Annotated in this window: 213 protein-coding genes (1 of these 213 cut by a window edge); 116 read left to right on the top strand and 97 right to left on the bottom strand. The window is 65.5% G+C overall.

The features are described 5' to 3' along the window. Positions 1-1016, top strand: the 3' portion of a protein-coding gene (locus A0W70_RS01065; protein ID WP_070988236.1) for an efflux RND transporter periplasmic adaptor subunit. It extends 370 nt beyond the left edge of the window; 1016 of the gene's 1386 nt are visible here — the last part of the coding sequence; its start codon lies beyond the left edge, outside the window; it ends in the stop codon at positions 1014-1016. Further along, positions 1013-4123: an efflux RND transporter permease subunit gene (locus A0W70_RS01060; RefSeq protein WP_070987506.1), complete on the top strand. Its 3111-nt coding sequence runs from the start codon at positions 1013-1015 to the stop codon at positions 4121-4123. The genes A0W70_RS01065 and A0W70_RS01060 overlap by 4 nt, the downstream gene beginning before the upstream one ends. Positions 4124-4132: 9 nt before the next feature. On the opposite strand, the gene A0W70_RS01055 is transcribed toward A0W70_RS01060, so the two are convergent. Continuing rightward, positions 4133-5737: an alkaline phosphatase family protein gene (locus A0W70_RS01055; RefSeq protein WP_070987503.1), complete on the bottom strand. Its 1605-nt coding sequence runs from the start codon at positions 5735-5737 to the stop codon at positions 4133-4135. A gap of 61 nt (positions 5738-5798) precedes the next feature. On the opposite strand from A0W70_RS01055, the gene A0W70_RS01050 reads away from it, so the two are divergent. The 5 genes from A0W70_RS01050 (at position 5799) to fdxA (ending at position 8427) form a co-directional block, all read left to right on the top strand. Next, entirely contained in the window at positions 5799-6692 is an 894-nt protein-coding gene (locus tag A0W70_RS01050; RefSeq protein WP_175443028.1) for an FkbM family methyltransferase, read from the top strand. A 151-nt stretch (positions 6693-6843) separates the two neighbouring features. After that, positions 6844-7278: a YbaN family protein gene (locus A0W70_RS01045; RefSeq protein ID WP_139150650.1), complete on the top strand. Its 435-nt coding sequence runs from the start codon at positions 6844-6846 to the stop codon at positions 7276-7278. 101 nt (positions 7279-7379) lie between these two features. After that, the gene (locus A0W70_RS01040; RefSeq protein ID WP_070987501.1) at positions 7380-7586 is read left to right on the top strand and encodes a rubredoxin; all 207 of its coding nucleotides are present in this window, start codon (positions 7380-7382) and stop codon (positions 7584-7586) included. A gap of 6 nt (positions 7587-7592) precedes the next feature. After that, on the top strand, positions 7593-7907 hold the full coding sequence (locus A0W70_RS01035; protein WP_070987499.1) for a hypothetical protein: 315 nt from the start codon (positions 7593-7595) through the stop codon (positions 7905-7907). 178 nt (positions 7908-8085) lie between these two features. Continuing rightward, positions 8086-8427: a ferredoxin FdxA gene (fdxA, locus tag A0W70_RS01030; RefSeq protein WP_070987497.1), complete on the top strand. Its 342-nt coding sequence runs from the start codon at positions 8086-8088 to the stop codon at positions 8425-8427. Here fdxA and A0W70_RS01025 read toward each other — a convergent pair. Beyond that, positions 8416-8856: an RrF2 family transcriptional regulator gene (locus A0W70_RS01025; RefSeq protein WP_070987496.1), complete on the bottom strand. Its 441-nt coding sequence runs from the start codon at positions 8854-8856 to the stop codon at positions 8416-8418. The two genes, fdxA and A0W70_RS01025, sit on opposite strands and share 12 nt — an antisense overlap. Before the next feature lie 171 nt (positions 8857-9027). Here A0W70_RS01025 and A0W70_RS01020 point away from each other — a divergent pair, with 171 nt between their 5' ends. Together A0W70_RS01020 and A0W70_RS01015 are read left to right on the top strand one after the other, a co-directional pair. Then, positions 9028-9453 carry an OsmC family protein gene (locus A0W70_RS01020; RefSeq protein ID WP_070987494.1) on the top strand — a complete coding sequence of 142 codons (426 nt, stop codon included), beginning with the start codon at positions 9028-9030 and terminating at the stop codon, positions 9451-9453. Between the two features lie 78 nt (positions 9454-9531). Next, complete coding sequence (locus A0W70_RS01015; RefSeq protein WP_070987492.1) at positions 9532-9819, top strand: DUF2249 domain-containing protein; 288 nt, start codon at positions 9532-9534, stop codon at positions 9817-9819. Between the two features lie 44 nt (positions 9820-9863). On the opposite strand, the gene A0W70_RS01010 is transcribed toward A0W70_RS01015, so the two are convergent. The 5 genes from A0W70_RS01010 to hemN are packed head-to-tail and all read right to left on the bottom strand — an operon-like array spanning position 9864 to position 13934. Then, positions 9864-10241, bottom strand: a complete 378-nt coding sequence (locus A0W70_RS01010; protein WP_070987490.1) for a hypothetical protein — start codon at positions 10239-10241, stop codon at positions 9864-9866. Positions 10242-10292: 51 nt separating this feature from the next. Further along, positions 10293-10766: a hypothetical protein gene (locus A0W70_RS01005; protein ID WP_070987488.1), complete on the bottom strand. Its 474-nt coding sequence runs from the start codon at positions 10764-10766 to the stop codon at positions 10293-10295. 47 nt (positions 10767-10813) lie between these two features. Continuing rightward, positions 10814-12004, bottom strand: a complete 1191-nt coding sequence (locus A0W70_RS01000) for a cytochrome P450 (RefSeq protein WP_217495353.1) — start codon at positions 12002-12004, stop codon at positions 10814-10816. A gap of 10 nt (positions 12005-12014) precedes the next feature. Further along, on the bottom strand, positions 12015-12515 hold the full coding sequence (locus A0W70_RS00995; RefSeq protein ID WP_070987486.1) for an SRPBCC family protein: 501 nt from the start codon (positions 12513-12515) through the stop codon (positions 12015-12017). A gap of 39 nt (positions 12516-12554) precedes the next feature. Then, entirely contained in the window at positions 12555-13934 is a 1380-nt protein-coding gene (gene hemN / locus A0W70_RS00990; RefSeq protein ID WP_070987484.1) for an oxygen-independent coproporphyrinogen III oxidase, read from the bottom strand. 198 nt (positions 13935-14132) lie between these two features. On the opposite strand from hemN, the gene A0W70_RS00985 reads away from it, so the two are divergent. The 6 genes from A0W70_RS00985 (at position 14133) to A0W70_RS00960 (ending at position 24082) form a co-directional block, all read left to right on the top strand. Beyond that, positions 14133-15377 carry a molybdopterin molybdotransferase MoeA gene (locus A0W70_RS00985; RefSeq protein ID WP_070987482.1) on the top strand — a complete coding sequence of 415 codons (1245 nt, stop codon included), beginning with the start codon at positions 14133-14135 and terminating at the stop codon, positions 15375-15377. 210 nt (positions 15378-15587) lie between these two features. Beyond that, complete coding sequence (locus tag A0W70_RS00980; protein WP_070987481.1) at positions 15588-15920, top strand: carboxymuconolactone decarboxylase family protein; 333 nt, start codon at positions 15588-15590, stop codon at positions 15918-15920. 323 nt (positions 15921-16243) lie between these two features. Further along, positions 16244-17389 carry an NnrS family protein gene (locus tag A0W70_RS00975; RefSeq protein WP_070987478.1) on the top strand — a complete coding sequence of 382 codons (1146 nt, stop codon included), beginning with the start codon at positions 16244-16246 and terminating at the stop codon, positions 17387-17389. A gap of 460 nt (positions 17390-17849) precedes the next feature. Next, positions 17850-19769 carry an ABC-F family ATP-binding cassette domain-containing protein gene (locus A0W70_RS00970; RefSeq protein WP_070987476.1) on the top strand — a complete coding sequence of 640 codons (1920 nt, stop codon included), beginning with the start codon at positions 17850-17852 and terminating at the stop codon, positions 19767-19769. Positions 19770-20204: 435 nt separating this feature from the next. Further along, positions 20205-21314: a transaldolase gene (gene tal / locus A0W70_RS00965; RefSeq protein WP_070987474.1), complete on the top strand. Its 1110-nt coding sequence runs from the start codon at positions 20205-20207 to the stop codon at positions 21312-21314. A gap of 422 nt (positions 21315-21736) precedes the next feature. Then, positions 21737-24082 (top strand): helicase-related protein, encoded by a 2346-nt coding sequence (locus tag A0W70_RS00960; RefSeq protein ID WP_175443027.1) that lies wholly within the window; start codon positions 21737-21739, stop codon positions 24080-24082. 264 nt (positions 24083-24346) lie between these two features. Here the strand turns inward: A0W70_RS00960 and A0W70_RS16375 are convergent, their stop codons facing one another. The 10 genes from A0W70_RS16375 to A0W70_RS00915 all read right to left on the bottom strand — a co-directional run bounded on the left by A0W70_RS16375 (position 24347) and on the right by A0W70_RS00915 (position 36325). Next, positions 24347-24853, bottom strand: coding sequence for an REP-associated tyrosine transposase (locus A0W70_RS16375; RefSeq protein WP_075109807.1), 507 nt, complete (start codon positions 24851-24853; stop codon positions 24347-24349). 537 nt (positions 24854-25390) lie between these two features. Further along, the gene (locus A0W70_RS00955) at positions 25391-26281 is read right to left on the bottom strand and encodes an ROK family protein (RefSeq protein WP_070987472.1); all 891 of its coding nucleotides are present in this window, start codon (positions 26279-26281) and stop codon (positions 25391-25393) included. 361 nt (positions 26282-26642) lie between these two features. After that, on the bottom strand, positions 26643-28547 hold the full coding sequence (locus A0W70_RS00950) for a propionyl-CoA synthetase (RefSeq protein ID WP_070987470.1): 1905 nt from the start codon (positions 28545-28547) through the stop codon (positions 26643-26645). A 646-nt stretch (positions 28548-29193) separates the two neighbouring features. Then, on the bottom strand, positions 29194-30894 hold the full coding sequence (locus A0W70_RS00945; RefSeq protein ID WP_070987468.1) for a methylmalonyl-CoA mutase family protein: 1701 nt from the start codon (positions 30892-30894) through the stop codon (positions 29194-29196). Next, positions 30866-31861: a methylmalonyl Co-A mutase-associated GTPase MeaB gene (gene meaB / locus A0W70_RS00940; protein ID WP_070987466.1), complete on the bottom strand. Its 996-nt coding sequence runs from the start codon at positions 31859-31861 to the stop codon at positions 30866-30868. Before meaB ends, A0W70_RS00945 begins: the two co-directional genes overlap by 29 nt. Continuing rightward, positions 31858-33282 carry a phenylacetate--CoA ligase family protein gene (locus tag A0W70_RS00935; RefSeq protein ID WP_245675780.1) on the bottom strand — a complete coding sequence of 475 codons (1425 nt, stop codon included), beginning with the start codon at positions 33280-33282 and terminating at the stop codon, positions 31858-31860. The genes meaB and A0W70_RS00935 overlap by 4 nt, the downstream gene beginning before the upstream one ends. Positions 33283-33319: 37 nt before the next feature. Beyond that, a complete protein-coding gene (locus A0W70_RS00930; RefSeq protein ID WP_070987462.1) occupies positions 33320-33523 on the bottom strand; it encodes a hypothetical protein in 204 nt (67 codons plus the stop codon). A gap of 78 nt (positions 33524-33601) precedes the next feature. Next, entirely contained in the window at positions 33602-34042 is a 441-nt protein-coding gene (locus tag A0W70_RS00925; protein ID WP_070987460.1) for a cobalamin B12-binding domain-containing protein, read from the bottom strand. 6 nt (positions 34043-34048) lie between these two features. After that, complete coding sequence (locus tag A0W70_RS00920; protein WP_070987458.1) at positions 34049-34738, bottom strand: GntR family transcriptional regulator; 690 nt, start codon at positions 34736-34738, stop codon at positions 34049-34051. A 615-nt stretch (positions 34739-35353) separates the two neighbouring features. Beyond that, positions 35354-36325, bottom strand: a complete 972-nt coding sequence (locus tag A0W70_RS00915; protein WP_070987456.1) for an MBL fold metallo-hydrolase — start codon at positions 36323-36325, stop codon at positions 35354-35356. Between the two features lie 143 nt (positions 36326-36468). Between A0W70_RS00915 and A0W70_RS00910 the strand changes: the two genes are divergently transcribed. The 9 genes from A0W70_RS00910 to A0W70_RS00865 all read left to right on the top strand — a co-directional run bounded on the left by A0W70_RS00910 (position 36469) and on the right by A0W70_RS00865 (position 47736). Continuing rightward, entirely contained in the window at positions 36469-37152 is a 684-nt protein-coding gene (locus A0W70_RS00910) for a GntR family transcriptional regulator (RefSeq protein ID WP_070987454.1), read from the top strand. Continuing rightward, positions 37149-38075 carry a methylisocitrate lyase gene (prpB, locus tag A0W70_RS00905; protein ID WP_070987453.1) on the top strand — a complete coding sequence of 309 codons (927 nt, stop codon included), beginning with the start codon at positions 37149-37151 and terminating at the stop codon, positions 38073-38075. Before A0W70_RS00910 ends, prpB begins: the two co-directional genes overlap by 4 nt. Beyond that, positions 38072-39196 (top strand): bifunctional 2-methylcitrate synthase/citrate synthase, encoded by a 1125-nt coding sequence (prpC, locus tag A0W70_RS00900; protein ID WP_070987451.1) that lies wholly within the window; start codon positions 38072-38074, stop codon positions 39194-39196. The genes prpB and prpC overlap by 4 nt, the downstream gene beginning before the upstream one ends. A 369-nt stretch (positions 39197-39565) precedes the next feature. Continuing rightward, positions 39566-41053: a bifunctional 2-methylcitrate dehydratase/aconitate hydratase gene (locus A0W70_RS00895; protein ID WP_425402589.1), complete on the top strand. Its 1488-nt coding sequence runs from the start codon at positions 39566-39568 to the stop codon at positions 41051-41053. An 819-nt stretch (positions 41054-41872) separates the two neighbouring features. Then, positions 41873-44746, top strand: a complete 2874-nt coding sequence (locus tag A0W70_RS00890) for an adenosylcobalamin-dependent ribonucleoside-diphosphate reductase (RefSeq protein WP_245675779.1) — start codon at positions 41873-41875, stop codon at positions 44744-44746. A gap of 161 nt (positions 44747-44907) precedes the next feature. Next, entirely contained in the window at positions 44908-45849 is a 942-nt protein-coding gene (locus tag A0W70_RS16665) for a hypothetical protein (protein WP_139150649.1), read from the top strand. Positions 45850-46124: 275 nt separating this feature from the next. Further along, complete coding sequence (locus A0W70_RS00875) at positions 46125-47006, top strand: hypothetical protein (protein WP_070987441.1); 882 nt, start codon at positions 46125-46127, stop codon at positions 47004-47006. Between the two features lie 166 nt (positions 47007-47172). After that, on the top strand, positions 47173-47427 hold the full coding sequence (locus tag A0W70_RS00870; protein WP_139150648.1) for a hypothetical protein: 255 nt from the start codon (positions 47173-47175) through the stop codon (positions 47425-47427). A 123-nt stretch (positions 47428-47550) separates the two neighbouring features. Further along, positions 47551-47736 (top strand): hypothetical protein, encoded by a 186-nt coding sequence (locus A0W70_RS00865; RefSeq protein ID WP_070987436.1) that lies wholly within the window; start codon positions 47551-47553, stop codon positions 47734-47736. Between the two features lie 210 nt (positions 47737-47946). Here A0W70_RS00865 and minE read toward each other — a convergent pair whose 3' ends face one another. The 5 genes from minE to A0W70_RS00840 all read right to left on the bottom strand — a co-directional run bounded on the left by minE (position 47947) and on the right by A0W70_RS00840 (position 51630). Next, complete coding sequence (gene minE, locus A0W70_RS00860; protein ID WP_070987434.1) at positions 47947-48228, bottom strand: cell division topological specificity factor MinE; 282 nt, start codon at positions 48226-48228, stop codon at positions 47947-47949. A 4-nt stretch (positions 48229-48232) separates the two neighbouring features. Continuing rightward, on the bottom strand, positions 48233-49039 hold the full coding sequence (minD, locus tag A0W70_RS00855; protein WP_070987432.1) for a septum site-determining protein MinD: 807 nt from the start codon (positions 49037-49039) through the stop codon (positions 48233-48235). Positions 49040-49076: 37 nt separating this feature from the next. Continuing rightward, positions 49077-49787, bottom strand: a complete 711-nt coding sequence (minC, locus tag A0W70_RS00850; RefSeq protein WP_070987430.1) for a septum site-determining protein MinC — start codon at positions 49785-49787, stop codon at positions 49077-49079. A gap of 628 nt (positions 49788-50415) precedes the next feature. Continuing rightward, a complete protein-coding gene (locus A0W70_RS00845) occupies positions 50416-51243 on the bottom strand; it encodes a MipA/OmpV family protein (RefSeq protein ID WP_070987428.1) in 828 nt (275 codons plus the stop codon). A 156-nt stretch (positions 51244-51399) separates the two neighbouring features. Further along, positions 51400-51630 carry a hypothetical protein gene (locus A0W70_RS00840; protein WP_070987426.1) on the bottom strand — a complete coding sequence of 77 codons (231 nt, stop codon included), beginning with the start codon at positions 51628-51630 and terminating at the stop codon, positions 51400-51402. On the opposite strand from A0W70_RS00840, the gene A0W70_RS00835 reads away from it, so the two are divergent. Then, positions 51629-53155, top strand: a complete 1527-nt coding sequence (locus tag A0W70_RS00835; protein ID WP_070987424.1) for a GMC oxidoreductase — start codon at positions 51629-51631, stop codon at positions 53153-53155. The two genes, A0W70_RS00840 and A0W70_RS00835, sit on opposite strands and share 2 nt — an antisense overlap. Here the strand turns inward: A0W70_RS00835 and A0W70_RS00830 are convergent. Both A0W70_RS00830 and A0W70_RS00825 read right to left on the bottom strand, forming a co-directional pair. Continuing rightward, positions 53106-54785 (bottom strand): alkaline phosphatase family protein, encoded by a 1680-nt coding sequence (locus tag A0W70_RS00830; protein WP_070987421.1) that lies wholly within the window; start codon positions 54783-54785, stop codon positions 53106-53108. The genes A0W70_RS00835 and A0W70_RS00830 overlap by 50 nt on opposite strands. 4 nt (positions 54786-54789) lie before the next feature. Then, on the bottom strand, positions 54790-55680 hold the full coding sequence (locus tag A0W70_RS00825; RefSeq protein WP_070987419.1) for a glycosyltransferase: 891 nt from the start codon (positions 55678-55680) through the stop codon (positions 54790-54792). Positions 55681-55851: 171 nt separating this feature from the next. On the opposite strand from A0W70_RS00825, the gene A0W70_RS00820 reads away from it, so the two are divergent. After that, positions 55852-56760 (top strand): NAD-dependent epimerase/dehydratase family protein, encoded by a 909-nt coding sequence (locus A0W70_RS00820; protein ID WP_070987417.1) that lies wholly within the window; start codon positions 55852-55854, stop codon positions 56758-56760. Positions 56761-57166: 406 nt separating this feature from the next. On the opposite strand, the gene A0W70_RS00815 is transcribed toward A0W70_RS00820, so the two are convergent. Continuing rightward, entirely contained in the window at positions 57167-57601 is a 435-nt protein-coding gene (locus A0W70_RS00815) for a GFA family protein (RefSeq protein WP_070988231.1), read from the bottom strand. A gap of 82 nt (positions 57602-57683) precedes the next feature. Between A0W70_RS00815 and A0W70_RS00810 the strand changes: the two genes are divergently transcribed. From A0W70_RS00810 to A0W70_RS16900, 4 genes are all read left to right on the top strand, one after another. After that, entirely contained in the window at positions 57684-58751 is a 1068-nt protein-coding gene (locus tag A0W70_RS00810; protein ID WP_217495352.1) for a GlxA family transcriptional regulator, read from the top strand. Positions 58752-58950: 199 nt separating this feature from the next. Further along, on the top strand, positions 58951-60720 hold the full coding sequence (locus A0W70_RS00805; protein WP_075109819.1) for a hypothetical protein: 1770 nt from the start codon (positions 58951-58953) through the stop codon (positions 60718-60720). A gap of 289 nt (positions 60721-61009) precedes the next feature. Then, positions 61010-62071, top strand: coding sequence for an alpha/beta fold hydrolase (locus tag A0W70_RS17100; RefSeq protein ID WP_075109806.1), 1062 nt, complete (start codon positions 61010-61012; stop codon positions 62069-62071). 172 nt (positions 62072-62243) lie between these two features. Continuing rightward, positions 62244-62552, top strand: coding sequence for a hypothetical protein (locus A0W70_RS16900; RefSeq protein ID WP_175443026.1), 309 nt, complete (start codon positions 62244-62246; stop codon positions 62550-62552). A gap of 150 nt (positions 62553-62702) precedes the next feature. Here A0W70_RS16900 and A0W70_RS00795 read toward each other — a convergent pair whose 3' ends face one another. Further along, entirely contained in the window at positions 62703-63497 is a 795-nt protein-coding gene (locus A0W70_RS00795; RefSeq protein ID WP_070987413.1) for a helix-turn-helix transcriptional regulator, read from the bottom strand. 83 nt (positions 63498-63580) lie between these two features. On the opposite strand from A0W70_RS00795, the gene A0W70_RS00790 reads away from it, so the two are divergent. Beyond that, the gene (locus A0W70_RS00790) at positions 63581-63988 is read left to right on the top strand and encodes a hypothetical protein (RefSeq protein WP_070987411.1); all 408 of its coding nucleotides are present in this window, start codon (positions 63581-63583) and stop codon (positions 63986-63988) included. Between the two features lie 151 nt (positions 63989-64139). Continuing rightward, complete coding sequence (locus A0W70_RS00785; RefSeq protein ID WP_070987409.1) at positions 64140-64532, top strand: hypothetical protein; 393 nt, start codon at positions 64140-64142, stop codon at positions 64530-64532. 190 nt (positions 64533-64722) lie between these two features. Here the strand turns inward: A0W70_RS00785 and A0W70_RS00780 are convergent, their stop codons facing one another. The 3 genes from A0W70_RS00780 to A0W70_RS00770 all read right to left on the bottom strand — a co-directional run bounded on the left by A0W70_RS00780 (position 64723) and on the right by A0W70_RS00770 (position 67905). Continuing rightward, complete coding sequence (locus tag A0W70_RS00780; protein ID WP_070988228.1) at positions 64723-65634, bottom strand: bestrophin family protein; 912 nt, start codon at positions 65632-65634, stop codon at positions 64723-64725. A gap of 212 nt (positions 65635-65846) precedes the next feature. Continuing rightward, complete coding sequence (locus A0W70_RS00775) at positions 65847-67175, bottom strand: NAD(P)/FAD-dependent oxidoreductase (protein WP_070987407.1); 1329 nt, start codon at positions 67173-67175, stop codon at positions 65847-65849. Positions 67176-67428: 253 nt separating this feature from the next. After that, positions 67429-67905, bottom strand: coding sequence for a hypothetical protein (locus tag A0W70_RS00770; protein WP_139150646.1), 477 nt, complete (start codon positions 67903-67905; stop codon positions 67429-67431). 324 nt (positions 67906-68229) lie between these two features. Between A0W70_RS00770 and A0W70_RS00765 the strand changes: the two genes are divergently transcribed. Then, entirely contained in the window at positions 68230-68964 is a 735-nt protein-coding gene (locus tag A0W70_RS00765) for a hypothetical protein (RefSeq protein WP_070988227.1), read from the top strand. A gap of 39 nt (positions 68965-69003) precedes the next feature. On the opposite strand, the gene A0W70_RS00760 is transcribed toward A0W70_RS00765, so the two are convergent. Continuing rightward, positions 69004-70056 carry a GlxA family transcriptional regulator gene (locus tag A0W70_RS00760; RefSeq protein ID WP_070987403.1) on the bottom strand — a complete coding sequence of 351 codons (1053 nt, stop codon included), beginning with the start codon at positions 70054-70056 and terminating at the stop codon, positions 69004-69006. 131 nt (positions 70057-70187) lie between these two features. Here A0W70_RS00760 and A0W70_RS00755 point away from each other — a divergent pair, with 131 nt between their 5' ends. Then, complete coding sequence (locus A0W70_RS00755) at positions 70188-71276, top strand: class I SAM-dependent methyltransferase (protein WP_070987401.1); 1089 nt, start codon at positions 70188-70190, stop codon at positions 71274-71276. A gap of 334 nt (positions 71277-71610) precedes the next feature. On the opposite strand, the gene A0W70_RS00750 is transcribed toward A0W70_RS00755, so the two are convergent. The 3 genes from A0W70_RS00750 to A0W70_RS00740 form a co-directional block, all read right to left on the bottom strand. Next, on the bottom strand, positions 71611-72339 hold the full coding sequence (locus tag A0W70_RS00750; protein ID WP_070988226.1) for a class I SAM-dependent methyltransferase: 729 nt from the start codon (positions 72337-72339) through the stop codon (positions 71611-71613). A gap of 34 nt (positions 72340-72373) precedes the next feature. After that, positions 72374-72616 carry a hypothetical protein gene (locus tag A0W70_RS00745; protein WP_070987398.1) on the bottom strand — a complete coding sequence of 81 codons (243 nt, stop codon included), beginning with the start codon at positions 72614-72616 and terminating at the stop codon, positions 72374-72376. Between the two features lie 178 nt (positions 72617-72794). Then, positions 72795-73904 carry a class I SAM-dependent methyltransferase gene (locus A0W70_RS00740; RefSeq protein WP_245675778.1) on the bottom strand — a complete coding sequence of 370 codons (1110 nt, stop codon included), beginning with the start codon at positions 73902-73904 and terminating at the stop codon, positions 72795-72797. 154 nt (positions 73905-74058) lie between these two features. Here A0W70_RS00740 and A0W70_RS00735 point away from each other — a divergent pair, with 154 nt between their 5' ends. Further along, positions 74059-75066, top strand: a complete 1008-nt coding sequence (locus A0W70_RS00735) for an AraC family transcriptional regulator (protein ID WP_070987394.1) — start codon at positions 74059-74061, stop codon at positions 75064-75066. A gap of 432 nt (positions 75067-75498) precedes the next feature. Here the strand turns inward: A0W70_RS00735 and A0W70_RS00730 are convergent, their stop codons facing one another. Together A0W70_RS00730 and A0W70_RS17285 are read right to left on the bottom strand one after the other, a co-directional pair. Beyond that, complete coding sequence (locus tag A0W70_RS00730; protein WP_139150645.1) at positions 75499-75888, bottom strand: DUF192 domain-containing protein; 390 nt, start codon at positions 75886-75888, stop codon at positions 75499-75501. A 366-nt stretch (positions 75889-76254) separates the two neighbouring features. Further along, the gene (locus tag A0W70_RS17285; protein WP_070987391.1) at positions 76255-76575 is read right to left on the bottom strand and encodes a BON domain-containing protein; all 321 of its coding nucleotides are present in this window, start codon (positions 76573-76575) and stop codon (positions 76255-76257) included. A 1176-nt stretch (positions 76576-77751) separates the two neighbouring features. Here A0W70_RS17285 and mddA point away from each other — a divergent pair. Beyond that, a complete protein-coding gene (mddA, locus tag A0W70_RS00720) occupies positions 77752-78489 on the top strand; it encodes a methanethiol S-methyltransferase (protein ID WP_070987389.1) in 738 nt (245 codons plus the stop codon). Between the two features lie 16 nt (positions 78490-78505). Here mddA and A0W70_RS00715 read toward each other — a convergent pair whose 3' ends face one another. Both A0W70_RS00715 and A0W70_RS00710 read right to left on the bottom strand, forming a co-directional pair. Further along, positions 78506-79540, bottom strand: coding sequence for a DUF2235 domain-containing protein (locus A0W70_RS00715; RefSeq protein ID WP_070987387.1), 1035 nt, complete (start codon positions 79538-79540; stop codon positions 78506-78508). A 285-nt stretch (positions 79541-79825) separates the two neighbouring features. After that, positions 79826-81517: a BCCT family transporter gene (locus tag A0W70_RS00710; RefSeq protein ID WP_070987385.1), complete on the bottom strand. Its 1692-nt coding sequence runs from the start codon at positions 81515-81517 to the stop codon at positions 79826-79828. Between the two features lie 177 nt (positions 81518-81694). On the opposite strand from A0W70_RS00710, the gene A0W70_RS16660 reads away from it, so the two are divergent. After that, a complete protein-coding gene (locus tag A0W70_RS16660) occupies positions 81695-82636 on the top strand; it encodes a LysR family transcriptional regulator (protein ID WP_070987383.1) in 942 nt (313 codons plus the stop codon). A 119-nt stretch (positions 82637-82755) separates the two neighbouring features. Here A0W70_RS16660 and A0W70_RS00700 read toward each other — a convergent pair whose 3' ends face one another. Beyond that, the gene (locus A0W70_RS00700; RefSeq protein WP_139150643.1) at positions 82756-83004 is read right to left on the bottom strand and encodes a hypothetical protein; all 249 of its coding nucleotides are present in this window, start codon (positions 83002-83004) and stop codon (positions 82756-82758) included. A 217-nt stretch (positions 83005-83221) separates the two neighbouring features. Between A0W70_RS00700 and A0W70_RS00695 the strand changes: the two genes are divergently transcribed. Next, positions 83222-83890 (top strand): cupin domain-containing protein, encoded by a 669-nt coding sequence (locus A0W70_RS00695; RefSeq protein ID WP_070987379.1) that lies wholly within the window; start codon positions 83222-83224, stop codon positions 83888-83890. Further along, positions 83842-84945, top strand: a complete 1104-nt coding sequence (locus tag A0W70_RS00690) for a flavin monoamine oxidase family protein (protein WP_217495350.1) — start codon at positions 83842-83844, stop codon at positions 84943-84945. The genes A0W70_RS00695 and A0W70_RS00690 overlap by 49 nt, the downstream gene beginning before the upstream one ends. A 52-nt stretch (positions 84946-84997) precedes the next feature. Here A0W70_RS00690 and A0W70_RS00685 read toward each other — a convergent pair whose 3' ends face one another. Next, positions 84998-85957: a GGDEF domain-containing protein gene (locus A0W70_RS00685; protein WP_070987375.1), complete on the bottom strand. Its 960-nt coding sequence runs from the start codon at positions 85955-85957 to the stop codon at positions 84998-85000. A 268-nt stretch (positions 85958-86225) separates the two neighbouring features. Here A0W70_RS00685 and A0W70_RS00680 point away from each other — a divergent pair, with 268 nt between their 5' ends. After that, on the top strand, positions 86226-87032 hold the full coding sequence (locus A0W70_RS00680; RefSeq protein WP_217495349.1) for a Mut7-C ubiquitin/RNAse domain-containing protein: 807 nt from the start codon (positions 86226-86228) through the stop codon (positions 87030-87032). Between the two features lie 20 nt (positions 87033-87052). Here the strand turns inward: A0W70_RS00680 and A0W70_RS00675 are convergent, their stop codons facing one another. Together A0W70_RS00675 and A0W70_RS00670 are read right to left on the bottom strand one after the other, a co-directional pair. Beyond that, the gene (locus A0W70_RS00675) at positions 87053-87688 is read right to left on the bottom strand and encodes a dioxygenase family protein (RefSeq protein WP_070987373.1); all 636 of its coding nucleotides are present in this window, start codon (positions 87686-87688) and stop codon (positions 87053-87055) included. Between the two features lie 357 nt (positions 87689-88045). Then, entirely contained in the window at positions 88046-89122 is a 1077-nt protein-coding gene (locus A0W70_RS00670) for a CNNM domain-containing protein (protein ID WP_070987371.1), read from the bottom strand. Between the two features lie 416 nt (positions 89123-89538). Between A0W70_RS00670 and A0W70_RS00665 the strand changes: the two genes are divergently transcribed. After that, positions 89539-90006 (top strand): methylenetetrahydrofolate reductase C-terminal domain-containing protein, encoded by a 468-nt coding sequence (locus A0W70_RS00665; RefSeq protein WP_075109805.1) that lies wholly within the window; start codon positions 89539-89541, stop codon positions 90004-90006. Next, positions 90003-91019: a methylenetetrahydrofolate reductase gene (locus A0W70_RS00660; protein WP_070987367.1), complete on the top strand. Its 1017-nt coding sequence runs from the start codon at positions 90003-90005 to the stop codon at positions 91017-91019. Before A0W70_RS00665 ends, A0W70_RS00660 begins: the two co-directional genes overlap by 4 nt. Positions 91020-91071: 52 nt before the next feature. Here A0W70_RS00660 and A0W70_RS00655 read toward each other — a convergent pair whose 3' ends face one another. Beyond that, positions 91072-91728 (bottom strand): DUF4126 domain-containing protein, encoded by a 657-nt coding sequence (locus A0W70_RS00655; RefSeq protein WP_070987365.1) that lies wholly within the window; start codon positions 91726-91728, stop codon positions 91072-91074. 334 nt (positions 91729-92062) lie between these two features. On the opposite strand from A0W70_RS00655, the gene A0W70_RS00645 reads away from it, so the two are divergent. The 8 genes from A0W70_RS00645 (at position 92063) to A0W70_RS00610 (ending at position 98646) form a co-directional block, all read left to right on the top strand. Continuing rightward, a complete protein-coding gene (locus A0W70_RS00645; RefSeq protein WP_070987361.1) occupies positions 92063-92722 on the top strand; it encodes a trimeric intracellular cation channel family protein in 660 nt (219 codons plus the stop codon). Positions 92723-92925: 203 nt separating this feature from the next. After that, positions 92926-93438 (top strand): CoA-binding protein, encoded by a 513-nt coding sequence (locus A0W70_RS00640; protein ID WP_070987359.1) that lies wholly within the window; start codon positions 92926-92928, stop codon positions 93436-93438. Between the two features lie 73 nt (positions 93439-93511). Then, positions 93512-94873, top strand: a complete 1362-nt coding sequence (locus A0W70_RS00635) for a selenium-binding family protein (protein ID WP_070987357.1) — start codon at positions 93512-93514, stop codon at positions 94871-94873. Continuing rightward, entirely contained in the window at positions 94870-95238 is a 369-nt protein-coding gene (locus A0W70_RS00630; RefSeq protein ID WP_217495348.1) for a 2Fe-2S iron-sulfur cluster-binding protein, read from the top strand. The genes A0W70_RS00635 and A0W70_RS00630 overlap by 4 nt, the downstream gene beginning before the upstream one ends. After that, on the top strand, positions 95235-95693 hold the full coding sequence (locus A0W70_RS00625) for a CoA-binding protein (RefSeq protein ID WP_070987354.1): 459 nt from the start codon (positions 95235-95237) through the stop codon (positions 95691-95693). The genes A0W70_RS00630 and A0W70_RS00625 overlap by 4 nt, the downstream gene beginning before the upstream one ends. A 2-nt stretch (positions 95694-95695) precedes the next feature. After that, a complete protein-coding gene (locus tag A0W70_RS00620; protein WP_070987353.1) occupies positions 95696-96094 on the top strand; it encodes a rhodanese-like domain-containing protein in 399 nt (132 codons plus the stop codon). An 84-nt stretch (positions 96095-96178) separates the two neighbouring features. After that, on the top strand, positions 96179-96997 hold the full coding sequence (locus A0W70_RS00615; RefSeq protein WP_070987351.1) for an enoyl-CoA hydratase: 819 nt from the start codon (positions 96179-96181) through the stop codon (positions 96995-96997). Positions 96998-97020: 23 nt separating this feature from the next. Further along, entirely contained in the window at positions 97021-98646 is a 1626-nt protein-coding gene (locus tag A0W70_RS00610) for an acyl-CoA synthetase (RefSeq protein ID WP_070988223.1), read from the top strand. Positions 98647-98740: 94 nt separating this feature from the next. Here the strand turns inward: A0W70_RS00610 and A0W70_RS00605 are convergent, their stop codons facing one another. Continuing rightward, entirely contained in the window at positions 98741-99457 is a 717-nt protein-coding gene (locus A0W70_RS00605) for a hotdog family protein (RefSeq protein WP_083330666.1), read from the bottom strand. A gap of 183 nt (positions 99458-99640) precedes the next feature. Between A0W70_RS00605 and A0W70_RS00600 the strand changes: the two genes are divergently transcribed. Together A0W70_RS00600 and A0W70_RS00595 are read left to right on the top strand one after the other, a co-directional pair. Then, positions 99641-100207 carry a TetR/AcrR family transcriptional regulator gene (locus A0W70_RS00600; RefSeq protein ID WP_070987349.1) on the top strand — a complete coding sequence of 189 codons (567 nt, stop codon included), beginning with the start codon at positions 99641-99643 and terminating at the stop codon, positions 100205-100207. After that, positions 100204-101535: an MFS transporter gene (locus tag A0W70_RS00595; protein WP_245675777.1), complete on the top strand. Its 1332-nt coding sequence runs from the start codon at positions 100204-100206 to the stop codon at positions 101533-101535. The genes A0W70_RS00600 and A0W70_RS00595 overlap by 4 nt, the downstream gene beginning before the upstream one ends. Before the next feature lie 69 nt (positions 101536-101604). On the opposite strand, the gene A0W70_RS00590 is transcribed toward A0W70_RS00595, so the two are convergent. Further along, positions 101605-102510, bottom strand: coding sequence for a LysR family transcriptional regulator (locus A0W70_RS00590; protein ID WP_070987346.1), 906 nt, complete (start codon positions 102508-102510; stop codon positions 101605-101607). Between the two features lie 128 nt (positions 102511-102638). On the opposite strand from A0W70_RS00590, the gene A0W70_RS00585 reads away from it, so the two are divergent. The 3 genes from A0W70_RS00585 (at position 102639) to A0W70_RS00575 (ending at position 104771) form a co-directional block, all read left to right on the top strand. Further along, positions 102639-103505: a pirin family protein gene (locus A0W70_RS00585; protein ID WP_070987344.1), complete on the top strand. Its 867-nt coding sequence runs from the start codon at positions 102639-102641 to the stop codon at positions 103503-103505. Between the two features lie 64 nt (positions 103506-103569). Next, positions 103570-104196, top strand: coding sequence for an isochorismate family cysteine hydrolase YcaC (gene ycaC / locus A0W70_RS00580; protein ID WP_070987342.1), 627 nt, complete (start codon positions 103570-103572; stop codon positions 104194-104196). 257 nt (positions 104197-104453) lie between these two features. Continuing rightward, complete coding sequence (locus A0W70_RS00575; protein WP_070987340.1) at positions 104454-104771, top strand: hypothetical protein; 318 nt, start codon at positions 104454-104456, stop codon at positions 104769-104771. A 25-nt stretch (positions 104772-104796) separates the two neighbouring features. Here the strand turns inward: A0W70_RS00575 and A0W70_RS00570 are convergent, their stop codons facing one another. The 3 genes from A0W70_RS00570 to A0W70_RS00560 all read right to left on the bottom strand — a co-directional run bounded on the left by A0W70_RS00570 (position 104797) and on the right by A0W70_RS00560 (position 108214). Then, positions 104797-105270 (bottom strand): DUF427 domain-containing protein, encoded by a 474-nt coding sequence (locus tag A0W70_RS00570; RefSeq protein ID WP_070987337.1) that lies wholly within the window; start codon positions 105268-105270, stop codon positions 104797-104799. 134 nt (positions 105271-105404) lie between these two features. After that, positions 105405-107441: an NADH:flavin oxidoreductase gene (locus A0W70_RS00565; RefSeq protein ID WP_070987335.1), complete on the bottom strand. Its 2037-nt coding sequence runs from the start codon at positions 107439-107441 to the stop codon at positions 105405-105407. A 107-nt stretch (positions 107442-107548) separates the two neighbouring features. Further along, on the bottom strand, positions 107549-108214 hold the full coding sequence (locus A0W70_RS00560) for a TetR/AcrR family transcriptional regulator (RefSeq protein WP_070987333.1): 666 nt from the start codon (positions 108212-108214) through the stop codon (positions 107549-107551). Between the two features lie 209 nt (positions 108215-108423). Between A0W70_RS00560 and A0W70_RS00555 the strand changes: the two genes are divergently transcribed. Both A0W70_RS00555 and A0W70_RS00550 read left to right on the top strand, forming a co-directional pair. Further along, on the top strand, positions 108424-109386 hold the full coding sequence (locus tag A0W70_RS00555; RefSeq protein WP_070988220.1) for an ATP-binding cassette domain-containing protein: 963 nt from the start codon (positions 108424-108426) through the stop codon (positions 109384-109386). Beyond that, positions 109379-110188 carry an ABC transporter permease gene (locus tag A0W70_RS00550; RefSeq protein WP_070987331.1) on the top strand — a complete coding sequence of 270 codons (810 nt, stop codon included), beginning with the start codon at positions 109379-109381 and terminating at the stop codon, positions 110186-110188. The genes A0W70_RS00555 and A0W70_RS00550 overlap by 8 nt, the downstream gene beginning before the upstream one ends. A gap of 84 nt (positions 110189-110272) precedes the next feature. Here A0W70_RS00550 and A0W70_RS00545 read toward each other — a convergent pair whose 3' ends face one another. Further along, positions 110273-110566, bottom strand: coding sequence for a hypothetical protein (locus A0W70_RS00545; RefSeq protein ID WP_070987329.1), 294 nt, complete (start codon positions 110564-110566; stop codon positions 110273-110275). A 129-nt stretch (positions 110567-110695) separates the two neighbouring features. Between A0W70_RS00545 and gcvA the strand changes: the two genes are divergently transcribed. Further along, complete coding sequence (gcvA, locus tag A0W70_RS00540) at positions 110696-111613, top strand: transcriptional regulator GcvA (RefSeq protein ID WP_070987327.1); 918 nt, start codon at positions 110696-110698, stop codon at positions 111611-111613. 30 nt (positions 111614-111643) lie between these two features. Here gcvA and A0W70_RS00535 read toward each other — a convergent pair whose 3' ends face one another. Further along, entirely contained in the window at positions 111644-112648 is a 1005-nt protein-coding gene (locus A0W70_RS00535; protein ID WP_070987326.1) for a carbon-nitrogen hydrolase family protein, read from the bottom strand. A 281-nt stretch (positions 112649-112929) separates the two neighbouring features. Here A0W70_RS00535 and A0W70_RS00530 point away from each other — a divergent pair, with 281 nt between their 5' ends. Both A0W70_RS00530 and yghU read left to right on the top strand, forming a co-directional pair. Further along, on the top strand, positions 112930-113709 hold the full coding sequence (locus tag A0W70_RS00530; protein WP_175443023.1) for a TIGR04219 family outer membrane beta-barrel protein: 780 nt from the start codon (positions 112930-112932) through the stop codon (positions 113707-113709). 174 nt (positions 113710-113883) lie between these two features. After that, positions 113884-114759: a glutathione-dependent disulfide-bond oxidoreductase gene (yghU, locus tag A0W70_RS00525; RefSeq protein ID WP_070987322.1), complete on the top strand. Its 876-nt coding sequence runs from the start codon at positions 113884-113886 to the stop codon at positions 114757-114759. Positions 114760-114822: 63 nt separating this feature from the next. Here the strand turns inward: yghU and ppk2 are convergent, their stop codons facing one another. Beyond that, positions 114823-115656 (bottom strand): polyphosphate kinase 2, encoded by an 834-nt coding sequence (ppk2, locus tag A0W70_RS00520; protein WP_070987320.1) that lies wholly within the window; start codon positions 115654-115656, stop codon positions 114823-114825. Between the two features lie 58 nt (positions 115657-115714). Next, complete coding sequence (locus A0W70_RS00515; RefSeq protein ID WP_070987318.1) at positions 115715-116215, bottom strand: methyltransferase family protein; 501 nt, start codon at positions 116213-116215, stop codon at positions 115715-115717. Positions 116216-116541: 326 nt separating this feature from the next. Between A0W70_RS00515 and A0W70_RS00510 the strand changes: the two genes are divergently transcribed. Next, on the top strand, positions 116542-116964 hold the full coding sequence (locus tag A0W70_RS00510) for a hypothetical protein (RefSeq protein ID WP_070987316.1): 423 nt from the start codon (positions 116542-116544) through the stop codon (positions 116962-116964). 110 nt (positions 116965-117074) lie between these two features. On the opposite strand, the gene A0W70_RS00505 is transcribed toward A0W70_RS00510, so the two are convergent. The 8 genes from A0W70_RS00505 to A0W70_RS00470 form a co-directional block, all read right to left on the bottom strand. Beyond that, the gene (locus A0W70_RS00505; RefSeq protein WP_070988219.1) at positions 117075-117629 is read right to left on the bottom strand and encodes a DUF421 domain-containing protein; all 555 of its coding nucleotides are present in this window, start codon (positions 117627-117629) and stop codon (positions 117075-117077) included. A gap of 182 nt (positions 117630-117811) precedes the next feature. Continuing rightward, complete coding sequence (locus A0W70_RS00500; RefSeq protein WP_083330663.1) at positions 117812-119170, bottom strand: flavin monoamine oxidase family protein; 1359 nt, start codon at positions 119168-119170, stop codon at positions 117812-117814. A gap of 142 nt (positions 119171-119312) precedes the next feature. Further along, positions 119313-120344, bottom strand: coding sequence for a trans-3-hydroxy-L-proline dehydratase (locus A0W70_RS00495; RefSeq protein WP_070987312.1), 1032 nt, complete (start codon positions 120342-120344; stop codon positions 119313-119315). Between the two features lie 131 nt (positions 120345-120475). Further along, on the bottom strand, positions 120476-121462 hold the full coding sequence (locus A0W70_RS00490) for a D-cysteine desulfhydrase family protein (protein WP_070987310.1): 987 nt from the start codon (positions 121460-121462) through the stop codon (positions 120476-120478). A gap of 56 nt (positions 121463-121518) precedes the next feature. Continuing rightward, a complete protein-coding gene (locus tag A0W70_RS00485) occupies positions 121519-122166 on the bottom strand; it encodes an SDR family oxidoreductase (protein WP_070987308.1) in 648 nt (215 codons plus the stop codon). 156 nt (positions 122167-122322) lie between these two features. After that, entirely contained in the window at positions 122323-122679 is a 357-nt protein-coding gene (locus tag A0W70_RS00480) for a VOC family protein (RefSeq protein WP_070987306.1), read from the bottom strand. Positions 122680-122770: 91 nt separating this feature from the next. Beyond that, a complete protein-coding gene (locus A0W70_RS00475) occupies positions 122771-123415 on the bottom strand; it encodes a class I SAM-dependent DNA methyltransferase (protein WP_175443022.1) in 645 nt (214 codons plus the stop codon). A gap of 161 nt (positions 123416-123576) precedes the next feature. Then, entirely contained in the window at positions 123577-124248 is a 672-nt protein-coding gene (locus A0W70_RS00470; protein ID WP_070987304.1) for an NADPH-dependent F420 reductase, read from the bottom strand. Between the two features lie 453 nt (positions 124249-124701). On the opposite strand from A0W70_RS00470, the gene A0W70_RS00465 reads away from it, so the two are divergent. The 5 genes from A0W70_RS00465 to A0W70_RS00445 all read left to right on the top strand — a co-directional run bounded on the left by A0W70_RS00465 (position 124702) and on the right by A0W70_RS00445 (position 133015). Continuing rightward, complete coding sequence (locus A0W70_RS00465) at positions 124702-125589, top strand: crotonase/enoyl-CoA hydratase family protein (RefSeq protein WP_070987303.1); 888 nt, start codon at positions 124702-124704, stop codon at positions 125587-125589. Between the two features lie 183 nt (positions 125590-125772). Continuing rightward, entirely contained in the window at positions 125773-128097 is a 2325-nt protein-coding gene (locus tag A0W70_RS00460; protein WP_070987301.1) for a GGDEF/EAL domain-containing response regulator, read from the top strand. 109 nt (positions 128098-128206) lie between these two features. After that, entirely contained in the window at positions 128207-130732 is a 2526-nt protein-coding gene (locus A0W70_RS00455) for an ATP-binding protein (protein WP_070987299.1), read from the top strand. Between the two features lie 367 nt (positions 130733-131099). Beyond that, positions 131100-131651 (top strand): TRAP transporter small permease subunit, encoded by a 552-nt coding sequence (locus tag A0W70_RS00450; RefSeq protein WP_070988217.1) that lies wholly within the window; start codon positions 131100-131102, stop codon positions 131649-131651. Further along, positions 131651-133015, top strand: coding sequence for a TRAP transporter large permease (locus A0W70_RS00445; RefSeq protein ID WP_070987297.1), 1365 nt, complete (start codon positions 131651-131653; stop codon positions 133013-133015). The genes A0W70_RS00450 and A0W70_RS00445 overlap by 1 nt, the downstream gene beginning before the upstream one ends. Before the next feature lie 200 nt (positions 133016-133215). Here the strand turns inward: A0W70_RS00445 and A0W70_RS00440 are convergent, their stop codons facing one another. Then, complete coding sequence (locus A0W70_RS00440) at positions 133216-134298, bottom strand: TRAP transporter substrate-binding protein (protein WP_070987295.1); 1083 nt, start codon at positions 134296-134298, stop codon at positions 133216-133218. 174 nt (positions 134299-134472) lie between these two features. On the opposite strand from A0W70_RS00440, the gene A0W70_RS00435 reads away from it, so the two are divergent. Further along, the gene (locus A0W70_RS00435; protein WP_070987293.1) at positions 134473-135234 is read left to right on the top strand and encodes an SIR2 family NAD-dependent protein deacylase; all 762 of its coding nucleotides are present in this window, start codon (positions 134473-134475) and stop codon (positions 135232-135234) included. A 104-nt stretch (positions 135235-135338) separates the two neighbouring features. On the opposite strand, the gene A0W70_RS00430 is transcribed toward A0W70_RS00435, so the two are convergent. The 4 genes from A0W70_RS00430 to A0W70_RS00415 all read right to left on the bottom strand — a co-directional run bounded on the left by A0W70_RS00430 (position 135339) and on the right by A0W70_RS00415 (position 138769). Further along, entirely contained in the window at positions 135339-135785 is a 447-nt protein-coding gene (locus A0W70_RS00430) for a YHS domain-containing (seleno)protein (protein ID WP_070987291.1), read from the bottom strand. Continuing rightward, entirely contained in the window at positions 135782-136264 is a 483-nt protein-coding gene (locus tag A0W70_RS00425) for a MerC domain-containing protein (protein ID WP_083330660.1), read from the bottom strand. The genes A0W70_RS00430 and A0W70_RS00425 overlap by 4 nt, the downstream gene beginning before the upstream one ends. A 115-nt stretch (positions 136265-136379) precedes the next feature. Beyond that, the gene (trhA, locus tag A0W70_RS00420; protein ID WP_245675776.1) at positions 136380-137012 is read right to left on the bottom strand and encodes a PAQR family membrane homeostasis protein TrhA; all 633 of its coding nucleotides are present in this window, start codon (positions 137010-137012) and stop codon (positions 136380-136382) included. Between the two features lie 113 nt (positions 137013-137125). Beyond that, a complete protein-coding gene (locus tag A0W70_RS00415) occupies positions 137126-138769 on the bottom strand; it encodes a BamA/TamA family outer membrane protein (protein WP_070987285.1) in 1644 nt (547 codons plus the stop codon). 246 nt (positions 138770-139015) lie between these two features. Between A0W70_RS00415 and A0W70_RS00410 the strand changes: the two genes are divergently transcribed. The 12 genes from A0W70_RS00410 (at position 139016) to A0W70_RS00355 (ending at position 153067) form a co-directional block, all read left to right on the top strand. Beyond that, positions 139016-139501, top strand: coding sequence for a DUF2141 domain-containing protein (locus tag A0W70_RS00410; protein ID WP_070987284.1), 486 nt, complete (start codon positions 139016-139018; stop codon positions 139499-139501). Between the two features lie 133 nt (positions 139502-139634). Then, the gene (locus A0W70_RS00405; RefSeq protein WP_070987282.1) at positions 139635-140522 is read left to right on the top strand and encodes a class I SAM-dependent methyltransferase; all 888 of its coding nucleotides are present in this window, start codon (positions 139635-139637) and stop codon (positions 140520-140522) included. Between the two features lie 204 nt (positions 140523-140726). Continuing rightward, entirely contained in the window at positions 140727-141383 is a 657-nt protein-coding gene (locus tag A0W70_RS00400; RefSeq protein ID WP_075109804.1) for a sigma-70 family RNA polymerase sigma factor, read from the top strand. Continuing rightward, the gene (gene rsrA / locus A0W70_RS00395; RefSeq protein ID WP_070987280.1) at positions 141380-141616 is read left to right on the top strand and encodes a mycothiol system anti-sigma-R factor; all 237 of its coding nucleotides are present in this window, start codon (positions 141380-141382) and stop codon (positions 141614-141616) included. The genes A0W70_RS00400 and rsrA overlap by 4 nt, the downstream gene beginning before the upstream one ends. A 26-nt stretch (positions 141617-141642) precedes the next feature. Then, positions 141643-142869: a MerC family mercury resistance protein gene (locus tag A0W70_RS00390; protein ID WP_070987279.1), complete on the top strand. Its 1227-nt coding sequence runs from the start codon at positions 141643-141645 to the stop codon at positions 142867-142869. Positions 142870-143122: 253 nt separating this feature from the next. Further along, positions 143123-143968 carry a bactofilin family protein gene (locus tag A0W70_RS16545; RefSeq protein WP_070987277.1) on the top strand — a complete coding sequence of 282 codons (846 nt, stop codon included), beginning with the start codon at positions 143123-143125 and terminating at the stop codon, positions 143966-143968. Positions 143969-144185: 217 nt separating this feature from the next. Further along, positions 144186-146090, top strand: a complete 1905-nt coding sequence (locus A0W70_RS00380; RefSeq protein WP_070987275.1) for a DUF294 nucleotidyltransferase-like domain-containing protein — start codon at positions 144186-144188, stop codon at positions 146088-146090. Between the two features lie 3 nt (positions 146091-146093). Next, entirely contained in the window at positions 146094-146816 is a 723-nt protein-coding gene (locus A0W70_RS00375) for a 3'-5' exonuclease (protein WP_070987273.1), read from the top strand. A gap of 181 nt (positions 146817-146997) precedes the next feature. Next, positions 146998-147432, top strand: a complete 435-nt coding sequence (locus A0W70_RS00370; RefSeq protein ID WP_070988215.1) for a universal stress protein — start codon at positions 146998-147000, stop codon at positions 147430-147432. 55 nt (positions 147433-147487) lie between these two features. Continuing rightward, the gene (locus A0W70_RS00365) at positions 147488-149155 is read left to right on the top strand and encodes a BCCT family transporter (protein WP_070987271.1); all 1668 of its coding nucleotides are present in this window, start codon (positions 147488-147490) and stop codon (positions 149153-149155) included. Positions 149156-149528: 373 nt separating this feature from the next. Beyond that, positions 149529-151145, top strand: coding sequence for a GMC family oxidoreductase (locus A0W70_RS00360; protein WP_070987270.1), 1617 nt, complete (start codon positions 149529-149531; stop codon positions 151143-151145). A 248-nt stretch (positions 151146-151393) separates the two neighbouring features. Next, positions 151394-153067: a putative bifunctional diguanylate cyclase/phosphodiesterase gene (locus A0W70_RS00355; RefSeq protein WP_083330659.1), complete on the top strand. Its 1674-nt coding sequence runs from the start codon at positions 151394-151396 to the stop codon at positions 153065-153067. A 6-nt stretch (positions 153068-153073) separates the two neighbouring features. Here A0W70_RS00355 and A0W70_RS00350 read toward each other — a convergent pair whose 3' ends face one another. Beyond that, positions 153074-153544: a hypothetical protein gene (locus tag A0W70_RS00350; RefSeq protein ID WP_070987266.1), complete on the bottom strand. Its 471-nt coding sequence runs from the start codon at positions 153542-153544 to the stop codon at positions 153074-153076. Between the two features lie 303 nt (positions 153545-153847). Here A0W70_RS00350 and A0W70_RS00345 point away from each other — a divergent pair, with 303 nt between their 5' ends. The 7 genes from A0W70_RS00345 (at position 153848) to A0W70_RS00315 (ending at position 163445) form a co-directional block, all read left to right on the top strand. Beyond that, positions 153848-154519 (top strand): response regulator, encoded by a 672-nt coding sequence (locus A0W70_RS00345; RefSeq protein ID WP_070987264.1) that lies wholly within the window; start codon positions 153848-153850, stop codon positions 154517-154519. A gap of 196 nt (positions 154520-154715) precedes the next feature. After that, complete coding sequence (locus tag A0W70_RS00340; protein ID WP_070987262.1) at positions 154716-155393, top strand: response regulator transcription factor; 678 nt, start codon at positions 154716-154718, stop codon at positions 155391-155393. Between the two features lie 95 nt (positions 155394-155488). Next, complete coding sequence (locus A0W70_RS00335; protein WP_070987260.1) at positions 155489-156019, top strand: response regulator; 531 nt, start codon at positions 155489-155491, stop codon at positions 156017-156019. A 394-nt stretch (positions 156020-156413) separates the two neighbouring features. Next, positions 156414-157943 (top strand): sensor histidine kinase, encoded by a 1530-nt coding sequence (locus A0W70_RS00330; RefSeq protein WP_070987258.1) that lies wholly within the window; start codon positions 156414-156416, stop codon positions 157941-157943. Beyond that, positions 157940-158383, top strand: coding sequence for a response regulator (locus A0W70_RS00325; protein WP_070987257.1), 444 nt, complete (start codon positions 157940-157942; stop codon positions 158381-158383). The genes A0W70_RS00330 and A0W70_RS00325 overlap by 4 nt, the downstream gene beginning before the upstream one ends. Further along, complete coding sequence (locus A0W70_RS00320; RefSeq protein WP_070987255.1) at positions 158383-161670, top strand: EAL domain-containing protein; 3288 nt, start codon at positions 158383-158385, stop codon at positions 161668-161670. The genes A0W70_RS00325 and A0W70_RS00320 overlap by 1 nt, the downstream gene beginning before the upstream one ends. A 17-nt stretch (positions 161671-161687) precedes the next feature. After that, positions 161688-163445 (top strand): sensor domain-containing diguanylate cyclase, encoded by a 1758-nt coding sequence (locus A0W70_RS00315; RefSeq protein WP_175443021.1) that lies wholly within the window; start codon positions 161688-161690, stop codon positions 163443-163445. A 51-nt stretch (positions 163446-163496) separates the two neighbouring features. Here A0W70_RS00315 and A0W70_RS00310 read toward each other — a convergent pair whose 3' ends face one another. Continuing rightward, positions 163497-164096, bottom strand: a complete 600-nt coding sequence (locus tag A0W70_RS00310) for a GNAT family N-acetyltransferase (RefSeq protein ID WP_175443020.1) — start codon at positions 164094-164096, stop codon at positions 163497-163499. A gap of 275 nt (positions 164097-164371) precedes the next feature. Here A0W70_RS00310 and A0W70_RS00305 point away from each other — a divergent pair, with 275 nt between their 5' ends. Genes A0W70_RS00305 through A0W70_RS00295 form a run of 3 tightly spaced genes read left to right on the top strand, consistent with a single transcriptional unit; the run spans position 164372 to position 166784 of the window. After that, positions 164372-165328 (top strand): sulfurtransferase, encoded by a 957-nt coding sequence (locus A0W70_RS00305; RefSeq protein ID WP_083330656.1) that lies wholly within the window; start codon positions 164372-164374, stop codon positions 165326-165328. 36 nt (positions 165329-165364) lie between these two features. Further along, positions 165365-166564 (top strand): YeeE/YedE family protein, encoded by a 1200-nt coding sequence (locus tag A0W70_RS00300; protein WP_070987249.1) that lies wholly within the window; start codon positions 165365-165367, stop codon positions 166562-166564. A gap of 1 nt (position 166565) precedes the next feature. After that, positions 166566-166784 (top strand): hypothetical protein, encoded by a 219-nt coding sequence (locus A0W70_RS00295; protein ID WP_217495345.1) that lies wholly within the window; start codon positions 166566-166568, stop codon positions 166782-166784. Positions 166785-166792: 8 nt separating this feature from the next. On the opposite strand, the gene A0W70_RS00290 is transcribed toward A0W70_RS00295, so the two are convergent. Further along, a complete protein-coding gene (locus A0W70_RS00290; RefSeq protein ID WP_139150640.1) occupies positions 166793-167641 on the bottom strand; it encodes a hypothetical protein in 849 nt (282 codons plus the stop codon). Positions 167642-167825: 184 nt separating this feature from the next. Here A0W70_RS00290 and A0W70_RS00285 point away from each other — a divergent pair, with 184 nt between their 5' ends. Further along, on the top strand, positions 167826-168356 hold the full coding sequence (locus tag A0W70_RS00285) for a sigma-70 family RNA polymerase sigma factor (RefSeq protein ID WP_070987245.1): 531 nt from the start codon (positions 167826-167828) through the stop codon (positions 168354-168356). Positions 168357-168358: 2 nt separating this feature from the next. After that, positions 168359-169237, top strand: coding sequence for an anti-sigma factor (locus A0W70_RS00280; RefSeq protein WP_070987243.1), 879 nt, complete (start codon positions 168359-168361; stop codon positions 169235-169237). A 22-nt stretch (positions 169238-169259) separates the two neighbouring features. On the opposite strand, the gene A0W70_RS00275 is transcribed toward A0W70_RS00280, so the two are convergent. From A0W70_RS00275 to A0W70_RS00265, 3 genes are all read right to left on the bottom strand, one after another. Next, positions 169260-169817, bottom strand: coding sequence for a DUF2062 domain-containing protein (locus A0W70_RS00275; protein WP_070987241.1), 558 nt, complete (start codon positions 169815-169817; stop codon positions 169260-169262). A 156-nt stretch (positions 169818-169973) separates the two neighbouring features. Continuing rightward, the gene (locus tag A0W70_RS00270) at positions 169974-170315 is read right to left on the bottom strand and encodes a DUF4168 domain-containing protein (protein ID WP_070987240.1); all 342 of its coding nucleotides are present in this window, start codon (positions 170313-170315) and stop codon (positions 169974-169976) included. 191 nt (positions 170316-170506) lie between these two features. Then, entirely contained in the window at positions 170507-170842 is a 336-nt protein-coding gene (locus A0W70_RS00265) for a hypothetical protein (protein ID WP_245675775.1), read from the bottom strand. Between the two features lie 251 nt (positions 170843-171093). Between A0W70_RS00265 and cysK the strand changes: the two genes are divergently transcribed. Continuing rightward, positions 171094-172173, top strand: coding sequence for a cysteine synthase A (cysK, locus tag A0W70_RS00260; protein WP_070987238.1), 1080 nt, complete (start codon positions 171094-171096; stop codon positions 172171-172173). Between the two features lie 37 nt (positions 172174-172210). On the opposite strand, the gene A0W70_RS00255 is transcribed toward cysK, so the two are convergent. The 3 genes from A0W70_RS00255 to A0W70_RS00245 all read right to left on the bottom strand — a co-directional run bounded on the left by A0W70_RS00255 (position 172211) and on the right by A0W70_RS00245 (position 177423). Then, positions 172211-173272 (bottom strand): efflux RND transporter periplasmic adaptor subunit, encoded by a 1062-nt coding sequence (locus A0W70_RS00255; protein ID WP_070987235.1) that lies wholly within the window; start codon positions 173270-173272, stop codon positions 172211-172213. After that, positions 173269-176613, bottom strand: a complete 3345-nt coding sequence (locus A0W70_RS00250; RefSeq protein WP_083330654.1) for an efflux RND transporter permease subunit — start codon at positions 176611-176613, stop codon at positions 173269-173271. Before A0W70_RS00250 ends, A0W70_RS00255 begins: the two co-directional genes overlap by 4 nt. 255 nt (positions 176614-176868) lie before the next feature. Continuing rightward, positions 176869-177423, bottom strand: coding sequence for a lipocalin family protein (locus A0W70_RS00245; protein ID WP_070987231.1), 555 nt, complete (start codon positions 177421-177423; stop codon positions 176869-176871). A gap of 194 nt (positions 177424-177617) precedes the next feature. Between A0W70_RS00245 and A0W70_RS00240 the strand changes: the two genes are divergently transcribed. From A0W70_RS00240 to A0W70_RS00230, 3 genes are all read left to right on the top strand, one after another. Then, positions 177618-179069 (top strand): FAD-binding oxidoreductase, encoded by a 1452-nt coding sequence (locus A0W70_RS00240; protein ID WP_070988211.1) that lies wholly within the window; start codon positions 177618-177620, stop codon positions 179067-179069. Positions 179070-179200: 131 nt separating this feature from the next. Beyond that, the gene (locus tag A0W70_RS00235) at positions 179201-179848 is read left to right on the top strand and encodes a DUF6151 family protein (RefSeq protein ID WP_070988210.1); all 648 of its coding nucleotides are present in this window, start codon (positions 179201-179203) and stop codon (positions 179846-179848) included. 70 nt (positions 179849-179918) lie between these two features. Then, positions 179919-180650, top strand: a complete 732-nt coding sequence (locus A0W70_RS00230; RefSeq protein ID WP_070987229.1) for a TVP38/TMEM64 family protein — start codon at positions 179919-179921, stop codon at positions 180648-180650. Between the two features lie 40 nt (positions 180651-180690). Here the strand turns inward: A0W70_RS00230 and A0W70_RS00225 are convergent, their stop codons facing one another. After that, positions 180691-180945 carry a Smr/MutS family protein gene (locus A0W70_RS00225; protein WP_070987227.1) on the bottom strand — a complete coding sequence of 85 codons (255 nt, stop codon included), beginning with the start codon at positions 180943-180945 and terminating at the stop codon, positions 180691-180693. A gap of 172 nt (positions 180946-181117) precedes the next feature. On the opposite strand from A0W70_RS00225, the gene A0W70_RS00220 reads away from it, so the two are divergent. Beyond that, positions 181118-181855, top strand: a complete 738-nt coding sequence (locus tag A0W70_RS00220) for a maleate cis-trans isomerase family protein (RefSeq protein WP_070987225.1) — start codon at positions 181118-181120, stop codon at positions 181853-181855. A gap of 457 nt (positions 181856-182312) precedes the next feature. On the opposite strand, the gene A0W70_RS00215 is transcribed toward A0W70_RS00220, so the two are convergent. From A0W70_RS00215 to A0W70_RS00175, 9 genes are all read right to left on the bottom strand, one after another. Further along, positions 182313-183455 carry an IS110 family RNA-guided transposase gene (locus A0W70_RS00215; RefSeq protein ID WP_070987223.1) on the bottom strand — a complete coding sequence of 381 codons (1143 nt, stop codon included), beginning with the start codon at positions 183453-183455 and terminating at the stop codon, positions 182313-182315. A gap of 207 nt (positions 183456-183662) precedes the next feature. After that, positions 183663-184397, bottom strand: a complete 735-nt coding sequence (arsH, locus tag A0W70_RS00210; protein ID WP_281182031.1) for an arsenical resistance protein ArsH — start codon at positions 184395-184397, stop codon at positions 183663-183665. Beyond that, positions 184378-184800 (bottom strand): arsenate reductase (glutaredoxin), encoded by a 423-nt coding sequence (gene arsC / locus A0W70_RS00205; RefSeq protein WP_070987219.1) that lies wholly within the window; start codon positions 184798-184800, stop codon positions 184378-184380. The genes arsH and arsC overlap by 20 nt, the downstream gene beginning before the upstream one ends. Positions 184801-185249: 449 nt before the next feature. Next, a complete protein-coding gene (locus A0W70_RS00200; protein WP_070987217.1) occupies positions 185250-186545 on the bottom strand; it encodes an NAD(P)/FAD-dependent oxidoreductase in 1296 nt (431 codons plus the stop codon). An 11-nt stretch (positions 186546-186556) separates the two neighbouring features. Then, the gene (locus A0W70_RS00195) at positions 186557-187768 is read right to left on the bottom strand and encodes a pyridoxal phosphate-dependent aminotransferase (protein ID WP_070987216.1); all 1212 of its coding nucleotides are present in this window, start codon (positions 187766-187768) and stop codon (positions 186557-186559) included. Between the two features lie 278 nt (positions 187769-188046). Beyond that, positions 188047-189561, bottom strand: a complete 1515-nt coding sequence (gene amaB, locus A0W70_RS00190) for an L-piperidine-6-carboxylate dehydrogenase (protein ID WP_070987214.1) — start codon at positions 189559-189561, stop codon at positions 188047-188049. A 235-nt stretch (positions 189562-189796) separates the two neighbouring features. Beyond that, entirely contained in the window at positions 189797-191230 is a 1434-nt protein-coding gene (locus tag A0W70_RS00185) for an FAD-binding oxidoreductase (protein ID WP_070987212.1), read from the bottom strand. Then, positions 191230-192648 carry a 2-oxoadipate dioxygenase/decarboxylase HglS gene (gene hglS / locus A0W70_RS00180; protein ID WP_070987210.1) on the bottom strand — a complete coding sequence of 473 codons (1419 nt, stop codon included), beginning with the start codon at positions 192646-192648 and terminating at the stop codon, positions 191230-191232. The genes A0W70_RS00185 and hglS overlap by 1 nt, the downstream gene beginning before the upstream one ends. A 497-nt stretch (positions 192649-193145) precedes the next feature. After that, positions 193146-194057: a LysR substrate-binding domain-containing protein gene (locus A0W70_RS00175; RefSeq protein WP_070987208.1), complete on the bottom strand. Its 912-nt coding sequence runs from the start codon at positions 194055-194057 to the stop codon at positions 193146-193148. 340 nt (positions 194058-194397) lie between these two features. Between A0W70_RS00175 and A0W70_RS00170 the strand changes: the two genes are divergently transcribed. Continuing rightward, entirely contained in the window at positions 194398-195840 is a 1443-nt protein-coding gene (locus A0W70_RS00170; RefSeq protein ID WP_070987206.1) for a 1-acyl-sn-glycerol-3-phosphate acyltransferase, read from the top strand. Positions 195841-195959: 119 nt separating this feature from the next. Here A0W70_RS00170 and A0W70_RS00165 read toward each other — a convergent pair whose 3' ends face one another. The 4 genes from A0W70_RS00165 to A0W70_RS00150 all read right to left on the bottom strand — a co-directional run bounded on the left by A0W70_RS00165 (position 195960) and on the right by A0W70_RS00150 (position 199388). Further along, positions 195960-196469, bottom strand: a complete 510-nt coding sequence (locus A0W70_RS00165; RefSeq protein WP_070987204.1) for a BLUF domain-containing protein — start codon at positions 196467-196469, stop codon at positions 195960-195962. Positions 196470-196656: 187 nt separating this feature from the next. Beyond that, on the bottom strand, positions 196657-197349 hold the full coding sequence (locus A0W70_RS00160; RefSeq protein ID WP_070987202.1) for an SDR family oxidoreductase: 693 nt from the start codon (positions 197347-197349) through the stop codon (positions 196657-196659). A 381-nt stretch (positions 197350-197730) separates the two neighbouring features. Further along, a complete protein-coding gene (locus tag A0W70_RS00155; protein WP_070987200.1) occupies positions 197731-198684 on the bottom strand; it encodes a glutathione S-transferase family protein in 954 nt (317 codons plus the stop codon). Positions 198685-198917: 233 nt separating this feature from the next. Continuing rightward, positions 198918-199388 carry a DoxX family protein gene (locus A0W70_RS00150; protein WP_070987198.1) on the bottom strand — a complete coding sequence of 157 codons (471 nt, stop codon included), beginning with the start codon at positions 199386-199388 and terminating at the stop codon, positions 198918-198920. A 98-nt stretch (positions 199389-199486) separates the two neighbouring features. Between A0W70_RS00150 and A0W70_RS00145 the strand changes: the two genes are divergently transcribed. The 4 genes from A0W70_RS00145 to A0W70_RS00130 all read left to right on the top strand — a co-directional run bounded on the left by A0W70_RS00145 (position 199487) and on the right by A0W70_RS00130 (position 204525). Then, positions 199487-200467, top strand: a complete 981-nt coding sequence (locus A0W70_RS00145; protein WP_083330651.1) for a LysR family transcriptional regulator — start codon at positions 199487-199489, stop codon at positions 200465-200467. Between the two features lie 268 nt (positions 200468-200735). Further along, a complete protein-coding gene (locus A0W70_RS00140; protein WP_070987197.1) occupies positions 200736-202223 on the top strand; it encodes a DUF5666 domain-containing protein in 1488 nt (495 codons plus the stop codon). A gap of 62 nt (positions 202224-202285) precedes the next feature. After that, a complete protein-coding gene (locus A0W70_RS00135) occupies positions 202286-203131 on the top strand; it encodes a DUF6502 family protein (RefSeq protein WP_070987194.1) in 846 nt (281 codons plus the stop codon). Then, positions 203128-204525 (top strand): DUF5666 domain-containing protein, encoded by a 1398-nt coding sequence (locus A0W70_RS00130; protein WP_070987192.1) that lies wholly within the window; start codon positions 203128-203130, stop codon positions 204523-204525. Before A0W70_RS00135 ends, A0W70_RS00130 begins: the two co-directional genes overlap by 4 nt. A gap of 122 nt (positions 204526-204647) precedes the next feature. Here A0W70_RS00130 and A0W70_RS00125 read toward each other — a convergent pair whose 3' ends face one another. Then, positions 204648-205061: a DUF4168 domain-containing protein gene (locus A0W70_RS00125; protein WP_083330650.1), complete on the bottom strand. Its 414-nt coding sequence runs from the start codon at positions 205059-205061 to the stop codon at positions 204648-204650. Between the two features lie 250 nt (positions 205062-205311). Here A0W70_RS00125 and A0W70_RS00120 point away from each other — a divergent pair, with 250 nt between their 5' ends. After that, positions 205312-206331 (top strand): ABC transporter ATP-binding protein, encoded by a 1020-nt coding sequence (locus tag A0W70_RS00120; RefSeq protein WP_083330649.1) that lies wholly within the window; start codon positions 205312-205314, stop codon positions 206329-206331. Further along, positions 206328-207089: an ABC transporter permease gene (locus tag A0W70_RS00115; protein ID WP_070987188.1), complete on the top strand. Its 762-nt coding sequence runs from the start codon at positions 206328-206330 to the stop codon at positions 207087-207089. The genes A0W70_RS00120 and A0W70_RS00115 overlap by 4 nt, the downstream gene beginning before the upstream one ends. Positions 207090-207106: 17 nt before the next feature. Here the strand turns inward: A0W70_RS00115 and A0W70_RS00110 are convergent, their stop codons facing one another. The 6 genes from A0W70_RS00110 to A0W70_RS00085 form a co-directional block, all read right to left on the bottom strand. Continuing rightward, positions 207107-207784: an amino acid ABC transporter permease gene (locus A0W70_RS00110; RefSeq protein WP_070987186.1), complete on the bottom strand. Its 678-nt coding sequence runs from the start codon at positions 207782-207784 to the stop codon at positions 207107-207109. Between the two features lie 6 nt (positions 207785-207790). Beyond that, the gene (locus A0W70_RS00105; RefSeq protein ID WP_070987185.1) at positions 207791-208534 is read right to left on the bottom strand and encodes an amino acid ABC transporter ATP-binding protein; all 744 of its coding nucleotides are present in this window, start codon (positions 208532-208534) and stop codon (positions 207791-207793) included. A 6-nt stretch (positions 208535-208540) separates the two neighbouring features. Next, positions 208541-209242 (bottom strand): amino acid ABC transporter permease, encoded by a 702-nt coding sequence (locus A0W70_RS00100; RefSeq protein WP_070987183.1) that lies wholly within the window; start codon positions 209240-209242, stop codon positions 208541-208543. Positions 209243-209289: 47 nt separating this feature from the next. After that, a complete protein-coding gene (locus A0W70_RS00095; RefSeq protein ID WP_070987181.1) occupies positions 209290-210237 on the bottom strand; it encodes a transporter substrate-binding domain-containing protein in 948 nt (315 codons plus the stop codon). 168 nt (positions 210238-210405) lie between these two features. Next, positions 210406-210909, bottom strand: a complete 504-nt coding sequence (locus A0W70_RS00090) for a GNAT family N-acetyltransferase (protein WP_070987179.1) — start codon at positions 210907-210909, stop codon at positions 210406-210408. After that, positions 210906-211421, bottom strand: coding sequence for an Lrp/AsnC family transcriptional regulator (locus A0W70_RS00085; protein WP_070987177.1), 516 nt, complete (start codon positions 211419-211421; stop codon positions 210906-210908). The genes A0W70_RS00090 and A0W70_RS00085 overlap by 4 nt, the downstream gene beginning before the upstream one ends. A gap of 216 nt (positions 211422-211637) precedes the next feature. Here A0W70_RS00085 and rocF point away from each other — a divergent pair, with 216 nt between their 5' ends. The 7 genes from rocF (at position 211638) to A0W70_RS00050 (ending at position 219017) form a co-directional block, all read left to right on the top strand. After that, entirely contained in the window at positions 211638-212606 is a 969-nt protein-coding gene (gene rocF, locus A0W70_RS00080) for an arginase (RefSeq protein WP_070987175.1), read from the top strand. Positions 212607-212608: 2 nt separating this feature from the next. Then, positions 212609-213838, top strand: coding sequence for an ornithine--oxo-acid transaminase (gene rocD, locus A0W70_RS00075; protein ID WP_245675774.1), 1230 nt, complete (start codon positions 212609-212611; stop codon positions 213836-213838). Between the two features lie 65 nt (positions 213839-213903). Next, a complete protein-coding gene (locus A0W70_RS00070) occupies positions 213904-214581 on the top strand; it encodes a haloacid dehalogenase type II (RefSeq protein WP_070987173.1) in 678 nt (225 codons plus the stop codon). Between the two features lie 223 nt (positions 214582-214804). Continuing rightward, positions 214805-215782 (top strand): metal ABC transporter solute-binding protein, Zn/Mn family, encoded by a 978-nt coding sequence (locus A0W70_RS00065; RefSeq protein WP_070987171.1) that lies wholly within the window; start codon positions 214805-214807, stop codon positions 215780-215782. 57 nt (positions 215783-215839) lie between these two features. Beyond that, on the top strand, positions 215840-216703 hold the full coding sequence (locus tag A0W70_RS00060) for a metal ABC transporter ATP-binding protein (RefSeq protein ID WP_083330648.1): 864 nt from the start codon (positions 215840-215842) through the stop codon (positions 216701-216703). Then, on the top strand, positions 216703-217899 hold the full coding sequence (locus A0W70_RS00055) for a metal ABC transporter permease (protein WP_083330647.1): 1197 nt from the start codon (positions 216703-216705) through the stop codon (positions 217897-217899). Before A0W70_RS00060 ends, A0W70_RS00055 begins: the two co-directional genes overlap by 1 nt. Further along, positions 217899-219017: a metal ABC transporter permease gene (locus A0W70_RS00050; RefSeq protein WP_083330646.1), complete on the top strand. Its 1119-nt coding sequence runs from the start codon at positions 217899-217901 to the stop codon at positions 219015-219017. The genes A0W70_RS00055 and A0W70_RS00050 overlap by 1 nt, the downstream gene beginning before the upstream one ends. Positions 219018-219051: 34 nt before the next feature. On the opposite strand, the gene A0W70_RS00045 is transcribed toward A0W70_RS00050, so the two are convergent. Continuing rightward, positions 219052-220077 carry an ATP-binding protein gene (locus A0W70_RS00045; RefSeq protein WP_070987166.1) on the bottom strand — a complete coding sequence of 342 codons (1026 nt, stop codon included), beginning with the start codon at positions 220075-220077 and terminating at the stop codon, positions 219052-219054. Between the two features lie 332 nt (positions 220078-220409). Between A0W70_RS00045 and A0W70_RS00040 the strand changes: the two genes are divergently transcribed. Beyond that, complete coding sequence (locus A0W70_RS00040) at positions 220410-220949, top strand: carboxymuconolactone decarboxylase family protein (protein WP_070987164.1); 540 nt, start codon at positions 220410-220412, stop codon at positions 220947-220949. A gap of 20 nt (positions 220950-220969) precedes the next feature. Here the strand turns inward: A0W70_RS00040 and A0W70_RS00035 are convergent, their stop codons facing one another. Next, a complete protein-coding gene (locus A0W70_RS00035) occupies positions 220970-221980 on the bottom strand; it encodes a sensor domain-containing diguanylate cyclase (RefSeq protein WP_083330645.1) in 1011 nt (336 codons plus the stop codon). A 189-nt stretch (positions 221981-222169) separates the two neighbouring features. Beyond that, positions 222170-222898: a glutathione S-transferase gene (locus A0W70_RS00030; protein ID WP_070987161.1), complete on the bottom strand. Its 729-nt coding sequence runs from the start codon at positions 222896-222898 to the stop codon at positions 222170-222172. 142 nt (positions 222899-223040) lie between these two features. On the opposite strand from A0W70_RS00030, the gene A0W70_RS00025 reads away from it, so the two are divergent. The 5 genes from A0W70_RS00025 to A0W70_RS00005 form a co-directional block, all read left to right on the top strand. Beyond that, positions 223041-223445: a hypothetical protein gene (locus tag A0W70_RS00025; protein WP_070987160.1), complete on the top strand. Its 405-nt coding sequence runs from the start codon at positions 223041-223043 to the stop codon at positions 223443-223445. A gap of 110 nt (positions 223446-223555) precedes the next feature. Then, on the top strand, positions 223556-223966 hold the full coding sequence (locus tag A0W70_RS00020) for a RidA family protein (RefSeq protein ID WP_070987159.1): 411 nt from the start codon (positions 223556-223558) through the stop codon (positions 223964-223966). A gap of 57 nt (positions 223967-224023) precedes the next feature. Continuing rightward, the gene (locus A0W70_RS00015) at positions 224024-224419 is read left to right on the top strand and encodes a hypothetical protein (RefSeq protein WP_070987158.1); all 396 of its coding nucleotides are present in this window, start codon (positions 224024-224026) and stop codon (positions 224417-224419) included. A gap of 310 nt (positions 224420-224729) precedes the next feature. Beyond that, entirely contained in the window at positions 224730-226052 is a 1323-nt protein-coding gene (locus A0W70_RS00010; RefSeq protein ID WP_070987156.1) for a DEAD/DEAH box helicase, read from the top strand. Between the two features lie 464 nt (positions 226053-226516). Beyond that, a partial coding sequence (locus A0W70_RS00005; RefSeq protein ID WP_139150639.1) for an acyl-CoA thioesterase occupies positions 226517-226948 on the top strand: 432 nt, incomplete at its 3' end.

Raw genomic sequence — 226948 nt, 5'->3', positions numbered from 1 at the left:
TCCGTCGCGCCCAGCTGGAAGAACTCGATACCCGGCGCGACAACGTCGAGCAGTCGCTCGCGATCGAGCGACGGCGACTGGAAGTGGCCGCGCGCGAACTGGAACGCCAGCAGCGTCTGCTGGATCAGGAATCGGTCTCGCAGGCCGACGTGGACCGCCAGCAGCGCGAATACCTGCAGCAGCGTCAGGCGGTGCAGGATCTGGAGAACACGCTGGCCCAGATCCCCGCCGAAAGGCGACGGATCGAAGCCGAACGCCAAAGCGCGGGCGCACGTCTGGAACAGGCGCGACGGGACCTGCCGCGGACTACGATCGATGCGCCGTTCGATCTGCGCGTGAGCGAAGCGGAGACCGAAACCGGGCAATACGTCCGCACCGGCGAGACCCTCCTGCGGGCCGACGGCGTCGGCGCTACCGAGGTCGAGGCCGAGGTCCCGTTGAGTCGTTTCCGCGCGATCCTGACATCCGACCTGCACCGCGATCGTCGCGACCCCGCCGGGCTCGACCGATTACTGAATCGGATGGGACTGTCGGCGGAGGTGCGCCTGCGGACGACCGGCGGAGACGAGGCGATGGCGCGCTGGCAGGCGCGGGTCGATCGCATCAGCGACGCGATCGATCCGCGTACGCGCACGGTCGGCGTCGTCGTGGTCGTCGAGCGCCCGTACGCCGATGCCCGGCCACCGGAAAAACCCCCGTTGGTCAAGGGCATGTACGTGGAAGTCGGGCTCTGCGCGCCACCGCGGGAGCCTGCGGTCGTCCTACCACGCACGGCACTGCACGGTGAGCGGGTCTATGTCGTCGACGCCGACGACCGTCTAGCAATCCGCGAGCCCACGCTGCGCTTCCGCGGCAGCGATTTCGTGGTCATCGCCGGCGGGATCGAGCCCGGGGAACGCGTGGTACTGAGTGACCCGGTTCCCGCGATTGCCGGAATGAAACTCGCGCCAGAGGATGCCCCGGACGCACGCGCCAGGCTGATCGACAGCGCACGCGGGGTGCGGGACTGCCCATGATCCGCTATTTCGCGGGCCATCCGACGGCCGCCAACCTGCTGCTCGTCCTGATCGTGACCGCCGGCATACTGGCGACACCGGGGCTGAAGCGCGAAACCTTCCCGCGCTTCGCGCCCACCGAGATCCGTATCGAGGTGCCCTACCCGGGCGCGGCTGCCGCCGACGTCGAAGAGGCTGTCTGCGCGCGCATCGAGGATGCGGTCGAAGGCGTTACCGACCTCGCCGAGATCCGCTGCGAAGCACTGGATGATCGCGCAACCGCTACCGCGGAAATGCGCGAGGGCGGCGATCCCGGGCGTTTCCTTGATGAGGTCCGTACCGAGATCGAGGCGATCGAAGAATTCCCCGATCGCGCCGAAGCCCCGGTCGTGCGCGAACTGCATCGCACCGATTTCGTCGCCTCGATCGCGCTTACCGGCGACATGACGCCGGCCGATCTCAAGGCCTGGGCCGAGGAAGTGAAGGACCGGCTCCTGCGCGTCCCCGGGGTCGCGACCATTGATATCGGCGGGTTCTCGGACCATGAGTTCCGCATCGAGATCCCGAAATCCGTGCTGCGCCAGCACGACCTTTCGATCGACCAGGTCGCCCGCATCGTCGGTCGCCAGAGCACCGATCTGCCGGGCGGCACCATCGAGACGCCGACGCGCGACATCCGGCTGCGGTTCAGCGACGAGCGCCGCTCACCGGCCGAGCTGGAAGAAATGGTCATTATCGGTGACCAAGAGGGTGGCGAGATCCGCCTCGGCGAGATCGCCACCATTACCGACCGCTTTGAAAAGGCCGAGCAGAAAACGACGTTCAACGGCCGGCGTGCGGCCGTGCTCGACGTACACAAGTCCATCGCCGACGACAGCCTGCGAGTCGTCGACGCACTGCGGGCATTTATCGAGACCGAGCGCGAACGCGCACCGCCGGGTGTGGAGATCAGGCTCACCCGCGATCTGTCGTCGATCGCCCGCGACCGGCTCGAGATGCTGGTCAGCAATGGTCTGCAGGGCCTGTTGCTGGTGTTCCTGGCGATGTGGCTGTTCTTCGGCGTGCGTTTCTCGTTCTGGGTCGCACTGGGGCTGCCGGTCTCGTTCCTGGGTTCGATATTCTTTCTGGCAGCGACCGGCTACTCGCTGAACATGATCACCATGGTCGGCCTGTTGATGGCGATCGGGCTGATCATGGACGACGCCATCGTCATCTCGGAGAACATCGCGGCGCGCCGGCGCGATGGCGCGCGGGCACTGGAAGCCGTCGTCGAGGGGACACGGATCGTCGCACCTGGCGTGATCGCATCCTTCATCACCACGGCCTGCATTTTCGTGCCCCTGTCGTTCCTCTCGGGCGACATCGGCACGGTCCTCGAGGTGATGCCGGTCGTACTGCTGATCACCCTGGCCGTCAGCCTGGTCGAGGCCTTCCTGATCCTGCCTCACCACCTGCTCCATTCGGTGGAAAAGGCCTCCGCCCGGCCCGGGCGCTGGCGTGCCCGCTTCGAAGCCGCTTTTGAAAACGTGCGAGAACGGCTGATTGGTCGGCTGGCGGACCGCGCCGTCGCGTGGCGCTATCCATTCGCGGGGGTGATGCTGTTCGTGCTCGTCGGCACCGGTGGCCTCCTCGCCGGCGGCCATGTCGGCTTCCAGGCGTTCCCGGATATCGACGGCGACGTCGTCGAAGCGCGATTGCTCATGCCACAGGGGACGCCGCTGGCCCGCACCGGCGAAGCCGTCGATCGCATCGTCGCCGCGCTCGAGCGCGTGAACGATGAACACACACCCCGACAGCCGGGCGAGCGCGCGCTGGTCCGTGACGTGCAGGTGCGCTTTGGCCAGAACGCCAGTGCCCACGAAACCGGTGCACATGTGGCGACCGTCGTGGTCGATCTGCTGGATGCCGAGATGCGGACCACGGAACTGGACGAACTGTACGCCGACTGGCGCGAACGCATCGGTACGATCCCGGGGGCGATCGCCCTCATCCTGCGGGAACCCGGTCTCGGGCCCCAGGGCCTGCCGTTCGAGTTCCGCCTCCAGGGCGAAGATCCGGAGCGTCTCAAATCGGCTTCACTCGAGCTGCAGGAGGCGTTGCGTTCCTTTCACGGCACCCGCGACGTGATGGACGACCTGCGACCGGGCACACCCGAGCGCCGGATTCGGCTCGCCGAAGGGGCGCGCGGCCTAGGCCTCGACACGGCGGAAGTCGCGGGACAGGTGCGGGCCGCGTTCCTCGGCGAAACGGCGACCGAGGTCCAGGTCGGCACGGAGAGCTACGAGATCACGGTACGCCAGGCCGACGCCGATCGCGACAGCCTGGGGGATCTCGACGCGTTCACGATTACGCTGCCCGATGGTGGACAGGTACCGCTGGGCGCGGTGGCCTCGATCGAAACCGGGCGCGGCTGGGCCCGGATCCAGCGCATCGACGGCCGGCGAACGGCCACCGTGACGGGTGACCTCGACACGCGCGAGGGCAACGCCATGCGGATCATCGAACGACTCCAGCAGACCACCCTGCCCGAGCTGCGTTCACGATATCCGCGCGTCGATATCGAACCGCGCGGGCAGTCGAACGAAGCCGCCACGACCGGTGGCTCGGTACGCTCGGCCTTCACGTTCGGCCTGATCGGGATATTCGTCGTGCTGGCGTTCCAGTTCCGCAGCTATCGTGAGCCATTCATCGTCATGACGGTGATCCCGTTCGCGCTCGTCGGGGCCGTGCTGGGGCATTTCCTGCTGGGTTACCCGTTGTCGATGCCGAGCCTGCTCGGCGCGGCCTCGCTGGCCGGCATCGTCGTCAACGACTCGATCCTCCTCGTGCACTTCATCAAGCGACGGGTGGCGGAGGGACAGCCCATGGCCGATGCCGCGCGCCTGGCGAGTCGCGATCGCTTCCGGGCCGTCGTGCTCACTTCACTGACCACGATCCTGGGGCTATTGCCGTTGCTCGCCGAGGGAAGCCTTCAGGCCCAGGTGCTCAAGCCGTTGGTCATCAGCGTGGTCTTCGGCCTGCTCGCGGCGACATTGATGGTTCTGTTCCTCGTGCCGGCGCTCTACGGCATCCTGGCGGATGTGGGGCCCGGGACGAACGAACAGGCACCGGCGGGAGCCGCGGGGTAGGCACCTGCCTCACCCGTCCTGGCGCGTGGCCGCTGGAGACGCACCGCCGCGATCACGCCCGAAGGCGTCGCGCAGCCATGAACGCAATACCGCCATGCGCGGGACCGGCCCCGTCATCGGCGGGCGCATACCCCGCGTGAAACCCCGTTCGACGAAGGCCTGCACGAGCGCGGGATCACCGCTGATCACATGCACCGGCACCCGATCCGAGGCGCCGGTCCCGGTGATCAGCGGCGCGGGCTGATGGTCGCCGAGGAGGACGAGCAGGGTCTCGTCGTCCACACGCCGCGCTCCGTACTCGCCCGCGACCTGCACCGCATACGCCATTGAACCCGCAAAATCCCGGCGCAGGTGGGCCGGATCGCGCCACAGCGTCGAAAGACCATTACCGGCGTCGGCCCAGCGTTTGAACACGCTGCCGTCACCGATGCGTTCCCACTCGAGCACCGGCAGGACCGGGACCCAGGGGGCATGACTGCTGATCAGCGCGGTCTCGATGAATACGGGCCGATCCGCGGCCCGGCGGGCGCGATCCACGACCTGCCAGGTGAACTGGTCGGGCATGGTCACCCAGTTCAGCCGCGGTCCGGCGTAGTCGATATTGGTGGCGTTCAGCACGCGGTCATAACCGAGGACATCCCCCGCGGCCCAGGGACGCGTGATAGCCGGCATCACGGCGATACTCGCGTGGCCGGTGGCCTCCAGATCGTCGATCAGGGTAGAACGGCCGCTCGCCAGCAACCGGTCGTAACGGGATTGGTTATCGAGCCACTGCCCGCTCAGGAAGGTCGCGTGACTGAGCCACGACTGCCCGCCACGGGTCGGCGCCCGAACCCACCCGGAGGCGGCATGTAACCCGCCGGACTCGATCGCCCCCGCGGCCCGGTCGAGGACGGGGTGCACGATCTTCGCGTACTGCGGATCGGTCAGCGCGTTCTCGCCGTAGGACTCGATGAACCCCACGATGACATCGATACCGGCAAGGCCCGGAAGCGCCCGCGGCGCAGCACCCTCGCGGGACTGCGCGAGATGGTCGGCGAACCCGACGACATCGCCATGGGTGCGCCACGCACGCTGCGCCTGTTCCGTCGCCAGATGCCACGCCGGCGTGTCGATGCGGGGCGCGACCTGCGGCTGCGCCAGCGTACCGATGGCCGTCGCGAACAGCATGATACCCGTAGCAGCCCGCGTACCGCGGTTACGGGCGGTACCCGGCAGGCGCGCCAGTGCGAAGGCGGCCGCCACCGCAAGGAGGAGCACGGTCGCCACCACCCCGAGCCCCGCGAGCGCGGATACCGAGACGCCGGACTGACCCACGCCCAGATCGAACAGCGGACGCAGCAGGCGCCAGTCGAGCCAGGGATCCAGCGGTCGCGCAAGGCTCAGGCGCGTAAGGCGATCACCCAGTGCGAGCAGCAGCATGAAGGCGACGGCGACGCCGGCAGCGGCAGCCGACATAACCGCCCATCGACGCCGCGGCGTCAGGGCCAGCACACCGACGACGGTTACGGCATCCAGCGCCACCCAGGCCGCGCCGTCACCCCCGCGATGGAGCCATGCGATGCCCGCGAACACCCCGTTCAGGGCGAGACAGGTGACGAGTATTCTGCGCAAAGGGGTGGTCGTCCTCACAGCAGGCCGGGCGGATGCGCGGGTGATCGCGGGTTACCTTCGCATGAAAACGAGCGCCGGTGTCGCACACCGCCCGGGTCCAGACGCCGCCGGCCACCGAAGTTATCGGACACCCGCGATCAAGCGTATCCTCAAGCGCACTGCACCAGTGGAGCGGCTGCGCATGAACCGGACACCGCGCGGGGCGGCGGCCACACCGGCCACCCGGTTACGCGGAGCGGCGGGACTGGCACGTTCGCTCGCCATTTACCATGGGATGCCCTGGCGCGCCCGAACGCTGCGCCGTCTCTACCGCGGGATTATCGGTCCAGGCGATCTGGCCTTCGACATCGGCGCCCATGTCGGCAACCGCACGCGTGCACTGCGGGCGGTCGGCGGTCGGGTGGTCGCGGTCGAGCCCCAGGCGCTGTTCCACCGCTGGCTCGAGATCACGCTGCCACGGGATGTCGTCCTTCATCGGGCGGCGGTCGGGGCGTCCACTGGCGAACTCGAACTCGCGGTCTCGCGCCGCCATCCGACGGTCTCGAGCGGATCCGCCGACTGGCTGGGCGACGTCGCCGACGACCCGACCTTCGCCGGCGTTGCCTGGGACGCGACGGAGACGGTGGAGCAGACAACGCTGGACGCGCTGATCGCCCTCCACGGCCGACCGCGTTTCTGCAAGATCGATGTCGAGGGCATGGAGCCCGAGGTCCTCGCCGGACTGAGCCAGCCGATCCCCTGGATCGCGGTCGAATACGTACCCGCGGCGCTCGACCGCGCGCGCACCTGCCTCGACCGCCTCGCCGCGCTGGGTGATTGCCGCGTCAACGCGGTGCGCGGGGAGACCGGCCGCTTCGCCTGGGACGAATGGCTCCCCCCGCACACGGCTGCCGGGCGGCTCGCGGCGACGGCCGCGGACGGCCGCCCCGGGGACCTCTACGCGCGCTTCGTCTGAAGTGCGCGCTCAATCCGGGGACCGGTAGCCACACGGCGATCGTCCCGTGACAGTCCAGGCGCGGTCCGCGTTGCCGTCGGTTGGCTGTTGCGTGAATAGCCAACGACGACCCGGTTCCGCACGCCGACGCACTGCACCATACTTGTGATCCATGGCAGCGAAGCGTTACAAGACGCAGCGTCACAAGGCGGGCGATCCCCCCGGGTCAGCCCCCGCGCCGATCCGGCGTGCCTGGCAGGGTCTCGCCGTTGCCTGCGTCGGCCTGGGCGGGATCGGTGCGGTCCTGCCGCTGGTGCCGACCACACCGTTTCTGCTGCTCGCGGCCTGGGCGGCATCACGCAGTTCACCCGAACTGCATGAATGGCTCTATCAACACCCGCGCTACGGCCCGTTGCTGCGCGACTGGCGCGACCATCGCGCGCTGCGCCCGCGTGTAAAATGCCTCGCCCTGCTGCTGATCGTGGCGAGCTGGCTGATCATGATGATGACGGTCGACTCCAATCCGGTCCGGCTCCTGGCCAGCCTCGTCATGTTGACCGTAGCGGTGTTCCTGGCCACCCGTCCGGCCCATCCCGGCGCTTCATGATTACGCCGATACCGGACACTCCACTCCATTCCCCGATCCGTTCACCTCGATAACAGCCTATCCGGAATTGCCCTATAACATGTATTTGATATACTTTTTATATGGCTGAACCGATACCAAACCGGGACGAACGGCCGGACCGCATGTTCATGTGCACCATCTGCGGCTGGCTGTATAGAGAGGAACGCGGCATCCCGAAGGCGGACATCGCGCCCGCTACGCGCTGGGAAGATGTCTCACGGGATTTCGTCTGTCCCGAGTGCGGAGCCGGCAAGGATTGGTTCCAGCAACTGCGGATCGGGGATTAAGCGCTGGTGGACGAGATGGGATCGATCGAAGAAGGGCCGGAACTGGTGCTGACCATGAACGCGGTCGAGCGACTGCGTTCACTGCTGGAGGAATCCGGCGATACCCACTGCAAGCTGCGGATCGAGGCCGATGGGCCGGCGGACAACCCCGAATACACCTTCTCATTCGAAGAGCACGGCGACAGTAAAGACATCGAACTCGACTACGCACGCATCGCGGTCCTGGTCGATCCGGAGTCGCATCGCCGTCTGCGTGGGCGCGAAATCGATCACCGCAAAAACGACGACGGCGAGCACTTTGTCGTCCGCAAGGCCGGATAAACACCTGCCCCGGGTATGAGTGACGCATTCCGGGTCAAACGACGAACCCTTCCGTTCGGATCACGGCGCGTTCGGATGAGCCCGACAGTACGCTGGCTGCAGTGAACATGTCTTTACTGATGCATTTTTATCCGCGGATCCGCGAAGCGGTACACGCCACCACTCCGGTATAAAGACCATGACCTACGTTGTTACCGAGAACTGCATCAAGTGCAAATACACCGACTGCGTCGAGGTCTGTCCCGTGGACTGCTTCCACGAGGGCCCGAACTTCCTCGTCATCGCCCCCGAGGAGTGCATCGACTGCACCCTGTGCGAGCCCGAGTGCCCGGTCGACGCGATCTTCGCCGAAGACGAAGTGCCGGAAGAGTTCCAGCATTTTCTGGGGCTTAACGCGGAACTCGCGCCGCAGTGGCCCGTCATTACCGAGCAGAAGGATCCGCCCCCGGATGCCGATGAATGGAAGGACGTACCGAACAAACTCGAACTGCTCGATCGGGGTGACGATTCAGCCGGCTGACCGGTGCTCGATTCGATGAATCTCGCGGGTGGTCCTGGGGTTGGCCAACAGATCCGCCAACGTGTAGGCGTCGAGACGGTCCATGAACGCATCGCGCGCATCCCTGAGCGCCCCCTTCAGGGCGCAATTCCCGCGCAGCACACACGGCTGTCGGTCGCAGTCGACGATCGCCATCGAACGCTCGAAGGCGTTGACGACGGCCCCAAGGCCGATTCGTTCCGGGGTCTGCGCCAGCCACAGGCCGCCCCCCCGCCCGCGCGAAGTCTCGATATAACCGAGCGCGGCGAGCTGGTGCACCACCTTGCGCAGGTGCTCCAGCGAGATGTCATAAGCGGTTGCGATTTCCCGCATCGTCACGCGCCGCTGATCGTGCACCCCGGCGTACATCAGCACGCGTAATGCGTAATCCGTGAGGTGGGTTAATTCCATAATTTCATTGCCCGGATCTCTGCTTGACCATGGGAATACAGGGCTATAAAGTACATTTATAATACATTTTTCGACCGCACGATCAAATGAAGCCCGCGGTCGACGACAGTTCCCCTGCGATAACCATGCAAAGCCGAACGATGGCAACACGCCCGGAGAGTGGAGGTAACCATGAAACGTAACGCATCAGCGATATGGGAAGGCGGCATCAAAGACGGCCACGGCACGGTCTCGACCGAGAGCGGTGTGCTGTCGGAGGCACAGTATTCCTTCAGCACACGCTTCGAAAACGGCACCGGTACCAATCCGGAAGAACTCCTCGGTAGCGCGCACGCAGGGTGCTATTCGATGGCGCTGTCCCTGATTCTCGGTGAATCCGGGATCACGCCCGAACGAGTGCAGACGAAGGCGGCCGTGACCATCGAACCCAGCGATGACGGCTTCACCATCACCGGCGTCCATCTCGATACCCGGATCAAGACAACCGGGGCCGACCGCGAGGCCGTTGAAGAAGCGGCGAACAAGGCCAAAGCGGGCTGCCCCGTGTCGAAGCTTTTCAACGCGGAAATCACCCTCGACACGAGCATTGAAACCTGAACCCCGAGCGGGGCGTGCCCGTCCACATGGCGGGGCGCCCCGTGTCCCCCGGATCCGAACTCCCGCGGGTTGCCCGGTATGACGGATGGGCCAAATCGGACGACGCCTGCCGGCGACTCCAGCCACTCCCACCAGTCGGCGATCGATCTACGCCGCTTCGAACCGCATGAACGCGTCCCGTTGCTCGAGATGAGTCTCTCGGTACTGTCGCCCGGAGAGTCGCTGCAGGCGACGTTCGAGGAGTGGCCGATCGTACTCGTACGATATCTCGAACGGACCTGGGGTGAACGATTCGAGTGGTGGTTCGGCGGGGCCGGTGAAGAGTGGTGCTATCTCGAAATACGGCGACTGCCGCAGTCGCAATGATTGCCCCTCCTCCGCCCGGCGATACATGAATCGCTTGCGGCTACCTACTCGTATTCGAGGCGCTGACAATCGGAAGCACACCCCGAGTCCGGCGGTGGCGCGTCGGGGTGCGGCGGACGATGCAGCACCGCGACGGTCGGGCTCACGCTCAGACCATCGCCGTCCACGGTAGCGCTGCCGTCGACGATGAGCGAATACCCGCCGACTTCCGCCGGGGGATAGATCAGCGCCACGATCGGCTGCTCAAGCGCATTCGCGCGGCTTCGCCAGCCAAAACCACCGACATGCAGTCTTGTATCGATCAACTCGGTGCGTACAGCGACGGCATGCGGTCGGCCGTTTTCACCGGTCGTCATCAGATACGCATAGGAATAGTCCTCGAGTGTCGTGGCCAAACGATCCAGATCCACTTTCGTACCCATAGGGAGACCTCTCCGTAATCTCAGAAATTTTGACGAAATCACACTCGGCGCTCAGACACCCGATGCGGACAGTACCAGTCTGACCAGCGCACTGATCGACAGGAAAGCGATCAGTACCTGGTACGCGTGCACGGCGAAACCACCCGCGGTTCCGTAGACCGCAAGCAGAAAGACCCCGAGCGCCCCGACGAACAACACGGTGCCGAGCACGACCATCACGAAACCGCCCCCGATCGTCCCCGCGATCACCCCGGCGCTGCCGAGGTTGAACAACAGGCTTTCGAACCGGACTCGCGCAATGCCCACCGACGACGAGGCCAGCAGCGCCTGGCCGATCGCGAGCGCGAGTTGCGCGACGCCCACGACCAGCACCAGGTACGCGGCCAGCCACACGGTCGCGGACGTCGGCGCAGGGGCAACGCCAGCCGCAATCAATCCACCTGCAATCACCCCGACCACGCCAGGCACCAGCAGCGGCCACGCTCGACGCAGATCAGTGGCGCTCGGGGCACAGTCGCGTGGCACTACCTTCCCCCATCAGGCGGACCGCGCCCCGAACGAGGATTCGAGGGTCATTCGCGGTGCACGCGTAGCGGCAGCCGTTCGAAACCCGCACCCGGGGAGATCGCGCGGCGCGCCTGCTCGCCTTCCGCCGGTTCAATCCAGGTCGTCGCGCGCAGAAGTTCTTCCATGGCCACACGCAGTTCCATTCGGGCAAGCGACGCCCCCGGACAGACGTGAATGCCTGCCCCGTAGAGCAGGTTGTCCGCGGGATCACGATCCCAGCGGAATTCGTCGGGATCCGCGAAGACCTCGGGATCGCGGTTGGCGGCGATCCAGACGATCGACAGATGCTGTTCCGCCGCGATCCGGTGACCGCCCAGCGTGACCGGACAGGTTGTCCGGCGTCGGTTCGCCACCAACGGACCATCAAGGCGCAGGATCTCGTCGATCGCGTACGGCAAACACTCGGGTTCCGCCCGCAACTGCCGCTGAAGATCCGGATGGTTCGCCAGATACCCCGCCAGGATCCCGACCGCCGCGGCGATCGTGCCGACCTCACCGACGGTCCAGTTGCGCAGGATGCTGACGATTTCCTCGATCCGCAGCGGCCGACCTTCGACCCGCTCGTGCAAGAGGCCTGCCGTGACATCGGCAACCGGGCTTACGCGCTGCTCGCGCCGTTCCGCCAGCAGGGACTCGACCTGCGCCTCGAACTCACGTGCCAGTTCGGCGAGCCGATCCCGGTCGCCTTCACGGGTCGCGGCCTGATTGCGCGCCGTCCACGCGCGCAGCGTGCCCTCCAGTGATCGGGGCCAGCCGAGAAACGCGCATTGCACGGCCGCCGCGAAAGCGCCGGCGTACGCATCCATGAATTCCACCGTCGAATCGTCTTTCAGGGCGTCGCTCAGGTTGCCCGCAAGGCGACGGCACTGTGGTTCGAATCGCGACACGCGCTCGGCCGCGAAATACGGCTCGATCGCGCGCCGGAACCCGGTATGCTCCGGCGGGTCCATACCGTTCGGTACCGAGAGATGACGCGAGACGGCGTTACTGAACGTCTCATGGTCTTCCACTATCCGTCGGACATCCCGATACCGGTAGACGGACCAGCCGAGCGATCCACGGGGTACGACCGGACACCGCTCGCGCAGTTCATCGAATTTCACGCGCTCATCACGACGCACGCTTACGGCATCCGGCTGGTTCTCTGCCATTGCCGGCTCCATCTTGGTCTCCCGATCGTCCGTGCTGGCGACCATGCCCCCTCCTTCAGCGCTGCAGCTGTTCCCCGTAAAAACGGCGCGCCTCGAGGAAGTGATCCACCGGGAAATGGATCGGGACCCCCTCGAGGGCCGCGAGCAGCATCTCCAGATGCGCATCCCACCCCGCTGCGGCCTTGGCGATGTCTTCATCGGGTGGCAGACGCAGCGTCAGCGCGAGGCGTGTCTCGGTTCCCAGTGATTCGAGCTGCCAGCGCAGCGGGCGCTCGGGTTCGCCGCCACTGCTCCATGAATACGCCAGCAGGCCCGGCGGATCGAATTCGACGATACGGCTGTCGATGATCGCGCCACTCTCCGGAAAATCGATATGGATCCGGCCGCCCTTGCGCGCATCGATCTCGGCGGGTGCCAGCCAGTTCACCAGGGCTGCCGGATCGGTCAACATCCGCCATACTTCGCGCCGGTCATGGTCGATGATCCGTTCGAGACGGGCCTCCAGGCGATCGCCCAGATCCATGACCGTTCCCGCTTCCGCGTCGCTTACGTTCATTGCCGTTCCTCCCTCGATCGGGTGTTGCAGAAAATGACTTCAGATCGCCCGTGACCAGCGGGTGTTCCGGTCGTGCTCCAGGTAGCGGTCGAACACCATGGCCACGTTGCGCACGAGCAGGCGGCCCGCGGGTGTGACCCGCAGGCGCCTGCCTTCCCATTCGACGAGCCCGTCGGCGATCAACGGTTCCAGCGCGGCGCACTCGGGCGCGAACTTTTGCGCAAAGTCGATCCCGTGGCGCTGTTCGAATACCGGTAGATTGAGTTCGAAATCGCACATCAGACGGGTGATCAGATCCCGACGCAGCCGATCATCCGGCGACAGCTGCAATCCACGATTGACCGGGATTTCGTCGCCGTCCAGCGCGGCCGACCAGAGCGTGCGATCGCGGAAGTGCTGCGTGTAGCAGTCACCGAACATGCTGATCGCGCTCGTGCCATGGGCGACGATGTCGCAGTCGCCATGCGTGCTGTAGCCCTGGAAATTGCGCGTCAGCGTGCCGGCACTCTGGGCCACCGCCAGTTCGTCGTCCGCGCGCGCGAAATGATCCATGCCGATATAGACATAGCCGGCGGCCGTAAGGCGCTCGATCCCGCGCCGCAGGATCGCGAGGCGCTCCGCCGCTGATGGCAGATCCTCCGCGCGGATCCGCCGTTGCGGCGGAAAATGGTGCGGCAGGTGCGCGTAGTTGTAGATCGCGATCCGGTCCGGCCCGAGTTCGATGACCCGCTCGATCGTGCGGGTGAAGGTATCGAGTGTCTGCAGCGGGAGGCCGTAGATCAGATCGATATTCAGGGAACGGAAACCGGCCTCGCGGCAGGTCTCCAGGGTTGCCCGCGTGACCGACTCCGGCTGGATCCGGTTGACCGCTCTCTGCACATCCTCGTTGAGGTCCTGCACGCCAAGGCTGGCGCGGTTGAACCCGAGCCGCCGCAGGAGATGGATCGTATCCGTTCCAACGGCACGCGGATCGAGCTCGATCGAGTAATCGCCGGCATCGTCGTCGCGCATCGGCCAGGCGGCGCGGATCCGTTCCACCAGCCATTCGATCTGACCGTCATCCAGGAACGTCGGCGTACCGCCGCCCCAGTGCAGTTGATCCACCGACGGGCGTCCCGGAAACAGTGCCGACTGCAGTTCGATCTCGCGGCCCAGCCGCTCAAGGTACGGTGTGGCGTGCGCCCGGTTCTTCGTCACGATCTTGTTGCAGGCGCAGTAGAAGCACAGCGTCGCGCAGAACGGGATATGAAAATACAGCGACAGCGGCCGCTCCGGATCCGTCTCCGCCGCACGGGCGCGATAGTCCTCCGGGCCGAAATCGTCACGGAACCACGGTGCCGTCGGATAGGACGTGTAACGCGGGCCCGCGACGTCGTAGCGCTGGACCAGTTCGATATCGAATTCCACGGTGGATGTCATGTCCGGATTCCGGCAGCCGGTAAGCAACGGCTGCGGAGTATCGCGCCGGAAAGCCACCCGGACATTGACGAGGGTCAAGGCGTGAAGCACGACGCACGCCGTTTTACGTGGTATTGATCGACATCAAATCCGGCGAAGGCATGCAGCGGTAGGCTTGCCGCATAACGATCAGGGGGGTCCCCGGAAGAGGTACACGCAATGACAACGGCCGATCCGACCACCACCCGCCCCTCCGCAGCGACCGGCAAGCGGCTGCTGGGTGTCGAAGAAGCACGGGCAACCATTCTTTCCGCGATCGCGGCGCCCAGCCCTGCGGCCGCCGAGCCGATCGCTCTCGACCAGGCGGCGGGCCGGGTTCTCGCCCGCGACGTGATTGCAGGGCTGTCGATGCCGCGCTGGCCCAACAGCGCGATGGATGGCTACGCGCTGCGGCTGCCGGATATCGACGACGACGGCCTGCCGATCAGTCAGCGCGTCGCGGCCGGCACGGCACCGGGGCCACTCGCGGCCGGCACCGCGGCACGGATCTTCACCGGGGCACCGGTGCCCGAAGGGGCCGATACCGTCGTCATGCAGGAGCACTGCCGTATCGACCAGGATCGCCTGTTCGTGGAGAAAATACCGGAGGCCGGCGCAAACATCCGCCCGGCAGCGGAAGACTTCTCGCGCGAAGACCCGGTCCTCGCGGCGGGCACGCACCTGCGGCCACAGCACATCGCGCTGGCGGCCTCCGCGGGCGCGGCCACGGTTCATGTGTACCCGCGTGTGCGGATCGCGTTGATGATCACCGGCGATGAACTGGTACCGCCAGGGAAAACACTCGGTGCCGGCCAGATCCACGAGTCCAACGGCCATATGCTGGCGGCGCTCGGCGCCCAGCTCGGCGCCGACATCGAGGCGATCCACACCGTCCCGGACGACGCGGACGCCACACGCGAGACGCTGGCCCGCGCCGCGGAGAACGCGGACCTCATCGTCACCAGCGGGGGCGCCTCCGTGGGCGACTGCGACCATGTGCGCTCCGCGGCGGAGGCGATCGGCGAACTCGCCTTCTTCGGCATCGCCGTCAAACCGGGCAAGCCACTGGCGTTCGGCCGGGTCGCAGGCACGCCGCTACTGGTGCTGCCCGGCAATCCGGTCTCGCTGTTCGTGACATTCCTGCTTTTCGGGGCGCCGTTGCTACGGCGTCTGCAGGGGCGCAGCGCGACCATGCCCGAAGCCCTTTGGGTGCCCGCGGGATTCGAGCAGACCCGCACGCGCGGGCGGGCCGACTATATCCGTGTGCGCCTGGAAGACGGCCGCGCGGTGCCTTGTGGCGGCCAGGGTTCGGGGATCCTGACACCGACGGCGGCGGCCGACGGCCTGGCGTGCATTCCACCCGATTCCACGGTCGCCCCCGGCGAACCGCTGGCGTACTGGCCGATGGCGACATTGCTCGACTGAACGGACGGATCCATTTCGGCAGCGGAAGCAAGCGCGGAGAACGCAAACGGATCGACGCGCCGGCAGCGTTGCGCGGCCGCGTTGGCAGTGGGGCGAGATGCGTCCCATCCTGCGCGCGATGGGCGACGCCGCGCTGACCGGCCGAATCCGGCGACTGCGGCGAGTGCGGCGACGCAGCGCAGAACACTCGAAACCGACGGAGCATCCGCCATGACGCAATCCGACCTCCCCTCCACCGCCGGTGACATCGCCGAAAAACACCCCGACGTATGGTCCGCCTACAGCGCGCTCGGCAAGGCGACGGCCGCGGCCGGCCCCCTCACCGACCGTGAACGGCGGCTGGTGAAGCTGGCGCTGGCGATCGGCGCGGATTCGGAAGGCGGCGTCCATTCGCACGTGCGCCGCGCCCGCGAAGAGGGCATCGAGCCGGCCGCGCTGGAACAGATAGCGCTGCTGGCGATCCCGACGCTCGGCTTCCCGCGCGCGGCCGCCGCATTCACCTGGATCGGGGATCTGAACGGGGCGGCGGATAGCCAGAAGTAGACGTTTTCGTCGAATCGCCGGTGAACGTTGGGTATCGCTGGCGCTCAACCCAACCTGCGGTGCTGGCTTCCGCTGATCGCGGTCCGGCCTACGTGGTGGGCACCGGATCCAGATGCTTCCAGGGCGTAGGCCGGCTTTTGCCGAAGGCAACAGCCGGCGACTAAGCCGGTGCTACGGCAGTGCGTCCCCTCCGGCGTGACGACCACTGCCCGCTGACAACAACACGGGCCTCGCACGGCGCATCGCTTGACCGCGATCAATGTCGCGCCCATCCCGGATCGCCATCATGCCCCCATTCCCATGCACCCGGGCGCGCGATTCCGATGCCGACACCCCGCTGGCCACTCCCGTTCACGGCAGGCTTCCGCCTGTTTTTCCCGCTCGCCGCGATCGCGACGCTCGCGATCATGCTGCGCACGGTGCTGATCCTGCACGGCGGCGACGCGCCGGCCGGCAACCCGTTCACCTGGCACGGACACGAAATGCTGTTCGGTTACGTAGCGGCCGCCGTTGCCGGGTTCGTCCTGACCGCCGTTCCCAACTGGACCGGCACCCAGCCCGCGAACGGCCTGCCGCTGGCGGTGCTGTTCCTGCTGTGGATCACGGCGCGAATCGGTCTGTGGTCGGGTGATCCCGCAGCCTGGGCCATCGCCGCCGATATCGCCTTCCTGCCGGCGGCCGCGCTGGTCGCCAGCCGGCCGCTCTGGTCGGGCGGCAAGGCGCGGCAATGGCTGCCGATCGGTGTGATCATCACCCTCGGCCTGGCGAACGCGGTCTGGCATCTCGGCCCGGTCATCAACGCCCCGGCCCTGCCATCGCGGGCACTTACGTTCACGACCCTCCTGATCGCAACACTGATCGCCGTGATCGGTGGTCGTATCATCCCGGCGTTCACGCGGAACCACCTCCGCAAGCGCGACGCGTCCGTGGAACCGCGCGCGACGGATCTACGTGACGGTCTCGCCATCGGTGCCAGCGTGGCCACGGCCCTGGCCGAGCTCGGCGCACCGGGGCTCGTCGCCTGGCTCGCGCTGGCGGCCGGCGTACTGCACGGTATCCGGCTCTACGGCTGGCGCGGCCTGAGCACCTGGCGCGACCCGCTGCTGTTCATCCTGCATATCGGCTACGGCTGGCTGGCCGTGGGCTACCTCATGCTCGGATTCGGGATGCTCTCCGCGGGCTGGTCCGATACCTGGGCGCTGCATGGGATCCTGACCGGCGCGATCGGCACGATGACCCTGGCCGTGATGACCCGCGCCACCTTCGGTCATACGGGGCGCCCGCTGCAGGCCGGTGTGGTGATGACCATCGCCTTCGTCGCCATCCAGGGCGCCATCGTCATCCGCCTGCTTGGCCCTGTCGTCGGCCCACACGCATGGCACGTCGCCGGCGTGCTCTGGTCGACCGCGTTCCTACTGTTCCTGCTGCGCTGCGGGCCGATGTGGCTGCGTCCACGGATCAGGGCATGAAGGACCCGTATACGCGGTAAAAGGCGGATCTCGCAGAGGCGCGGAGGACGCTGAGGAAAAACCAAAAGCGATCTCTCGCCAAGACGCCAAGGGCGCAAAGAAGGGCATTAAAAAAGCAATGACGTTGTAGGAGCGAGCTTGCTCGCGATTGTGCCCGGATGGCGCATCGGCTTTCATCTGGGCGTGCCTGAAAGTCAGCGGTCGGCCACGCATACCTGGTGCCGCGAAGCCGCTCTGCACGCAGGATCGCGAGCAAGCTCGCTCCTACAGCGTCGTCGCCGTTTTTAGTGCCCTTCGTGGCGTGCTTGGCGCCTTGGCGAGAGGCGCTTTTTGACGTTACCCCCGCGCCTCTGCGAGAACCATCCGTACTTCGCTCTGACCGAGGCAAACCCCCAAATTCCGTCAAAGGGGCGATTTCCGGTATCCTGCACGGCTTCCCGCAACACCCCGGAACCCGATCGTGATCACCCTCGACGACGTCTCGCTCCAGATTGGCGGCGACCCCCTGCTCGAAGGCGCTTCGTGCGCGCTGCACGAGGGCTGGAAGATCGGGATCATCGGGCCGAATGGCTGTGGCAAGTCGAGCCTGTTCAAGCTCCTTCGGGGTGAGCTCACACCCGAACGCGGCCGCGTCGAGCTACCCGGCGGGATGCGCATCGCGCATATGGAACAGGAGACGCCGGGCCGCACGGCGACAGCGCGCGAGCATGTGGTGGGTGGCCATGCGGAACTCGTTCGCCTGGAAAACGAACTGGAAAAGGCCGAGACCGCCGGCGACGGGGAACGCCTCGCCCACCTCCACGGGCAGATCGACGCCGAAGACGGCTATACCGCCCGGACGCGCGCCGAGCAGCTGCTGGCCGGGCTCGGTTTCTCCGCCGAGGCCTGCGGGCGGCCGGTGGCCGAGTTCTCCGGCGGCTGGCGCATGCGCATCGACCTCGCGCGCACGCTCATGGCGCCCTCCGACCTGCTGCTGCTCGACGAGCCGACCAACCACCTCGATCTCGAGGCGGTCATGTGGCTCGAGCAGTGGCTCAAGCGCTACAGCGGCACCTTGATGATCATCTCGCACGACCGCGATTTCCTCGACTCAGTCGTCGATCACACCGTGCATTTCGATAACAAGCGGCTGGTCCTGTACCGCGGCAACTACAGCCAGTTCGAGCGCCAGCGGGCCGAGCGCCTCGCGCAGCAACAGGCCGCGTACGAGAAGCAGCAGCAGCGCGTGCGCGAGATCGAGCAGTTCGTCGCGCGCTTCCGGGCCCAGGCCAACAAGGCACGCCAGGCCCAGAGCCGCCTCAAGGAACTCGAGCGCATGGAGGACCTCGCGCCGGCGCACATCGATTCGCCGTTCCGCTTCCAGTTCCCCGAGGCGGCAAAGACCTCGCATCCGCTCATCACCTGCCGCTCCCTGGCGGCGGGCTACCACCGGGATGCCCCCGTACTGCGCGACGTCGGCCTCAGCCTGCTGCCGGGGCAGCGCGTCGGCCTGCTGGGTGTCAACGGCGCCGGCAAGTCGACCCTGATCCGCACGCTGGTGGGCGAGCTGCCGCCGCTCGCGGGCGAGCGCACGCCAGGCGAGAACCTCGCGGTGGGCTACTTCGCCCAGCACCAGGTGGACGCCCTGACCATCGACTGGAGCCCGCTGGAACACCTCCAGAAGGAGAGTCCCGAGGTCCGCAAGCAGCAGTTGCGCACCTTCCTCGGCGGTTTCGGCTTCCCGGGGGACGATGCCCTGCGCGCGGTCCGCAACTTCTCGGGCGGCGAGAAAGCCCGGCTCGCGCTCGCCATTGTCGCGTGGCGCCGGCCCAATCTGCTGCTGCTCGACGAGCCGACCAACCATCTCGATCTGGACATGCGCCACGCGCTGGACATGGCGCTGCAGGAATTCTCCGGCGCCGTCGTCATCGTGACCCACGACCGCCACCTGCTGCGCGACACGGTCGACGAGTTCTGGTTGATCGACAACGGCCGGCTGCGTCCGTTCGACGGCACGCTCGACGATTACGCCGCCTGGCGCGCGGGCAGCCTCAAGGCCGAGAAATCGGGTTCCGGCGGCAAGACCGAAGCGCCGAAACCGGCGAAAAAAGAGGCCGGACGCGACGGCCGCAAGGCGGCGGCCGAGGCCCGCAACCGGATCAAGCCGCTGCGCGACAGCGTGCGCCGGCTGGAACGCGACCTCGAGAAACGCCAGCAGGAACTCGCGAAGATCGACGCCGCGCTCGCCGACCCGGAGCTGTACAACGATCCGGCCCGGGCCGAGGAGCGCGACCGCCTGCTGCAGGACCAGGGCGCTACCCAGCAGGCCATCGCCCGGATCGAGAGCGACTGGCTGGAGGCCGCGGAACAGCTGGAACGGGCAGAGACCGGCACGGCCTGAGCGTGGCTACCCATAGCGGCACGGCTTACGCCGAGCGGTAATCCCTCGCGCCCCGCCGGAGACGCGCCACACCGCGCACTGCGCCACGTAGGCCGGCTTTTCCGCAGCGAAGCGGAGGAAATGCCGGCGGACAGCGCATCCAACGTGCCGCGCAAGGCCGGCCTGCGTGGCTTTCAGCGAAAAGCGCCTGAACGCTCCCCACACCGTAGGCGCGTCTTCGGCCGGGCCACCGCACCGGCCGAATGCGCGCAGCACGCCAGAAGCGCCTGATCCCGGCCACAACGTAAACCGCGCGCGTTCGCCTTCGGCGAAAACGCGCCTACGCCCCCGGCGGGAGCAATGGAGGTCGGCCTCACCAGGCCGACAAGAGTTTTCCCGCCGCTGTCTGCTAGGATTCGGGGACTATCCCCCGAAAAGAGACGGAGAAACCGTTCAATGGCCTCGATCCAACATCTGCTCGACTGCGGGCAATCGCTGTGGCTCGACTACGTGGACCGCAACCTGCTGACTGGTGGCGGCCTTGAACGCCTGGTCGAGTCGGGGCTGCGCGGCGTGACCAGCAACCCGACGATCTTCCACCAGGCGATCACGGGCTCCAGCGCCTACGACGAGGCGATCCTCGACCTCATCCAGGCCGATCCGGAGGTCGACGCGGAAGTGCTGTACGAGTGGCTGGCCATCCAGGATATCCAGATGGCCTGCGACCAGCTGAGCCCGGTGTACCAGTCCACCGAGGGCAAGGACGGTTTCGTCAGCATCGAGGTCTCGCCCCACCTGGCGCACGACACGAAGAGCACGGTCGAACAGGCCCGCCACCTGTGGCGTTCGGTCCACCGCGACAACGTCATGATCAAGGTACCGGCGACCGAGGCCGGGCTCGAGGCGATCGAGAACCTCACGGCCGAAGGCCTGAACATCAACGTGACGCTGCTGTTCGCGGTCGAGCGCTACGAGCAGGTCTTCGCGGCCTTCACCCGTGGCCTCGGTCAGCGCGATAACCCGCGCGGTATCAACTCGGTGGCCTCTTTCTTCGTCTCGCGTGTCGACGGCGTCGTCGACCCGAAACTCGCGGAGATCGGCGCCAGTGCCACGGCGCACATGCATCACGCCGCGATCTCCAACGCCAAAATGGCGTATCAGTCTTTCGAACGGATGCGCCGCACGCCCGATTTCCGTGCCCAGGAGCAGCGGGGCGCCAATGTCCAGCGTCCACTCTGGGCCAGCACGAGCACCAAGGACCCGAACCTGTCCGACACGCTCTATGTCGACTCGCTGATCGGCCCCGACACGGTGAACACGGTACCGCCGAAGACGCTGGATGCCGTCCTGGCGAACGGTTCCGCCGCCGTGACTATCGATAACGACCTCGAAGGCGCGCGCACCACGCTCGACGCTCTGCAGAAGCACGGCATCGACATGGGCCAGGTGGCGGCGGATCTGGAAGCGGACGGCGTGCAGAAGTTCATCGATTCGCACGACGCGCTGGTCGCCGCACTGCAGGAGAAGCTGCGCGACGTAACGGCACGTTACGCCGCGGAGATCTGAAGCGGCGCTCTGGCTCGGGATGATTCTGTGGTTCTCCGTGAGCTCATCGAGTGTGACGTCATCGGGGGACCAATCATCGCGAGCAAGCTCGCTCCTACAGGAAATCTGCCACAGGTGGTGGAAAGTCACCTGTAGGAGCGAGCTTGCTCGCGATCGTGCACGGGTGCGGATCACGGTTGATGGATTTCCCCGGTTCATCTCCCGTTCCGGGATTGCGATTCCGTTCACGAGGCATGCCGGCTGTTGCCTTCGGCAAAAGCCGGCCTACGCCCCCGTAACCGAACCGGCCGGTGCAATCTCCTGGTCTACATTGACTCTGGCGCGCTCCGCGCCTCGGCCTGACATCGTTCCGCCTTTCGTTTTATGAACCCGCTTGTTCATCTTCGGACCCGGACCACCCGTCGGTGGTGCAAGGACCCGCAATGACCGAACCGGCGACCCCGTTGCCGATCGAATCGCTGCGTGCGGATTTCCGGGAGGCCCTCGCCGCCGGCCACACCGTGGTGTCGGCGGCAACGGGCTCCGGCAAGTCCACGCGCCTGCCGCTATGGGCCGCGGAGCAAGGGCCGGTCCTCGTCATCGAGCCACGCCGCATCGCGGCGACCAGTCTCGCGCGTTATGTGGCATCGCTGAACGGGGGCGAGACCGGCCCCGAGGTCGGTTACGCCATCCGGTTCGACAGCGCCTATGGGGCGGATACCCGCGTCCTGTTCGTTACGCCAGGTATCGCCCTGCGCTGGTTCGCCGACGATGGCCTGGCCGGCTTTTCGACCGTAATCCTCGACGAATTCCACGAACGGCGTGCGGACACCGATCTGCTGCTGGCCCTGCTGCGCGATGCCGAGCGCCACCGGCTCGTGCTCACCTCGGCCACCTTCGACGGCGACCGCCTCGCCGAACAGCTGGGCGCCCGCCGCCTGGACGCGGAAGGGCGAAGCCATCCGGTGGAGACGCGCCACCTCGGCCGCGAACCGCGCGACATGCCGACCGCCAAAGGTCTGGATCGCCGGATCGCCGAGGCGGTCCACCAGACGCTCGGCGAAACCGCGGGCGATCTGCTGGTCTTCCTGCCGGGCCGTGGCGAGATCCGGGCCGCCGCGAACCGGCTCGGCAACATCGACGCCGACGTCATCTGCCTGCATGCCGGTGCACCCGATTCCGACCAGCGCCGCGCCCTCGCCCCCGGCGATGGCCGCCGTGTGATCCTCGCGACCAACGTCGCCGAGACCTCGCTCACGGTGCCCGGCGTCACGGCGGTGATCGACAGCGGCCTGGAACGCCGGACGCGTCGTCGCAACGGCCGTACCGTACTGGCACTCGAGGCGATCGCACGCTCGGCCGCGGACCAGCGCGCCGGCCGCGCCGGGCGCACCGCGCCCGGTCTCTGCCTGCGGCTCTGGGGCGCCCAGGCGCCGCTGGCGACCGCGAGCCCGCCCGAGATCGAGCGCGAGGACCTGACCGATACCGTGCTGGCCGCCGCCTGTTGCGGCCAACCCGCGCGGATGCTGTCGTTTCCCGACGATCTGCCGGAGCAGTCACTGGCCCGAGCCGAGAACCTGTTGAGCGAGATCGGCGCCATCGATGGCGCCGGCCAGGCCACCGCGCGCGGCCATGCCCTGTTCGCCCTGCCGCTGGACCCGCTGCTGGCCCATCTCGTCACCGCCATGCCGGCTCCGGCCACCGGCGGATTCATGGCCGATCTGGTGGCGGCGTTATCGACCCGTCAGCGCATCGCAACGGCGCCTTCGGATCCCGCCGAACGCGAGGTCCTGTTGCGGGCGCTGGGCCGGCGCTGCGATGCGACGTTCCTCGTCGCACTCCTGCGCGGACAGGAACTGCCCGGCGTGCGCGTCAATCGCGGCGCCCGTGACGAGGCGCGGCGGCTCAGCGACCGTGTGCGGGCGCTCGCCGATCTCCCGGCGCGACCGGATGCGATCGATATCGACCCGGCCAGCGCCCTGCGCGCGGCGATGGCCGCGGTGCCGGAGCTGGCGCACGTGCGACGCGGCAAGCGGCGTCATGTCCTCGCCAACGGCGAGCGTGAACTGCAGCCGGCGGACGACAGCCTGCTGGGGGACGAGGACGAGGCGGCGCTCGTTTTCGACGACCACGCCGTGCCCGGTCGCGGCACACGCGAGACGCTCACGATCGGAACCTGCCTGGCACCCATCACCCTGGAGGACCTCGTGAGCGCCGGACTCGCGACCTCGGCCATAGAGGAACCGAAACCCGGCGCGGGGACGGTGCACACCGAACGGCGCTGGTATTTCGCCGGACGGGCCATCGCCAGCGAGGAAATCGAACCGGAAGGCAACGAGGCCAGGGCGGCGATCGCCCGGCTGGTCCTTGAAAGGCGTCTGCTCAAACCGGCTGGTGAGCGCCTACTCGACGACCTCGCCGCATGGGATCTGTACGTGCGTCTAGGGCACGCCGAGGGGGAAACACCCGATGCCGAATCCTGGCTGATCGAACGCCTGCACGACCTGGGCGTCGACCAGGCCGCCGACATCGAGCTGGTCGAACCCGACGACCTGCGTTTCGACGGCATCCCCGAATGGGAGCGCGAACGCTTCGATCGGCAGTACCCGCGCTACGTGTCCCTTTCGGACCTCGAACTGCGCATCCATTACGACGTCCGCCGCCGCACCGTCACCGCCGAACACATCGGCGGCCGCCGCAAGAGCGACCCCAAGAGCTGGGAACTACCGGCCTGGCCCGGCTGGAAGGTGGAATTCCGGCGGGCCAGCCGGGTGGTGGATGTGCGGTAGGCTTGAAGACGCGTTCGGGGGCTCTTCGGCAATGCGCGCGTTCGCCTTCGGCGAAAACGCGCCTACGTCCGGATCATCGCCCCCGTAGGGGCGTCTTCGGCCGGGCCACCGCACCGGCCGAATGCGCGCAGCGCGCCCGAAGCATCCGATCATGCCCCGCACCCAAACCGCGTGCGTTAGCCGTCGGCGAAAACGCGCCTACGTCCGTGGCATCACATCCCCGCAGGCGCGTCTTCGGTCCGCGCATCCGATGTGTGTGACTTATCACTCTGGCACAACCAGCTCGACGGAGGGCCCTCCCCAATCAGACGAATAAATCCCGGCTTCAACATATCGATTGAATGAACTCGCCGGCCATTCAGATGGCATGGCACACAACCCGTGTTTTACCGGGTTGTGATGGATGTAATCGAGATGATTGCGAAAGTCATCGTAATCCCGAACCAGATGCTCCCAGTAATGCCGTTGCCACGCGGCAGTTCGTTTGCATCTTCCCATTGCGCGGAGTTGGCGCGTACAGCGTTGCTTGATCGACTTCCATCGTCCGGGAAAATCGGAGTCATCTTCGGGGAGCGTCCAGATGCAATGGATGTGATCGGGCAATACGACAATCGCGTCAGTTTGAAACGGGCGCAATTCGCGAACGTCCCGAAGCGCATCACCAAGTACGCGCCGGCCCGCCTCATCCGCGAGCCAAGGGATGCGGTGCGCGGTCACGAGCGTGAAGAAATAGGTCCCTCCGGGGGCGTAGTGTCGACGGTAGTTCGCCATGGGGTCCCTCCCCTTATGTGGTCGTGTCCATGAAGTCGTTATATCAGCGGCGAGCCCAACGCATCCCTTCGTGCCTCGTACCGAAATCGCGCGCGTTCGTCTTCGACGAAAACGCGCCTACGGCCGGATCATCGCGTCACCGTAGGCGCGTCTTCGGCCGGGCCACCGCACCGGCCGAATGCGCGCAGCGTGCCCGTAGCATATGATCATGCCCCGTACCCAAACCGCGCGCGTTCGCCTTCGGCGAAAACGCGCCGACGTCCGGATCATCGCGTCACCGTAGGCGCGTCTTCGGTCGGGCCACCGCACCGGCCGAATGCGCGCAGCGTGCCCGTAGCATATGATCGTGCCGCGTACCCAAACCGCGCGCGTTCGCCTTCGGCGAAAACGCGCCGACGTCCGGATCATCGCGTCACCGTAGGCGCGTCTTCGGTCGGGCCACTGCACCGGCCGAATGCGCGCAGCATGCCCGTAGCATATGATCGTGCCGCGTACCCAAACCGCGCGCGTTCGCCTTCGGCGAAAACGCGCCTAGGCTCACCACAACCACGCCGCTCCACGCACCCCACTGTCACCACCATGGACGTTTTGCCGCAGAACCGTGTCGCAGCGATCCGAGTAGACGTAGCGCTGCCAGAGGACCGGTACGCTTTCGTAGAGACGCGCGACGGCGGACACACCCCCTCCGAGGACAACGATGTCCGGATCGAGCATGTTGATGACGGTCGCGAGGCCACGGGCGAGGCGGTCTTCGTAGCGATCCATGATCGCCTGCGCCTCGGTATCGCCGGCCTCGGCGCGGGCGGCGATCTCCTCGCCGGTGAGTTCTTCGCCGCAGACGTTGGCGTAGTCCTGCTGCAGACCGGTACCGGACACCCAGCGCTCGATACAGCCGCGGCGGCCGCAGTAGCATTCGGGCCCGGGATATTCATCCGGCGTCTGCCACGGCAACGGGTTGTGGCCCCATTCGCCGCCGATCGCGTTCGGCCCGACGTGCACCTGGCCATTGAAGACGACTCCGCCGCCACAGCCGGTCCCGAGAATCACGCCGAACACCACGTTATAGCCGGCACCGGCACCGTCAACGGCCTCGGACAACGCGAAGCAGTTGGCATCGTTGGCGATACGAACCGGGCGACCCAGACGAGCTTCCAGATCGACCTTGCCGGGGCGGCCGTTGAGGAACACCGCGCTGGCATTCTTGAACAGGCCGGTCGCCGGTGAGATCGCACCGGGCGTGCCGATCCCGACCGAACCGGTTTGGCCGGTTTCCTGTTCCAGGTCCGCCACCAGCAAGGCGATCGCGTCGAGGGTGCCGTCGTAATCGCCTTTGGGCGTGGGTATGCGTTTTCGGGCGAGGATTTCACCCGCATCGCCCAAGGCCAGGCCCGAGATTTTGGTACCACCCAGATCGATTCCGATACGCATGGGATACCTCCTGCGTTAAGCATACCGGTGATGTGTGTGGGTCGCCCAGTCGTCGGCGTGATGCATGCATCCGGGCGAAAATCGGTTCTCGCCAAGACGCCAGGCCCGCCAAGGGACGCAAAGGAAGCAGGAGCGAGCTTGCTCGCGAACCGGTCTCCCGAAACCCCGGTCGCCGATCGATTGAAACAATGTAGGCCGGCCTACGTCGGGTTATTGAAGTGCGTCCACGGTTCGATTGCGGTGCACGAATTGCGCGCGCGTTCGCCTTCGGCGAAAACGCGCCTACGGGATCTCTCCGCGCCCTTTACGGCCTTGGCGTCTCTGCGCGAACCGCTTTTAGCCTGCTGAAAATGGCACGCGATCAATTGCCGCCCGTACGCGGGAACCCGAGATTGGACAACGCCTCGCCGATCTCATCGAGGATCTTCGGATCGTCGATGGTCGCGGGGGCCTTCCACTCTTCGCCGTTGGCGATCTTGCGCATGGTGCCGCGCAGGACCTTGCCGGAACGGGTCTTGGGCAGGCGTTTGACCAGCGTACACAGCCGGAAAGCGGCGACCGGACCGACCTCGTTGCGCACGTGAGCGGTGAGTTCGGCAACGAGCGTTTCGCCGTCGGGGCCCTTCCCGGCAGCGGGCACGACCAAGGCGAGCGGGAGTTGTCCTTTGGTCTCGTCATTGACGCCGAACACGGCCGCCTCGGCTACGGCGTGGTGATCGCAGAGGACCTCTTCCATGCGGCCGGTGGAGAGCCGATGTCCCGCGACGTTGATGACATCGTCGATCCGGCTCATGACGTGGATATAACCGTCAGCGTCGATCACGCCGGAGTCCCCGGTGAGGTAATACCCCGGATAACGGGACAGGTAGTGCTCACGATGCCCTTCGCGGTTGTTCCAGAGCGTAAGCAGGGTACCCGGCGGCATCGGCAGGCGGATGGCGATATTGCCGAGCTCGCCGCGCGGCTTTTCCTCACCGCGTTCATCGAGCACCCGAACGTCGTACCCGGGCATGGGCTTGCCCGCCGAACCGGCCTCGACCGGGAGGCACTCGATGCCGAGCGGATTGGCTGCGATGGCCCACCCGGTCTCCGTCTGCCACCAGTGATCGACCACGGGGACGCCGAGGTTCCGTTCGGCCCAGTGGATCGTGGCCGGATCGGAACGTTCACCGGCGAGGAAGAAGGACTCGAGCGAACTGATATCGTACTGCTCAACGTACCTGCCGTCCGGATCCGCCGAACGGATGGCGCGGATCGCCGTGGGCGCGGTGAACAGCGCCTTGGCGCCATGGTCCTGCACCACGCGCCAGAAGGCGCCCGCGTCGGGCGTACCGACCGGTTTACCTTCGAACATCACCGTCGTGTTCCGGTTCAGCAGAGGGCCGTAGACGATATAGGAGTGCCCGACGACCCAGCCGATATCGGACGCCGTCCAGTACACGTCGCCCGGCGCCATGCCGTAGATATTGCGCATCGACCACTGCAGCGCGACGGCGTGACCGCCGTTGTCACGAACGATGCCCTTCGGGTGGCCGGTCGTGCCGGAGGTGTAGAGGATATATAGCGGATCGGTGGCCTCGACCGGCACGCACTCCGCCGGCGTGGCCGTCTCCAGCGCCTCGGCCCAGTCGACGTCGCGGCCGCTGACCAGCTCCACCGGCTGCTGCTCGCGCTGCCAGATCAGGCACCCCGGGACTTCGTGGCGCGCCAGCGACAGGGCTTTGTCGAGCAGGCCGTGGTAATCGACTACACCACCGGGTTCGACCCCGCAGGAGGCACTCAGCACCAGCTTCGGTTCCGCGTCATCGATACGCGAGGCGAGTTCGGACGCGGCAAAACCACCGAAGACGACCGAGTGGATGGCGCCGATCCGCGCGCAGGCGAGCATGCCGAATACGGCCTGCGGGATCATCGGCATGTAGATGACGACGCGGTCACCGGTGTCCACGCCCTGCGCGCGCAGCAATCCGGCGAGGCGCGCGACCTCATCCTGCAGGCCGGCGTAATCCCAGCGGCTGCAGGTGCCGGTGACCGCGCTGTCGTGGATCAGCGCCGTCTGCGCGCCATGGCCGTTTTCGACGTGACGGTCGATGGCGTTGTAGCAGGTGTTGAGGCGTCCGCCGGTGAACCAGCGGTAGAACGGGGCGTCGGAGTCGTCGAGGACGCGATCCCAGCGCCGGTCCCAGTGCAGATCTTCGGCGACCTCGGCCCAGAAGCCTTCGGGATCGCGCAGCGAGCGTTCGTGGATCGGGTCGTAGGCCGTCATGCCGTTTCCCTCCCGGCCGCCCGATGCCCGCTTCCGCCTGGCCCCGCAGCGACCTCACGTTGGATCGCCCACATATAACCGCCACGGAAAGTGCGCGCAAGGATTGGCGGACAATCCGATTGCTTTTGTGCAATTTATTGGGTTATTCAGGCCTGGTCCGATTCTTGTGTCGGACAATACGGAAAGGATGAAAATTCGGTCTCTCGCCAAGACGCCAAGCGCGCCAAGAAAGGCACGTTAAGAATGTTTTCCTGGCGCGCTTGGCGTCTCGGCGAGAACCGGTTTCCCGAGGAAGGGCGCGCTGGAGCCTCAGAACGTAGGCGCGTTTTCGCCGAAGGCGAACGCGCGCATCCGCTGCGCAGCGATCGAATCGTCACAGGGACACAGGGACGTAAGCCGGCCTTGACCGGCGCGGGGACAACGGTATCCATTGCCTGGCGTCAATCGCGCCGGGCAACGCCGGCATTCGGCTTCGCCGAGGGCCGGCCTACGTTCTATTGGTCCTATCGAGCGGACGCTTGCGACTTCCAGAGGCCGGTTCGCGAGCAAGCTCGCTCCTACAAAAGTCCTTCGTTTTCTCTGCGCTCCCTGGCGAACTTGGCGTCTTGGCGAGAACCGGTTTTTTTGGCGGACGGGGGCCGACCGGTCAGATCACCGGCGTCTCGCGGTACGTGCCCCACAGCTCACGCAGGTTTTCGACGATGTCGCCCATCGAGGCGCCGGCCTTGACCAGTTTGATGGTGACCGGCATCAGGTTCTGTGACTCGTCTTCGGCGACGTTGCGCAGTTCTTCCAGCAGCTGCTGGACCTCGCTCTCATCGCGTTCATCGCGCACGCGCTGCAGGTGCGCGATCTGGTTGCGCTCGGTCTCGGGGTCGTGCGGATGGACCTCGACCTCGGGGTCGCCGTCTTCCTCTACGTAGCAGTTGACCCCGATGACCGGGCGGTCGCCGCTGGCCTTGCGGATGGCGTAGTCGTAGGCCGAGTCCGCGATGCCGCGCTGGAAGTAGCCGTCGTCGATGCACTGGATGGTGCCGCCCATCTCCTCGACCTCATCCAGAATGCGCCACACCTCTTCCTCGATGCGCGTGGTGAGGTTCTCGACGTACCAGGAGCCGCCGATGCCGTCGACGACATCCGAGGCGCCCGTCTCGTGGGCGATGACCTGCTGTGTGCGCAGCGCGATCTTCATCGCCTCTTCGGTCGGGATCGAATACGCCTCGTCGAGGCCGTTGGTGTGCAGCGACTGCGCACCGCCCAGCACGGCCGACATCGCCTGGAAGGCGGTGCGTACGATGTTCACCTTCGGCTGCGGCTTGGTCAGTGTCGCCGCCGCGGTCTGCGCGTGGAAGCGCAGGCGGCAGGACTCCGGCTTCTTCGCGCCGAAGCGCTCGCCCATGATCTTCGCGTACACGCGCCGCGCGGCGCGGAACTTGGCGATCTCCTCGAAAAAGTCCGCCTGGCTGACGAAGAAGAACGACAGCCTGGGAGCGAAGTCGTCGACATCGACACCGGCATCGACGGCCTCCTGCACGTACTGGATCGTGCTCGCCATGGTGTAGGCGACCTCCTGGGTCGCCACGGCACCGGCCTCGGAGATGTGATAACCGGAGATGTTGAGCGGGTTGTAGCGCGGCAGGTGCTGAGCGCCGTAGGTGATGCAGTCGCGCACGATGCGCAGCGACGGGCGCACCGGATAGATCCATTCCTTCTGCGCCATGTACTCCTTGAGGATGTCGTTCTGGATCGTGCCCGAGAGCTTGGTCTGATCGAAGCCGTTTTTCTCGGCCACGGCGATGTACATCGCGAACAGGATCCAGGCGGAAGGATTGATCGTCATCGACACGGAAATCTTTTCGAGATCGATCTGATCGAACAGCGCCTCCATGTCGGCGAGCGTATCGATCGCCACACCCTCGCGGCCGACCTCACCTTCGCTCATCGGGTGGTCCGAGTCATAGCCCATCAGCGTCGGCATATCGAAGTCGACCGACAGGCCGGTCTGGCCCTGCGCCATCAGGTAATGGAAACGCCGATTGGTATCGGCCGCCATGCCGAAGCCGGCGATCTGGCGCATCGTCCAGTGGCGCCCGCGGTGCATGGTCGGGTACGGCCCACGCGTGAACGGGTAACGGCCCGGCAGGCCGATGTCGTCCCAAGGCGTCTCCGAGGTATCGACCGGCGTGTAGGTGCGTTTGACGTCGAGGCCGGCGCCGGTGCGGAACGTTTCGCGGCGCTCGGGCGCGCGCTCCAGGAAACGGGCGACTTCGTTGCCTTCCCAGTCGCTGTACTCCGCGTCGATGCGGTCGAGTTCGTCTTTACTGAACAGGGTCTGCTGTCGATTCATGGCGGATCCTCGTATGAACGGCGGCCAGCAGCTCCACGGCGCCGGCATGCGGGTCGGTTTCGCGTCGGCTGACGCGGCCCAGGACATCGGCGAGATCGGCTTCGCGCTGACGGCGGAAGTCCTCGCGCACGATGCCCTCGGCGATCTTGAGCATTCGGTTGGCGGCGATCTCGCTGCGCTTGGTCTCCAGTTCACCGGAGTCGATCAGATGCGTTCGGTGGCGGTCGATGGCGTCACGCAGCTCGTCGAAGCCGGTCTTCTGTTCGGCACTGGTGGCAACCACGGGCGTGTACCACTGATCCGGGCCGCTGGGCATGCTCATGGTGAGCATGGTCTTGAGTTCGGTGACGGTGCGGTTCGCGTCCGCGCGATCGGCCTTGGAGACGACGTGGATATCCGCGATCTCCAGCACGCCCGCCTTGATCGCCTGGATGTCGTCGCCGAGCCCCGGCGCCGAAACGACCACGGTGGTGTGTGCGGCCTGAACGATGTCGACCTCGTCCTGCCCGACGCCGACCGTCTCGATCAGGATCGTGTCGAAACCCGCGGCATCCAGAATATCCACGGCGTCGAGACTCGCCTTCGCCAGCCCGCCCAGCGAACCCCGCGTCGCCATGCTGCGGATGAACACGCCCGGATCTTCCACGAGGTCCGACATGCGGATGCGGTCACCGAGAATCGCGCCACCGGAGAACGGGCTGGAAGGGTCGATCGCGACGATGCCGACGCGGCGGCCATCCGCGCGCAGCGTACGCGCAAGCTGCGATACCAATGTCGATTTGCCACAGCCGGGCACCCCGGTGATGCCGACGACATGCGCATGGCCGGTATGGCGATAGAGTTCGGCGAGGGCCGGACGGCACTCGTCCTCACCGCCCTCCACACGGGTAATCAGCCTTGCGGCCGCGCGCAGGCTGCCCTCGCGCACACGCCGCGCGAGTTCGTCTGATGGGACGCGCTCCGTCACTCCGCCTCCTGGCGCAGACTGCTGTAGAGATCGCGATCCTCGATCACGCGCTTCGCCTTGAAGTCGGTGCGCGGGAAGGTATCCGCAGCGACCATCTCGATGCCGACGCGGAAACCGAGCATGCGTTCGAGATCGTGCTTCGCCTTGTCGCGGAATTCTTTCACGGCATCGGCACCGCGCGCCTCGAGTTCCTTGGACGGCTCCAGGCGGATCAGCAGCTCGTCCATGCTGCCCTCGCGGGTGATTACGATGCGGTGCTCGCCGCCGTAGCCTTCCATCTCGTTGAGCGTCGCGTGGATCTCGCTCGGATACACGTTCTCGCCGCGGATCTGGAACATATCGTCGATGCGGCCGTAGATCCCCCGCGGCAGGCGCGGATAGGTGCGCCCGCAGGGGTTCTCTTCCATGACCCAGTGGGTCAGATCACCCGACTGCAGGCGGATCATCGGCTGCGAGGTGCGTTCGAGATTGGTGTACACCGGCGTGCCCTGCTCGCCCCATGGTACGCGGCGGTTGGTGTGTGGATCGCAGACCTCGCCGTAGACCATGTCCTGCCACAGCATCATGCCCCCGGTCTCGGCGCTGCCGGCGCCGTTCATCCAGGGCGTGATCTCGGCCATCGTGCCGGAGTCCACGACGCGGGCACCGAACAGTTCGGCGATGCGATCGCGGATCCCGGGGATCGACGCCCCCGGCTCGCCCGAGAAGAACATCACCTTCAGGCCGAACTCGCGCGGATCGACGCCCTCTTCCTCGGCGACCTCCGCCAGGCGCAGTGCATACGAGGGCGTCGCGTAAAAAGCAGCCGGCTGCATCATCTTCAGCCAGGTCACCGCCCGTTGCGTCATGCCGGGCGCACCGGCACCGAACGGGAAGCACTTGCAGCCGAGACGCTCGGCGCCGGCGAGCGTGCCCCAGGAGCCCATGTAGAGGCTGAACACCGAGGCGATGAACACCATATCGCCCGGGCGGATGCCCATGCCCCACATCACGCGGGCCTGGTTGTTGGCGATCGTCTTCCAGTCGCGGCGACCGATGCCGAACACGGTCGGCCGGCCGGTCGTGCCCGAGGTGCCATGGATGTGATGGATCTCGTCCTCGGGGATGCACAGGTAATCACCGAAAGGCGGCGCGCCCGCCTGCGAATCGCGCAGGTCCTGCTTGGTGATGACCGGGACGCGATCCTCGAAGTCTTCGAGCGATTTGATGTGATCGGGATGGACGCCGGCCTCTTCCCACTTGCGCCGGTAGAACGCCGAGTACTGCCAGGCGTAGTTCATGACCTCCTGGACGCGCCCGAGGATCTTCGCGTCGCGCGCGGCCGGATCCATGGTCTCGCGCTCGGAGAACCAGTAGCGGCTGGACGGATCGGGGAAATACCCTTCGTCGTAATCCGGTGGAAACTGCCACTCTTCCATCATTCACACTCCACGTCGGGCATGGCCCACGGGTGTTGTTTTACGCAGTCGAAATTCGTTTTCTCGCCAAGGCGCCAAGCGCGCCAAGGAAGGAATAAAAATAACCAAAGCCCTTGTAGGAGCGAGCTTGCTCGCGATAGTCCTTGTAGAGCGTTCCGAGCGTGGCGTTGACGGTCGGCAGCCTCTGAGCTTTCGACCAAACCTCGCTGAAGACGACGCGCCGTGCGGGCACAATCGCGAGCAAGCTCGCTCCTACAGGTTCTCTGCAGTCCCTTGGCGCGCTTGGCGTCTTGGCGAGAGACAATTCCAGGGCCTCACCGGGTTACCGCGGCCCGCGCTCGGCGACGAGCTGGCGGAACGCGTTGACGATCTCGTCGGGCGGCGTGTCCTGCAGCATGATCTTCTGCACGCCCATTTCCGTGAGCTTCTTGACATCCTCGTCGGGGATCACGCCGCCGCCGGCGACGATGATGTCCTCGGCCTCGTTTTCCTTGAGCGCCTTCATTACGCGCGGGAACACCGTCATGTGCGCGCCCGACAGAATCGATACGCCGAGCACGTCGACGTCCTCCTGTACAGCGGCGGCGACGACCTCCTCGGGCGTGCGGTGCAGGCCCGAATAGACGACATCCATGCCGGCGTCGCGCAGGGCGCGCGCGACGACTTTCACGCCACGGTCGTGCCCGTCCAGCCCCACCTTCGCCAGCAGGACCCGGATGTTCTCGCCGGCGCCCTGCGCTGATTTCGCTGCGTTATCCGCCATCGGTGATTACCCCTGTGCAGTCCCGACCCGCGCCTCCGAATCGGCGCGGGCCATCTCGTTCTCGAACCAGTCCGACGCACGCTCGGCGTGCGCCCGTGCCGCGCGCTCGGCCGCAGCGGCGTCACCCGCGCAGACCGCGTCCAGGATCGCGGCGTGGTCATGCCACACCTGCTCCTGATGGCGGTCGTCGCTGAGGATCGTCTGCATCACGCGCCGGGTGTGATTCCAGTGCGAGGCCATCGTCTCGAGGATCATGGCGTTGCCAGCGGCCTCGTAGATGAGCTGATGGAAGGCCATGTCGGCGGCGATGAGCTCCGGAATGTCGTCATCCCGGGAGGCGCGGCGGCCGCGCTCGAGGATGGCGTCGCCGCGCGAGCGCAGATCCGGGCCGGCTCGGCGCGCGGCCAGCCCGGCGCTGACCTGATCGATCCCGGCGCGGAACTCGTAGAGCTCGCGCACGAAGCGCTCTTCCAGCGGCGCCACCTGGACTCCGCGTCGCCCGGCCGGCTGCACGAAGCCTTCCGCCTCCAGCCGCTTGAGTGCCTGCCCGACCGGCAGTCGCGAGACATCGAGCTGCCGAGCCAGCCCGTCCTGCGTCAGCCGTTCACCCGGCGCCAGCGAGCCGTTGCAGATGCCCTCGACGATCCGTTCATGGACCAGGTCCGGCAGCGCTTTCTGGTGTCCGATCGCGTCCATTGTCTCCGTCGCTCTCCCTGCCGCGGATCCGTAATGGACCCGCTCTGCATTCTGTATACAGTATCCTTTTTACCGGAGCCTGGGCGTGCATGCAAACCGGGGAAGTCCAGGGGGCGGGCGCATGCGTTTTCGGTTGCGGATGGAATCGGGTGCCTGGGGCGCGCTGCGCGCATTCGGATGGCGCTCGGCCGCGCCATCCGAAGACGCGCCTACGCCCCCGGCCGTTGCGGGATGCCACCACGTAGGCCGGCCTTGCCCGGCTCGATGGACACGGCTTCGGCTAGCGGGGCGTCCGGTGCCGGGCAATGCCGGCATCCCCTCCGTTTCACTCCGGCAAGGCCTGCCTACGGGGATCGGGCACGGAGGAAAGCGAGTAGGCGCGTTTTCGCCGAAGGCGAACGCGCGCATCGGCTGCACCGCACAGCCGAGGTGGCGCAACTGCACAGGGGGCATGCCGGCTGTTGCCTGTCGGCAAAACCCGGCCTACGGCCGGGGACAGGTCACCGGCGCCGTGCAGTACGTAGGCCGGCTTGCGACCGGAGGGAGCCAGCCGGCGGTCGAGGTGGCGGCACTGTACAGAGGGGAGCCGGCAGTCGCCCGTCGACAAAAGCCGGCCTACTTTCCCTTTTCGGCGGCGCGTTCCTCGCGGCGGCGGCGCCAATGCCAGAGACCCTGGGCATTCACTTCGATGTCGATGCGATACCGATCCCGCATCGTCGCGGCCTCGTCGCCGCGCCCGCGACGTTCGAGATCCGCCGAGCAGGCGGCGTAGAGGCGTTCGAGGAGGTCTTCGACCGAGGACGCCTGCAGGGCGATATCGAGCCACTCATCCATGATGCGGTGGAGTTCGCCGGCCACCGTCGCCGCGTTCTCGATCGTCGCGAAGTGGGCCGGCTGCACGCGCGCCGGTTCGAGGCCGACGATGCGGTCCAGGGTCTCATGCATCGCATCCGGCGCCAGTTGCGGCGGCGCCGTGGGCAGGATCACGAACGGCCCGTCCGGCCCGACCAGTTCCGGATAGGAGACGCCGAACGCATCGCCCGCGAGCACGGTCGCCGTGCGCGCGTCCCACAGCGCCTGCTGGTGCCAGGCGTGGCCGGGCGCGTAGATCAGCTCAAGCTCGCGGGTGCCGAGCGTCAGCGTGTCGCCATCGCCGGTCTCGACCACGCGCTCGGCCGCCACGGGTTCGACGCCGGCGTAGTACCGGTCGACGAACTCGTCGCCGAAAACGGAGCGCGAGCCCTTCTCCAGCTTCGCGGGGTCGATTACATGGGGCGCCGCGGACGGGTGCGCCGCCACGCGCGCACTCGGCAGGCGCTGCATCAGTGGGCCCACGCCGGCCATGTGATCGAGGTGGGCGTGACTGACCACCACCCAGTCGACCGCATCGGCCGCGATGCCGAGGGATTCGACCGCCGCCACGAGCGCGTCGACGTTACCGGGGACGCCGGTATCGAAAATCGCCGCGCGGCCGGAATCGACGACGATCGTGCAGCTGGTATGCCGCGGCCGGACATAGTGGGTGTCGAACCGATAGATCCCCTCGGCGATCGTATCGAGGCGTTCATCTGCGTTGGGCGGCGTCATTCCCGGCTCCGGTGGCGACCAAGCCACCATTGATAACCGCCCAGGGCGCTCGGCGCAAGATTGCCGGACAATCCGGCCTTCCGCTTGACACATGGACCCATTTGTAAGAGCTTCCGCGATCTACTGTCCGACAATCGAGCCCCATGGATCTGAGCACCCCCACGACCGCGACCACCCTTCTCGCCACCCTGCGCGAATCCATCATCGACGGCGGGCTGCCAGCGGGCGCCCATCTGCCCGAGCTCGAACTCGCCCGCCGCCACGGCGTCGCCCGCAGCACCGTGCGCGAGGCGATCGCCGGGCTGGTCACTCGCGGCCTGGCGGTGCGGCGGCACAATGCCGGCGCCCGGGTCTGCATCCCGTCGCGCGAGGAACTGCGCGCCCTGTACGAACTGCGCGAGTGCCTCGAGGGCATGGTCTGCCGCCTCGCGGCGCAGACGATGAGCGATCGGGCCATCGAGGGCATCCGGGCGTTGCTGTCGGACCACGAGAACAACGCGGATCTGCGCGAAGGCACGGCCTACATCCAGGGCGAGCACGACCTCGATTTCCACTCGCGCCTGGCCGCCGGCAGCGGCAACGCCATGCTGGAACACCAGCTGGATGGCCAGCTCTACGACAAGCTGCGGCTGTACCGGCGCCAGTTCGGCATGGTCGGCCCGCGAGCGCGTCCGGCCTGGAATGAACACCAGCAGATCGTCGAGGCCATCGCCGACCGTGACCCCGAGATGGCCGAGATGCTGATGCGCCGCCACATCCGTGCATCGTTGAAGAACATCGAGCAACGCATGGCCGCGACCGAATCGCTGGCCGAGGAGACCTCATGAGTACATCACCGGGTGGGCGCTTCCGCAGCGAGCTCGCGGCCCACGAACCGTTGCCGATCGTCGGCACGATCAACGCCTATTGCGCCGTCATGGCCGAACGCCTGGGCCACCGCGCGATCTACCTCTCCGGCGGCGGCGTCGCCAACGCCTCCTTTGGCCTGCCGGATCTCGGGCTGACCGACCGCAACGATGTGCTGGAAGACGTCCGCCGCATCACCGACGCCTCGTCGCTGCCGCTGCTGGTCGACATCGACACCGGCTGGGGCGACGCCCTCGGCATCGCCCGCACCATCCGCGGCATGATCCGCGCCGAGGCCGCCGCCGTGCACATCGAGGACCAGGTGGCGCAGAAGCGCTGCGGCCACCGCCCCAACAAGGCCTGCGTGAACACCGGCGAGATGGTCGACCGCATCAAGGCGGCGGTCGATGCCCGCAGCGATCCCGAGTTCTTCATCATGGCCCGCACCGACGCGTTCGCCCGCGAAGGCCGCAACGCGGCCATCGACCGCGCCTGCGCCTACGCCGAGGCCGGCGCCGACGGCATCTTCGCCGAGGCGGTCGCCGAGGAAGACGACTACCGCGCGTTCCGCAAGGCGCTCGGCGACGTCCCGCTGCTCGCCAACATGACCGAGTTCGGCCGCACGCCACTGCACGAGCGCAGCGACCTGGCGGACTGGGGCGTCGACATGGTGCTCTACCCGCTGTCCGCGTTCCGCGCGATGAACCGCGCCGCCGAAGCGGTGTACTGGAGCCTGCTGGAAAACGACAGCCAGAACGAGGTCGTCGACCTGATGCAGACGCGCGAGGAACTGTACGACTACCTCGACTACCACGCCTACGAACACAAACTCGACGAGCTGTTCGCCCGCGGCCAGGGTCGCGACAACAAGGGCGGCGGCGCTACAGGAGGCAAGGACCAATGAGCAAGCAAGCCAACGCGAGCGCCGGCCTGCGCGGCCAGGTCGCAGGACAGACCGCGCTGTCCACGGTCGGCATCGAGGGCTCGGGCCTCACCTATCGCGGCTACGACATCAAGGATCTGGCCGAGCACTGCCACTTCGAAGAGGTCGCGCACCTGCTGCTGAAGGGCCATCTGCCGAACCGCCAGGAACTCGACGGCTACAAGAAGCGCCTGCGCGCACGCCGCGAACTCCCGGCACCGTTGGCCGAGGCGCTCGAACGCATCCCGGTGAGCGCGCACCCGATGGACGTGATGCGCACCGGCGTATCGATGCTGGGCACCCTCGAGACCGAACAGGACTTCAGCGAGCAGGACGAGGTCGCCGACCGCATCCTGGCGCTGCTGCCGGCGATCGTCTGCTACTGGTACCGCTACAGCCACGACGGCGTGCGCATCGACACCGACGTCGATGCCGATTCGATCGGCGGGCACTTCCTGCGCATGCTCCATGGCGAGCAGCCGGACCCGGTGCACGAGCAGGCGATGCACGTCTCGCTGATCCTCTACGCCGAGCACGAGTTCAACGCCTCGACCTTCACCGCCCGCGTCTGCGCCTCGACCCTGTCGGACATGCACAGCTGCATCACCGGCGCCATCGGCTCCCTGCGCGGCCCGCTGCACGGCGGCGCCAACGAGCACGCCATGGAGATGATCGAGCAGTGGAAGTCGCCGGACGAGGCCGAGAAAGAGATCCTCGGCAAGCTCGAACGCAAAGAGAAGATCATGGGCTTCGGCCACGCGGTCTACCGCGAGTCCGACCCGCGCAACGCCATTATCAAGGGCTGGTCGAAGCGCCTCGCGGAGACGGTCGGCGACGAAACGCTATACCCGGTTTCGGAGCGCTGCGAAGAAGTCATGTGGCGCGAGAAGAAACTCTTCTGCAACGCCGACTTCTTCCACGCCTCGGCGTACCGCTTCATGGGCATCCCGACGAAGCTGTTCACGCCCATCTTCGTCATGAGCCGCCACACCGGCTGGGCCGCCCACGTCTTCGAACAACGCGCCGACAACCGCATCATCCGCCCCTCGGCCGAATACACCGGCGAGGAACTGCGCCCTGTGCCGGCGATCGATGAGCGTTAATCTTTTTTAGAACCACGAATGAACACGAATGGACACGAATGCTGCCGCTTGGCTTGTCGATCGTTCGGGAGCTTTGCTGTAACGCTTCTGAGGGCTCTTGCGTGATCACCCGAAAACGGCATAACCGAAAAATGGACAAAAGATAAACAAAAAATAGCAATGCGATGAATTCAACACGGTGACCGGATCCAGTCATCAACTATTTTTTGTCCATTTTTAGTTCATCTTTTGGTTATGCAGTTTCCGTATCACACACGACGGCGTAACAGCGAAGCTCCCCGAATCCATATAAGCCCTGCGGCAGCATTCGTGTCCATTCGTGTTCATTCGTGGTTCCCGATTTTTGCTTCCACCCCCTGACCCCGGAAAATCCCAATGAGCACAACCGAAACGAATATCCGCCCCGATTACGACGACGAGATCCAGGCGATCGCGGATTATGTCCGCAATACCCGCATCGACTCGGACCTCGCCTTCGACACGGCCCGGCACTGCCTGCTCGACACCCTCGGCTGCGGCCTGCTCGCGCTGGGGTATCCGGAGTGCACGCGGCATCTGGGGCCGCGGTTTTCGGGGATGGAGATCAAGCACGGCGCGCGCGTGCCTGGCACCGAGTTCGAGCTGGATCCGGAGAAAGCGGCCTGGGACATCGGCTGCATCATCCGCTGGCTGGATTACAACGACACCTGGCTGGCCGCGGAGTGGGGGCACCCCTCGGACAACCTCGGCGGCATCCTCGCGGTGGCGGACTTCCTCTCCCGCCGCAGTGTCGCCAAAGGCGTCGCGCCGCCGACCATGCGCACGGTGCTCGAGGCCATGATCAAGGCGCACGAGATCCAGGGCGTGCTGGCGCTGGAGAACAGCTTCAACCGCGTGGGTCTGGATCACGTCGTGCTGGTGAAGGTCGCGACCACGGCCGTCGTCGCGCACATGCAGGGTGCGACGCGGGAGCAGCTGCTGTCCGCGATCTCGCACGCCTGGGTGGACGGCCAGGCCCTGCGCACCTACCGCCACGCGCCCAACGCCGGCCCGCGCAAGTCCTGGGCGGCGGGCGACGCCACCGCGCGCGGCGTGCGCCTGGCCGATATCGCCCTCAGAGGCGAGCCCGGCATCCCCGGGGCGCTGTCGGCGCCGCAGTGGGGTTTCTATGATGTCCTGTTCAGCAAGACCAACCGCGATCAGGCGATCAAACCGGAAGGCGAGCGCCGCTTCCGCCGGCCGCGCGAATACGGCAGCTACGTCATGGAGAACATCCTGTTCAAGCTGTCGTTCCCGGCCGAGTTCCACGCCCAGACCGCGTGTGAGGCGGCGGTCACGCTGCATCCGCAGATCCGCGACCGCATCGACGACATCGATCGCATCGCCATCACCACGCACGAATCGGCGATCCGCATCATCTCCAAGACCGGCAACCTCGCGAACCCGGCCGACCGCGACCACTGCCTGCAGTACATGACCGCCGTCGCCCTGCTGCTGGGCGACCTGCGCGCCGAGCACTACGCGGACGACTTCCACGCCGACCATCCGGAGATCGATCGCCTGCGTGAGCGCATGGAGATCAGCGAGGACGAGCGCTACACGCGCGACTACCTGGATCCGGACAAGCGCTCCATCGCCAACGCGGTGCAGCTGTTCTTCAAAGACGGCTCGTCCACCGACCGCATCGAGGTGGAATACCCCATCGGCCACCCGCGCCGCCGCGACGAGGGCATCCCCGCCCTGCTCGCCAAATTCCGCCGCAACGCCGGCACCCGCTTCGACGCGCACCACTACGAGGCGCTGGAGGAAATCTGCACCGACCCGGCCCAGCTCGACGACATGCCGGTCAACGACTTCATGAGCCAGTGGAAGCCGTAGACCGACAACCCGCGTAGGCCGGCTTTTGCCGCAAGGCAACAGCCGGCAGCGCCTGCACAACACCTCAGCCTCGACCGCCGGCTGGCTCCCTTCGGTCGCAAGCCGGCCTACGTCAAATGAGATGCCCCAGACCCGGCGTCCCCCGTAGGCGCGTCTTCGACCGGGCCACCCCACCGGTCGAATGCGCGCGGCCGGCCCGAAGCGCCGTATTCGGTCGGTGAAACCGAATACGCGCGCTCCCGGACAACTACCGCCCCAAAATGTAGGAGCGAGCTTGCTCGCGATCGTGCCCGCACAACCGTTCGGAGGGCACCCAGCCCGGAAACACCCCGAAGGCCGCGCCAGTCTCTCGGGGAATCCGCGCCCCCGATCCACCCGCCGACCATCGCGAGCAAGCTCGCTCCTGCAATTCCGTGCTCGCGCCGACCGGATTCCGGAAAACTCCCCGATACCCCTTGACCACAATCGGCTGTGCCGCCCGCTCCACCGCCTTCCTGACACGCGAATCAACACACCCCACCCAACCCCGCGCCATGCCGCGATTTTCGCCCTCAACGCCCCCGACTTACCCCCGGTTCATACCCATGTTATCCACAGGCTTTACACATCATCTAGTGGTCGGTTAATAACTATACAACAATTTGTTGTGGTTTCTGTTGACCGCCCCCGGGGAGGCTCCTACACTTTCATCACTGGGCGCGAGGACCTCGCTGCCCGGCCCGCCAGCGGCGCACGGCCGCTTTCCGCGCGGGTTGCAGGAGGGAGCCGGCGCACCGCCACGCCGACGTACGAGAGACCACGAACCGGATGACTGCCGCAATGGATTTCCAGCCGATTTCAGACGACGCATTCCAGGAAAAATACGCCAAAGACGGAGAAGACCGCGTCGCGCAGCGCGCACGCGTGGCCCGGGCACTGGCCTCGGTCGAGAAGAAGAACAAGAAGGATTGGGAGAAGAAGTTCGCCGGCGCGCTGAAGGACGGCTTCGTCCCGGGCGGCCGCATCCAGTCCGGTGCCGGTACCGGTCTGCAGGTCACCCTGATCAACTGCTTCGTCCAGCCGGTCGAGGACAGCATGAACGGCATCGCCGAGGCCCTGCGCCAAGCCATGCTGACGCTCAAGGCCGGCGGCGGCGTCGGTTACGACTTCAGCCCGATCCGCCCGAAGGGCGCGCTGGTGAAGGCCGTCAACGCCGAGGCCTCCGGCCCGATCTCGTTCATGCGCGTGTTCGACCGCGCCTGCGAGACCATCGAGTCCGCCGGTTACCGCCGCGGCGCCCAGATGGGCGTGCTGCGCGTCGATCACCCGGACATCCGCGAGTTCATCGAAGCCAAGTACGAGCGCGGGCAGCTCTCGAACTTCAACGTCTCGGTGGGCGTCACCGACGAGTTCATGCAGGCGGTCGAGGATGACGGCTACTTCGAGCTCACCCACGAGTCCGAGCCTTCCCCGCGGCGCAAAGAAGCCACCGACGTCTACTACGACGAGGACAAGGGCAAGTGGGTCTACGAGCGCGTGCGGGCCCGGGAGATCTGGGACTTCGTCATGGAGGCGACGTATGACCACGCCGATCCGGGCGTGCTGTTCCTCGATCGCATCAACAACGAGAACAACCTCTGGTATGCCGAGCACATCCAGGCCTGCAACCCCTGCGGCGAGCAGATGCTGCCGGCCTTCGGCTGCTGCTGTCTCGGCTCGATCAACCTGACCGAGTTCGTCGAGCAGCCGTTCGCCGAGAACGCGTACTTCGACAAGGAGCGCTTCGGCGACGTCGTCCGCACCTCCATCCGGATGCTGGACAACGTCCTCGACGCCACCGCCTGGCCCCTGCCCGAGCAGGACAAGGAAGCGGAAGCCAAGCGCCGCGTGGGCCTCGGCTACCTCGGCCTCGGCGACGCGCTGATCATGCTCGGTATCCGCTACGACAGCGAGGAAGGCCGCGCCATGGCCGCCGAGATGTCGCGCGTGATGCGTGACGAGTCGTACCGCGCGTCGGTCGAGCTGGCGCAGGAGAAGGGCGCGTTCCCGCTGTTCGACGCCGAGAAGTACCTGCAGGGCCAGTTCGTCGCGCGCCTGCCGGACGACATCAAGGAGAGCATCCGCGCCCATGGCATCCGCAACAGCCACCTGATGTCGATCGCGCCCACGGGCACGATCACGCTGGCGTTCGCGGACAACGCCTCCAACGGCATCGAGCCGCCGTTCTCCTGGACGTACACGCGCAACAAGCGTATGCCCGACGACACCACGCAGAAGTTCGACGTCGAGGACCATGCCTTCCGCGTGTGGCGCCAGCAGGGCAACGATCCGGGCCCGATGGTCGAGGGCCGCTACGCCAACCTGCCCTCCCAGTTCGTCTCCGCGCTGGAGATGAACGTCGAGGACCACATGCAGATGATCGCCGCGGTCCAGCCCTACATCGACTCGGCCATCTCCAAGACCTGCAACGTCCCGGCCGACTACGACTACCAGGGCTTCCGTGAGCTCTACTCGCGCGCCTGGCGTGCCGGCGCCAAGGGCCTGACCACGTTCCGCCCGAACGACATCACCGGCGCAGTGCTCGAAACCAGCCACGACAGCCAGCAGCCGTCCGAGTTCGACCAGTCCGACGCCGACCGCCGCCTGCGCCTGGACAAGACCCCGCAGCCGGCGCTGGCCAGCCTGCGCTGGCAGAACCGCCCGAGCTTCCCGGACGGCAACCCGGCCAAGACCTACATGGTCAGCCACCCCGGCGGCAAGTTCGCGGTCTTCGTCGGCTACGTCGAGAACGGCCCCAACGGTGACGAGAAACACCCGTTCGAGGTCTGGGTGAACGGCGCCGAGCAGCCGCGCGGCGCGGGCGCGATCGCCAAGGCGCTGTCGATGGACATGCGCACCCGCGACACCGCCTTCCTCAAGGCCAAGCTCGACAGCCTCGCCAAGGTGCATGACCAGGCGTTCGACCTGCCGATGCCGCCGAACGGCGAGCTCCAGCACGTGCCCTCGGCCGTCGCCGCCATGGCCATCCTCGTGCGCCACTGCTGCGAGGAACTGGGCGTATTCGACCGCAACAAGGAAGACACCCCGGTCCTCGACGCCCTGATGTCACCCAAGGAGCCCAAGACCGGCGCCAGCGGCACCATGTCCTGGACCGTGGACGTCCTGAACCCGAGCACGGGTGACGACTTCGTCCTCGGCCTCAAGGAACTGAGCCTGCCGGACGGCGAACGCCGCCCCTACAGCATGTGGCTCGCCGGCGAGTACCCGCGCGCCCTGGACGGCCTCTGCAAGGTCCTGTCCTACGACATGCGCGTGATCGACCCGGCCTGGATCGGCTCCAAGCTGCGCACGCTGGTGGACTTCCCCGAGGCCCAGGGCGACTTCCTTGCCTGGGTGCCGGGCGCCCACCGTCAGGCGGTACAGCCCAGCACGGTCGCCTACATCGCCCGACTCATGATCCACCGCTACCACATGCTCGGCATCCTCGACGAGGACGGCTTCCCGGTACAGCCGATGGACGTCATGTTCACCGACACCGGCGCCGCTCATGACGGCCAAGACGACAACGTCATCCCCTTCGACGGCCTGCGCGCCGCCGGGGCCAACGAAGTCACCCCCGGCCGCCGCTGCAGCGAGTGCGGGAATTACGCCATGATCAAGCGGGATGGGTGTGATTTCTGTACGGCTTGTGGGGCGCAGGGGGGATGTGGGTGATCTTCAACCTCCTCCGCACGGTCGCTACATGATCACGCGGGATGGGTGTGATCGGTGTACGGCCTATGGGGATCAGGAGGGGTGTGGGCAATCCTCACCCCTCCGCACCGTCGCAAGGCGCCGGACGACACCCGCATCGTCTCACCAAACGGATCGACCTGATGGCGCGACATGAATTCCCGGAAAAGACGAAAAGAACCATCGCTGAACGAGCTGGCGGGCGTTGCAGCTTCCCGGGCTGCGATCAGCAATGCTGGGTTCCCAACTCCGACACGGACAAGTCCACCTCGGTCGGCGTGGCGGCACATATACACGCTGCGAGTCCCGGCGGGCCAAGATACGACCCTGATCAGTCTCCAGAACAACGGAAGAGTGCAGACAACGCGATTTTTCTATGCCAAGACCATGCTCATTTGATTGATGCCGACTTCAGTGTTTACAGCGCCGAGACTCTTCGAGAGTGGAAAGCTCGACACGAGAAGCAAATTGCCGGAGAGGTCGAGGAAGCATTCGCCCTCCCTGCTATCGAAGTATATCGCCAAAGCGGAATCAGTATTGACGCCAGCCTTCCTAAAAAGGTGACGCAAGAAATCATCGCGGGGCTCGTCGAACACCGAATCGTGGTCCGAAACTCCACCGACTATGAATACCGGCGTATTGGATTCAAACTCCAGTATCCAGAGCTACTCGGGCGATTCCTGAATATCCAAGGTCCCGCTGGCTTCGACGGGCAGGCAATCTTTGAACAGGACAATGTCCGGATCAATGTAACAGGTAGCGGGAGCGTGACGCTCCCCGGCAACGACTTCGTTGGTTCCGTTATAGTCGAAGGCAAAAACATGCTGCCTAACGACAGCATAACGCTCGATATACCATCCCTCGCTGATCACACTGGCCTCGCCCCACCACGGGCAGACGAGGGCGACCCCAAATACTACTTTTGGATACACGGTGAGGTTACAGTCACGCTGAGCAATGTACTTAAGCAACTAAAATTCTCTGCGCCCCTATTCTACGACGACGCACATCGCAGAATTACTGCCGGCAGCGTACATGCATCGCGACCTGAGCATGATCCGTATATCACCCTGCTCACCTTCTAAGTCATCATGAATTCCGTGAGAGCGGGTTCCCCACAGGGGGGAACGGTGTCAGGTCTTGCCTTTTGCCCCCGCTCGAGCGTCGTGAAACAATAGGAGAAACACCACGAATCTGACCATCGCAACACCCTATTTGTGGTCTGCCCCGGCTTTCCGTTCAGGGTCAGGGCAAATACTCACCGGCGTTGTTACTCGCACATCCTTGGGTCGGGTCTAGCGCCGCATCATCGACGCTCAACGTTGCCTCCCTGAGCAGAGTAAAAAGCGAGGGCCCTATCATGGACCGAGAAAAGCCACAAATCGCCACTTCAGACGACCTCCCTCACCTACGGTCATTATTTGAGGAGAACGGCCCGCTTTCTGCTTATGGCGACTCGTGCCAGTTCGATCTTATTTTTGACGCGAATGCATTGCTTCGTGACATCTACTGGCTTTCGGTGAAAGCCAACGACAAGGACACACGAACCTCTGTACTGGAAGCCCTAGAGTCCGAGGTTATACAAGGGTACGCGCCGTCGTACCTTCGCACCGAGATCGCAGAAAAGATTCAGGAAATGTCTCTACGGTACGACATTCCCGAGCGCGTTTTTTTGAACCAGTGGGCTCGTTTCGAAGGACACATCCACTTCGTCGAAGTTGGCGGACCCGACGAAGGAGGCAGTGATGACGATGACCCGAAAGACGTGCCGTACATAAGGCTACACGAAATGCTGGACTATCCGGTTGTTTCGCGAGACACGGATATTAGGCGCATGGGCGGCCGAAGCGTCGACCCCGATATTTGCTTTACGATCCGGCTCTATGCAAGGGATAACGCTGTCGAGTTGCAGCTAGTATCTATGGCCGCCTACTCAACGATGATACCCGCGGCCGTCGTTTCAGGACTGACTAACTTTTTCAGGCAGATGATTGTCCCACGAGCCAGGTCGACGCCCACATGGGCGTGGATTGCAATTGTCATGATTATCGGAATTGCATTTATCCATCCGCAATCACGTAAATACCTTCAAGACACTTCCGAGCGCCTTATAGAAGGGATAAGTCCACTCCTCGGCGTCGCCCATACATTGCTGACCCCTCTTATAGACGAGTATGGCCGCGCGACACTTTCCAGCGCGGAGACGCGCCGAGCCATTGAGGATAGCCTCCAAACGGGCTAACGGAACAGAAGTTCCGGGGACGGTATACCGGTCTCTGCGGGAGGAGTTCGATATACCGCTCCCGGAATCGGTGCCCGGAATCGTTGAGCGGCACACAGCTTCAAAAGCGGCCAAAGGCCCGGTCCTGATATCCTCGGCGCCGGGTCTTTTTGTGTAAGGGGGAATCATGAACGATCCATCAGCAGCACTCAGCGGCGGATCTCTGATTATCGGCCTACTAGTGCTTTTGGTCTTAATCCTCTGGATTCTTCTTCCGTTCGCGGTATTTGGCCTCAAACCACGCGTAGACGAGGTGATCAAGCAGCAGAAGATTACCAATAAACTGCTTTCGGAAGTCGCCGCCAGCGGTGGAGAGCCGGTCCACGAGACCAACGAGAGTGAGAACCAGCGCTCGGGCAGAAAAGCCCCGCAGTTTGACTAGCTCTGATGCAAGGCCGGTTCCGCATGTATGCCGCCATAGGCCCCGGCCCCTTCATGGGGCCGAGCCTTTTCGTTCGCAGGACGGTTCGATACGCTCCGCGCATGCCCGCATGGAGCGCACACCATGATGACTAAACCCGCCGGATGCGCCGCCCAGCTGGGCGGGGCCGTCATGCTCTTTCTCTCCATTGGCGCTTTCTCGGACGGAAACACGCCGATTGGCTGGCTGCTGTTGCTTATTGGGGGAGCGTTCTTTGTCGCTGGTGGACATAGCGCACGGAAACACATGAAGCGGGAGAACAAGCAATGATATCCGGGCTGTTCAACTCGCGAAGCGGCGCGCTGGAACCGCTAGGCGAGTATCGAGGGCACGGGGGCAAGAGTTCCGGAGACGGTATACCGAACTCGTCGCGTGGAGATGGGTATACCATCCCCGGAGTTCCATGCGCCGTCGGCGTCAAGCTGGATCCGCCGCGGCCGACCCGCTGAAACGTCAGGAGAGGCAGGAAACCAGGGGCATTCAGCGGCCCCGCGCCGGGGCCTGTGGGCTGGAGCCTTCCGGCAGCGTGATGTTCAACTCCAGGTACTCGTAGTCCCCTTCCCGGTCGACCTGCATGCGCACGGCGTCGTCGTCGACCGCGACATACTTGCGGACCACCTCGAGCAGCTCCTCGCGCAGGGGCGGCAGATAGTCCGGCCCGCGCGCGTCGCTGCGCTCATGGGCGATGATGACCTGCAATCGGTCCTTCGCAACCGCCGCCGACTCGCGCCGCTTGCGGCGAAAAACATCCAGGATACTCACTGCCTCAGCTCCCGAAGAGGCGGCCGATCAGCCCCTTTTTGCGTGTCAGGAAGCGATGCTCGCGCGTCTCGCCGAGGTAGCGCGCCACCGCATCGTTATACGCCTGTCCCGCGTCCGAGCGCTCCTCCATGCTGACCGGAAGGCCCGAATTCGAGGCCGTGAGAACGGCGCTTGACTCCGGGATGACGCCCAGCAGTGGTGTCGAGAGGATCTCGCATACGTCGTCGGCGGCCATCATCTGGCCCTTGCTGACCTGTGCGGGCGAATAGCGCGTCAGCAGCAGATACTCGCCGACGGGCTCCTCGCCGTTTTCGGCCCGTCGCGTCCGGCTACCGAGCAGTCCGAGCACACGATCCGAATCGCGTACTGACGAAACCTCCGGATTCGCCACGACGAGCGCGTCGTCGGCGTGATACATGGCCAGCTGGGCACCGCGCTCGATACCCGCCGGGGAGTCACAAATGACGTAGTCGAACCGCTCGGCGAGCTCACTGATGACGCGTTCCACGCCCTCCTCGGTCAATGCGTCCTTGTCGCGCGTCTGCGACGCCGAGAGGATGTAGAGGCCCTCGAAACGCTTGTCGCGGATCAACGCCTGATTGAGATTCGCCTCCTGGTTGATCACGTTGACGAAATCGAACACCACCCGGCGCTCGCAGCCCATGACCAGGTCGACGTTACGCAGACCGACGTCGAAGTCGACGATCACGACCTTGTGCCCGGCCTTGGCCAGACCCGCGCCGAACGCCGTCGAGGTGGTCGTCTTGCCAACACCGCCCTTACCCGAAGTCACCACGATCACGCGCGCCAAAGTCCACTCCTCCCGTGTCAGTTCCTACCGGCCTGGATCAAACGCCTTCCAGGCGCTCGATACTGAGGGCATCCCCGTCGAGTCGAATCTGCACCGCGTGGTTGCGGTGCGCCTCGGAGAGATCGTCGCCCACCTGATACCGCCCCGCGATCGAGATCAACTCCGCATTGAACTGCTGGCAGAAGACCCGTGCCGTCTCGTCGCCCTGTACTCCCGCGCCGGCACGCCCGTTGAGGGCGCCGTAGACGTGGACGCACCCATCGGCGAGCACCTCCGCTCCCGGGCCAACCGGCGCGAGGATCACGAGATCGCCGCCGCGCGCATAGACCTGCTGCCCCGAACGCACGGGGCGCGTGACGAACCGCGTCGCCGATGTCTGCGGGGCCGCCGGCTGCTCCGCCCGCGGCGATCCCGCCTCCGCACCGGCCCGCAGTAGCGGCAGGCCGACCTGGTCGGCGAGTCCGCTCGCCGCCTCCTCGCTGCTGCCCAGCGCCGTCGGCACGAGACGGCGCGTGTGCAGGCCGGAGACCAGGCGCTTCACCATCTCCGCATCCGGCAGACGCTCGAGGCGGTCCAGCTCCAGCACCACCGGCATACCACGGAACATCGCCGGCGCCTGCTCCACGTGCCGGTCGACGGCCCTGAGAAGGGTGTCCGTCTCCACGCAGCTCAACTGCAGCGTGAACAACGTGGTCAGCCGACTTTTGATCTCGAGCACAGAGGTGTCGAGGTCCGAGTTCTGCGACATGGACAAACGGAGCAATCAAACGGGTGGTGCCGAAACATCGAAATGCGCCGGCAAAGGAGGCGGAATCCTACCAGCCTGATCCCCCCTGAAAAACAGGCGAAACCGCTTCCAACGAGAAGTGCGTCTCAAAACGAGGACAAGGTCGCCACGGACAGATGAATCGGTCGGGGGCCTACGGTGACCCTACAGAGAGGCGTCCGGGGTCAAGTTTTCTTTTTGGTTATCTGGATCAAGGGATAAGAGTCGTTGAACGTGTCCCGGAACTCCCCGCGAAGCGCACGCCGGCCGGAAGCGACCGGGTCACTCGCAGCCGGCGCCGGCGTCCCAGTGGTAGTGCGTGACCTCCTTGAACCGGGCCCCTCGCGCCAGCCCTGCGGACACAATAAGCCCCAGCGCCGTGTGCGCCGGCCGGCGGCGAACCGCCCGCCTCTGGCCGCCAGGATCGCCCGAGTCGGCCGGGGGAATTCCGGGGACGTTAGACCTCCCCCCGTGGAGATACGTATACCGTCCCCGGAATGCCCGTCCAGATCAGACTTCTGGAGTTACTGGAGAAGTGGGCGCCGCAAAAGTCTCATCCGACCCCGTTTTTCCTTGTTCAGCGGTGGTCTGCTGTGATCCGGTTCGCGATTCAGAATACGTAGACTGCCCCAATCCCCACTTCCGCTTCGTAATCGCTGCGCGCAATTGGGCTATCCCTGACATCGCTACCGTAGTGCTCGTATACCGCCTCGCCAAGAATCTGCCAGTTCTCGCTGACAAAATAACGGAGGTTATAGTTTACCCCGATAGAGCGGAAGCCACCGTCGAGATCGGTTTCGGCCAGCCCGGAATCGGCGGACTGTTCCGAGTTGATACCAAAATCTCTATTCGCATAATCGCTATCGTGAAAAACCACAGCGAGACTCAGTTCCTGCCCCGTACCATCTGTTTGATCACCGAACCGACGCCCAACCGCAATAAGACCAAGGCTTCCGTCATCGCTGGCAGTAAGCCGTCCATCCAGCCAATAACGCCAGTCCGAATCAAATGCGCGACGCGCCTGCAGAACGAGTTCCGTAGTCTCGTCGTTGTCACCAAGGCCGTCCAGACGACCGTCATCGGAATCGCCCTCTTCCCGACCCTCGTCGAAGGCCACAGCCGCATCAAAAAACCAGGTTTCAGATCGAAGCCCCCGCCAACCGAGCGCCTCACCCGCCCAATAGTAAATATTATCTCCGCTCCGCCACTGCACTGCGCCAGCAGGGTCGACCTCGAATTCAAATTCATCGGATCCTTCGTAGGCAGCCTCGTACTCAACACTCAGACCAAGCCCGAAACCCCAGCCGTCTTCGCCTCTGGTGAAGTCATCGATCGACGGCAATGGCACCAAAGCTGTCCGTGAATCATTCCCCATTGCGGTTTGAGCGAAGAACACATGTACCAATAGGATCAACGCTAAACCTGCAAACTTCTTCATTTCGATCAGGCTCCAATCCGGGTGGATAAAATGGAAAACAGCACAGACCACGAATCCTGGGCCAGTCGCGGGCATATTCGTGGCCGGTCCGCGATTGGCTTCGCCATCACGCGCGTACTGCCAGAATCCGTCTATAGTCCAGGAACGGGAAGAAATCTATCGGGCGGGAATTCCGGGGACAGCAGCGGCCTGCAGGAGTTCCGGGGACGCGAGTTCCGGGGACGGTATACCGATCTCGGTGTCGGGCGGATCGATAGCGCGCTGATAGGCGCCCGCCACGAGATATTCGGGGTCTACCTTCTGATTCAGCAGGCCGGCGGTAAGCTCCAGGCGTTCCCCGGTACGGTAGGCCGTCGATGAACGCCGGTAAGGATCACGCACGACCATGTTGCAGGATGCACTGACGGACCCGAGCGAGGCTGACCTGCATACCGATGTCTGCATCGTCGGCGGCGGACCGGCGGCCCTGGCGCTGGCCGCGGAGTTCGATTCGCACGGCCAGCGGGCGATTGTCCTGGAGAGCGGCGGCCTCGATGCGGAAACCGACGCACAGGACCTTAATGACGGCCGGGTCTTCGGGGCGGAGTATGCCGGCCTTCGGCAAACGCGCCACCGCCAGGTCGGCGGAACGGCCAATGCCTGGAACACCCCGCTGACGGATTCCATCGGTGCGAAATACGTTCCGCTGGATGCCGCCGATGTCACCCGCGGCGCGGGGGACGGCTACATGGATTGGCCGTTTGACCTCGATCACCTGCGCCCGCACTACGAGCGCGCGCAGGCCCTCTGCGGCCTTGGACCGTTCGACTACACCGGGGCGCACTGGTGCGACCCGCGAAACACCTTCGCCCTTCCCGACGAGCGGCTCCGGCGCTCCGTGTACCAGTTCGGCCGCGCCGACGTGTTCACGGCGGTGTTGCCGGAGCGCATCCGCGCCAGTGACTCCGTCACCCTGCTCTACCACGCCACCGCATGCGCGCTTCACTTCGATGGCGATACCGTCTCCAGTATCGAGGCGGCCACACCCGAGGGCGGACGATTCCGGATACGCGCCCGGGTGTTCGTGCTGGCCGCGGGGGCCATCGAGAACGCGCGGCTTCTGCTGCTTTCCCGTGAGGCTGGGCGGGATGCGCCGGGCGACGGGAGCGGCTGGGTGGGACGCTGTTTCCTGGAACATCCCCGGGACAGTGCGCTGTGCCTGATCCCGGAGCGGGCGGACGTCTACCGGAAGGCCGCTTTCTACGACCGGCACGAGGGGAAGGACGGCACGACCGTGGCCGGGCGGCTCGCCGTCGAGCCGCGCGCCGACGATGGCGAGAGACAGTCCAACGCCTCGATCAGTCTGCTGCCGTTGCCGAAGGTCCCCGGCATTGGCGGACGGCTGTTGCGCCGCGCCTACCGCCACCTGCCCCATCGCTTGAGACGCGATCCGCCAACCGGCTACGGCTGGAGCCGTCTGGCGAATCCGGAACGGCTGTTCCGCGGCTTTCAGTTGCTGGTGAATCTGGAACAGCAGCCGGAACCGGAGAACCGTCTCGTGCTGGGGCGCGACGTTGACCGGCTGGGCCTGAGACGGGTCGAGCTGCACTGGCAATGGCGGCCGACCGACCAGGCGAGGCTGGAGCGGCTGCGGGACTCGATCGCGGGCGCGCTGGAGGCCACGGGGATCGGGCGCGTCGAGCGGACCGCGGACGCCGCGCCCGATCTGAGTGCGCACCACCACGCGGGGACCACGCGCATGCACACCGACCCGCGCTACGGCGTGGTCGACGGCGATACACGGGTGCATGGCGTCGACAATCTCTACGTCACCGGCGCCTCGGTGTTTCCCACGGCCGGATTCGCGAACCCGACGCTCACGATCATCGCCCTTGCATTGCGTCTGGGGGATCACCTTCGTAGCCGTCTCTGACATCCGGCTGGACAGGCCGAACCGCTGAGTTGTCGGGCATGATCCCGTCGATCGGTGTCCCCTCGGCGGTCTCCAGATCGACGCCCAGAAGCCGCGTCCACGTCGGCGCCAGGTCCAGGATGGATACCGTCGCTTCACCCTCGCCGGCCGCGATGCCCGGACCGGCGGCGAACAGCATTCCCCGGGACCGGTGTTCGCCGGTCCGCCCGTACTCGTTGGCCCCTTCGACCACCCCTACACGGGGGGAATGGACCCGAACCCGTGCGCCGGCGCCATTGCCGACCCGCGTGCTGCCCGTCGCCACCGCGTCACTGTACTCGACCACCAGATCCGGCAGGTCCTGCAGGCGAGGCCCCTGGTAATGCTCGTCGACACGGATCACGCGCTGGATGAAGGGCTGGCCGGTCCGCTCGTCGACGATAGCCAGGAGATCCTGCGTCAGTTCGCGCATGAACGCATCCGCCTCCGGTCCGGGCTGCAGCATGCCCTGTGGCTCGCGCCCGGCGAGGTTGAGCCGGATGCCCCCGGTCGCGAGTCCGTTGGGCTGGTGGAAGCAACGGCTCTCCGACAGATTCACCGGCGGCATGGTCGGGGGCCCCTTCGCCGGCGCCTTGGGCCCGTAGCGACCGCGGATACCGCGCAGGCGTTCGCGGACGGGCGAAGGCAGCCGATGCCATCCCCATCCCACCCCCGCCGTCAGCATCGACCGCCGCCGAGCGCCTGATCCGTCCGCGCTCCGGCCTGCCGCCGCAATGGGCCGCGACACCCCCAGCCGCGCGAGGATCTCCGGCAACAGGAAGTCCGCGCCGTACCAGTACCCCATGCCGTGCGCGGAGAACGCGAACACGGTGCAATCCCCGGCCTCCTCGATAATCCGGCCGATGGCGCTGTCGACGGACTGGTACACGCGCCTCACCGGGTCCCCCACAGCGGCGGCCATCTCCGCGTCGTGCGCGGGGTGCGACGGGTCATGCAGATGCCAGCACTGGTGGCCGACACAATGCGTTTCCGAGAAGACCTGCATGAAGGCATCCCATGCGCCCTCCCGAAGGAACTCGCGGGTCATCTCGGCCTTGGCTTCCACGCCCCGTACGAGGCGTTCGACGAACGCCGCATGGTCCGCGGCGGTACACCGCTCGCCGTCGCAGCCCGCGCCCACCGGATGATCGCCGAACCGTGCCCGGATCTTCTCCGCCAGCGATGCCGGGTGCGCATGGAATCCGTACAGGGCGTCGTGCCCGCCCCATTCCTGGATCTGCATGCCGTTGAGCGAGGGATCGATGGGGCTCAACGGGACGTCGAGCATCGCCACCCGCCGGTCCGCATCGCTGAGCGCGCGCCAGAACGGCGTGCCGTGGATCAGGCCGTGGTCCTGCGGTCGGTGATAGCGGTACGTCCCCGGGCGGTGCTGTATCTGGTAGTGGAATCCGTGGCGCGCGGGGGTCGTGCCGGTGTAGAGGCTCGGCCACGTGGAACCGATGTGGAAGCCGGCAAGCCCGCGGATCCCCGCGGTCCGCCCACGGCGCGCGAGCGCGGCCAGGTTCGGCAAGGTGCCGTCCGCCGTCCATTGCCGCAGCAGTTCCGGCTCGGCGGCGTCCATCCCGAGGATCAGCAGGCGGGTCGATGACATCGGGCTACCTCCGCAGTGCCGCAAGCAGCAGGCGCAACATGAATGGGGCGTGGCGCCAACCGCCTCGGCTGGTCAGGGTCCGGATGTGCCAGGGCCAGGCCTGCAACAGCGCCTTCTCGCGCAGATGGAAATCGGCGCGCTCGTGTCGCGCGCTGGTCCTGCTCGCCATCAGCCAGCGCCGGGTATCCGGCGGCAACGGCAGTTGCAGCAATTGCTCGAGGGCCTCGACGTGGCCGATCCGATAGTCGCGTGACTTCGATGCCGACCCGGGGGTATCCGTGTTCCAGACGACCGTCGGTCGATCGAGGAAGCACGGCCGGCAATGCAGCACCAACTGCAGGGCGAGATAGGTGCACTCCAGCATCCTCGGCATACGGTGGAAGAGCCCGCTACCGACGGACTCGGTGCGACACATCCATGAGCCGGGCAACAGCCAGTTGCCCTCGGTGAGCGCTTTCAGCGGATCTCGTGCGACCCGCTGCATATCCGGTACATGCAGGCGCTCGACACCGTGGCCGCGTACGTAGCCGTTGGTCACGACGGCGCCACATTCGGGGCGGGCCCGTAATGCCTGCACTCTCGTCGCAAGCGCATCGGGGAGGTAGAGGTCGTCGTCGTCCAGTGACGAGAACCACTCGCACTGCATGGCATCCCGCCCAGCGCTGAGCGCGCCGGGGATGCCCGCCTGGGGGATCTCGATCAATCGCACCCGGGGATCGCTGCCCAGTTCCCTGACCAGTTCCGGACAACGATTCGGGCCATTCACGACGACGACGGGCACCGCGTTCACCCCTTCCTGGGACAGTATGCTCGCCAGGGCGCGGCGTATCAGCGCAGCCCGTTCCGCGAATGCGCCCGTGGGTACGATGACGCCCACCGACAACAGAGAAGCCATCCCGTTCTCCCTCGGACCACGCTCCAGCGCGGCGCCTCAATACCGGAGGATAGATAATGTCGGGGAGTTCGGCTGCGATATATCCGCGATCCCGGGGCCTCGACCGCCTGTCGGTATTGTTTCAGGATGGAACAACGTTGCCTCGCGGCACGCCCTTGTCGATGGAGTGAAATGACCGCGGGAAGGACCGTCGTGTTCGGTGGCACCGGCTTCCTCGGCCGCGCGATCGTGCGGGCCATGGCGGCGCGCGGAGACGCCGTGCGGGTTGCCGCCCGCAGGCCGGACGCGGCAGACGTGCCTCCCGGTGTGGAGCTGCAGCGCGCGGACATCCAGGACGACGACGCCGTCGCCGCCGCGGTGGCGGACGCTGACACCGTGGTCAACGCGGTCTCCCTGTACGTCGAGGGCGGCGGCCTCGATTTCGACGGCATCCACGTCGAAGGCGCGACGCGCCTGGCCCGGCTGGCGCATCGCGCCGGCGTCGAGCGGTTCATCCACGTTTCCGGCATTGGCGTGACGGGACAGTCTCCCTCACGGTACGTGCGGGCGCGGGCACGCGGCGAGATGGGGGTGAACGATGCGTTCCCGGGCGCGACCATCCTGCACCCCAGCGTACTGTTCGGGCCACACGACAGTTTCCTGGCAACGCTGGATGACGTGACGCGCCTGCCCATCGTGCCGCTGTTCGGCCACGGTGAAACCCGCCTGCAGCCCGTGCACGTGGAGGACGTCGCGGCCGCCGTGGCCGGTGCAGCGCATACGGCGGAGGCCACAGGGCGCGTGTTCGAACTCGGCGGCGGCGAGGTACTGCGTTACCGCGAGATCGTGCGGGCGGTTCTCTCGCACCGGCGACGTTGGCGCCCACTGCTACCGGTGCCCTGGAGCGCATGGCGGGGCATCGCTCATGTGGGAAAGATTCTGTCGAATCCGCCGCTCACGATCGACCAGGTCTTGCTCATGCAGGCCGACAATATCGTCAGCGCCGAGATGGCGACCTTCGCCGACCTCGGCATCGAACCGCGCGGCTTGCGCGCCTCGCTGAGCGCATGCCTGCCGGGCCAGGGAACCTCCGACTTATAGGGAATACTGTAGGTCGGGCTTATAGCCCCACAGATCCGGGGCTTACGAGTGTCGGGCTGTAAGAGCCTGTGTAAAAACGCCGACGCGTACTGCGGAAGCGCCACAGCGGCCGCTTTTGACGATCCTTCTCGTCACATAAGACCCACTATGTTCCTTGAATGATCGTCAAAATCGCCTCGCTGTGCCACTTCCTCGCGACGGCGTGGGGTTCTTACTCAGGCTCTGTAAGCCCGACCTACACCGTCGCCCAACGCGCTGCCTGGTTTTGATCCGGACTCCCCTGGTCAGCGTACTCAATACCGTCCAGGTATTACTGCCAACGCATCGAACGATGATCGATATTCGTAATCTGAGCGAACATGCCGCATCAGATATCAAGCGGCTCCCGGTTTGTTCCGTGCGCGTACTACTCGCTGAGATGCTCTCCGGTGCCACCGAGTTCGGCCGGAACCTCACGCAGCTTCGGAAGACCATCGGCGATACGCAGGACCGTTTCCTGGTAGTGCACATGGACGCCGGGCCGGAATTCGACTGCCGGCACGATGGCCGCGTACACGTCGGTGAGTCCGAGGTCGGGGTGCTCCGTGAGGACATGGCCGCCGCATACCGTGCACCATCGGCGTCGGCTCTGCGGTGTTTTCCGGTAACTCGCGAGCATGTCTTCGCCGCGGACGATTGCCACGCTCTCCGGCTTCCAAAGGATGAACGCGTTAACCGGGCCGGCGGACCAGTGTCGACACGATTCACAGTGACAGTACCCCATGGCCTCGGGCTCGCCGCGTACCTCCACTTCCACTGCGCCGCAGAAGCACTGTCCGCGGTGCATCGTCGGGGTTGCCATATCCACCTCCTCTCTTGTCGCGCTGCCGTTATCGGCGCGTGATCCGTGGAGTCAGTGTCCCGTGCCGGGAACTTGCGGGTAAGTGGCAGACAAGACATTCTTCAGGGGTGATCCGGTCAGGGGTGTGACCGTGTACAACGTGACCGTGGTACTCGTGGAGGGCGGAATGCCGTCGACGGCAGTCGCTCCACTGGAGGTGTTCAGCACGGCCGGCGTGCTGTGGCACGAGATGCGGGGAGAGGAACCGGCGCCAAGGTTCCGCGTGCGAACCGCTTCCCGCGATGGGCGTGCCGTGCGCACGGCGGTCAATCTGAGACTCGATCCGATCTGCGCGTTCGACGACGTCGAATCGAGCGATATCGTCATCGTTTCGGCCATCGGCGCGAACATCGAATCGGCCTGCACCGCCAATGCGGCACTGTATCCATGGCTTCGCGATCAACACGCCCGCGGCGCGACGGTCGCTGGCGTGTGCGCAGGGGCGGCGCTGGTGGCCGAGGCAGGACTGCTGGATGGTCGCCCCGCGACGACGCACTGGGGTGTCGCAGAGACCTGTCGCCACCGATATCCGGCCGTACGCTGGCTACCGGAACGCCTGATCACGGAGTCTGACGGTATCCTCTGTAGCGGCGGGGTCTATGCGTCGGTCGACCTCAGCCTCTACCTTACGGAAAAGTTCTGTGGCCACGCGGTGGCCGTCGAGACGGCCCGGGCACTCCTGCTCGAGACACCCCGCACCTGGCAGAATGGATATGCTGCGCAACCACCCGAAACCGTGCACGAGGACACACGGGTTCGTGAGGCACAGGAGTGGATGTTTCGCCACTTCACGGACGTAGTCCGGATCGATGCCCTCGCAGAACATGCCGGCATGAGCCCGCGAACTTTTGCGCGGCGCTTCAAGCTGGCGACGGGGGAGACCCCGATGCAGTACCTGCATCGGCTACGCGTCAACGCAGCACGCCACCTGCTGGAGAACGAGTTGAAGTCCGTGGGTGAAGTCTGCACGGCCGTCGGCTACGACGATGTCGCCTATTTCCGCCGCCTGTTTCGCCGCCATACCGGCTCGACACCACGACAGTATCGAGAACGATTCGGTGGCGGTTCGTCGGAGACGGTCGCGCTCGACGGGCGTGTACCGCATCACTAGGAGGTTTCCGCCCGGCCATGGTGCTGCGTTCCATAAATGAAGGGCAGATCCGGCTTCGATAAGTGAGCTCGGGTCCAACTTTCAGACCCGCTCTGAGGGTCGCTAGTCTGACCTCCGAAGTTTTCCGTACTTTTCGGGTATGCTGCGCGACCGCGCGGCATCTTCCGGCAACGTCGCGCTCGGCCGGAGAACAAAGCAGATGAAGTTCGTGGTCGAAGGCCTGCGAGTGCTATTGCTCGCCGCGATCGGGGCGGCGCTGATCGCCTGCGGCGGCGATGACGACAATGGTGACGCATCGATCGCGCCGAGCGCGCCGGTAGCGCAGCTTGAACTGTCGTTGACGCCTCAGAGCGTGAAGACTTTTCGGTTCAGTTGGATCGACACGGCTGGCGAAACCGAGTACCGCCTGCTCGAGAACCCGGACGGCGTCTCCGGTTACACCGTGGTGGCACGCATCGCCGCGGACGCCACCGGTCATGAACACCTCGCATTCCTGCCCGGGCGCATCAACGCCAGCTACGTGTTGCAGGCCTGCAACGACGCCGGTTGCATCGACTCCGAGCCGGTTTACGTTGATGACCGGCTGTCCGATGCGGTCGGCTATGTGAAGGCCGACAACACCAGTGCCGGAGATGAGTTCGGATTCGACGTCGCACTCGCTGCCGACGGGGAAACCCTCGCGGTGGGGGCGCCCTTCGAGGACGGCAGCGGCGCCGTCTACGTCTTCGCCCGAAACGGCAGCACCTGGACACAGCAGGAATACGTGAAGGCCGCCACCCCTGGCCCCGCTGACGAGTTCGGTACCAGCGTCGCGCTCGCCGCGGACGGCGACACCCTGGCAGTGGGGGCGCCGTTCGAGGACAGCGCCGCCACCGGCATCGATGGCGATGCGACGGATAACAACGCCCCCGACAGCGGCGCGGTCTACATCTTCGCCCGCAGCGGCAGCGCCTGGACCCAGCAGGCCTACATTAAGGCCGCCAACGCCGACGCCATCGACCGGTTCGGCGCGAGCATCGCGCTCGCCGCCGCCGGCGACACCCTCGCGGTCGGAGCGGCCCTCGAGGACAGTGCCGCCAGCGGCGTGAATGGCAACGCAATGGATAACAGCGCCGCCGTCAGCGGCGCGGTCTACGTCTTCGCCCTCGACGGCACGTGGGCGCAGCAGGCCTACGTCAAGGCCGCCATCAATGGCACGGGCGACCGGTTCGGGGCCAGTGTCGCGCTCGCCGCCGACGGCGACACCCTGGCGATCGGGGCACCATCCGAGGACAGCGCCGCCGTCGGCGTCGGCGGCGACGCGACGGACAACAGCGCCTTCGCCAGCGGCGCGGTCTACGTCTTCGCCCGCAGTGGCGCGGGCTGGACGCAGCAGGCCTACGTCAAGGCCGCAATCACAGGCGCTGAGGACGAGTTCGGCGCGAGTGTCGCGCTCGCCGCCGACGGCGACACCCTGGCGGTGGGGGCGTTCCTCGAGGACAGCGCCGCCACCGGCATCGGCGGCGACGCGACGGACAACAACGCCGATCGCAGCGGCGCGGCCTACGTGTTCGCCCGCAACGCCGGTATCTGGGCCCAGCAGGCGTACGTCAAGGCCGCCAACACCGGCGCCGACGACCTGTTTGGCTTGAGCGTGGCGCTCGCCGCCGATGGTGACACCCTGGCGGTGGGGGCGCCCTTCGAGGGCAGCGCCGCCACCGGCATCGGTGGCGACCCGTCCGACGACTCGGCCGACTTCAGCGGCGCGGTCTACGTCTTCGCCCGTAGCGCCGGCGTCTGGAGCCAACAGGCATACGTCAAGGCGACCAACACCGGCGACGAGGACCGATTCGGACAAGGCATCGCACTCGCCAACGGCGGGCCCACCCTTGCAGTGGGCGCGCGTCGGGAGTCCAGTGCCGCCACAGGCATCGGCGGCGATGCGATTGATGACTCAAGTGCCGACAGCGGTGCTGCCTATTTGTACTGAAGGCGCCAATCCGACATGAAGCCCGGGATATTCGTCGTCAGAGTAAAAATCATTCACTGGGTACTCGGAGTCCGCTGCTCTGAACTCGACCTCTTGAACGTTTGCTCAACGTTACCGGGGCCGTCAGAAGCAGGAGCACGCCTTTCCTGCTGACCGCGCAGGTCGTGTTAATCGTGGTGGATCCAGCATGTTTACCGGACATGGGTGCGGGACACTGAGGGTGCGACCGCCGGGGGAAGACCCCACCGGGTCGATGGCGCCATCTCCATGACATGTCTAGACTCCCCGCATGCGCCAGAGAATCGGCTTCTGCAGCGCTTCGGATGGGGTACGCATCGCCTACGCCACGGCGGGCCACGGCGAGCCGCTGTTGCGTGTGGGCGGATGGCTGACTCATGTCGAATACGACTGGGACAGCCCGGTCTGGGAACCGTGGCTGCGCGAGTTGACCCGAGACCGCACGCTGGCGCGCTTCGACATCCGGGGATCCGGACTATCGGACCACGACGTCGATGACCAGGGTGTGGAAGCCTGGGTCCGGGACCTCGAGGCCGTCGTTGATGATCTGGGCTGGCAACGCTTCCCGCTGCTCGGTATCTGCCAGGGCGGTGCCATTGCCGTGGCCTATGCCGCCCGGCATCCCGAGCGCGTCAGCCGCCTTGTGCTGTACAACCCCTATGCCCAGGGTGCCTATACCGAGGGTATCCCGGAGGCAAAGGCCCGGGAAGCACGCGCGCTCGCCGGCATGATCGAGGTCGGCTGGGGCCGCCACCGCGGGACCTTCCGCGAGGTGTTCGCCCGGCTGTTCTCGCCCAGGGAAGCCGGCGAGCAGATCGCGTGGTGGGAAGATCTGCAACGGCGTACAGCGACGCCCGAGGACGCAGCCCGGTTGTGGCAGGCCTTCAACGACTTGGATATCCGTGAGTCCCTGGCAAACGTCACCCATCCGACCCTCGTGATGCATGTAAAACACGACGCGGTCGTACCCTTCGAGGCCGGTCGTGAGGTCGCCACGCGCATTCCCCATGCGGACTTCCTGCCACTGGACGGCGGCAATCACGTACTGCAGCCGAGCGACAGCGGTTGGCCGGTGTTCGTGCGTGAACTGCGGCGTTTCCTGGCCGAGGATGGCACGGCACCTCTACCCACCCGCTTCGACCTCACCCGACGCGAGCGGGCGGTGCTGGATCTGGTGGCACGGGGACAACGGAACGACGAAATCGCGGAGCAACTGGCCATCCGCGCGAAGACCGTGCGCAACCACGTCAGCAACATTGCCGGCAAACTCGGCACGACCAGCCGTGCCCGCCTGATTGTCGAGGCGCGCGAGGCCGGGTTCGGCACCGACTGAAGCTCATCCGGGACGTCCGTCCCGGAATTTCCTCGAATCGAGCAACCAACCGGGACGCCGGGCTCAGGACGCGCGTGTCTTTCCCGACGCAGTCTGTTCTCCATGCCCCGAAAGGGGCGCGCGGATCGATCTCAGGCATCCGCGCCCGTCTGACTGCCACGAGGAGCGCACCATGAAGACACGTACACGTAGCCGCGTCGCTGCCATGCTGCTGACATTCGGCATCTCGGTCCCCGCCCACGCCTCTCCAACCTGCCTCGCGCCCGAGCCGGCCTGCGCCTTGGTATTGCTGGGCGCGGTAGTGACGACCATCGTCCATGAACGGGAGGACCATGAATCGGCTGAACGGAAGGCAACCCCGGAGCGTGTGCCGATTAAGGTCGGCGCAGACGGAGGGTCGTACATGCACCGACACCCGCACCCCACTCCGGCACACGACCCGGCCAGTGACCGGTGGACCATGCGGGACGATCGCCACTGAACGGGGACTGGATATCCGGAGGACGGTCCAGCGATTCACGTTTACCGGCACACGTGACCTGGTACACCGTCTCCGGAATCTCCGTCCCCGGAATACCGGGGTCCGATCGAACTCGCCCGGGTTTGCGGTCGTGCCCGGTATCAGTCCGGCCTACTCTTCTGCAGCGCTGTGCCGGTTCGGGCCTTCAGATTCGAGCCAGACACGCGTCGCTTCGTCTTCCGGGAAGAAGTACTCGATCCGCAGATCAGCGATGTGCGCGTCCAGCGCAGCGGCGAAGCCTGCAAGGATCGAGAACAATCGAACGTCCTTCCCGTCCACGAAGAGGTGCAGAGGTACGACGACGTCGTACTCGTCGATACGTGACGCGGTCGCCGCATCCGGTGCCAGCACGTGGAGTCGTTCGGTGAGTTCGTCGAGGTCCGGATAGGGCACGGACTCCTGGCGGACCCGGTCCAGCAGAAACGGCCCGACCGCCGACCAGTTCGCCACGATTGGCCGCAGTCCGTCCGGGGCAAACAGCCATTCGAGCAGGTTGCCCGAGGGTGGTGGCGGACCGCCGGCCGCGGCCAGTCGCGACGTCAAGGCGTCCGCGGCCGGGTTCGCGCGGACCGGGTTCCAGGCATGGTCGGTGACGATTGCCGGCCAGGGCATGTGGGTCGAGAGCATGCGATCGATCGCACTCCGCAGCGCCGCCGATTGCGGCGCCTCAAGACCGCGCTCCGTGTGCAGCGGCCGCTCGCCGGCCGCGCGCATCAGGCGATTCGTTTCGCGGGGCGGCAGGTGCAGCGCTCTGGCCAGCGCTGCCAGCACGGCCCGCCCCGGGCGACTCCGTCCCGTTTCGACATAGCTCAGGTGTCGCGTCGACACGCCCGCTGCACCCGCCAGGTCGAGTTGACTCAGTCGACGCCGTACACGGTGCGCGCGAACAATTTCACCGGGTGCCATATAACCTCCGAGGTAATGGCTTTAATGACCACTGCCTTCTATGTTCGTTCCGTACCCCCGGTACCGGAAGAGAGGAACAAGCGATGGCAGACGACACACGCAGGCTGCGCGTTGCACTCAAGGCGAACGCCTTGTTCTCGGGGCTCTGTGGACTGGCATTGATGATCATGCCGGGTACGTGGTCCGAACTGATCGGTTTACCCCTGCCGTGGATACTCGGTGCGCTGGGATTCGGGCTGGCGTGCTTCGCCGCGCTGGCTGCCCACGCGGCGGCTGATGTGCCCGCGCGGCGGGCGATTATCGCGCTGATCATCGGCGCCGATATGCTCTGGGTCGCTGCCACCCCGATCGCGATGGTGACCGGTGCGAACACCCTGACCGCCCCGGGACAAGGCCTGATCGCCCTGGTGGGGCTCATCGTTGCCGCACTCGCGGCAGCGCAATGGACGGGCTTGCGGGCCGTAAACCGCGGACCAGTGGCGCAGACCTGAATAAGCGGGCTATGCGGGGCCAGCGTAAAAACGAAAACGCACTCACCGGGATGCCCGGAACTTGCCGCCCTGCCCCCAACTCCCGTTCGCGTACATCCGCGCTGGACGCCCGACCGAAACGTGGGGCGCATCCAACAACAGGGAGCGCACTATGCGAATCCGCCACCTTTTCCTTCCCGCCATCCACATCGCATTCATCGCGACCGCCCTGGTGCTCATGTCCGCGGCGGCCCACGCCTCGGAACACGGCGAGGACAACACGCTCAATGGCTCTGAAATCCGCTCACTGATCGCGGGCAACACGGTCACCGGATCGATGTCGAGCGGCCAGGACTACGCCGAGTTCTACGCCGAGGACGGGACAATTCACGGCCGCGACTACACCGGCGAATGGTCGATCCAGGACGACAAAATGTGCTTCGATTACGGCGACGGAGCGACCTGCTACGAGGTCGCCGCAGACGGCGACACGGTGACGTGGGTCCTCGATGGCAAGGCGGACGGGACCGGCGTCGTGCGCGAAGGCAACCCGATGGAAATGTGACGCGCACAGGATCGAGCGGGCCGTCGGCCCGCCTTGCGATGTTCGGGGTCAGCGTCACGACGCTGACCTCGAACCGCGACAGCCCCGGTGCATCTCGAAAGGCCGCTGCGCGAGACCCTTGTGCGGTGTTGCGAGGTAACATCCGTGTTTGACGGATGCTTGAGCGCGGGACCTAGCCCGCGTTTCCCTGCTATGTCAGGACAAATTCCTCGGCTCGCAGCGCCTGCGGCGGCGTCTTCCCGGTGGCCTCCGCCACCTCGATCTCGATCGTGCGACACAGTGCGTTCAGGGCAAGATCGTTGTCCGCGTGTCCGAACGGTTCTTCGAGTTCTTCGCTCAAGGCGTCGAGCCCAAAGAACGTGTAGGCGACAATCGCCGTGAACAGCGGTGTACACCAGCCGACCGTACTCACGATCGCGAACGGCAGCAGAAAGCAATACACGTACGCCGTTCGGTGCACAAGCAACGCATAGGCAAACGGGAGCGGTGTGTTGGATATCCGTTCGCACGAGGCCTGCACACTGGCAAAGGCAGCCAGACGTTCATCGAGAACCCGCGCACCGGTGAGATCGAGTACATCGCGCACACGCATGCGGTAGAGGTCCTCGCCCATGGTCCGCAGTACGGATGCCGCCGGCACCCTGTAGCGGCTGTAGACGATCGCATCGCAGGGGTCGCGCCACGGTTGTGTATCAGCCGTGACATCCTCGTCGCGAAGCGAGCCGCGCAGCGAGTGGGCGAAAACCACGGCGAGATGCAACAGACGTCGGCGTTCGGGCGCATCCGGTGCAATGAAGGTAGCGGTGGCGCGCGCGAGGCTCCTCACCTCGGCGACGAGTGTCCCCCATTCGCGTCTGGCCTCCCACCAGCGGTCGTAGGCTGCATTATTGCGAAACCCCAGGAAGATCGAGAGCGAGATCCCGAACACCGCAAACGGCGCAAACGAGTACGCAGGAAGGGTCGCGGGCCAGATCGCATGCCCCGACGCCACAAGGGCACCGAGGCCCGCCGCGTAGAGCATCTGCGGGAGAATGCGCGGCACGATCGAACCGCGCATGGTAACCAGCATACGAAAGACGCCGGGTCTGGGACGTACAACCATGGCTTGCGGCTTTCCGTTGCGCGGGACGACCAGAGTTTGCCGGCCGGTCGGGTCCAGGGCTTTGCCGAGCTCGCTGTTCACGGTCGCCCGCGCGACATCATTCCCCAGTCCCAGAGCCGTGGCGTCGAATATGTTCAGCAGTTCGGAACTCGGGCAAACGGGATCATGGCACACAGGACCAGACGCCCGAAAAATGGGGAATCACTATTAGCTCAGATCTCTTCCCGAGCCTGGTAGAGCCGCCAGGTGGTTACGCAGCCCACGCCGAAGCGGGTTATGGCATTGGGCCACCTCCGGGTGGGAGCCTGGCGATTACGCAGAATCTCGATGGTTCGGCTACTCGCGCCGCAAGCGTACTCGGCGAGCGCCTTGCCGAACGTGGCACCACGGGCCACGCCGACACCGTTGCAGAGCGAGGTCGCGTATACGCCCTTCGCCATGCGGCCGAAGACCATTCCGCCATTGGCGGACAACCCCAGAATCCCGCCCCAGGAATGCTCGAACCCGATCGAGGCGATCGCCGGGTAGCGCCGGGCCAGCGCATGATGGTGGTGGCGGATTGCCTTCGTGAAGGCGCTCGGCATCGAGCGATACCGCGGTGCATAAGCGAAGAAGTTGCGCACGAAGAGTCGATTGTCGGCCGTGCGTCTCAGGGTCGTCCCGAATCGATTGACGGGCACGACCCCGAACTCAGCGGGATGCCCGGCGTCGCGGAGCTCGCTCTCGGAAAGCGGACGCGTGAGGCTTGCGTAGGTATACACGGGGATCGAGTGGCGTCGATAAAAGCCGAACTGCGGCAGGAAAGCATTGGTCGCCAACAGCAGTTGCCCTGCGACGATTGCCCCACGCTGTGTGCGGCAACAATGTTCGTCGATGCCGTATTCGACCTCCCGGATCGGGCTGTTTTCGAATACCGTGATGTTATCCGGCAGCTTGAGGGCCAGTTCACGCAGATACGCCGCGGGCTGTAACAGCGCGGCGCCAGGCGTATAGACACCGCAGTCGTAAAAGGCTGTGCCCGTGATCTCGCGCATCGCGCGTGCATCCAGCCAACCGCAGTCTTCACCCAGACGCCCGAGAATGGCGGCCACCGACTGCAACCTGCGCCGACCGGCCGGCGAGGCGGTCGCGTGAATCTTGCCCTGCTGGTTCCAGTCACAGTGGATGTCGTGGCGACGGATGCACTCACGAATGTAGTCGATGCCTTCGCGGTTGACGTGAATCTCCTCGAGATCCCGCTCGACGTCGAGAGCCGTATAGCGCTTGGCCGGGCGGGGTATCACATCCAGCGCGAATCCCGCGCACCGCCCGGCGGCATTGTTCCCGATTCGTCCCGCGTCCACGAGTGCGATCCGGTCGTTCGGGCGCAGATCGGCGAGACGATGCGCGGCATGCAGACCCATCCATCCGCCACCCACGACGAGCCAATCATAATGCCCGGTGCCTTCGAGTTCCCGCGCCGGTGGAGCATCGCCGAGCGTGGCGAACCAGCCGCTTTCCGTCTGCTCCCTCGGGATGTGCCCGATCTGTACGTTGCGCATCAATTACCTGACCGTAAGACCACCTGAACGCGCTGTTGCTCGGCACGACGCGCAAAAAAAAGATCGACATCAAGCCTAAATGGTGGCGCGAAGCCGCCACAAGTGAGGATTACAAATGGCCGGGATGCGGCATGCTCATGCCTTCAGCGTTTGGGGTCGGATCCGGCTTCCAGGATCACAGTAAGAGCCGGTGGCGCACAGGTCTCATCTGACCCCGATTTTGCTCCAGGACACCAGGTGGACCAGGCACGAATCAGCTCGACTCCTCACGCCATTCGGGTTCAAGGTCCAGCACTCGCCCCACCTTTTCGGCAGTCGCCGCGGCTGAATCGGCGCTGCGGTACGGTTGGGCAACCAGTGCATGCGCGTCCCCGGAAGTCATGCGCAGTTCCAGTCGGTAGTGGGTGTCGGGGCCGCGGCTGCCCGGACGGGTCGAGCGCACGATCACCAGACTCTGAACCCTGTCACGCGGAATCCGCTCCTCGCGACCCTGCGCGGCGCGCTGCCAGACACGGCGGCGACCAATGACGAGTTCGTCGCCGGCCATTCCGAGTTCGAGCAGGTGTCGGCCGTACAGCAACTCGATCGCGCTGGCGACGGCCAACCCGCCCGTGGCCACCACCGCCAGTGACGGCTCCCCGGCCTGGGCGTACAGCCAGGCCGCAACGGCAGCGGTTACGGCCACAAGCGCGATCCGCGCGCCGACGTGGCCGATCGGGATCGTGGTCATTGCTGCACTGCTTGCCATAAGATTGCGCCCAACGGAGATATTCGGGATCAGCATAACCAATAAAGGGAATCGGATCCGGTCCCTGAGGTCACCGAAACAGTCGGTGGAGCAAACGTTGCACCTGGTCTCTGAGGAACCTCTGATCACAGGGAGTTCTGTAGGTCGGGGCCGCAGCCCGAAACCCGTAATACTCTGATCTGTCAGTCTATAAGCCCGACCTACATCGCCCCAAGCGCGCTGCCTGGTTTTGATCAGAGCTTCCCTGACACCCATAGTGACATGCCGCATGTGAAACGCGGCCCAACGGACGGAGGCGAAAATCGCATGGAATGCCCGAAGTGTGGCCATACCCGGCAGCCGGAGCATATACGCTGCTCGGGCTGCGACCTGGTCTTCGCGAAGTACGAGACCTACCTCGAGCGCAAGGCCGAGCTGGAGGCGCAGCGAACCGAGGCCGGAGGGGTTCCTTCCGAACGGCTGCGAGCGATCGTCGATGGCCTCCTCGAGCCCGGGGATGTAACGGCCCGCTACTGGTGGCCCTACGCCGTACTCTGGGCCGTGTTCGTGATCTGGGGCTGGAGCTATATGCTCGAGAGTCTGTACGACCTCGGCTGGGATCCCGGCTTCCTGCATGCGATCAACCTGCCCTTCCACGAGGCCGGGCACGTGATCTTCGGTGTGTTCGGCGACTTCATCGGCTCGCTCGGCGGCACGCTGGGGCAACTGCTGATCCCCATCGTCTGCGCGGTCGCGCTGCTGCGCGGCAATCACGACACCTTTGGCGCCAGCCTCTGTCTGTGGTGGTTCGGCCAGAATTTCCTCGATATCGCCCCTTATATGGCCGATGCGCGTGCGGGCGAGATACCGCTGCTCGGCGGCAATCGCGGCAACTCGTCTCCGTACGGCTTCCACGACTGGGAGTTCATCCTGGGCGAAACCGGCCTTCTTGCGTGGGATCGCGTTTTGGCGACCATCACGCTGAATGGCGGCCGGCTGATCATGCTGACGGCGATGCTCTGGGGTGCGTGGCTGCTCTGGCGCGCGCGGACGCGCGCGTGACATGACAGTCGAGACGATCGAACGCTACCGTCAGGGCGCTCACGCGGCCGGCGCGCTGTCCTCCCGGGTCGGCTGAGGTCCCCCGATCGCCGCGAAGCGTTGCCGGTAGCGCGCCGGCGTCAGGCCGGTCAACTGCTTGAACAGCCGCCGGAACGAGGCTGGATCCTGGTAGCCGACCTCGGCGGCGACCTCGTCGGTCGCCTGCGTTGTGGTCTCGAGGATGTGCTTGGCCTCCTCGATGCGCACGGTCTGCACGTACTCGATCGGCGAATACCCCGTCGCCGCGCGGAACCGGCGCTTGAATGTCCGTGCGGAGACGCCCGCGTAGGCGACCATTCGCTGGACCGGCGCCGGATCGGCGTAGTGGTAGGCGATCCACGCCTGGCAGCGCTCGATGAGGCTGTCGCTGTGCGCGGTGGGGCGGATCATCGCGCTGAACGGCAGTTGACCGTCGCTGCGATCGCCGAGGACGAACACCTTGGCAATGCGCACGGCCTCGGCACGACCGCTGAAACGCGCCACGAGGTAGAGGGCCAGCTCGGCCCAGGAGGCGAAGCCACCGCTGGTAATGATCCGGTGCTCACGTCCCGAAGGAACGAGGATGCGCTCGGGACGCAGCAGGACGCCGGGATAGTGGCGCTCGAACAGCGAACGGGCGCTCCAGTGTGTGGTCGCCTCGATGCCGTCCAGCAGCCCGGCCTCGGCGAGCAGCAGCGAGCCCGTGCACACCGAGCACACGGTGGTCCCGGCATCGTACCGGGCACGAATCCAGGCGGCGGCGGCCGGCCACCGCCCGCGCAGCTCTTCGTCGATACCGACGGCGAGGTCGGGCACGATCAGGACGTCGAGGGCACCGGCGGCGGCGAACGAGGCATCGGGCGTCACGGTGACCCCGGCCCGACAGCACACGGCAGCCTGGTGCTCGGCGATGATCAGCGGCTGCAGCGCGCGTGCCGGTGCCGCTTCGCCGGTCACCGCTTCCCATACCCGACCGACAGAACCCAGGACCTCGTGGAGGCTGTAGAGCACCGCGGGGGCCGCCTCAGGCACCGCGACGAGCCCGACCTTCACGGGGACGCTGGTGGCTGTCATCGCCGCCGCAACCCGGACCGACGACTGGCCGGAATGGCTCGCCGGCGTCCCATCCGCCCCTCCCGCGGCGAGGCCGCGCGACTGACACTGTGTCGTGCACGAACAACGTGCTCGCACCGGAGATAATCCCCATGAACGACACAATCGCCCCCGCACCGGCGTTCGATGAAGCCCGTGCACACGCATTCGTGGAGCGCAGTGCCGAGACGCTCAATGCGGGCGCCGTGGCCGTAATGATGTCGATCGGTCATCGCACCGGGCTGTTCGACACCATGGCCGCGCTGCCGCCCTCGACGTCGGCCCGGATCGCGGACCGCGCCGGCCTTGCCGAGCGCTACGTGCGCGAATGGCTGGCAGTGATGGTGGTCGGCGGCGTGATCGAATACGACCCGCGCGCCGGGACCTATGCCCTGCCCGCCGAGCATGGCGCCTCGCTGACCCGCGGTGCCCCGCTCGGCAACATGGCGGTCTACGCCCAGCACGTCGCCCTGATGGGGGCGGTCCAGGACGCCATCCTCGATCGCTTCGAGACCGGCGAGGGCCTGTGCTACCACGACTATCCCCACTTCCACGCGCTGATGGCGGAGGACAGCGACCAGACCGTGGTCGACCCGTTGTTCGATGCGGTGCTGCCGCTCGTCCCCGGCCTGATCGAGCGCCTCGAGAAGGGTATCGATGTGCTCGATGCCGGCTGCGGCCGGGGCCGTGCGCTGCTGGCGATGGCTCGGCGATTCCCCGCGAGCCGCTTTGTCGGCTACGACCTCGGCGCCGACGCAATCGCCGTCGCCGCCGAATCGGCCCGGGCGGCCGAGCTGGACAACGTCGTCTTCGCCACGCGTGACCTCGGCGACTTCGACGAGCACGAGCGCTACGATTTCGTCACCTCGTTCGATGCCGTCCACGATCAGCGTGATCCGGCGGATCTGCTGCGGCGCCTGCACCGGTCCCTGCGCCCCGGCGGCGTCTATCTGATGCAGGACATCGGTGGCTCGGCGGCACTCGAGCACAACCTCGATTTCCCGATGGCGGCGCTGCTCTACGCGATCTCGTGCGTGCACTGCACGCCGGTCTCGCTCGCCCAGGGTGGGGAGGGGCTGGGTACCATGTGGGGATGGGAGACCGCTGAGGCGATGCTCGGGGCCGCCGGCTTCACGGACGTGCAGCGTAATATCCTGCCGCACGACCCGATGAACGTGTGGTTCGTGGCTCAGCGCGGCTGATTTCACCGGACCGGCCCGCACGGGCCGGTCCGGCGATTGCGGTCGAACCGCGCGATGCCGGTGACGGGTCGAACTGCCTGCGCCGGGGGCGACCGAGACGAACGCGGCACAGGGCACATCGGCGAGGACGTAAGCGTCCACGGACTCCTCCCGCCGCTCTCGAGACGCGCGGCGCAATTCCCGGTTCCGGCCAAGCGATGAACAAAACCGGATTCCCGATCATACGCTTTTGGACCACCCCCGCGTAGATGGCAGGCATCCGTGATGTTCGGGTCGGTATGCGGGATCAAATCCAGAATCCGGTCTGCGGTCGTTGATACTCCGCCCTCGGACTTTAGTGGCGCCGTGCGACCAACTGCACCATGCCCGATGCGGTACCGCCCGTTTCGACCTCGAAACCGTGAGCGCGCAACACCGCCGCTACCCAGTCCGGCGCAATGCGCAGTTTCGGGTAGGCGCTCACCCGCAGTTTCCATTCTCCGTCATCCAGTTCGTGCAACAGGTCGTGCACGATCACGCGGGCGCCGGCGTACTCCAGGAAGCAGGTATGGATGCGTTCCGCATCGCCGCGTACGGGGATGAATCGCGCGGTTTCCTCCAGTTCCCGGGTGTAGTCGCGGAACGTGGTAATGAAATGCCCGTCGGTTCCCAGCACGTCGGCGATGTTGGCGACCAGTGACTCGACCGACTGCTCGTCGGGAAGGTGTGTAAGCGTGTCGCCCATGCAAAGGATCAGGCGAGCGTCCTCGGACAGATACCGGGCGAACGACTGCAGTTCGTCATGGACGATTTCGATCGGCAATGCGCCACGCTGCACCCGCAGGGTATCCAGCAGGACCTCGCACGTATCGACGGCCAGCACCCGGAAGCCGAGACGCGCGAGCGGCAGCGCGTGCATCCCGAATCCGGCGCCGAGATCCACCGCCAGTCCACCGCTCTCGGCGACTTCGCCCAGATTCGCGAGTTCGGCCGCACCGCGAGCGATGGCCGCGTCTATCCCGCCGGCCATCCATTCGTAGATCGGCCCGAGGTGCTGGTCATAGTGTGCCTGTACGGTCGTCATGTTCATGGCCTCCGGTTGTTGCCTGCACTGGCCTTCATACGCCTCGCGCGTCGACTGCGCGACGTCGTTCGAGAACAACGCGCCCGATCTGGAAGATGTTCAACGCGAGGAAGAACAGGTTCCAGTACACGACCTCCATCAGCGGCTCCGGGCGTGTGGCGAAATACACGGCCAGGCAGATCACGGCCGTGATGGTCAGGCTCCGCAGGTGGAGGATGTCGCGCACGAAGTACGACAGCAGATTCAGGCCGTTCGCGACGTATAGCAGGGCGTCCATCGTTCGTTCTCGTTGCCGGGATTTCACGGCCCGGGGTTCAGTGATGAATTGGCGCGACGCAATAGCCATCCGGGCGTGCGTCGTGGGCATTCCTGGGGCCCGGCGACAATCTCGACCGCCGGGCTGTTGTCGGCTCCTGCCGGCGGCCGCATGACGGTGCGCCGGCTGTATCGCAGTTTTACGGGCGTGCCTCCAGCACCATGTTGGTCGCGGTCTCCGCCGCACGCCGGATGCGGGTGAATCCGGCTTCGCGGAGCACCTCGGTCAGGCGCTTCTCGCCGGCCTGGGCCCCCAGGGCAAGGCCGACTTCCTGTGCCCGCGATGCCGGCGTGCAGATCAGCATCGAGGCCGAATAGAAGAGCTGGCCGAGGATGTGCAGGTTGTCGCCGAGGCGGTCGCCCGCGAGCGGTTCGACCAGCATGAACGTGCCGTCTGGCGCGAGCGATTCGCGGATGCGGCGGGCCGCACCGACGGGGTCGCCCATATCGTGGAGCGCGTCGAACATGCACACGAGGTCGAAGTCCTCGGCCGGCAGTTCCTTGGCGGTCAGCGCCGTGAACCGAGTGTTGGCCGAAACGCCGGCGTCTGCGGCCGCTTTCCGCGCTGCGTCGATCGAGGGCGCGTGGAAGTCGAAGCCGTGGAACGTAGAGGACGGGAACGCGCGCGCCAGCAGCGCGGTCGATGAGCCGTGCCCGCAGCCGACATCCGCGACCTTTGCGCCCGCGGTCAGCCGCGCCATCACGCCGTCGAGCGCCGGCAGCCAGGATTCCACCAGGTTGGCGACATAGCCGGGCCGGAAGAAACGGTCGGTGCCGCAGAAGCAGCATTCGTGGTGCTCGCCCCACGAGCGGCCCGCGCCCGAGCGGAACACGTCGATCGCATGCTCGTGCGTCGTGAACTGGGCCACGATTTGCTGGAACGCCCCCTGGATGAAGGCGGGATGCCCCTCGTGCGCCAGCACCGTCGCCTGCTCGGGGGTGAGTGAGAACGTTTCGTCGGTCTCGTGATACACGACGTAGCCCGCCGCGGCCTGGCCGCTGAGCCACTCGAGCAGGTAACGCTCGTCGACCTCCGCCGCCCGCGCGATCTCGGTGACCGTGGCCCGACCGATATCGCGCATAGCGCGGTACACGCCGGTCTGGTCACCCATGAAGCCAAGAAGGACGTCGAACGCACCGCCCACGTCACCAATCACCTTGCCGACAAACTCGTCCAGGCGGGCCTCGTCGACGGACGGGGCCACGGTCTCGCGCCCGGTGCGGGGCGTTTCCATCACTATCGTTTCCATTGCGATTCTCCGGATTATGGTCCGGGGCACGACCGCTCCGGACGAATGGCAATGTACGCAGGGACGGGGCAAGGGAGTATGATCAAGCGTCCGGACGTGCCGACCGGTCGACCGGAACAATGCCGTGCCCGATCGCGACGGCTGAGCGGGACTCATGGACAACGACGTCTTGTCCGATGTTTTGCGCACGGTGCGCCTGTCTGGCGCCATCTTCTATGAGGTGCGCGCCGGCATCCCCTGGGTCGCCGAATCGCCGCCCGGGAGCTGGATGGTGTCGCGGATGCTGCCGCGAGCCCAGCACATGATCGCCTATCACGTGGTGACCAGCGGGCAATGCTGGGCGGCACTCGCCGAAGCAGGTGCCGAACCCGTGCGGCTCGAGCCGGGCAGCATCATCCTGTTTGCCCACGGCGACCCCCATGTGATGTCCACCGAGCACGGTGCACGCACGACGCCCGTCCTGGACCAGTACCGGCTCCCGGAGGCTGGCGAGGGACTGCCCTTCCACGTCGACGAGTGCGGGGATCGGCCGGAGAGCGTCCGCATTCTTTGCGGCTTCCTTGGCTGCGATGTGCAGCCGTTCAACCCGCTGATCCAGGCGTTGCCCCGGCTGGTGCATGTCGGTACCGCAACGGTGCCCGCCAGCGGTTCCCTGCCCGCCCTGATCGCGGCCACCGTCGCGGAAAGCAACGCCGGCCGCCTCGGCCGCTCGTCCGTGCTCGCCCGACTCAGCGAGCTCCTGTTTATCGAGGCGGTACGCGCCCATGTGGAATCACTGCCGAGCGAGCAGCCGGGCTGGCTGGGCGCACTGGTCGATCCATGCGTCGGGCGGATCCTGCGGCTGTTGCACGACGACCCCGCCCGCGCCTGGACGCTGCAGTCCCTCGGACGCGAGGCGGGTTTCTCGCGCACGGTGCTGGTCGAGCGATTCAGGCAGGCGCTGGGAATCGCACCGATGAGCTACCTCTTGAAGTGGCGCATGCAGATCGCGGCAAGCCTGCTGAGTGACGGCGGTGAGTGTATTGCACGGGTGTCATCGTCCGTCGGCTACGGTTCCGAGGAAGCGTTCAGCCGCGCCTTCAAACGCTGCACCGGCCACTCACCCGCCCACTGGCGCAGCCAGCGCGAGCGATCGGGCGCGACACATCCCACTCCAGGGTAACAACTTGTTCGGCCCCGGTTATCCCGGATGGACTTCCAGGACCTGCCTTCTGACGCAGCAGCAGAGCGCCTGGTCCGCGCGGCTGCCGATCATCCCCCCGATCTAGTCTCGCCGGTCGTCCTTGTGATTCGTACGGCTCGCGGTCCGTGGCGACGCGCGCTCGGATCCACGCGTGGGCGACCTTGAGCGCGCATAAATCTCGAAAGTGCTTACGAAAAACATACCTGCGAGGACCAGCGCCTGACCGATCAACAACATCCACACCAGCAGTCGTCGCATGAGAACGCCCACACCTCTCAGTGCCTACCCTGAGTATAGGACACCGACGGAATCTCTGATTATCGGGACTCCTGTGGGTCGGGCTTACAGCCCGACACGCGTAAGCCCCTGATCTGTCGGGATGGATAGCACGGCCACGGTATAACCCGTTTCTCAACAGGCGGGGCGAGCCGCCGCATCCGCTTGCGGTCGCGGCGGTGAGATCCGGGTGCCTGCCTTGATCCGAGTGACCAGCGGATGTCCGGGTGTCAGCTCAAGCACACCCCGCACGGGCGCGCTCGGGCGATGGCCGCTGCTGTCCGGCTGGATACGGATGACCCCGAGCACGCGATTGTCTGGCGCGATCCACGCCAGCGTAAGTGGGAACGCGACGTTGTTCATGTGGAAACTCGGTCGCCGGGGCGTCCTGTAGACGAAGTAGATCGCTTCACCCCGCATCGCCTGCTCCTGGACGTGCTGGAAACCGGCGGCGCGCAAACGGCCCGACTCCGCCACCCTTACGGGGTGAGACTCACCCGCGACCGTTATACAAGCCCAGGGCATCTCGGCGAGCCTGCTCTCCGCGGTGCTCGACAGGACCGGCGTCGTAAGCAGGAGCAGGATACCGCTGGCGAGAGCATATCTGTTGAGGGAGCGCGTCAGGGGCCGCGTCAAAGAGCCTGAGACTGCAAAGGCATTGTCGCGTCGACACGAGCCTCGACGAATTACGGGTGTCGGCACCACGCGTTGCCCTCCACGTTTTTGCGGTCAACACGCATAACCATAGAGGACTGAGCGGGAATATGGCAGGAGTCGAGCTCGGCTCCCGAGTCGGAGCAACGGACAAACCATTACGAGGATATCCCTTATATTCGATGTCCGGGGAACAACCAAGAATGTCCGGAATCCCCCAGGGGTCGCCCTGCGGGGCTACCTCGTCAGGTGCTCGCAGTTTGTGCACTGCAAGGGTAGGCCCCGACAGTCGATCCGGATGTAACTACGGATTCCAAGGACGCCGCGAACACGCCATGCCACCTGCTTCGCCCAGGACAGCTGATACTGCCACCGGACGACGCCACTGAGCTCAACCATACCCTCGAAGGCCTCGACAGCGATGCGCGTGCCCAGGAGGGCGGGATCGGCCGCAAATGCCTCTTCTACCCGCAGTGATACAAAGGTGTTCGGCAGTGGCTCCGTATGTTCGGAAATGTGGCCCGGCGATGCCTCGTTACGCTCGGGCCGGTATCGCATGCAATTGCGGCGCCTTGTCACGACTGCGCCACACGGTGCGAGCAAATCCATCATGACCTCCGCTACGCCACGAGCGCCCGGGAGTCGACTTTGTCCGGATTCGGTGTGCGACCATCGCTCACCGCCGCCCGCCCCAGGGTCTCATAGACGTCGCATTCACGATCGACTCACTGAGGTCGGCTGTCTGTCTGCCACCGCACACAATCCGGTCCGAACAGGTCCAGACAATATGGGCGGAGACCGATCGTCGACCACTCAAAGCAATACGCTTTCATTCGGACGGGCGAACCCGGCAACGACTTTTCCAACCGACTTTCATGGCAGCCGGCAGCACCGTAATGGGCACTTGTGAATCCGGGAGAGCGTAAAGTCGCTATCGAACCAGCCGGATCAGGTCGATTGCTTTTCACGATACCCGGGGCGCCGAGTAACGACTGAAGAATATTCGGGCATTCTTACTCTGATTTCGAAAGCACCATGCGCCAGCACAAGTCCCGGGAAGCACGACGTCCTTGTGACATCCGTGAAACGGACCTCATGTTTCGTGTCGTTTTTGCATGGGGGTTCTCCCCGTCTTGCACAGGGTGCAGTCAAATCCTAGTTTCACTAATACCCAGCGTTAGCCGGCGGACGCTGAGGCACGCGGGGAAGCCGGCAGGGCGGTATCGCCCCGAACTGACCAAGTGAAACCGCCACAACCGTATATTGCTTGTGGGTTTGGCATACTTGCCGGCCAGGAGGCGCTGCAACGGCGCACAATGCCACGAATGCCGCCTTCCCCGAAGCCGCTGTGTAACGGCACACGTGTCATAAAGACCACCAGAGCTGGAGGTGTTTCAAGGCACAATAAGGCGATACGCCGGCACGGCCCGGCCCCGTCATGGGGTCGGGCCTTCCCTGTTCGGATGCCCGACGGGATGTTCCTGGTCGGAGCAGCATCTCATCCCTCCCCGACCCGCGCGCCGGGTCAGGCCCTGGACACTCGCGGGCGCAACGTGTCATGACCGCCCCCCCCGAGCGTCGCTTTGTCGACCGCTGGCATTTTCGGGAACAATACGGTCACCCCCTGCGTCCCCGGGTTCAGGGACCCGGGCGTGCAGGTGGTTTCGCGCAAAGCCGCCTCCCCCGGCGACACGGACGCCGATCAATGGTGATCGAAGATCGTGGAGGTGGATCATGGGTCGCATCCTCATTCTGCTCTACGCGGGGGTGAGCTACCTCGTATTCCTGGCGAGCTTCCTGTACGCCGTCGGTTTCGTCGGCAACTTCATCGTCCCGAAGTCCATCGATTCCGGGGCAACCGGTTCCGTGGCCACGGCGATCGTGATCAATGCCGTGCTGCTCGGGCTCTTTGCCGTACAGCACAGTGTGATGGCACGACCGGCATTCAAGCGCTGGTGGACGCGCTTCATACCGCCGGCCGCGGAGCGCAGCACCTATGTGCTGCTCTCGAGTCTCCTTTTGTTCCTGCTGTTCTGGCTGTGGCAACCGCTGACACAGCCCATCTGGTCGGCTCAGAGCACGGGGGCCACAGCGGTTCTCTGGGTGCTGTTCGCGGTGGGTTGGCTGATCGTGTTGTGGTCGACGTTCCTGATCGACCATTTCGATCTGTTCGGCCTGAAACAGGCCTGGCTGCACTTTCAGGGGCGTCGCTATGAACCGCCGCGATTCTGCGTACGCGGGCTCTATCGCTATCTGCGGCACCCGCTGATGCTGGGCTTCATCATCGCCTTCTGGGCGACCCCGGAGATGAGCGCGGGACATCTGTTGTTCGCTGTGTTGACTACGGGCTATATCTTCGTGGGCGTGGCGCTCGAGGAGCGCGACCTCGCGCATTTCCACGGCGAGCAGTACCAGCGCTATCAGCGCCGCGTGCCGAGAATCACGCCCACGAAGCCCATCGCCCGGCAGTAGCACCAGCGTGTGGCCGTCATGCCAGAGTGGCGGGCCAATCGTGGGCGTCGAGGTATTCCTGCAGGTTCTCGGGCCGGTAGTCCGAATCCGCTTCCCAGCGCTCCTTCACCGAGCGGTGGATGCGCGTCGGTCGTCCGGCCCTCTCCAGTGCTCTGGGATCTTTCCCGCGGAAGCGATAGATATGCCGGACAGAGCGATGCACCGGGGCCTTGACGCTGGCATTGAGGCTTTCAGGGAGATGCGATTCCAGTGACAGGCCCGCTGCCGTCGCCTCGTTCATCATCCATCCCAGCGGGAAATCCGAGTTCAGGCGGCCCTGCCTGTCGGGCTCGTAACCGCCCCCGATATCGCCATGAACGCCCGCGAACCAGACCTGTTCCAGATCCAGCCCGTCGCGTGGCTCCCACAGGGTCGGCTCGAAATCTTCCCGCCGCTCATCAATGGCCAGTGCGTGGCGAGCCATGCGGACATTGGAACCGAGCTTCGTGTCGTAAAACTCATCGGTACGGTCGAAGAGCCCCAGCAGTGAAAAAGGGATACCCAGCGCTCCCACGGTATCCCACGCTCCCACGAAGCGGATCTCCCGTGACCCGTGGGCATGGCGTTCTCGAAAACGACGGGCGGCCTCCCCCTTCGGGGCCCATTTGTCACTTACTTTCTTGTAGTGATCGAACGCCTGTTCGATCAATGCCGCGTCCGGCCGCTTGAGAATGCCGCAATTGTTGATGAGCCCACAGAGGCTGCGGATGGTATAGGCACCCCGGCTGAAACCGAAAAGAAAGATCTCGGCACCGGGATCGTAATTCTGGACGATATAGCGGTAGGCATCCTTGATGTTCTTGTGGATCCCCCGACCGGTAATCCCGCCGGAGACCTGGCCGTAATACGAGCCCACGCCCCAGTCATAGAAGACCTGCTGGGATCGACCGTCGTCATCGAACGGTTTGATGGCACGCGCCATCCGCAGGACATTGGTCGGCGTATCGGTTTCGGCATCTTCTTCCGGCCGATTCCATGTGCCGTCGGCACAGATCACGATCCGCCCCGCCATGCCACCCCCTTTCGGCTGCCCGATTCAGTCCCTGCTCGGCCTGAGGATAGTCCAGCCGTGGGTACCGGGAAAGGAGACACCCGGTACACCACATTCGTGGCGGATCCAGCGATCCGGCATAACGCCTGATTCCAGCCACGCCGCAGGGCTTCATCGGCCCCCGTGTGATGTCATTCTTGCGCCCGGGTATTTCGGGGTCACGGATATCCGGCGTCTACCTTCCGATGCAGCAGGCGGGGACATGAACGGCCCGGGCAGCCATCGAGGCCACCCGGGCCGTTCAGATCAAGCCGCTTCCTCGGCATACTCGCGGCGCCGATCCGTTATGGGCTCACTCACGAGGCCCTTGACCAGCGCGTAGCAGGCAACCATCAGCACCAGCGTGAACGGCAGGCCGGTGGATACCGCGGCGCTCTGCAAAGCCTTCAGACCACCACCCAGAAGCAGGGCGATGGCGATGGCGCCCTCGATCACCGCCCAGAAGACGCGCTGCGCCTTGGGGGAATCGACCTTGCCGCCGGCCGTAATGGAGTCAATCACCAGCGACCCCGAGTCCGAGGAGGTCACGAAGAACACGATCACCAGCACGATACCGACCGTAGACGTGATGGTGGCCAACGGCAGCTCGCCGAGCATCACGAACAGCTGCAGTTCGAGAGCGGCCTCCTGGACGCCCTCGAAGCCTTTGTTGAGCACCTGGTCGATGGCGGTGCCCCCGAAGGCGGTGATCCACACGATGGCGACCAGGGTCGGTACCAGAAGGACGGCGATCAGGAACTCGCGCACGGTGCGACCACGGCTGACGCGGGCGATGAACATGCCGACGAACGGCGACCAGGAGATCCACCAGGCGAGGTAGAACGCCGTCCACCCCTCGGTGAAATTGGCATCTTCCCGTCCGAAGGGGTTCGACAGCGCCGGCAGGTGGACCACGTAGGCCGCCATACTTTCGAAGAATCCGGTGGCGATCAGCAGAGTCGGGCCTACGAAGATCAGGAACATCAACAGCAGGAAGGCGAGCACCATGTTCAGCTGCGACAGGCGCTGCACCCCCTTTTCCACGCCGAGTACGATCGAGACCAGCGCGATGGCGGTAATCCCCATGACCAGCAGAACCATGGTCGCGTCGGTATCCGGCACGCCGAACAGATAGCTCAAGCCCGCCGTGGCCTGGGACGCGCCCAGACCCAGTGAGGTCGCGAGACCGAACAGGGTCGCGAACACCGCGAGGATGTCGATGGCATGACCCGGCCAGCCCCAGATGCGCTCACCGAGCACCGGGTAGAAGATCGAGCGCATCGTCAGCGGCAGGCCCTTGTTGAAGGCAAAGATGGCCAGTGCCAGACCGACGATGGCGTAGCTCCCCCACGGATGCACCCCGTAGTGGAGGATGGTCGCGGCCATTCCGAGCTGCGTCGCGGCCTGCTCATTGCCAGCCGCGCCCCCCAGCGGCGCCCAGTCAGTGCGTACCCCGTCCTCCACGGTGGTTCCACTCATGGCGGTACCAAAGTGGGTCAGTGGCTCGGACACGCCGTAGAACATCAGGCCGATACCCATGCCCGCGGCGAACAGCATGGCGAACCATCCGCCGTAGCTGAACTCGGGACGGGCATGGGCTCCACCGATCCGAACCCTTCCGACCGGCGTAAAGATCAGCGCGACACTGACGAGCACGAACAGATTGCTGCCCAACAGGAACACCCAGCTCAGGTTGCCGGTCACGAAACTGAACACGGCATCAAAGACCGGTTTCACCTCGTTCTGCAGTGCCAGGGTCAGAATCACGAAGGTCAGGATCACGAGCGACGAAACACTGAAGACCTTGCGGTGCAGATCGACGTTTACACCCAGCTTGGTCGTCGCGATGTTGTCCTGGCCGATGACGTAATCCGTATTGATGACGTTCGCCGGCCCCTCGGGCGGAGGTACGCCTTCACTGGTAGCGGGCGTTTCCAGGACTGTCTCGTCGTTCGTCACGAAGGACCTCCTCTTTGCGGTCGGTGGCTGGAGAAGCGATGCGGATATCGCGTTCGGGTCGTATTCAGTCTGGCCCGATCGAGCGGTATTGCAGTACGCTCACGCTATTGCCGGACGCGGGCGGGCGAAACCGGCGCGCGCGAAAAGAGGGTTTCACGGAATGCGAAAGGTCGACCGGTGGAGCTGACCGACGAGCTGCGGGTGTTCGCGCGCCTCGCTCAGACGGGCAACCTCTCGCGCGCGGCGCGCGAGCTCGACCTGTCGGTAGCGAGCGTCAGTAAACGCCTGAACCGACTGGAGGCTCGCCTGGGCGTGCGCCTCTTTCACCGCTCCACCCAGGGCCTGACACTCACCGACGAAGGTGGTGCGGCCCTGGATCGCGCCCGGCTTCTGATCGACGACAGCGACGCCCTGATCGCCATGTTCGACGAGCGCGGCGGCAACGACTCTGGCACGCTGCGGGTCGCCGCACCGACGCGTTTCGGCGAGCGCTACGTCGCACCGGCCGTGGCGGAATTCGCCCACCAGTATCCGCGGGTGCGGGTAGAGCTCCACCTCACCGACCGCCAACAGGACCTGGTAGGCGAGGGACTGGATCTGGCGGTTCGCATCGGGCCGCTCACCGACTCCCGAAACGTCGCCAAGCCGCTGTTCGATAGCTGGCGCATCGTCGTCGCCGCGCCCGCCTACCTTGAGCGAAACGGTGTTCCGGCCACGCCCGATGCGCTCGGCAGCCACGACTGCCTGGTCCTCGAGGACAAGGACGTGTGGCACTTCCACGTTGGCGACACCGACCAGTCGGTGCGTGTTCCACCGAGGATTCGCTGCCGCCGCGGGGACGCGGTCAGCGCGCTGTGCCTTGCCGGCGCCGGTATCGCCCTGAAATCGGTCTGGGACGTCGTGGACGAGCTCCGCAGCGGTCAGCTTGTGCGGCTCCTGGCCGAGTACCCGGTAGTCGGGCCGGCCAACATCTCCGTGCTGATGCCCGAGCGCCGCTACGTGCCACCCCGAGTGCGCCGCTTCGTCGAAACATTGCGCGCGCACATCGGTGAGCCGCCACCCTGGGCGTTGGTCAGTGAGGAAGCGGCGGTCGGGCGGAACACCCCTCGCGGGGTCTGATCCGTGGTCTCTGCGTTCCGCTCCAGCAGCACGGCGGAGACCACCGGTCAGTTCCAGACTCGATCAGGTAGCCGGGCGGGAGTCGCAGGGTTGCCGCGCAGGCCGTGACCCGGGCCCTTCTAGCCGAAGTCACTGGCCAGTTTCAGACCAAAGGCGATCGCGGCGTCCTCGGGCGAGGCATCGTTGCGCCACATCCACTTCGCCATGTCGGTGAGATCGGCGCGATCGAAGCTGGCGAGGCGGATGCCGCTGTTCTCCAGGGCCGCTTGCGCTTCGCCGACGCTGCCGTAATCGTTCACTCCACAGCGTTGATCCTGCGCTGCCGCAGCATTCCTGGTGGTCCTGGCTTCAGCCATGGTTATCGTCATGGCTGTACCCCTTGATCGGTACAGTGGGACCAGTCTAGACGTGGCGGTGCGAGCCATGTCTGTGCGATGGCGGACAAACGACGGGGCGGATGCTTCGACCGGACAGCACCCTCGCAAATTAATTGCACACAATCTAATATGAGAGTCGTCCCTTGTCGCCAGCCAGTGCCACTGGCCTGAGCGCGGCGAGCACGGTATCAGATCAGGAGAGCACGCCATGAAAATCAACGCCGACTTTACCCGACCGGCCCTGATCCACTCGGAGCAGGAGCCCTGGGTCCCCTCGCCCATGCCGGGCGTCGATCGCCGGATGCTGGATCGGATCGGCGAGGAAGTCGCGCGAGCGACCTCGATCGTGCGCTACGCGCCGAACAGTTCGTTCTCGGCGCATACACACGGCGGCGGCGAGGAGTTCATCGTGCTGGACGGGGTGTTCGAGGACGAGACCGGTGCGTTCCCGGCCGGGACCTACGTACGCAACCCGCCGGGATCGAGCCACACGCCCGGATCGACCGAAGGGTGCACGATCTTCGTCAAGCTCTGGCAGTTCGCCCCGGACGACGGGCTGCAGTTCAGCAAGGACATGCACGCAGAGGCACAACCTGTGGGCGACGACCGCTCGGTCGCGGTGCTGCACGAGGATGCGCGCGAGCGGGTCACCTACACCGAGGCCGCACCCCATGCCGCGTTCGAGGTGAGCGATCGGGGCGGCATCGAGCTTCTGGTGCTCGACGGGACGCTCTCGGATGATACGCGCACGCTGCACTGCGGCTCCTGGCTGCGCCTGCCCGACGGGGTGCCCTTCGCCGGCGTCTGCGGGCCGGAAGGTGCGCGCGTGTGGATGAAGACCGGGCACCTGATCGACGCGGCGGCACCAACACCTTGAGCGCCCGGCCCCGATGCGCCGTCGCCATCGTCGGGGGCGGCCTGGCCGGTCTGGCGCTCGCCGACGAGTTGGAACGGGCGGGGATCGACTGGCACCTGTTCGAGGCGCGCGAACGCTGGGGCGGACGCATGCAGTCGCTTACCGTCGACGGGGCCGCCTTCGATCTCGGGCCGTCCTGGTTCTGGTCCATCCAGCCCCGCATGCGTGCGCTGGCCGAGCGTCTGGGCTGCCCGGTGTTCGAGCAGTACGCCATGGGCGATCTGCTCTACGAGGACGACCAGGCGACGGTCCACCGCGACCGGGGCTTCGCCTCGATGGCCGGTTCGCTGCGCGTGGACGGTGGCGTGAAATCGCTGACGGACGCGCTCGCCGCCGAGCTCCCGGCATCGCGGCTGCATCCGGCGACGCCGGTGCGCGGCGTTGACCGCGAGCGTGGCCTGCTGCTCGCCGATGGCCGCAACTGGCCCGCCGAGCACTTCGTGCTCGCCCTGCCACCCCGCATCGCTGCGAGCCTGACCTTCAATCCCGAGCTGTCGCCGGCGCAGACTCGCGGCTTGAAGGGGGTCCCCACCTGGATGGCCGGCCATGCCAAATTCGTGGCCGTGTACGCAACGCCATTCTGGCGCGACGAAGGCCTCTCCGGCGATGCGATGAGCCATTCCGGACCACTCGTCGAGATCCACGATGCTTCGCCCCTCTCGGGCCGCCCCGGCGCCCTTTTCGGGTTCTACGGTGTCCCCGCGGAAATACGGCGCGACCATCCGGAGGCGCTCGCGGAGGCCACGATGGCGCAGATCGAGCGCCTGTTCGGCCCGGCGGCGCGCGACACGCGCCACACGTGTCTGCAGGACTGGGCATTCGAGCCGGAAACCGCCTCACCGGACGACCGCGCCCCGCCCACCAGCCACCCCGAATATGGACCACTGCCCGCGTTCAGCTCGGCATGGGATGGACGGTTACTGCCAGGTGGTTCGGAGACGGCCCGTACATTCGGCGGGTATATGGAAGGTGCGCTGGAGCGCTCGGCGGAGTTGGCCGTCCATCTGTCCGGCTAGTTCACGGGATTGCAGCATCTTTTCGCCACAACCGCGGCGGCGCGTGACCCGATCAGGCCGGGAGGGTCCCGAATTCGACCGCATTCCGGGTCGAATGCTTGACCCGATACATGAGCGCATCGGCCTCGTGCATGCAGGTCTCGACGCTGTCGGGCACCGCGGTGCACGTCAACACCCCAATGCTGAACGTCACGCCGCTCTGCCCTTCCCGCATGTCCTCCAGTAACAGTTCGTGCAGCTGCGCCACGCGAGCCCGGAGCGAGTCGCCATCCGTTTCCGGCATCAGGATTGCGAACTCGTCCCCGCCGATCCGCGCCACCACGTCCATGTCACGCACAAAGCCGTCCAGCCGCTGCGCGATCGTGACCAGCACCTCGTCGCCGAACGCGTGACCGAAGGTGTCGTTGATCGGCTTGAAGTGATCAAGATCGATGTAGACCAGCGTAAGCGGGGCGGCCCCACGGTCCAGGCGGGCGAGTTCACGCTGCAGCGCGTCCTGGAAGGCCCGCAGGTTGCGTACGCCGGTCAGCGGATCGGTCCGGGCGCGCGCCTCCTCGAGGCGCAGCGACTCCTGCAGCCGCTCCCGCGTCTCGACGTGCTCGGATATGTCGCGCACCACCGCGACCATCACCCTGCCGAACGGGAGCCTGAGATGCGCGATCGTGGCCCCGGCCGGGAAACGGCTGCCATCACGGCGCACACCGTGGATGGTGCGACGTTCGCCCATGCGCCGGGTGACCGACGGCTCGGCGACGAACCCCGCCACCAGGCCGGCATGCTGCCCCCGGCTCTCCGGCGGCAGCAGGAGGTCGAGCGATTGACCGAGCACCTGGCCGGGGGCGTAGCCGAACATGGCCTGGGCCCCGCGGTTGAAGACAATGATCTGCTGGTCGTCGTTGATGGCCACGACGGCGTCACCGATCACATCGACGATCGCGGTCAGCAGCTGGTCGGCATGCGCACGATAGGCCGGCGCCACGAGCTCGGCGTAGTCGTTCTGCGATTCGGACATCGACGCGGGCTCCGCAACAAGACCCGCTGCGGCGTAGAATATCCTGTCTTGCGGCGCGGGCGGTCGTCAGCGCGGACGGTTGCTCCTGCGTACGCGCGGCACGCGATGCTACCAGAAGCGGGCGCTCTTCGAGCTCCGACATCGTTTTTCACAGGCGGGCGGAGCGGTCCGGGAGGTCGCGGGCTCGGGCGAGTGGCCGTGAGGTGGCTCGCGGGGTTCCGGGCCATTCCCATCCGGCCCGGCATGCTAGCATTCAGTAACGGTGTCGATGCCTCTGACCGAACCGCTGCGCAGCCGCCGCACACCATCCATGGCCGAAGCCCAGTTCCGATTCCACGACGCACTCAACGACTTCCTTGCGCCTGAACGGCAGGAGGTCGCATTCCCGCACCGTTTTGATCGGCGCGCCTCGATCAAGGACATGGTCGAGGCCCTGGGGGTACCGCATCCCGAAATCGGCAGGCTCGTGGTGAACGGTCTGCCGGTGGATTTCGGGTACATCGTACGCGACGGTGACCGCATCGAGGCCCACCCGATCACCGATAGCGCCAACATCCCGGGCGGAGCAGCGGATTCGCGGACACGGTTCGCGCTGGATGCCAACCTGGGCGCGCTCGCCCGCTATCTCCGCCTCTGCGGTTTCGACGCCCACTACCGCAACGACATCGACGATGGCGAGCTCGCGGCGCTGGCGACCACGGACGAACGCGTACTGCTCACCCGCGACCGCGATGTGCTCAAGCGGCGAATCGTGACGCACGGCTACTTCGTGCGCGCCGACGATCCGCGCGACCAGCTGCGCGAGGTCGTCCAGCGGTTCGATCTCGCGGGCGCCGCCCGACCGTTCACGCGCTGTTCGCGCTGCAACGCGGTTCTGGAAGACGTCGACAAGGCCGCCATCGCACACCGGCTGAAGCCGCTGACGCGGCGGTACTACGATACGTTCCGCCGGTGTACAGGGTGCGATCGCATCTACTGGCGCGGGACGCATGTGCAGGGTATCGAGGCCCTTGTCGGGTCCGTTCACTGCCACGACGACGCTGACGACGGGGAAACGGCGTGGGAGTCCACCTGAGCGCCGGTTCCGCGACCCCGTCAGCCCCCCGGGTCGATGACGATATCGAACCGGGCCCGGCGTTCGGCCTCCGTATCGAGTGCGGGCTCGAACGCGACGGCAAGACGCTCACGTCGTTCGCCCGCGCTTCGGTAGATCCGGTCATCGGCATTCAGCGGATGGCCAGCGATGTACATCTGCGTAACCAACTCGGGTAACCCCGGGGCGACGATCCGGAAATGGATGTGCGGCGTGCGCCCCGGATAGGGCACGGGTTTGATGGTCCGGAAACGGTACTGCCCGTCGGTGTCGGTGGTGAATGTGCCGAATCCCTGGAAGTTGGGATCACGGCCCCGCTTCGACGCCGACGGGTGGTGGTAGCGTCCGTTGGCGTCGCACTGCCAGATCTCCACGGTCGCATCATCGACCGGCTGACCGGCGCGGTCCAGGACGCGTCCCGTGAGGTCGGTGATGACGCCGGCGGCGCGTGCCGAGCGCCCGTCCACGCGTACGAGATCGTTGTCCGAATCCAGCGGCGGCTTCGGCGGGTAGAACGGGCCGCGGGTCTGGCGCGGGGTGGGCATCAGCGCGGCGAGTCCCGGCGTCGCACCGAGCGCGAACGCACCGGCGCCGCCCAGCAACAGCCTGCGTCGAGCACGATCGGTTGGTTCTCTCATAGCCTGTCCTCCGGACTTGCGACGGCCGCTGGTGTCGAATGTGGACGAAATCGAGCAAGACGCCTTGCTGCACCCGAGTCGAAAAAGGGTCTGTCCCGCCTTCTCGCGATACAGCGTCATTCCGCCTGGATTACATGCCCGGCTGTAAGGTCTGACATCGCTCCCTCTGCAGAATTCCGGGTCAGATTCTTAATACCCGGCAACCCGGCAGAAGTCCCCTCTCCCCTATCCCGCTACGGATTTCCCGAACTGCCGGGGACACCCGAGGGGCCGGATATCCCTCGTCCCCCGCAAATCCGGGGAATCCCGAGCCGGCCCGCGAAGGTTCTCGCACAAGGGATGATGAGCGGGCGTGGGTCACGACTCTTCACTGGGCCTGCGGTGCTCACCGATCCCGAACAGTCGTCCGAAACGTCGCCGTCCGCGCCGCCGAGCCGCTCGGCGCAGGTCGATCTCCGCGTCGCCTTCATCCACGATCTGCCAGCCGAGCACGTTCTCCATGAGGTCCTCCAGGGTGAGAATCCCCTGGGTGCTGCCGTACTCATCAACGACGAGCAGCATGTGGCAGCGGGTCGACACCGCCTGCTCCAGTGCACGAAGCGCGGACAACCCTTCGGGCAATGCGCGCAGGTCACGGCGGTACTCGGCCAGCGTTTTCTCACCGTTGTTGCGGCCATACGCGAGAAGCAGATCGTTGCGCAGCACGAAACCGGTGATCTGCTCGGAGTCGCCGGAATAGACCGGTATGCGGGAGTACCGATCACGGTCGTGTTTGTGGAAGTAGGTCGCTACACGCATGTCGTCCGGCAGCGAGAAGATGACCGTGCGCGGCGTCATCAATTCGCGAATACAGAGATCCCGGAGCCCCACCATGTTCCGCACCACCCCGATTTCGTGTTCCGAGAGATGGCCGTCCTGGGCAGCACCCTCCGCCAGTGCGGCGAATTCACCACGGCTGATCCCGGCGCGCGGCTGTCCACCGGTGAGCCAGCGGGTGAGCGCTTCGGACAGCCGGACGAACGGCGCGAGCAGGATGATCAAACCGCTCACGCCGACGGCCATTGCAGGGGCGAGCCGGCGCCAGTGATGCGCACCAAGGGTCTTCGGGATGATCTCCGAGAATACGAGGATGAGCAGGGTCAGAACGGCGGAGAAGACACCCACGGCGGCGCTCCCGAATACCACTGCCGCCTGGGCGCCGGCTCCCGCCGCCCCCATGGTGTGCGCGATGGTGTTCAGGGTGAGGATCGCCGCCAGCGGCCGATCGATATCCCGAACGAGGCGCCTGAGCATGCGGCCCGCCCTTCGGCCGCTCTCCTCGAGCAGGCGAATGTAGCCGTCCGAGACACTCAGCAGCACCGCCTCGGCGATCGAACAGAAGAACGACACGCCCAACGCCAGCAGGACGTAAAAGACCAGCAGGAAAGTTTCCACGATTTCCTCGCTTCAACAGGCTTCTGCAATTGCCCGCGGAGATAGCCGCTCTGCAGGATGGTCCAGCGGTTGGTCCTGCCCCGAAGCCAGGATCTTCCGGGAACGATCGCGGACCGGCTGCACGGCCGTCCCGGCTTACCGCCATCATTACGCATGATAATCCCTGATGAGGCAGAAGATGGATATGATCGATAATGACCACCCGGGAGCCCCTTTATCACAACGTCGGGGAGCGGGCAGAACGGCTGCATTGACGCGGCCTACCTGACGGCCGATACTCTCAGGTAGTTTTTAGACCGATTGATATATTCTCGGCGGTGAGCCAGAGGCAGCGGAGCGAGACGGCCCTGCGAGGCCTGCATCGCCGACTGGCGGCGCCCGACGCAAGAGCCCGGCGACGATCTGGAGGTAAGGCGATGTATGCAGTGCGCCGGTGGTCCGTACGCCACGCCCGCGGCATGGAGACCCTGTACAACGGTTTCGAGCGGGTACTGCTGCTGCTTGAACCGATGATTCGCCGGATCGGCTATGAGCGTCTGGAGAAGCCGGTCGCCTGGATCGAGCGGCAGACCAAGGGCTTTTTGTTCGATTGCCAGATGTGCGGCCAGTGCGCGCTTTCGAAGACCGGTATGTCCTGTCCGATGAATTGCCCCAAGCAGCTGCGCAACGGGCCCTGTGGCGGGGTTCGGGCGAACGGCCACTGTGAGGTCATCCCGGAGATGAAGTGTGTCTGGGTCGAGGCCTGGGAAGGTTCGCGGCGGATGAGAAACGGGGCCGAGATCCACAAGGTCGACGTACCGGTGGACCGTACGCTGGAGGGCAGATCCTCCTGGCTGCGCGTGATCTGGCTGAAGTCGGAGGGCAAGGAGGAGGACGCGGCATGAAATTCGACGACGAGCCCGTCCCGGGATTCCAACTGCCGAGGTTACCGGGTCATTCCTCCCCGGGTCGCCTCGAACGGGTTTTACGCGCCGGCGGTTTCGCCGTGACCACGGAGATCGCACCACCCGACTCCGCGGATCCCGACGATGTCTATCAGCGTGCACGAATTTTCGACGGTTACGTCGACGCGATCAATTCAACCGACGGCTCCGGCGCCAATTGTCACATGTCTTCGGTGGGCGTCTGCTCGCTGCTCACGCGCGCGGGCTACGCCACGATCATGCAGGTCTCCTGCCGCGACAAGAACCGGATCGCGATGCAGGGAGACATCCTCGGCGGTGCCGCAATGGGCGTGTCGAACGTGCTCTGCCTGACGGGCGACGGTGTCCAGGCGGGCGACCAGCCCGAAGCCAAACCCGTGTTCGACTACGACTGCATGACGCTGCTCGAAAACGTTCGCATGATGCGTGACGAGGGTCAGCTCCGCAGCGGGCGTAAGCTGAATGCGACGCCGAAGCTGTTCATGGGAGCGGCGGCGAATCCCTTCGTGCCACCGCAGGCGTTCCGGGTCGAGCGCCTGGCGAAGAAAATCGCCGCCGGTGCCCAGTTCGTGCAGACGCAATACTGCTTCGACATCGAGATGCTCAAGGACTTCATGCAGCGCGTGCGCGATGCCGGACTCCATGAGGAAGTCTTTATCCTGGTCGGCGTGGGACCGTTGGCCTCGGCGAATGCCGCGCGCTGGATTCGCACGCACGTGCCCGGAATCCATATCCCCGACGCGATCGTCGACCGTCTCGCCCGGGCAGAGGACCCGAAACGCGAAGGACGCAGGATCTGCATCGAGACGATCCAGCAGATCCGCGAGATCGAGGGCGTACACGGCGTGCACGTGATGGCATACCGCCAGGAGAAAGCGGTGGCCGAGATCATCGACGCCTCCGGGGCCCTGGACGGTCGCATCCCGTGGCATCCGAACCGCGATACCGAGGGCCCGCTGCAGCGGGCCGTTTGAAATAAGAAGCGTCCATACGCCGCACGCGCTATGTGCGTGCCAGCGGTCCCATTCACGGCCCGTCATGGGGCAACCGCCCCACTCCGGCATCGCCGCTCCGCGAGTGGCGACCGAGTAAGCGGCCGACACGCTGCCCAAGTGCGCGGAGCCCCCGCAGGATCTTCGGCAGCAACCAGATCATGACCGCGATGAAGAGGGCCAGCAGGACCAGAAACACAAGGGGGGAATACAGGGCGAGCCACAATCCGCCAATGACCGCCACATCCTCGGCAATGGAGGCGGTCCAGTTGGAAAATGGCTCGGGAGAGGTGTTGATCAGTGCGCGGCCTCCGGCTTTCACGGAATGGCTGCCGGCCGCCATGCCACCGCCTACAATTGCGGCCGCCAGTTCCGCCGCCGGCGCGACGTCACCAACCGCCGCCGCTGCCAGCAGTGCGCCCGCCGGGAGGCGAACGAAGGTGTGAATGGCGTCCCACCCGGTATCGACACCGGGAGTCTTGTCCGCCACGAACTCGACCATGTACATGAGCGCCGCGGCGGCAATGACAAGCGGATCGGCGAGGATCTCGAGACCGGCCGGCAGCGTCGCGTACCCGAGGCGCTGCATCAGCCCGAGCGTGAGCATCGCGGCATAGAGATTGATCCCGCTGGCCCAGCCGACCCCGAGGGTGATCGCGATAGCGGCGGTGACGGCTTCGAAGGTCTCCATGGGGCGGTTCCCGCGGTGGCGTCGATAATCGATTATAACGCCCTGGGGGCCAATCGCCGGCAATGCGCCAGTGACGCCCCATGTCCCGATGAGCGACCGGCCACCACTGCCTGAACGCGGCTCCATGATCTACAGTGGCGGGGATGTCGCGGTTTCTGTCCTTCTCCGCAGCGATTCGCTCCGGGCCAGCGTTTGAAAGCATGACGATATCCCACGACTCTACGCGGCAGAAGGCACTGTTTTTCATGGATATGTTCGCGGAACCCGCCCTACCCTCTACGGTTGTCGCCGCAACGGTTCGGTGCAGCGCCCACGCACGGCAGGAGCACGCGCCATGACCGGGGTCGTCTACTGGCTCGACCTGGCCGGAGTGGCCGTTTTCGCGCTGTCCGGCGTGATCGTCGCCTGTCGCTCCCGGATGGACCCATTCGGCATGCTGGTTCTCGCGGCGGTGACCGGAATCGGCGGCGGCACATTGCGCGACCTCGTCCTCGGGGTTCGGCCGGTGTTCTGGGTCACGGATACCACCTTTCTCTGGGTGGTACTGGCTACCGTCGCGCTCGCCAGTGCGGGGTTCCGGTATATGCACCGGTTAACGCGCACCGTGCTCCCCGTGGTCGACGCGGTGGGCCTCGCTCTGTTCACCGCGATCGGCGCGCACAAAGCGCTCCAGCTCGGTGCGCCGGGTTCGGTGGCGGTCGTGATGGGCCTGTTCACCGGCGTGGCTGGCGGGGTAATCCGCGATGTCCTCGCGGATCGGGTGCCGATGGTGCTGCGCGCGGAGATTTATGCGACCGCCTCGATCCTCGGCGGTATCGCGTTCGTCACGCTGCATGCCCTCGGCACGCCGTTCCCGACGACGATCACCGCCACGGTGGCGATCACACTGGGGCTCCGCCTTGCAGCCATCCGCTGGAATCTGCGGCTGCCCATGGTCGCGTGGGTCGTCTGGCCATCCGAGCGTCAAACATCCAACGAAGAAGATCCGCCCTAAGCGGATCCCGGGACGCCACGGGTCCGTTGGAGGGGCTTTCCCCCCGTTGACTCCGCTTGCCTGAGAACCGATACTCGGCCTGTTATTAGACTGATCGATATAAGACCGGAAATCCGCCGGCATTTCGCCCCCGCTGCCCACACCGCGCAGCGCGGTCCAGGGGAGTCGAAAGCCGGCACAGCGACGTCGATGGAGAGCAGCGAATGACGGACACCGACCACGGCGCAGGATATCCCGCAGCCTATGTCGACGGAATTCTTGGATCGGTGAAGACGATCGCGATGGTGGGCGCCAGCGCAGACGAGACCAAGCCCAGCCACCAAGTCCTGCAGTCTCTGACCGAGGCCGGTTACGACATGATCCCGGTCAACCCGCGACCCGATCTCACCGAGATCTACGGGCTCAAGGTGTACCCGTCCCTGAAATCCATCGACCGGCCGGTCGATATGGTCGAGGTGTTCCGCCCCTCGGCAGAGCTCGCCGGAATCGCCAGCGAAGCAGTGGAGATCGGAGCAGGTGTGCTCTGGGCCCAGCTGGGTATCCGGGACGACGAGGCGGCGCACATTGCCGAAACCGGCGGTCTGAAAGTGGTGATGGACCGCTGCCCCAGGATCGAGCTTGCCCGCTCATCGCGCGAGCCAGGCCCGGAGCGCGAGACCCGGCAGACGGACGACGCCGGGTCCGGCTTTTTTCACGCCGCCTCTGGCTTCACCTGACCAGGCGGCTACCTGACACAACATGGCAGGCGCCGGGCTCCGCCGCCTTCCTCAACACGGGACAGGATCGGATATGAACGAAACGGCATGTTGTTGTGGGCCGGGCTACGCATCACCGGCTGAGGCGATGCAGGCGCCACGGGAGAAGCTGCTCTACACCATCGCGATCTACACCGGCACCGGCATCCAGAAGCCGGACTACCTCTGCACCATCGACGCCGATCCGGAAAGCCCGAACTACAGCCAGGTGATCAGCCGCCTGGAGATGCCCGGGATCGGTGACGAGCTGCATCACATGGGCTGGAACGCCTGCTCCTCCTGCCATGGCGACGCCAGCAAGGAGCGCCGCTACCTGATCGTGCCGGGGGTGCGTTCGTCGAATCTCCACATCGTCGATTGCGGCGATGACCCCCGTAATCCAAAGCTGCACAAGGTGGTCGACGGCGACGAGATCAAGCGCAAGACCAACCTGTCGGCGCCCCATACGGTGCACTGCCTCGGCTCGGACATCATCATCTCGATGCTGGGTGACGCGCGCGGCAACGCGCCGGGCGGTTATCTGCACCTGAACGAGGACTTCGAGATCCTCGGTCGCTGGGAAGAGAGCATGGGCGACATCAAGTTCGGCTATGACTTCTGGTACCAGCCGCGCCACAACATCATGGTCAGCAGCGAATGGGCGGCACCCAATACCTTCATGCCGGGCTTCGACCTCGAGGAGGTCGGCCACCTGAAGTACGGCCGCGAACTGCATTTCTGGGACTTCGAAAAGAAGGAGCCGGTGCAGACCTTCTATCTCGGCGAGGACGGGCTGATCCCGCTCGAGGTCCGCTTCCACCACAACCCGGACAGCACGCACGGATTCTGCTGCGCCGCGCTCAGCGCCAACATCATCCACTGGTGGAAGGACGACGACGGCGAATGGCAGTGGGAGAAGGTCATCGACGTCGGCAACGAGCCGCATCCCGACTGGCCGATCCCCGTGCCCGGCGTCATTTCCGACATCCTCCTGTCGATGGATGACCGGTTCCTGTACCTGAATAACTGGCTGCATGGCGACATCCGCCAGTACGACATCTCCGATCCGCATAACCCGAAGCTCACCGGACAGGTCTGGATGGGCGGGCTGCTCGGCAAGGCACCCGAGGTCAACGGCGTCAAGGTCACGGGCGGGCCGCAGATGACGCAGCTGTCGCTGGACGGCAAACGGCTGTACGTCACGACTTCACTGTTCTCGACCTGGGATAACCAGTTCTATCCCGAGATCCGCACCAACGGCGGCTGCATGCTGAAGGTCGACTGTGACCCCGAGAACGGGGGCATGGAGATTGACCCGGATTTCGTGGTCGATTTCGGCAAGGAACCCAATGGGCCATCGCGCTGCCACGAGACCCGCTATCCGGGCGGCGATTGCACGAGCGATATCTGGATATGATGTACACCATTACCCTGGCCAACCGCGGCGGCGCGACCTTCAGGGTCGATGACCGCAGGCCCCTGCTGGACTCCCTGCGCGAGCAGGGAGTCGATCTGCCCTATGGCTGCCGCTACGGGGGGTGTATCACCTGCGCGGCCCGACTGGTGGACGGCGAGGTGGATCAGCGGGCCCAGGTCGCGCTCAACAACCGGCAGATCAACGATGGCTACGTGGTGCTCTGCGTCGCGCGGCCGCAGTCGGATTGCACCCTGGAGATCGGGGTCGAGAGTCACTACCGGCTCTATCGCAACCCCTTCCTGGATCCGCTCGCGTCGCACGAACTCAAGGCCGACATCGCCACGCCGCAGGAGAAGGACGAATGACATACACGAATCATGACGACGGGTATTCCGAGGAATACCTCCAGGAGATCCTGAAGTCGGTCAAGACGATCGCGATGGTGGGCGCCAGCCCCGATAAGACCAAGTTCAGTTACGGCGTGTTGCGGGTACTGAGCGAAACCGGCTACGACATGATCCCGGTGAATCCGCGGCCCGACATCACCGAGATCCGCGGACTCAAGGTATACCCGTCTCTCAAAGCGATCGACCGACCGGTCGACATGGTGGAGGTGTTCCGCGCGCCGGAAGAACTCCCGGCGATTGCCCGCGAGGCGGTAGAGATCGGCGCGAAGGTCCTCTGGGGCCAGATCGGGGTTCGCAATGACGAGGCCGCGCGCATCGCCGAGGATGCCGGGCTGAAGGTAGTGATGGACCGCTGCCCGAAGATCGAGCTGTTCCGTCCTTTCTGGAAACCGAAGCTGCATCTGGGGATTTGACCATGGCGCAGACGATTACGAAGGGCGTGAACGAGCTTCTGGCCGAGGCAAACGCGCGGATCGAGACCATTCCCGTCGATCAGGCAATGGCCCTGGTCGACAGCGACGATCATGTGCTGATCGATCTGCGGGAGTCCGGGGAACTGCGTCGCATGGGCAAGATCCCCGGCGCGGTCGCCTGTCCCCGCGGTATGCTGGAATTCTGGATCGATTCCGATAACCCGGAGCAAAAGGCCGTTTTCGACCAGGACAAGACCTACGTTTTCTACTGTGCCAGCGCCAAGCGCTCGGCCCTGGCGGCCCGGACCGCGCAGGAAATGGGCCTCGGCCCCGTCGCCCATATCGAGGGCGGCTTTGGCGCCTGGGTCAAGGCCGGCGGGCCGGTGGAACAGTTGTCGTAGAACCCGACATGCAGGCGGCGGCCGGCCGCGGTAAACGCAGCGGTTCCGGTCCCGGTGGCATCATCTTAACCGAAGGGCATCGTCATGCAGTCTGAACAACTCGCCGAATCCAATGACATCCTCGTGTGGGAGCAGAGCAATGAAGGCATTCTGCGCCTCACGCTCAATGACGAAAAACGCCGCAACGCCCTGTCCCTCGAGATGCTGGGTCGATTGCGTACGGCCCTCGATCAGGCCGCTGCCGAGCCAGCGGTCCGGGTGATCGTGCTCGCCGCGACCGGTCCCGCGTTCTGCGCCGGTCACGACCTCAAGGAGATGACGCGGGCACGCGAGGCACCGGATCGCGGCCGGGCCTTCTTCGCCGAGACGATGGCCCACTGCTCCGGCGTCATGCAGGCAATCGTGAACAACCCGAAGCCGGTGATCGCGGAAGTCGCCGGCGTCGCCACGGCGGCCGGCTGCCAGTTGGTCGCCAGCTGCGATCTCGCCTATGCCTCGCCCGCCGCCCGTCTCGCCACGCCCGGCGTCAATATCGGGCTGTTCTGCTCCACACCGATGGTCGCGCTCTCGCGCAATGTCGAGAACAAGTTCGCCATGGAAATGCTCCTGACCGGCGATCTGGTCTCGGCGGAACATGCCGCGCAGATCGGGCTGGTCAACCGGGTCGTGGGCGAAGAGGAGCTCACCGAATACACCACCGGGATCGCGCGGAAGGTGGCCTCGAAATCGACTATGACCCTGGAGACGGGCAAGAAGGCGTTCTACCGCCAGCGCGAGATGCCGCTTGCCGATGCTTACGAATACACGTCCAACATCATGGTCGAAAACATGCTCAAGCGTGACGCCGAGGAAGGGATCAACGCCTTCATCGAAAAGCGTGCGCCGCAGTGGTCGGACCAGTAGCCCCGGACCGGATGAGCGATATCATGACCAACCCATTCAATACCGACCTGGATCGCAATCCGGCCAATTTCCAGCCGCTCACACCGCTCACCTTCCTGGAGCGCGCGGCCAGCGTCATGCCGGAGCATGTGGCCATCATCCACGGGTCACAGCGTTACACGTACAGCGAGTTCTACCGTCGCTCCCGCCGCCTCGGATCGGCGCTCGCCGGCCAGGGCATGGGCGGCGGGGACACGGTCTCGGCATTACTGCCGAACGTTCCGCCGATGCTGGAGGCGCACCACGGCGTCCCGATGTGCGGGGCGGTCCTGCATGCGATCAACACGCGACTGGATGCGAACACCATCGCGTTCCAGCTCGACCATGCAGGCTCACGCATCCTGATCGTCGATAGCGAATGGATGCCTCTGGCCCGGGAAGCGCTCGAGCTGACCGAGGTCGATCCCCTGCTCGTCGTATACAAGGATCCGCAATCCTCCGGTGAATACCAGGGCCTCTCGGACGAGATCGACTACGAGTCCTTCCTGGCGCAGGGCGACCCCGATTACGAATGGCTGATGCCCGAGGATGAATGGGACGCGATCTCGATCGGCTACACGTCCGGAACCACCGGCAATCCCAAAGGGGTGGTATCCCATCATCGGGGTGCGTATCTGCTCGCCCAGGGCAATGCCCTGATCGCCAACATGCCGAGACACGCGACGTATCTCTGGACCCTCCCGATGTTCCACTGCAACGGGTGGTGTTTCCCCTGGACGATGTCGGTGGTCTTCGGCACGCACGTCTGTCTGCGTCAGGTGCGCTCCGAGCCGATCTGGAATGCGCTCGCTGAACACGGGGTTACGCACCTCTGCGGCGCGCCCCCCGTGATGTCCCTGCTGGTCTCAACGGAGCCCGAGGTGCGGCGTGAATTGGATCACACGGTGGAGTTCTTCACCGCGGCCGCGCCGCCGCCGGAAAAGGTGCTGTCCGAGATGGAGACGGCCGGGTTCAATGTCACACAGTTGTACGGCCTGACCGAGACCTATGGTCCGGCCGTCGTGAACGAATGGAAGACCGAGTGGGACGCCCTTGATCAGGAGGCCCGCACCGCACGCAAGGCCCGGCAGGGCGTACGCTATACCCCGCTGGAGCGGCTCGAGGTGATGGATCCCGAGACCATGGAGGCGGTCCCCCACGACGGCGAAACGCTCGGCGAAGTAATGTTCCGCGGCAACGTCGTGATGAAAGGCTATTTCCGCAATCGCGAAGCGACCGAAAAGGCGTTTGCCGGTGGCTGGTTCCACTCGGGCGATCTGGGGGTGGTACATCCGGATGGCTATATCCAGCTGAAGGATCGATCCAAGGACATCATCATCTCGGGCGGTGAGAACATCTCATCGATCGAGATCGAGGACGCCCTGTACAAGCATCCGTCCGTGGCCGTCGTCGCCGTCGTGGCCATGCCGCACGAAAAGTGGGGCGAGACGCCGTGCGCCTTCATCGAGCTGGTCCAGGGCCAGACGGCCTCGGACGAGGACCTCGAGAAGCACTGCCGGAGCAATCTCGCCGGGTACAAGATCCCGCGCCGGTTCGTCTTCGAGGCCATCCCGCGAACAGCGACCGGCAAGATCCAGAAGAACGAGCTCCGCAAGCGGGTGGGCGGCTAGGAGCCTGTCCCGGGTCCTCGGACAGGCCCCCGGGGCCCCGCGGGGCCCCTGATTATCGGGACCGCTGCCTGCGGTATTCCCGGGGCCGCCGGCCTCAGGCGGTGATCGAGGACGGGTCCACCACGACCCAGAGTCCTTCGGCCCTGGCCACCAGCGAGCCATCGGGCGCGAATATCGCCGTCCCGCACCTGCGTTTCCGCCCTGCCCCGCTCAGGTCCCAGCCGAGCACCGTGGCCTCGCCCTCCGCCCGAAGGGGAGCGCCGATGCTTACCGTCAGTCTGGCCAGCAATGCGGCCTCGCCCGGGGCACAGGCGAAGTAACCGGGGCAGTCGAGTGCCGCCCACAGGAATTCCGTTGCCACGCGGCCGTGCGCGTCTCCCAGCCCTTCGTGCAGTCTCCAGGGGGCCGCGACCATGCCCTCGTGCCCCTCGACCTGTTGCGGATGGATACACAGGCCGTCCGGATGCTGACGGTCCTTGCCGCAGACGAAACAGGTGGAGAACGGGGCGAACTTCACCGGGCGTCCGGGGGCATCGACCGGATCACCGCCGAGGCGCAGTGGCGCTGGCATGGCTGGCACCTCGAGGTCGAGCTCCGCGGCCTGCGCCCGGCCCACCAGGCGGTCGTCCAGGTGCATTTCCACCGTGCCCCCGGATTCGGTCAGTGCGATCGGCGTATCGAGCGGCGGGGGTATCTTCAGGCTGGCTGCCACGTCGCCCTTGATCCGCCGGGCCATCAATCCACAGACGTAGCCGCCATTGGCGCTTTTCGGCGGCCCTTTGAACCGCGACGGGATGGTCACTGTATCCATTGCAGGGAGTATCCTGGCTTGCGATCGGAGGGTCTTTGTACAGTGCTCACGGACATGGCGCGAATCGAACCGGTCACGAAAAGCAACCGGGTGATGTGCGGTCCCCGCACCCGCGAAAGGACTTGTACTGGCGAGTCCGTGCGGCCAAAATGATTATACTGATCATTATAGTTTGGAACAGCGATGCGTCCCTCGAAACGTGATGCGGTCCTGGATACCGCCGAACACCTCTTCTACCACGAAGGTTTCCACGCCACCGGCATCGATCGGCTGGCATCGGAGGCGGGTGTCGTCCGCATGACGCTGTACAACCACTTCGGCTCCAAGGACGCCCTGATCGAGGCCGTGCTCGAGCGCCGCTACAGCCGCTACATGGACGATCTCCGCGATGCCATGGCGCAGTCCGGACCCGGCAACGCGATTCAGGCGCTGGCCGAACGGCACTGCAGCTGGCTGTCCGAATCCTCGACGCATGGATGCATCGTCATCAAGGCCATCGGCGAGTACGAGAGCCACAACCCGGCCATAGCCGCGCTCGGGCGGCGGCTGAAGCACCGATTACTGACCCTGATTGCCGAAGCCGTCGAGACCGACACCGGCACGCACGACACCGACATGAGTGAGCAGCTCCTGATGATTTTCGAGGGTGCCAACGCGCTGGTGCCCGTATTCGGTTCCGACCACGCCATTCGGCACGTGCACACCCTGCTCGATCATGTCCGTCCCCGCGAATGCCCGGCAGACGCTTGAACACGCCGGCGGAAAACCGCAGGCCACCCGGTTCGCGGCTGAAGACGCTCTCGACGATCGGTTTCGCGATCCTCGGGGCCGGCCTGATTGCGATCAGCTACGGCCTGGCGCGCTTCGCGTTCGGTCTGTTCGTCCCGCCGATGCGATCCGACCTCGGCCTCGGGGCGGACCTGATCGGCCTCATCGGCGCGATCCCCTTTATCAGTTTCGTCTTCGCGACGTTGATCGCACCGCTGGCCGCTTCTCGGCTCGGCGCGCGCAATGCAGCCGTGCTTTCCGGCGGGTTCGGCGTCGGCGGGCTTGCCCTGATGAGTCAGGCGGAGACCGCGCTGGCGCTCGGTGTCGGCGTTGCCGCCTGCGGCGTATGCACCGGTTTGATGATGCCGGCGCTCACCTCGGCCATGCAGGCCGCGGTCAGGCGCTCGATGCATGGACGGGTGACCGCCGTGATGAACGCCGGCACCAGTATCGGCGTGGCCGTCGCCGTGCCGGCCGCGCTGTTCCTGGCCAACGCATGGCGTCTCGCCTACGTGTCCTTCGCGGTCCTGGCAGGCATCGGGGTCCTCGCTGCATGGTATTTCATCCCGTCGGTATCACGCGTCCAACCGGCTGATGCCGAACCGCCGCCCCGGATCGGGCTCATCCAGTGGACACAGCTCATCCGGCTGTCGCTGTTCGCGTTCTCGATGGGGTTCATTGCATCGGGATACTGGATCTTTGCGCCGGACCTCGTAGTCAACCTCAGCGACATGCCCCCGGACCAGACGGCGTGGCTGTGGTTGGCCGTCGGTATCGCCGGCCTCTCGGGTGCGATCATCAGCGACCTCAGCGACCGCAATGGTCCAGCCATTACACACGCCCTGGCGCTGGTGACGATATCGGCGAGCCTCGCGCTGCTGGCGGCCAGCCCTGGCCAATTGTTCCTGGCCATCGTCTCGGCCGTGGTGTTCGGTGTCGCCTATATGAGCCTCAGCGGGCTCTACCTGCTCACCGGCATCCACCTCTCGCCCGGTCGGCCCTCGATGGGCCCGGTGCTGCCTTTCATCGCCATTGCGATCGGACAGGCCGCGGGGGCCCCGGCGATCGGTTTCGCCATCGCGCATCTCGGTTATGCGCACGCGTTCGCCCTGTTCTCGACGATCGGGCTGTTCGTCGCAACACTGTCACCGCTGTATCCGCGGCACTTCGATTACGGCGAAGAGGCCCACGCCGAGACCACGAACGGGGAACACGACGAGGCGGCGACTCCGGCTGACGAACCCGGTCGCCCCGCGACCGATAGCCAGGCGACCGATAGCCCGACGACCGCGGGCGCCCGCCCGGAATGAAAGACGGCACCGGGATCGGCGTAACGCGTCCCGGGTGAAACGTCGCGGGCCCTTGCCCGCAACCCACGCTCAGTCCTCCTGCAGCGCCTGGAAGCGATCCACCAGAAAGTCCACCAACGCCCTTACGGACGGCAGAAGACCGCGCCGGGACGGGAACACGACATGGATGATCTCGCGCGGTGGCGCCCACTCTGGCAGGACGCGAATCAGACGCCCGTCACGCAGGTCCGTGTCGACCATCATGTTCGGGAACTGGACGACGCCGATACCACCCACCGCCGCCGCCCGCAGGGCGGTCATGTTGTGGGTGACGTAGCGGGGGTGGTGCTCGATATCGACAGACTGGCCTTCCGGTCCCACCAGGTGCCAGTGGTACTTGTGCTGCGGGCGTCCCAGCGCGAGGCTCGGCAGGGACTCGAGATCGCCCGGCCCCTCCGGCTTCGGGAAACGCTCCAGCAACGCGGGACCGGCGACGAGGGACTGGCCGCGGTCCGATAGCGGGCGCATCACCAGCTCGCTGTCGGCCAGCGGCGGCGGACGCACCCGTATGGCAAGGTCGATCCCCTCGGCGATCGGTTCGACCGGTCGATCGGTCGCCTCGAGGTGGACGGCGACGCGCGGATGCGCCGCCATGAAACTCGCCAGCATGTCGCCTACGCGCGTCTCCAGCAGGGCGACCGGACAGGCCATGCGCACGGTTCCGCAGGGTTCTTCCCGGCTCTGCTCGACGACTTCCTCGGCGCTCTCGGCCTCGACCAGCATGGCCTTGCAGTGGCGGTAGTAGGCCTCTCCGATTTCGGTCAGCGCCAACGAGCGCGTGGAGCGCTGGATCAGGCGGGCACCCAGCCGCTCCTCGAGCGCCGCAACCCGGCGGCTCAGCTTCGATTTCGGCTCGCCCAGCGCGCGGCTCGCCGGTGCAAAACCGCGATGATCCACCACCTTGGCGAAGTAGTAGAGGTCGTTGAGATCCGGCACGGCCCGTCCCCGTTCCAGCAGTGGAACGCTGCGTTGCCACTCTACCATCTAGTCGGCAGCGCGCCGCACTACCAGACTTCACTCAACAGGTCGAACCGGCCTACAGTCACTCGCATGGAGCAGTCGTCATGAGAAAGATCGCCGAAGTACTGCAGACCCCCGCCGGCCACTGGGTCGGTGACGGTTTCCCCGTCCGTTCCCTGTTCTCGTACAGCGGGGATGTGGAGCGGCTGAGCCCGTTCCTGCTGCTCGACTACGCCGGGCCACACGCGTTCGAACCGGCGGCACAGCCGCGGGGCGTGGGCGAGCACCCGCATCGCGGTTTCGAGACCGTGACGATCGTCTACCAGGGCGAGGTCGAGCATCTCGACTCGACCGGTGCCGGCGGCCGCATCGGGCCCGGAGACGTGCAGTGGATGACGGCGGGCAACGGGATCCTGCATCAGGAGTTCCACTCGCACGAGTTCACGCGCACGGGCGGCCCCTTCGAGATGGTGCAGCTGTGGGTGAATCTCCCGGCCGAGGAGAAGAAAGCCGAACCGGGCTACCAGACGCTCACCGACGCCAGCATCCCCGCCGTTGCATTGCCCGATGCGGACGGCCGGGTTCGCGTGATCGCCGGAGAATTCGCCGGCAGCACCGGGCCCGCGCGGACACGCACACCGATGAACGTGCTGGACATCCGCCTCGCCGCCGGCGAGCGGACTCATCTGTCATTGACCGATGGCTGGACCGCCATGCTGGTAACCCTGCACGGCCCGGTTCTGATCAACGACGACCGGATCCTCCGCGACGCACAGGGCATCCGCTTCGAGCGCAGCGGTGACGACATCGTCATCGAGGCCAACGCCGACGCCACGCTGCTGTTGCTCGAGGGCGAACCGATCGATGAACCGGTCGCCGCATACGGCCCGTTCGTGATGAACACGCAGGAAGAGATCCGCTCCACCCTGGAGGACTTTCGCTCGGGGCGTTTCGGTCGATTGGCCGGCTAAAACGCAAAACCGGGCATAACCACCGGCGCCTGCCTGGCGCCGAGCCATAGCACGGGAGGTAACCATGACCACGCAATACCAGTACAAACCGCTCGACAAGAACGACGCGGCGCTGCTGCTCGTCGATCACCAATCCGGGCTGATATCGCTCGTGCAGGACTTCTCACCGGGCGAGTTCAAGAATAACGTGCTGGCCCTCGCGGCAACCGGCGCGTACTTCGAACTGCCCACGATCCTGACGACGAGCTTCGAGGACGGTCCGAACGGACCGCTCGTGCCCGAACTCAAGGAGACGTTCCCGAACGCGCCCTACATCGCGCGTCCCGGGAACATCAATGCATGGGACAACGAAGACTTTCTTGAAGCAGTGCGCGCCACCGGCAAAAAGCAGCTGATCATCGCCGGTGTGGTGACGGAGGTCTGTGTCGCGTTCCCCGCGCTCGCCGCCATAGAGGAAGGCTACGACGTGTACGTCGTGACCGACGCCTCGGGCACCTTCAACGAAGTGACGCGTCACTCGTCGTGGCAGCGCATGCAGCAGGCCGGTGTCCAGTTGATGACGTGGTTCGCCGTCGCCTGCGAACTGCACCGCGACTGGCGCAACGACATCGAGGGCATCGGTGCGTTGTTCTCCAACCACATCCCGAATTACCGCAACCTGATGACCAGCTACATGGCAAAGAGCGGATGAGGGCGTCCCCGTCCCGGCTGCCGGTTACCGGCAGCCGGGCCCTGAATTCCGGGGCCTGTGTATTCATTGACCGGATTCATCGAGACCCCGTTGTGGCTCCGGATACGAAAAATCCGCGACAGCAGCGAGATCCGGACACCGGCCAGGGACTCCCGGATCGCAGCAGGTCGCATCGTTCAGGCCCTTGCACAGGATTGCGTCAGCGAGGCGCCGTGGACCAGGATATGATTATATCCAGTGGTCGAGAATAGCCGCCAATGGGCAACGGTCAGTCGCGCATGGAAGAGATCATGGCCAGCATGCCGCTGGACCTGCGGCTTGTTGCCGAGACGATCAGGACCTGTGCCACCTCGGAGTTCAGTCGGCGCTGGCCCGACTCGGCCGATGACATGGCGGCCGTGGTCTGTGGCCGCTGGTTGCACACGACGCCGGCGGAGCACATCAGCGCGTCCGACTCCGCACGTTCCCGTATAGACCGCCTGGTGAACGAATCTTTCGCGACACTCGACGACGAACAGATCGCCGCGACGGAGCGCATGTTCGAGAAACTCAGCCGGGCCTGGCGCGAGCAGTAGCCCGGGCGGGGTTGGGCGTCGAAGGTCACCAGCCGGCGGTGCCCGGCCCACCCTTGAACGGTCCTTCGATGCCGCTGGTGATCCAGCCGCCGTAGTAACTGCCGGCCTGGGCCTGCACGCGCTCACCATCGACATAACAGGCGTCGACGCGGCCCGCGTAGAAGGAGACGCAACCGCCGATCTCGCGCTGCGAATCCACCGGTCGCGGATAGGACCAGCAGACATCCGGTATCACCCCGTCATCGATCCGCAGCGACCAATACCGGGCACGGCCCTTGAATTCGCAGAAGGTCACGGTCGGCGACTCGACCAACCGCGTCCAGTCGACCGCGTCCGCCGGCAGGTAGAAACATGGCGGATGGCTGGTCTCGAGCACACGCCAGCCGGCATGGCTCTCCGCGAGCGTGCGGCCCTCGTGCGTGACCAGCAGATGCCGAGTGTTCGGCTCGATTCGAGGCGGCCGCGGGTAATCCCATACGCATTCATTCGGCGGGTTCATCGAGACTCCGTTATGGATCCAGGTGCCAGCGCGAAAGCATTCGGCGGAACCGGCGCTGCGGATGGCGTCTGGTCTCGATAGCCCCAGGAGCCTGTCCGGGAAACCCGGACAGCCTCCTGGGCCCGGAATCCCCCTTACAGGTCCTTCACCAGCCGCAGGGCATCGTAGACGGCTGCATGGGTGTTCCTGGCTTCGACGGCGTCGCCGATGCGGAACAGCTGGAACTCGCCTTCCGGGTTGCGGGTGACGGTCTGGGGTTTGCCCGCAATCAGCTCGTCGTAGTTCACCTCACCACCGTTGCTGGAACGCGGCTTCAGTTCGTAATAGACGTCGGCCATCGGCGTGATGCCGTAATCGACCACGACCTGGTCGACACGCCGTTCATGATCCAGATCCATATAATCACTGGTGATCTTCGCGACCAGTCCATCGCCATCCCGCTCCACGGATTTCAGCCGGTACGTGGGCGTGAAGGTCACGTTGGGTCGCTGCAGGGAGCGCATATATGGCGTGAGATTCATGGCCATGATCTCCGCCGAGAAGTTGCGGTCGGGGGTCATGATCTCGAGCTGCGCACCCGTTTCGGCAATGATCTCCGCAGCCTGCAGGGCGGGATGATCACCGGCATCATCGAACACCAGCACGTTGCTGCCCGGCGCCACGTGGCCGTCGAGGAGATCCCAGGTGTTGACCACCAGGTCGTGACCGACCTCGGGCTGATCGTCGCGGGGGTAGCCGCCGGTCGCCACGATCACTACATCCGGCTTCTCCTGTATGACTTCTTCGGCCTCGGCCATGACGTTGTAGCGGATCTCTACACCGAGCTGCTCGCAGCGCTGCAGCCGCCAGTCGATGATCCCCATCATGTCGCGCCGGCGCTTGCTCTGCGCCGTGAGGCGCACCTGGCCACCGGCATCGGTCCCGGCCTCGAGAACCACGACCTCATGCCCGCGCTCGCCGGCGACCCGGGCGGCCTCCAGGCCCGCCGGACCGGCACCGATGATCACGATCCGGCGCTTTTCGGACGCCTCGGAGATCGTGTGGGGCATGGTGGTCTCGCGCCCCGTGGCCGCGTTATGGATGCAGTAGGCCTCCCCGCCCTGGTAGATGCGATCGAGGCAATAGTTGGCGCCGACGCAGGGACGGATCTCCTCCTCTCGCCCCTGCTGGATCTTGCTCACGATGTGCGGGTCGGCCATGTGGGGACGGGTCATGCCGACCATGTCGACCTTGCCCTCGGCAATGGCATGGCGCGCCGTGGCGACGTCCTGGATCCGGGCGGCATGGAAAGTCGGGAAGTCGACCTCGCGCCGGATCTCCCCCACGAAGTCCAGATGGGGGGCACTGGGCATGCCCTGAATGGGAATCACGTCGGTGAGTCCCGGGTCGGTGTCGATATGACCGCGGACCACGTTGAGGAAATCGACCTGACCGCTGTCCTTCAGACGCCGTGAGATCTCCATCCCGTCATCGGCGGTAAGCCCGCCCGCCAGCATCTCATCGGCGGTGTAACGCACGCCGACGATGAATTCATCGCCAACGCGCTTGCGAATTGCGCTCAGCACCTCAAAGGTAAACCGCAGTCGGTTATCGAGGTTCCCGCCATACGGCTCCTCGAGGGTATTGGTCAGCGGGGACCAGAACTGATCCATCAGGTGGCCATAGGCCTGCAGCTCGATGCCATCGAGGCCGGCGGCGTACATGCGTTCGGCGGCATCGGCATAGTCGCCGATCACGCGCTCGATATCCCAGTCCTCGATCTGCTTGGGAAAAGCGCGATGCGAGGCCTCACGATTGTGCGATGGCGACAATACGGGCAGCCAATCCCCCTTGTCCCAGCGCGTGCGCCGGCCCAGATGCGTCAGCTGGATCATCACGGCGGTGCCGTGTTCGTGACAGGCGTCGGTCAGCTCGCGCATCCAGGGCACCACCTCGTCCTTGTAGGCCAGGATGTTGTTGAACACCGGTGCGCTGTCCCGGGCCACTGATGCCGAACCCGCCGTCATGGTCAGCCCCAGTCCGGCCCGCGCCCGCTCAACGTGATACTCGCGGTAGAGCTCCTTGGGCATCCCGTCCTCCGGGTATGCCGGCTCGTGCGAGGTCATCATGATCCGGTTTTTCAGGGTCAGATTCTTGAGCTTATAGGGCTGCAGCAGCGGGTCGTTCGACATGACCAGTCTCCAACGTGTGGCGCACCCGGAAAAGTCTGCGACGGATGTACAGGGCTGTCAAACCTGTGTACATAGGTGTACTTATCGCTACCCGGATCCGCAGGCCATCATCCCCGCAACGACTTCCCCTCCCGACCGTCGGCGTCCGGCTCATAACCATGTCGGGCATGGAAGCGTCGCAGTTGGCGCGTTTGCGGTGCCTGCCCCGTGAATATCTCGGCGTAGTAGGGAATGCGCCGCATGCGGACCTCGAGCGTTTCGCGGGTGTTCATCGAGATATAGCCGATCTGGGTGAGGTAGATGGTGCGGGCCCGCACGCTGGCCTCGAGCGACTCGTATCCATGGCGCTCGAACATCCGTGCCAGCGCCTCGATGCGCGCTTCGTCGGCGGTATCGATCTCCCGGGAGACTTCTTCCGATTGCAACCCCCAGCTGCGCATCGCGAATTCCAGTTGTGCGTCGAACAGCCCGGAGTCCAGCCAGCAGTCGAAGACGTTGAGGACCGCCTCGACAATGTCCTCGGCGTACGCGTCGGTCTGCCGGACGAGGCCCTGCGTGTTCTTCTCCCGCCAGCGTTCGATCAGGGCGTACAGCAACGCCTCGCGGTCCCTGAAAAACCAGTAGAAGCTGGTCCGCGAGACGTTCAGTCGCCTGGCCAGCGGCAGGATCCGCACGCTGTCCACGCCGGACTCGAGCAGCAGCTCGAAGGCCGCGTCGAGCCAGGCGTCGCGAGAGCCTTTCCATTTGGTATCGCGGTTCTCTGAAGGTTGCATCCAGAGGATCTCTGTGACCGGGAAACATGGTGCAGCGCGGATTGCACTGGGCGTAGCAAAGCAGCGTACACCGGTGTCCATTTTATGTACATCGGACCGTACCGACTGCGCGACATCGAGCATGCATGTGAGCCCCGCCGGCGGCCGCGATGGACAGGCAGACCACGCCGCGCGTAATCTTCCTCGGCCTCTGGAATCGTCACGCCACCATGCCCCACGCCATAGAAGCCAGCGCGCTGGTGAAGTCCTTCGGTACGACGCGCGCGCTCGACGGGCTGAATCTGTCCGTTGCGCGCGGGGCCATTCATGGACTCCTGGGCCCGAACGGTGCAGGCAAGACGACGGCCATTCGCCTGCTCGCCACGCTGCTCAAGCCGGATAGCGGGTCGGCACATGTGCTCGGCCACGATCTCGCCCGGGAGGCCGCCGCCGTCCGCGCGAAGGTGACGCTGACCGGTCAATTCGCCTCGGTGGACGAGGACCTGACCGGGTTCGAGAATCTGGTGCTGGTTGCACGCCTTTTCGGCCTTTCGTGGGGACAGGCTCGACGGCGGGCCCGCGATCTGCTCGGGGCTTTTGGCCTGACCGACGCGGCCGGGCGCCAGGTGCGCCATTACTCAGGCGGCATGCACCGCCGCCTGGATATCGCCGCCAGCCTGATCGTGACGCCCGAACTGCTGTTCCTCGACGAACCCACCACCGGCCTGGACCCCCGCAGCCGCAATCAGGTGTGGGACATCGTGCGGGCGATCGCGGCCGAGGGCACCACCGTGCTGCTCACGACCCAGTATCTCGAGGAAGCCGACCGCCTCGCCGACCGTCTGGCCGTGATCGATTCCGGGCGGGTGATCGCGGAGGGCACGAGCCGGGAACTGAAGCGGTCGGTGGGCGGCGGCACGCTGCACCTGCGCGTGGGTGAGCCCGAGCACCTCGAACGCGCCCGGTATCTGTTGCGTGACGTGATGGACGAAGAAGTGCAGGACGGCGCCGATACGCTGACACTGATGGCGCGGGTCAACGTGGATGAGCAGTTGCCCGCCGCGCTGGCCGCACTGTCACGTGGGGGCGTGTCCGTGCTCGAGTTTTCACTGGCGCAGCCGACGCTGGACGACGTCTTCTTCGCGTTGACCGGGCACGCCGCCGAAGGCGCGGAGGACGCCTCCCATGAGTAACGGCGACCTGCATCGCGTGCTGTCCCGGGACCTGCGGCCGTCGCCGCCAGGCGCGCTGTCCGCCGCCGTTACGCTCGGCTGGCGCGCACTCCTGAAGATCAGGCATGTGCCGTTCCAGCTTTTCGACGTAACCGTGTTCCCGATCATGATGACGCTGATGTTCACCTACCTGTTCGGTGGTGCGCTCGCCGGTTCCCCGGAAACCTATGTGCAGTTTTTGCTGCCCGGCATCACCGTACAGACCGTCGTATTCGTGACCGTCTACACCGGCATGGGCCTGAACACGGATATCAACAAGGGGCTATTTGATCGCTTTCGTTCGCTGCCGATCTGGCAGCCGGCGCCCATCGTCGGCGCCCTGCTGGGTGACGTGCTGCGCTACTCGCTGGCGGCACTGGTGGTGATTGTCGTCGGGCTGGCGCTGGGGTTCCGCCCCGAGGCCGGACCGATAGGCGTGGTACTCGCAGTGGCGCTGATGCTGGTGTTTTCGTTCGCGGTTTCCTGGATCTGGATCATCATCGGCATGCTGGTGCGCTCACCGGAATCGGTCATGACCACGAGTTTCATGTTCCTGTTTCCGTTGACGTTCATCAGCAACATCTTTGTGGATCCGGCGACCATGCCGGGGTGGCTGCAGACGATCGTCACCGCCAACCCCGTCACCCACCTTGCCGATGCGTCGCGTGGACTCATGCACGGCGGCGTTGCACTGGCGGATGTCGGCAGGGTGCTGGCGGCCTCGGCCGTCATCACGGCCATCTTCGCGCCGATCGCGATGCGGATGTACTACCGCGAGCGATAAGGAAGTCTGGCTGGCGGGGGATCGGTGGTCGGGCATACCGGCGATGGGGGATGCCCGACACGCACGACCCCCATCGCCGTTCCCTCAGCAACCGGCATGGATGCAGGGATCGCCCGGCACGCGGGCATGGGCCCACGCCGCCACGCGCTCGTGGAGCGCGTCGGTTGTCCGCCGGCGGGCCGCTGCACGCCGTGCCTCGACCGCCCGCTGTCTCCATGTCCGCCGAGCCTCGCGTGCATCGGTCGCGGGGTCGAGCGCAAATTCCGACCGCGTTGCCGGTCTGGCCGTCCGTGCCGCCCCGGTCCAGTCATAGCCCGTGAAAATATAGCCGGCTTGCGCCAGCGCGGCCTGCGTCCGTTTCAAATCCTGTTTCATCATCGTGTACTCTCCCGGATCGTCGAAAACGACCCTGTTCGCCTGTCACGTGGGTATGATCGGGCCCGGGAATAGAACTCACAACAGATGATCCGTACAATACCTTTTAGTTTTTCTTGAAGCGAAAATGGAATGAAACGGGATCTTCCGCCCCTGAACGCGATGCGCGCCTTCGAGGCCGCCGCGCGCCACCGCAGCTTCACCGGTGCCGCCCGGGAGCTGAGCGTCACGCCGGCGGCCGTCAGCCACCAGGTCAAGGGGCTCGAGGAATACGTGGGCGTCCGCCTGTTCCGGCGCCAGACCCGCGGGCTGGCCCTGACCGAGGCCGGTGCCGGCGCGTTGCCCGATGTCGCGGACGGCCTGGACGCCTTCGCGCGCGCCCTCGCCGGGCTGCGCGAGGATGAGGCGGAACGCCCCCTGACCGTGAGCGTCGCACCGTCATTCGCCGGCAAGTGGCTGGTGCCGCGACTCGAGGACTTCCGGCAGCACGCGAACGGGATGGAGATCCGGCTCGATACGAGCGAACGCCTGTCGGATTTCGCGGCGGACGACGTCGATATCGCGATCCGCTACGGCCCCGGCCACTACAGCGGTGTGCACGTCGAGCGTCTCGCCGCACAGGCGGTCTTCCCGGTCTGCAGCCCGTGGCTGCTGGAACATGGCCCGGAACTGAACCGACCGGCGGACCTGGCCGGCCATACGCTCATACACGTCGACTGGGCGCGCGCCGGCCTGACCGCCCCCGACTGGGCCAGCTGGCTGGAGACCGCCGGTGCGCCGGGCGTGGACTCCGGCGGCGGCCCCCACTTCAATCAGCAGAGCATGGCGATCCAGGCCGCGGTGGCGGGGCACGGCGTGGCGCTGGGCAGCGCGATCCTGGTCGCCGACGATCTCGCTGCACGCCGACTGGTGCGCCCATTCCGGCACGCCCTGATGGAGCCGAACGCCTACTACCTCGTCTGCCCGCACGCGACTGCACAGACGCGCCGATTCATGCAGTTTCGGGATTGGCTGTTCGCGGAGATGGGGACAACGCCGGGCGCGGAGTAACGCGCCCGGGTGGCTGGCGAGGACTGCGCGTCAACTGGCCTGGCGGTATGCGTCCGGTCCGGGAGTGGCCACCGGTGAATGACTCGGCGCGGGTTCCTGGTCGGTGAATGCCACCGGCTGGAGCGCACTGCGATGCACTTCCAGCGAGAAGATGTCGGGGCGCGAGTAATGCCCCGCAACATCCAGCGATCGCCTTGCGCGGTGTGCGGCCTCGGTATCGATTTCCGCGTACAGGATGCCCTTTTCCCGTCTCAGCGGTCCCGCCGCAACGCCGCCCGTCGGTGCGACGACCACGGCATCGCCGTCGTTGACCCATTCGGCGGGGTCGTACAGTGCGCTGAGTTCGGGGAAGTCGGCCGGCATATCGCTGCCCTGGAGCGCGGTTGCGGTGCCGATCACCCAGCATCCGCCTTCCCTCGCGATATGGCGCATGGTCGCAAGCCAGCTATCGCCCGCATCCCAGGTCGGCGCTATGTGGATATCGATCCCCTGGGCATACAGGGCGTAGCGGGCCAGCGGCATATAGTTTTCCCAGCAGATCAGTGCGCCCACGCGCCCCGCCGGCGTGTCGACTACCCGCAGGCCGGTGGCGTCTCCCATGCCCCAGACCATGCGTTCCGGGTTCGTCGGCATCATTTTCCGGTGTCGATTGAGGATATCGCCCTCCGGACCGATCACGACGACCGTATTGAACACGGTGGTGCCGCTGAAGCGGCTGTCGAGTTCGTTGATCCCCAGCACCACGGTCACACCGTGTCGGGCGGCCGCCTCGCGGATCGGCAGCAGGCCATCGGCGTTCAGGTCCACGGCACTCTGGCGGAAACGGGCGTGGATCTCTCCCGAGAGCGCCCCGTCACCGCCGGGGCGCAGTCGCCATATCCATGTCGGGTAGCCGGCGACATACGCCTCGGGGAATACGACCAGTGAAGCCCCGCGTTCGGCGGCGGTTTCAATGGCATCGACAACGCGTTCCAGCGTCTTCCCACGGTCCAGAAGCACCGGCGGGATCTGGACAACGGCAACAGTCGTGATCATGAGCGTAACTCGTCAATGGGCGAATGCCTGATATCAATGTACGCCTATTCCGTGGCCCGCACCCGGATATTGCGCCAACACGGATTCACCGCGGGGTATAAGCCAACTTCGGCAGGATCCGGAGATGCGCCCTGACGCGATTCGAAAGCGTGCGGCGGAACCGCGGCACTCGCAGGCGCGCCTCCAGCATGGCTATGGCGATCGACCGCCTCCATGAGACAATCCCGCGCCACTACCGGACCCCGATGAACGCCCCTTTCCGACACAGACAGGGAGGAGTAATGCCCCGAATGACATCGCGCGCCATGAAGCGCACTATCCCGGCCGGCACAATGTTGCTGCTCGTCTCCACTGCGAGCCACGCCGTTGGCGTACCCGGCATCGATTTCCGTGCACAGGTCGGGTACTGGGGCGCGGAACCTTCGGGGACGGTCGCTTCAGGCGATGACGATTTCCGGGTGCAGGACGATCTGAATCTGGATCGCAACGGCAGCGGCTTCGTCATGGGCGAACTCGAACACCCCGTGCCGATCCTGCCGAATATCCGGCTGCGCCATCGGGCACTCGATGACTCGGCCACCGGGACGATCTCGAGTACACGCGACTTCGGTCCCGTACGGTTCATGAGAAACCAGCAGGTCCGCTCCTCCTACGACATGGAGATGACCGACGCGACGTTCTACTACAGCCCGCTCAACAACTGGGTGTCGATCGATATCGGTCTGACCGCCCGGCATGTCGACCTGCAGGTGGAACTCGAAAATCAATCCTCCGGTCAGCGGGATCGGGCCGGGGGCTCGATCTGGCTGCCGATGGGCCACCTCGGTGCCCGTTTCGATCTGCCGCTGACGGGCGTCTACGCCGGGGGCGAGCTCAACGCGATCAGCGTCAACGACGAGCGCATGGAGGACGTGCGGGTCACGCTCGGCTGGCAGACGACCTCGAATTTCGGTGTGGAAATCGGGTACCAGCGCATGGAGTTCGAAACCGACGAGGTCGATGACCTGCGCGCCGATGTCAAATTCGAGGGACCGTATGCGGCCGCAACCGTACGCTTCTGATCCCTGAAGATCCGAGCCATGCAAACCCGGGGCGCAGTCACTCGCCCCGGGGTCGCATTACAGGGGGACGGTGAGGCCGACCGGCGCCTCCTCCACTACCGCCCCCCGGGAACCGATCCGAAAACGTTGGCCTTTTCCGCCCTACGGGCCCACCGAAATTCTGGAGCGAGTCACATGACCGACGAGACCGGCTACACCCCACCGCGGATATGGACGTGGGACGAAGAGAGCGGCGGGAAATTCGCCAAAACCAACCGCCCGGTAGCCGGCGCGACCCATGAGCGGGAGCTCCCGGTCGGGAAACACCCGTTCCAGCTCTATTCGCTCGCCACGCCCAACGGCGTGAAGGTAACGGTCCTGTTCGAGGAATTGCTGGACCTCGGCCACACGGATGCCGAGTACGACGCGTGGCCGATCCGGATCGGTGAAGGCGAGCAATTCTCCAGCGGCTTCGTCGCGATCAACCCGAACTCGAAAATCCCGGCGCTCGTGGATTACAGCGGCCCCAAGCCGGTGCGCGTATTCGAGTCCGGCGCCATCCTGCTGCACCTCGCGGAGAAGTTCGGTGCGTTCCTGCCCGAGCCGGGCCCTGAACGCACCGAGGCGCTCAACTGGCTCTTCTGGCAGATGGGCAGCGCGGCTTTCCTCGGCGGTGGCTTCGGCCATTTTTATGCCTATGCGCCGGAACCGATGAAGTACCCGATCGACCGCTACACCATGGAAGTCAAACGCCAGCTCGACGTGCTCGATCGGCGTCTGGCCGAGACGCGGTTCCTGGCCGGCGATACCTACACGATCGCCGATATCGCCACATGGCCATGGTATGGGGCATTGGCCAAGGGACGCCTTTATGACGCCGGGGAGTTCCTGCAGGTGCAGGAATATCGGCATGTGCAGCGCTGGGCGGACGAGATCAATACACGCCCGGCCGTCAAGCGCGGCCTTATGGTCAACCGCACCTGGGGGGCGCCCGAGAAGCAACTGCACGAGCGCCATGATCCCGGCGATTTCACCCATCGGACCGCGGATAAGCTCGAAACCTCGAACTGACGCGGTCCCTGAGTCAAGACGGCATCGCCTTGATCGAAAACCCGTGACGGCACGGGATCGGCTTCAGTAGCGGCGATCGATGTATGCGTCCAGATACCCGGGGTCGCGTTCGTAGCTGTCATCGGAATACGGCCGTGGCGGCAATTCGGGCGCCGGCACCGGGTCACTCGGATAGTCGAACTGTTGCAGCAGATCGGCGATACAGTTCAGGCGTGCGTGGCGCTTGATATCCGCGTCGACCAGGCGCCACGGCGCGTATGAAGTATGGGTCTGGCGCAGCATTTCGTCCTTCGCTTTTGAATACGCATCCCAGCGGGCCCTGGCCTCAAGGTCCATGGTCGAGACCTTCCAGCGTCGGGTCGGATCGGCCATCCGCGCACGGATACGCCGTTCCTGTTCGGCCTCGCTCACGGAAAACCAGTACTTGAGGAGGACGATGCCCTCGTCGACCAGCATTCGCTCGAATGCCGGGCAACTCGCCATGAAGGTCGCGACCTCAGCCTCGCTGGCGAATCCCATGACACGCTCGACACCGGCACGGTTGTACCAGGAGCGATCGAAAACGACCATTTCCCCGGCAGCCGGCAGTTCGGCGACATAACGCTGGAAATACCACTGCGTGCGCTCGCGATCCGATGGTACCCCCAGGGCGACGGTTCGGATTACCCGCGGATTCGCCCTTTCGGTAATCCGTTTGATGACCCCACCTTTACCGGCGGCATCCCTGCCTTCGAACAGTACCACGACCCTTAGACCCTGTTCCGCGATATGGCGCTGGAGCTTTCCGAGCTCGATCTGCAGCCGGATCAGTTCGCGCGCGTAGATCTTTTTTTTGAGTGCGCCATTGCGGTTGTAGTGCGCATCACTCACGGATGGGCCAGACGATAACGGTGACATCGGTCAGACTCCGTCACTACGGCGATCGATTGATGGTAAGTGGCGCGAGGCCTCCGGATTACAGATAGCGGCGCACCATTCGCTGGTAGCGGCTGTAGGTGTCGCCGAATTTCCGTTCAAGGTAACGCTCTTCGGGCAGTATGACGCCGAAATGCACGATCGCGAACAGCGTCAGGATGACGACGAGACCGGCGATGCTGTTCAGGATCAGCACAAGACCAAGCAGGACGAGATCGAGGCCGACATACAACGGGTTGCGCGAGATCCGGAACGGGCCGGAGGATACGACCGTCTTCGGGGGATGCCAGGGGTTGATCGGCGTCCGGTGCCGCTTCATCGACCAGACGCCCCACAGGTGCAGGGCAAGACCCGGAAAGAGAATCGCCCGCCCAACCCATGGTGTCGCCGGGTGATCCACGATCGGTAACGGCCAGAACCAGTGCATTCCCGTCACGAGCACGAACGCCGGCAGATAGAAAAGCGGCGCGGGCGCGATAATTCGGGGACGATCCGGTTCCGTCACTGCGGTACGCTCCAGCAGGCTCGATCTGCGACGCATGGAATCCCGTTGGCCGCAACCACGTGGCGCCCCGGGCAGGGTTCGAACGATCGATCCCTTCGACGCCGTTCCCTGCAGGTTATCATCATGACTGGCTTCACCGGGCGGTCGAACTGCAGGGGAGTCGTCCGTACCGGACACACCGATGTATACGCCGAATATTATTTACAAGATACTATGTTTTGAGGCGCTTGATCGCTAAAGCGTGTCCACCTCGACGTCAGCAATGTTTGATCGGCGTCGGTGTATCAGTGCAGTATCCGCGTACCGGTCACCTGGCTGCAAGCTACGCACAGCAGCCATACCCGGCAACGGGGATTGGACTCATGAAATTCCGTCTGTTCAAGTCAACACAGGAAGTTCCCCGGCGCAAGCTCGAACGCCTGGGAGAATTCGGTCAACCGGTCAGCGGCGAGAGGTATTATCAGCGTGAGCTCGACCGAATCGCCGGCGGCAGAACCCCGGACGGGCACGAATTCGAAAGGCGGGCCGAGGTCGTGCTTGAAGAACGGAACCGTAATGACAGCAACGCCGTGCGGGTCGATATTGACAAGACGACCGTCGGTTATCTGGCCCGCGGGGATGCGCGCAAATATCGTGAATGGCTCCGGAACCAGCGATATCCCGAGCGGGTGATCATGGAGTGCACCGCCCTGATCACCGGGGGCTGGGATCGAGGCCGCAACGACCGGGGGCCGTACGAGGTCCGCCTGGACCTGCCGCCACTGGACCTTTACTGGGTGGAATGATCATACCGCCCCCGGTTTGCTCCTCCGGTTTGCCGCATCGGAACGATCGACCACCCGGCGCGGATCAGTGACCGGCATTCGGCAGTTGGCATTTCACGGATCGGCGTTGGTCAACCCGATCGGCCAGGTGCCGAGTAATCCCGCACGTTCTGAAGAATCCATGCGCCTGGTCCCGGTGCCGCATCATGCCCGTGCAGAACATGGACGTTGCCGGTGCCCTCCATAACCACGGCCTCGATGCGGGCGGGGTCTATTACATTGGCCTTGCGGAGCTGACACCGGAGATCATCTTCCGTAATACGAGCGATACGCATGTTCTCCCAAAGCACTTCGCCACCCGGCCCCATCAACAGGATCGGGCCATTGTCGACGGTGCGCCGCCATCGCTCCGATGCGCAACGCAGACGCGAAACGCACAGTTGCAGCCCATACAGGGAAGCAGCGGCTACTATGCCCTGGAGCAGCGGCGGTTCCCTGCTGAGAATCGAGGACGCCAGCAACGACCCTATTGCGATTGTGACCGCGATATCGAAGGTCGACATCTCGGCAAAACTGCGCACGCCGGACCAACGCGCCAGCCCGAGCACGGTGAGGTACATGCCTGCGGTGCTCAACGCGACGAACGGCAGCGATGCAGGTGAACCAACAAACCATTCAGTTGCCATCGACCCCTCCATTCGATCGGTGGGCGTTGGGCCGAGCACAGGGAAGTCGGCCACATCGAAAGCGTAGCCCTGGAGAACATCATCGCGACTCTGAACCCGCCGATCGGTCGTCAGTTCAGCCCCCGCGTGCACTGATAACCGCCGACGCATCTGCCCCACAAGGCAAAGGCGTACGCGATCAATCAACCCAGTGCGTCGGCAACCTGCTCCGCGGCCACCTGACCACTCATGTGGGCGCCGCCGCAGGTCGCCACATAGGCGCCGGCGCAGGCTTCGCCGGCGAAAAAGACCCGATCGGCGATAGGCGTAACAATGTCTTCACGGGCGGAGGCACGGCCGGGTCGAGCCGCGGAATATGCCCCCATCGTGAGCGGATTTTCGGCCCATTCCGTGAACGTGCCCTTGACGAAATGTCGGTCTACGTCACTACCGAATCGCTTGCGCAGCTCGCCCAGGGCGAAGTCGATCGCATCCTCGCGACCGGCGCGAGACAGTTCCCAGCCGAACTCCCCGCCCACGAAGCCCACCATCAGGTCGCTCCCGGATGGCCAGCAGCTGAAGAAACACGCTTCGGTGGGCACTTCTTCGGGCACTTTGTACGTAAGCCAGGAATTCTCGGGCAGACCGAATCGCGTATCGGTAAACTCCAGCGCGACCTTGGCCAGCAGGCCCATCGGCAGATCGTGAATCGCATCCAGCTTCCAGTCCGGCAGCGCCGGATCGAAACGGATACGCTCCGCATCGAGCACACCGGTGGATGCCGTCACGATACAGGCGCGCGCTTTGAGTGTGCCTCTGGAGGACCGAACCCGGACACCCTTTCCGCCCCATTCAATCCCTGAAACCGGCGTTTCGAGCTCAACCGGCAGATCCCTGGCAAGACGCGCGACGAGCGCCCCATATCCCTGCGCTACATGATACGTTGGTGCCGCATCGGCTCCACTCCAGTAGTCGATGGTGGACATATCCCTGAAATCCACGCCCAGATCCATCGGCCCAATCCAGGTCTGCGCCGTCCCCCCAAACGGGACTTCCGGTACCACCGTGGAAGCAGGCACATCATTTCCGGCCTCGTAGGCGAATCTAATGTGATCATTGATCAGGTTGTAAGCCTGCCAATACTGCTGGTACTCACCATCCTCGGCCTCACGGTCACCGACGAAAAGCGTATCCGTCGCATCGGTGAAATCATTGAGATCGAAACCATAGCGCTGTGCAAACCGCCTGTGCGGATTGGCATTGGCGCTCGAAAGCCAGGAGGCACCGTGGTCGAACGGGAAGTCGAATGTCTCCTGCTCGGTGAACGCGCGCCCGCCCACCCGATCCGCCGCCTCGACAATCCGGACCGTATAGCCTTGATCCATAAGCGCTCTCGCCGCCGCCACACCGGCGGCGCCTGCACCCACAATGACGACATCCGGCTCGGCGGATGCAATCAGCGGAGCCGGTACCATGAGCGCGGCGCTACCTACGCCAAAAGTCCGGAGGAAGTCTCTACGGCTCCATTCAGTGATGCGAGTGCAACTCTTCCGTGACGCCATCGACTGCCTCCACTACATCGATATGAGACAGGCAGAATATAGAATACGACATGAAGTAAAAACCCGCGCCCAATGTTTCCCCGGGTTGCGCACTATAGGGGTTGCACACTATAGCGCTCTTATTCACGACGTCATCTGTCATTCATGACACACGCGGCCATGTATCGCTTACACGGTAACCATCGGGCCAGGGATCATCCGGATCCAGCATGTGCTGATGCGTACCGGTAACCCACGCACGACCGGAGATCAAAGGAACAATAGCGGCTCGGCCGCCCACGTCCACTTCGGATTCGATATGGCACGCGAAGCGTGATCCGATAATCGACTCGCCAACAAAGGCTTCCTTCTCCGCCAGTTCACCGCGTGCATACAGCACTGCCATGCGCGCGGAACATCCCGTACCGGTCGGCGAACGATCAAGCTTCGCAGGCTTGATGCTGACGCTATTGCGCCCGACCAGCGCGTTACCTTCGCGTCGCAGTGGATCGGTAAACTGACAGAACGAAATATGATCCCACTCGGGATTCTCCGGGTGCGAGAATCCAAGCTGTTCGTTCGCCGCATTCGTGATGCGGGCGCCGGTCAGTGCCAGTTCGCGAGCGTTGTCCGGATGGAGTTCCAGGCCGACGCTCGCGGCATCGACGAGCACGAAGCTGTCACCGCCATAGGCGGTATCGACACGCAGGGTCCCGACTCCCTCCACCTCGAGCGCCGCATCGAGGCGGTCGGCGAACGATCCGACGTTGCGGACCCTGACGCGTTCGACCCGCCCTGCCCGGCATTCGGCTGCCACCTCCACGATCCCTCCGGGCGCTTCCAGGACGAGGTGCGTCTCGGGCTCGCGCATGGGCACCACACCCGTTTCCAGCACCACCGTCGCCACGCACATACTGTTGGAACCGGACATGGGTGGCGTGTCCTCCGGTTCCATAATGATCCATCCCATATCCGCCCGCGGATCTTTTGGCGGCACCAGCAGATTCACATGGCGGAACACCCCGCCGCGTGGTTCGTTGAGCACGAAATCGCGCAGTTCGCCATCGTGCGCGATGTGCCGCGACTGCTCCCACAGCGTCTGGCCCGGTGGCGGCGCCACGCCACCGACAATCACATCGCCGACCTCCCCTTCAGCGTGACAGCTGACGACATGAACAACCTTGCTGGAGCGCATGCAATGCCTCCCTGTTTTATGGGCATTCGGGATTGAGAGAAGGATGGCGCACGTAAGTCATTGGGATCAGGATAATCCCCTTGATCGCGTGGATCAGAGGATTGTATCGCTAACCGACAAGCCTTCGACGTTCATCGACTGAGAAGCTCGTCGGCATATGCAAACAACGCGGCACTGCCGCCGGTATGCCAGAACACTATCCGGTCATCGTCGCTAAAATGCACGCGTCGGATCATATCGATGAGCGCCGCCATGGCTCGACCGGTATAGACCGGGTCCAGCAGAATACCCTCGGTATGCGCGGTCATCTCGATAGCCTCGCGCTCGCCGGTACCGACCACGCCATACGTTCCGGCGTAATCCTCCACGAGACCCAGTTCACCATCCGCGAATGGCTCTTCCAGGCCAAACGATGCGGCGACGGTCGATGCGAGCCGCTCGACGATCTGCGCGAATGGCTCGCCGTTCTCTTCCTTATCGATCTGGATACCCAGTGGCGCCAGCGGCAGTCCGTGGTACCGCATCCCGGCAAGCAGCCCCGCGTGGGTGCCGCCGGAACTGGACGCGAATACCACATGCGTGAAGTCAAAATCACGTTCACTCATCTGTACGCGCAGTTCCCGCGCGGCCTCGACAAACCCCATTGCACCCACCGCATTCGAACCGCCGTACGGAACCTCGTACGGCGTGCATCCGTTGGCCCGCAGTTCCGCGGCAAGACGCGGTATGTCCTCACCCTTGCGGTAGGGGCCGGCCCAATGGATGTGCGCACCCAATAAGCGATCGAGCAATAGGTTACCGTTGGGTTCGTCCGGCTGCGTGCCGCCGAGCACGAGATGACAATCGAGTCCACATGCGGCGGCCGCCGCGGCAGTCTGACGGCAGTGGTTGGACTGCACCGCCCCCGCGGTAATCAGGGTGTCCGCGCCCTGGGCCAATGCATCGCCGAGCAGGTATTCCAGTTTCCGGGTCTTGTTGCCGCCGGTCGCCAGCCCCGTCTGATCGTCACGCTTCATCCAGATCCGGGGCCCGCCCACGCGCGCCGAAAGCCTTGGCAGCTCTACGATGGGGGTCGGCAGGAATGCCAGTTGGCGCCGTGGCGGTATCTCGTCCGTCATCGCTTGCTCCCGAGTGGCCCGAGACTCCCCTGAATATAGCAGGGAGTCGATCGAATTCAGGCCTCGCGGACCGCAGCCGCGAGTGCCTCCTGGATCGGATCGCCTCCCGCAACGACATCGAACTGCAATCCGCTCGTTTCCGGCATCTCGATCAGTGCCGCCAGCACGCCCGCCACATCCGCGCGCGGGATGTCGGCGCGATTCAGGTCGTGGGCCGCGAGGACCATTCCGGTACCGGGGTCATCGGTGAGTCGGCCCGGGCGCACGATGGTCCATTCAAGCGGGCTTGCCCGCAGTGCCGCATCGGCTTCGGCCTTCATCTGCAGGTAATACTGGAACACTTCGTTACCGCGCGGTTGTTCGGCTTTCATCGCACTGACCATGATGTAGCGGTGAATGCCGTTGGCACGCGCTGCCTCGATGATCTTCATCGCGCCGTCGCGATCAAGCGTGCGTTTGCGCTCGGCGCCACTACCGGGGCCCGCGCCGGCCGTGAACACGATGGCATCAGGGCTTCCGACCATGCCCGCGATCTCATGCTCGGATTCGAGATCGCAGATCAAAGGCTCGACGCCGATTGCGCGCAGGCCCTCGGCATGGTCAGGGTTGCGGATCAACCCCGTTACGTTATGTCCGCGCTCCATGAGTATCGGGTGCAGGTGCATCGCGATCTGCCCGTGGGCGCCGGCGACGAGGATGTGCATTACGGAACTCCACGCGATTCGCCACGTTTCATTCACTCTAACGGATCGTTTATGACATGGGGAAGTTGTGGCGTTTCCGGGCCATGCATAACCGGATCGAGATCGCCTCGTCCCGGCATCCCGGGGGATCAGCGGCCCGTCCGGCCGCTCCCGTAATTACAGTGGCTGCGCAAAACTCAACTCGTGACCGTCGGGATCGCGTACATGGAAATAGCGTTCGCCCCAGGGGGCGTCGGCGGGCTCGGTCTCGGGGGTTATACCGGCCGTCTGGACACGCCGATACATGGCATCCACATCAGAGACGTACACGATTACACGCCCCCACAATCCGGCTGGCGGATCGCCCGGTGCCAGATTCAGATACCCCGATCCGGCGTGGAAACTCGTGAAGTCCGAGGTTTCGCCGCCGTAACGCAGCACGAAGCCGAGCGTGCGGTAGAAATGCACGGCCCGGTCCATGTCCCTCGTGAACAGCGTAACGGCACTGATGCCTTCGATCTCGATGCCGCTCATCCGTCCCGCTCCGGTTCAGGCGGAAACGCGGTCCACGTTGACAGATTGCCAGCCCCGTGCGGTAACGGCGATTTCCTCGGTGTTCGAGCTTCTATGCACTCCAGCACGTGACATAGTGGATCTGGACCTCATCACCGAACTCTTCGTTCTCCGGGAGGTAGGGCATGGGGTCCGATATTGTCGATCCGCTCAGCACACCCTCCTTCTCCAGAGCGGCAAGCGTCTCTCCGAACCGCCGCTCTTCGAATAAATGGTCGCGCTGAGTCAGTACGATACAGCCGCCTGGCTTCAACACCCGCGCGAACTCGCGCAGAACGTCGGCGCTGTCCGGTAAATAGGTCATAACGCCGACGCACACGAGCCCGTCATAGACATCGTCGGCATAAGGCAACGGCAGCCGCTGCATGTCGACATGCGCCAGATCTCGGTACACGCCATGTTCGCGCGCAAGCTCAAGCGAACGTGCCGACACATCCATGCCATCGATCGTGGCAAACCCAGCCGCTGCCAGCGCCTTTCCGCTCAGGCCCGTACCACAGCCCGCGTCGAGAATCACCGCCTCCGGCGCCAGTTCACGACGAAGACGAGCGGCCACCTGTTCCGGCGCCTCATACTGCCATTGGCCGAGCGTCCGATCGTAGTCCTCCGCCCAGTTGTCGTAGTACTCGGCGACAACCTCACTATCCCGCGGAAGATCGCGGAGCCCCGAGTGATTCGATGTATCGTCCGGATTCACGACTATCGCTCCCATCTCTGCTGATCGATGGAGTCACACTATTACATAAGCGATACGATATGCCGAATCCGCGATCGGCCCGTGCGGTGCTCTGCAACAGCCCCGACGGTTCAGAGACGCATCACCGAAGCGATCCGGATCGATCGCCTTTGCGCAATGCTTCAATACTCGCGCGCATTCTCGAGGCCACCCTCGTATACCGGGGTTCCACCCGTGGCACGGATCAACTCCTCGGCAATCGGCCGCACGGACGCGTCGTTGGTCGTCCATGGCATTTCAAAATCCGCGGACTCCACCTCATCGGGCTCGGGGAAGCTGCAAGCGGCCTTGAGATTGAATGCCCGTATAAAGCGCGTGCCTTCAAAGAGACGCGCGGAATAGATGGCCTCGCCGACGGCCTCGGCCTTTTCCGCGATATCCCCATCACGGTACTCGAGGGCGTTGTCGACGTTTACGAGCACCTTGCCTTTCATGGCATCGCCGTATTTTTCAGCGATCGACGGTTCCGCCTTATAGGGGACAGCCAGAGTGATGATATCGGCACGCTCGACGGCTTCACCGACCGATGCGGCTTCAGCGCCATGCCCCGCTGCTTCAATCACGTCACCGAGTTCATCCGGATTCCGGGTCGCGAAGATCATGTGATAGCCGGCCGCCGCCCAGAGATTCCCGAGCGCTTGCCCCATGTCGCCGGCGCCGATCATGGCGATGGTCTTCGCCTCGCTGCCTTCGTCCGCGTCGGCGGAGACGGGCGCGTTCGAGCCCGCCAGGCCCAGCATGAGGACGAACGCGAATACCTCGATCCTCAATCGTTTACGACTGCATCGCCGCATGACACCTCCGATCGTGGATACCGGCCGATAGTATAAAACCCCGTTCACTTCCCGGGTCCAGTGGTCGTGTTGGCGCGCACCGACAGCCGCGCGTCATGACGCGGATTCGGGTTTAGGCCATCAGCGGCGCCTGGGTTATGCTTGGCGGTGAGCGTTATGACTCGCCGTCCGGCCTGAGCCGGTCGGTCGAGTCGGCCGACGCCCTGCGGCACCGCGCGAACAAAGGGGGGCTGATGATTGCCCCGACCGGACCCGGCATTGATGACCCGCTTCAGCCCACACGCTGGGCATTGCTGTGCCGAACCCGGCATCTCCTCCGGTGCCGGGCCGATGGTGACCGTATCTCACCCACTACCTCGACCTTTCCGGTCCACCGTCCGTCACTCGGGACGGCGCGGCACCTGGCTGCCGTTCGCCCGTCCATCCAACAACAACCCGTATGGGAGCTTCACCATGGATAATCTCGTCAACTTCCCGACCACCGAGCATCCGTCCACCGATCAGGCCACGATCCATGTGGACCCCGAAACCGGGGCATCGATTCTCGCGATGCATCCCACCCCACGGCCCAGCTTCACACCCGGGCTGCTGGCGGATATCGATCAGTGGCGTGCATCCGTCGCTGAACTCGGCAATCGAGAGGTTCCGGAGACCGATCAATCCGCGATTCGCTACGCCGTGCTGACGTCCGCCATGCCGGACATCTTCAACTTCGGCGGGGACCTGAATCGCTTCGTCGAACTGATTCGGGCCGGTGACAGAGATGGCCTCATGGAATACGCACTTGCATGTATTCATGCCACGCATTCATTCTCCTGCGGCTTTGGTGCCCCCGTGACCTCGATCGCCCTGGTGCAGGGGCGCGCCCAGGGCGGTGGTTTCGAGGCCGCACTGGCCGCGAACGTGCTGATCGCGGAACGCGGTACGCAGATGGGCTTCCCCGAGGTGCTGTTCAATCTGTTCCCGGGGATGGGTGCCTACAGTTTCCTCTCGCGAAAGATCGCGCCATCGCTCGCGGAGCGCCTGATTCTCAGCGGCACGCTTTATGAAGCGGAGGATCTGTACGAAATGGGCGTGGTGGATGTGCTGGCGGAGTCCGGTCAGGGCCAGGAGACGCTCCGCGCGTACATGCGGGACGCGGACAAGCATCATCACGTCCACGGACTGATGAACCGGATCCGCGAAACGCACACGCGCGTGCCGTTCGAGGAACTCCGGGACATCACGGAACTGTGGGTCGACTCGGCGCTGCGCCTCGATGAGCGCAACATCCGAACCATGGAGCGACTCGTGCGCGCTCAGGATCGCCGGATCGGCGAGGGAGTACGGCAGGCCAATTGACCGGTCGCGGGACCGGCCGTGCCGATCGGTGATGGGCCGGCCGGTCCCGCCGAAGGACTGGCCCCAACACACTTTGTCGTCGCCCTGGTGGAAGGAGTAGGCTTTCACTGATGCGGCGGCTGCGCGCGCATCATCGGGTTCCCGGCACCCGCATTGTTGCCGGCGCGTACGGGTGCATGTCGCATGCCGAACGTCGTAATCATCGACGATCAGGCGACGGACCGCCATATACTTGACCGGATGATCCGCAATCTCGCGGACGACCTCGCGGTGCACGCCTTCTGTCATGCGCAGGAGGCACTCACGTGGCTGCGGGACAACCAGCCCGACCTGATCCTCGTCGATTACCGCATGCCCGATATCGACGGTCTCGCCTTTCTCGATGCGCTGAAAGGAATACCCGCCTGCACGGGCATCCCGATCATCGTGATCACGATCGTCGATGACGCCGATCTGCGATACCGCGCCCTCGAGGCCGGCGCCACCGATTTCCTGACAAAACCCCTCGATCTCCAGGAATGTCAGGCACGATGCCGTAACCTCCTCACGCTGAGACGGCAACAGCTCACGATTGCCCGGCACGCGGAGAATCTTGCCGAGGCCCGCCGTCGTACCGGCCGCGCGTTACGGATGTTGAGTGCCGGCAATGAATTGCTCGTGGGCACGCAGTCGGAGCCCGAGCTGCTCCAGGGCATGTGCCGGATCATTGCCGAACACGCGGGGTACCCGTTGGTCCGGGTCGGCCTCTGGGATGACAGTGAACACCTCCACGAGGCGGCCTGCGTGCCAGTCGGAACCCACGGCGATCCCATCGCCCTGTCCGGCCCCGAGTTCGCGCCACTCGCTGCGGGCGTGCGCGCAGGCGGCCTTGCGCAAGTGTTGAACGAGCCGGCGAGCGCGGAGGGCGACGCGGCTCGGTGGGCACACCATCTGCACGCAGCCGGCTTCGGCTCCGCCAGCCTGCTGCCGATCCATATCGAGGGACTCGTCGACGGCGTCCTGGCCGTGGCGGCACGCGATCCCGATGCGTTCGATCAGGACGAAACGGAACTGCTTCAGCGCACGGCCAACAATCTGGGCTACGGCCTGGCCGCGCGACGCACGCAGCGCGCCCGTGACCGGGCGGAACGCGAGTGCCGTTACCTGACGCATTTTGATCGGCTCACCGGTCTGCCGAACCGCAACCGGCTGCTCCAGCGGATGCGGGAACTCAACGAGTGCGAGACCGCGACGCCCGCCGTGGCCGTGATGGTCATCAACCTGGACCGGTTCAAGGTCGTCAACAACACGACCGGACACGAGGCCGGGGACCAGCTCCTGCGCCAGGCCGTGCAACGGCTGCAGACCGTGGTGCGGTCAAGCGACCTGCTCGCCCGCCAGGCCGGGGACGAATTCATTCTCCTGATCCAGGAACTCGGCGGTGACGGAGAACAGGACGGCACCGATGCCCTCGAGGCGCGCGCGACTCGTACCGCGCAGCGTATTATCGAGACGATGCGCCGCCCCATTGAGCTGGCCGGATACGAATACTATCTCGGCGCCAGCGTCGGCATCAGCCGGATGGATGTGGGCGCCGCCGAAGATCTTTCCGCCACGCTCCGCCAGGCCGACACGGCCATGCGCCAGGCCAAGGAGGCCGGCGGCAGTACCCATGCGTTCTACCAGGGCGGGCTGACCGAACGCCACACCCGGCGACTGTCGCTGGAATCCCGCCTGCGCCGCGCCATCGATCAGGACGGATTCGTCCTCCATTACCAGCCCATTGTCGAACTCGGATCGGCCAGGCCGGTCGGTGTGGAAGCACTGGTCCGCTGGCCTCAGGAGGACGGCTCCCTGCTCGCGCCCGACGCGTTCATCCCGCTCGCGGAAGAGACCGGGCTGATGGAACGCCTCGGTCGCCTCGTGTTCGAGGCCGCGTGCCGACAGGCGCGGGCGTGGGAGGACGAGGGGCTGACGCCGTATATGTCCGTCAATCTCTCCGTCCACCAGTTGCTGCTCGCCCGTCTGCCGAACGAATTCGCGGACATCATGGCAGCCTGTGGCGCGACACCGGAGCGCTTCGAACTGGAAGTAACCGAGAGCGTGATGATGACCGATCCGGCGCGTACCGAGCACATCATCCGGGAGTTGCACGACCGGGGCATGGGGATCGCGCTCGACGATTTCGGAATCGGTTATTCATCGTTGAGCCGGCTCAAGCATCTCCCGATCACGACGCTGAAGATCGACAAGGACTTCGTGCTTGGCCTCTCCAGCGACCCGTCGGAACACACTATCGTGCGCAGTATCGTCCAACTGGCGGAGAATCTCCGCGTGCGGGCGGTCGCCGAGGGCATCGAGACCGCGGAACAGCATCATGTACTGCAGGCGATGGGCTGCCGCTACGGGCAGGGATTCCACTTCAGCAAACCACTCCCCGCCGAGCTTCTGCGGGAGCTTCTCGGGGGCGCAGGCGGGGCAAGCCACCCACACGCACACGGGCACGGCGACGGCCCGCGGACACAATGAGGCACTCGCCCGGTACAATCGAGCTGCGGACGGACCCGTTTGCATATTCCGCGGCACGAGTCTTGCTGCGGATTCGATAACCCCGTCATAAGGACCTCCGGTTCCCGGCATGGACACATTCGGACAACCATCGCGACTGCTCAAACGCCGTCACGCCCCGGAAGACACGGAACGGGAACAGGCGGTCGTGCGCCTTGGCGTCGTGGCCGTGATCCTCGCCTACCTCGTCGTCTATTCGCTTTGGAATTACGGCGGTTTTACGCCCCTCGCGGGGCCCATCCTGATCGTCCTCGGGTTTCTGGGGGTATCGCTCGCCTTTCTTACGGATATCATGCTGCGCCCAGGCCACTCAGTGGCCCGCAGGGTGCTGGCCAACGTCGGTGACATCGGCGCGACCTCGCTCGTCATGCTGCTGTTCGGCGAGCACATGGGCCCGCTGTACATCGTCTACCTCTGGGTGACGATCGGTAATGGCCTGCGCTTCGGCCAGCCCTATCTGTACACGTCGATGGCGCTGTCGATCGTCGGCTTCGCCGTCGTGGTGCTCGGCAACCCCTACTGGCAGACGAACCAGATCCTCGGATGGGGACTCATGGTCGGTCTGGTCGTGCTGCCCGCCTACTTCTCCAGCCTGCTGTCACGCGTCACACGGGCGCGCGCGGAAGCCGAGGCCGCGAACCGCGCCAAGAGCCAGTTTCTCGCGAACATGAGCCATGAAATCCGTACACCGATGAACGGCGTGATCGGCATGGCGGACCTCCTCGCCGATACACCGCTCACGCCCATGCAGCGGCGGTTCACGGACACGCTCCAGCGTTCAGCGCGGGGCCTGACGGATCTGCTGTCGCACGTGCTTGATCTCTCCCGGATCGAGGCCGGCAAGGTCCAGCCCGAGCCGGTGGACTTCGACCTCTACGCGCTGGTCAAGGATACGGCCGATATGCTCCGCCACGAGGTCGAGCGCAAAGGGCTCGAACTCGACATCCATATCGATCCGCGTATGCCGTTCCTTGTCCGTGGAGACGAGATGCGGGTACGCCAGATTCTCGTCAATCTCGGTAGCAACGCCGTGAAGTTCACCGAGAACGGGCGCATCGATATCCGGGTCGCGCGCGTGGATGCCGGCAGCACGAAGACCGCGAGGGTCCAGCTGGAGGTCGCCGATACCGGTATCGGCATGTCCGCGGAGGCCCGTGCGCGGATTTTCGAGCTGTTCACGCAGGCGGACGGCTCCATCACGCGCGAATACGGCGGGACCGGACTGGGCACGACGATCGCCAAACAGCTCACGGAACTGCTGGGCGGTGAAATCGAACTCGAGAGTGACCCGGGCGTCGGCACGACCTTCCGTGTCACTCTGCCCTTCGAGATCGCCGATGCCGGCACGCAGTCCGAACAGCTTGCGCGCGGTGGCCGGGTCTTCGTACTCACCCGGGACCGCCTCCTCGCGCAGACCCTCGGCGACTGGTTCCATACCTGGGGTCTGGAATGCAGTGCGCTCGACGATATGGAGGAATGCCTGCGGCGGCTGGCGGCCGGCAGCGGCGACGTGCGCGCGGTGTTTGTCGATGAGGCGCAGCTCGGTGACGCCGATCGCTTCGTAACCCGGGCCCGCACCCACAGTGATGGAGCCGGGCTGGTCCTGCTGCGACGTACCGCCGCCGACGAGCGGAATGACGACCTCCACACTCGTTTCTCCGCCCAACTCGATCTGCCGACCGAGAAGCCGCTGGTCTTCAATGCGCTATACGCGGTGCAGTCCGAGCTGCCCGCGGATGACCGGGTGATCGAACTCGCCCGCCATCGCCGCGCGCCCGATCAACGCCAGGCCCGCGCGCATATCCTGGTCGCCGACGATAACGCCACGAACCAGGAAGTCATCCGCCTGATTCTCGAGAGCGCCGGCCACGAGGCACGGATCGTGAGCGATGGGGAGGAAGCCCTGGACGCACTCGAGGAGGCGACGTACGACCTGGCGCTGATCGACATGCACATGCCACACCGCAGCGGGATCGATGTCATCAAGACCTGGCGCTTCATGACGACCTCGGGTCCCGTGACACCGATGGTATTGCTGACCGCCGACACCTCGAACGAAGCCCGGCAGGAAGCCGAGAGCGCGGGTGCAGTCGCCTGTCTGACCAAACCGGTGGGCGCACGGGATCTTACGCAGCTGCTGCAGCGGCTGCTCGACGGCGAGACGCACCACCCCGCCCGGTCCGAATCTGCGCCCGAATCCCGGTCGACTGCCCCGGAGACCGCCCCCGGGGATGCCGCGGAACTCGTATCCGACCGGACGCTGCAGCAGCTTGCCGGCATGGCACGCGACCCGTCGTTCCTGTCCGATCTGATCGAGAACTTCCTCCAGGACGCGGAGAAACTGATCGAGAATCTCGAGACGGCGGAGGCCGCGGGTGATCTCGAAGGGATCCATTACCATTCGCACGCCCTGCATGGCAGCGCTGGCAACCTTGGCGTACGGGCGATGGCGGAGGCGGCGGCGGCGCTGCGCCATGCCGACCAGACCGATCTGCAGACAGGCACCGTGCGCTACGAACTCGGCACCCTGCGCGAACTCCTCGGCCGCACGCGGCCCGCTCTGCTGGTGCACGCCAGCGGGCAACTGCGTCGGTAAGCCGGCAACGCATCAAATGGGCGTGGGTGCCCGGCATTCGCAGGGCGATCGCGAGCAAGCTCGCTCCTACCATGCCAGACAAGCCGTCGCGGCCGCGCGTAGGCCGGCTTGCGACCGAAGGAAGCCAGCCGGCTGCCCGAGGTTGTGAGCCGCTGTACCAGGAGCATGCCGGCTGTTGCCTGTCGGCAAAAGCCGGCCTACGGCCTACCACGCCACCCAAGCCGTTGCGGCATCTCGGAGTCTGCAGGAGCGAGCTTGCTCGCGATCAACGCCTGTTGTCCCGGGGAACCGGCTCTCCGCGCGATGCGTGGCCACGATCGGCTACAATGCCGCCCTTTGCGCACGCCGCCCCGGGATCGAGGCCCGCATGCAACGACTCCTGAAACTGAGCCGTGCGATCGACCGGCTCTCCAGCTGGATCGGGCGCGCCCTGTCGTGGGTCGCACTGGCGCTGGTCGCGCTGGGCGTGATCAATGTGGTCGGACGCTACCTCGGCGCACAGCTCGGAATGCAGTTGAGCAGCAATGCCCTGCTGGAGGCCCAGACCCAGGCCTTCGACCTGATGTTCCTGCTGGGCGCGTGTTACCTGCTGCGGCGCGACGGCCACATCCGCATCGATATCATCCACGGGCGGCTGTCGCCGCGCGCGCAGGCGTGGATCGATATCGTCGGCACGGTCGTGGTGCTGATCCCGTTCTGCACACTGCTGATCTGGCTGAGTCTGGGCTACGTGGGCGACGCGTGGTCGCGTCTGGAGGTGAGCCCGAATCCGGGTGGGCTGCCGCTGTATCCGATCAAGACCGTGATCCCGCTCGCCTTCGGGCTGCTGCTGCTCCAGGGCATCAGTGAACTGATCAAGCGCTGCGCGATCGTCGCCGGTCACGCTACCGATCATGCATCGGCCACGGGCGGGGACTGATGGACGCCATTGCCCTGCTCATGTTCCCGGTGCTTCTCCTGCTGCTGCTCACGGGCTATCCGGTCGCGTTCGCGCTGGCCGGAACGGCGCTCGCGTTCGCCGTGCTCTTCAGCGACCTGTTACCGATGGCCGGGATCGCGCTGCCGTGGGAGCCGCTGTTCCGCTCGGCGCGTCTGAACATCCTGCCGCAGCGCATCTACGGCTCGATCATGGAGAACTACACGCTGGTGGCCGTGCCGTTCTTCATCTTCATGGGCGCGATGCTCGAACGCGCCGGCCTCGCCGAGGAACTGCTGCGCACGATGGGACGCCTGTTCGGTCGCCTGCGCGGCGGGCTCGCGATCTCGGTCGTCGCAGTGGGTACGCTGCTCGCCGCCGCGACGGGGGTGATCGGCGCGTCGGTCGTCGCCATGGCCGTCCTGGCGTTGCCGGTCATGCTGAAGTATGGCTACAGCGCGCCGCTCGCCGCGGGGACCGTGACCGCCTCCGGCACGCTCGGACAGATCATCCCGCCCAGCATCGTACTGATCATCCTGGGCGACCAGATGGGGGTGAATGTCGGCGACCTCTTCCTGGGCGCCCTGATCCCGGGGCTGCTGCTGAGCGGGCTGTACGTGCTCTGGATCACGGTCGTCGCGTGGCTGCGGCCCTCCGCGGCCCCCGCCCTGCCCCTCGACGACCCCGAGTTCAATATCGAGCGCCTCGGCAGGGCCGTCACCCTTGGCCTGCTGCCACCGCTCGCGCTGGTGGCCGCCGTGCTCGGGACGATCTTCTTCGGGATCGCGACGCCGACGGAGGCCGGTGCGATGGGGGCCTTCGGCGCGATCCTGCTGGCACTGCTGCGGCGCCGGCTGAACCTGTCGACCCTGCGCGAGTCGGCCGATACCTCCGTACGCATGACGGCGATGGTGTTCACCATTCTCATCGGCGCAACAGCGTTCGCCACGGTGTTCAGCGCCCTGGGCGGGACGTGGCTGATCGAGGATCTGCTCACCGGGCTGCCGGGCGGTGCGGTCGGTTTCCTGGTGTTCGTGATGCTGGCGGTCTTCCTCCTCGGTTTCTTCCTCGACTTCATCGAGATCACGTTCATCGTGGTGCCGTTGATCACGCCGGTGGCGATCTCGATGGGCTTCGATCCGCTGTGGCTGGGCATCCTGATCGCGATGAATCTGCAGGCGTCGTTCCTGACACCGCCATTCGGTTTCGCCCTGTTCTATCTGCGGGGTGCGGCGCCGGATACGGTGCGAACGGCCGACATCTATCGTGGCGTGATCCCGTTTATCGGGATTCAGCTTTTCGCGCTGCTGATCGTGGCGCTGTTTCCGGGGCTGGTGACGTGGCTGCCTTCGGTGGCGGCGAACTGATTGCGGCGGTGAGCGGTGTCCCGGGACGTCTACAGGGCGTTTCGCCAGCCGGGCTCATGATGGTTTTTCGCATTCGGGCGGGTAGCGGAACGAGAACCCATCGCTAGCAAGCTCGCTCCTAGATGAATCCTGCCGACACGGTACGGATTGACCTGTAGGAGCGAGCTCGCTCGCGATCAGCGCGGGTTCATGCGTACGGTTCAGGCGTCGCCTTCGAGGAAGCGGCGGTACAGATACGTGTTCTGACTGTTCCAGCCCTGCACGCGACGGCGGAAGGCGTCCCACTCTTTGTGGATGCGCGCGTAGTCCTCGTTCTCCATGTCCTCCTCGTGCACCGCCTGCGCGCCCTCCTGCAGGACGGAGAGGGTCTCCTCGGAGAAGGTACGCACCTCCACGCCGCTGTTCCGCAGTTCGTCGAGCGCCACCGGATTGCGCGCGAGGTAGCGCCCCGCCATCCAGGTATTGGCCTCGTGACAGCAGGCGCGGATCTGATGCTGTATATCCGTCGGGAAGTCGTTGAAGATCCCGCTGTTGAAGTAGAAGGCCACCATGGCGCTCGGTTCCGCCCAGCTGGGCAGGTAGTAATACTTCGCCACGTCCTGCATGCCGAGGGTCTGGTCATCGTACGGCCCCACCCACTCGGCGGCGTCCAGCGTGCCGCGGTCCATGGCGGTGAAGACCTCACCCCCCGGAAGCTGCTGGATATTGACGCCGGCTTTCGCCATCACGCGGCCGCCGTGACCGGGGAAACGCATGCGCAGACCGCGCAGATCGTCGGGCGAGTTGATCTCCTTGTTGAACCAGCCGCCGGTCTGGGCCGAGGTATTGCCACCGGGGAACGGGACCAGATTGTCGCGTTCGCTGAGCTCGTTCCAGAGTTCCTGGCCGCCGCCCGCGGTCATCCAGGCGTTCTGCTCGTCCAGCGTCAGGCCGAACGGCAAGGCGGTGAAGAAGCCGTGAGCGGGTGTTTTCCCGATGAAGTAATACGGCGCGGTATGGCAGCAACTGAAGGCGCCGCTGGAGACCGCGTCGTAGACCTCGAACGGGCCGATCTGGGCACCGCCGGGATAGGTCCGCACGCGCACGTCGCCATCGGTCATCTCCTCGATGCGGCGCGCGAAATACTCGGCGGTGCCATAGAGGTTATCCAGCGCCGAGGGCCAGGACGTGACCATCTCGAGGCGAAATTTGCGATTACTCGCGATGACGTTCGGCGAGAAAACGGTGCTGGCGGCAGCGGCGCCCCCGAACCCGACCCCCTTGATGAATTTGCGGCGCTGCATGGCGGCTCCTTTTCGTACGTTTGCGGTCGCGGGCGACGCACCCGGAACCCGCAAGGCTACGGCGACCGCTGGCGTGCGGCAAGCGGCGGCGCCGGATGGCCTGGTGCGGGCTGCTGTTGCAAGGTAGCCGTCCTGCACCGAGACTGACCGGACCCGACACGAATCACGCCTCGCATGCCAAGCCAACGCAAGCCGATGATCGACGCCCTTGCCAATGCCATGCGCGCGGCCCGCACCGTGACCGTGCTGACCGGATCCGGGCTCTCCGCGGACAGCGGCGTACCGACATTCCGTGATGCGCAGGAAGGGCTCTGGGCACGCTACCGGGCGGAAGATCTGGCCAGCCCGGAGGCGTTCGAGCGCGATCCCGACACGGTCTGGCAGTGGTATCGCGCGCGCCGGCAGCAGATCGCCGGCGTCGAGCCGAATGCCGGCCACTGGGCACTGGCCGCATTGCAGGACCAGCTGCCCGATCTGCGCCTCGTCACGCAGAACGTCGATGGACTCCACCAGCGCGCCGGGCACCGCGACGTGATCGAATTCCACGGCAACCTTCTGAGCAATCGCTGCCACCGGGAGCGCCGCATCGTTCAGGTCGACGACGCGACCGACTTGCCGCCGCCCTGCCCGCACTGCGACGGCCCCGTGCGACCCAACGTGGTCTGGTTCGGCGAGGCGATCCCGGAAGAAGCGATCGCGGCCGCGACGACGGCCGCCCGTCAGTCCGACCTGTTCGTCGCCGTCGGGACGTCCGCGGTCGTGCAGCCGGCCGCCGGCCTGGCGGACCTCGCACGTGGCCACGGTGCGCGGGTTGGCGAGATCAATCCGGAAGAGACCGCGCTGAGCGCGAGTGTCGACTTCGGCATCCGGGCACGTGCCGCGGAGGTCCTGCCCGCACTCGTGGAGGCCCTGCTGGGCCACTACACGCCAGACTGACGCGGATGCAGACAGAACCACCCGGAGAGACCGTAACCGGCCCGGGTACGACGCTCACACCAATCGGCCAACGGCTGCGCCGTCATCGGCGCGCACCATGTCGCTCACTCGGCGACCTCCGGCCAGTTGTCGTTCGCGGCGGCGATATAGTCGTCGCGATCCGCCTCCCAACGGGTCTGGACCTCCGCGTTGTAATTGAGATACAGGCGACCGCCATGGATGGTCCAATGTTCCGGGTCGCCCGCCGCCGTATACCCTTCCGCCACCGCGTACGCGCAGTGGCCCCCGTATGCCGGCGCGTAGCGTTCGGGATCGGCCCGGAACCGTTCCAGGTGCTCCGCGCTGGCGAAACGCCATTCGGCCCCGTTCCATTCAACGCTGTGCTCGGCGGACCCCTCGACCGGCTCACCCCGCGTGAAGTACGCGACGACATCGTGCCCATCGGCCGCCAGGTTGCCGAACCAGCCGGTATAGACCGGCCCCGAAGCATGCGCGGCTCCGGCCAGCAAAAGGGAAAGCAGGAGCGCAATCGGATACGTGATTCGTTTCATGATATCTGCCTCTCATCAGGTCGTGGCGCGCCACCGCCCTGTCCATAGGGACCGCGACTTTTCTCCCCGGTTCCCCGACGCGCGGAGGCGATTGCTCGATGCCGCAGATACACATCGGCACTCACGGCGGCAATCAACGCGACGAAACCCGAGAGTTCAATGGTTGCCCGGTAGTCCACGAGCAGGGCATACAGGATGAGGCCGACGGCCGCGATGGCCGCCCCGGAAGGGAGCACCGAACGATGGCAACGGAAACCGGGAATGACCGCGGACAGAGTCACCAGCGTGAACACGACGATTGCGGTCACCCATACGGCTTCATCCAGGATCAGCCGGCCCCCCACCAGTGGCAGCAACGCCGTAAGTGCCAACAGGCCATAGCACGAGAAGACGGCCATTCCCGCCGCTATGACGCCAACGAGGCCTTGTGTCCAGAGCCTGGCTGCGCCACGTATCAAACCACCGGTTGACCGTCGCATTGCGATGCCTCCCGTGCTCTCGGCTCACCGTATACAGGTGTCGCTCACGGGCAGAGACGCAATGGGTGGTGATCCGGTTCCCGCCAGGACAGGGGGCGGCGAACGGTACATGCAATCAGACGGCATACCAGAGGACGGCGAAGTAGTGGCAGGCGGTACCACCGACGACGAACGCGTGCCAGACGACATGGCCGTACGGCACACGGGAATCGGTGACGAAGAACACGACGCCCAGCGTATACGAGAGACCACCGGCGACGAGCCACGCCAGACCCGCGGGCGGCACTGCAGCGATCAACGGCCCGATGGCAAAGACGATCAGCCAGCCCATCCCCATATACAGGGCAGTCGAAACCAGTGGATGACCGGCTTTGCCGAAGGCCTTCAGACCGATGCCGACGATCGCGATCGCCCACACCACCGCGAACAGGGCAGCCCCGACGGAATCGCGCAGTACCCCGAGCGTAAACGGCGTGTACGTCCCGGCGATCAGCAGAAAGATGGCGGAATGGTCGAAGGTGAAAAACACGCGCTTCACGCGACCGGCCGGCAATGCGTGATACACGCTGGAAGCTGAATACAGCAGGATCATGGCGGCGCAGAAAATGCTCGCGCCCACGATGGCGCCCGCATCGCCGTAGCGGGCTGATTCGATGATCAGAAACGGCGTTCCGACGATCGCGCCCACCAACCCAAGTCCATGACTGATGCTGTTGGCGATTTCTTCGCCCAGGGTCTGAGCACGCACCGAAGACGCTCGTACGCTACTCATCGAACTGTGCCGGTATTCATTTTGCCGGGCGTTTTCGGGGCATCCATGGTTCGTTCCATCCGGTGGGGGTGGGCGGCGTCGGCGCCGGCTCAGAAATTGACCGTTGTCCCCGCCACGATCGAATAGTCGTCTTCCTGACCGTCGTCAACGAGCGGGAAGGCCACTGTCAGGTAGCTGACCGACCCGAACGAACTGCGCAGGCTGCCCAGCCGCAGGCCGAACCCGACGTCCGCCAGCGGCTTGCCCCAGCGGCCATCGAGTTCGCGGATGTTGCCGGCCTCGAGATACGCGGTGTACCCCACCTGGATGGTATCGAACAGGATAGTGTCGCTCACGTAGCGGTCTTCCAGATGCAGCAGCCAGCGGCGGTCGCCGACGCGGAAGCGATCCGGATACGCAAGCATGCCTTCGAACCCGCCCAGGTACAGCTCATCCTCGGGATCCTGATTATCCCGCCAGTCATATTCACCGTGGACGACGATCGTGTTGTGCGGGCTGGTGCGATGGTAATAGTCGGCGGCGATCGAGCGATACCACGCCTCCTCGCCACTGTCGTCACGGTAGCGCGCGGAGAGGTTCAACCGGGTCAGAAGCAGGTTGCGTGACCCGACGGGCAAGCCGTGATCGATGTCGATCTCGAAAAACCACGGATTGTCGCTGCTCGCGCCGTCGACGTACCGGCCGCCGACCACCCGGCTGCGCGACCCCAGTGCGTAGTCCTCGTTTTTGCCGATGGCGCGCAGATTGCGGAAGGTCCTGTAACGCGTGCTGAAACGCTCGAGCGAGAGGTACGGCCCCTGCAGCCGCCGGTCGACGAGATCCGGCGGCGGTCGAAGTTCCGGATTCTCCTCCTGCAACGGGCCATATTCCGCATAATCCCGCTGCCAGCCGAGACCGACCCGCCAGCCGCCGCTGGACCCCAGTGAAACGAGCCTGCGGAGCTCGATATCGGCCTGCTGGCGATCCGTTTCGGTCTCGAAAGCGGTCCGCTCCGCCACCTCGAAACCGATCTCACTCTCGGCGTCGTCGAACTCCGCCCTGAAACCCCACAACTGATCGACGCGCCGGAATGGATAGCCGACGGACACGGCGTCGGCGCGACCATCGGAGAGCTCGCTGTGACTGAGCCCGAGGGTCCACGGCGTACCCAGCAGGGACGGGTCTTCATAACCGAACTGGAGTGTCGTTCGTTCGCTGTCATCGCTCCAGTCGAGCAGTACGCTCTTGCCGGTCCCGAAAAAGTTTTCGTCCTGGAACCCGACGGAACTCTCCGACTCGCCGCCCGCGGAGCCGAAGCCCACGTCCAGCTGCAGCGTCCACGCATCCCGAACGCGTACATCGGCCGTGACCTGATCACCATCACAGTGCGCCGGAAGAATACGGGCCTGGGTGAAGAACGGCTGGCTGCGCAGGATCCGCTCGGCCTCGTAGATCCGCGCAGCCGTTACCGGCTCGCCGGGGCTGACCGTCAGCAGATCCCGGACAGCATGCCGGTCGGTTTTCGCATGCAGGGTATTGGCCAATTGCTGGTACCAGGCAAGGTCCGATCCGACGTACACCTCCTGGACCTCGACACGCAGTTCCCCGAGGCGGTACCCCTCCGCCTCCAGGCGTTCCCACTGGCGCTGACCGGGCCAGTCCTCTGCGCGCGCCTCGTCCGGGACCGGGCAGGCGCCAGTGGCATCCGGTTCCGCTCCCTGCGCGCGGGACGCGAACGCAAGCCCCGAACACACGCCCGCCAGCGCGAGTGTTGTCAGGAAACGGACCGTGCGGGCTGTATTGCGTTGAGGCTTCAGCGATCGCTCCCGAGAAACCGGCGAATGGGTTGCACGCGATTCTACGGAATAGACGGCCGGATGGGCACGGTTCCCGATTGCCCCTGACAGACGGCGATATCGCCCGAGGTATGCTATAGCACCTGCATCAGGTGCCGACAGGGGATCTTGCCCATCCCGCGCCACCGCAGCGGAACGAATGCCATGCGCCCCAGCGAAACGCCCGACACGCGCGCCCGTTTACGGAGGCTGTTTCTGGCGACGAACGTGCTGGCCGTCTCAGTGATCGGCCCGGTCGCCGCCGCCGAAGAGCCACCCGCGCCCACCATCCATGTGGCCATCGAGGGCATCCGGGACGACGCCGGTCGCATCGCCTGCGCGTTCTTCCGGTCCGGAGACGGGTTCCCGGTCGCGTCGCCGCCGTCACCCGCCGTGATCGTCACCGCAACGATCCGGAATCATGGTGCGGTCTGCATGTTCCGCGATGTCCCGCCGGGGACCTACGCGATCGCCGCCATGCACGACGAAAACCGCAACGGCCAGCTGGACCGCAACTGGCTGGGAATCCCGACCGAGGGCTACGGTTTCTCCGAAAACGCGAGCGCGAGCCTGGGGGCGCCGTCATTCCGGCGCGCAAGTTTCGCCTTCGACGGCAGCGAGCTGTTCCTGACCATCAGCTTGCAGTATTGATGCCCGCTCCACGCCTGGCGGCGGGAACCAATCAGTCTTCCCGTGCGTCCTTGTCGTGCCCCGACCGGCGGTACCGCCGGTGCCCCGGTCGATGACAACCCTACGGCACCGCGCGCATAAGAGGACGCGAACCATGAACCAGCCCATCGAACACGCCGAGACGGCACGGCCGGCGACGGAATACGTCGAATTCTGGAATGACACGCTCGCGGAAAAGTTCGAGCGTTTCCGCGAGATCCTGATGAACGGCCTGAGTTACCACAGCCGGATACCGCTGGAGCGAATGCATGTCGAACCGGGTTCCCGGATCGTCGATGTCGGCTGTGGCTGGGGGGATACCGCGATCAAACTGGCCGTTCGGGTCGGCCCGGAAGGCCATGTACTCGGTATCGACTGCGTCGAGCAGTTCCTGCAGAAGGGACGGCGCGACGCCGCCAGCGAGGGACTTGCCAACATCGAGTTCGTGGCGGCGGACGTCGAGCGATATCCATTCGAAGCCGACTTCGACCTGTGCTTCTCGCGTTTTGGCATGATGTTCTTCGAGAACCCGGTCAACGCGATGCGTAACATCCGCTCGGCAGTCAAGCCGGGCGGCGAGCTGAAATTCATCGTCTGGCGCGATATCGCCGATAACCCTTGGCTCGGCATGGCAAAAGAAGTCGTACTCGGTTTCCTCCCGGCCCCCGGGGAAGATGCCCGGACCTGCGGACCGGGTCCGTTTTCGATGTCCAATCCCGACGTCGTGACCCGACAGCTTGAGATCGCCGGCTTCGAGGCGATCACCGTCGAGCGCATCGACGGGCCGGTGACGATCGGCGATTCGGTCCGCAATGCCGTGGATTTCCAGCTTGCGCTGGGTCCGGCCGGCGAGGTCTTCCGCGAGGCGGGCGACGAGGCCGAACGCCAGCGACCCGAGATCGAGCAGGCGCTGGGCGAGGCGCTGGCACCGTACGAACAGGAAGAAGGCATTGTCATGCCGTCGAGTTCATGGACTTTCACCGCGCGCAGGCCCGCACACTGACCGAAATCGCGGCTTCATCCCCTGCGCGCACCACATTCCCGGTGGCCGATCGACGGCCACCGGGAACCATCGAGGCCGCCGCGGCGTCCCTGTGGAGCGTACCCGCGCGATGGCCACGGCCGTGGAGCGATTTCCGAAGATCGCCCATACTCCACTCCGCCAGTCATCGTTTGCGGGAACCGTACTGGTCGGCCGGAGGCCGCCATGACACACGCGGATATCCATGGTGGACGCGCACGGCGCCGTGAACTGTTCGAAACACGGCTCGAACCGCTCATGGATCGACTCTACGGGACGGCACTCCGCCTCACGCGCGACCCCAACGATGCCGAGGACGTGGTCGCCGAGGCGATCGGCAAGGCGTGGAGCCGTCTCGACGATCTCCGTGATATGGACCAGTTCGAGAGCTGGCTGTTCCGGATCCTGAACAACACCTTCATCAGTACCTGCCGCAGGCGGCGCTGCCGCCAGGACAGGGAGGTTTCCATGGACGACGATGGCGGTGAAACAGCCCCCGAGACGACGGACTTCTCACTGTTCAGACAATTGCACCAGCCGTTCCTGTTGTGGTGGGGAACCCCGGAGGAGGACTTCCTCAATGGCCTTCTGCGCGAGGACATCCAGCGTGCTCTCGATTCGCTGCCCGACCCATTCCGGGTGGTCGTCGTACTCGTGGACATCCAGGGCTGCACGTACGAGGAGACCGCGACCCAACTGGACGTCGCGGTCGGCACGGTGCGGTCACGCCTGAACCGGGGGCGTGGCCTGTTGCAGAAGGCGTTGTGGCGCCAGGCGCAGGATGCCGGACTGCATGCCCCGAAGCCACGGGATCAAACGCACTCCAGCGGAGAACGGCGATGACCGAAGAAGCGCTGACCTGCGAAGAAGTCATCGAGCGCATCTTTGACTATCTCGACAGGGAACTCGACCCGACCACGCGGGACCAGATCGAACGGCATCTGGAAACATGCCGCGACTGCTTCAGTCGGGCCGAATTCGAGGAGCGGCTGCGGCGCAGGATCCGCGCCGCCGGGTCGCAACGGGCACCGGACCACCTCCAGCGCCGTATCCGGGATTTGCTCGATCGATTCTGACGCGCCCTGATGTACCGGGGGGAACCATGGTTGCCATCCTGGGTTACTCACGAGAACAGATCATCGCAGCCGTGCGGGAAATGTATACCGCGGTCGCCGAGACACCGCAGGCGCATTTCCATTTCCCGACCGGCGAGAACGCCTGTCGACTGCTCGGCTATCCGAGCGCACAACTCCGCGCCCTCCCCGAGTCGATCGTGGAATCGTTCGCCGGCGTGGGCTGTCCCTTCCGGGCGAGCGTAATACGGCACGGCGACACCGTACTCGACATCGGCGCGGGAACGGGGGCCGACACGTTGATCGCCGGCCGAATGGTCGGTCCGGAGGGCCACGCGATCGCGCTTGATCTGACCGCCGCGATGACACGCAAACTCGAACGTATCGTGGAACAGAATGGAATACCGAACGTCAGCGTTGTGCAGGCATCAGCGGAAAATCTGCCACTGGATAGCGGTACGGTGGACTGCATTACCAGCAACGGTGCGCTCAACCTGATCCCCGCCAAACGGCGCGCCGTCGCCGAGATGTTCCGGGTGCTTCGACCCGGAGGGCGTCTGCAGCTCGCGGACGTGGTGATCAAACGGCCGGTAACGGTCGACTGCAGCGAGGACCCGCGCCTTTGGGTGGAATGTGTCGTCGGGGCGACCGTCGACGAAGAACTGATAGCGCTGCTGCGCGATGCCGGATTCGAGGATATCGAGATCGTGCGCAGTAACGACTACTTCGCGCACAGTCCCAGTAGGCAGACGCGCGAAGTGGCGGCCGGGTTCAGCGCCTATTCGCTCGAACTGGCCGCGCGTCGCAGCGCGGCGGCACCCGGACGCTGGCGGCAATCGTTGCGCCGGCTGGACCCGAGGCGACTGGTGGCGACCGTATCGCGCAGGGGATTCGCCGGTATTGCCAGCCTCCTGCTTGCGGTCGCGGCCTGTTACGGCGGACTGATGGCCGTGACCGTACTGCCCCTGTTCGGCCTCGGATTCGCCCTCGACCCGACGGCATGGGCCGGCACCATCATGACGTTTACGCTGCTCGCGGCCGTGGCCATCCTTATCGGCAGCCGCCGACACCGCGGACCCGCACCGCCGGTCCTCGCGGTTGCCGGAGCCAGTGTGGTCGGTTACGCCCTGTTCGTCGATTACCATATGCTCGTCGAACTCAGCGGTTTCGTCCTGTTGGCTGCCGCGGCCTGTCTGGATCTTCGCGCCCGGCGACATACGGAATCGCGCGTACTCGGACTGGACCGTCCGCACTGACCGGCCCGCCTGCGGGCCCTCCATCCGCACTTCCCGTCACCACCGGTGGTGGACAGTCAGCATCGCCGGTGGGCCTGGCCGCGACTTGGCCCGCAATCGGGTCATTTCCGATGGAATCCCGTTGCCCTGAGGCAATTCCGTAACGAAGTGCGGTCCATCAACCGAAAATGGAGTCGCCACACAGCGCATCCCCCGAAACCGGACTACGCTACATCCTGTAAGGAAGGCGACCCGGCTTTCCGGAGAACACGGGATGAGCGTGTCCAGCCGTTATACCCGTGCCCTGGCCATGGCCGGTCTGTTTGTGCTCGGTGGCAACAACGCGGTGGCCGACGATATCGTCTGCCCACCCGATCCAGGTCCGATCGAGGTCGAGGGCAATGTCCTCGTGACAGGCGACTGTCGGCTCGATGGAACCGAGGTCGAGGGCAACATCGTGATGTTCTCCGGCGGTTCCGTGACACTTCGCGAGGCAGAGATCGAAGGCAACATCCAGTCGTCTGCGGATTCGCCGTTTGAGGTCGATATTGGTGCCAGCCGGATCGACGAAAATATCCAGCTTGACCGGCTTATCGGGGACGATATCACCATCCGGAACAGCCGTGTCGGCGGCAACATCCAGGTGGACAGCAATCGCGCGCGCCTTCGGATCGAGGGCAATGACGTCAACGGCGATGTCCAGGCGTTCAACAATACCGGTGGTATCGATATCGTCAGCAATCGCATTGATGGCAATCTCCAATGCAGCGGGAACAACCCCGCGCCCACGGTCGACAACAACACCGTCGAAGGCAATCGGGAAGGTCAATGCCCCACTCTCGAGCCGGAGCCCGAGCCCGAGCCCGAGCCAGAACCCGAACCCGAGCCGGACCCCGAACCCGAGCCGGACCCCGAACCCGTGCCCGATCCCGTGCCTGAACCCGAACCAGCTCCCGCTGAACCCGGTCAACCGGACAGCGGCGATGCCGAGAAAGATCCGGTTGCTGACGATCCGCCCGAGGAGAACAATCTGAAGGGCAGTTCCGACCTTGCCCTTCTGTCACTCCTGGGTGTCCTGCTGATGGCCACCGCCTTGCGGCGACGCCTCCGCAGACCCTGACCGCCGGTTTCCGCGGCTCCCCGGCCGCGGGCACGCCATCCACCTGGGCACCCGTCCCCGTCGCGGCGGGAGGCCCTTCTCTGTCAGCGCGTCCAATGCCATGCTGTAGGCGTAGCCGCCTCCGGACCGAAACGATCCGTGGGACCCCTCCCTCCTGGCCGTGAAGATCGGCGGGCAAGCGGCAGATCGCCACGACCCCAACCCCCGGGATTCGCCAATGGAAGCCGAACTGCTCGAGATTCGCCAGCATATGGGGCGTTTCACGCCATTCGACCGGATCCCGGATGACCTGCTCGACGCGGTCGTCGAGCAGGTCGAGGTGTCCTACTTCCGCGCCGGCAGCGACATCTTCGAGCTGGATCAGCCGATTGACCATCTGGGATACGTCCGCAGTGGTGCAGTCGAACTCTACAGTCGCAGCGGCAACCTGTACGACCGTCTCGGGGAAGGCGGTATTTTCGGGCATTTCAGTCTCGCCCGCGGGAAACGGGTCCGATTCTCGGCGCGGGCGATCGAAGACAGCCTGATCTACTTCATCCCCAGGGCACAGTTCAAAGCGCTCTGCGAAGCGGACAGCCACTTCGCCGATTTCGTCGAGCTTGGCCGCCCCCGGCTCGAAGCGGCGGTCGAGGCGCAGCGCAAGAACAACGAGATGATGGTCACCCGGATCCGCAAACTGGTGACGCATCCGCCGCTGCGCATCGAGAGTACCGCGTCGGTTCAGGAGGCCGCCCGCCGCATCACGGAGGCCCACGCCAGCGCGGCCCTGATCGTGGATCGCAGCTCCTTCGATTCGCGCTTTACCTACATCGACCCCGACGGCGATCCCTGGCGGGTACTGGGGATCATTACCGACAGCGATTTCCGGGTGCGGGTCGTCGCCAAAGGGCTCTCGCCGGACACGCCGGTCGGCGAGGTCACGGGGGATCGGTTCGTATCCATTCAGTCGGACGAATCGGTTCAGGAAGCGATTCTTTGCATGCTCCGCAACGGCGTGCACCACCTCCCCGTCATGCATCGCCGCCAACCGCTCGGGATCGTGCACCTCTCCAGCATCATCCGCTATGAGACCAAGAGCAGCGTCTATCTGGTCGACAGCATCTACTCGCGGACCGACGTTGCCGGTCTGGCGGCGCTGATGCCCGAAGTGAAGAGCACGGTTGTGCGTATGATCGAGGACGATGCCGACTCGCGCATGATCGGCAGTGCGCTCTCGACCATCGGGCGAAGCATCACGCGACGGCTCCTCGAATTGGCCGAGCAGGAACTCGGTCCACCTCCGGTGCCGTACTGTTTCATGGTCATGGGCTCGATGGCCCGCGATGAACAGAGCCTCGTCAGCGATCAGGACAACGCCCTGGTACTCAGCGATGACTTCAATCGAACGGAGCATGATGCGTACTTCCTGGCGCTGGCCCAGTACGTGAGTGACGGCCTCGCCGCCTGCGGCTACACGTATTGCAAGGGCGACATCATGGCCACCAACCAACGCTGGCGGCAGCCGCTGGCGGTGTGGAAGGGCTATTTCCGGAGCTGGATCGACCGCCCGACACCGGAAGCATTGCTGCACAGCTCCGTTTTCTTCGACCTCGACAGCGTCTATGGCGACAACCGCCTCGTCGAGGCGCTGCAGGATCTGATCGCGGAGAAGGCGCCGAAGAACGAACTGTTCCTGGCCGCAATGGCGCGGAACGCGCTCGGCCGAACGCCGCCGCTGGGATTCTTCCGCGGCTTCGTGATGGAGAAGGACGGCCAGCAGAACAACACGATCAACCTCAAGCGCCGCGGTCTCGCGCCGATGACCGATCTGATCCGCATCCACGCGCTGGCCTGCGGGTCACGCGCGCAGAATTCCTTCGCCCGCCTGGACGATATCGGACAGAGCCAGCTGCTCGGCCCCGGAGTGGAGGCCAAACTACGGGCCGCGATGGAGTTCCTGGCCATCTCCCGTTGCCGCCATCAGGTACTGGATCTCGAACAGGGACGGGAACCCGATAACCGGGTGGAACCCGACAACGTCCCCGATGCGGAACGTCACAACCTCAAAGATGCCTTCCAGGTCCTCAGTAACGCACAGAAATTCCTCAAGTTCCGGTATCCGCTCCCGGAACGGACGGCATAAGGCATGCGCCTTCGGTCCCGCCGGACGGAAGATTACGAAGAGTGGCAGCGCTACGTCGCCGAGCGCGCCCGGACCACCCGCTCACCGGCGCTGAAACGATTCTACGACACGGCCCTGCCGGCCCCCGACACCGCCATCGCCGAGGTGCCGCTGATGTCGCTCGATATCGAGACGACGGGCCTCAACCCGCAGCGAGACGCGATCGTCAGTATCGGTCTCGTCCCGTTCACGAGTCGGCGTATCCATCTGGCCAGACGCCGCTACTGGATCATCCACCCCGAGTGCGCGCTCAACAGCCGCTCGGTGACACTGCATCACATCACCCACGCCGACATCGAACAGGCGCCGCATTTCAGTGCGATCCTTCCGGAACTGCTCGATGCGATGTCCGGCTATCTGCCGGTCGTTCATTACCGGGCGATCGAACGCTCGTTCCTGGATCGCGCCGTGACGGACGCCCTGGGGGAGCCGTTCGCGTTCCCGACGATCGACACCATGGCGATCGAAGCGCAACGGTACCGCTCGAGCCTCTGGGCGCGCTGGCGCGGACGCCTTGGTCGTTCGCCCGTCTCCATTCGCCTCCACGACAGCCGCGTCCGCTACCATCTGCCGTACTATCAGGCCCATCACGCGCTCGTGGACGCGCTCGCAACGGCCGAACTCCTGCAGGCCCAGATCGCGACGCATTTCCGGCCGGATACACCAGTGCGCACCTTCTGCACATGACTGCCCGCAGGCGGGTCGGCCAATGCCGGGCGCAGGGCCTGCACGATTACGTTGCGAACAGCGGCGATTTTCGGGCAAACCGCGGAGTGGACAGGTCCGGTCGGAACCTCCATGCTACGGGCGGCCCATAACCAGGGCGCGGGACTGGATAATGCCCGCAGTAATCGACAAGGGGATGAATATGTTCAAAAAAATCATGGTTCCGGTCGATCTCGCGCACCGGGACGCGATCGAACCGGCGTTGACAGCAGCGTCCGATCTCGCCAGTCATTACGGTGCAGAAGTCTGCTACATCGGTGTCACCGCAACCACGCCAGGCTCCGTGGCCCGGACACCGGAGGAGTATCAGCAGAAACTCGACGCATTCGCCCAGGAACAGAGCCAACAGCACCATGGGCAGAAGGTTTCCGCTCGTGCGATCACCTCACCGGACCCGGTAGTGGATCTCAATGATGTGCTGGTGCAGGCGATCAAGGACACGGGCTCGGACCTGGTCGTGATGGCCACCCACCTGCCCCGCCATCTTGACGCGGTCCTGCCGGCACATGGCGGCGAGGTCGCGACCCACACCGACGTATCGGTATTCCTCGTCCGTCCGCCAGCAGGCAAGCGCTGAGGGCGACCGATCCAGAAGAAAACGCAAATGCAGTGCAGCCAATGGGACATAAACCATGACTGAGCAATCCAATAATGGAAATAATCCGGGGGCGAGCGAGGAGAAGGTCGGCGTACCCGCTCCCGAAGGGCCCGCGAACCTGATCGACACCGATTACGTGATCGGGCAGGACAACATCGCCACCCGCAAGTACGGGATCGACGTTGATCTGCACGGCAAGGTTTTCGGCATCTCCTCACTCGTCATCGTGCTCTTCGTACTGATCACGCTCGCCCTTCCGGAAACGGTCGAGCCGATGTTCAACGGCATCCGGAGCTACCTGACCGATAAGTTCGCGTGGTTCTTCCTGCTCTCCGCGAACGTCTTCGTCATCCTGGCCCTGGTCCTGATCTTCACGCCGCTGGCGCGGGTCCGGCTCGGTGGACAGCACGCGACACCGGACTTCAGCACGACCGGCTGGTTCGCCATGCTGTTCGCGGCCGGCATGGGCATCGGTCTGATGTTCTACGGCGTATCGGAGCCGCTGACCCATTACAGCACCGCAATGGGCGGCACCTCGATGGAGGACGGCGTACGCACCGACTGGGCGCCGCTGGGAGCCGCTGAGGGTGACCAGCAGGCGGCCCGGCAACTCGGCTTCGCCGCCACGATCTACCACTGGGGTCTGCACCCCTGGGCGATCTATGCGGTGGTCGCGCTGGCCCTCGCGCTGTTCTCGTTCAACAAGGGCCTGCCGCTGACGATGCGGTCGATCTTCTACCCGATCCTCGGGGAGAACGTGTGGCGCTGGCCGGGCGATGTGATCGATATCCTGGCGGTATTCGCCACCCTGTTCGGGCTGGTCACTTCGCTGGGCATCGGTGCCAACCAGGCGAGCGCGGGGCTCGAGTTCCTGTTCGGGATTCCATCGACCGACGTCACGATGGTGCTGTTGATCATCGGCATCACGCTCGTAGCGCTCGCGTCCGTCCTGCTCGGCGTCGACAAAGGTGTCCAGCGCCTGTCCCAGCTCAATATGGGGCTCGCGGGGCTGTTGCTGTTGTTCGTCATTATCGTCGGACCGACGATGCTGATCTTCACCGGCTTCTTCCAGAACCTGTGGAGCTATGCCGCCGAGCTGCCGGAGTTCATGAACCCCTTCGGCCGTGAAGACACCAACTTCATGGGCGGCTGGACCGCGTTCTACTGGGCCTGGTGGATTTCCTGGTCCCCGTTCGTCGGCATGTTCATCGCCCGTGTCAGTCGCGGCCGTACGGTGCGCGAGTTCCTGATCGCGGTACTGCTGGTGCCGACGGTGATCTCGGTGCTCTGGATGACCGCGCTTGGCGGGACCGCCATCGATCAGGTGGTGAACAAGGGCATCACCAGCGTCCAGGACGCGGCCCTCGAGCTGCAGCTGTTCGAGATGCTCTCGCAACTGCCGCTGACGATGATCACTTCCTTCGTGGGCATCGTGCTGGTGATCGTGTTCTTCATCACCTCCTCCGACTCGGGCTCGCTGGTGATCGACTCGATCACCTCCGGCGGCAAGGTCGATGCCCCGACCTCCCAGCGCATTTTCTGGGTGCTGATCGAGGGCGCGCTTGCGATCGCCCTGCTCCTTGGCGGTGGTCTGGTGGCCTTGCAGGCGATGGCCATCTCGACCGGATTGCCGTTCACGATCATTCTGTTGATCGCGTGTTATGGCATCGTCAAAGGTCTGATGGACGAGCCCAGGGACTGACGCCCCAGGGTTCGTGACAACAAAGGCGGCCCTTCGGGGCCGCCTTTTTTTTGGTTATTCGCAAGCGCGGGGAAGCAGCGGGCACGATGGCAATCGACGGATGCAGAACATCAGCAAACGTCGATCGCGAGCAAGCTCGCTCCTACCAGCCCCGACCATCCGTCTCGACATGCAGAAGGCGGTAGGAGCGAGCTTGCTCGCGATCGCTTTCCGACCCCTGTCCGCTCGAATGCAACGACAGTACCCCGATGACCCGACGCCCGATTGGGCATCCGGTACTGACCTGGCCCCAAGGGTGTGATACACCACGATCCCAGGGTCATACATACCAACCCGTCAACGCGCGTCCGAGCCGGGCAACCGGGAAGAAACCATGCACAATCGGGGCGAATACGACTACGTCATCGTGGGCGGCGGCGCCGCTGGCTGCGTTCTGGCGAACCGGCTCTCCGCGGATCCGGACGTGTCGGTGCTGCTGCTCGAGGCCGGCAACGACGAGCGCTGGATCTGGACCCGGATCCCCGTCGGCTATCTCTACTGCATCAACAACCCGCGCACCGACTGGTGCTACCGGACCGAGCCGGAACCCGGCCTCAACGGGCGCTCGATCGTGTACGCGCGCGGCAAGGGGCTGGGCGGCAGCACACTGATCAACGCGATGCTCTGCCTGCGCGGTCAGGCCCGCGATTACGACGAGTGGGCCCGGCTGACCGGCGACCCGGGCTGGCGCTGGGACAACGTCCTGCCGGTCTTCCGCGGCGCCGAGGATTACTGGAACGGGCCATCAGAAATGCACGGCGCCGGTGGCGAGTGGCGGGTTGAACGCCAGCGTCTGAGCTGGACCATCCTCGACCGCTTTGCCGAGGCCGCGACCGAGGCCGGCATCCCGGCAACCGCCGATTTCAACACCGGTGACAACACCGGCGTCAGCCGCTTCGAGGTCAACCAGAAACGCGGCACCCGCTGGAGCTCCATGCGCGGATTCCTGGACCCGATCCGTCACCGATCGAATCTCACGGTCATCACGGGCGCACTCACCGACCGGCTGCGTTTCGAGGGGCGCAGCGTCACGGGCGTCGAATTCCGTGCCGATGGCGAGCGCTGTATTGTCCGCAGCCGGATCGAGACGGTGCTCGCGGCGGGCGCGATCGGCTCGCCGGCCATCCTGCAGCGATCCGGCGTCGGCGACGAGGCATTGCTGCGTGATCGTGGCATCCCGGTGGTGCGACACGCACCGGATGTCGGCGCCAACCTGCAGGACCACCTGCAGCTGCGCTGCATCTATCGGGTGCAGGGCGTCACCACGCTGAATCAGCAGATGCGGAGTCTGCCAGCCAAGGCGAAGATGGCACTGGACTACGCCCTGTTCCGCCGCGGCCCGCTGAGCATGGCGCCCAGCCAGCTCGGCCTGTTCGCCCGTTCCGCCGACGACGTCGAGACCCCGGACCTCGAATACCACGTCCAGCCGCTGTCGCTCGACAAATTCGGCGACCCGCTGCACCCGTTCCCCGCGTTCACCGCGAGTGTGGCGGATATTCGCCCGGAATCGCGCGGCAGCGTCGTGATCTCCGATCGGGAACCGGCCAGTGCACCCCGCATCGCCCCGGGTTATCTCCGTACCGAGGGCGACCGTCGCAAAGCGGCCCGGGCGATCCGCCTCACCCGGCGCATCATCGGGCAACCGTCACTGGCCCCATACAAACCCGAGGAGTACCTACCCGGCCCCGAGTGCCAGACCGATGAGGAATTGGCCCACGCCGCGGGCGATATCGGCACCACGATCTTTCACCCCGTAGGTACCTGCCGCATGGGGGCCGATGAAGACGCCAACGCCGTCACCGACAGCCAGCTGCGGGTCCGTGGTCTCGACGGCGTGCGCGTGGTGGACGCCTCGATCATGCCGACGATCACCTCCGGCAATACCTGCACCCCCACGATCATGATCGCCGAACGGGGGGCGACCATGATCCGGGCAAGCCGGAGTCGCTGAAGCCCGGATCCTGATCACTGCTCGCACCGGGATATCCCGCACCGGCGTCGCTCGGGGCGGAACATACCGGAACTGCACGAAATGGCCCGAATGGAGCCAAAATGGATCCGACGATGTGAGAATGCCCGGAAAACGCGCGCGGACCGCGCGGTTGCATCTGCAGCGATATCCTTGTTAACCCTGAATCCCGGGATATGTCCCATACGAAGCGGACTGATGGCTGGGAAATGTAAGGGACGCACGCTTTGATGCAATGGAACGCTTTGCGCGCGGCGACAGGACGTTTACGACACCAACCTCGCCTCAACGCCATCCTCATCCTGGCCCTGACGGCCCTGCTGTTCGCCGGCGCCTGGCTGCTCGTCTATGCCACGGGTGGTACACAGCGCGCCTGGCCGTATCTGATGCTCATCCCGGTACTGCTCGCGGCGGCGCGTTTCCGTGTCGTCGGCGGGATCATCGGCGGTCTGGTCGGCGGGCTTCTGCTTGGGCCGGTGATGCCGCTCGATACCGCGACGGGCGTCGCGCAGGACACCACCAACTGGCTGATCCGGATCGGTTTCTATACCGGTCTGGGTGCATTTACCGGGATGCTGTTCCAGTTCATTCGCCGCCAGGGCCGGGCTCGTGAACGGGACGCCCGCGTGGACGCTGACAGCGGACTGCCGAACAAGACGGCCCTGCTCGAGGCGCTCGAGACCGATGACGTCGATCGCGCCGACGCGCCGTTTGTCGCGCTGATCCGGATCGTCGATCTGGGCGAGATCATGGAGGCCGCCGGCGTCAGTGCCGCCGACCAGCTCGTGACGATCCTCGCCAGACGAATCCGTCGCGGGATCGATCCGGATCTGGAGGTCTACCGCTTCAGCGCCTCGGAGATCGTCGTCCTGCGGCAAGAGGACACGGCAACGGACGGGCTGAATGCGGAGGATCTGCTGCAGATCACGGAAGACTCCGTCGAGGTATACGGGATCCCCGTCCATGTTGAACTCGTCGTTGGCCGTGCTGGCACCGTGGAACCGGGCACGTCGGCGCGCGAACTGATCCGGCAGGCCCGCGTTGCGCTGTTCTCGGCGATCGAGCGGCAGCAGACCGTGTGCCGGTATGCCCCCGAGCAGGAGCGCCGCACCGGTGAGACGATCCGCCTCCTCGCCGGCGTGCGCCGCGGCATAGAGAACGGCGAGTTCGAACTGCACTATCAGCCCAAAGTCCGGGCAGAGACCGGAGAACCCGCGGGCTGTGAGGCGCTGGTGCGCTGGCGCAGCCCGGCCGATGGCGGAATCATCCCACCGGATCAGTTCATGCCGCGGGTCGAATGCTCGGCATTGATCGGCCCCATGACCCGGTTCGTCGCACAGTCGGCATTCGGCTTCGTAAAGCATTGCAGACAGCGGATCAGCATCAACATCACCGCGCGTGATCTGATTGACCAGAACCTGATCGCCTCGATCGGGCGCATGGCGGCCTACGGGGGCCTCCCGGCAGGGCGTATCGAGATCGAAATCACCGAGGGCGCGATCGTACGCGACCCGGTCGCCGCCGGAGAAGCCATCGAGCAGCTCCGGCGCTGCGGCTTCCACGTCAGTCTGGACGATTTCGGAACCGGGTACTCATCGTTCGAGTATCTGCGGACACTGCCGCTCACCGGACTCAAGATCGACCGGGCCTTCGTGCGCGATCTCGAAGACGATGACAGGGCACAGCGCCTGATGGCCTGCATGATCGATGTCGGCCACGCCCTCGATCTGGAAGTGGTCGCGGAAGGGGTCGAGAAGGCCGGGCAGCGGGAGATTCTCCGGGAACTGGGCTGCGATCTGCTGCAGGGCTTCTATTTTGCCCGCCCGATGCCGGGGCAGGAATATCTGGACTGGCGGCAGGCCCGGGACCGGGCGACGGCCCGCGAGGCCGCCCACCCTCGATAGACCCCGTCAATCCGCCGCGGTCGGCGCCAACTCCTGCTCAAACGCGGCGAGCCGCTCGCGTGAGCGTTCGACCACCGCTTCGGAGAATACATCCGGATGGCGGAGCACGGCCTGCTCCCATGCGTAGTCGATCAGGCCTGCATCGGCCAGACCCGTCAGGTCGACCGGCATTTCCCCTTTCGCGACGAAGTGCTCGGCGGCCCTTGTCAGACCGCGGCGGCGGATCGTCTGTCGGAGTCCCGTCGCGGAGCGACCGAGCACGTACTCATACGCGGACAGCGATTCCCACAGTTCCCGGGCGAGCGCGTCATCGTCGTCCGCTTCCGTGATGTGATCGTCGGCGCTCAGCTGCACCCAGCGCTGGCGTGCCTGCAGGGCCAGGTCTTCGCGACTGCGGTCACTCGCGTTGCGCTCGAAGATCCGACACTCTCTCGGGGTCGCGAGCCGCTGCACCCGCGCGTCGCATTGCTCATCCATCTTCGCCTCCCGGCGTCAGTTTCCGGCCCAGTATGGACCCATACGCGGCTTATTGCTCCGTATTTCGGCGATCGCGACCGGGGAATGCCTGCCGCGTGCCGCGGAATCGCGTCGTGGAGGCCGCTGGCCGGCCGGGCCGTACAGGCCGCCTCGCGCGCGCGCGGATCAGCGTGAAATGACCCCCGCACTGGGCACGATGTGGGTGCCGTGTTGCAATGCAAGGCAGTGCAATGCAATGCAATGACAATACTTCTACACTGGGGGTAAGAGGTTACGCAGCATCGCGACGGCGATGTGGTGGTCATGACAACGCAGATTGCGAGCCGTGATGCAGTCCGCGTGATTCTGGCGGACGACCACGACGCAGTTCGTTCGGGCATCCGGGATGCACTCGATCCCTGCGTCGACATTGCGGTAGTGGCCGAAGCGGCGGATGGCGACGAGCTGTTGGCACTCGCCGGCTCCACCCGGCCGGACGTCGCCCTGGTCGACATTGCACTGCCCGGCGTGGACGGGCTCGAGGCAACCCGGCGGCTCGTGGAATCCGGGCGCGGAACGCTACGAGTGGTCATCCTTTCGGTGCAGGGCGCGGACGCTTCCATCCTCGGCGCATTGCAGAACGGCGCCGCCGGGTTCGTGCTGAAAAGCGCGGGCGCCACCGAAATGGAACTGGCCGTCCGCGCCGCTGCGCGGGGCGAGAATTTCCTCTGCCCTTCCATCGCGCGCAAGGTGATCGGTGCCTACCTCGAGCATGTCGATACCCGGGACGACGGAACACGGCGACTGACGGACAGGCAGCGCCAGGTGCTTGAACTCGTCGCCAAGGGCCACACGACCAAGCGGATCGCGCAACGCCTCAAAATCAGCGTCAAGACCGTCGAAGCGCACCGGGGCGAACTCATGCGTCGCCTTGATGTACGGAATATCGCCGGTCTCGTGCAGCAGGCCGTCCGGATGGGTCTGCTCACGCTGTAGGTGACGCCTGGATCACGGAGCACCACGCCAGACAGCCGACACCAGGGTTTCCCCCAATTTTACGCTTGCGTCCCGGCCGGTATGTTGGCGGTGATAGGCGGGACGCGCGGAAAATCGCCCGCGATATTCAACTGAGTCTGTCCGGTACCGCAGAGAGCGGAAGCCTGCGGCACACCGGTAGGGGAAACGTGCGCGTTTGGATACGAAGGTACGCCGCGGGCGGCAACCAGTCGACGTCCTGATCGTCGATGACGACGGAGCCGCCCGCCAGCAGGTGCGCACGACGCTGCACGACTGCACTGACATCCAGGTCGCGGCCGAGACCGCGAATGCCGCCGAGGCCCTTGAAGTACTGGAGACCGTCGCTGCCGACGTAGCGCTCATCGGACTCACGGGCACCAGACGGGATGTGCTGGAAACATGCCGTCGGATCACGGCGCACGGATCGCGGCCGCGGGCGATCATGATGGCGACCAGGACGACCCCCGCTGCAGCGGTTCGTGCCTTCGATATGGGCTGCCATGGATTCTGCCGCTATGGGGCCGGAGCGGACGCCCTGCGGATCGCCATTCACTCGGCGCACCGTGGGGACGGGTTTTTGTGCCCGGACGTCGGCCGTCCGATTATCGATCGCTACCTGAAACGGATCAGTGAAGGTGCCCAGCAACGCGGATCTCTGACCCGGCGTCAGCGCGAAGTCCTCCGTATGGTGGCCCATGGATGGCGTACGAAAGAGATCGCCAACGCCCTTGGTCTGAGCATCAAGACGGTGGAAAGCCATCGGGCCGCGATCATGCGGCGACTTGGCGTGAGTCGGGTGGTCGAACTGGTGCACGAGGCGGGACGACTGGGGCTCGGTCCGCCATCGACCTGAGCCTGAAGGAGCGCGGGCCTCTCCCCTGCGGCATCACCGGACCGCAGTCCGGAAACATCATTGAACACCGCGCAGCCTGGAGATCGCGGAAGCTCATGACCTCCGAGACCTACACCACAACGCGACCAGTGAGGATCCTGCTCGCGGACTATCCGGTACTCACGCGTCATGCCCTGCGTTGCCTGATCGAAGCCGGCGGATCGTTCCACGTGGTCGCCGAGGCGGCGAACATGGACGAAATCGCGGACCACGCGCGACGTTCGACCGTGGATGTGGTCGCGATCGATTTCGATATGCCGGGTCTGGACGGACTCGACACCGTGCCGTGGCACGGACAGCCCGACGCGCCGGCGACCGTCGTCATCGCACGGCATCAGGAGGTCGGCGAGCTGGATCGGGCATTGCAGATTGGCGCCAACGGCTATGTCACGAAAAACGACGACGCCGACGTGCTGTATCTGGCGCTCAGGGAAGCGGCATCCGGGCGCAGCTTCCTGAGCCCGAGGGTCACGCGGACCGTGCTCGATGCACTGGCACGGCCGGGCGACCAGCCTTCAGAGGCGCTCACGCGAAGTGCGGTAAGGCACACAACCGCCGGCAGCGAGACACGCGCCGACCCGGACTGACAACGGCTGCACGCAAGGTGCAGGTCCAGGCCTTTCACAAGCCGCAGGATACCGCGGCTGCGCCTTCAGAACGCCTGCGTTCCGATGCAGGGTTTCCCCCAATGGTCACCGCCATGGCTGAGCGGGACACTGTGCATAGTCTCGCTCTATGCCGTCGAACGACCGCGCGACTCACCGGCTGACAACGGTCGCCGGCGTACGTCGATGGCCCCGTTCACGCGACGTCGAACCGGGAGCCGTACCGAAACCGATCAGCCACACGAATCCCGCTCGACCCGGTCGGGCATACCGTCATCCCGTACACCGCGACTGTACGCAGCCGTCCTGGTCGGTTGGCGCTCAGGGCAAAGCGGGCAATCGGGCATGCCGACACATCCTCGATACCGGATCATCCATGAGCCACGATGTCCCACACGAGCCGCCTGTCGCAGTGCATCCGCGTGGTGAAAATCCGGATCCATTCCGTCTGCTCGTCGACCAGGTCCGCGAATACGCCATCTTCATGCTCGATACCGGCGGTCATGTAACAAGCTGGAACGAGGGCGCGAAGCGCATCAAGGGATATGTCGCCAACGAGATCATCGGGCGCCACGTCTCGAGCTTCTATTCGGCCGAGGACCATGCGGACGGAGAACCCGAAAGGCATCTCGAGCAGGCGAAAACGGACGGCCAGGTCGAGTACGAAGGCTGGCGCATACGCCGCGACGGAACCCGGTTCTGGGCCAATGTCGTCCTCACGGCCATTCATGACGACACCGGGACACTGAGCGGATTCGCCAAAGTGACGCGTGACCTCACCGCGCAGCGCGCGTCCGAGGCGGAACGCGAACGCCTGCTGCGCGAGACCGACAAGCGCCTGCGGGAACTGCGCTGTCTGCACCGGGTGGCCGAGGCGATCCGGCGCGAGCCGCCGTTCGGCGAACTGCTCGAGCAGATCGCCCGGGCCATCCCCGATGCGCTGCGGGAGCCGGAACAGGCGCGCGTCGCGATCCGGTTCGATGAGCACGCCTGGGCACCCGAGCGATGGCCCGAGAGCGGTATCCAGCTCACCGAGCCGATTCGCCAGGCCGGGACCGACCGCGGGGCAATCATTATCGCGTACGAACATTTTCCCGCGGGCGATCACGACGCGGCATTCAGCCAGGAAGAGCGCGAGACGATCCGCTCCGTGGCGGTGGCCGTGGAGGAGACCGCGGCACGACAACAGCGTACGCGTGAACTCGAACGCTATGCGCGCGAACTCGAATCGTTCAGCTACAGCGTATCGCATGACCTGCGGGCGCCGCTGCGGGCGCTGGACGGTTTCAGCCGAACCCTCGCACGGAAGTACCCCGACGCACTCGATGAGCGCGGGCGGGACTACCTGCAGCGGATCCGTAACGCCAGCCAGCGGATGTCGGATCTCATCGACGCATTGCTGCGACTTTCCCGGATTTCACGCCAGCCCATGCAGTGGAAGCCGGTCGATCTCTCCTCCCTCGCCGGTGAGGTGATCCAGGAGCTGCGCGACGCTGATCCCGGGCGCGCGGTCACCGTGCACTGCCAACCGCGGCTGTACGTGTGGGGCGACGAGCCGCTGCTGCGGATCGTCCTGCAGAATCTGCTCGGCAACGCGTGGAAATTCTCACGCCACGCCGATCGCCCCGTGATCGAACTGGGCCGCGATCCCGATCACCGCAACCGCTATTATGTCCGTGACAATGGCAGCGGATTCGATTCGCGTTACGTCGACCGACTCTTTGGTGCCTTCCAGCGTCTGCATTCGGAGGCGGAGTTCGAGGGCACCGGGATCGGCCTGGTTACGGTAAAACGCATCGTGCTCCGCCATGGCGGCAGCGTGTGGGCGGAGAGTGAAGCGGGCGCCGGGGCGACATTCTGGCTTGAACTGCGGCCCGCGAAGGCCGTGGAGGACGGTAACGAATGAGCAACGTGAAGACGATCCTGCTGGTCGAGGACAACACGGATGACGAAGAGCTCGCGCGCGTCGCGCTCGAGGAGAGCCGGATCGCGAACGAGGTGGTCATCGCGCGCGACGGCGCCGACGCCCTGGAGTGCCTCGGACTCGAGCCGAGCGACGGCGACCGGGCAATGAACCCGCTCCCGGCGGTCGTGCTGCTGGACCTGAAACTGCCGAAACTCGATGGCATGGAAGTGCTTCGCCGGATCCGTGGTGACGAGCGTACGCGTCTATTACCCGTGGTGGTACTCACCTCTTCCTCCGAAGAGGAGGACATCGTCGACAGTTACGGGCTGGGCGCGAACAGTTACATGCGCAAGCCGGTAGACTTCGATCAGTTCCACGACATGGTCAAGCAGTTCGGTATGTACTGGCTGCTCCTCAACGAGGTCCCGTACGGGCGCTGATGACGGAATCACTGAACAGACTGCGGGTGCTGATCCTCGAAGACTCCGAGGACGATGCCCACCTGAACGCGCTCGCGCTGGAACGCCACGGCTTCTCGGTTGAGTGGCGACGCGCCGAAAACGAGCAGCAATTGCTCGGCGTACTTGATGGAGACATACCGGACGTGATCCTGGCCGATCACGGCATGCCGCGACTCGATTCAGGCGCCGCGCTCGATCTCCTGCACGATCGTCATCAGGCAATCCCGTTCATTCTCGTGTCGGGCACCATCGGCGAAGAGACCGTGGTTGAACTGTTGCACCGCGGCGCCAGAGATTTCGTCGCGAAATCCCATATCGACCGGCTCGGTGCATCGGTTGAACGGGCACTCAGGGAAGCGCGCGGAGAGCGGGAGCGCGGCGCGGCCGAACGGGCGCTGCGGGAGAGCGAGCGTCGGTATCGTTCCCTGGTAACGGCCACTTCGGACTTCCTGTGGTGGGCCGACGCGGACGGCCGCCTCTACGAGATCGACCCGGCCTGGCTGGAATACACGGGCTATACACGACAGGAGGCGCTCGGCTGGGGCTCCTTCGAAGCGATCCATCCGGACGACCGCGATGCATACCTGGCGGCATGGCACGAGGCGATCCACACGGGCGACGTTTTCCGCATGGAGTATCGCCTGCGGCGGCATGATAACGGCTACGGGTGGTTCCTCGACCGGGCGGCTCCAGTACTCGATGACATGTCCAGGATCACCGAATGGGTCGGCGCCAGCGCCGACATCTCGCAGCGCAAGGACGCCGAGACGGCGCTGCGGGCAAGCGAAGCGCGCTACCGGACCCTGTTCGAAGACGCACCGAACGGCGTGCTGATCATGGATCGCGAAGAGATCGTCGACTGCAATCCCCGTGCGCCGGGAATTTTCGATCGGCACCGCGAGGACCTGGTCGGGCTTTCTCTGGAAGCGTTTTCACCGGAAAACCAGCCCAACGGCGAAAACTCCGCGCAAATGGCGCGGCGGCTCTGCGAGGCGGCCTGGAACGATGGTCCGCAGGAATTCGAATGGAGCATTCTGCGCGGCAACGGCGACCCGGCCACGCTCGAGGTCCTGCTTGGCCCTACTGACCACCAACTGCATGCAATCCTGCGCGATGTAACCGAGCGCCGCACGTTCGAAGCCGAGATGCGCAAACTGTCCCGCGCCGTACAACAGGCCGCCGATGCGATCATCATCACCGATGCCGACCGCGTCATCGAGTACGTCAATCCGGCATTCGAACGGATGACGGGCTACACGGGCAGCGAAGTAATCGGACAGACGCCCTCACTGCTGGGCTCGGACCATAACGAGCCCGGCGTGCGGGAACGCCTCAAAGACGCGCTCGACGCGGGCCACGAGTTCCACGGCATGCTCGTGAACCGGCGCCGGTCCGGAGAGCTCTATTACGCCGATATGAGCATCGCCCCGATCCGCGACGACGAAGGGCGGGTTTCTCACTATATCGGCACGCAGTACGACGTGACGGAACAGTTGCAGAAGGAGCACGAACTCACGCGGCTCGCGCATTTCGATCCGGTCACGGAATTGCCGAACCGGACACTGATCATCGATCGGCTCAACCATATGCTCTCCCAGGCCCCGACAGTTGCCGGGCGTCTGCTGGTCATGCACATCGATATCGACGGATTCGGGTTCGTCAACGAGACCTGGGGGCATGCGGGCGGCGACCATGTGCTCAAGACCATCGCGGACCGACTGAGCGATGCCGCGGGTCCAGCAGCCAGCGTCGCCCGCATCGGAAACGACGGTTTTGTCGTCGCCCTGATGACCGGCCCGTCGGAAGAAGGCGCGGAGACCTCCACGACCCGGGTCCAGCAGGCGCTCAGCAAACCGCTCTCTTTCAACGATGACGAACTGCGGGTAACGGGCACACTGGGCGTCGCGTACGGCCCCGAGGACGGTCATACCGGCGAAGAACTCATCGCCCACGCCGAAATGGCGATGCACCGGGCACGGGAACGCGGCCGTGAACAGCTTGCGTTCTACACACCGGCCATGCACGAAGAGGCACGCCAGTGGCTGTCGGCCGAAGGGGATCTGCGGCGGGCCCTCGAGCACACCGAATTCCATCTCGAATACCAACCCCAGATCGACCTGGCGACCGGGCGGATATCGGGTCTCGAGGCACTGTTACGATGGACACACCCGTCCCACGGTCCGGTTTCGCCCGGCGAGTTCATACCGCAGCTCGAGCGCTCCGGGCTGATCGTCGAGGTCGGGGAATGGGTGATCCACGAGGCCTGCGCCCGTATCGCCGAGTGGGATGCCGTACTCACCACCGGCGGCACCGACCTTCCCCGCGTGGCGGTCAACCTCTCCCTCGTGCAGTTCGAACGGCGAGACCTCGTCGAGGTTGTCCGCCATGCCCTGCAGGCGACCGGCGCGGATCCGCGTTGCCTCGAACTGGAATTGACCGAGAGTTCACTGGCGCACAATCCGGAAGATGCGGCCCGAACGCTGCATGCGCTGCGTGAGCTCGGGGTCACCATTGCACTCGATGACTTCGGTACCGGCTACTCCTCGCTGAACTACCTGAAGAAGTTCCCGATCGACAAGGTGAAGATCGACCGGGTCTTTATCGAGGGCGTGACCCGCGACCCCGGCGACGCGGCGATCCTGCGGGCCGTACTGGCACTGGCCAGAAGCCGTGGCATGAAGACCGTCGCGGAGGGGGTCGAGACCGAGGCGCAGGTCCGATTCCTCCAGGCGCAGGGATGCCGCCATGTCCAGGGCTTTTATTTCGCACCCGCCATCACGGCCCCTGAAGTCGCACGCATGCTCGCGGACGCCCGGCGATTCGACGTCACCGCCACTGACACCGAGGAGCAGCCGATGATCATCGCCTGCAGCGCGACACCCGAGACGCATACGGCGATTCAGGGCGCACTGCAGCACATGCCCTGCCGAATCGTAGACGTGCACGACGAGGAGGCCGCATTACGGGCCTTGGCGCTGAATGCGCCGGTGGCGGTCGTGATGGCGGACGCCGGGGATGGACCTGCCGCAACGGAACTTCTGCAGCGAGTGCACGATCTGTACCCGGCGATCCGGCGGGTACTGATCGCTCCTGACCCCACGGGTGACGCGGTGCAACGCGCGGTCAATGCAGCCGCGGTGCATCGATTGCTCTGCGGACCGGTGGACGCGGATGGAATGCAGCGGGAGATCGGGTCCGTTCTCGAGGAATACCAGACCGAACGTGCGGGACGCGGGGAGGCGTCACTGCAGATTCCGAACGAGTAACCGTAACGATGCCGGAGATGACCGACCCGCTACCGGGAATCAAACTGGGTATTCTTGAACAGATCGACGACGCGGTCGTGATCACGGATGCCTGTCTGGACCCGCCCGGCCCCCGGATCGTCTACGTCAATCCGGCCTTCGCCGACATGACCGGGTACGCCACCAGCGAACTGCTCGGCCAGACACCGCGTATGCTCCACGGTCCGGACACGGATCGCGATCAACTCGACCGCCTGCGGCGCGCGCTCGAGAGCGGCGATGAATGTGCTGGCGAGGTGGTGAATTACCGCCGTGACGGCCGGCCTTTCCTGCTGCAGTGGCGCATCAGCCCCATCCGGGAAAACAGCGGGCGGATCACGCATTTCGTTGCGATCACACGCGATGTCACCAGTGCCCGCAAGCGGGAGCGGCGACATGGCGAGCTTGAAGCGCTCGCGCGCGTCCAGGGCGAACTGGCGACTGGCGGTCTGGATATCGATACGGTCCGACAGAAAGTGGCTGATCTCGCCCTCAGCATCAGCGGCGCGGAGAGCGCGGTCGTCGAGGAACCCGATGGCGGCGAGATGGTTTACCGGGCGGTTGCCGGTCAGGCGGCCGCCCATCTCGGCACCCGCGTTCCGATCGACCACAGCCTCTCCGGGGTCTGTTACCGGGAACTTCAGGCCATTATCTGCGAGGACACGGCCCGCGACGACCGGGTCGCCACGGAACCCGCGCGGGCGGTGGGATTCCGTTCCGGCATCCTGATCCCACTCTGCCACGGTTACCGCTGTTTCGGCGTCATCAAGGTCTACTCGGGCACGGTCAATCGTTTTTCGAGCGCGGAGCGGGATCTGCTGCAGCTCGCCTCCGGCATGCTCGCCGCCGCGCTGGAATCGGCGCACACTTATCGCTCCGAGCGTGCCCGGCGCGAGGCACTGGTCGATGCGTTGCCGATCATGATCGCGTATATCGACCGGGATGGCTGCTTCCGCGAGGTCAACACGGCCTGTGAGCGCTGGTTCGGCCTGCCGCGCAAACGACTCGTCGGTCACGCGTTGAGTGCCGTTCTTGATGAGGAGGGCTTCGCCGCCATCGAGCCCTACATGAATGCAGCGCTGAGGGGTGAGACGGTCCACTTCCAGACCCAGGCCGTGTTCCGTTCCGGCGACCAGCAGTACGTGGAAGGCGACTACACCCCGGATCGCGATTACCGCGGCCGCGTCCGCGGCTTCTACGCGGTCGTTCGCGACGTCACCGGATTGCAGACACTGTATGTCGATTACCTTACGAAGGTCGGCAATCGCCGCCAACTGGAGGAAAAAGGGGCCGGGCTGATCGAATCGGCCCGCCGTTACGGGCGCCCGCTCAGTCTGATCATGATGGATGTCGACCATTTCAAGGCGGTCAACGATCACCATGGTCACCAGGCCGGCGACGCCGTTCTGCGCGAACTGGGCGCACTGCTCGGTCATGAAGCCCGGGCGGCCGATCTGCTCGCGCGCTGGGGCGGCGAGGAATTCGCGATCGTGGCGCCGGAGACGACGGGCGCCGACGCGGCCACGTTCGCGGAACGGATCCGCGCCCGGGTCGAGGACCAGGATTTCTCAGCGGTCGGGCACGTAACCATGAGCTTCGGCGTTGCCGAACTCGAGGGTGGGGACGACGACATGGACGCGCTGCACGGACGGGCGGACGAGGCCTTGTACGAGGCGAAACGTGGCGGCCGCAACCGAGTAGTGACCTGGCATCCCACACAGTTGGGCCAGTCAGAGCCGACAGGCACAGACCGATGACAACGACCGGGTGCCAGAGCCGCCCGCGCGGCTCTGGCATGGTGTTCACCGCTATTCGGGTATCGTCACATGCGGCCCCGCATCGCGTGGCAATAGCCCGCGCAGCCGCGGGTCATGGACCCACTCGACTTCCTCATCAAAGGGCTGGAACCCGAAATGCCGGTACACGTCCACCGCCCGCGGGTGGTCCTCCGTGCAGGTATGCAGCCAGATGCGATCGACACCGGGCCGCGCGGCTTCATGCAGCAGCGTGCGCAGCAGGAAACCGCCCAGTCCACCGCCGATCCGGTCCGGCAGCAGGCCGAAATATTCGATTTTGACTTCCCCCGGCTTCGACCGGTCGAACTCACCCAGACCGGCGACCTCGCCATCGACCATCAGACGCCAGATTTCGTAGTCGTCCGCACCGATCAGGCGGGCGATTTCGTCGCGTCCCGCATGCAGCCGCCCGTACCATAACCATTGATCGCCGACGCGGTGAAACAGTGCGAGATACTCGTCGACGTCGGGGTTCAACCAACGCGCCGCGGTAACCCCCGGGCGCGGTGGTACGGGCTCCGGTATTGCTCCGTTGGGCCGCATTTCCAGATACGTGACGACCGAGCGAAACCGACCCGCAGCCCGGTCCATCTCACGTTCGTTCTCAGACACGGTCATGGCTCCCGTGGTGTCGATGGCTGGCAACATACCCGTTCCCGCCCGCGCCTTGCCAGTCCCCTCCCGGGGAACCCGATCGCGGCGCATGCGGTCGAACGGATAACCCATGCAGATACCCCATGCATCCGGGCGATGCGCAGGCCATACGGCGTATGGCCACCCGGCGATATGGATATGCCAAATCGGTCTTGCGCAAAGGGTTCTTATAACCAATCGCCGCCCTTACCATAGGTTCAGTCCCTGATCCTGCATACGCAGTCGGAGTTCCCATGTTTCGCGCAATCCTTACCAGCACGCTGGTGCTGCTCCTGACCATCCCGTTCGGCGCTCACGCGCGCGAACTGTCACCGCTGGTATCGACCGACTGGCTGGCCGAGCAGCGCGGCGGCGAGAACCTGGTCATTCTCGACATCCGCAACGCCATCGATGGTGGCAATCGCGACACCTTCGAACAGGGCCACATCCCCGGCGCCGTCTACAGCAGCTATACCGGCGACGGATGGCGGCAGAAGGAAGGTGACGTGCCGGGCAAACTGCCGCCGGTCGAGGACCTCGAGCGCCTGATCGGTTCGCTCGGTATCGATAACGAGTCCGACGTGGTCATCGTCCCGGCCGGTGTCGGCTCCACCGACTTCGGCAGCGCGGCCCGCGTGTACTGGACATTCAGGGTCCTCGGCCATGATGACGTCGCCATCCTCAACGGCGGGCACCGGGCCTGGGTCGAGGCCGGCAACGAGGTCGAGACCGGCTGGAACGCGCCCGCGACCGCGGCGTTCGAGGCCGATTTCCGACCCGAGTTGATCGCCGACACGGACGAGGTGCAGCAGGCCCGCGAGGCCGGCGTTCAACTGGTCGACAATCGCCCGGCCAAACAGTATCAGGGCGAGGAGAAACACCCGGCGGCACGCGCGGCCGGAACGATTCCCGGTTCCCTCAACCTGCAGCAGGGCCAGCTCGTGGAGGACGGTACCGCATTCGTGGTCGACCGCGAGAAGCTGCAGGCCCTGATGGATCAGGCCGGCGTGAGCGATGACGGCCGGACGATCACGTTCTGCAATACCGGCCACTGGGCCGCGATCGGCTGGTTCACGCTGAGCGAACTGACGGGTCTCGAGGACGTGGCCATGTACGACGGCTCCATGACCGAGTGGTCGCAGGACGAGAACCGTCCGCTGCAGACCGCGAGCAGCGGCCTTGGCGCCGTCTACAACTGGCTGTTCGACTGATTACGGCAAGCGGCGATGGCAACGACGAGTGAAGCAATGAGCCGCGGGTCCGCGGCGGCGGTGGATCCGCGCCGGGTAGACCGCTTCGTGGTCACCACGGCACTGACGGCCGCCGCCGTGCTGGCCGCGCTGATCGCGCTGGAGACGGCGCCCTTCCTGGTCGCCCTGTTCTTTGTCGGCGGCGCCCTCGGAATCGGCCTGTATCACGGCGCATTCGGCTTTACCGGCGGCTGGCGCCGCTTCGTGGTCCAGGGGCGCGGGGCGGCGCTGCGCGCGCAGCTGGCACTGCTGGCGCTCGCGACGGTTCTGATCGTGCCGGTGCTCGCATTCGCCGGCGGCGGTATGACGGGGGCCCTCGCGCCGGTGGGACTCTCCCTGCTGATCGGGGCGTTCCTGTTCGGCTTCGGCATGCAGCTCGGCGGCGGCTGCGGCTCCGGCACCCTGTTTACCGTCGGCGCCGGCAATATCCGCATGATGCTGACGCTGGTGTTCTTCGTCATCGGCAGCGTCATCGGGACCCTGCATCTGCCCTGGTGGCTGGAGCAGCCCGGTTTCGATCCCGTGAATCTCGCGGGCGGGCTCGGGGCCGGTGGGGCGATCGCCCTGACGCTCGCGCTCTGTGGCGGGCTCGCCTGGTGGGTCACGCGGATCGAACGCCGCCGCCATGGTGACGTCGAGCGGCGCCTGCTGGCCGGGCCGCAAGGCGGCATGTTCAGTAGCCTGTTCAAGGGCCCGTGGCCGTTGATCTGGGCCGTGGTCGTACTGGCCGTTGGCAATCTGGCGGTACTGCTGCTGGCCGGCCACCCGTGGGGCATCACCTTCGCCTTCGGCCTCTGGGGGGCCAAGATCCTGCAGGCCGTTGGCGTCGATATGGGCCAGTTCGAGTTCTGGACCTGGGATTACCCGGCCATGGCGCTGGCCGACAGCGTGCTGGTGAACGTGACCTCGGTCACCAACTTCGGACTGCTCGTCGGCGCGATGCTGGCGGCCGGCCTCGCCGGGCGCTTCAACCGCGCCAGCCAGGGGCGGATCCCGCCGCGCTCGCTGCTGGCCGCCGCGATCGGTGGTCTGGCGATGGGGTACGGTGCGCGCCTCGCGTTCGGCTGCAACATCGGCGCGATGTTCTCCGGCATCGCCTCCGCCAGCCTCCATGGGTGGATCTGGTTCGCGGCCGCCTGGGTGGGCTCGCTGATCGCGATCCGGCTGCGCCCCCGCTTCTCCCTGTCGAACGACTGATATGGGCGGTAACCGTACCTACAGCCGTGCGCGCCTGGCGATCACCCTGCTGGTGATCGGCGGCTTCATCCTGGCCGACCATATCGGCAGCCCGACGTTCCGGAGCAATATGGGCCAGGGCGGGGTCGAGACCACGCTGTCGCAGCGGGAGAGCCAGGCCGATGCCTGCGCGCCCTGCGGGGCGCCCTGCCCCTCCGATCAGGAAAGCGGATCCGACTGAGTCGGCGCTTAACCGCTCTCCGCGCCGACCACCTCGGCCATCGCCTCCAGCGCGGTCCGCACGTCCTCCAGGCCCGTGTCGATCCGTTCCGGTGGTGTCCGGCCCGGCCACAGTTCGGCGAAGCGCTCATAGCGCTCGACCAGCTGCTCGTAGCGGGTCTCGTCGCTCATCCGGAGCAACCCCTCGAAGGTGTCGAGTAACCGTTCACCCTGGGCGACATAGGCCCAGGATACGCGGTAGGCGAGTCGATCGGTGACCGCGCCCTCCTCGTCGACGGCCGCCTCCAACTGTCGTACCGCACGCCCGGACATCGCCAGCAGCACCTCGCCCTGAAAGCGGGCGTCTTCGCGCAGGGACGGTTCCACCTCGCGCTGCGCCCGGCGGATGGCCATGCGCGTGGTCGCGTACAGGTCCTGCACGTCGATCAGGGAATCGGTCTCGCGGGCGGCGGCGGCCAGGTCCTCGATGCGCTCGACGACGCGCTCCAGCCCCCTGTCCATCAGCGAATCCCGTACCACCGGCAGGTGCGCCTCGGCTGGGGCAACGAAATGCGCCGTGCCCGCTCCACGGTCACCGACACGGTACAGCTCCCGGGCAAGCCGCATCTGCGCGCGCATGAGCATGAGTTCGACGTAGAACCGGTGCGGCTCGTCCGCGGCGTCGAGCGAATCCGAGTCCGCGTCGAACACGCGCAGCACGGTCTCACCATCGGATTCGGGATCGCCGATCAGGACGCCCGTGTCCCGTATATCCGCGTTGGCCGCGGCCGAAAGCGTGATCCCCGCAGTGACCACCACCACGGCCAGTCGCCGCAACAGGGCACACCGTCCCATTCTGCGCGAACCGAAAACTTTCATGCGTGTACCTCCTGTTGATGCACCGGGCCGGGCGCGTGGTGTCACGGACGGGCCCGTTGTCGGGCGCGCGGGATCCGGCGAACTGAACAATCGCCCCGGCCTAGTGGTTCCATCCGGGATGGAACCAGCCCCGGCATCCGCCTGTTGTAGACTGTGACAATGCGCGTACCGCCCGGAGGACACCATCCGATATCCGGACCCGCCATTCGAGGACCTGCTGCTGGCGGAATTGCCGCACCTGCGTCGCTACGCGCGCGCACTCTGCGGCAATCCTGAAACCGCGGACGACCTCGTCCAGGACTGCATCGAGCGGGCGCTGCGCAAGCGCCGCCTGTGGCGCCCCAGTGGCCGACTGCGCAGCTGGCTGATGCGGATCCTCTACCGGATCTACCTGAACCGGCGCAAGCGCTCGGCCATCGAGCGGCGGCACGCCGAGCGGAACGTCGCGCCGCCCGAGGCGGCCACGGCGCCGCAACCGGAACTCCGGCACGAGTGCCGCGAACTCGTCGCCGCACTGGACATGCTACCGCAGGCGCAGCGGGCGGCGATTGTCCTCGTCGCACTGGAGGATGTCGACTACCAGGAAGGCGCCTGGATTCTCGGTATCCCGGTCGGCACCCTGCGCTCGCGCCTCTCGCGCGGCCGCGAGACACTGCGACGTCACATGAGCGAAGACACGGCGGAAGAATCCCCCGCCCTGCACTCGGTGAAGTAGCGATGACACGCCCGGATGCCCCCAGCGTGCGTAACGAGGACCTCGCGGCCTACGCGGAAGGCCGGCTGCCGCCCGGTTCATCCCTGCGCGCCCGCGTCGAACAGCATCTGCGTGAAAACCCCGCCGACGCCACGCGCGTGCGTCAATACCGGCGCCAGGACGCCATGATCCGCGAGGCGTTCGACCCGGTCGCCAAGGAAACGATTCCGGAGCATCTGCTGAGCGGTCTCGCCCGACCGCCCCGGCGCCGCTGGCACACCGCCGCCGGCATCGCGGCCGCGCTGGTCATCGGCATCGGTGCCGGGTGGACGGCGGGCCGCCTGATCCCCGAATCCGGCGGGCAGCCGGCACTGCTCGGTTTCGTCGAGCGGATCGGCGAGCGCATCGCTCGATCGCCGGATACGCCAGTGCGGAGCGACGAAACCATCGACGCGATCGCCGGCGGCAACGGCCCCAACCTGCACGCAGCGGGCCTGGAACTCGTCGGCGCGGCCAGCCGGCCCGGCATCGAGCGGGGCGTATTCCGCTTCGATTACCGCGCCCCTGGGGGTGAAATAATCCACCTGTTCGTGGCCCGCGATATCGCGCCAGCATCGCCCACCATCCGCACGCGCGCGGTCGATGGCCACCTGCTCGCCTACTGGCATCTCGGCGGTTCGACGTACGTGCTGGGCGGCCAGATGGGACGCGAGCGACTGATTGAACTCGCACGCCGAGTGCGCGAAACGCTCGATGACCTGCCCAAACGGGTCGAGCTGGATACCGGCGGCAGCAGTAACCGGGCCACGGTCGATCCGGCCGCGGCACGCGCGGCACTCTCCGGCGAAATCGGCGCGCGCCCCGGTCCCGGCGAGCAGCCGCTGAGCCCGGACAAGCTGTAACAGCCCCCGCGGGGCGCCTCGTTCAACCGCCGCGGTCGCCGTAGCGCGCGCGTACCGCGAGCCGTTCACGGAACGACTTGCGCCGCCGGCGCACGACCGCGGCGCGCCACACGGCCAGCACCAGCGCATAGGAAATGATGGCCAGCGGCAGCGCGATCACGAGGCTGCCGAACGCGAGATAGCCGATCTCGATCCAGCCATTGGTATCGCCTTCCATGGTCGGCTTGCCCGTCGCGCCATGAAACACCGCTTCGCCGAGCCGATTGAAGCCAAGGTACAGCGGCGCCATGGTCAGCGGATTGCTGACCCAGGAGACCAGGAACGCGATCGGGAAATTGGCCCGCAGCGCGACACAGCCGAGCAGCATCAACAGCGTCTGGAAACCGACGGTGGGCGACAGCCCGACGAACACGCCGACCGCGACACCGCGGGCGAGCGTGCGTCGATCGGGGTGCAGACAGCCGGCCCGATCCAACAGGGTAGCAGCGACCGGATGACGCTCAAGCCACACACCCGTGCGCTCGCGTGACGCGCACCAGTGTTGCCTGAGGCCGCCGATAAGCCGCTGCGAAACCGACATAGACCGATTCACCGATACTTGCAGCCCTGGGCCGCCGCGATGTCCCTGCGTCGACGGCCAGCACGGCCTCGGGGAACCTCTGATTACAGGCAGTACTGCACGGCGCAGTTGGCGCCATGCAGCGTTCCACCTCGCCATGCCACCGTCAGGCGCGCGCTATTCCGCGAGCGATTCGAGTTCCGCGGCCACGTCGGGATCGCTCTGCGCCGCCTGTGCGATCTGATTGAACTCATCGATCGACAGCCCGGCGTCCTGGACTGCCGCGGCCATTTTCTCACGCGCCTCGGCCTGGAGTTGCGCCACGGCCTGGTCATCCTGCGCCGATTGCAGTCGGTTGGAATATTCCTCCTGGATGCTGAGCACATCGGCCCGCGCCTGGAGGAATGTCTCGAGTTCCTCCTGCTCGAAATCGCCGCTTGAGCCGTTCTCGGCGAGCGCCACCGGCATCATCATGAACCCGGTGACCAGAATGAGGATGCTTACGTACGGACTGCGCATATCGCTGCTCCTTCTGACACTGTACGGGAACCGCGCGACACGCTCATTTGCGCGCCTGCGACTATTCAACAACCCGTGGCCGTCAAAAGTTCCGTCGCTGCAAGTCGGTTACTGCGGATTCTGACGCGAGAGGGATTACGCGACCCTGTGCGCCCCATTACCGGAACGTCATGCGCCCGTGATCGGGGGCTCTACGGAAGCACCTCGACGGTGTCGGCCTCGATCGCGCGCCCGCTCTCCCGCGAGAATCGGAAACCGCCGACAACCCGGACACGCTGCCCGACCAGCGATTCGACCGCGCTGTCCGGGTGTACGGCGACGCGGTTCAGATTGTCGTCCTCGAGCCAGTAATGCTCGGGATCGGAATGGGAACGGACATGACCCGTCGTGCTGACTCGTTCCCCATCGTACTGCTCGCTGAAGCGGGCCAGGTCGACCAGTTCCAGCTGCGTCGCCGTAGGCTCGCCGCCACAACCCGCGAGGAGGAGCAGGCACACCGCGGTCGCCAGTATGGGACGGAAGAACACGCTCGCTTTCCCACGCCTGCGGGACGCTACCGAACGCGTCGAAATCCTCGGGGCAATACGCATCAGGATTCTCCAGGGGGCGGGCGGCCTATAACCTCGTCAGCCTACCATTCCCCGCGGTCGTGGCTCGGCGGCATTGTCGCGGGTACGCGGGCATAGCGCGGATGCCCGGTTTACAATCGACGCATCCGGTCAGCGCCCGTGCGGCGCAATCCGATACCGGCCAACGGCATGCGCATACGGAGAGAACGATGAAATCCGGAACCCGAACGACGGATGGACGCGGGCGGCTGTACGACGATGTCCTGGAGACGGTCGGCAACACACCGTGTATCCGGATCAACCACCTCGCCCCGGATCACGTCACCCTGTACGTGAAGGCGGAGTTCTTCAATCCGGCCGGTTCGGTCAAGGACCGACTGGCCCTGAATATCATCGAGGCGGCCGAGCGCGACGGTAGCCTGAAGCCGGGCCAGACGGTGGTCGAGGCCACCAGCGGCAATACCGGTATCGGGTTGGCCATGGTCTGTGCCGCGAAGGGGTATCCGCTGGTCGTGACGATGGCCGAGAGCTTCTCGATCGAGCGTCGCCGCCTGATGCGCTTCCTGGGCGCCAAGGTCGTGCTGACGCCGCGCGAGCTCAAGGGTTTCGGCATGTATGAGAAAGCGCGCGAACTGGCGGAGACCCACGGCTGGTTCCTCGCCCACCAGTTCGAGAGCGAGGCGAACGCCGATATCCACGAGGCCACCACCGGTCGGGAGATCCTCGCCGACTTCGATGGCCAGCGGCTGGACTACTTCGTGACCGGCTACGGCACCGGCGGCACGATCGCCGGCGTCGGCCGCGCACTGCGGCGTGAACGCCCGGACGTGAAGCTGATCCTCAGCGAACCGACCAGCGCCCAGCTGGTCGCCAGCGGTACGCCGCAGGAACGAACGGCGGAGAATGAGCCCGCCGCCGGCCATCCGGCCTTCGAGCCCCACCCGATCCAGGGCTGGACGCCGGATTTCATCCCGTGGGTGCTGCAGGAGGCGCTCGATCAGTCCTATGTCGACGAACTGATCCCGGTCGCCGGACCGGATGGCATCGCATGGTCACGGAAGCTCGCGCAGCGGGAAGGCATCTTTACCGGCGTGTCCGGCGGCGCGACGGTCGCGGTGGCGATGGAGCTTGCCGAACGCGCGCCGGCAGGATCCGTCATTCTGGCCATGCTGCCGGATACCGGGGAGCGGTATCTGTCCACGCCCCTGTTCGAGGACATCGGCGCCGAGATGGATGCGAGCGAGATTGAGGTCATGGAGTCGACGCCGGGCTTCCAGATGCCGCGTTGAGGGGGACGACGCGGCCACCGAGTGAACGCGACTGCATTCATCGGGGGATGACGATCCGTTCCCCGGCGACCAGTCCACTCATCACCTCGACGCGACCATCAGGGGTCGTTTCGCCGGTCCGGATATGGCGGCGAACCGGCCCTCTTTCGGTCACCACACGCACAAACTCGAGCTGACCCACTCGTTCGATCGCCGCCGCCGGCACCTCGATCCGCTGCTCCGAGCCGGTCACGATAATCAGGCGCCCGAACATACCGGGATAGAGATTGGCGTGCCCTGGCAGTCCCGCACGGACGATGAACGTCCTGGAGCCGGGTTCCGCGGAGGGCACGATTTCCTTGATCGTAACCTCCAGATTCGCGTCGACGGCATCGATCCGCGCGTTCAGCGACTGACCGCGCTCCATCCGCGCCGCGATCGACTCGCGGACATGCGCGTCCAGCTGCAGGCTGCCCGGGTCGTAGATCCGCAACAGCGGCACGCCCGGGCGCGCCGTATCGCCCGGCTCGGCAAGGCGGTCGATCACACGGCCCGTCATCGGGGCCCGGATGGTCGCGTGGCTGAGCGCGGTGCGCGCTTCCTCGACGGCATCGCTCGCCCGCGCCAGTTCGGCCTGGGCCGCAGCCCGGTCCGCTTCGGCGCGGTCCAGGTCGGCGCGCGAGACCACGTCCCGTTCATAGAGATCCCGCATACGCTGGAAATGGCGCTCCGCCTCATCCAGACGGGCCTGCGCCGCAGCCGCACGGTCGCGCGTCTGACGCAACCGCGACTCGAGATCGCGCTCGTCCAGCTCCACGAGCACCGCTCCGGCCTCGACGGCATCACCCGCGCGTACGTGGACAGCGGTAATCCGTGCGGTGATCCGAGGGGAGAGCACGGCCTCGTGCCGCGCTTCCACGGTGCCGGGCGCGTTGGCCTGCACCTTCGTGCGCACGGATTCGACCGTAACCACCTCGCCTTCGATCGGTTCCGGTTCGACCGCCACCGTTCCGGGTTCGATCGTTGGCGAAAACATGCCAGCGAAAAAGGCCATGACAATGCCAAGGATGCCAAGTGCGAGCACGGCGCCGCCCAATCGGAGTACGGATCGCCTGTTCATGAGTGTGTCTCCGCACCCGTTTCCGCTTGTGCCACTTCGTTTCGCCCGTAAACCAGGAAGTACACGAGCGGCACCACCACCAGCGTGAACACGGTAGAAGCGATGATGCCGAAGATGATGGCCCAGGCGAGCCCCGAGAAGATCGGGTCCAGGGTGATGACGAGGTTGCCGAGCAGCGTCGTCGCGGCCGTGAGCAGCACCGGGCGCATGCGGACCGCGCCAGCCTGAACGAGTGCCTCGCGCACTTCGAGGCCCTGATCGCGCGACAGTTGGATGAATTCGACGAGCACGAGCGCATTGCGCACCACGATGCCGGCAAGCGCGATCATCCCGATCATCGCCGTTGCGGTGAAAAAGACCGGATCAGCGAACCCGTCGATACTGCGATCCCCGATCTGATTGAGCAGCCAGAACCCCGGCATGATCCCGATCATCGACAGCGGGATGGAAAGCAGGATGATCCCGGACAACGCCGCGATGCCGGTCTGCAGGTAGATCACCAGAAAGATCCCGATCACCGCCACACCGAACGCGATTCCCAGATCACGAAACACGCGCAGGTTGATAAACCATTCGCCCTCCCCCGTCCATTCAGCGCGCACATCCGGCGGCAGGTCCCATCCGATACCACCACCGGGATTCAGGTAAGTGCGACCGTCGACCGGGCGATTGTCGTGGTTGCCCGTCACTCCCCGGTCGGCGACGAGATCCTGGATCACCTCGGCGGGCGGACGGCCGGCGACCTCGGCGAACACATAAGCGACCCGCTCGAGATTCTTGTGCTGAATCGTCTGTTCCCGGGTCGTGCGCTCGAATTGCCCGATTTCACCAAGGCGGACCAGCGGCGTTGGCGCGTCGCGCAGACCGCCATTCTCGCGCTGCTGGACGATACCCGCGCGGCCCTTGATATACAGTGCGGCCAGGTCGTCGGGGCCGCCCCGCCGCTCAACCGGCAGGCGCAGTTCGATCGGCAACGGGTCGGCCTCGGTCGGGATCTGCAGGTGACCGGCATTCATGCCCCCGGTCCCGAGCCGCAGCGTGCGGGCGACATCGGCGGTGGATATCCCCGAAAGGGCGGCCTTCTCCTTGTCCGTCCTGAACCGATAGCGGACCTGCTCCGCTGACGCCGAGGTGTCTACATCGACGACCCCGGGCTCCGATCGCATCCGATCGGCAAGACGCTCCGCCCCTTCGAGCAGGCGCTCATGGGGGGTTCCGGCTTCGCCTCTGATTTCTGCCGTTACCGTGGCGACAACAGGCGGACCAGGCGGCACCTCAACCAGTTTGACAGCGACGCCGTGACGATCGGCAATGCCCTGCAGATCGCGCCGAATCCTCAACAGGAGTTGATGCGACTGTTGTGACCGCCGCGCCCGGGGCGCAAGCGTGACGCGCAGATCGGCCTGGTGCGGTTCTTCGCGCAGGTAGTACTGGCGGATCATCCCGTTGAAATCCATCGGCGATGCCGTCCCGACATAACCGGTAAAGTCCCGAACCTCGGGTACGGTGCGCAGGTAGTCGGCGAATGCACGCGTGACCGCATCGGTCCGCTCCAGCGTCGTACCCTCCGGCATATCGACAACGATCTGGAATTCGTCCTTGTTGTCGTACGGCAGGAGCTTGAGTGGGACCATACGGAATGCCGGCAGGGAGACTGCGATGACGAAAAGCGCGGCCACCACGCCCAGCACACACCACGCGCGGCCGCGATTCTTCAGCATCCAGCCCAGTATCGGCGCATAGAAACGATATACGCCGGTTTTGCGGACGTCGTAGCCGCCCGCCTGCGGCTCATGGCGCAACAGGTGGTACGCCAGCCAGGGGGTCACCAGGAATGCGACGCTGGTGCTCGCAATCACGGTGACAGGCACATTGAACGCCATTGGCGCCATGTACGGTCCCATCATGCCGGTAATGAAAAACATCGGAGCGAACGCCACGACGATCGCCACGGTCGACATGATCAGGGCGCCGCGGATTTCCACCATCGCGGCAGCGACGGAGTCGCGCGCGCGGTGCACGCCCATCCGGAACCAGCGCTCGATGTTGTCCACGCCGGTGATGGGGTCGTCGACCAGCAGGCCAAGGGCGAGGATCAGCGCGAACAGCGTGACCCGGTTGATCGTGTAACCGGTCAGGTAATCAAGAAACAGCGTTATCCCATAGCAGACCGGCACGGCCAGCCCGACCACCAATGCCGCGCGCCAGCCGATAAACACGGCCAGAAAGATCACTACGGTGAGTACGGCAATACCGAGGCTGGAGATCAGCTGACCGACCTTATCGTCCGCGGTACGCCCGTAGTCGCGGATAATCCGATACTGAACGCCCTCGGGGAACAGCTCCCGCTCGAACGTTTGCAGTCTCTCCTTGATGTTCGCCGAAACCCGGACCGCGTTTGTTCCGTGCTTTTTCGCGACCGCGAGCGTGACCGCCGGGTATGTACCCGCCGCCGCACTCCGGTCGGACGCCGGACCGAAGCCGATCCAGGAATAATTCTCCGGTTCCGACGGTCCATCCAGTACCCGGGCGACGTCCCCGAGATACACCGGCACACCATCAACAACGTTGACGACAAGTTCCCGCAGCTCGCGCGCATCCTCAATGAACAGACCACCCTCGACGATGGCCCTCCGATCGAGTTCCACCACCGCACCGGACTCGACCTGCTCGTTTGAGACTCCGATCGCTTCGGCGACCTCCAGTGGGGCCGTGCGCCTTGCCGCGAGGGCCTCGGGATCGAGCTCGACCCGGATCCGTCGGGGCCGCCCGCCGGTGACGGTGACCCGACTCGTGTCCTCGACCGACTGCAGGCGCTGATCCATTTCCTCAGCCAGACGCCGCAGACCATGATCGTCCACCTGTACCCGGTCCTCGCTCCAGAGGACCGCCAGGACGATCGGGACATCATCGATGTCCACCGGCTTGACGACCCACGACTCAACGGCGGCCGGTACCCGGTCGGTATTCGAGCGGACCTTGTCGTAGATCTTGACCAGCGAGCGCTCACGATCCTCACCGACATAGAAACGGACCGTCACGACCGCGCGCCCGGCCCCGGAACTCGAGTACACGTACTCGACACCGTCGATCTGATGGAGCAGTTTTTCCAGCGGTGTGGCGACCTGGCGCTCGACCTGTTCCGCGCTCAGTCCCGGTGCACGCACGTGCACGTCGGCGACCGGCACGACGATCTGCGGTTCCTCTTCGCGCGGCGTCAGCGCCAGCGCGGCGACACCGGCAGCGATCGCGAACAGCGCGAGGAGCGGGGGGAGCGGATTGGTGACAAGCCGCGCGATCACGCCGGCCATGCCGCCGCTGGAGGACGATCCGGCGTTCATTGCATGCCCCCATCCGCGATGGTCCCGATGGAGCGGAGGTGGTCAGCGCATCTTCTTGTGCGCGCCCCGCAGCGGGCACGGATACGTATTTTGGCTGCCATTCGCCGAAACCTTTGTCCCGCCCGGCACAGCGGCGAGATGACATAACAGGCGTAACGGGCCCTTACAGGCGATTATGCCAGGTTACCGGAATGACACTTTGCGCGCTTGATCAGGGTCAAGTGCCGGCCAGGCAGGCGGGAGAACAGTTAACGGTTACAGGTCGTCGCGCTCGTCCAGTGGCTGCTGGGGGACCTTGCGCAGCCCCTCCAGGTCGTAACCCAGCGCTTCCACACGCGCGACGAGCTCTTCGTACTCGCGCTCCGGAATTTCCGGTGTTCGCGCCATGATCCAGACCCAGTCGCGTTTCGAGCGGGCGACGATGGTCGTACGGTAATCCGGATCCACGTAGCTGATGGTGTTCTCGAGCCGGAGCGGCCAGAACGGCTGCATCGCCCAGATCGCATTGCTCGTGCCGGCCTGCACGAACCCGGTCATCTCCATGCGCTCACGTTCGCCGTCGAACCCGCCATCGCGGTAAGTGAATACGGTCCGGATGCGATCCTCGCCGACACGCTCGTAGCGCTCGATCGAGTTGTAGGCATTGCTCGTGGCGTCGGGGGGAATGTGCGCGATCACATACCAGGTGCCGACGAAGCGGTCGAGATCGACGCGCTCCGCGCGCGGGAAGTCATCCGGCGGCATCACGCTGCAACCACCAAGGAAGACGGCGAACAGCGCCACGATCAGACGGCGGGAAACGGTGGCCATAGAGAATTGCCCTGGCGGCGAAGTGGTTCGATGTCGGCAACGGATCGTTTCGCCCCGGTCCCGGTCCGGGATTCAGCCTCGGTTTGGTCGGTGCGATTCGAAATATCGATGCCGGCGACCCGGCGCGGCCTATACTCGATGAGGGATCGGTGCCGGCCGGCACCGTCGACCCACCGGTTCCCGGAGACCCCACCATGACCATCCATTCCCTGGTCAGGCTCGACGGCACGGGGGGAGCCGTCCCGAATCCTGATCTCGAGCAGTTCAAAGCCGATTTTCACGGCCGCCTGATTGACCCGGAAGATCCGGAATACGACAAGGCGCGCGCCGTCTGGAACGCGGCGATTGATCGACGACCTGGCCTCATCGCGCGCTGCAGTGGACCGGCCGATGTCATCCAGGCCGTGCGCTTCGCCGGCAGGCACGGCATTCTCACCGCCGTCCGTTCGGGCGCCCACAATATCGCCGGTAACGCCGTATGCGACGGCGGCCTGGTCATCGACCTTTCCGCAATGCGCGGCATCCGCGTGGATCGCGAACACCACACGGTGCGGGTGGAGGCCGGGGCGACCCTGGCCGAGCTCGATCATGAGACCCAGGCCTTCGGCCTGGCCGTCCCGCTCGGTATCAACTCCACCACCGGCGTCGCGGGACTGACCCTCGGCGGTGGCTTCGGCTGGCTGGCCCGGAGCCTCGGTCTCACGATCGACAACCTCATCGGCGCCGATGTCGTGACCGCGGACGGGGACTACATCCATGCCAGCAATGACGAGCACGTGGATCTGTTCTGGGCGCTGCGCGGCGGCGGCGGTAATTTCGGTATCGTTACCTCGTTCGAGTACCGGGTCCATCCGGTTGGCCCGACCGTACTGGCGGGACCGATCGTGCACCCGCTCGCGAACGGGCAGCGGATACTCGCCGAGTATCGTGAACACGCGGCGGCGGCGCCGGACGCGATGACGGCATGGGTCGTTCTGCGCAAAGCGCCACCGTTACCCTTTCTCGATGCCTCCGTCCACGGAGAGGAAGTACTGATCCTCGCGTTGTGCCACTCGGATAGCGGCGAAGACGCCGAGGCAGCGGCCCGTCCCTTCCGCAGGATCGGGACACCGATCGCCGACGCGGTCGGCCCGTGCCCGTTCTCCGCATTCCAGCAGGCGTTCGACCCATTGTTGACACCGGGCGCGCGCAACTACTGGAAGTCGCACAACCTCACCGAGCTGAGTGATGGCGTGATCGACACGCTGATCCGTTACGCAGGGATGCTCCCATCGGACGAGACCGAGATTTTCCTCGGGCAACTCGGAGGTCGCGTCAACCGGATCAAGCCGGAGGCGACGGCCTATCCGCACCGGGATGCGAACTTCGTGATCAACCTGCATACGCGCTGGCGCGATCCCGCGGACGACCAGCGCTGTATCGAATGGACCCGCGCACTGTTTGCGGACCTGGCCCCGTGGGCGACCGGCGGTGTCTATGTGAATTTCATGCCGGATGACGAAACCGGCCAGGACCGTTTACGGGCGGCGTATGGTCCGCACTGGAATCGATTGACGCGGGTGAAGCGACGGTATGATCCGGAGAATTTCTTCCGCATGAATCAGAACATCCAGCCCGCGGCGGAGGAACAGGAAGCCGCCGAATAGGCGCATGGGACAGAAACGCTCGATGCACGCTGTCGGTCAGTTTGACCGGCAGCGCGTTTTCCGGAAGACCGGATTTGAGTCCCGGCTTCCACCATTCGATAATCCCTGAAACCCCGCATACGATGGACGCCATGGCGGACACGCTGCCGATCCGGTGCAAGTGCGGTACGGTCCGGGCGCTTGCGGATATCAGGGATCATCATGCCCGGCGTGCCGTCTGTTACTGCCGTGACTGCCGCATGTTCGCGTACTTCCTGGCACAGGCCGACAAGATCCTCGATCGGCATGGCGGCACGGAAGTGGTGCAGATGTCGCAGGCCCGACTGCGGTTCGAGACCGGGCGCGAACGGCTGGCCTGCCTGCGCCTGACACCCCGGGGGCTGCTGCGCTGGTATGCCGCCTGCTGCGACACCCCGATCGGGAATGTCACGGCAAACCGCCACATCCCCTACCTTGGTCTGGTGCACGCGTGTCTCGATTACGGGGCGACCGGAGCTACGCCCGAGTCTCTCCTTGGTCCGGTCGACTGTCGCGTCCACGCACACGATCCGGGAGTGCGCCAGAGGTTCACTGATGCACACGCGGCCATTCCCGTCGGCACCCTGGTCCGGGTCGCATCCCGCGTGCTCGGCTGGCGCCTGCGCGGCGACCACCGCCATTCCCCGTTCTTTGACCCGGTCTCGGGTGCACCGGTCGTGGAACCCCGGGTACTGAGCGCGGAGGAGCGTGCACACCTGGCAGCGCAGATCCCTACACGAGCCGCGGGTCCATCGCGGTGATTATCCGGAACGGATCAATGAGGTGGACGCGGAGATCCGGTATCGCCACTGACGCTGATCACGCCCGCGGATGATTCGGGCCATCGCGATCGCCGGCGCGCTTGCGCTACTCGTTCTCGCCGCCTGGACCGGGTGGCTGCTGTATGACAGTGGCCATCTATCGCGCACGGGCCTGGTCACACTGGCCGAACGCAGTGGGCCGTGGGCGCCGCTGATACTGATGGGATTGATGGTCCTGGCGGTCGTCATCGGCCCAATCCCGACCGTGCCGATCTCCATCGCGAGCGGTCTCGTGTTCGGCCCGGTGGCCGGTTTCATCTACGCCATGGCCGGCGCCCTGATCGGTGCGGCGCTCAGCTTCTGGATCGCGCGCCTTTTGGGCCAACCGATCATGCGGCGGTTCCTGGGCGGTCATATCGCATTCTGCCCGGCATGCAGCAGTCGCCTCCTGTTTCTGGTGATACTCGTGGCGCGACTGCTGCCGGTCGTGTCGTTCGCATTCGTCAGTTACGGGGCGGGATTGACGGCGATGCGCACCAGCGCCTTCCTGCTGGCCACCGCCATCGGCATGGTGCCGATGACCGCACTGTACGTCGCCGCCGGCACGAGCCTCACGGCGTCCCCCGCCGTCGCGGCGATCGGCGGCCTGGTGGTGGTCATGCTGGTACTGCTGTTACCGCTGCTGGTGGAGCGCTTCGATCCATTCGGCCTCGCGACGTGGCTGAGGCATGCAGCGCACGCTCATGCGAAGGACCCGACACACCGAAAAGAGCGGATCGATCCCGATCGCCCTAATGACTGAGGCCATGTCGCGGTCCGAAGGCGCAACATCCCGTCGCGCTTCAAAAGCGGAAGTACACGAACAGGCGGCCGTGGTTCTTCGCGTCCTTGTCCACGCGGGCGTAGCGCGCTTTCATGTCCGGGCGCTCGAGAAATTTCAGGACGCGCTTCTTGAGCTGGCCCGATCCCTTGCCGTGGATGATCTCGACGGTTTTGATCCGTTTGCTTTCGGCCTCGTCCATCACGCGGTTCAGTTCCGCTTCGATCGCACCGCCGTTGCGGGCGATGGGGTGGAGGTCCAGTTTGATCCTGGCCATCACGCAGCAGCCGTGTGAGGAGTCCGGGGAACAGCTGTCCGGCCGGCAATAGATCCACCATAACGCATCGTCGCGTACTCCGCGTCTCTGCGAGAATATCGTTTTCAGGGCACCGGAGGCCTGTCCGAGCCGGCGTGATCGTGTCGCCGCCAGCCTGCCCCGGAGTTCATGCATGACCCGACTCGGCATACTCTACCCGCCGTCCGGCGCAGAGTTCGAATACTACCGCCATGGCGAGCGCCTCGGCGAAGACGTGCGCATTGCGCTGATGGGGGTCCGCATCTTCGGCGATGACGACGAGCACGCACCGCATCACCTGCGGCGGACGGCCGCCCTCCCGAATCTCGAGACCAGCGCGCGGGCACTGGCACCGCTGGCACCCGACGCCGCCGTCTGGGCCTGCACGAGCGGCAGCTTCATCGACGGGCTCGGGCATGCCCGCGCCCAGGCCGAGGCCCTCGGCACGATGCTGCGCTGTCCGGCCACGAGCACCTCCCTCGCCTTCTCGGCGGCGCTGAATGCACTGGGCATCGCCCGGGTGTCGATCGTGGCCACCTACCCGGAAGCGACCGCGGCCGCGTTTGCGGACTTCCTTCGCGAGACCGGGATTACGGTCGACGCAATGCGCTGTCTCGATGCGCCGTCGGGGCCGGCCGCGGCCGCGCTGGGCGAAGCGCGGTTTTTCGAATCGGCGGCCGCCATGACCGTCGACCCCGCGAGCGCGCTGCTGATTCCGGACACGGCCGTACCGACACTGGAATGGATCCAGGATCTCGAGGATCGACTCGGCTGCACGGTATTGACGGCCAACCAGGTCAGCCTCTGGCACACCGCGCGGTTGGCGGGTCTGAACACGGCGTTACCCGGGATCGGGCGGCTGTGGGAATCCACCGAGTTCGAGGTGCGGTAGTCGGCTTGACTGGCCACGATGCGGGGCGGTTCGGGGTACAGAAACGTCGTCGCGTTGGGTTTCCTTCGTCAACCCAACCTTCTATGAGGCGTGTTGTGTCAAGGCCATCGTGGCTTTGTTTACATCAGCGCCTCCGCTGGCCGCATGCGCGATCCACCTGTCCAGGCGCGGCGTTACAGCCTCGAGGTCCCGGTGATCTCGCGTGGGGTCTTTTGGACCCGCGACGACCTTCTATCCGTGTCGGCGTGCTCGCCGATCACCCAATGCCGCATGCGCCGTCGGTTCACCGGGATGATGGCCGCGCCCCATCTACAGGGGTCGGTCGAGGATCGTCGACCGGGCTGGGTTACGGGCGCGGCCCAACCTCGTTGCCCGTCGCGCTGGCCCGGCGGATCAGCCCATCCGGCTCACATCGACCCGGTTGTCGCTGTCCGGCTCGTGCGCGCTCGCGCCGTGCTCAGCCAGCGCTGAGTACCACATCGGGGTCGAGCTCACCGCGCGCGACATAGCGCCAAAGCGCCACCAGAAGCCGCCGCGCGAGCGCCACGATGCCGATGCGGCGCTGGCGCCGGCTCGCGCCGCCATAGCGGCGCCGGAACCACTGACTGAGTTCGCTGTGGGGCTGCCAGCGCAGCCAGCGCCAGGCGAGTTCGACCATCACCGCGCGCACCCGGCGATTGCCGTGCTTGTCGATGCCCTGCTCGCGCTCGCTTGAGCCGCTGGCATGCGGCGTCGGCGCCAGTCCCGCCAGTGCCGCGACCTGCTTGCGGTTGGCAAAGCGGCGCCAGCCGAGCATCTCCAGCGACAGGATCCAGGCGCTGCCCGGGCCCACGCCCTTCACCCGCTCGAGCGTGCGCACGACCTGCATCACCTCCTCGTCGCCCGCCTCGACCAGGCGCTGCTGCTCGGCCTCGACGCTGCGGCGCTGCTCGCGCACCTGCTCCAGGCGCGCGAACTCGCGCTCGATCTCCTCGATCAGGCAGCGCGGCAGCGCCGTGCCATCCCAGCGCCGCAGTTCGGCGAGGCGCTCGCGCAGGTGGCGGTCGACGGCCACCCGGGCGTGGCCCTCCAGCGCCAGCAGCGAGCGAATGCGGTTGGTGTGCCCCGTACTCTCGCCGACCAGGCGCTCGCGCTCACGCTCGAGGCGGCGCACCGCCTCGACCTCCTGTGGCGGCACCTCGACGACCGAGAACACGCGCCGATCACCGCCCCAGAACGCGATCAGCTTGCGCAGCAACAGCCGCGCATCCAGACGATCGGTCTTGCGCCGCTTGCGCGCGGTGTTCACCTCGATGCTGCCGGCGTCGATAACCCGGTTGTCCACGCCCTGCGCCTGGAGCCAGCGGTGCAGCCAGAAACCGTCGCGGCCGGCCTCGTACACACTGCGTACCACAGTGCCCGCCGCACCCCCGAGCTTCGCCTTCGCCCGCTCGACCGTGCGCGCCAGCGCCGCCAGATCGCCCGCGGCGATCGACCACTGCGGCGTGCGCTCGTCTCCCGGCGTGGCGAACGCCGCCCGCCACTTCGACCCCGACAACTCCAGGGCCATGTACATCACCTCAGTCGCCGTCGTAGCCTGATCGCGAAGGGTCGCAGTCATCCCGGAACCTCCTTCGTGGTCGCTGTTGGACTCTCAACCACAGGATAGCCTTGACTGCGGCCCTTCCTTGAGACCCACCCATAGGATCTACGATCGTGCGGATCCGATTGATCGGTTTGCATGCCTTAGGTTGGATCGAGCGCCAGCGATACCCAACGGATTACGGCATCGCGCCCGAACCATATTGCACGATAGCCGACGCACGCTTCAGATCTGCCGCTGGTTGACCCGCCGTGACAGTTCTTCCGCAGATTCCCTGCGCTCGCTGTAGCGGTTGACCAGGTATGCGCTGCGATCGCGTGTCAGCAGCGTGAATTTGATCAGCTCCTCCATGACATCGACCACCCGCTCGTAGTACGCCGAGGGTTTCATGCGATCGTTATCGTCGAACTCCATGAACGCCTTCGGTACCGAAGACTGATTCGGAATCGTGAGCAGGCGCATCCAGCGCCCCAGCAACCGCAGCTGATTGATCGCGTTGAAACTCTGGGAGCCGCCGCTGACCTGCATGACGGCGAGCGTCTTGCCCTGGGTCGGCCGGACGGCGCCGAGCGACAGCGGGATCCAGTCGATCTGCGCCTTCATGATGCCCGTCATGGCGCCGTGCCGCTCCGGCGAGCACCAGACCATGCCCTCGCACGCCATTACCTTCTCACGCAGTTCCTGGACCTTCGGATGATCCGCATCGGCATCGTCCGGCAATGGCAATCCGGACGGATCGAAGGTCGTCGTCTCGGCGCCGAAGCGGCGCAGTATGCGCGCGGCCTCTTCCGCCAGCAGGCGGCTGAACGCACGCGTGCGCAGCGATCCGTAGAGCAGCAGGATCCGGGGCGGGTGCAAGGCGCGTTCGGCGGGGAACAGTCGTGACTCGTCGATCGGCTCGAAACACGCGTCGTCGATATGCGGTGTGTCGTCCATCCGCTCAGGCGACCCGTTGACCATCGGCATCGATCACCGCTTCGCCGTCTTCCTTGTAGACCGGTCCCATCGGCAACCGGTCCAGCAGGTTCAGCACCGCCTCGCTGGGCCGGCAGAGACGCACACCGCGCGGCGAACACACGATCGGGCGATTGACCAGGATCGGATGATCGACCATCGCGGCGAGCAGCGTCTCGTCGTCAACGGACGGATCGAGCAGACCGAGTTCCTCGGCCGGCGTCTTTTTCGTGCGTAGCGCCTGCCGGGGCGTGATATCCGCGGCGGCGAACAGGCCGAGCAGTTGCGCGCGCGTCCAGCCGGTTTCGAGGTACTCGATGACCACGGGCTGGATACCCGCGGCCTCGATGATCCGCACGACGTTGCGCGACGTACCGCAGTCGGGATTGTGGTAAACGGCGATGGTCATGAACGACGGGCTCCATGGACGGTATCAGGGCGTTGAAGTGCTTCGGGAGTATACGGAAATCGGATGACAATTCGGCGACAGAAGGGATTGCGGGTCCATACGGTGTGGCAGTGATTACGCCCAGGGGGAGTGCAAACGGGCTCGAAAGAAGGTTCTCGCAAAGGCGCAGAGGGCGCCAAGGGACGCAAAGGAAAGCACGAGACTGTAGGAGCGAGCTTGCTCGCGAACCGGCATCGGTGCCAGCGGAGCTCCGATCAGTCGATGCAGTAACGTACCCAGGATCGGTGCCGGTGTTTTGCCGAACCGCCGGGAACTGGAGAGACGCACACCAGCGGAAAACGGTTCGCGAGCAAGCTCGCTCCTACAATCCTTCTTCGCGTGCCTTGGCGCCCTTCGCGCCTTTGCGAGAACCCCCTTCGAAGAGGCGCGAATCACGAACCATCCCTGGATCACACGAGCGGATGACGCCCCATCCACGCGGCGTGATCGGCGACTGCCCCGGCCTCGAAGAAGCGTCGACGGAGGCCGGTGTTGCGTTCGGTGTAGCGGTCGAGGACGGCAAGCGGCAGGACGTCCTCGCTGCCGGTAGCGATCGCCTCGGCGGCGGTCTGTCCGAACAGCGTGCCGGGGCCGATGCCGCGGCCCGAGTAGCCGAAGATCATCAGGCCGTTGTCGTTGAGGCGGACGATTTTCGGCAGGTGATCGGCGGTCATGGCGATGCGCCCGTGCCAGGCGTATTCCAGCGGTTCTTTCTTGAGATCGGGGAACAGCGCGGCGAGCTTTTTGCGGGCCCAGCCCCGGTGCACGGCGGAGCCGCCGTGGTCCAGCGCCCCGAGGCTGCCCACCAGCAGGCGGCCTTCATGATCGCGGCGGAAGGCCGACATGACGGTACCGGTATCCCAGCAGCCCTCGCCGCCCGGGAGGATCGATTCGAGGCGCTCGGGCGGCAGCGGGCGGGTCGCGAACTGGAAGAAATGGACCGGCGTGAAGGCCGGCTCCGCCATCCCCGTGTCGGTATCCAGGTGGTGATACGCGTTGGTGGCCAGCAGCAGCGCCCGGGCGGTGACCGAACCGGTCGCGGTCTGGACATGCCAGGCATTGCCGTCGTGGCGGATCGACGTGACGGGGGAAGACTCGTGGATCCGCGCACCCTGCTCAGCGGCCGCGCGCGCCAGGCCCTGGCAGTAGGCGAACGGCTCGATCGTGCCGGCGCGCTCGTCGAAGAGCGCCCCGTGGAAGACGCCGGTTCCGGTACGGGCGCGCGTGCGTTCCGCGTCCAGCAGCTCGACCGGCGCATCGCGCGAGAGTTGCTGCGCGAGGCGCGAGCGCAGTTCGGCGAGTCCTTTCCTCGAGTGGGCGCAGTGCAATGTGCCGTTGCGCACGGCGTGGCAATCGATACCGTGGCGCTCGATCAGGGAGAAAACCAGATCGGGGGCGCGTGCCAGCGCGCGATTGAGTTTCGCGCCGGCCTCCCGGCCGAGCAGCTCGCCGATGTCGTCGGGCGGCATCCAGAGGCCGGCGTTGACCAGACCGACGTTGCGGCCCGAACCGCCATGGCCCACCCGGTCCGCTTCCAGCAACCGCACGTCGACGCCCTGCTCGGCCGCGTGCAGGGCGGCCGAGCAGCCGGTGAACCCGCCACCGACGATCGCGAGGTCGGCGACGCGGTCGCCCTCGAGCGCGGCGCCGCTGAAAGATTCCGCCGCGGTTTCATGCCACAGATTGCGCTCGACGTACGCCGACATGGACGAACTCCTTAATTGAGCCTGGCGACCGCCGCTTCGATTCGATCCAGCGCCCGCCCGAGATGCTGTTCGGACGCAGCGTACGAGATACGGAAGTACGGCGACAGGCCGAAAGCGCGGCCCGGCACCACCGCGACCTTCGCGTGTTCCAGCAGGTAGCGGCAGAAGTCGCCATCGTCGTCGATCCGATCACCCTCCGGCGTCATTTTCCCGCGCACGCCCTCGCATGACGCGAATGTATAAAACGCCCCACGCGGGCGCGGGCAGTCGATACCGGGCATGGCAGCGAGGCGATCGACGACGAGATCGCGGCGGCGGCGAAAGACTTCGCAGCGCTCACGCACGACCGCCTGCGGACCGCTCAGTGCGGCCTCCGCCGCTGCCTGGGAAATCGAGGACGGGCACGACGTCGACTGGCTCTGGACCACGGCCATCGCGCGGATCAGCCGCACCGGCCCGCCGGCGTAGCCGATGCGCCAGCCGGTCATCGCATAGGCCTTGGACACGCCATTGACCGTCAGCGTGCGGTCACGCAGACGCGGCTCCACCTCGGCGGGCGTGACGAAGTCGAAGTCGTCGTAGACGATGTGCTCGTACATATCGTCCACGAGCAGACCGACATGGGGTGCATCCAGCAGGACGTCGAGGATCGGCCGATAGTCCTCGCGCGCGTAGGCTGCTCCCGAAGGATTCGACGGCGAATTGAGGATGATCCAGCGCGTCCGCGGCGTCAGGGCCGCCTCGAGCGCGGCGGCCGTGAGCCGGAAACCGGTCTCCATCGGGCACGGCACGAACACCGGCACGCCACCGGCGATGCGGACGATATCCGCGTACGAGGTCCAGTACGGGGTCGGCACGATGACCTCGTCACCGGGCTCGACCGTCGCCATCAGCGCGTTGAACAGGATCTGCTTGGCGCCAGTTCCGACCGTGATTTCGTCCAGCGCGTAATCCAGGTTGTTGTCACGCCGGAACTTGTCGCGCACGGCCTGCTTGAGCGCCGGTGTGCCATCGAGCGCCGTGTAACCGGTTTCGCCGCGATCCATCGCGGCCTTCGCGGCGTCCCTGACGAACGCCGGCGTGTCGAAATCCGGCTCGCCGGCACCCAGGGTGATGACATCGTCACCCGCGGCGTTCATGCGCGCCGCGCGGGCACCGATTTCGAGGATCTCGGAGACCTCGATGGCGCCCAGGCGCGACGCGCGCTCAAACGGATCATTCATGGCGTTGTGTGTCCCTTTTCCATCAACCCGCCGGGCGAGCCGCCTGCCGTGGATGTAGGCCGGCTTGCGACCGAAGGGAGCCAGCCGGCGCACCGGGCGGCACGGTTGTGCAAGGACTGCCGGCTGTTGCCTGTTGGCAAAAGCCGGCCTACGGACTACAGCTACGAACCGGCGCGGGCCCGGCACCGTGCCATGACCATGCCCGGGATGCGCGCGTTCGCCTTCGGCGGAAACCCGGACACGACCCGCCTCAGCCCTTGGCCCTTCTTCCTGCCGCCTCAATCGATATCGAACGACACGCCCTGCGCGAGCGGCAGTTCGGTCGAGTAATTGACGGTGTTGGTGGCGCGGCGCATGTACTGCTTCCAGGCATCGGAGCCCGACTCACGACCGCCACCCGTTTCCTTCTCACCGCCGAACGCGCCGCCGATCTCGGCGCCGGAGGTGCCGATGTTGACGTTGGTGATACCGCAATCCGACCCAGCCGGGCCCATGAACCGCTCGGCCTCGCGCACGTCGGTGGTGAAGATCGACGCGGACAGGCCAGCACCGACATCGTTGTGCATCGCGATGGCGTCATCGAGGTCGCGGTACTTCATGACATAGAGAATGGGCGCGAAGGTCTCGCGCTTGACGACCGCCGCCTGCTCCGGCATCTCGACCAGTGCCGGGCGCACGTAATACGCGTTCGGTTCACCCACATCGACGGCCTCGCCGCCGGTGACCTTGCCACCGGCGGCCTTCGCCTCTTCCAGCGCCGCATTCATGGACTCGAACGCCCGTCCGTCGATGAGCGGGCCAACCAGCGCATCGGTGGTCAGCGGATTGCCGATGGTGACCGTCTCGTAGGCCTTGCGCAGCCCGTTGACCAGATCCTCATAAATGTCCTCGTGCACGATCAGGCGGCGCTGCGTGGTGCAGCGCTGACCGGCGGTGCCCATGGCGCCGAAGGCGACCGCGCGCCGGGTCATATCGAGATCGGCCGAGGGGCAGACGATACCCGCGTTGTTGCCGCCGAGCTCGAGGATCTGGCGGGCGAAACGCTGCGCCAGCCGTGGCCCGACCTGGCGGCCCATGTTGGTGGAACCGGTCGCCGATACGAGCGGGATGCTCGGGTGATCGACGAGCGTATTGCCGACCTCGGGACCGCCGATCAGCACGGTCAGCAGGCCCTCCGGCAGGTCGCCATCGAAGCGTTCGACCGCGCGCCGGAACAGCGCCTCGCACGCGAGCGCGGTCAGCGGGGTCTTCTCGGAGGGCTTCCACACCACCGGATCGCCGCATACCAGGGCATTCGCCGTATTCCAGCAGAACGGCGCGACCGGGAAGTTGAACGCGGTGATAACGCCGATGGCACCGAGCGGATGCCAGGTCTCCATCATGCGATGACCAGGGCGTTCACTGGCGATGGTCTTGCCGTAGAGCATGCGCGACTGGCCGACCGCGAAATCGCAGATATCGATCATTTCCTGGACCTCGCCGGCGCCCTCAGCCGGGATCTTGCCCGCCTCGATCGATACCATGCGCCCAAGGTCGTCCTTGTGGCGGCGCAGTTCCTCGCCATAAAGGCGGACCAGTTCACCGCGCTGCGGCGCCGGCACCATGCGCCACTCGAGGAAGGCCTGATGGGCGCGCTCGATCGCGCTGGCGGCCGCGTCCGCCCCGTGCTGATGGACCGAGCCGGCCACGGTGCCCGTGCAGGGCGATACGACATCCAGATCGCCGCCGGTGAAGGCCGATTCCTCGACCCCCATCCGGGTCATTACTTCTCGGGTTTCTGCGCGGATATCCATGATGTTGCTCCAGTACGTTCGTTTGGTTGCGGATTCCGGGCGTCGTCCCGGGAATCCACGGCATTGCAGGAATCGAGTGCCCAAGCTTCAGGAATGCCTGCGCTCGTGGGCTTTCAGGAATTCTGTCGTTCAACGCTCAAGAATCCCGTAGGTCGGGCTTAAGCCCGACACTCGCGAGCCCCGGCTGTGTCGGACTGAAGTCCGACCTACAGGACTCCCCGGCACTCCGCCTCGATCATTGCTCATCCGTTCCGTCGTGGCCGAAGCGGGCGGCGCCCGTCGCCTGCAGTCCGAGCGCTTCGCTGAACCGGTCCGCCAGCGTCTTCAGCACGTCCGGCGTATAGCGATCGTAGTAGCGCTGGTTGGCGCGGCCGATGGCGTGCTCGCCGCTGAAGCTGCCGCCGAAGTCCTCGACCGCGTGCTGCACGACCGCGTCGCGCAGCGCCTGTTCGTACCCTGCGCTCTGGCAGCGCTCGCGATCGTGGCAGACCAGATTGAAATGGATGCCGCCGTCGCCCACGTGCCCGAAGTCGCAGACCTCCAGTTCCGGCCAGTCGGTCGCCAGCCGCTCCGTCATCGAGGCGCGGAAGCGCATGACATCGGTACGGGCGAAGGCGAGGTCGAAGGCGAACAGCCGCCCGGCGTGTTTCACGCCCTCGGACAGGGCATGGCGCAGCGGCCAGAGTTCTTCCGGTGGTCCGAACAGGGCGTCCGACAACGGCTCGTCCGCGGCTTCCCAGAGGTCGGCAAGCGTCCGTTCGAGCACCTCGGCCAGCGTCGCCTCACCCTCGCCGGCCGGCGCCGTGCGGGCGATCTCGACCAGCAGCGCGATCGGCGGGATCGCTTCGTCGGAGAAGGGATTCCGCACCGACGGCGCGTGGGCGAGTGCATGGCGCATGGCATTGCCGGACATGAATTCGAACGCGCTCAGGTCGGCGCCGAGGCGGGTCTCGAGCCGGCGCAGCAGGTCGAATATCGCGGCCTCGTCACGCGGTACCAGTATTGCCGTGGCACGCTCGCGCGGCAGCGGCTCCACGTTCAGCACGCATTCGGTCACGATGCCGAAGGCACCGCTCGTTCCGATGAACAGCTGTTTCCAGTCCGGCCCGGTGTTGTCCTTGCGCAGCGCCTGATCCAGGCGCAGGACCGTGCCCTCGGCGTCCGGCAGGACCACCGTCAGCCCGAGCGTGTTGGCGCGGACATCGCCATAGCGCAGGAAACGGGCACCGCCCGTATTGGTCGCCACCATGCCGCCGACCATCGGGTCGGCCCCCAGATCGACGGGGAAACACAGCCCTTCCCGTTCCAGCCGGGCATTCAGTTCGGACAGGCGCATGCCGGCGCCGACGCGCACCGAGCGGTTGTCGACATCGATTTCACAGACGCGGTTCAGGCGTTCCACGCTGAGCACCGCCTGATCCGCCGAGGCATCGGGCGTCGAGCCCCCGACCAGCCCGGTATTGCCCGATTGCGGGACAAAGGGGATGCCATGGCGCACGCAGCAGCCGACCGCGGCCGCCACCGCGTCGGTATCCGCCGGGCGCAGGACAAAGGCGGCGTCACCGCGGTCGCCGCGCACCCCGGCCTCCCAGGCCGACAGGTCGCCGTCGGGCGCCACGACGGCATCGGCGCCGAGCAGATCCACCAGTTCGCGGGGTATTGAGGCCATCAGCCGGCGTTCGCGGTGCGTCGGGCGGCCGGCTGCAGGCGATCCAGGCAGGTGCGGATCGATGCCGCCTCGCGCTCGGCGTAGAGCGCGAACTCGTCGGCCGGCGCCGCGCCGAGCGCCGCCTCGAAGGCCGCCCGGTTGGCGTTGGCCGTAATATCGGGCCCGGAACCGTCACCGAGGTTGGACTGGAAAATCCCGGCGGCGCTGACCGGCAGGAAGTCTTCGTAGACGATCGGGTCGAAGCGGACCAGCCCATCGCCGATCAGGTCTTCGATCGCGCCCGCCACGCCACCCTCGGCCGCGGCTTTTTCACCGGCCGCGGTCAGCGAATACTGAAAGTACGCCAGCCCCTCCGCGCGGAGCGTCGCATAATCATCCGGGAAGTCGGCGAACGTCTGTTCGAGATGATCCATGTAGGCCTGCGCGTTCGAGCCATCGGCCGCCGGGGTGACCCCTGCCCGGGCAGCGGCGAGGCGTTCATCGTAGCGCGCGCGGCCCGTGGGCGTCAGGGCGGCGCCGCGCTGCTCGATCTCGCCGAAGCGCGCGGTGTGATGCCCCTCGACGAACCCGCCCCGCCCGTCCGGGAACCCGACCGGCTCCTCCAGCGCCTTGAACGATGTCTGGCGCAGAAGGATCGGGCAGCGCCGCTTCGGCGGCCCCTCGACCACCGCCTTGGGGGTGATGCCGCGTTCGGGCATCGCCGCCTGGGCGGCGTCGATATCGAGGGTGCGCGGGGTCAGGTGATTGATGTGCGGGCCGCGGAACGACACCACGTCGGCGATCAGCCGATGGGCGTCGTGCAGGCGCGCATACGTCCCGCGGTCGACACAGGCACGCGGATGCCAGCGGAAGGTCTCCAGCACGGCGGCGATGAACGCGTCCGCGTCTTCCGCGCCAAGACCACCGTCACGCTCGGCCTGCTCCAGCAGCCGCAGCGCGTCGTCGGTGAAGATCTCCCGCCGCGCCAGGATCGCCTCGGCCTCGGCCCGCAGATCGGGGTCATCGACCAGATCGAGCCGCAGCAGCGAGGTGAAAACGCGGAACGGATTGGCGGCGAGCGCCGCGGGATCGAGCGGCCGGAACGCGGTCGAATGCACCGGGATGCCGGCGGCGGTCAGATCATAGTAGCCGACCGGATGCATGCCCATGACGGCGAAGATGCGCCGCATGGTAAAGAGCTCCTCGGCGGTACCCAGACGGATGGCGCCGTGACGCTCTTCGGAGATGCGGTCGATGCCGTCGGTGGCATCCAGCTCACGCGCAAGAACGGGGTCGTTTTCCAGCGTGGCGGCATTGATGTCACCGACCAGCTCGACGAGCGAGCCGTACGCCGGGACCTCATTCCGGTACATCCGCGACATCGCCGCGCAGAAACGCGCGCGGAGATCGCTGGTGGCCGTGAAACCGTGATGCGGCATGGTGTCTGTCCGAATCCTGATGGTCGTCAAGGTTTGAATCGTAGCCTGCGGATTTGCGACTTTCTATCATTCTTTATGAACATATCGGTGCAAAAAACTCATTAATTGATCCATGAAACGGTTGGGCCTGGATCAATGTGTGTCGAGCGAATCCGGCGTTGTCAGGGGTTCTCGCCAAGGCGCAAAGGACGCCAGGGGACGCGAAGAAAACCTGTAGGAGCGGCCTTGGCCGCGAACCGCTTTCTGGTGGTGACGGCCTTTACAGGTCGTAGCGGTCGGCGGTGCAAGGGCACCGATACGGCATCTGCTCGCGCGTCGACCGGCCGGAATCCGGTGGCTGCGGATATCGGTTCGCGAGCAAGCTCGCTCCTACAGTGGCACTCTCTTCGCGTCCCCTGGCGTCCTTTGCGCCTTGGCGAGAACCCCTGACAACCTCGGCACACCCCACCACACAACCTTCAGCCAGCTGCCGGTTCTCATCCCTGCCAGGTAGCGGATTACGCCGGTGTGATCGGCGAGACCTCGGCGCGGATCCAGTCGATGAAGCGTCGGCAAAGCTCGTCCTCCACGCCGGCCGGGGTGACGATGTAGTAGGACTTGTCGGTGCGCAGGGTGGTGTCACCGATGCGGACGAGGCGGCCGGTGCGGAGCTCTTCTTCGATCAGATAGACCGGCAGCAGTGCGGCGCCGAGCGAAGCGAGGGCGGCGGTGATGATCATCGAGAACTGGTCGAACCACTTGCCGCGCAACACGGGATCATCGGTGAGGCCGGCGGCGCGGAACCATTCGCGCCATGCGTGCGGCCGGGAATCGAGATGCAGCAGCGGGACCGCGTCCAGCCCGGCCGGGTCGGTCAATCCATGGCGATCGACGAACTCCGGCGCCGCGACGGCGACGACCTCTTCGTCGCAGAGGGGAACCATGCGCGTATCCGGCCAGTCTTCGCTGCCGAAATGGATCGCGAGATCGAAGCGCTCGCGGTAAAAGTCGAACGGTTTCAGACAGGTGCCGATGCTGACGACGATGTCCGGATTGGCCGCCTCGAACTGTTCCAGCCGCGGAATCAGCCAGCGGTTGGCGAACGTCGGCAGCGAGGCGATGCGCAGCGCCCGGCGCTGATCGCCGGCCGCGATCGTCTGGTACACGGTCTGGCGCAGGCGTTCGAGGTCGGTGCCGAGCTCCTCGGCGAAACGGCGGCCGGCATCGCTCAGCACCACCCGCCGGCCGACGCGCCGGAACAGCGGGAAACCGAGCGTCTGTTCGAGTTCCCGCACCTGGCGGCTGACCGCGCTCTGCGTCAGGTGCAGTTCCTCGGCCGCGAGCGTGAAGCTCTCACGCCGCGCCGCCGCCTCGAAACAGCGCAGGACAGCGAGCGATGGCAGGATCGGGGTCTGATTGGCGCTTTTCACCCACCCGGTTCCGGTAGCTCGGTTGCGGCAGAATGATACACCCTCGCTTCGCGCGGAGGCATGCACGCGGTTCCGGTCGCATGGTGTCGGGTTTCCTTCGTCAACCTGACCTGCAGACGCAGAATCACGGGTCCGGCGCGTTGGGTTGAGCGCCAGCGATATCCGACAGATGGCCGTGCGGGCTGATCCGCCGGCACGGCATAAGTGCCCGGGAGTCACGCTCACCGCCGCGCCGCGTCCAACGAATCGCAAACGGACCAACGCATGGGCCATCCCCCGTGTATTTACCGGCGGCGGCGAAGCCTGTCACTGTAGCGCGTGCCGCGTGATGTGGAGCCTCATGAAACTCTACAATGGTCTGATCCGCTTCTTTCGTCTGGTGAACCGCCTGTACTTCGTGGATGTTCACGCGGCCGGACAGGAGCGGATGCCGGAACACGGCCCCCTGATCGTGGCGGCCAACCACCCCGGATCGATCCTGGATTCGATCCTGCTGGCCACGCATGTGTCGCGGCCGATCCACTACCTTGCACGCAGCGGGCTGTTCCGCTGGCCGGTCGCCGCTTCCCTTTTCCGGCAACTGGGTGCGATCCCGATCTACCGCGCCCACGAGAGCAACGACCACGCGACACGCAACGCCCAGGTATTCGCCCATGTGCACGAGCTGCTGGACGCCGGCGGCTGTGTGGGCATTTTTCCCGAAGGGCAGAACTCGCCCGCCGGCCAGGTCGGTCCATTGCGCACGGGTGCCGCCCGCCTCGCACTCGCCGCCGAGGCACGCAATGACTGGCAACTCGGGCTACGGATCGCGCCGGTCGGGATTACCTACGAGAACCATGACTTCCTGATGAGCGCGGTGATGCTGGGGTTCGCCCCTCCGATCCGTGTCGATGCCTATGCCGACCAGTATCAGGCCGACCCGGATGCGGCCATCCGGCGCCTCACGGACGACCTGCAGCTGGCATTGCGGCGCCAGACATTACACAGCGAAGACCGGAAACTGAGCGAGCTGGCGGCGGAACTCACCGCGGTGGCCGCCCAGCGACCTTATGATGAACACCGCCGCGGTAACCCGGAACCGGACGACGGCAACTACCGGGAGCCGTTGCTTAAACGCTGGCTGTGGCTCGGCTGGGGCTGGTACCAGCGCAGTTCCGCCGCCAGCCGGCGCGCGCTGGAGGAACGGGTCTTCAGCCGCCAGCGCATCAACCACGCGCTCGCGCGTGCGGCGGGGGCGGAACCGGCGGCCGTAGCCGCGCTGCGTAAGCAGGTCGAACGCTATCGCGACCATATGCACCAGACGCGCATCCGCCACGCGCTGTCGACGGATCCGGAGCAACCACTGCGCGATCGGTTACCGCGCCTGCGCATGACGGCCTATGCCATCGCCGCGGCGCCGGTCGCCCTGTTCGGCGCCATCCATAACCTCGTTCCGTATATCGTGACCCACCACACAGGGCGTCTGTTTCGTGATGAACCGGTTCGGGCATTCGCCTGGTTCGGGATTGGCGTGGTGACCTTCCTGGCGACCTATACGGGCATCGGGGTCTGGCTTTGGCGGACCACCGACCTGTCGAGCATGGCCACAGTCGCCTACATCGCCCTGCTGCCGCCGACCGGCATCGTCGCCCTCGGCTATCGCCGCGCCCTGTTGCTGTACCGCGAACGCATTCTCGTGCGGACTTTTCTCTGGAACCGACGCGATCTGCTGCGACTGCTGGAACACGAACGCGAAGTGATCCTGGCGCGGCTGAACGCGCTGATGCGACGTTATCCGGAATGAATCGATGCGCCACGTCCGTACGCAGGCCGCGGATTCGGGCTGGCGCCTGCATCCCGGCTACACGAAATCGGGCCCCGTAGCCCCGATGGCGTGAAACGGAATCCGGGAACGGGTATCAGCTACGCACCCCCGAACAGGCGCTTGAAGAACCCGCCGATACCACGGCCGTAGTCCTGGTCGGGGTTCTGGTTCGGGGCATCGCTGCCGACGAGGACCTCGATCACCTCTTCGATCATATTCAAATCGAAGCGGTAGGGATCGAACGCGGACATCCGATGGCGCTTGAGCACGCGCTCGATGTCCGACTCCATGGGCACGTATTTCATGGACCAGTCCGGGAAGCGGCGCTCATCGACCCGGCGCTCATCGAGCGTCCGCACATCCTGATGGCGCGGATCCTTGCTGATCTTCTGATACAACGCGTCCACGTCCTTCTCCGGTCCTTCCAGGACCTGCAGGAAATAGCCGTGACCATAGTGAAGGACCCCACCGATCTCCCTTTTCGGGTTATTGGTCTTGCAGGCCTGCAGGATCCGGCCGATCTCCGGATCGACGGCCGTGCCGCCGCCGCGGCTGGCCGAGGCCGACGTACTCGCATAGGTCAGACGGATCAGGTTCTGGCTGCTCATGGATTCTCCGGCACTGTTCTGGTTTGTTGTTCGTGTCGCTGGCACGAGGCCATGCGCACGCGTTTCCGCACTGCATACCCGGTCGCCGGCAAGGCGTCGCGTGGCGGGCCTTTGCCGGCCTGACGGCTGTATTCGGGATTGCCCCCGGGCTGGATGTACGCCCGGGGAAGGCTACGATCGGGAGCCGCTAGTCGGAGATGGGCGGCGTGGGCCGCACGAGGATCTCGTTGACATCGACGCGCGCCGGCTGGGATACGGCGTAGAGGGCGGCCTCCGCGATGTCCTCCGGTTCCATTGCCTGCTCCGGCGGTTCGTCGAAGAACGGTGTATCGACCATGCCCGGTTCGAGCACGGTGACCCGCACGCCGGTACCGCGCATTTCCTCGCGCAGGTTGTAGGCCATGCCGGTGACGGCCCATTTGCTGGCGCCATACATCGATCCGGCGATGGTCCCGCGACCGGCCGCCGACCCCATCAGGAGGACGTGTCCGCGCGCGGCTTTCACCGCCTCGAGCGAATGCCGGAGCGTGAGTCCCGCGCCATAGACGTTGGTCAGGATCATGTCGCGCCAGACCTCGGGATCGGCACCGGAGAATCCGCCCGGCGAGCCGCCACGACCGGCATTGGCGAAGACCACGTCGAGCCGCCCGAAGGTGTCGAGCACGCGCTGAACCATCGCGGCCTGCGCGTCGCTGTCCGTGACGTCGCACTCGATGGCGAGCGCTCGGTCGGAACCGCCCAGTTCATCGACCAGCGCGGTCAACTTGGCGCGTGAGCGCGCGGCGAGCGCCACGCGATACCCCGCGCCCGCCGCACGCCGCGCCGTCGCGGCACCGATGCCACTCGAAGCCCCGGTAATCAGGAATACGGGATCACTCATGGTCGTCCTCCTGTGGAATCATTCTCCGGCAACGGCCGGACTCTATTGCGCGCAATCCGATTGCAGACAACCTAACACAGGCCCGAACTCAAAGCGACCGCCCTCACGACGACACAGCCGTCATCGCGAGCAACCGGACGGAGTCAGCCGGCGGACGACGCCGCGGCCTTGTACAGGTGCACGCCGGCTGTTGCCTTCGGCAAAAGCCGGCCTACATCCACTCGCCCTTCGCCCTTCGCCCTTCGCCCTTCGCCCTTCGCCCTTCGCCCTTCGCCCTTCGCCCTTCGCCCTTCGCCCTTCGCCCTTCGCCCTTCGCCCTTCGCCCTTCGCCCTTGGCCCTTGGCCCTTGGCCCTCGGCCCTCGGCCCTCGGCCCTCCACCCTCAACCAACATCCACATCCCCAAGAATCCGAACCGGCCCGCGCGGCACGATGCGCGTCGGATTCAACGCCTCGATCGAGTAATAGCCCGTGCGGATGTGATCGAAATCGACCGTCGGACCGATGTCCGGGTGGCCATAGACCCTGCGCGTATACGCGGCCAGGGCCGGATAGTCGTCGAGGCGGCGGATATTCGCCTTGAACGCGCCGTGATAGGCGACGTCGAATCGGATCAGGGTCACGAACAGCCGGATATCGGACTCGGTCAGGCGCTCGCCGAACAGGTACCGCCGGCCATCCGCCAGTCGCGCCTCCAGCTGATCGAGGGCAGCGAACAATTCGCGCACCGCGTCGTCATAGGCCGCCTGCGTCGTGGCGAAGCCGGTCCGATACACACCGTTGTTGATCCGCGGATACAGCCAGTCGTTGAGGGCGTCAATGTCGTCGCGCAGATCGGCCGGGTACAGGTCGATCGCCGCCCGCTCCGGCGGCAGGAGGTCATCGAACGCGTAGCCGAACATCCGCAGCAGATCGGCCGATTCGTTGTTCACCGCGGTATCGGTCTTCGTGTCCCACAGTAGGGGCACGGTCGCGCGCCCCGTGTAATGGGGATCGGCACGGATGTACAGCTCGTGAAGCCGGCGCGAACCATGCAGCGGATCCGTCCCGGAGGCGCCCGGGAAGGCCTCGAAAGCCCAACCCTCGTCGGTCAGCCATGGCGCGACGATCGTGATCGGCACGATGTCCTCGAGGCCCTTGAGACGCCTGGCCGCGAGCACCCGCGACGCCCATGGGCAGATCAACGCGACGTAGAGGTGGTAACGCCCCGCCTCCGCCGGGAATCGGTCGGTACCGATCCATTCGCGAAAGCTGGAGTCCTGGCGGACGAAACCGCCTTTTGCGTCGGTCCCCTGGACCGGGTGGAACCGGCCCTGCCATTTGCCATCGACCAGCATGATCGATCTCCCGTAGTGGTCATCTCATCCGGTGACTGCCGGAATGGAAGTGATATGTATATCGCCGTCACTGGACGCATGCGTTTTCCACGCAGAGGCGCGGCGTGCGCAGAGAGCGCGAAGGACGGCGGATGATGCGGCTGCAGCGCTTTGCCGGAGTCCGAGGAGACCGTTTTGCGGCCTCCTCACTGCTCCGGACAATCCGGTACCCGGTGGTTCCGCAGTCCCGCGCGTCAGATACGCAGCCCGAGCTTACGGTCGAGCGATAAACGGTCGCCGCCGCGCAGGAAGATCGCGAAGGCGGTGACGCTCCACAGCAGCGGGTATTCGATGCCGCCCGCGGTCCAGAAGAAGCCGTTGGGGATATGCACCGTGAGCGCGACCGCGAGGAACGCACTGACCGCCAGGGCCGCCGGACGCGTGAACAGGCCGAGCGCGATGGCGAGGCCACCGAAGAATTCGATCAGGCCCGCCGCGAGCGCGAACAGGAACCCGGGTTCCATCCCCAGCGTGCCCTCGAAATACTGACCGGTCGCGGTGAGGCCATAGCCGCCGAACCAGCCGAACAGCTTCTGGGCCCCGTGCGGCACCAGCAGCAGGCCTACGGTGATCCGCACCAGCGGCCAAGCAAATGGGGCCAGGCGGTCGAAGACGCGGGGCTGAGGGATGGTATCGGTGGTGTGGTCTGCAGTCGTTACGTTCATGGTTCTACTCCTTTCGTCGATTGGCGCGACGCGCCGTGGATGTGAGACGAAGGATGTAGTAGTTTCCGTTTTACGACTAGACAGAAATTTTGCAACTCATGGTTGACGAAACGGAAACCAATCGGAATCCCGGACGCGAACCGGGCCGGGGCGTCGACACGGCCGCGGACCCGCATCGCCTGGGGGGCTCACTGGAAGATCTCCGCGCGTTCTGCGCGATCGTCGATTTCGGCACCGTTTCCGCGGCCGCGCGGGAACTGGGCGAGACCAAGGGCAGCATCAGCCGCCGCGTCTCCCGGCTCGAACGCCGGCTCGGGACCGCCCTGCTCGCGCGCACGCCGCGCGCTGTGACGCCAACGGAGGAAGGGACGGCCTTTCATGCCCGGGCGCGCGATGCGCTGGCACTGCTGGCGGATGCCAGTGAAGAGGTCCACGCGGCCCAGTCCGTGCCGAGCGGCAATCTGCGCGTGACCGCGCCGATCGATATCGGTATCGACGTCCTCCCGGAGCTGATCGCGCGCTTCCGCCGGCAGTATCCGCAGATCACGGTCGAACTGCTGCTCACGAGTACCGCCCTGGACCTCGCGACACACCGGATCGACCTTGCACTGCGGGCGACCGCCGGCGACCTGCCCGATATGGACTACCGTTCGTCCCCGCTGCTCGATTTCGCGATCCGGCTGTACGCGACACCGGACTGTCTGACGGCTCACGGCGAGCCGGAGGAGCCGGCCGACCTCACCGGGCACGACCTCGTAATGCCGCAGGATTACGGCGCCGCCGCGCCGTTGACGCTTCGCAGCGCGCGTGGCCGCACGGAAACGGTACCCGTGCGGCCGGTGATCCGGACCGGCGACTACGCCAGCGTGCACCGGATCCTGCGGGCCGGTGGGGGCATCGGCCCCCTGCCCGAAATCGTCGCCGCACCCGCGCTCGCGGCCGGTGAGCTGCAGCCCGTGCTGCCGGACTGGAGCGCCGGCTCGGCCCGCCTGCATGCGATCAGTCTGCGCGGCCGCGAGGCCCCTGCACGCGTACGGTTGTTTCGCGACTTTATCCGAGGATCTCTAGAGAACCCCTGATTGCAGGGAGTCCTGTAGGTCGGGCTTACAGCTCGACAGATCAGTGGCTTACTCTTGTCGGGCTGTAAGCCCGACCTACACCGTTCCCCTACGCGCTGCCCGGTTTTGATCAGCGCTTCCCCGCCCCGCTTTGGGCTGACGGTAAGCATCCGGCATCCCTTCGGGATCAGCATGACGCGTGGGATTCCGTTGACTTTCTCCATTTTTGGGAAAATACTCCCAAATATGGGCGGAGACCACACCGCCCGTTCTCAACTGGAGAAGGGCAATGTTGATCTCGGGCAAACGCATCCTCCTTGCCACCGGCATAGCGTTGACAATAGCGGGGTGCGGCGGTGGCGGCAGTGGCGGCGGCAGCAGTAGCAATGACGATGGATCGACCGACGTAACCAGTGGTTCGATCTCCGCGTTCGGGAGCATCGTGGTCAATGGGCGGCGCCTTGAAATCGCTGGCCCGAATGTCTCGATCGAGCAGGATGGCGACGATCGTGGCGAAGGTGACCTGGCCCTCGGCATGATGGTCCGGGTATCGGATGACGACAATCGTCGTGAGGTGGAGATCGACGAGGCCGTTCGCGGTCCGGTGGACGAAATCGTCGTTGACGACCAGCGCCTCACCGTCATGGGTCAGACCGTGCTGATCGATGCCGCCACGGTTTTCGATGGCGGAGACAGCGAGCCGGGCAATCTCTCCGTAGGCGATATCGTCGAGATCTACGGCCTGCGCGATAACGCTGACGCGATTCGTGCGTCGCACATCGAGAAGGAAGACGATGATGACGAGTATTCGGTGACAGGTACCGTCACCAATCATGATCCGGGCGCGCTGCGGTTCGAGATCGGTGGCCTGACGGTCGATTACCAGAATGCCGAGCGCGACGATCTGCCAGGCGGCAACTGGAACGGTCTGCTGGTCGAGGTCGAGGATGAAGCCCGGACGTACAGTGCCGGTGATGACGAACTGGTCGCCACCGAGGTCGAACGCGAGACGCCGGCCGGCGCCCGCCCTGGCCAGCGCATCGAAATCGAGCGCATAGTCACCGCGGTCAACGGCGACGGCACTTTCCGGGTAAGCGGTGATCTGCTGGTGCGCGCCGGCAATGCGACCTTCCGCATCGGAACGGCTGCCGATCTGGTCGTCGGCGCCCGGGTCGAGGTCGAAGGTATTCTCCTGAGCGACGGGACCCTGCAGGCGACCAAGATCAAGTTCGATGATAATGACGCCCGGGTGTCGGGACCGGTCGAGTCGATCAACCTGGCGGAGGACGAGATCACCGTCCTGGGTGTGACCATCACCTTCGATGAGAACACCGAGTTCGACGACTTCAACGGGCTGGACCAACTCGATAATGGCGATTTTGTCGAGGTAGAGGGCCGAATCACCCCGGACGGAAGGGTCATCGCGCATGAGATCGAACGCGAGGATGATGACGATGATCGCGAACTCCGCGGTGTCGTGACGGCGACCGACACCGGAGCGGAGACCCTGGAGATCCTTGGCGTCACGGTCCTGACCGGCGGCAGCACCGAGTTCGAGGACGACGATGACGACCGCCTGAGCCGCTCGGAGTTTTTCTCCCGAATCGTCGACAACGCGACGATCGTCGAGGCCGAGTGGGACGGCGACACATTCGGGTCGACCGCGACCACCCCGGCCGCATCCATCGAAATCGAAGACGATGATGACGATGACGACTTCGATGACGATGATGATTTCGACGACGATGGCGATGACGACGGGGATGACGACGACTGAGCCCTACGCGCGGGGACCGGCTGCGGCCGGTTCCCGCATTTCAACGCGACCGCAGGTAACGGATGGCACAGCACTCCGACATCATCGCCCGGGCACTCGCCCGCCTGCTGACGCCGCTCGTGCGGATTCTGCTGCGCTACGGCGTGCCCTATGGCGCCTTCAGCGACCTCCTGCGCCAGGTCTACGTCACCGTCGCGGAACGCGACTTCACGGTGCCGGGCCGCAAGCAGACGACTTCCCGTATCGCCGTGCTGACCGGGCTGAACCGCAAGGAAGTCGCGAGGCTGCGGCGCCTTCCCGAGGACAGCCCAGACAGCCTCGATGAGCGTTACAACCGCGCTGCCCGGGTGATTTCCGGGTGGCTGCGCGATCCCGATTTCCATGATGCCAACGGCGAACCCGCCGACCTGCAGCCGGATGCCGAGTACGGTTTCGCGGGGCTCGTCCAGCGTTACAGCGGTGATATGACGGTCCGGGCGATCCACGACGAACTCGCACGAGTGGGAGCGATCGTCACGACCGACGACGGCCGGGTACATCTCGCCCGGCACGGTTATATCCCGGCGCAGGACGTGACCGAAAAGCTTCGCATCCTCGGCACCGACACCCGCGATCTGATCGAAACCATCGAGCACAACCTGGAAAACGAACCGGAGCAGGCACGCTTCCAGCGCAAGGTCTGCTACGACAACATCCCCGAGGAATACGCCGAGGCCTTCCGGGCGCTGGCGGCGCGTCGCAGCCAGGAATTACTGGAAGAATTCGATCGCTGGCTCGACGAATGCGATCGCGAGGGGCCGTCCCGGGCGTTGGGCAGTGGCCGCGTTCGGCTTGGACTCGGCATTCACCAGATTGAAGAACGGCGCGGGCCGGCTGCCGGCCAGGACGCCAAGGAGAAATCCCCGTGACGCAACGCGCCCTGCAGATACTGACCGCACTCCTGATTGCACTCCTCCTCGGCGGCTGCGGCGGTGGGAGCAGCGGCGACACGGTGGCCGACAGCGACCCGGGCGGCATTGGTGGAACCGGCATCAGCAGCGGCAGCATCTCCGCCATCGGCAGTATCGTCGTCAACGGGCGGCGATTCGACGTCGAATCCGCGGAGATCGCGGTGAACGGCACGCCGAAAACCCAGTCCGCGCTCGAGGTCGGTTACGTCGTCGATGTCCGGGGCGACTTCGATGACGGCGTCGCGGAGTCGGTGGAATTCATCCCCGATCTGGTCGGGCCGATCACCGGCACCAGCATCCCGGCGGGGACCGACACCGGAACCCTGGCCGTGATGGGACAGGTGGTGCAGGTCACCCCCACGACCCTGTTCACAAATGGCGCGAGCGCTGACGGACTCACTGAGGGAGATCGTGTGCTGGTCAGCGGGTTCCGCAACTCCGGACGGGAGATCGTCGCCTCGCATATCCGCTTACGTCCCGGCAGTGGAGACTTCCCGGAAGATCAGATCGTGGGCAGGGCCACCTCCGTCTCTCCGGATGGCTTCGAGATCGCCGGCCTGCGCATCGATACTGCCTTCCCGCCGGACGCCGGGGAGCGCGTGGTCGCAACGGGTATGTACCAGTCCAGACCGAGTCCGCGATTCGAGGCCGATGACGTCGCGGCGATGGATGACCTTCGCGCCGAACCCGACGATGCGGTCGAACTGGAGGGGATCGTCGAGGCGTTCGACACGCTTTCTTCCCCGTTCACCGTCGACGGCGTGACGGTCGACGGCAGCGGCGCGACCGTCGAGGGCGGCGACATCGGCCTCGACGCGGAGGTGGAGGTGGACGGCTCGTTCAATCGTGACGGTGTCCTGATCGCCCGCCGGATCGAAGTTGACCGGGAGGAGAATGTCGAGATCGAGGCGAGGGTTTCGGACGTTTCAAGCGATCTGACGAGTGTCCGCTTCTTCAACGGTGCATTGAGCGTCCGGATTACCGACCGGACCCGCCTAAAGGACGATAGCGGAGGCATCGACGCGTTCGGCGTTGGGGACATCGCCCCCGGCAATTACCTGGAAATCGACGGCTATGTGGCGAATGGCGGCGCATCGGTGGTCGCGACGCGCCTCGAGCGGGAGGACCCCGAAGACCAGGCGGTCATAGAGGGCCCCGTCCAAAGCTTTGACGCCGCAAACCAATCGATCACACTCCTCGGCATTACGGTCAGGATTGATGAAGCGGTGATCGAAGACGGCCCGATCAGCGACCTCCCCGAGGGCACGATCGTCGAGATTACATGGAATCAGGCCGCCCCCGACCTGTCCGAGTCGGCCGATGAAGTCGAAATCGAGGAACCGGATGACTGAGTTTGAGAGCCCACCCCGCAAGGCTTCCCGGACCCCCGACCCGTCATCGGCGTATAGCACAGTAGCTGCGACACCGGCCCGTCAACGGCCGGCCCGATCAGGGCCGGCCGCGTTCACGGCGGTCACCCCGGATCTGCAGCGACCCGATCGAGCCGGGCCGGAAGATCCGCGTCGTTTTCGAGCAGATACCCGATTTCGCGGTACTGGCTGAGTTCCAGTCCCTGATCCTCCACCGCCGCGGCCATTTTCTCGGCCGCCTCGGCCTGAAGGGCGGCACGCTTATCCGGTTCGGCCTCGCTGATCTTCCCGGCATACTCCGCCCGGATCGACTGGATCTCGTGCGCGGCCTCGATAAAGCCGTGCAGATCGTCGTCGGTGAGTTCGTCCACCTCGACGGGGCTCGCCTCATCGGCGATCTCGTCCTGGTAGAGACGCTCCGGGCTTGCGGCGATCGCGCCACTGCCGCCGAGCACCAGCGCACCCGCTACCAGCGTATTGGTTACCCTTCTACTGCAATTGCGTCTGCGGCTACCCATAATCGACCTCCGGGATCATGTGATCGCACCCCTTTCAGGTGCAGGGACGATATTGCACCCGCGGCATGGATTGGCCCTGAAACGCCGATTACGGCTGCGTAACGACATGCGGGGGATCCCAGCCACACACATGGCCCTGTCGATGAAGATGCCCCATCATCCACCTGGGCATACCCGGACGAACGGGTCCCGGGTTGAACGGGCGCACGTCGCCCATCGCCTTACAGCTTCCTGAGAGAAACGGACCATCATGGATACCGGCGCCAGTACCGATTCGCACCGCCGCTCACGCACCGACAGCCCGCACCCGGTGCCGGAGGACACGCGCAGGAATCCGGCCGCCGGACCGCCGGCGGTCGCCGTCGAGGGCCTGAACAAGGTCTACGACTCGGGGCACCAGGCACTGCACGACATCCGCCTGGAGATCGAGCGCGGCGAGATCTTCGCTCTGCTCGGCCCCAATGGCGCCGGCAAGACGACGCTGATCGGCGTCATCTGCGGCCTCGTGAACCCGACGGACGGACGGGTTGCGGTGCACGGCCACGACATCGTCCGCAACTGGCGCAAGGCCCGGGGCATGATCGGGCTCGTACCGCAGGAACTGGCCACCGACACGTTCGAGTCGGTCTGGGCGACGGTAAGCCTCAGTCGGGGCCTGTTCGGCAAGCCGCCGAACCCGGCTCACATCGAGAAGGTCCTGCGCGACCTCGCGCTCTGGGACAAGCGCAACAACGCGATCATGACGCTCTCCGGCGGCATGAAACGCCGCGTCCTGATCGCCAAGGCACTGGCGCATGAGCCGCGCGTGCTGTTCCTCGACGAGCCGACCGCCGGGGTCGATGTGGAACTGCGCCGGGAGATGTGGGAGGTCGTACGCTCACTGCGCGAGGGCGGCGTGACCGTGATCCTGACCACGCACTACATCGAAGAGGCGGAAGAGATGGCGGACCGCGTCGGCGTCATCCACGGCGGGCGCCTCGTGCGGGTCCAGGCGAAGGACGAGCTGATGCAGGAACTCGGCCGCAAGCAGTTGAAGCTGCAGCTGCAGGAACCGCTGGAAGAAGTGCCGGCGGACCTCATCCGGCATGGTCTGGAGCTCAGCGACGACGGACGGGAGCTTGTCTATACCTTCGGCACCCAGGGCCAACGCACCGGAGTTACCGGGCTCCTGCATGACCTGGCCGCACACGGCATCCGCTTCCATGACCTGCACACCAGCCAGAGCTCGCTCGAGGACATCTTCGTCGATCTGGTAAAGGATTCGCGATGAATATCCATGCCGTCCGCGCGATCTACCTCTCGGAGATGTCGCGTACGCGTCGGACCCTGTTCCAGAGCATCGTCTCGCCGGTGGTCACGACGTCACTGTATTTCGTCGTATTCGGCGCCGCGATCGGCTCGCGGATCGAGCAGATCGACAACATCGACTACGGCAGCTATATCGTGCCCGGTCTGATCATGCTGATGGTACTCACGCAGAGCACGACCAATGCGGCTTTCGGGATCTACTTCCCGCGTTTCCTGGGGACCGTCTACGAACTGCTGTCGGCGCCGATCTCGTCGACCGAGGCGGTGCTCGGCTATGTCGGCGCGGCCGCGACCAAGTCGATCATCCTTGGCCTGATCATCCTCGGGACCGCCGCACTGTTCGTACCCGTGGAGATCGCGCATCCGGTGTGGATGCTCGTGTTTCTGGTACTGACGGCCGTGTCGTTCAGCCTGCTCGGTTTCATTATCGGGATCTGGGCGGACGGGTTTGAACGGTTGCAGTTCATCCCGCTGCTGATCATCACGCCACTCGCCTTCCTGGGCGGCACGTTCTATTCGATCGACATGCTCCCGCCCTTCTGGCAGACGGTGACGCTGTTCAACCCGGTCGTCTATCTGATCAGCGGATTCCGCTGGAGCTTCTACGAGACCACCGATGTCGGCGTGGCCGCGAGCCTGGCCATGATCCTGGTTTTCCTGGCGGTGGGACTCGCCGTGGTGGCGTGGATTTTCCGTACGGGATACCGGCTGCGGACGTAAACGGACCCGGCCGCGGCTCAGGCGGACGTGCCGGAACCGCCGAGACCCGGTACCCGCAGGCGCGCCTCCAGCCAGCGCAAACCGGTCGAGAGAAGCAGCACGATGGCGAGATACATCAGCGCCACGAGGATGAAGACCTCGAAGTAGCGGAACGTCTCGCCCGCGATGATCCGGCCGGCCCCCATGAGATCGGTGACCGTCGCGAAGAAGACGATCGAGGAGTATTTCAGCATCAGGATCAACTCGTTCGACCACGGCGGGATCACCAGCCGCAGGGCCTGGGGCAGCACGATCCAGCGCAGGGCGACCGCGCGGCTCATCCCGATCGAACGCGCCGCCAGCATCTGTCCGGCCGGCAGCGACTGGATGGCGCCACGGAAATATTCGGCCTGGTAGGCCGACGTGTTCAGACCCAGCGCGAGGACGCCAGCCACGAACGGGCTGAAGTCCATGCCCATGCTCGGCAGCCCGTAATAGACGATGAACAGCTGGACGAGAATGGGCGTGCCCCGGAAGAAATTGATATACACGGTGGCCAGCCAGTAGATGGGACGCTGCCCGTACAGGCGCGCCATCGCCAGCAGCAGCCCGAACACGATCCCCATCGCGATGCACAGCGCCGTGATCTCCAGCGTGACCACCAGGCCCCACAGCAGTTGCGGCATCCAGTTGGCGAGATCGAATTGCAGCTCCATGGCGCGTTACTCGTCCATCGCGGCGATACGCCGCAGGAATTCGCCCGTGCGGGCGTGTTCGGGCTGTGACATCAATCGATCGGGTGCACCCTGCTCGACGATGCGCCCACTCTCCATGAAGATCAGGCGGTTGGCCGCGCGGCGCGCGAAGCCGACCTCGTGCGACACCACGAGCATCGTCATACCCTCTTTGGCGAGTTCATCCATGACCTCCAGCACCTCGCCCGTCAACTCGGGGTCGAGCGCACTGGTCGGCTCGTCAAAGAACATCACGCGGGGTTCCATCGCGAGGCAACGCGCGATCGCCACGCGTTGCTGCTGTCCGCCCGAGAGCTCCGCGGGATACTGATTCGCCTTGGCCGCGAGCCCGACCCGGTCCAGCATCGCGCGTGCCCGCTCCGTGGCCCGCTTACGGTCCGTGCCCTTGACCTTGCGCAGGCCGATGCCGACATTGTCGAGCGCGGACAGGTGGGTAAACAGATGGAAATCCTGGAAGACATAGCCGATCCTGGCGCGCACGGCATTGATGTCCGTGCGGGGATCGGTCACCTCGACGTCGTCGAGCCAGACATGACCCTGATCGGGCTCGATCAGACGGTTGATGCAGCGCAGCAGCGTGCTCTTGCCGGTGCCCGAAGGGCCCATGATCACGATCGTCTCACCGCGCTGCACATCGAATGAGACGCCCTTGATCACTTCCTCGTCGCCGAAGCGTTTGTGCAGATCGTCGATCCTGAGTACGGGGTCCATGGGGCCTCACTTGCCAGTAGGTCGGGTCGAGCCACCGCGCATCTCGAAGCCCGGAACGGCCAGACGGCGCTCCAGCCAGTGCAGGCCGCTGTTGCCGAGCGCGGTCAGGGTCCAGAAGATCAGCGCGACGGTCAGGAAGGTGATCATCGCCATCTCGGGATTGTTGACGTAGATCGTGCGCGCGTAGCGCATGACCTCATTGATCCCGATGGCGTACACGAGTGTCGTGTCCTTGAGCACCGACGAGAATTCATTCGACCAGGCCGGGATCGCCAGGCGCAGGGCCTGCGGCAGGACGATCGTCACGACCGCCTGGGTCCGCGTCATGCCGAGCGAACGCGCGGCGGTGATCTGCCCGGCCGGCACCGCCTGGATCGCGCCGCGGAAGATCTGCGACTGATAGCCCGACGAGCGGAACCCCATGGCGAGGGCCCCCGCCATAAACGCCGAAACGTCGATACCGAAACGGCCGAGGCCGTAGAAAAACAGGAACAGCAGGACCAGTGCGGGCACACCGCGAAAGAACCATTCCCAGGCCGATGCGAGCCATGCAACCGGGCGCGGACCGTAGACCTGCGCAAGCGCGACCCCGATCCCGACGGCAAAGCCGATCGGGATCAGGGCCGCGAATACGTACAGGTTGACGAGCGTCGCCCCCAGCAGCGCGGGGAACTCGGACGCGATCAGCTGCAGTCCCTCGACGCCCAATCAACCCACTCCAGTGATGGAGTCACGCATGACCGATGCCCCGAAACTCAGTCGGTTTCGTCGGCCATGCACTGGGCGTATTCCTTGACGTCCGCCATCGACTCCGCCTCGAGGATGCCGCTCTTGCAGCTCTTCCACGCGGCGGTGATGGTCTCGTTGTCCGGGCCGAAGTACGCCGCATTGAGCATCGCCCACGGCGTGCCGGGCTGTACGCTCAGCTCGCGTCCGGCGGCCGTCTCGACCACGTTCAGGCCGAGCTCGCCGAGCCCGTCGCTGATCTTCTTGCCCACACCGGCGGGGTCACCGTCGGGTACCACGAAGCCGAAGTACTCGTAGGTATTGATCACGCCGGCCACGGTGAGCTTGTCGGGATACGACGCCACCGAGGACTTCGACGCGGGCACGTCCTGCACCACCGCATCGATCCGGCCATTGACGAGGTCAAGAATCGCGAGCGGATAGGTCTCGTAGAGCTTCATCTCCACGTCCGCCTTCTTCTCGACGAGGTTGTTCTTGACCCAGGCCGCACCCGTGGTGCCGCGCTGCGCGCCGACCGTGCCCTCGGGGCCCATGCCCGCCATGGCGGAAATGACGTTGACGTCGCCGTCGGAGCGCGTCACGACCGCCTGGTTGGAGACATAGTACGGCTTGGTGAAGTCGACCACCTCGTCGCGCTCGGCGGTGATCGTGAAGCCCGAAGCGCCGATGTCGCACTTGTCGGCCCGAACGGCCGGAATGATGGAATCAAACGCAAGGTTCTGGATGGTGATGTCGTAGCCCTTGATGGCGGCGATGGCGCGCATCACGTCGGCATCGAAGCCGAAGGCCTTCTCACCGCCGCTCCCCATCTCGAACGGGGGCCACGGGATGTCCGAACACACCGTGTAGCTGTCGTGGTTGTCGGCCGCGGCGCGCTGTGGCGTCAGACCGAGGCCGAGCGTCAGTGCGCCGGCGAGTGCGACCAGCGCACTGGTTGTGACTGTTCTGGAACGCATGTTCTCCCCTCCTTCCGATAACTTCCTGCGAGAAGATTCTTGCCACGAATCGACGCGGTCGATACGGGAAGATGCGTCGTCGAGGATGCCCCATGGTGTGCCCTGGCGCAAACGGACAGCCCGGTGCGCTCGCAGCGTACTGCACGGTCACCCGCCGCCTCGCTACCGTCACTCAGGCGCGTCGTCCCGGAGATCTCGCAGGAGCATGACGACTGTCTTGTGACCGCCGTCGGTGTCCTGCTGTCCGACTTCGATGAACCCCTGTCGCTCATGGAATGCCAGTGACACGTCGTTACGCGGGCGCAGGTTGACCTCGCAGGCAAGCAGCGGCGCCGACATTGCACGCGCATACGCTTCGATATCCGCGTAGAGCGCGCGGGCTACACCGCGACGGCGCCATTGCTCGCCAACCGCGACACGATCGATGTAACAGAAGTCGGTATAGCGAGCGGAGAACCACGCGTAGTTGAGGCTCGAATAGTCGAGACCGGGCTGCAGCGCCAGCAGGAAACCTGCGACCAAACCATCGATCTCGGCCACACGCAGGGCCGCCGCTTTGGCGAAGTACCACTCGAGTTCAGCAAAGGTGATATCGCCCACGGCGGGCACGTTGGCCTGATTGATGGCATGAATCGCCGGCAGATCGTCCGCAACCGCATCGCGCAGATTCATCGGGATGCCCCCTCGTCCGTCTGCGCCGACCGAAGGAGCGATTCAAGCGGGTAGCCGTCGCTCTGCTTGCTGCGCGAGAGTACGAAGTGACTGGACAGGCGCGCACCGCCGTGGCCCGTGTTCAGGAGTTGATCGGATAGCCGGTCGTACTGGGCCATGTCCGTGCAGACGAAGCGCAGGATATAGTCATACTCGCCGCTGACCTTGAGGCATTCGGTCACTTCGGGGATGGCATCCACGGCCTGCTCAAAGCGGCGGAATTCCGCCTCTTCATGCTTATTGAGGGTGGCCTCGGCGATCACGGTTACGCTGCGGCAGATGCGCTCGAGTTCGATCCGGGCGTTGTACGAACGCAGCACGCCCGCCTTTTCGAGTTTGCGCACCCGCTGCAGGCAGGACGAGGCCGACAGATGCACGCGTTCCGCGAGATCGTGATTCGTGATCCTCGCCTCGCCCTGCAGCGTCGCCAGGATCGCGATATCCGTACGGTCGAGCCTGACCCTTTCGCTCATACGTAACACTCGCCTTTCGAGCCGCTCGCAGCCGGACACGCCCCGGACGCCGCAGGTCCTGCGGTGCGCACCCTATCCAACCGCAGACTCTGCGGCCTGGCGGCCTCAATCTCCAGGCCTATTCGTGCGCTTCGGTGCCATGCTCGGGCTGCAGTGATCGATCGCGTCCGGCCCGGCCACAAGGCACGGCCAGAACGCCGGACGTAGGAGACGAGCATGCCCACGGCAACCACACATCGCAACGCCCCGACCTCCGCCGCCCGCTCTGCGCGGCCGCTCGGTCTGATCGGCGCCCCAAGCGACGTCGCCGCGGGCACGCGCGGCGCCAATCTGGGACCGGAGGCATTGCGCGTGGCGGGCCTGGAGTCGGCCCTCGCCCGCATGGGCTACGGGGTGCACGATTACGGCAATCTGGCGGGACCGACCAATCCGCTGCGTGCGGCGGTCGACGGCTGGCGCCATTTCGACGAGACGCTCGCCTGGTGCCGTGCGGTGCGCGATGCCGTCGCGACGGCCCTCGACCGCGACGAGACGCCGATCCTGATGGGCGGCGATCACTCGCTTTCCATCGGTTCGGTCGCCGCGGTAGCGCGGCACTGCGCGCGCAAGGGGACGCCCTTGTCGGTGCTCTGGCTCGATGCGCACGCCGACTTCAACACGCACGAGACGAGCCCGTCGGGCAACGTGCACGGGATGCCGGTCGCCGTTCTGTGCGGCGACGGCCATGGCGATCTGCTCGATCTCGGTCATGCGACACCGATGATCGATCCCGAACGGGTCTTCCAGCTGGGGATCCGTTCCGTCGATACGGTGGAGAAAGAACGCATCGTCGACAGCGGCCTTGTCATCCACGACATGCGCCGGATCGATGAAGTCGGCATGCGCGCCGTAATGTCGGAGGTGCTGGAAAACATCGCCCGCACCGGCGGCCACCTCCACGTCAGTTTCGATCTCGATTTCGTCGATCCCGACGTCGCGCCCGGCGTCGGCACGCCGGTACTCGGTGGCCCGACCTGGCGCGAGGCCCAGTTGTGCATGGAGATGATCCACGACAGCGGACTGCTCGGCTCGCTCGACGTGATCGAGATCAATCCTGCCCTGGATATCCATAACCGGACCGCCGAACTGGCGGTCGAACTCGTCAAGAGCCTATTCGGCGAGACCATACTCGCAAGGGTGGTGTAACCATGAACGCCGTAATGGAAGAACACGCGATTTCGGACCGCCAGCAGCGGATCATCCACCAGACGGAGACCTTTGGTGCGCACAACTACGGTCCGTTGCCCGTGGTGCTCGCGCGCGGCGAGGGCTGCTGGCTGGAAGATGTCGACGGGCGGCGCTATCTCGACTGCCTGGCCGCGTATTCCGCGGTCAACCAGGGCCATCGCCATCCGCGCGTCATGCGCGCCGTCGCCGAGCAGTGCGAACGCCTGACCCTGACCTCACGCGCGTTCCACAACGACCGCCTCGGGCCTTTCCTCGAGAAACTCTGTCAAGTCGCGGGCATGGAGGTCGCCCTGCCGATGAACACCGGTGCGGAAGCGGTGGAGACGGCGGTCAAACTGGCCCGCAAATGGGGTTACGAACGCAAGGGCGTAGCGCGCGGCAAGGCCGAAGTCATCTGCTGCGACCGCAATTTCCATGGCCGGACGATCATGGGCGTCAGCCTGTCATCGGACGACCACTACCACCATGATTTCGGTCCGGTGGCACCGGGCTTCGTGCATATTCCGTTCGCCGACATCGATGCGCTGGAAGCGGCCATCACCGAGCACACGGTCGCCGTGCTGATCGAGCCGATCCAGGGTGAAGGCGGCATCGTGGTCCCGCCGGACGGCTATGTGCGCGCCGTCCGCGAACTGTGCGACCGCCACGGCATCCTCATGATCGACGACGAGATCCAGACCGGACTCGGACGCACCGGCGACCTGTTCTGCCATCACCATGAAGCCGGCACCGAGCCGGACATCATGACGGTCGGCAAGGCACTCGGGGGTGGCGTCTACCCGGTCTCCGCGGCACTGGCTTCGCACGACATCATGAGTGTCTTTCAACCGGGCGACCACGGCAGCACCTTCGGCGGCAATCCGCTCGCCTGTGCCGTCGGCGAGGCGGCGCTCGATGTCATCGTCGAAGAGGACCTGACCGCGAACTCGCGCGCGATGGGCGAGCGGCTGATGGCCGGCCTCAAGGCGATCGACAGCGACCGGATCGTCGAGGTACGCGGCCGCGGCCTGCTCGTCGGCATCGAGATCGACCAGGCCGCGGGACCCGCGCGGCCATTCTGCGAGGCCCTCATGCACCGCGGCGTGCTCTGCAAGGAAACCAGGGAGCAGGTCCTGCGACTGGCGCCGCCGCTGGTCATCGACGCCGACCAGATCGACTGGCTGCTCGATCAGCTGCGCGCCGTGCTGTAGGTCCGCGTTACACTCGCGCTCTCCAATCGTTTGCCGGGCCGTTCAGGCCTCGATGGAGGGCGCGTATGCAGGTCATTGGCTTTGACGTATTCGGCACCCTGGTGGATCCCGCGGGGATCGCGGAACCGCTCCGCCCCTTCGCCGGCGATGGCACGGGCGCGCTGGTCGCAGAATGGCGCCGCTCGCAGCTCGAGTACGCCTTCCGCCGGGCGGCGATGGGACGCTACCAGCCGTTCGATCGGGTCACCCGGGGCGCGCTCGACCGGGCCCTGGCGGTCACCGGCATCGACATCCCGGAGGCCGACCGCGAGGATCTCGTCGCGGCCTGGACCCGGTTGCCGGCCTTCCCCGACGCCGCCCCGGCGCTGGACTCCCTGCGGGCCCGCGGGCACCGCTGCCTGGCGTTCTCCAACGGCACCGCGAAGGGACTGCAGGCATTACTGGATCATGCCGGTCTGGCCTCCCGGCTGGACGATGTCCTCAGCGTCGAGACGGTCGGGACCTACAAACCGGCGCCGGCCGTATACGACCACCTGGTCGCCACCGGCGGCGCGGATCGCAACGCGACCTGGCTGGTATCCGGCAATGCCTGGGACGTGATCGGCGCCGGCAGCACGGGTCTGGCCACCGCCTGGCTGCAGCGCGACGAGCGCAAGCCATTCGATCCCTGGGATTACACGCCGGATCAAGTCGTAGCCACACTGACCCGACTGGCCGAGCTTCCCCCGTTCAGCGACGCGTAAACCGCACCCCGCGAGCGACCGCATGGAACCGGCGCTTCTTGCCCCTGCACCAGGGGTTGCAGCGCGACAAAAGTGAGCCTAGGCTCACTTTTGAAGAGCGGGCTGTCTGCACGCCGGTATGGAAACGCGCGCCTACCGTTCAGCGACCGGGCCCTTGGGCCGCCCGGTCCGCACACGCGCTCGGGCCTTTCCACAGACTTCGGACACATTGACGGGGACCCTGATGCGTCGATCGATTCTCCTCGCGGGCCTCGCGATCCTGGCCCTGCTGCCCGGTACGGGCACCGCCGCCGATAACCCGCCACGGGCGATCGCGACCGTCGGCATGATCGCCGACGTCGCCCGCAATGTCGCCGGCGACTGCGTGCAGGTCGACGCGTTGATGGGCCCTGGGGTCGATCCGCACCTCTACGAGGCCAAATCCAGCGACGTGCGCAAACTGCGCGCCGCCGACGCGATCCTGTACGCCGGCTACTCGCTCGAGGGCCAACTGGGCAATGTGCTGGAGCGGCTCGGGGCCGACAAACCCGCGGTGGCCGTATCGCCCGCCTCGATCGATACCGGCGAGCTGATCTCGGTGCAGGATCTCTACGGCATTGATCCCCACGTCTGGATGGATGTCTCGCTGTGGTCGAAGATCGCCCCGACCATCGCGGATACGCTCGCCGGGATCGTTCCCGACTGCGCCGCGGCCATGGAGCGCCGGGCGGCGGCCTACCGGGAGCAACTCGCCGCGCTCCACCAGTGGGTCGCCGACAGCATCGCCACCATCCCGGAACAACAGCGCGTGCTCGTGACCGCCCATGACGCCTTCGGCTATTACGGCCGCGCTTACGGGATCGACGTCAAAGGCGTCCAGGGCATCAGCACGGACAGCGAAGCCGGGATCCGCGACATACAGCGCATGGTCGAACTCACCATCGAACGCGACGTACCCGCGGTGTTCATCGAGAGCACGATCAATCCCCGTACCGTGCAGGCGGTGATCGACGGCGCCGCGGCCAAGGGTCACGAGGTCACGATCGGGGGCGAACTGTACTCCGATGCCATGGGCAACGAAGGCACGGCGGACGGCACGTACATCGGCATGCTGCGGGCGAACACGATGGCGATCGTCGATGCGCTGGGTGGCACCACCGCGCCCTGGCCAGCGGCACTCGCGGACTGGGCCGAACGCTGGGAACAGAACGAGGATGCGTGATCGGCCCCGTACGGAGGGCCGCTGCCACGGCCCTGAACGACAAGGGACGGATACGGGATGAGCGAACAGCCACTGCATGAACCGGATTTCGCCCTCCACGTGGAGGACCTGACGGTCGCCTATGAGGGCAAACCGGTCCTGTGGGATATCGATATCAATATCCCGCCCGGCGTAATGGCCGCCATTATCGGGCCGAACGGCGCCGGCAAGAGCACCCTGCTCAAAACGGTGCTCGGCATCATGCGGCCGACCGCGGGCCATGTGCGCATCCACGGACAGACCCCGAAGCGGCAACTGCGACGGGTCGCATACGTGCCGCAGCGTTCGGCCGTCGACTGGGATTTCCCGACCAGCGTGCTCGACGTGGTCATGATGGGCCGTTACGGCCACCTCGGTTGGCTCCGCTGGCCCGGCCGCAACGAGCGCGAGCGCGCCTTCGCCGCACTGGAACAGGTCGGGCTCACCGAGCTGGCCGGGCGACAGATCAATCAGCTGTCGGGCGGTCAGCAGCAGCGCGTGTTCCTGGCCCGGGCCCTCGTGCAGGAGGCGGATGTCTATTTCCTCGATGAGCCGCTGGCCGGGGTCGACGCCACCACCGAGCGCACGATCGTGCAACTGCTGCAGCAGCTGCGCGACGCCGGCAAGACCCTGATCGTGGTCCACCACGATCTGCAGACGGTGCGCGATTACTTCGACTGGCTGGTGATCCTCAACGTCCGCGTCGCCGCCCAGGGCCGGATCGGGTCCGTGTACACCGCCGAGAATCTGCGCCGCGCCTATGGCGGCAAGATCGCCCTGATCGAGCGCGCGACCACGGCACCGCTCGCCGCCCCGGAAGAAGCCGATCTCGAAGACCCCGCGTCCAAAGAATCCGGGCGCGAAGAAAAAGAATCGGGGCGCCCGCGCGACGGACAGCCATGATGTCCCTGTTCGAGATTCTGACGAACTACACCGTGCAGAACGTCGTCATCGGCGCCGTCCTGCTCGGCTGCGTCAGCGGGTTACTCGGGACCTTCGCGGTGCTGCGCCAGCAGAGCCTGCTCGGCGACACCCTGGCCCACGCGGCATTGCCGGGGGTCTGCATCGGTTTCCTGATCGCCGGCGGCCGCCACCTGGGCTGGATCATGGCCGGCGCGCTCGCCACCGGCGTGATCACCGCCATGTTCGTCGTCCTCGTGGTCAAGCGCAGCCGCCTCAAGACCGATGCCGCCCTCGGGATCGGCCTGAGCGTCACATTCGCGGCCGGCGTCGTCCTGTTGACGTATATCCAGGGCACCGCGGGCGCCTCCCAGGGGGGCCTCGACAGCTTCCTGTTCGGCCAGGCGGCCGCCACCCGGCGCAGCGATCTGTGGGTCATGGGCGCGGTCACGCTGGCCGCGCTGGTGCTGGTGCTCGCCTGCTGGAAACAGTTCAAGCTGGTGGTGTTCGACCCGCTGTTCGCGCGTTCGATCGGCGTGCCCGTGGTCGCCCTGGAAGTCCTGCTGACGGCGATGATCGCGCTGGCCGTGGTCGTGGGGCTGCAGATGGTCGGGGTCGTGCTCATGACCGCGATGGTGATCGCACCGGCCGCGGCCGCCCGCCAATGGATCGGCCGGCTGGAGCACATGGTGCCGCTGGCGATGCTCATGGGCGTCATCGCCGGTGTCTGCGGCGCCCTGATCAGCGCCTGGGGCAACCATCTCGCGACCGGACCGCTGGTGGTGCTGTCGGCCACCGTGCTGGTGCTGATCTCGCTGCTGGCGGCCCCGGGGCGCGGGATCATCCGGGAGCGGATCGATCGCTGGCGCGCGCGCCGGGCACTGGGTCAGCGGCAGGTACTCGCGACCCTCTACAAGCTCGCCATCAAACACCGCGACCGTTACTACCCGGCCGAACTGGGGATGCTCGACAGCTTCTTCGGGCTGGGAACGCGGCGGGCACTGCAGCGGCTGGAGCGCCAGGGGCTGGTCGCGCGGGTCGGTCATATGCGCGAAGAGGGCCCGCACTGGACGCTGACCGACGCGGGCTACGACCAGGCGCAACGGCAGGCCGCGTTCGTGACCCCGGAGGACGGGAGCCGGGACCGTGGAAGCCCTGACCCGTCGACCCGGGGACACGGAACCTCGGAGCACGGGTGATGGCAGCGTTCTTCGGCAATCCGACGCTGATGATCATCCTCACGGGGGCCCTCGTGGGGATATCGGGCGCACTGCTCGGGACCTTCCTCATCCTGCGACGCAACGCCATGCTCGTGGACGCGATCAGCCACTCGATCGTGTTCGGCATCGTGGTGGTCTGGCTGATCACATGGGCCACGAGTGGGCCGGTCCAGATCCTCGGCGCAGCCCTGGCCGGCCTGCTGACCGTGTTCCTGACGGAACTGCTCGCGAACACGCGCCGGGTCCGTATGGATGCGGCGATCGGCCTGGTCTTCCCGGCGCTGTTCGCCGCGGGCGTCCTGCTGCTCAACATCTACGCACGCGACGTGCACCTCGACACGCACACGGTCCTGCTCGGCGAGATCGGATTCGTCTGGCTGGATACCGTGACGGTCGCCGGTATCGAGATTCCGCGTTCGGTGGTGTGGATGGGCACGCTTACACTGATCAACGCCGTGTTCGTCATCGCCTTTTTCAAGGAACTGAAACTGTCGACCTTCGATCCGGGGCTCGCGACCGCGCTCGGCCTGGCGCCCACAGCCATGTTCTATGCCCTGCTGACGCTCACGAGTGCCACCGCCGTGGCCGCGTTCGACGCGGTCGGCGCGGTGCTCTACATCGCCTTCGTCATCGTGCCACCGGCGGCCGCTTACCTGCTGACCGACCGCCTGATCCCCATGCTCGTATGGGCGGCCGCGATCGGCGTGATTTCCAGCGCCACCGGCTATGCGGCGGCGATCGCGCTGGATGTGTCGATCGGCGGCATGATGGCCCTGATGACGGGGGCCTGCTTCGGCCTCGCGTTCCTGTTCGGCCCGCGCTACGGCCTCGTCGCCCAGGCCTGGCGCCAGTACATGCGGCGCTACGCCGACGAAAGCCGGGCCCTGGTCGTCCACCTGTACGAACACGAAGGCAACCCCGAAGCGGCCCGGGAAAACGTGGTCCCGGCGCTGCAGAAACACCTCGGCTGGGACCCCGCCAAGGCCGAACAGGTACTCCGGCGCAGCCTGCGGCGCGGTCTGGTGCTGCGGGAGGGGACGGGACTGCATCTGACCCGACGCGGGCGCCAAGCCGCGCGCGAACTGCTGGAGTACTGAACCCGGAGACCGGGCTGGTCGCAGGATCCGGGCATCAGGGCGACGACCAGTCCGGATCCGGGATCGTGATCCGGAAGACCGTGCCGCTCGCGTCACTGCGCTGCAGGATCACTTCGCCACCGTGATTCCCGGCCAGCTCCCAGGCGATCGCCAGGCCCAGGCCGGTCCCTTTGTGGCCGCTGCCCGAACGCTGCTCCGAGAACAGGGACTCGCGCACGTCGGGCGGGATCCCTGGACCGTCATCGCTGACCTCGATGCCGACGCCGTTATCCTCCCGCTTGCCCTCGACGGTGATCGTCCGGGCTCCGGCGGTCAACGCATTGCGGACCAGATTGAGAAGGATCCGGAAGACCTGGTCGTAGTCCGCATCCAGCACCACACCATCCGACCCCGGCGCCTCAAGCTTCGCCTCGACAATCTCTTCCGGCCCGACCGCCGCCTCGAGTTCACGGATCAATTCGTCCAGCGTGAAACGCTCACGCCGTGGCTGGTATTCCGTCGCAGTGCCCGCGCTGAGTGCGCTTTGGCACATCCGTACCGCTCGATCCACCGAGCGCGTGATGAGTTCCGCACTGCGCTGGACCATGGGATCGGAGTGCTCCCTCATGCGGTCGCTCATCACCCGGGAGGCCACCATGGTGTTACGCAGATCATGCGTCAGACGGCGCAGCGATCGCCCGAGTTCGGCAAGTTCTTCCTCCCGACGGTCCCGAAAGATCGCGAGCACGTACTTGCGACCCTCGATCCGCACCACCGATGCACGCACCTGGGCGGGAATAAGGGCACCGGTTTTGGGTCGACAGGAGAGATCATCCGTTGACCATCGACTGTTTCGGCACACCGCCTGGAGGAACGCCTCGAGGCGCGGGATTTCGTGCGGATGGATATCGGCCGGCGTCAGCGCGGCAAGCTCCTCGGGCTCATAACCGAGAAATCGCAGGGCGGCGGGATTGGCCCCGACGAAACAGCCTCCATCCGGGTCAATCAGAAACGCGGGGTCGTAGAGTTCCTCGAATACCTCCGCGAGGCTGTCCCGGTGACTGGAGTCAATGAGGATCATCTACTGCCTGCTCCCGGGCATTCCATGTCGTGGCGAATACCATTCGCGGCGCGGCCAGACGATGCCATTGGGCCGCACCACGGACACCGTGGCTTTCGGGGATCGTAGCAAAGGGGATGCGCACATACGATGCCCGGGCATCCGTGATCCTCGTCCCGGTGAAAAAAATCTGCGTAATAATACGTACAGCCAGATCCGCTCTGGATTGCTGTAATGCGAAACAGCGTGACGCGGGTGTGCGATCCAACCCCGGGCGCCGCGGCCTGCACCCGGGGCGCCCCCGAAGAAGATCGCCAGGGGAGTCGTTCATCCACTGACCAAGAGGCTCGAACATGACCGCTGACTCGAACGAGGCCGGGAGGCGCGAGGCGATTCTGCGCAAAGTCGCCAAAGAATTCGATAACCGCGTCCCCAACGTATACGCCACCCTGGCCCGCCGCACGGTGGCGCTACAGGCCTTCGTGCAGATGGAAGAGGCACTCGAGCATCATGGCCATCTAGGCCGGGCGGAGCAGGCCCTGATCGCGCTCCAGGTCGCGCTTGAGACCGGGTGCGAGTACTGCCAGCACGTATTTCGCCAGGAAGCACGGGACAACGGTGTAGCCAAGGATTCGATCGACCGGATCCTCGCCTGCCAGGCACCCGCGGAACCGCGTCATGCGGCCCTGATTGACGCGACGCGCCGGGTGATGCACCGGCACGGGGCGCTCGGCCAGGCCGAGCTGAGCGTACTCGAGGAACGCGGCGTGGGACTCGGTGAATTACTGGAGATCACGACCATCATCAGCGCCTACACGCTGGCAAGCTACGCCAATAACCTGGCGGCGACACGGATCGATCCCGAATTCCGCCTCCCCGACAGTTCTGACTGAACGCACGGCAGGCGAAACGACTACCGGGCCGCTCGCCTGGCCTGCTTGACCTCGTACATGGCCGCGTCCGCCTGCGCGATCACCTCGTCGCAGGTACCGCTTTGATGGTTCGCGGCGATCACGCCGACACTCGCTCCCGAATATTCGACCGTCACGGATTCGAGTGGGAACGCGCCGGCGGTCAATCCCGCGAGCCGGGCCTGGAAGAGGCAGCGATTGTCGGCGGCATCGCCGCCATAATCGGTGCCGAAGACGATGAACTCGTCACCGCCATAGCGTCCGAGAAAGTCGCCTTCGCGCAGCCCAGCCGATAAAGCCCGCGCCACCGCGATCAGGAATCGGTCGCCCGCATCGTGACCATGGCGATCGTTGATCGCCTTGAAACCGTCCAGATCGATAAAGGCCACGTACACCGTCGCGCCTGAACGTTCGCTGTCGCTCAGCGCGCGCTGCAGTTCCCGCAGCAGTGCGCGCCGATTGGGCACCCCGGTCAGCGGGTCGGTGAGCGCATGCCCCTCGTACTCGATATTTTCCCGCTGCAGACGCTCGAGCAGACGCTCACGCTCGATCTGCCGGGCGATGATATGCCCGAACAGATCGAGCAGTTTCCGAACGTTCCCGGTCACCGGCAGTTTCGCACGGCTGACGCCGCACAATGTCCCGTAGAGCTCACCGTTTCCGACCCGGATCGGCACGCCCAGGTAGGTCGAAATGCCCAGTTCACGGCCCCCGCGCGAATCCCCCCACCGGCTCGGCACCTCGTCGGTATAGGCGCACCCCTCCTCGATCGAGCGCCGGCAGAGCGTGTCCCCCCAGTCCGCCTTCAGCCCCTCGTGGAGGTTTAGAGTCCCTGTGTTGTGGGCGAACAGAACCGTCTGGACGCCGTGCTCGAGATCAACCGTCGTCAGATAGGTCGACTCCAGGCCGGTCAGAGACTCGACGATCCGCAGGAAGGGCCGCACGAGGTCCTCGACGTCCTCCCCACCCGTGACGACATCGACAATCCGTTCCAGTACGGAGTCCGTGGTCATCCGCTTGCTCCCGGCCGTTTCGAAGGTCTGCGCCTCCTGTTGTGGGAAGGAACGGCTGTCGCCGCCAATGGAGTCCGTCCGGCTGTACCGCGAGGGTCATTACGATAGCGGACACGCTGCGCGATTTCGAATGCGGGGCACCGTGCCCGTCCCACGCCACGTTGCAGATGCCCCTGCGTCAAACGGGCTTCATCCGGCCGAATCGAGTTCCGGATAGTGCCGGAAAATGCCGTCCTCATTGAACGGCAGCCGCCGCGGGGATGCGAGGTACCGGGCGATTGCCGGCCGCCGGGCAATCCGATCGTGCAGGTCAACGATCCGCGGACACTCCGGCTCGAGCGCCGCCATCGCGCGCGGAAAGGCATAACGCAGGCCCGCGACCATCTGGAACAGAGACAGATCGGCCGTCGTCAGCATTCCGCCGACGAGATACTCCGGACCGGATGGATTCACCGTCAGCACCGTCTCGAAGTACTCCGTGAATTTCGGCAGTCGATCTTCGTGAAATGCCTTTGCACGCTTCGCGGCCTCCGGTTTCTGCTGTTCGTAGTACAGGGACGGGCCCAGCGGATGGTGGGTGTCATGCACCTCGACCAGCCAGTCCGCGATGGTCAACTGCAGCTGATGCACCCACAGGCGCCCCGCCTCGTCCTCCGGCATCAGACCGTGCCGCGGCCCGAGATAGAGCAGGATATTCGCGGTCTGCGCGATCCGGTGGTCGCCGTCCCTGAGCACCGGCGGCGCGAACGGAAGCCGGGCGTCGCCCTCGGGGGCGAGTACCTCGGCAACGGCCGCGAAATCGGCACCGTCAGCGCTGCGGCCAACGTCCTGGTATTCGGCACCCGCCTCCTCCAGCGCCAGGCGGATGAATTCACCGCGACCCTGGATGGTGGGCCAGTAATACAGTTCATACGACATGTTTCGACCTCCGATTCGTCGGGAACAATCCGCGTTTTGACCGGTCCGAATGCAGGTCGGTCGATCGGCGGACACAATCCGCACTCCAGTGGCGGCCGGTGGCCGCGGCAACCCCCGTCTTCAACCCGAGAGGTCAACCCCTATGCACAGTGATTCCGGACGCCTGCGAATCAGCCTTCTCCTGCTGCGGATCACCGTCTTCATGGTCATGGCGATGTGGTCGCTGGACAAACTCCTGATGCCCGGCCACGCGGCCGCGGTGTTCGGCAATTTCTACGGTTTTCCCGATATCGGCGCCGGCCTGCTGCTGGCAATCGGACTCGTACAGCTGGCGGTCGAGATCGCCTTCGTGCTCGGCCTCTGGCGCCTCTGGACCTACGGTTATGTGCTGATCGCCCACGGCATCTCGACCCTGTCTTCGTGGCGGCAGTACCTCGATCCGTTTGACAACCTCCTGTTTTTTGCCGCGATCCCGATGCTGGGCGCCTGTATCGCCCTCTTCCTCATGCGCGACGACGACACCCTGCTCACCATCGGCGGGCGTTGAGTCAAGACCGCTCTGTACATCGCCGGCATCCCCTCGCAGGATACGGGACTGTGTGCACGCCGCGCCCATCGGGCGCCGTCCATGAATGGCCTCGACCCGGGAGTACCACCATGAGCTCGCATCAGCGACCGCGTCGGATCCGGCGTTTCAATGAAGAGTGGAACGAACCGCTCGCCTTCTCGCAGGCCGTGCGGGCCGGCAACCAGCTCTGGATCGCCGGTCAGGTGGCGGTGGACGAGGATGGCAGCCCGGTCGGTATCGGCGACGGCGCGCGCCAGGCCGAACAGGTCTGGCACAACCTCGCGAGCGTACTGGAAGCGGCCGGCGGCGGTCTGGACGACCTGGTCTCCACGACCACATGGATCGTGGACCGGGCATACCGGGACGCCGCGACCGAGGCGCGCCAGCGCTGGCTGAACGGCCCGGATTACCCGACCAACACCTTGTTGATCATCGATGGGCTGGGACGGCCCGAATACCTGATCGAGATCGCGGCAGTGGCGATCCTGGACGACGAATGAACGTGCCCGCTCTGCGCGCCGGTCGCCCTTCCGGGGTCCCATTCTGGCGGCCCCACCATGACTGAAACGCCGGCCCGATTCCGCATCATCCCGATGCCCGTCATCATCGCCCTGCTCGCGGTCGGTCTGGTTTCCAGCCTCGCATTCCGCGCGATCATTATCGCGGAGCACGTGGAGCCTGGATGGGTCCGGCCGCTGTGGTATCTCGGCGTGCTGCTGAATGCGGCTTTCTTCTCCTACCGCTACTGGGTATCGCTGCGCCGCGTGCGTGCGGTCGTCGGCGGGGACCTGGATCGGAAGATGCGTTCGGACGAGCCATTGAGCGAGATCGACCGCGAGCAGATCGCGGCGATTCTGTATTCGATCCGGATCTCGCCGGAGCGGTTCAATTATCTCGTGATCTTCGTGCTCTCCGCCGCGGCGATCGCTGCGGATTTGTGGTTGAGCCTATAGGGCGACACGGCGGTCTCCGGTTGCCCCAACCCCCGTAGGTTGGGTTGACGAAGGAAACCCAACGCGTCGTTCGGTACGGCCGCTACGAGGCTAAGCCGTGTCGATCGATCGGTCCCGCGATTTTCCGTGTGTCCCGGGACGGGTTCTGTTATCGTGCGCATCGCTGATGCGACCGGTCGGCATCACGTTTTCGCGGTAGTTCCCGGTATCCTTTCAGGATCGCACCTCGAATCCCCTTTTCTTTTTTGCCTGGACCGGACCCGGGCGAACGGCCATAGCCGTACCCGGACAGGCTCCAGGAGCAATTCACATGTCGTTCTCCCATCTCGGCCTCTCGGCCGCGCTGCTTCGTGCTGTCCAGGATCAGGGTTACAGCACCGCCACACCGATCCAGTCTGAAGCCATCCCGGCGATCCTCGCCGGCGGCGACGTCATGGCCGCGGCCCAGACCGGTACCGGCAAGACCGCCGGCTTCACGCTGCCGATCCTTGAACGGCTCATGCGCGAAAAGCCGAAATCGGGCGGGCGCCCGATCCGGGCGCTGGTCATCACGCCGACGCGTGAACTGGCCGCGCAGGTCCAGGAGAGCGTCAAGACCTATGGCCGCCACCTGCCGCTGAAATCGACGACCGTGTTCGGCGGCGTCGGCATGCAGCCCCAGGTGCAGACGCTGCGCCGCGGCGTGGACATCCTGGTCGCGACCCCGGGCCGCCTGATCGACCACCTGCAGCGCCGCACGGTCGACCTCTCGCAGGTCGAGACGCTGGTGCTCGATGAGGCCGATCGCATGCTCGACATGGGCTTCATCAACGATATCAAGAAGGTGATCGCGGCCGTTCCGAAGCAGCGTCAGACGCTGCTGTTCTCGGCCACTTTCTCCGACGGCATCCGCGAACTCGCCCAGGGCATGCTGACGCGACCGACCCGGATCGAGGTCGCCGCGCGCAATTCGGCGGTGGACACCGTGACCCAGAAGGTCCATCCGGTGAATCGCGACGGCAAGAAAACCGTGCTCAGTCACCTGATCCGCGACGGCGACTGGCAACAGGTTCTGGTCTTCACGCGGACCAAACGCGGTGCCGACCGTCTGGCCATGCAACTCGACCGCGACGGCCTGAGCTCCGCCGCGATCCATGGCAACAAGACGCAGGGCGCACGCACGAAGGCGCTCGGGCAGTTCAAGAAAGGCGGTGTCCGCATTCTCGTGGCGACCGACATCGCCGCGCGCGGCCTCGACATCGACCACCTGCCGCACGTGGTCAACTACGATCTGCCGGAAGTGCCGGAGGATTACCTCCACCGCATCGGCCGCACCGGCCGCGCCGGCCGCGACGGCCAGGCCGTGTCCCTGGTCTCCGGCGATGACCGGAAACTCCTCAAGGGCATCGAGCGGATGATGAATCGCAACATCCACTCCGAGCCGGTACCCGGCTACGAGCCCGACCCGTTCGAGGAAACCGCGGTCGCCGCGAAACGCCGCCAGAACGGAGGTCGCGGTCAGGGCCAGGGCCGAAATCAGGGACAGAACCGCAACGCCGGTCAGGTTCGCCGACAAAACGGCAACGGCGGCGGCAACCGCACGCAAGGTGGCAACCGTGCGCAGGGTGGCAACCCGGGCCGCCGCGCCCGCTGACACAATCTGTCGGAGAGCGATCGCGCAGCGTCATCGCCGTCCGAACAACACGTCGGCAGGTGCAAGCGCGACAATCATTGCGCCCGGCTCCCCCTCGGGGGAGCCGGGCGCTTTACTTTGGGCGAATCGGGTTTTACCGCCCCTATGCGGACATGACTCCCCCGCCTGTCGCTCGATTCGACCACTGATCCATTCAGGAAAATCCTGCCGATCCGAACGGTCCGGCGCCGGCGCTGCGTGACAGGCCTGCACTGCCTCGTAATGGTGCAGTCGACCTCGAACCGGCATCGCTACGGTGCGACACCCTCGCTGTTACCGCTTCGCGGAATCACCCGGGCCTGGGGCGCAGACCGCGACACGCAGCCATTCCATGACGAGTCCGTGCGTGCGTGCACAGGATGGCACGCCGATTGCGTTACGCCGTTCGGGAGGACAGCGCCCGAACACGCCGAGGAACCGCAATGATGAAATACCGGACCCGGAAGATGGTCGCCGCGAAAGACCTCAACTCGAACGGCGCCCTGTTTGGCGGCCGCGTGCTGGCATGGATCGATGAGGAAGCATTCATCTACGCCGCCTGTCAGCTCGAGTCCACTTCGGTGGTCACGCGCAGTATCTCGGACGTGCACTTTCTGGCCGGCGCGCGCCAGGGCGATATCGTCGAGATCGGCACGGGGGTCGTGGAGTTCGGACGGACGTCGATCACGATCGAGTGCGAAGTCCGCAATCGCCGCACCCGGCAGTCGATCACCCGAGTCGATCGGTTGGTGTTCGTGCGCGTGGACGGCGAAGGGGAACCAAAGGCGCACGGCGTCACGCCCGGTGAACCCGCACGATCCGACACCGCGACCGGCGGCAACACCGCGGATCGGGCGGATCAGGATGCCGTAGCCCCG

Origin of the sequence: Halofilum ochraceum, assembly GCF_001614315.2 — a bacterium.
GTDB classification, from domain to species: domain Bacteria; phylum Pseudomonadota; class Gammaproteobacteria; order XJ16; family Halofilaceae; genus Halofilum; species Halofilum ochraceum.
This window is presented reverse-complemented; position numbering and strand designations above follow the sequence as displayed.

What these genes read in the sequence shown, in the direction of transcription:
- A0W70_RS01060 (WP_070987506.1), top strand. Translation starts at nt 1,013, where the DNA reads ATGATCCGCTATTTCGCGGGCCATCCGACGGCCGCCAACCTGCTGCTC.
- A0W70_RS01050 (WP_175443028.1), top strand. Translation starts at nt 5,799, where the DNA reads ATGAAAACGAGCGCCGGTGTCGCACACCGCCCGGGTCCAGACGCCGCC.
- A0W70_RS01045 (WP_139150650.1), top strand. Translation starts at nt 6,844, where the DNA reads ATGGCAGCGAAGCGTTACAAGACGCAGCGTCACAAGGCGGGCGATCCC.
- A0W70_RS01040 (WP_070987501.1), top strand. Translation starts at nt 7,380, where the DNA reads ATGGCTGAACCGATACCAAACCGGGACGAACGGCCGGACCGCATGTTC.
- fdxA (WP_070987497.1), top strand. Translation starts at nt 8,086, where the DNA reads ATGACCTACGTTGTTACCGAGAACTGCATCAAGTGCAAATACACCGAC.
- A0W70_RS01025 (WP_070987496.1), bottom strand. Translation starts at nt 8,856, where the DNA reads ATGGAATTAACCCACCTCACGGATTACGCATTACGCGTGCTGATGTAC.
- A0W70_RS01020 (WP_070987494.1), top strand. Translation starts at nt 9,028, where the DNA reads ATGAAACGTAACGCATCAGCGATATGGGAAGGCGGCATCAAAGACGGC.
- A0W70_RS01015 (WP_070987492.1), top strand. Translation starts at nt 9,532, where the DNA reads ATGACGGATGGGCCAAATCGGACGACGCCTGCCGGCGACTCCAGCCAC.
- A0W70_RS01010 (WP_070987490.1), bottom strand. Translation starts at nt 10,241, where the DNA reads ATGGGTACGAAAGTGGATCTGGATCGTTTGGCCACGACACTCGAGGAC.
- A0W70_RS01000 (WP_217495353.1), bottom strand. Translation starts at nt 12,004, where the DNA reads ATGGTCGCCAGCACGGACGATCGGGAGACCAAGATGGAGCCGGCAATG.
- A0W70_RS00995 (WP_070987486.1), bottom strand. Translation starts at nt 12,515, where the DNA reads ATGAACGTAAGCGACGCGGAAGCGGGAACGGTCATGGATCTGGGCGAT.
- hemN (WP_070987484.1), bottom strand. Translation starts at nt 13,934, where the DNA reads ATGACATCCACCGTGGAATTCGATATCGAACTGGTCCAGCGCTACGAC.
- A0W70_RS00985 (WP_070987482.1), top strand. Translation starts at nt 14,133, where the DNA reads ATGACAACGGCCGATCCGACCACCACCCGCCCCTCCGCAGCGACCGGC.
- A0W70_RS00980 (WP_070987481.1), top strand. Translation starts at nt 15,588, where the DNA reads ATGACGCAATCCGACCTCCCCTCCACCGCCGGTGACATCGCCGAAAAA.
- A0W70_RS00975 (WP_070987478.1), top strand. Translation starts at nt 16,244, where the DNA reads ATGCCGACACCCCGCTGGCCACTCCCGTTCACGGCAGGCTTCCGCCTG.
- tal (WP_070987474.1), top strand. Translation starts at nt 20,205, where the DNA reads ATGGCCTCGATCCAACATCTGCTCGACTGCGGGCAATCGCTGTGGCTC.
- A0W70_RS00960 (WP_175443027.1), top strand. Translation starts at nt 21,737, where the DNA reads ATGACCGAACCGGCGACCCCGTTGCCGATCGAATCGCTGCGTGCGGAT.
- A0W70_RS16375 (WP_075109807.1), bottom strand. Translation starts at nt 24,853, where the DNA reads ATGGCGAACTACCGTCGACACTACGCCCCCGGAGGGACCTATTTCTTC.
- A0W70_RS00955 (WP_070987472.1), bottom strand. Translation starts at nt 26,281, where the DNA reads ATGCGTATCGGAATCGATCTGGGTGGTACCAAAATCTCGGGCCTGGCC.
- A0W70_RS00950 (WP_070987470.1), bottom strand. Translation starts at nt 28,547, where the DNA reads ATGACGGCCTACGACCCGATCCACGAACGCTCGCTGCGCGATCCCGAA.
- A0W70_RS00945 (WP_070987468.1), bottom strand. Translation starts at nt 30,894, where the DNA reads ATGAATCGACAGCAGACCCTGTTCAGTAAAGACGAACTCGACCGCATC.
- A0W70_RS00935 (WP_245675780.1), bottom strand. Translation starts at nt 33,282, where the DNA reads ATGATGGAAGAGTGGCAGTTTCCACCGGATTACGACGAAGGGTATTTC.
- A0W70_RS00925 (WP_070987460.1), bottom strand. Translation starts at nt 34,042, where the DNA reads ATGGCGGATAACGCAGCGAAATCAGCGCAGGGCGCCGGCGAGAACATC.
- A0W70_RS00920 (WP_070987458.1), bottom strand. Translation starts at nt 34,738, where the DNA reads ATGGACGCGATCGGACACCAGAAAGCGCTGCCGGACCTGGTCCATGAA.
- A0W70_RS00915 (WP_070987456.1), bottom strand. Translation starts at nt 36,325, where the DNA reads ATGACGCCGCCCAACGCAGATGAACGCCTCGATACGATCGCCGAGGGG.
- A0W70_RS00910 (WP_070987454.1), top strand. Translation starts at nt 36,469, where the DNA reads ATGGATCTGAGCACCCCCACGACCGCGACCACCCTTCTCGCCACCCTG.
- prpB (WP_070987453.1), top strand. Translation starts at nt 37,149, where the DNA reads ATGAGTACATCACCGGGTGGGCGCTTCCGCAGCGAGCTCGCGGCCCAC.
- prpC (WP_070987451.1), top strand. Translation starts at nt 38,072, where the DNA reads ATGAGCAAGCAAGCCAACGCGAGCGCCGGCCTGCGCGGCCAGGTCGCA.
- A0W70_RS00890 (WP_245675779.1), top strand. Translation starts at nt 41,873, where the DNA reads ATGGATTTCCAGCCGATTTCAGACGACGCATTCCAGGAAAAATACGCC.
- A0W70_RS16665 (WP_139150649.1), top strand. Translation starts at nt 44,908, where the DNA reads ATGGCGCGACATGAATTCCCGGAAAAGACGAAAAGAACCATCGCTGAA.
- A0W70_RS00875 (WP_070987441.1), top strand. Translation starts at nt 46,125, where the DNA reads ATGGACCGAGAAAAGCCACAAATCGCCACTTCAGACGACCTCCCTCAC.
- A0W70_RS00870 (WP_139150648.1), top strand. Translation starts at nt 47,173, where the DNA reads ATGAACGATCCATCAGCAGCACTCAGCGGCGGATCTCTGATTATCGGC.
- A0W70_RS00865 (WP_070987436.1), top strand. Translation starts at nt 47,551, where the DNA reads ATGATGACTAAACCCGCCGGATGCGCCGCCCAGCTGGGCGGGGCCGTC.
- minC (WP_070987430.1), bottom strand. Translation starts at nt 49,787, where the DNA reads ATGTCGCAGAACTCGGACCTCGACACCTCTGTGCTCGAGATCAAAAGT.
- A0W70_RS00845 (WP_070987428.1), bottom strand. Translation starts at nt 51,243, where the DNA reads ATGAAGAAGTTTGCAGGTTTAGCGTTGATCCTATTGGTACATGTGTTC.
- A0W70_RS00835 (WP_070987424.1), top strand. Translation starts at nt 51,629, where the DNA reads ATGTTGCAGGATGCACTGACGGACCCGAGCGAGGCTGACCTGCATACC.
- A0W70_RS00840 (WP_070987426.1), bottom strand. Translation starts at nt 51,630, where the DNA reads ATGGTCGTGCGTGATCCTTACCGGCGTTCATCGACGGCCTACCGTACC.
- A0W70_RS00830 (WP_070987421.1), bottom strand. Translation starts at nt 54,785, where the DNA reads ATGTCATCGACCCGCCTGCTGATCCTCGGGATGGACGCCGCCGAGCCG.
- A0W70_RS00825 (WP_070987419.1), bottom strand. Translation starts at nt 55,680, where the DNA reads ATGGCTTCTCTGTTGTCGGTGGGCGTCATCGTACCCACGGGCGCATTC.
- A0W70_RS00820 (WP_070987417.1), top strand. Translation starts at nt 55,852, where the DNA reads ATGACCGCGGGAAGGACCGTCGTGTTCGGTGGCACCGGCTTCCTCGGC.
- A0W70_RS00815 (WP_070988231.1), bottom strand. Translation starts at nt 57,601, where the DNA reads ATGGCAACCCCGACGATGCACCGCGGACAGTGCTTCTGCGGCGCAGTG.
- A0W70_RS00805 (WP_075109819.1), top strand. Translation starts at nt 58,951, where the DNA reads ATGAAGTTCGTGGTCGAAGGCCTGCGAGTGCTATTGCTCGCCGCGATC.
- A0W70_RS17100 (WP_075109806.1), top strand. Translation starts at nt 61,010, where the DNA reads ATGCGCCAGAGAATCGGCTTCTGCAGCGCTTCGGATGGGGTACGCATC.
- A0W70_RS16900 (WP_175443026.1), top strand. Translation starts at nt 62,244, where the DNA reads ATGAAGACACGTACACGTAGCCGCGTCGCTGCCATGCTGCTGACATTC.
- A0W70_RS00795 (WP_070987413.1), bottom strand. Translation starts at nt 63,497, where the DNA reads ATGGCACCCGGTGAAATTGTTCGCGCGCACCGTGTACGGCGTCGACTG.
- A0W70_RS00790 (WP_070987411.1), top strand. Translation starts at nt 63,581, where the DNA reads ATGGCAGACGACACACGCAGGCTGCGCGTTGCACTCAAGGCGAACGCC.
- A0W70_RS00785 (WP_070987409.1), top strand. Translation starts at nt 64,140, where the DNA reads ATGCGAATCCGCCACCTTTTCCTTCCCGCCATCCACATCGCATTCATC.
- A0W70_RS00780 (WP_070988228.1), bottom strand. Translation starts at nt 65,634, where the DNA reads ATGGTTGTACGTCCCAGACCCGGCGTCTTTCGTATGCTGGTTACCATG.
- A0W70_RS00775 (WP_070987407.1), bottom strand. Translation starts at nt 67,175, where the DNA reads ATGCGCAACGTACAGATCGGGCACATCCCGAGGGAGCAGACGGAAAGC.
- A0W70_RS00770 (WP_139150646.1), bottom strand. Translation starts at nt 67,905, where the DNA reads ATGACCACGATCCCGATCGGCCACGTCGGCGCGCGGATCGCGCTTGTG.
- A0W70_RS00765 (WP_070988227.1), top strand. Translation starts at nt 68,230, where the DNA reads ATGGAATGCCCGAAGTGTGGCCATACCCGGCAGCCGGAGCATATACGC.
- A0W70_RS00760 (WP_070987403.1), bottom strand. Translation starts at nt 70,056, where the DNA reads ATGACAGCCACCAGCGTCCCCGTGAAGGTCGGGCTCGTCGCGGTGCCT.
- A0W70_RS00755 (WP_070987401.1), top strand. Translation starts at nt 70,188, where the DNA reads ATGAACGACACAATCGCCCCCGCACCGGCGTTCGATGAAGCCCGTGCA.
- A0W70_RS00750 (WP_070988226.1), bottom strand. Translation starts at nt 72,339, where the DNA reads ATGACGACCGTACAGGCACACTATGACCAGCACCTCGGGCCGATCTAC.
- A0W70_RS00745 (WP_070987398.1), bottom strand. Translation starts at nt 72,616, where the DNA reads ATGGACGCCCTGCTATACGTCGCGAACGGCCTGAATCTGCTGTCGTAC.
- A0W70_RS00740 (WP_245675778.1), bottom strand. Translation starts at nt 73,904, where the DNA reads ATGGAAACGATAGTGATGGAAACGCCCCGCACCGGGCGCGAGACCGTG.
- A0W70_RS00735 (WP_070987394.1), top strand. Translation starts at nt 74,059, where the DNA reads ATGGACAACGACGTCTTGTCCGATGTTTTGCGCACGGTGCGCCTGTCT.
- A0W70_RS00730 (WP_139150645.1), bottom strand. Translation starts at nt 75,888, where the DNA reads ATGCCCTGGGCTTGTATAACGGTCGCGGGTGAGTCTCACCCCGTAAGG.
- A0W70_RS17285 (WP_070987391.1), bottom strand. Translation starts at nt 76,575, where the DNA reads ATGCGATACCGGCCCGAGCGTAACGAGGCATCGCCGGGCCACATTTCC.
- mddA (WP_070987389.1), top strand. Translation starts at nt 77,752, where the DNA reads ATGGGTCGCATCCTCATTCTGCTCTACGCGGGGGTGAGCTACCTCGTA.
- A0W70_RS00715 (WP_070987387.1), bottom strand. Translation starts at nt 79,540, where the DNA reads ATGGCGGGGCGGATCGTGATCTGTGCCGACGGCACATGGAATCGGCCG.
- A0W70_RS00700 (WP_139150643.1), bottom strand. Translation starts at nt 83,004, where the DNA reads ATGACGATAACCATGGCTGAAGCCAGGACCACCAGGAATGCTGCGGCA.
- A0W70_RS00695 (WP_070987379.1), top strand. Translation starts at nt 83,222, where the DNA reads ATGAAAATCAACGCCGACTTTACCCGACCGGCCCTGATCCACTCGGAG.
- A0W70_RS00685 (WP_070987375.1), bottom strand. Translation starts at nt 85,957, where the DNA reads ATGTCCGAATCGCAGAACGACTACGCCGAGCTCGTGGCGCCGGCCTAT.
- A0W70_RS00680 (WP_217495349.1), top strand. Translation starts at nt 86,226, where the DNA reads ATGCCTCTGACCGAACCGCTGCGCAGCCGCCGCACACCATCCATGGCC.
- A0W70_RS00675 (WP_070987373.1), bottom strand. Translation starts at nt 87,688, where the DNA reads ATGAGAGAACCAACCGATCGTGCTCGACGCAGGCTGTTGCTGGGCGGC.
- A0W70_RS00665 (WP_075109805.1), top strand. Translation starts at nt 89,539, where the DNA reads ATGTATGCAGTGCGCCGGTGGTCCGTACGCCACGCCCGCGGCATGGAG.
- A0W70_RS00660 (WP_070987367.1), top strand. Translation starts at nt 90,003, where the DNA reads ATGAAATTCGACGACGAGCCCGTCCCGGGATTCCAACTGCCGAGGTTA.
- A0W70_RS00655 (WP_070987365.1), bottom strand. Translation starts at nt 91,728, where the DNA reads ATGGAGACCTTCGAAGCCGTCACCGCCGCTATCGCGATCACCCTCGGG.
- A0W70_RS00645 (WP_070987361.1), top strand. Translation starts at nt 92,063, where the DNA reads ATGACCGGGGTCGTCTACTGGCTCGACCTGGCCGGAGTGGCCGTTTTC.
- A0W70_RS00640 (WP_070987359.1), top strand. Translation starts at nt 92,926, where the DNA reads ATGACGGACACCGACCACGGCGCAGGATATCCCGCAGCCTATGTCGAC.
- A0W70_RS00635 (WP_070987357.1), top strand. Translation starts at nt 93,512, where the DNA reads ATGAACGAAACGGCATGTTGTTGTGGGCCGGGCTACGCATCACCGGCT.
- A0W70_RS00630 (WP_217495348.1), top strand. Translation starts at nt 94,870, where the DNA reads ATGATGTACACCATTACCCTGGCCAACCGCGGCGGCGCGACCTTCAGG.
- A0W70_RS00625 (WP_070987354.1), top strand. Translation starts at nt 95,235, where the DNA reads ATGACATACACGAATCATGACGACGGGTATTCCGAGGAATACCTCCAG.
- A0W70_RS00620 (WP_070987353.1), top strand. Translation starts at nt 95,696, where the DNA reads ATGGCGCAGACGATTACGAAGGGCGTGAACGAGCTTCTGGCCGAGGCA.
- A0W70_RS00615 (WP_070987351.1), top strand. Translation starts at nt 96,179, where the DNA reads ATGCAGTCTGAACAACTCGCCGAATCCAATGACATCCTCGTGTGGGAG.
- A0W70_RS00610 (WP_070988223.1), top strand. Translation starts at nt 97,021, where the DNA reads ATGACCAACCCATTCAATACCGACCTGGATCGCAATCCGGCCAATTTC.
- A0W70_RS00605 (WP_083330666.1), bottom strand. Translation starts at nt 99,457, where the DNA reads ATGGATACAGTGACCATCCCGTCGCGGTTCAAAGGGCCGCCGAAAAGC.
- A0W70_RS00600 (WP_070987349.1), top strand. Translation starts at nt 99,641, where the DNA reads ATGCGTCCCTCGAAACGTGATGCGGTCCTGGATACCGCCGAACACCTC.
- A0W70_RS00585 (WP_070987344.1), top strand. Translation starts at nt 102,639, where the DNA reads ATGAGAAAGATCGCCGAAGTACTGCAGACCCCCGCCGGCCACTGGGTC.
- ycaC (WP_070987342.1), top strand. Translation starts at nt 103,570, where the DNA reads ATGACCACGCAATACCAGTACAAACCGCTCGACAAGAACGACGCGGCG.
- A0W70_RS00575 (WP_070987340.1), top strand. Translation starts at nt 104,454, where the DNA reads ATGGGCAACGGTCAGTCGCGCATGGAAGAGATCATGGCCAGCATGCCG.
- A0W70_RS00570 (WP_070987337.1), bottom strand. Translation starts at nt 105,270, where the DNA reads ATGAACCCGCCGAATGAATGCGTATGGGATTACCCGCGGCCGCCTCGA.
- A0W70_RS00565 (WP_070987335.1), bottom strand. Translation starts at nt 107,441, where the DNA reads ATGTCGAACGACCCGCTGCTGCAGCCCTATAAGCTCAAGAATCTGACC.
- A0W70_RS00560 (WP_070987333.1), bottom strand. Translation starts at nt 108,214, where the DNA reads ATGCAACCTTCAGAGAACCGCGATACCAAATGGAAAGGCTCTCGCGAC.
- A0W70_RS00555 (WP_070988220.1), top strand. Translation starts at nt 108,424, where the DNA reads ATGCCCCACGCCATAGAAGCCAGCGCGCTGGTGAAGTCCTTCGGTACG.
- A0W70_RS00550 (WP_070987331.1), top strand. Translation starts at nt 109,379, where the DNA reads ATGAGTAACGGCGACCTGCATCGCGTGCTGTCCCGGGACCTGCGGCCG.
- A0W70_RS00545 (WP_070987329.1), bottom strand. Translation starts at nt 110,566, where the DNA reads ATGATGAAACAGGATTTGAAACGGACGCAGGCCGCGCTGGCGCAAGCC.
- gcvA (WP_070987327.1), top strand. Translation starts at nt 110,696, where the DNA reads ATGAAACGGGATCTTCCGCCCCTGAACGCGATGCGCGCCTTCGAGGCC.
- A0W70_RS00535 (WP_070987326.1), bottom strand. Translation starts at nt 112,648, where the DNA reads ATGATCACGACTGTTGCCGTTGTCCAGATCCCGCCGGTGCTTCTGGAC.
- A0W70_RS00530 (WP_175443023.1), top strand. Translation starts at nt 112,930, where the DNA reads ATGCCCCGAATGACATCGCGCGCCATGAAGCGCACTATCCCGGCCGGC.
- yghU (WP_070987322.1), top strand. Translation starts at nt 113,884, where the DNA reads ATGACCGACGAGACCGGCTACACCCCACCGCGGATATGGACGTGGGAC.
- ppk2 (WP_070987320.1), bottom strand. Translation starts at nt 115,656, where the DNA reads ATGTCACCGTTATCGTCTGGCCCATCCGTGAGTGATGCGCACTACAAC.
- A0W70_RS00515 (WP_070987318.1), bottom strand. Translation starts at nt 116,215, where the DNA reads ATGCGTCGCAGATCGAGCCTGCTGGAGCGTACCGCAGTGACGGAACCG.
- A0W70_RS00510 (WP_070987316.1), top strand. Translation starts at nt 116,542, where the DNA reads ATGAAATTCCGTCTGTTCAAGTCAACACAGGAAGTTCCCCGGCGCAAG.
- A0W70_RS00505 (WP_070988219.1), bottom strand. Translation starts at nt 117,629, where the DNA reads ATGGCAACTGAATGGTTTGTTGGTTCACCTGCATCGCTGCCGTTCGTC.
- A0W70_RS00500 (WP_083330663.1), bottom strand. Translation starts at nt 119,170, where the DNA reads ATGGCGTCACGGAAGAGTTGCACTCGCATCACTGAATGGAGCCGTAGA.
- A0W70_RS00495 (WP_070987312.1), bottom strand. Translation starts at nt 120,344, where the DNA reads ATGCGCTCCAGCAAGGTTGTTCATGTCGTCAGCTGTCACGCTGAAGGG.
- A0W70_RS00490 (WP_070987310.1), bottom strand. Translation starts at nt 121,462, where the DNA reads ATGACGGACGAGATACCGCCACGGCGCCAACTGGCATTCCTGCCGACC.
- A0W70_RS00485 (WP_070987308.1), bottom strand. Translation starts at nt 122,166, where the DNA reads ATGCACATCCTCGTCGCCGGCGCCCACGGGCAGATCGCGATGCACCTG.
- A0W70_RS00480 (WP_070987306.1), bottom strand. Translation starts at nt 122,679, where the DNA reads ATGAGCGGCATCGAGATCGAAGGCATCAGTGCCGTTACGCTGTTCACG.
- A0W70_RS00470 (WP_070987304.1), bottom strand. Translation starts at nt 124,248, where the DNA reads ATGCGGCGATGCAGTCGTAAACGATTGAGGATCGAGGTATTCGCGTTC.
- A0W70_RS00465 (WP_070987303.1), top strand. Translation starts at nt 124,702, where the DNA reads ATGGATAATCTCGTCAACTTCCCGACCACCGAGCATCCGTCCACCGAT.
- A0W70_RS00460 (WP_070987301.1), top strand. Translation starts at nt 125,773, where the DNA reads ATGCCGAACGTCGTAATCATCGACGATCAGGCGACGGACCGCCATATA.
- A0W70_RS00455 (WP_070987299.1), top strand. Translation starts at nt 128,207, where the DNA reads ATGGACACATTCGGACAACCATCGCGACTGCTCAAACGCCGTCACGCC.
- A0W70_RS00450 (WP_070988217.1), top strand. Translation starts at nt 131,100, where the DNA reads ATGCAACGACTCCTGAAACTGAGCCGTGCGATCGACCGGCTCTCCAGC.
- A0W70_RS00445 (WP_070987297.1), top strand. Translation starts at nt 131,651, where the DNA reads ATGGACGCCATTGCCCTGCTCATGTTCCCGGTGCTTCTCCTGCTGCTG.
- A0W70_RS00440 (WP_070987295.1), bottom strand. Translation starts at nt 134,298, where the DNA reads ATGCAGCGCCGCAAATTCATCAAGGGGGTCGGGTTCGGGGGCGCCGCT.
- A0W70_RS00435 (WP_070987293.1), top strand. Translation starts at nt 134,473, where the DNA reads ATGCCAAGCCAACGCAAGCCGATGATCGACGCCCTTGCCAATGCCATG.
- A0W70_RS00430 (WP_070987291.1), bottom strand. Translation starts at nt 135,785, where the DNA reads ATGAAACGAATCACGTATCCGATTGCGCTCCTGCTTTCCCTTTTGCTG.
- A0W70_RS00425 (WP_083330660.1), bottom strand. Translation starts at nt 136,264, where the DNA reads ATGCGACGGTCAACCGGTGGTTTGATACGTGGCGCAGCCAGGCTCTGG.
- A0W70_RS00410 (WP_070987284.1), top strand. Translation starts at nt 139,016, where the DNA reads ATGCGCCCCAGCGAAACGCCCGACACGCGCGCCCGTTTACGGAGGCTG.
- A0W70_RS00405 (WP_070987282.1), top strand. Translation starts at nt 139,635, where the DNA reads ATGAACCAGCCCATCGAACACGCCGAGACGGCACGGCCGGCGACGGAA.
- A0W70_RS00400 (WP_075109804.1), top strand. Translation starts at nt 140,727, where the DNA reads ATGACACACGCGGATATCCATGGTGGACGCGCACGGCGCCGTGAACTG.
- rsrA (WP_070987280.1), top strand. Translation starts at nt 141,380, where the DNA reads ATGACCGAAGAAGCGCTGACCTGCGAAGAAGTCATCGAGCGCATCTTT.
- A0W70_RS00390 (WP_070987279.1), top strand. Translation starts at nt 141,643, where the DNA reads ATGGTTGCCATCCTGGGTTACTCACGAGAACAGATCATCGCAGCCGTG.
- A0W70_RS16545 (WP_070987277.1), top strand. Translation starts at nt 143,123, where the DNA reads ATGAGCGTGTCCAGCCGTTATACCCGTGCCCTGGCCATGGCCGGTCTG.
- A0W70_RS00380 (WP_070987275.1), top strand. Translation starts at nt 144,186, where the DNA reads ATGGAAGCCGAACTGCTCGAGATTCGCCAGCATATGGGGCGTTTCACG.
- A0W70_RS00375 (WP_070987273.1), top strand. Translation starts at nt 146,094, where the DNA reads ATGCGCCTTCGGTCCCGCCGGACGGAAGATTACGAAGAGTGGCAGCGC.
- A0W70_RS00370 (WP_070988215.1), top strand. Translation starts at nt 146,998, where the DNA reads ATGTTCAAAAAAATCATGGTTCCGGTCGATCTCGCGCACCGGGACGCG.
- A0W70_RS00365 (WP_070987271.1), top strand. Translation starts at nt 147,488, where the DNA reads ATGACTGAGCAATCCAATAATGGAAATAATCCGGGGGCGAGCGAGGAG.
- A0W70_RS00360 (WP_070987270.1), top strand. Translation starts at nt 149,529, where the DNA reads ATGCACAATCGGGGCGAATACGACTACGTCATCGTGGGCGGCGGCGCC.
- A0W70_RS00355 (WP_083330659.1), top strand. Translation starts at nt 151,394, where the DNA reads ATGCAATGGAACGCTTTGCGCGCGGCGACAGGACGTTTACGACACCAA.
- A0W70_RS00350 (WP_070987266.1), bottom strand. Translation starts at nt 153,544, where the DNA reads ATGGATGAGCAATGCGACGCGCGGGTGCAGCGGCTCGCGACCCCGAGA.
- A0W70_RS00345 (WP_070987264.1), top strand. Translation starts at nt 153,848, where the DNA reads ATGACAACGCAGATTGCGAGCCGTGATGCAGTCCGCGTGATTCTGGCG.
- A0W70_RS00335 (WP_070987260.1), top strand. Translation starts at nt 155,489, where the DNA reads ATGACCTCCGAGACCTACACCACAACGCGACCAGTGAGGATCCTGCTC.
- A0W70_RS00330 (WP_070987258.1), top strand. Translation starts at nt 156,414, where the DNA reads ATGAGCCACGATGTCCCACACGAGCCGCCTGTCGCAGTGCATCCGCGT.
- A0W70_RS00325 (WP_070987257.1), top strand. Translation starts at nt 157,940, where the DNA reads ATGAGCAACGTGAAGACGATCCTGCTGGTCGAGGACAACACGGATGAC.
- A0W70_RS00320 (WP_070987255.1), top strand. Translation starts at nt 158,383, where the DNA reads ATGACGGAATCACTGAACAGACTGCGGGTGCTGATCCTCGAAGACTCC.
- A0W70_RS00315 (WP_175443021.1), top strand. Translation starts at nt 161,688, where the DNA reads ATGACCGACCCGCTACCGGGAATCAAACTGGGTATTCTTGAACAGATC.
- A0W70_RS00305 (WP_083330656.1), top strand. Translation starts at nt 164,372, where the DNA reads ATGTTTCGCGCAATCCTTACCAGCACGCTGGTGCTGCTCCTGACCATC.
- A0W70_RS00300 (WP_070987249.1), top strand. Translation starts at nt 165,365, where the DNA reads ATGAGCCGCGGGTCCGCGGCGGCGGTGGATCCGCGCCGGGTAGACCGC.
- A0W70_RS00295 (WP_217495345.1), top strand. Translation starts at nt 166,566, where the DNA reads ATGGGCGGTAACCGTACCTACAGCCGTGCGCGCCTGGCGATCACCCTG.
- A0W70_RS00290 (WP_139150640.1), bottom strand. Translation starts at nt 167,641, where the DNA reads ATGAAAGTTTTCGGTTCGCGCAGAATGGGACGGTGTGCCCTGTTGCGG.
- A0W70_RS00280 (WP_070987243.1), top strand. Translation starts at nt 168,359, where the DNA reads ATGACACGCCCGGATGCCCCCAGCGTGCGTAACGAGGACCTCGCGGCC.
- A0W70_RS00275 (WP_070987241.1), bottom strand. Translation starts at nt 169,817, where the DNA reads ATGTCGGTTTCGCAGCGGCTTATCGGCGGCCTCAGGCAACACTGGTGC.
- A0W70_RS00270 (WP_070987240.1), bottom strand. Translation starts at nt 170,315, where the DNA reads ATGCGCAGTCCGTACGTAAGCATCCTCATTCTGGTCACCGGGTTCATG.
- cysK (WP_070987238.1), top strand. Translation starts at nt 171,094, where the DNA reads ATGAAATCCGGAACCCGAACGACGGATGGACGCGGGCGGCTGTACGAC.
- A0W70_RS00255 (WP_070987235.1), bottom strand. Translation starts at nt 173,272, where the DNA reads ATGAACAGGCGATCCGTACTCCGATTGGGCGGCGCCGTGCTCGCACTT.
- A0W70_RS00250 (WP_083330654.1), bottom strand. Translation starts at nt 176,613, where the DNA reads ATGAACGCCGGATCGTCCTCCAGCGGCGGCATGGCCGGCGTGATCGCG.
- A0W70_RS00245 (WP_070987231.1), bottom strand. Translation starts at nt 177,423, where the DNA reads ATGGCCACCGTTTCCCGCCGTCTGATCGTGGCGCTGTTCGCCGTCTTC.
- A0W70_RS00240 (WP_070988211.1), top strand. Translation starts at nt 177,618, where the DNA reads ATGACCATCCATTCCCTGGTCAGGCTCGACGGCACGGGGGGAGCCGTC.
- A0W70_RS00235 (WP_070988210.1), top strand. Translation starts at nt 179,201, where the DNA reads ATGGCGGACACGCTGCCGATCCGGTGCAAGTGCGGTACGGTCCGGGCG.
- A0W70_RS00230 (WP_070987229.1), top strand. Translation starts at nt 179,919, where the DNA reads ATGATTCGGGCCATCGCGATCGCCGGCGCGCTTGCGCTACTCGTTCTC.
- A0W70_RS00225 (WP_070987227.1), bottom strand. Translation starts at nt 180,945, where the DNA reads ATGGCCAGGATCAAACTGGACCTCCACCCCATCGCCCGCAACGGCGGT.
- A0W70_RS00220 (WP_070987225.1), top strand. Translation starts at nt 181,118, where the DNA reads ATGACCCGACTCGGCATACTCTACCCGCCGTCCGGCGCAGAGTTCGAA.
- A0W70_RS00215 (WP_070987223.1), bottom strand. Translation starts at nt 183,455, where the DNA reads ATGACTGCGACCCTTCGCGATCAGGCTACGACGGCGACTGAGGTGATG.
- arsH (WP_281182031.1), bottom strand. Translation starts at nt 184,397, where the DNA reads ATGGTCAACGGGTCGCCTGAGCGGATGGACGACACACCGCATATCGAC.
- arsC (WP_070987219.1), bottom strand. Translation starts at nt 184,800, where the DNA reads ATGACCATCGCCGTTTACCACAATCCCGACTGCGGTACGTCGCGCAAC.
- A0W70_RS00200 (WP_070987217.1), bottom strand. Translation starts at nt 186,545, where the DNA reads ATGTCGGCGTACGTCGAGCGCAATCTGTGGCATGAAACCGCGGCGGAA.
- A0W70_RS00195 (WP_070987216.1), bottom strand. Translation starts at nt 187,768, where the DNA reads ATGAATGATCCGTTTGAGCGCGCGTCGCGCCTGGGCGCCATCGAGGTC.
- amaB (WP_070987214.1), bottom strand. Translation starts at nt 189,561, where the DNA reads ATGGATATCCGCGCAGAAACCCGAGAAGTAATGACCCGGATGGGGGTC.
- A0W70_RS00185 (WP_070987212.1), bottom strand. Translation starts at nt 191,230, where the DNA reads ATGGCCTCAATACCCCGCGAACTGGTGGATCTGCTCGGCGCCGATGCC.
- hglS (WP_070987210.1), bottom strand. Translation starts at nt 192,648, where the DNA reads ATGCCGCATCACGGTTTCACGGCCACCAGCGATCTCCGCGCGCGTTTC.
- A0W70_RS00170 (WP_070987206.1), top strand. Translation starts at nt 194,398, where the DNA reads ATGAAACTCTACAATGGTCTGATCCGCTTCTTTCGTCTGGTGAACCGC.
- A0W70_RS00165 (WP_070987204.1), bottom strand. Translation starts at nt 196,469, where the DNA reads ATGAGCAGCCAGAACCTGATCCGTCTGACCTATGCGAGTACGTCGGCC.
- A0W70_RS00160 (WP_070987202.1), bottom strand. Translation starts at nt 197,349, where the DNA reads ATGAGTGATCCCGTATTCCTGATTACCGGGGCTTCGAGTGGCATCGGT.
- A0W70_RS00155 (WP_070987200.1), bottom strand. Translation starts at nt 198,684, where the DNA reads ATGCTGGTCGATGGCAAATGGCAGGGCCGGTTCCACCCGGTCCAGGGG.
- A0W70_RS00150 (WP_070987198.1), bottom strand. Translation starts at nt 199,388, where the DNA reads ATGAACGTAACGACTGCAGACCACACCACCGATACCATCCCTCAGCCC.
- A0W70_RS00145 (WP_083330651.1), top strand. Translation starts at nt 199,487, where the DNA reads ATGGTTGACGAAACGGAAACCAATCGGAATCCCGGACGCGAACCGGGC.
- A0W70_RS00140 (WP_070987197.1), top strand. Translation starts at nt 200,736, where the DNA reads ATGTTGATCTCGGGCAAACGCATCCTCCTTGCCACCGGCATAGCGTTG.
- A0W70_RS00135 (WP_070987194.1), top strand. Translation starts at nt 202,286, where the DNA reads ATGGCACAGCACTCCGACATCATCGCCCGGGCACTCGCCCGCCTGCTG.
- A0W70_RS00125 (WP_083330650.1), bottom strand. Translation starts at nt 205,061, where the DNA reads ATGGGTAGCCGCAGACGCAATTGCAGTAGAAGGGTAACCAATACGCTG.
- A0W70_RS00120 (WP_083330649.1), top strand. Translation starts at nt 205,312, where the DNA reads ATGGATACCGGCGCCAGTACCGATTCGCACCGCCGCTCACGCACCGAC.
- A0W70_RS00115 (WP_070987188.1), top strand. Translation starts at nt 206,328, where the DNA reads ATGAATATCCATGCCGTCCGCGCGATCTACCTCTCGGAGATGTCGCGT.
- A0W70_RS00110 (WP_070987186.1), bottom strand. Translation starts at nt 207,784, where the DNA reads ATGGAGCTGCAATTCGATCTCGCCAACTGGATGCCGCAACTGCTGTGG.
- A0W70_RS00105 (WP_070987185.1), bottom strand. Translation starts at nt 208,534, where the DNA reads ATGGACCCCGTACTCAGGATCGACGATCTGCACAAACGCTTCGGCGAC.
- A0W70_RS00095 (WP_070987181.1), bottom strand. Translation starts at nt 210,237, where the DNA reads ATGCGTTCCAGAACAGTCACAACCAGTGCGCTGGTCGCACTCGCCGGC.
- A0W70_RS00090 (WP_070987179.1), bottom strand. Translation starts at nt 210,909, where the DNA reads ATGAATCTGCGCGATGCGGTTGCGGACGATCTGCCGGCGATTCATGCC.
- A0W70_RS00085 (WP_070987177.1), bottom strand. Translation starts at nt 211,421, where the DNA reads ATGAGCGAAAGGGTCAGGCTCGACCGTACGGATATCGCGATCCTGGCG.
- rocF (WP_070987175.1), top strand. Translation starts at nt 211,638, where the DNA reads ATGCCCACGGCAACCACACATCGCAACGCCCCGACCTCCGCCGCCCGC.
- rocD (WP_245675774.1), top strand. Translation starts at nt 212,609, where the DNA reads ATGAACGCCGTAATGGAAGAACACGCGATTTCGGACCGCCAGCAGCGG.
- A0W70_RS00070 (WP_070987173.1), top strand. Translation starts at nt 213,904, where the DNA reads ATGCAGGTCATTGGCTTTGACGTATTCGGCACCCTGGTGGATCCCGCG.
- A0W70_RS00065 (WP_070987171.1), top strand. Translation starts at nt 214,805, where the DNA reads ATGCGTCGATCGATTCTCCTCGCGGGCCTCGCGATCCTGGCCCTGCTG.
- A0W70_RS00060 (WP_083330648.1), top strand. Translation starts at nt 215,840, where the DNA reads ATGAGCGAACAGCCACTGCATGAACCGGATTTCGCCCTCCACGTGGAG.
- A0W70_RS00055 (WP_083330647.1), top strand. Translation starts at nt 216,703, where the DNA reads ATGTCCCTGTTCGAGATTCTGACGAACTACACCGTGCAGAACGTCGTC.
- A0W70_RS00050 (WP_083330646.1), top strand. Translation starts at nt 217,899, where the DNA reads ATGGCAGCGTTCTTCGGCAATCCGACGCTGATGATCATCCTCACGGGG.
- A0W70_RS00045 (WP_070987166.1), bottom strand. Translation starts at nt 220,077, where the DNA reads ATGATCCTCATTGACTCCAGTCACCGGGACAGCCTCGCGGAGGTATTC.
- A0W70_RS00040 (WP_070987164.1), top strand. Translation starts at nt 220,410, where the DNA reads ATGACCGCTGACTCGAACGAGGCCGGGAGGCGCGAGGCGATTCTGCGC.
- A0W70_RS00035 (WP_083330645.1), bottom strand. Translation starts at nt 221,980, where the DNA reads ATGACCACGGACTCCGTACTGGAACGGATTGTCGATGTCGTCACGGGT.
- A0W70_RS00030 (WP_070987161.1), bottom strand. Translation starts at nt 222,898, where the DNA reads ATGTCGTATGAACTGTATTACTGGCCCACCATCCAGGGTCGCGGTGAA.
- A0W70_RS00025 (WP_070987160.1), top strand. Translation starts at nt 223,041, where the DNA reads ATGCACAGTGATTCCGGACGCCTGCGAATCAGCCTTCTCCTGCTGCGG.
- A0W70_RS00020 (WP_070987159.1), top strand. Translation starts at nt 223,556, where the DNA reads ATGAGCTCGCATCAGCGACCGCGTCGGATCCGGCGTTTCAATGAAGAG.
- A0W70_RS00015 (WP_070987158.1), top strand. Translation starts at nt 224,024, where the DNA reads ATGACTGAAACGCCGGCCCGATTCCGCATCATCCCGATGCCCGTCATC.
- A0W70_RS00010 (WP_070987156.1), top strand. Translation starts at nt 224,730, where the DNA reads ATGTCGTTCTCCCATCTCGGCCTCTCGGCCGCGCTGCTTCGTGCTGTC.